At 72.2% G+C, this 226741-nt stretch carries 214 protein-coding genes and 1 pseudogene (1 of these 215 running past the window's edge); 100 read left to right on the forward strand and 115 right to left on the reverse strand.

Annotation, left to right across the window (positions count from 1 at the left end; all coding sequences use genetic code 11):
- The 3 genes in view from BM290_RS11055 to BM290_RS11065 are tightly spaced (at most 4 nt apart) and all read right to left on the reverse strand, a layout consistent with a single transcriptional unit that may run on beyond the window.
- On the reverse strand, positions 1-341 hold the 5' portion of the coding sequence (locus BM290_RS11055; RefSeq protein ID WP_093612793.1) for a GOLPH3/VPS74 family protein. 289 nt of this gene lie to the left of the window's left edge; only the first 341 of its 630 coding nucleotides appear in the window; the start codon lies at positions 339-341; its stop codon lies beyond the left edge, outside the window.
- Complete coding sequence (locus BM290_RS49640; RefSeq protein WP_093612795.1) at positions 338-700, reverse strand: type II toxin-antitoxin system antitoxin; 363 nt, start codon at positions 698-700, stop codon at positions 338-340. Before BM290_RS49640 ends, BM290_RS11055 begins: the two co-directional genes overlap by 4 nt.
- A gap of 4 nt (positions 701-704) precedes the next feature.
- On the reverse strand, positions 705-1616 hold the full coding sequence (locus BM290_RS11065) for an SPFH domain-containing protein (RefSeq protein WP_093612797.1): 912 nt from the start codon (positions 1614-1616) through the stop codon (positions 705-707).
- Positions 1617-1762: 146 nt separating this feature from the next.
- Here BM290_RS11065 and lon point away from each other — a divergent pair, with 146 nt between their 5' ends.
- Positions 1763-4069, forward strand: a complete 2307-nt coding sequence (lon, locus tag BM290_RS11070) for an endopeptidase La (RefSeq protein ID WP_093613658.1) — start codon at positions 1763-1765, stop codon at positions 4067-4069.
- Positions 4070-4075: 6 nt separating this feature from the next.
- On the opposite strand, the gene pdhA is transcribed toward lon, so the two are convergent.
- From pdhA to BM290_RS11095, 5 genes are all read right to left on the reverse strand, one after another.
- Positions 4076-5197, reverse strand: coding sequence for a pyruvate dehydrogenase (acetyl-transferring) E1 component subunit alpha (gene pdhA, locus BM290_RS11075; protein WP_093612799.1), 1122 nt, complete (start codon positions 5195-5197; stop codon positions 4076-4078).
- A 76-nt stretch (positions 5198-5273) separates the two neighbouring features.
- On the reverse strand, positions 5274-5714 hold the full coding sequence (locus BM290_RS11080; RefSeq protein WP_093612801.1) for a hypothetical protein: 441 nt from the start codon (positions 5712-5714) through the stop codon (positions 5274-5276).
- A 149-nt stretch (positions 5715-5863) separates the two neighbouring features.
- Positions 5864-7579, reverse strand: coding sequence for a sensor domain-containing diguanylate cyclase (locus BM290_RS11085; protein ID WP_093612803.1), 1716 nt, complete (start codon positions 7577-7579; stop codon positions 5864-5866).
- Between the two features lies 1 nt (position 7580).
- A complete protein-coding gene (locus BM290_RS11090; RefSeq protein WP_093612805.1) occupies positions 7581-8771 on the reverse strand; it encodes an FIST signal transduction protein in 1191 nt (396 codons plus the stop codon).
- Between the two features lie 80 nt (positions 8772-8851).
- A complete protein-coding gene (locus BM290_RS11095) occupies positions 8852-9220 on the reverse strand; it encodes a MerR family transcriptional regulator (protein ID WP_093613660.1) in 369 nt (122 codons plus the stop codon).
- A 59-nt stretch (positions 9221-9279) separates the two neighbouring features.
- Between BM290_RS11095 and BM290_RS11100 the strand changes: the two genes are divergently transcribed.
- The gene (locus BM290_RS11100) at positions 9280-9996 is read left to right on the forward strand and encodes an SDR family oxidoreductase (RefSeq protein WP_093612807.1); all 717 of its coding nucleotides are present in this window, start codon (positions 9280-9282) and stop codon (positions 9994-9996) included.
- Here the strand turns inward: BM290_RS11100 and BM290_RS11105 are convergent.
- A complete protein-coding gene (locus tag BM290_RS11105) occupies positions 9986-11953 on the reverse strand; it encodes a hybrid sensor histidine kinase/response regulator (protein ID WP_093612809.1) in 1968 nt (655 codons plus the stop codon). The two genes, BM290_RS11100 and BM290_RS11105, sit on opposite strands and share 11 nt — an antisense overlap.
- Entirely contained in the window at positions 11954-12688 is a 735-nt protein-coding gene (locus tag BM290_RS11110; protein ID WP_093612811.1) for a sensor histidine kinase, read from the reverse strand.
- Between the two features lie 67 nt (positions 12689-12755).
- Between BM290_RS11110 and BM290_RS11115 the strand changes: the two genes are divergently transcribed.
- From BM290_RS11115 to BM290_RS11135, 5 genes are all read left to right on the forward strand, one after another.
- Positions 12756-16265 (forward strand): PAS domain S-box protein, encoded by a 3510-nt coding sequence (locus tag BM290_RS11115; protein WP_143133702.1) that lies wholly within the window; start codon positions 12756-12758, stop codon positions 16263-16265.
- Between the two features lie 15 nt (positions 16266-16280).
- The gene (locus BM290_RS11120) at positions 16281-17420 is read left to right on the forward strand and encodes a sensor histidine kinase (RefSeq protein WP_093612815.1); all 1140 of its coding nucleotides are present in this window, start codon (positions 16281-16283) and stop codon (positions 17418-17420) included.
- On the forward strand, positions 17417-18076 hold the full coding sequence (locus BM290_RS11125) for a response regulator (RefSeq protein ID WP_093612817.1): 660 nt from the start codon (positions 17417-17419) through the stop codon (positions 18074-18076). The genes BM290_RS11120 and BM290_RS11125 overlap by 4 nt, the downstream gene beginning before the upstream one ends.
- An 82-nt stretch (positions 18077-18158) precedes the next feature.
- The gene (locus BM290_RS11130; protein ID WP_093612819.1) at positions 18159-18566 is read left to right on the forward strand and encodes a hypothetical protein; all 408 of its coding nucleotides are present in this window, start codon (positions 18159-18161) and stop codon (positions 18564-18566) included.
- Positions 18566-21046 carry an FtsX-like permease family protein gene (locus BM290_RS11135; RefSeq protein WP_093612821.1) on the forward strand — a complete coding sequence of 827 codons (2481 nt, stop codon included), beginning with the start codon at positions 18566-18568 and terminating at the stop codon, positions 21044-21046. The genes BM290_RS11130 and BM290_RS11135 overlap by 1 nt, the downstream gene beginning before the upstream one ends.
- Before the next feature lie 30 nt (positions 21047-21076).
- Here the strand turns inward: BM290_RS11135 and BM290_RS51050 are convergent.
- The 3 genes and pseudogenes from BM290_RS51050 to BM290_RS11145 form a co-directional block, all read right to left on the reverse strand.
- Positions 21077-21208: pseudogene (locus BM290_RS51050) on the reverse strand (hypothetical protein); the annotation flags it as partial.
- 87 nt (positions 21209-21295) lie between these two features.
- Positions 21296-21982 carry a CBS domain-containing protein gene (locus tag BM290_RS11140; protein WP_093612823.1) on the reverse strand — a complete coding sequence of 229 codons (687 nt, stop codon included), beginning with the start codon at positions 21980-21982 and terminating at the stop codon, positions 21296-21298.
- Positions 21983-22069: 87 nt separating this feature from the next.
- Complete coding sequence (locus tag BM290_RS11145; protein WP_093612825.1) at positions 22070-22516, reverse strand: cyclic nucleotide-binding domain-containing protein; 447 nt, start codon at positions 22514-22516, stop codon at positions 22070-22072.
- A 252-nt stretch (positions 22517-22768) separates the two neighbouring features.
- Here BM290_RS11145 and BM290_RS11150 point away from each other — a divergent pair, with 252 nt between their 5' ends.
- The gene (locus BM290_RS11150) at positions 22769-23371 is read left to right on the forward strand and encodes a nitroreductase family protein (RefSeq protein ID WP_093612827.1); all 603 of its coding nucleotides are present in this window, start codon (positions 22769-22771) and stop codon (positions 23369-23371) included.
- 12 nt (positions 23372-23383) lie between these two features.
- The gene (locus BM290_RS11155; RefSeq protein ID WP_093612829.1) at positions 23384-24184 is read left to right on the forward strand and encodes a hypothetical protein; all 801 of its coding nucleotides are present in this window, start codon (positions 23384-23386) and stop codon (positions 24182-24184) included.
- On the opposite strand, the gene BM290_RS11160 is transcribed toward BM290_RS11155, so the two are convergent.
- On the reverse strand, positions 24168-25100 hold the full coding sequence (locus tag BM290_RS11160) for a TerC family protein (protein ID WP_093612831.1): 933 nt from the start codon (positions 25098-25100) through the stop codon (positions 24168-24170). The genes BM290_RS11155 and BM290_RS11160 overlap by 17 nt on opposite strands.
- 209 nt (positions 25101-25309) lie before the next feature.
- Between BM290_RS11160 and BM290_RS11165 the strand changes: the two genes are divergently transcribed.
- From BM290_RS11165 to BM290_RS11185, 5 genes are all read left to right on the forward strand, one after another.
- The gene (locus tag BM290_RS11165) at positions 25310-25639 is read left to right on the forward strand and encodes a helix-turn-helix transcriptional regulator (protein WP_093613662.1); all 330 of its coding nucleotides are present in this window, start codon (positions 25310-25312) and stop codon (positions 25637-25639) included.
- A gap of 172 nt (positions 25640-25811) precedes the next feature.
- Positions 25812-26459: a GTP cyclohydrolase II gene (locus BM290_RS11170; protein ID WP_093612833.1), complete on the forward strand. Its 648-nt coding sequence runs from the start codon at positions 25812-25814 to the stop codon at positions 26457-26459.
- On the forward strand, positions 26456-26932 hold the full coding sequence (locus BM290_RS11175; RefSeq protein ID WP_093612835.1) for a deaminase: 477 nt from the start codon (positions 26456-26458) through the stop codon (positions 26930-26932). The genes BM290_RS11170 and BM290_RS11175 overlap by 4 nt, the downstream gene beginning before the upstream one ends.
- Positions 26929-27813, forward strand: a complete 885-nt coding sequence (locus BM290_RS11180; protein WP_093612837.1) for a dioxygenase family protein — start codon at positions 26929-26931, stop codon at positions 27811-27813. The genes BM290_RS11175 and BM290_RS11180 overlap by 4 nt, the downstream gene beginning before the upstream one ends.
- A 15-nt stretch (positions 27814-27828) precedes the next feature.
- Positions 27829-28293 carry a MarR family winged helix-turn-helix transcriptional regulator gene (locus BM290_RS11185; RefSeq protein WP_239143509.1) on the forward strand — a complete coding sequence of 155 codons (465 nt, stop codon included), beginning with the start codon at positions 27829-27831 and terminating at the stop codon, positions 28291-28293.
- A 17-nt stretch (positions 28294-28310) separates the two neighbouring features.
- Here the strand turns inward: BM290_RS11185 and BM290_RS11190 are convergent, their stop codons facing one another.
- A complete protein-coding gene (locus BM290_RS11190; protein ID WP_093612841.1) occupies positions 28311-29006 on the reverse strand; it encodes a class F sortase in 696 nt (231 codons plus the stop codon).
- Complete coding sequence (locus BM290_RS11195; RefSeq protein WP_093612843.1) at positions 29003-29851, reverse strand: DUF4397 domain-containing protein; 849 nt, start codon at positions 29849-29851, stop codon at positions 29003-29005. Before BM290_RS11195 ends, BM290_RS11190 begins: the two co-directional genes overlap by 4 nt.
- 155 nt (positions 29852-30006) lie before the next feature.
- Here BM290_RS11195 and BM290_RS11200 point away from each other — a divergent pair, with 155 nt between their 5' ends.
- From BM290_RS11200 to BM290_RS11210, 3 genes are all read left to right on the forward strand, one after another.
- Positions 30007-30585 (forward strand): RNA polymerase sigma factor, encoded by a 579-nt coding sequence (locus BM290_RS11200; RefSeq protein ID WP_093612845.1) that lies wholly within the window; start codon positions 30007-30009, stop codon positions 30583-30585.
- Positions 30539-31252 carry an anti-sigma factor gene (locus BM290_RS11205; RefSeq protein WP_093612847.1) on the forward strand — a complete coding sequence of 238 codons (714 nt, stop codon included), beginning with the start codon at positions 30539-30541 and terminating at the stop codon, positions 31250-31252. The genes BM290_RS11200 and BM290_RS11205 overlap by 47 nt, the downstream gene beginning before the upstream one ends.
- A gap of 142 nt (positions 31253-31394) precedes the next feature.
- Positions 31395-31883, forward strand: a complete 489-nt coding sequence (locus BM290_RS11210; RefSeq protein ID WP_093612849.1) for an SgcJ/EcaC family oxidoreductase — start codon at positions 31395-31397, stop codon at positions 31881-31883.
- Here BM290_RS11210 and BM290_RS11215 read toward each other — a convergent pair.
- The gene (locus BM290_RS11215; protein WP_093612851.1) at positions 31852-33231 is read right to left on the reverse strand and encodes a sensor histidine kinase; all 1380 of its coding nucleotides are present in this window, start codon (positions 33229-33231) and stop codon (positions 31852-31854) included. The two genes, BM290_RS11210 and BM290_RS11215, sit on opposite strands and share 32 nt — an antisense overlap.
- Positions 33228-33902 (reverse strand): response regulator transcription factor, encoded by a 675-nt coding sequence (locus BM290_RS11220; protein WP_239143508.1) that lies wholly within the window; start codon positions 33900-33902, stop codon positions 33228-33230. Before BM290_RS11220 ends, BM290_RS11215 begins: the two co-directional genes overlap by 4 nt.
- A 258-nt stretch (positions 33903-34160) precedes the next feature.
- On the opposite strand from BM290_RS11220, the gene BM290_RS11225 reads away from it, so the two are divergent.
- Positions 34161-35339 (forward strand): glycosyl hydrolase, encoded by a 1179-nt coding sequence (locus tag BM290_RS11225; RefSeq protein ID WP_093612855.1) that lies wholly within the window; start codon positions 34161-34163, stop codon positions 35337-35339.
- 245 nt (positions 35340-35584) lie between these two features.
- Positions 35585-35953: a hypothetical protein gene (locus BM290_RS49645; RefSeq protein ID WP_239143507.1), complete on the forward strand. Its 369-nt coding sequence runs from the start codon at positions 35585-35587 to the stop codon at positions 35951-35953.
- 83 nt (positions 35954-36036) lie between these two features.
- Here the strand turns inward: BM290_RS49645 and BM290_RS11235 are convergent, their stop codons facing one another.
- Together BM290_RS11235 and BM290_RS11240 are read right to left on the reverse strand one after the other, a co-directional pair.
- Positions 36037-37275: a metal-dependent hydrolase gene (locus BM290_RS11235; protein ID WP_093612857.1), complete on the reverse strand. Its 1239-nt coding sequence runs from the start codon at positions 37273-37275 to the stop codon at positions 36037-36039.
- Between the two features lie 11 nt (positions 37276-37286).
- Entirely contained in the window at positions 37287-37673 is a 387-nt protein-coding gene (locus tag BM290_RS11240) for a nuclear transport factor 2 family protein (protein WP_093612859.1), read from the reverse strand.
- A 62-nt stretch (positions 37674-37735) separates the two neighbouring features.
- Between BM290_RS11240 and BM290_RS11245 the strand changes: the two genes are divergently transcribed.
- Complete coding sequence (locus tag BM290_RS11245) at positions 37736-38884, forward strand: FAD-dependent monooxygenase (RefSeq protein WP_203779313.1); 1149 nt, start codon at positions 37736-37738, stop codon at positions 38882-38884.
- Here the strand turns inward: BM290_RS11245 and BM290_RS11250 are convergent, their stop codons facing one another.
- The 4 genes from BM290_RS11250 to BM290_RS11265 form a co-directional block, all read right to left on the reverse strand.
- A complete protein-coding gene (locus BM290_RS11250) occupies positions 38885-39289 on the reverse strand; it encodes an FMN-binding protein (RefSeq protein ID WP_093612861.1) in 405 nt (134 codons plus the stop codon). It lies immediately after the preceding gene.
- Positions 39290-39302: 13 nt separating this feature from the next.
- Positions 39303-40874, reverse strand: coding sequence for a ferredoxin reductase family protein (locus tag BM290_RS11255; RefSeq protein ID WP_093612863.1), 1572 nt, complete (start codon positions 40872-40874; stop codon positions 39303-39305).
- Positions 40875-41167: 293 nt separating this feature from the next.
- Entirely contained in the window at positions 41168-41818 is a 651-nt protein-coding gene (locus BM290_RS11260; RefSeq protein WP_093612865.1) for a response regulator, read from the reverse strand.
- On the reverse strand, positions 41800-43032 hold the full coding sequence (locus tag BM290_RS11265; protein ID WP_093613666.1) for a sensor histidine kinase: 1233 nt from the start codon (positions 43030-43032) through the stop codon (positions 41800-41802). Before BM290_RS11265 ends, BM290_RS11260 begins: the two co-directional genes overlap by 19 nt.
- 91 nt (positions 43033-43123) lie before the next feature.
- On the opposite strand from BM290_RS11265, the gene BM290_RS11270 reads away from it, so the two are divergent.
- The 3 genes from BM290_RS11270 (at position 43124) to BM290_RS11285 (ending at position 47534) form a co-directional block, all read left to right on the forward strand.
- Positions 43124-43861, forward strand: a complete 738-nt coding sequence (locus tag BM290_RS11270; RefSeq protein ID WP_093612867.1) for an ABC transporter ATP-binding protein — start codon at positions 43124-43126, stop codon at positions 43859-43861.
- Positions 43855-46821, forward strand: a complete 2967-nt coding sequence (locus BM290_RS49650) for an ABC transporter permease (protein ID WP_239143506.1) — start codon at positions 43855-43857, stop codon at positions 46819-46821. Before BM290_RS11270 ends, BM290_RS49650 begins: the two co-directional genes overlap by 7 nt.
- A 275-nt stretch (positions 46822-47096) precedes the next feature.
- Positions 47097-47534 carry an SPW repeat protein gene (locus BM290_RS11285; protein ID WP_093612869.1) on the forward strand — a complete coding sequence of 146 codons (438 nt, stop codon included), beginning with the start codon at positions 47097-47099 and terminating at the stop codon, positions 47532-47534.
- A gap of 510 nt (positions 47535-48044) precedes the next feature.
- Here the strand turns inward: BM290_RS11285 and BM290_RS11290 are convergent.
- Positions 48045-49739 carry an AfsR/SARP family transcriptional regulator gene (locus BM290_RS11290; protein ID WP_093612871.1) on the reverse strand — a complete coding sequence of 565 codons (1695 nt, stop codon included), beginning with the start codon at positions 49737-49739 and terminating at the stop codon, positions 48045-48047.
- 167 nt (positions 49740-49906) lie between these two features.
- Here BM290_RS11290 and BM290_RS11295 point away from each other — a divergent pair, with 167 nt between their 5' ends.
- A complete protein-coding gene (locus tag BM290_RS11295; RefSeq protein ID WP_093612873.1) occupies positions 49907-50206 on the forward strand; it encodes a DUF4242 domain-containing protein in 300 nt (99 codons plus the stop codon).
- 67 nt (positions 50207-50273) lie between these two features.
- On the opposite strand, the gene BM290_RS11300 is transcribed toward BM290_RS11295, so the two are convergent.
- Entirely contained in the window at positions 50274-50819 is a 546-nt protein-coding gene (locus tag BM290_RS11300; protein ID WP_093612875.1) for a DUF6584 family protein, read from the reverse strand.
- Positions 50820-51000: 181 nt separating this feature from the next.
- Entirely contained in the window at positions 51001-52392 is a 1392-nt protein-coding gene (locus tag BM290_RS11305) for a DUF2079 domain-containing protein (protein WP_093612877.1), read from the reverse strand.
- 93 nt (positions 52393-52485) lie between these two features.
- Here BM290_RS11305 and BM290_RS11310 point away from each other — a divergent pair, with 93 nt between their 5' ends.
- The 4 genes from BM290_RS11310 (at position 52486) to BM290_RS11325 (ending at position 56331) form a co-directional block, all read left to right on the forward strand.
- Positions 52486-53166 carry a response regulator transcription factor gene (locus tag BM290_RS11310; RefSeq protein WP_093613670.1) on the forward strand — a complete coding sequence of 227 codons (681 nt, stop codon included), beginning with the start codon at positions 52486-52488 and terminating at the stop codon, positions 53164-53166.
- Entirely contained in the window at positions 53163-54644 is a 1482-nt protein-coding gene (locus BM290_RS11315) for a sensor histidine kinase (protein WP_093612879.1), read from the forward strand. Before BM290_RS11310 ends, BM290_RS11315 begins: the two co-directional genes overlap by 4 nt.
- A gap of 184 nt (positions 54645-54828) precedes the next feature.
- On the forward strand, positions 54829-55083 hold the full coding sequence (locus BM290_RS11320) for a BatC protein (RefSeq protein WP_093612881.1): 255 nt from the start codon (positions 54829-54831) through the stop codon (positions 55081-55083).
- A 12-nt stretch (positions 55084-55095) separates the two neighbouring features.
- A complete protein-coding gene (locus BM290_RS11325; RefSeq protein ID WP_093612883.1) occupies positions 55096-56331 on the forward strand; it encodes a cupin domain-containing protein in 1236 nt (411 codons plus the stop codon).
- Positions 56332-56453: 122 nt separating this feature from the next.
- On the opposite strand, the gene BM290_RS11330 is transcribed toward BM290_RS11325, so the two are convergent.
- Together BM290_RS11330 and BM290_RS11335 are read right to left on the reverse strand one after the other, a co-directional pair.
- Positions 56454-57209: an SDR family oxidoreductase gene (locus BM290_RS11330; protein ID WP_093612885.1), complete on the reverse strand. Its 756-nt coding sequence runs from the start codon at positions 57207-57209 to the stop codon at positions 56454-56456.
- Positions 57206-58234: a zinc-dependent alcohol dehydrogenase gene (locus BM290_RS11335; RefSeq protein WP_093612887.1), complete on the reverse strand. Its 1029-nt coding sequence runs from the start codon at positions 58232-58234 to the stop codon at positions 57206-57208. Before BM290_RS11335 ends, BM290_RS11330 begins: the two co-directional genes overlap by 4 nt.
- A 153-nt stretch (positions 58235-58387) precedes the next feature.
- Here BM290_RS11335 and BM290_RS11340 point away from each other — a divergent pair, with 153 nt between their 5' ends.
- The 6 genes from BM290_RS11340 to BM290_RS11365 all read left to right on the forward strand — a co-directional run bounded on the left by BM290_RS11340 (position 58388) and on the right by BM290_RS11365 (position 64646).
- Entirely contained in the window at positions 58388-59713 is a 1326-nt protein-coding gene (locus tag BM290_RS11340) for an ABC transporter substrate-binding protein (RefSeq protein WP_239143505.1), read from the forward strand.
- Positions 59714-59796: 83 nt separating this feature from the next.
- Positions 59797-60642 (forward strand): carbohydrate ABC transporter permease, encoded by an 846-nt coding sequence (locus BM290_RS11345; protein WP_244903905.1) that lies wholly within the window; start codon positions 59797-59799, stop codon positions 60640-60642.
- A 3-nt stretch (positions 60643-60645) separates the two neighbouring features.
- Positions 60646-61554 (forward strand): carbohydrate ABC transporter permease, encoded by a 909-nt coding sequence (locus BM290_RS11350; protein ID WP_093612893.1) that lies wholly within the window; start codon positions 60646-60648, stop codon positions 61552-61554.
- Between the two features lie 28 nt (positions 61555-61582).
- Entirely contained in the window at positions 61583-62773 is a 1191-nt protein-coding gene (locus tag BM290_RS11355; protein ID WP_093612895.1) for a mandelate racemase/muconate lactonizing enzyme family protein, read from the forward strand.
- Positions 62770-63594, forward strand: coding sequence for an amidohydrolase family protein (locus BM290_RS11360; protein ID WP_093612897.1), 825 nt, complete (start codon positions 62770-62772; stop codon positions 63592-63594). The genes BM290_RS11355 and BM290_RS11360 overlap by 4 nt, the downstream gene beginning before the upstream one ends.
- Before the next feature lie 8 nt (positions 63595-63602).
- The gene (locus BM290_RS11365) at positions 63603-64646 is read left to right on the forward strand and encodes an aldo/keto reductase (RefSeq protein WP_373871047.1); all 1044 of its coding nucleotides are present in this window, start codon (positions 63603-63605) and stop codon (positions 64644-64646) included.
- Here the strand turns inward: BM290_RS11365 and BM290_RS11370 are convergent.
- Positions 64585-65355: a FadR/GntR family transcriptional regulator gene (locus tag BM290_RS11370; protein ID WP_093612901.1), complete on the reverse strand. Its 771-nt coding sequence runs from the start codon at positions 65353-65355 to the stop codon at positions 64585-64587. The two genes, BM290_RS11365 and BM290_RS11370, sit on opposite strands and share 62 nt — an antisense overlap.
- Positions 65356-65646: 291 nt before the next feature.
- Here BM290_RS11370 and BM290_RS11375 point away from each other — a divergent pair, with 291 nt between their 5' ends.
- From BM290_RS11375 to BM290_RS11400, 6 genes are all read left to right on the forward strand, one after another.
- Entirely contained in the window at positions 65647-66705 is a 1059-nt protein-coding gene (locus tag BM290_RS11375) for a sugar ABC transporter substrate-binding protein (RefSeq protein ID WP_093612903.1), read from the forward strand.
- 28 nt (positions 66706-66733) lie between these two features.
- Entirely contained in the window at positions 66734-68260 is a 1527-nt protein-coding gene (locus BM290_RS11380; protein ID WP_093612905.1) for a sugar ABC transporter ATP-binding protein, read from the forward strand.
- Positions 68253-69287, forward strand: coding sequence for an ABC transporter permease (locus BM290_RS11385; protein WP_093612907.1), 1035 nt, complete (start codon positions 68253-68255; stop codon positions 69285-69287). Before BM290_RS11380 ends, BM290_RS11385 begins: the two co-directional genes overlap by 8 nt.
- 11 nt (positions 69288-69298) lie before the next feature.
- Complete coding sequence (locus BM290_RS11390) at positions 69299-70612, forward strand: enolase C-terminal domain-like protein (protein WP_093612909.1); 1314 nt, start codon at positions 69299-69301, stop codon at positions 70610-70612.
- A gap of 91 nt (positions 70613-70703) precedes the next feature.
- Positions 70704-71387: a FadR/GntR family transcriptional regulator gene (locus BM290_RS11395; protein WP_280522844.1), complete on the forward strand. Its 684-nt coding sequence runs from the start codon at positions 70704-70706 to the stop codon at positions 71385-71387.
- A gap of 184 nt (positions 71388-71571) precedes the next feature.
- Entirely contained in the window at positions 71572-73071 is a 1500-nt protein-coding gene (locus tag BM290_RS11400) for an endo-1,4-beta-xylanase (protein WP_093612913.1), read from the forward strand.
- A 75-nt stretch (positions 73072-73146) separates the two neighbouring features.
- On the opposite strand, the gene BM290_RS11405 is transcribed toward BM290_RS11400, so the two are convergent.
- The 4 genes from BM290_RS11405 to BM290_RS11420 are packed head-to-tail and all read right to left on the reverse strand — an operon-like array spanning position 73147 to position 77812.
- Positions 73147-74760: a beta-N-acetylhexosaminidase gene (locus BM290_RS11405; protein WP_093612915.1), complete on the reverse strand. Its 1614-nt coding sequence runs from the start codon at positions 74758-74760 to the stop codon at positions 73147-73149.
- A 9-nt stretch (positions 74761-74769) separates the two neighbouring features.
- Positions 74770-75576 carry a carbohydrate ABC transporter permease gene (locus tag BM290_RS11410; protein WP_239143503.1) on the reverse strand — a complete coding sequence of 269 codons (807 nt, stop codon included), beginning with the start codon at positions 75574-75576 and terminating at the stop codon, positions 74770-74772.
- Complete coding sequence (locus BM290_RS11415) at positions 75573-76523, reverse strand: carbohydrate ABC transporter permease (protein ID WP_203779305.1); 951 nt, start codon at positions 76521-76523, stop codon at positions 75573-75575. The genes BM290_RS11410 and BM290_RS11415 overlap by 4 nt, the downstream gene beginning before the upstream one ends.
- Complete coding sequence (locus BM290_RS11420; RefSeq protein ID WP_093612917.1) at positions 76520-77812, reverse strand: extracellular solute-binding protein; 1293 nt, start codon at positions 77810-77812, stop codon at positions 76520-76522. The genes BM290_RS11415 and BM290_RS11420 overlap by 4 nt, the downstream gene beginning before the upstream one ends.
- 105 nt (positions 77813-77917) lie before the next feature.
- Here BM290_RS11420 and BM290_RS11425 point away from each other — a divergent pair, with 105 nt between their 5' ends.
- The 4 genes from BM290_RS11425 to BM290_RS11440 all read left to right on the forward strand — a co-directional run bounded on the left by BM290_RS11425 (position 77918) and on the right by BM290_RS11440 (position 82007).
- Positions 77918-78880, forward strand: a complete 963-nt coding sequence (locus tag BM290_RS11425) for a BadF/BadG/BcrA/BcrD ATPase family protein (RefSeq protein ID WP_093612919.1) — start codon at positions 77918-77920, stop codon at positions 78878-78880.
- Between the two features lie 44 nt (positions 78881-78924).
- A complete protein-coding gene (locus BM290_RS11430) occupies positions 78925-79467 on the forward strand; it encodes a VHL beta domain-containing protein (RefSeq protein ID WP_177319660.1) in 543 nt (180 codons plus the stop codon).
- Positions 79468-79499: 32 nt separating this feature from the next.
- On the forward strand, positions 79500-79787 hold the full coding sequence (locus BM290_RS11435) for a hypothetical protein (protein ID WP_093612923.1): 288 nt from the start codon (positions 79500-79502) through the stop codon (positions 79785-79787).
- Positions 79788-80600: 813 nt separating this feature from the next.
- Positions 80601-82007 (forward strand): MFS transporter, encoded by a 1407-nt coding sequence (locus BM290_RS11440; protein WP_203779304.1) that lies wholly within the window; start codon positions 80601-80603, stop codon positions 82005-82007.
- Here BM290_RS11440 and BM290_RS11445 read toward each other — a convergent pair.
- Entirely contained in the window at positions 81948-83198 is a 1251-nt protein-coding gene (locus tag BM290_RS11445; protein ID WP_239143502.1) for an MFS transporter, read from the reverse strand. The genes BM290_RS11440 and BM290_RS11445 overlap by 60 nt on opposite strands.
- A 5-nt stretch (positions 83199-83203) precedes the next feature.
- Positions 83204-83788 carry an ArsR/SmtB family transcription factor gene (locus BM290_RS11450; RefSeq protein WP_093612927.1) on the reverse strand — a complete coding sequence of 195 codons (585 nt, stop codon included), beginning with the start codon at positions 83786-83788 and terminating at the stop codon, positions 83204-83206.
- Positions 83789-84191: 403 nt separating this feature from the next.
- On the opposite strand from BM290_RS11450, the gene BM290_RS11455 reads away from it, so the two are divergent.
- The 8 genes from BM290_RS11455 (at position 84192) to BM290_RS11490 (ending at position 91982) form a co-directional block, all read left to right on the forward strand.
- The gene (locus BM290_RS11455; protein ID WP_093612929.1) at positions 84192-84644 is read left to right on the forward strand and encodes a hypothetical protein; all 453 of its coding nucleotides are present in this window, start codon (positions 84192-84194) and stop codon (positions 84642-84644) included.
- A 233-nt stretch (positions 84645-84877) separates the two neighbouring features.
- Positions 84878-85765 carry a LysR family transcriptional regulator gene (locus tag BM290_RS11460; protein WP_093612931.1) on the forward strand — a complete coding sequence of 296 codons (888 nt, stop codon included), beginning with the start codon at positions 84878-84880 and terminating at the stop codon, positions 85763-85765.
- 73 nt (positions 85766-85838) lie between these two features.
- The gene (locus BM290_RS11465) at positions 85839-86993 is read left to right on the forward strand and encodes an LLM class flavin-dependent oxidoreductase (RefSeq protein WP_093612933.1); all 1155 of its coding nucleotides are present in this window, start codon (positions 85839-85841) and stop codon (positions 86991-86993) included.
- The gene (locus tag BM290_RS11470; RefSeq protein WP_093612935.1) at positions 86993-87514 is read left to right on the forward strand and encodes a flavin reductase family protein; all 522 of its coding nucleotides are present in this window, start codon (positions 86993-86995) and stop codon (positions 87512-87514) included. Before BM290_RS11465 ends, BM290_RS11470 begins: the two co-directional genes overlap by 1 nt.
- A 1-nt stretch (position 87515) precedes the next feature.
- The gene (locus BM290_RS11475) at positions 87516-88460 is read left to right on the forward strand and encodes an aliphatic sulfonate ABC transporter substrate-binding protein (protein WP_093612937.1); all 945 of its coding nucleotides are present in this window, start codon (positions 87516-87518) and stop codon (positions 88458-88460) included.
- Positions 88457-89281 carry an ABC transporter permease gene (locus BM290_RS11480; RefSeq protein ID WP_093612939.1) on the forward strand — a complete coding sequence of 275 codons (825 nt, stop codon included), beginning with the start codon at positions 88457-88459 and terminating at the stop codon, positions 89279-89281. The genes BM290_RS11475 and BM290_RS11480 overlap by 4 nt, the downstream gene beginning before the upstream one ends.
- The gene (locus BM290_RS11485; protein ID WP_093612941.1) at positions 89254-89970 is read left to right on the forward strand and encodes an ABC transporter ATP-binding protein; all 717 of its coding nucleotides are present in this window, start codon (positions 89254-89256) and stop codon (positions 89968-89970) included. The genes BM290_RS11480 and BM290_RS11485 overlap by 28 nt, the downstream gene beginning before the upstream one ends.
- Positions 89971-90023: 53 nt before the next feature.
- Positions 90024-91982 (forward strand): methyl-accepting chemotaxis protein, encoded by a 1959-nt coding sequence (locus BM290_RS11490; protein WP_093612943.1) that lies wholly within the window; start codon positions 90024-90026, stop codon positions 91980-91982.
- Here BM290_RS11490 and BM290_RS11495 read toward each other — a convergent pair.
- The 3 genes from BM290_RS11495 to BM290_RS11505 all read right to left on the reverse strand — a co-directional run bounded on the left by BM290_RS11495 (position 91976) and on the right by BM290_RS11505 (position 94973).
- The gene (locus tag BM290_RS11495; protein WP_239143501.1) at positions 91976-92947 is read right to left on the reverse strand and encodes a phosphotransferase family protein; all 972 of its coding nucleotides are present in this window, start codon (positions 92945-92947) and stop codon (positions 91976-91978) included. The genes BM290_RS11490 and BM290_RS11495 overlap by 7 nt on opposite strands.
- Positions 92948-92968: 21 nt before the next feature.
- Complete coding sequence (locus BM290_RS11500) at positions 92969-93877, reverse strand: aminoglycoside phosphotransferase family protein (RefSeq protein WP_093612945.1); 909 nt, start codon at positions 93875-93877, stop codon at positions 92969-92971.
- 88 nt (positions 93878-93965) lie between these two features.
- Entirely contained in the window at positions 93966-94973 is a 1008-nt protein-coding gene (locus BM290_RS11505) for a glycoside hydrolase family 113 protein (protein WP_093612947.1), read from the reverse strand.
- Positions 94974-95044: 71 nt separating this feature from the next.
- Here BM290_RS11505 and BM290_RS11510 point away from each other — a divergent pair, with 71 nt between their 5' ends.
- Complete coding sequence (locus BM290_RS11510; RefSeq protein ID WP_093612949.1) at positions 95045-95713, forward strand: TetR/AcrR family transcriptional regulator; 669 nt, start codon at positions 95045-95047, stop codon at positions 95711-95713.
- Positions 95714-95744: 31 nt separating this feature from the next.
- On the opposite strand, the gene BM290_RS11515 is transcribed toward BM290_RS11510, so the two are convergent.
- From BM290_RS11515 to BM290_RS11525, 3 genes are read right to left on the reverse strand one after another with little or no spacing between them, the layout of a single operon-like run.
- Entirely contained in the window at positions 95745-96368 is a 624-nt protein-coding gene (locus BM290_RS11515) for a maleylpyruvate isomerase family mycothiol-dependent enzyme (protein WP_203779302.1), read from the reverse strand.
- 17 nt (positions 96369-96385) lie between these two features.
- Positions 96386-96832 (reverse strand): hypothetical protein, encoded by a 447-nt coding sequence (locus BM290_RS11520; RefSeq protein WP_093612951.1) that lies wholly within the window; start codon positions 96830-96832, stop codon positions 96386-96388.
- Positions 96822-97052, reverse strand: a complete 231-nt coding sequence (locus tag BM290_RS11525) for a hypothetical protein (protein WP_093612953.1) — start codon at positions 97050-97052, stop codon at positions 96822-96824. The genes BM290_RS11520 and BM290_RS11525 overlap by 11 nt, the downstream gene beginning before the upstream one ends.
- A gap of 188 nt (positions 97053-97240) precedes the next feature.
- Between BM290_RS11525 and BM290_RS11530 the strand changes: the two genes are divergently transcribed.
- On the forward strand, positions 97241-98137 hold the full coding sequence (locus BM290_RS11530) for a helix-turn-helix domain-containing protein (protein WP_239143500.1): 897 nt from the start codon (positions 97241-97243) through the stop codon (positions 98135-98137).
- A 9-nt stretch (positions 98138-98146) separates the two neighbouring features.
- On the forward strand, positions 98147-98365 hold the full coding sequence (locus BM290_RS11535; RefSeq protein ID WP_093612955.1) for a DUF397 domain-containing protein: 219 nt from the start codon (positions 98147-98149) through the stop codon (positions 98363-98365).
- Positions 98366-98487: 122 nt separating this feature from the next.
- On the opposite strand, the gene BM290_RS11540 is transcribed toward BM290_RS11535, so the two are convergent.
- From BM290_RS11540 to BM290_RS48220, 12 genes are all read right to left on the reverse strand, one after another.
- A complete protein-coding gene (locus BM290_RS11540) occupies positions 98488-98694 on the reverse strand; it encodes a helix-turn-helix transcriptional regulator (protein WP_093612957.1) in 207 nt (68 codons plus the stop codon).
- On the reverse strand, positions 98691-99095 hold the full coding sequence (locus BM290_RS11545; RefSeq protein ID WP_093612959.1) for a hypothetical protein: 405 nt from the start codon (positions 99093-99095) through the stop codon (positions 98691-98693). The genes BM290_RS11540 and BM290_RS11545 overlap by 4 nt, the downstream gene beginning before the upstream one ends.
- Before the next feature lie 75 nt (positions 99096-99170).
- On the reverse strand, positions 99171-99590 hold the full coding sequence (locus tag BM290_RS11550; RefSeq protein WP_093612961.1) for a nitroreductase family deazaflavin-dependent oxidoreductase: 420 nt from the start codon (positions 99588-99590) through the stop codon (positions 99171-99173).
- 50 nt (positions 99591-99640) lie between these two features.
- Positions 99641-100795, reverse strand: a complete 1155-nt coding sequence (locus BM290_RS11555; RefSeq protein ID WP_093612963.1) for an MFS transporter — start codon at positions 100793-100795, stop codon at positions 99641-99643.
- 17 nt (positions 100796-100812) lie between these two features.
- Positions 100813-101715 (reverse strand): MBL fold metallo-hydrolase, encoded by a 903-nt coding sequence (locus BM290_RS11560; RefSeq protein ID WP_093612965.1) that lies wholly within the window; start codon positions 101713-101715, stop codon positions 100813-100815.
- A 20-nt stretch (positions 101716-101735) separates the two neighbouring features.
- Complete coding sequence (locus tag BM290_RS49095) at positions 101736-102431, reverse strand: helix-turn-helix domain-containing protein (RefSeq protein WP_203779300.1); 696 nt, start codon at positions 102429-102431, stop codon at positions 101736-101738.
- Positions 102432-102510: 79 nt separating this feature from the next.
- Positions 102511-103377 (reverse strand): hypothetical protein, encoded by an 867-nt coding sequence (locus tag BM290_RS11570; protein ID WP_093612967.1) that lies wholly within the window; start codon positions 103375-103377, stop codon positions 102511-102513.
- A complete protein-coding gene (locus BM290_RS11575) occupies positions 103374-105836 on the reverse strand; it encodes an Hsp70 family protein (protein WP_093612969.1) in 2463 nt (820 codons plus the stop codon). The genes BM290_RS11570 and BM290_RS11575 overlap by 4 nt, the downstream gene beginning before the upstream one ends.
- Positions 105829-106344, reverse strand: a complete 516-nt coding sequence (locus BM290_RS11580) for a hypothetical protein (RefSeq protein WP_093612971.1) — start codon at positions 106342-106344, stop codon at positions 105829-105831. Before BM290_RS11580 ends, BM290_RS11575 begins: the two co-directional genes overlap by 8 nt.
- A complete protein-coding gene (locus BM290_RS11585) occupies positions 106341-107411 on the reverse strand; it encodes a serine/threonine-protein kinase (protein ID WP_093612973.1) in 1071 nt (356 codons plus the stop codon). Before BM290_RS11585 ends, BM290_RS11580 begins: the two co-directional genes overlap by 4 nt.
- A complete protein-coding gene (locus BM290_RS11590; RefSeq protein WP_177319661.1) occupies positions 107408-108160 on the reverse strand; it encodes an FHA domain-containing protein in 753 nt (250 codons plus the stop codon). Before BM290_RS11590 ends, BM290_RS11585 begins: the two co-directional genes overlap by 4 nt.
- Positions 108145-109533 carry a hypothetical protein gene (locus BM290_RS48220; RefSeq protein WP_177319662.1) on the reverse strand — a complete coding sequence of 463 codons (1389 nt, stop codon included), beginning with the start codon at positions 109531-109533 and terminating at the stop codon, positions 108145-108147. Before BM290_RS48220 ends, BM290_RS11590 begins: the two co-directional genes overlap by 16 nt.
- Before the next feature lie 227 nt (positions 109534-109760).
- Here BM290_RS48220 and BM290_RS11595 point away from each other — a divergent pair, with 227 nt between their 5' ends.
- Positions 109761-110543: an SAM-dependent methyltransferase gene (locus BM290_RS11595; protein WP_093612977.1), complete on the forward strand. Its 783-nt coding sequence runs from the start codon at positions 109761-109763 to the stop codon at positions 110541-110543.
- Between the two features lie 59 nt (positions 110544-110602).
- Here BM290_RS11595 and BM290_RS11600 read toward each other — a convergent pair whose 3' ends face one another.
- From BM290_RS11600 to BM290_RS11620, 5 genes are all read right to left on the reverse strand, one after another.
- Positions 110603-111865 carry a multidrug effflux MFS transporter gene (locus BM290_RS11600; protein ID WP_373871046.1) on the reverse strand — a complete coding sequence of 421 codons (1263 nt, stop codon included), beginning with the start codon at positions 111863-111865 and terminating at the stop codon, positions 110603-110605.
- Positions 111866-111944: 79 nt separating this feature from the next.
- Positions 111945-112724, reverse strand: a complete 780-nt coding sequence (locus BM290_RS48225; RefSeq protein WP_177319664.1) for an inositol monophosphatase family protein — start codon at positions 112722-112724, stop codon at positions 111945-111947.
- A gap of 1081 nt (positions 112725-113805) precedes the next feature.
- Positions 113806-115131: an MFS transporter gene (locus tag BM290_RS11610; protein ID WP_239143499.1), complete on the reverse strand. Its 1326-nt coding sequence runs from the start codon at positions 115129-115131 to the stop codon at positions 113806-113808.
- On the reverse strand, positions 115128-115955 hold the full coding sequence (locus BM290_RS11615) for an SDR family NAD(P)-dependent oxidoreductase (RefSeq protein ID WP_093612981.1): 828 nt from the start codon (positions 115953-115955) through the stop codon (positions 115128-115130). The genes BM290_RS11610 and BM290_RS11615 overlap by 4 nt, the downstream gene beginning before the upstream one ends.
- Positions 115952-117205: a flavin-containing monooxygenase gene (locus tag BM290_RS11620; protein WP_093612983.1), complete on the reverse strand. Its 1254-nt coding sequence runs from the start codon at positions 117203-117205 to the stop codon at positions 115952-115954. The genes BM290_RS11615 and BM290_RS11620 overlap by 4 nt, the downstream gene beginning before the upstream one ends.
- A gap of 130 nt (positions 117206-117335) precedes the next feature.
- On the opposite strand from BM290_RS11620, the gene BM290_RS11625 reads away from it, so the two are divergent.
- Both BM290_RS11625 and BM290_RS11630 read left to right on the forward strand, forming a co-directional pair.
- On the forward strand, positions 117336-118436 hold the full coding sequence (locus tag BM290_RS11625) for a helix-turn-helix domain-containing protein (protein ID WP_203779299.1): 1101 nt from the start codon (positions 117336-117338) through the stop codon (positions 118434-118436).
- Between the two features lie 132 nt (positions 118437-118568).
- Positions 118569-120059, forward strand: a complete 1491-nt coding sequence (locus BM290_RS11630; RefSeq protein WP_093613690.1) for a DHA2 family efflux MFS transporter permease subunit — start codon at positions 118569-118571, stop codon at positions 120057-120059.
- A gap of 99 nt (positions 120060-120158) precedes the next feature.
- Here the strand turns inward: BM290_RS11630 and BM290_RS11635 are convergent, their stop codons facing one another.
- Genes BM290_RS11635 through BM290_RS11645 form a run of 3 tightly spaced genes read right to left on the reverse strand, consistent with a single transcriptional unit; the run spans position 120159 to position 122407 of the window.
- Positions 120159-120599 (reverse strand): GNAT family N-acetyltransferase, encoded by a 441-nt coding sequence (locus tag BM290_RS11635; protein WP_093613692.1) that lies wholly within the window; start codon positions 120597-120599, stop codon positions 120159-120161.
- A gap of 23 nt (positions 120600-120622) precedes the next feature.
- Positions 120623-121213 (reverse strand): HD domain-containing protein, encoded by a 591-nt coding sequence (locus BM290_RS11640; protein ID WP_093612985.1) that lies wholly within the window; start codon positions 121211-121213, stop codon positions 120623-120625.
- A 6-nt stretch (positions 121214-121219) separates the two neighbouring features.
- On the reverse strand, positions 121220-122407 hold the full coding sequence (locus BM290_RS11645; protein ID WP_093612987.1) for a cytochrome P450: 1188 nt from the start codon (positions 122405-122407) through the stop codon (positions 121220-121222).
- Positions 122408-122588: 181 nt separating this feature from the next.
- On the opposite strand from BM290_RS11645, the gene BM290_RS11650 reads away from it, so the two are divergent.
- Genes BM290_RS11650 through BM290_RS11660 form a run of 3 tightly spaced genes read left to right on the forward strand, consistent with a single transcriptional unit; the run spans position 122589 to position 124504 of the window.
- Positions 122589-123488: an AfsR/SARP family transcriptional regulator gene (locus BM290_RS11650; protein WP_177319665.1), complete on the forward strand. Its 900-nt coding sequence runs from the start codon at positions 122589-122591 to the stop codon at positions 123486-123488.
- A 41-nt stretch (positions 123489-123529) separates the two neighbouring features.
- Positions 123530-123934, forward strand: coding sequence for a hypothetical protein (locus tag BM290_RS11655; protein WP_093612991.1), 405 nt, complete (start codon positions 123530-123532; stop codon positions 123932-123934).
- A 51-nt stretch (positions 123935-123985) separates the two neighbouring features.
- Positions 123986-124504: a GNAT family N-acetyltransferase gene (locus tag BM290_RS11660; protein ID WP_093612993.1), complete on the forward strand. Its 519-nt coding sequence runs from the start codon at positions 123986-123988 to the stop codon at positions 124502-124504.
- A gap of 1 nt (position 124505) precedes the next feature.
- Here the strand turns inward: BM290_RS11660 and BM290_RS11665 are convergent, their stop codons facing one another.
- The 11 genes from BM290_RS11665 to BM290_RS11715 form a co-directional block, all read right to left on the reverse strand.
- Positions 124506-125420, reverse strand: a complete 915-nt coding sequence (locus BM290_RS11665; RefSeq protein WP_093612995.1) for a MurR/RpiR family transcriptional regulator — start codon at positions 125418-125420, stop codon at positions 124506-124508.
- Between the two features lie 64 nt (positions 125421-125484).
- Entirely contained in the window at positions 125485-128319 is a 2835-nt protein-coding gene (locus tag BM290_RS11670; RefSeq protein WP_093612997.1) for a type 1 periplasmic-binding domain-containing protein, read from the reverse strand.
- A 62-nt stretch (positions 128320-128381) separates the two neighbouring features.
- On the reverse strand, positions 128382-129584 hold the full coding sequence (locus BM290_RS11675) for a cytochrome P450 (RefSeq protein WP_093612999.1): 1203 nt from the start codon (positions 129582-129584) through the stop codon (positions 128382-128384).
- Positions 129585-129960: 376 nt separating this feature from the next.
- On the reverse strand, positions 129961-131379 hold the full coding sequence (locus tag BM290_RS11680) for a nitronate monooxygenase (protein ID WP_093613001.1): 1419 nt from the start codon (positions 131377-131379) through the stop codon (positions 129961-129963).
- A 114-nt stretch (positions 131380-131493) separates the two neighbouring features.
- Entirely contained in the window at positions 131494-132516 is a 1023-nt protein-coding gene (locus tag BM290_RS11685) for a CBS domain-containing protein (RefSeq protein WP_093613003.1), read from the reverse strand.
- Positions 132513-134288 carry a GmrSD restriction endonuclease domain-containing protein gene (locus BM290_RS11690; protein WP_203779290.1) on the reverse strand — a complete coding sequence of 592 codons (1776 nt, stop codon included), beginning with the start codon at positions 134286-134288 and terminating at the stop codon, positions 132513-132515. Before BM290_RS11690 ends, BM290_RS11685 begins: the two co-directional genes overlap by 4 nt.
- 150 nt (positions 134289-134438) lie before the next feature.
- The gene (locus tag BM290_RS11695; RefSeq protein WP_093613007.1) at positions 134439-135980 is read right to left on the reverse strand and encodes a glycoside hydrolase family 13 protein; all 1542 of its coding nucleotides are present in this window, start codon (positions 135978-135980) and stop codon (positions 134439-134441) included.
- The gene (locus tag BM290_RS11700; RefSeq protein WP_093613009.1) at positions 135977-137200 is read right to left on the reverse strand and encodes an ABC transporter ATP-binding protein; all 1224 of its coding nucleotides are present in this window, start codon (positions 137198-137200) and stop codon (positions 135977-135979) included. The genes BM290_RS11695 and BM290_RS11700 overlap by 4 nt, the downstream gene beginning before the upstream one ends.
- 11 nt (positions 137201-137211) lie before the next feature.
- Positions 137212-138042 (reverse strand): carbohydrate ABC transporter permease, encoded by an 831-nt coding sequence (locus BM290_RS11705; protein WP_093613011.1) that lies wholly within the window; start codon positions 138040-138042, stop codon positions 137212-137214.
- On the reverse strand, positions 138042-138986 hold the full coding sequence (locus BM290_RS11710; RefSeq protein ID WP_239143496.1) for a carbohydrate ABC transporter permease: 945 nt from the start codon (positions 138984-138986) through the stop codon (positions 138042-138044). Before BM290_RS11710 ends, BM290_RS11705 begins: the two co-directional genes overlap by 1 nt.
- Before the next feature lie 8 nt (positions 138987-138994).
- Positions 138995-140290 carry an extracellular solute-binding protein gene (locus BM290_RS11715; RefSeq protein WP_093613013.1) on the reverse strand — a complete coding sequence of 432 codons (1296 nt, stop codon included), beginning with the start codon at positions 140288-140290 and terminating at the stop codon, positions 138995-138997.
- 139 nt (positions 140291-140429) lie between these two features.
- Between BM290_RS11715 and BM290_RS11720 the strand changes: the two genes are divergently transcribed.
- Entirely contained in the window at positions 140430-141437 is a 1008-nt protein-coding gene (locus BM290_RS11720) for a LacI family DNA-binding transcriptional regulator (RefSeq protein WP_239143495.1), read from the forward strand.
- Between the two features lie 271 nt (positions 141438-141708).
- Here the strand turns inward: BM290_RS11720 and BM290_RS11725 are convergent, their stop codons facing one another.
- From BM290_RS11725 to BM290_RS11740, 4 genes are all read right to left on the reverse strand, one after another.
- Positions 141709-143403 (reverse strand): FAD-binding dehydrogenase, encoded by a 1695-nt coding sequence (locus tag BM290_RS11725; RefSeq protein ID WP_239143498.1) that lies wholly within the window; start codon positions 143401-143403, stop codon positions 141709-141711.
- A gap of 92 nt (positions 143404-143495) precedes the next feature.
- A complete protein-coding gene (locus BM290_RS49655; protein WP_239143494.1) occupies positions 143496-144035 on the reverse strand; it encodes a DUF6114 domain-containing protein in 540 nt (179 codons plus the stop codon).
- Positions 144036-144037: 2 nt separating this feature from the next.
- On the reverse strand, positions 144038-144643 hold the full coding sequence (locus tag BM290_RS11735; RefSeq protein WP_093613017.1) for a DUF6230 family protein: 606 nt from the start codon (positions 144641-144643) through the stop codon (positions 144038-144040).
- A gap of 150 nt (positions 144644-144793) precedes the next feature.
- Positions 144794-145441 carry a TetR/AcrR family transcriptional regulator gene (locus tag BM290_RS11740; protein ID WP_239143493.1) on the reverse strand — a complete coding sequence of 216 codons (648 nt, stop codon included), beginning with the start codon at positions 145439-145441 and terminating at the stop codon, positions 144794-144796.
- 255 nt (positions 145442-145696) lie between these two features.
- Here BM290_RS11740 and BM290_RS11745 point away from each other — a divergent pair, with 255 nt between their 5' ends.
- Complete coding sequence (locus tag BM290_RS11745; RefSeq protein ID WP_093613019.1) at positions 145697-146590, forward strand: hypothetical protein; 894 nt, start codon at positions 145697-145699, stop codon at positions 146588-146590.
- Positions 146591-146608: 18 nt separating this feature from the next.
- Positions 146609-147265, forward strand: a complete 657-nt coding sequence (locus tag BM290_RS11750; RefSeq protein ID WP_093613021.1) for a hypothetical protein — start codon at positions 146609-146611, stop codon at positions 147263-147265.
- 53 nt (positions 147266-147318) lie between these two features.
- Here the strand turns inward: BM290_RS11750 and BM290_RS11755 are convergent, their stop codons facing one another.
- Positions 147319-147747 carry a hypothetical protein gene (locus BM290_RS11755; RefSeq protein ID WP_143133704.1) on the reverse strand — a complete coding sequence of 143 codons (429 nt, stop codon included), beginning with the start codon at positions 147745-147747 and terminating at the stop codon, positions 147319-147321.
- A gap of 53 nt (positions 147748-147800) precedes the next feature.
- Between BM290_RS11755 and BM290_RS48230 the strand changes: the two genes are divergently transcribed.
- Complete coding sequence (locus BM290_RS48230) at positions 147801-147953, forward strand: hypothetical protein (protein ID WP_177319666.1); 153 nt, start codon at positions 147801-147803, stop codon at positions 147951-147953.
- On the opposite strand, the gene infA is transcribed toward BM290_RS48230, so the two are convergent.
- The 4 genes from infA to BM290_RS11780 all read right to left on the reverse strand — a co-directional run bounded on the left by infA (position 147941) and on the right by BM290_RS11780 (position 151212).
- The gene (gene infA / locus BM290_RS11765) at positions 147941-148156 is read right to left on the reverse strand and encodes a translation initiation factor IF-1 (protein ID WP_093613027.1); all 216 of its coding nucleotides are present in this window, start codon (positions 148154-148156) and stop codon (positions 147941-147943) included. The two genes, BM290_RS48230 and infA, sit on opposite strands and share 13 nt — an antisense overlap.
- A complete protein-coding gene (locus BM290_RS11770; RefSeq protein ID WP_093613028.1) occupies positions 148156-148872 on the reverse strand; it encodes a GNAT family N-acetyltransferase in 717 nt (238 codons plus the stop codon). Before BM290_RS11770 ends, infA begins: the two co-directional genes overlap by 1 nt.
- Before the next feature lie 133 nt (positions 148873-149005).
- Entirely contained in the window at positions 149006-150220 is a 1215-nt protein-coding gene (locus tag BM290_RS11775; RefSeq protein WP_093613700.1) for a cysteine desulfurase-like protein, read from the reverse strand.
- A 23-nt stretch (positions 150221-150243) separates the two neighbouring features.
- Positions 150244-151212 carry an SDR family NAD(P)-dependent oxidoreductase gene (locus BM290_RS11780; protein ID WP_093613030.1) on the reverse strand — a complete coding sequence of 323 codons (969 nt, stop codon included), beginning with the start codon at positions 151210-151212 and terminating at the stop codon, positions 150244-150246.
- Positions 151213-151396: 184 nt separating this feature from the next.
- Here BM290_RS11780 and BM290_RS11785 point away from each other — a divergent pair, with 184 nt between their 5' ends.
- Complete coding sequence (locus BM290_RS11785; protein ID WP_143133705.1) at positions 151397-151627, forward strand: hypothetical protein; 231 nt, start codon at positions 151397-151399, stop codon at positions 151625-151627.
- Positions 151628-151630: 3 nt separating this feature from the next.
- Here the strand turns inward: BM290_RS11785 and BM290_RS11790 are convergent, their stop codons facing one another.
- The 3 genes from BM290_RS11790 to BM290_RS11800 form a co-directional block, all read right to left on the reverse strand.
- On the reverse strand, positions 151631-152665 hold the full coding sequence (locus tag BM290_RS11790) for a LacI family DNA-binding transcriptional regulator (protein ID WP_239143492.1): 1035 nt from the start codon (positions 152663-152665) through the stop codon (positions 151631-151633).
- 14 nt (positions 152666-152679) lie between these two features.
- Positions 152680-153942 (reverse strand): DUF1996 domain-containing protein, encoded by a 1263-nt coding sequence (locus BM290_RS50605; protein WP_093613036.1) that lies wholly within the window; start codon positions 153940-153942, stop codon positions 152680-152682.
- Between the two features lie 188 nt (positions 153943-154130).
- The gene (locus BM290_RS11800; RefSeq protein ID WP_093613702.1) at positions 154131-157088 is read right to left on the reverse strand and encodes a discoidin domain-containing protein; all 2958 of its coding nucleotides are present in this window, start codon (positions 157086-157088) and stop codon (positions 154131-154133) included.
- A gap of 124 nt (positions 157089-157212) precedes the next feature.
- Between BM290_RS11800 and BM290_RS11805 the strand changes: the two genes are divergently transcribed.
- Positions 157213-157743 carry a DUF305 domain-containing protein gene (locus tag BM290_RS11805; protein ID WP_143133706.1) on the forward strand — a complete coding sequence of 177 codons (531 nt, stop codon included), beginning with the start codon at positions 157213-157215 and terminating at the stop codon, positions 157741-157743.
- 9 nt (positions 157744-157752) lie between these two features.
- Here BM290_RS11805 and BM290_RS11810 read toward each other — a convergent pair whose 3' ends face one another.
- Positions 157753-159147: a DUF1996 domain-containing protein gene (locus tag BM290_RS11810; protein ID WP_093613040.1), complete on the reverse strand. Its 1395-nt coding sequence runs from the start codon at positions 159145-159147 to the stop codon at positions 157753-157755.
- 167 nt (positions 159148-159314) lie between these two features.
- On the opposite strand from BM290_RS11810, the gene BM290_RS11815 reads away from it, so the two are divergent.
- On the forward strand, positions 159315-160346 hold the full coding sequence (locus tag BM290_RS11815) for a LacI family DNA-binding transcriptional regulator (protein ID WP_093613042.1): 1032 nt from the start codon (positions 159315-159317) through the stop codon (positions 160344-160346).
- A gap of 207 nt (positions 160347-160553) precedes the next feature.
- On the opposite strand, the gene BM290_RS11820 is transcribed toward BM290_RS11815, so the two are convergent.
- On the reverse strand, positions 160554-160814 hold the full coding sequence (locus BM290_RS11820) for a hypothetical protein (RefSeq protein WP_093613044.1): 261 nt from the start codon (positions 160812-160814) through the stop codon (positions 160554-160556).
- Positions 160815-160984: 170 nt separating this feature from the next.
- Here BM290_RS11820 and BM290_RS11825 point away from each other — a divergent pair, with 170 nt between their 5' ends.
- The 4 genes from BM290_RS11825 to BM290_RS11840 all read left to right on the forward strand — a co-directional run bounded on the left by BM290_RS11825 (position 160985) and on the right by BM290_RS11840 (position 165458).
- Entirely contained in the window at positions 160985-161917 is a 933-nt protein-coding gene (locus tag BM290_RS11825) for a hypothetical protein (RefSeq protein ID WP_093613046.1), read from the forward strand.
- Positions 161918-161947: 30 nt separating this feature from the next.
- Positions 161948-163039, forward strand: coding sequence for a hypothetical protein (locus BM290_RS11830; RefSeq protein ID WP_143133707.1), 1092 nt, complete (start codon positions 161948-161950; stop codon positions 163037-163039).
- 24 nt (positions 163040-163063) lie between these two features.
- On the forward strand, positions 163064-164440 hold the full coding sequence (locus BM290_RS11835) for a S28 family serine protease (RefSeq protein ID WP_093613704.1): 1377 nt from the start codon (positions 163064-163066) through the stop codon (positions 164438-164440).
- A 64-nt stretch (positions 164441-164504) separates the two neighbouring features.
- On the forward strand, positions 164505-165458 hold the full coding sequence (locus tag BM290_RS11840; RefSeq protein ID WP_093613050.1) for a phosphotransferase: 954 nt from the start codon (positions 164505-164507) through the stop codon (positions 165456-165458).
- Between the two features lie 42 nt (positions 165459-165500).
- On the opposite strand, the gene BM290_RS11845 is transcribed toward BM290_RS11840, so the two are convergent.
- The 3 genes from BM290_RS11845 to BM290_RS11855 form a co-directional block, all read right to left on the reverse strand.
- The gene (locus BM290_RS11845; protein ID WP_093613052.1) at positions 165501-167684 is read right to left on the reverse strand and encodes an MFS transporter; all 2184 of its coding nucleotides are present in this window, start codon (positions 167682-167684) and stop codon (positions 165501-165503) included.
- Positions 167685-167915: 231 nt separating this feature from the next.
- Positions 167916-169280 (reverse strand): PQQ-dependent sugar dehydrogenase, encoded by a 1365-nt coding sequence (locus BM290_RS11850; RefSeq protein WP_093613054.1) that lies wholly within the window; start codon positions 169278-169280, stop codon positions 167916-167918.
- 60 nt (positions 169281-169340) lie between these two features.
- On the reverse strand, positions 169341-170690 hold the full coding sequence (locus BM290_RS11855) for a glycosyl hydrolase family 18 protein (RefSeq protein WP_093613056.1): 1350 nt from the start codon (positions 170688-170690) through the stop codon (positions 169341-169343).
- A gap of 212 nt (positions 170691-170902) precedes the next feature.
- Between BM290_RS11855 and BM290_RS11860 the strand changes: the two genes are divergently transcribed.
- The 4 genes from BM290_RS11860 (at position 170903) to BM290_RS11875 (ending at position 177885) form a co-directional block, all read left to right on the forward strand.
- Positions 170903-172636: a DUF4331 domain-containing protein gene (locus BM290_RS11860; RefSeq protein WP_093613058.1), complete on the forward strand. Its 1734-nt coding sequence runs from the start codon at positions 170903-170905 to the stop codon at positions 172634-172636.
- A 198-nt stretch (positions 172637-172834) separates the two neighbouring features.
- Positions 172835-174148 carry a tetratricopeptide repeat protein gene (locus BM290_RS11865; RefSeq protein WP_093613060.1) on the forward strand — a complete coding sequence of 438 codons (1314 nt, stop codon included), beginning with the start codon at positions 172835-172837 and terminating at the stop codon, positions 174146-174148.
- Entirely contained in the window at positions 174145-176157 is a 2013-nt protein-coding gene (locus BM290_RS11870; protein ID WP_143133708.1) for a sulfite exporter TauE/SafE family protein, read from the forward strand. The genes BM290_RS11865 and BM290_RS11870 overlap by 4 nt, the downstream gene beginning before the upstream one ends.
- 231 nt (positions 176158-176388) lie before the next feature.
- Entirely contained in the window at positions 176389-177885 is a 1497-nt protein-coding gene (locus BM290_RS11875) for a tannase/feruloyl esterase family alpha/beta hydrolase (RefSeq protein WP_093613064.1), read from the forward strand.
- Positions 177886-178012: 127 nt separating this feature from the next.
- Here BM290_RS11875 and BM290_RS11880 read toward each other — a convergent pair whose 3' ends face one another.
- Entirely contained in the window at positions 178013-178741 is a 729-nt protein-coding gene (locus tag BM290_RS11880) for a hypothetical protein (RefSeq protein ID WP_143133709.1), read from the reverse strand.
- A 123-nt stretch (positions 178742-178864) separates the two neighbouring features.
- Between BM290_RS11880 and BM290_RS11885 the strand changes: the two genes are divergently transcribed.
- The 4 genes from BM290_RS11885 to BM290_RS11900 are packed head-to-tail and all read left to right on the forward strand — an operon-like array spanning position 178865 to position 183735.
- Positions 178865-179947 carry an alpha/beta hydrolase family protein gene (locus BM290_RS11885; protein ID WP_093613068.1) on the forward strand — a complete coding sequence of 361 codons (1083 nt, stop codon included), beginning with the start codon at positions 178865-178867 and terminating at the stop codon, positions 179945-179947.
- 14 nt (positions 179948-179961) lie between these two features.
- Entirely contained in the window at positions 179962-181068 is a 1107-nt protein-coding gene (locus BM290_RS11890) for a sensor histidine kinase (RefSeq protein WP_218163287.1), read from the forward strand.
- A complete protein-coding gene (locus BM290_RS11895; protein WP_093613072.1) occupies positions 181065-181745 on the forward strand; it encodes a response regulator in 681 nt (226 codons plus the stop codon). Before BM290_RS11890 ends, BM290_RS11895 begins: the two co-directional genes overlap by 4 nt.
- Before the next feature lie 58 nt (positions 181746-181803).
- The gene (locus tag BM290_RS11900) at positions 181804-183735 is read left to right on the forward strand and encodes an alpha/beta hydrolase (RefSeq protein ID WP_093613074.1); all 1932 of its coding nucleotides are present in this window, start codon (positions 181804-181806) and stop codon (positions 183733-183735) included.
- A gap of 44 nt (positions 183736-183779) precedes the next feature.
- On the opposite strand, the gene BM290_RS11905 is transcribed toward BM290_RS11900, so the two are convergent.
- From BM290_RS11905 to iolC, 13 genes are all read right to left on the reverse strand, one after another.
- Positions 183780-187922: a glycoside hydrolase family 38 N-terminal domain-containing protein gene (locus tag BM290_RS11905; RefSeq protein WP_239143491.1), complete on the reverse strand. Its 4143-nt coding sequence runs from the start codon at positions 187920-187922 to the stop codon at positions 183780-183782.
- Complete coding sequence (locus tag BM290_RS11910) at positions 187922-189034, reverse strand: Gfo/Idh/MocA family protein (protein WP_093613078.1); 1113 nt, start codon at positions 189032-189034, stop codon at positions 187922-187924. Before BM290_RS11910 ends, BM290_RS11905 begins: the two co-directional genes overlap by 1 nt.
- Positions 189031-190728 (reverse strand): phosphatase PAP2 family protein, encoded by a 1698-nt coding sequence (locus BM290_RS11915; protein ID WP_093613080.1) that lies wholly within the window; start codon positions 190726-190728, stop codon positions 189031-189033. Before BM290_RS11915 ends, BM290_RS11910 begins: the two co-directional genes overlap by 4 nt.
- 10 nt (positions 190729-190738) lie before the next feature.
- Positions 190739-191581 carry a carbohydrate ABC transporter permease gene (locus BM290_RS11920; RefSeq protein WP_093613082.1) on the reverse strand — a complete coding sequence of 281 codons (843 nt, stop codon included), beginning with the start codon at positions 191579-191581 and terminating at the stop codon, positions 190739-190741.
- Between the two features lies 1 nt (position 191582).
- Positions 191583-192473, reverse strand: coding sequence for a carbohydrate ABC transporter permease (locus BM290_RS11925; protein ID WP_093613084.1), 891 nt, complete (start codon positions 192471-192473; stop codon positions 191583-191585).
- Positions 192474-192537: 64 nt separating this feature from the next.
- Positions 192538-193818 carry an ABC transporter substrate-binding protein gene (locus BM290_RS11930; protein WP_093613086.1) on the reverse strand — a complete coding sequence of 427 codons (1281 nt, stop codon included), beginning with the start codon at positions 193816-193818 and terminating at the stop codon, positions 192538-192540.
- Positions 193819-193970: 152 nt separating this feature from the next.
- Positions 193971-195608 (reverse strand): hypothetical protein, encoded by a 1638-nt coding sequence (locus BM290_RS11935; protein ID WP_203779287.1) that lies wholly within the window; start codon positions 195606-195608, stop codon positions 193971-193973.
- A 46-nt stretch (positions 195609-195654) separates the two neighbouring features.
- Positions 195655-196701, reverse strand: coding sequence for a Gfo/Idh/MocA family protein (locus BM290_RS11940; protein ID WP_239143490.1), 1047 nt, complete (start codon positions 196699-196701; stop codon positions 195655-195657).
- A complete protein-coding gene (locus tag BM290_RS11945) occupies positions 196698-197576 on the reverse strand; it encodes a TIM barrel protein (protein ID WP_203779286.1) in 879 nt (292 codons plus the stop codon). Before BM290_RS11945 ends, BM290_RS11940 begins: the two co-directional genes overlap by 4 nt.
- Positions 197577-197590: 14 nt before the next feature.
- Positions 197591-199456, reverse strand: a complete 1866-nt coding sequence (gene iolD, locus BM290_RS11950) for a 3D-(3,5/4)-trihydroxycyclohexane-1,2-dione acylhydrolase (decyclizing) (RefSeq protein ID WP_093613088.1) — start codon at positions 199454-199456, stop codon at positions 197591-197593.
- Positions 199453-200223, reverse strand: a complete 771-nt coding sequence (gene iolB, locus BM290_RS11955) for a 5-deoxy-glucuronate isomerase (protein ID WP_093613090.1) — start codon at positions 200221-200223, stop codon at positions 199453-199455. Before iolB ends, iolD begins: the two co-directional genes overlap by 4 nt.
- Entirely contained in the window at positions 200220-201122 is a 903-nt protein-coding gene (locus BM290_RS11960) for a Cgl0159 family (beta/alpha)8-fold protein (RefSeq protein WP_093613092.1), read from the reverse strand. Before BM290_RS11960 ends, iolB begins: the two co-directional genes overlap by 4 nt.
- Positions 201115-202062 carry a 5-dehydro-2-deoxygluconokinase gene (gene iolC, locus BM290_RS11965; protein WP_093613094.1) on the reverse strand — a complete coding sequence of 316 codons (948 nt, stop codon included), beginning with the start codon at positions 202060-202062 and terminating at the stop codon, positions 201115-201117. Before iolC ends, BM290_RS11960 begins: the two co-directional genes overlap by 8 nt.
- Positions 202063-202216: 154 nt before the next feature.
- Here iolC and BM290_RS11970 point away from each other — a divergent pair, with 154 nt between their 5' ends.
- The 7 genes from BM290_RS11970 to BM290_RS12000 all read left to right on the forward strand — a co-directional run bounded on the left by BM290_RS11970 (position 202217) and on the right by BM290_RS12000 (position 209037).
- The gene (locus BM290_RS11970) at positions 202217-202954 is read left to right on the forward strand and encodes a GntR family transcriptional regulator (RefSeq protein ID WP_093613096.1); all 738 of its coding nucleotides are present in this window, start codon (positions 202217-202219) and stop codon (positions 202952-202954) included.
- A gap of 185 nt (positions 202955-203139) precedes the next feature.
- Positions 203140-204807 carry an alpha/beta hydrolase gene (locus BM290_RS11975; RefSeq protein ID WP_177319669.1) on the forward strand — a complete coding sequence of 556 codons (1668 nt, stop codon included), beginning with the start codon at positions 203140-203142 and terminating at the stop codon, positions 204805-204807.
- 72 nt (positions 204808-204879) lie between these two features.
- Positions 204880-205479, forward strand: coding sequence for a hypothetical protein (locus tag BM290_RS11980; protein WP_093613100.1), 600 nt, complete (start codon positions 204880-204882; stop codon positions 205477-205479).
- A complete protein-coding gene (locus BM290_RS11985) occupies positions 205476-207020 on the forward strand; it encodes an FAD-dependent monooxygenase (RefSeq protein ID WP_093613102.1) in 1545 nt (514 codons plus the stop codon). The genes BM290_RS11980 and BM290_RS11985 overlap by 4 nt, the downstream gene beginning before the upstream one ends.
- Before the next feature lie 59 nt (positions 207021-207079).
- Positions 207080-207589 (forward strand): winged helix-turn-helix domain-containing protein, encoded by a 510-nt coding sequence (locus BM290_RS11990; RefSeq protein WP_093613104.1) that lies wholly within the window; start codon positions 207080-207082, stop codon positions 207587-207589.
- Positions 207586-208428 carry a M23 family metallopeptidase gene (locus tag BM290_RS11995; protein ID WP_093613106.1) on the forward strand — a complete coding sequence of 281 codons (843 nt, stop codon included), beginning with the start codon at positions 207586-207588 and terminating at the stop codon, positions 208426-208428. Before BM290_RS11990 ends, BM290_RS11995 begins: the two co-directional genes overlap by 4 nt.
- A gap of 18 nt (positions 208429-208446) precedes the next feature.
- Positions 208447-209037, forward strand: coding sequence for a DinB family protein (locus tag BM290_RS12000; RefSeq protein WP_093613108.1), 591 nt, complete (start codon positions 208447-208449; stop codon positions 209035-209037).
- A 1-nt stretch (position 209038) separates the two neighbouring features.
- Here BM290_RS12000 and BM290_RS12005 read toward each other — a convergent pair whose 3' ends face one another.
- Genes BM290_RS12005 through BM290_RS12015 form a run of 3 tightly spaced genes read right to left on the reverse strand, consistent with a single transcriptional unit; the run spans position 209039 to position 210624 of the window.
- Positions 209039-209587 (reverse strand): hypothetical protein, encoded by a 549-nt coding sequence (locus BM290_RS12005; protein WP_093613110.1) that lies wholly within the window; start codon positions 209585-209587, stop codon positions 209039-209041.
- Positions 209588-209632: 45 nt separating this feature from the next.
- Positions 209633-210097 (reverse strand): hypothetical protein, encoded by a 465-nt coding sequence (locus tag BM290_RS12010; RefSeq protein WP_093613112.1) that lies wholly within the window; start codon positions 210095-210097, stop codon positions 209633-209635.
- The gene (locus tag BM290_RS12015) at positions 210094-210624 is read right to left on the reverse strand and encodes an isochorismatase family protein (protein ID WP_093613114.1); all 531 of its coding nucleotides are present in this window, start codon (positions 210622-210624) and stop codon (positions 210094-210096) included. The genes BM290_RS12010 and BM290_RS12015 overlap by 4 nt, the downstream gene beginning before the upstream one ends.
- An 80-nt stretch (positions 210625-210704) precedes the next feature.
- Here BM290_RS12015 and BM290_RS48235 point away from each other — a divergent pair, with 80 nt between their 5' ends.
- The gene (locus BM290_RS48235; protein WP_177319670.1) at positions 210705-210860 is read left to right on the forward strand and encodes a hypothetical protein; all 156 of its coding nucleotides are present in this window, start codon (positions 210705-210707) and stop codon (positions 210858-210860) included.
- 58 nt (positions 210861-210918) lie between these two features.
- Here the strand turns inward: BM290_RS48235 and BM290_RS12020 are convergent, their stop codons facing one another.
- A complete protein-coding gene (locus BM290_RS12020) occupies positions 210919-211653 on the reverse strand; it encodes a VOC family protein (protein WP_093613116.1) in 735 nt (244 codons plus the stop codon).
- 82 nt (positions 211654-211735) lie between these two features.
- Between BM290_RS12020 and BM290_RS48240 the strand changes: the two genes are divergently transcribed.
- Positions 211736-212575, forward strand: coding sequence for a hypothetical protein (locus BM290_RS48240; protein WP_177319671.1), 840 nt, complete (start codon positions 211736-211738; stop codon positions 212573-212575).
- A 10-nt stretch (positions 212576-212585) separates the two neighbouring features.
- Positions 212586-213578, forward strand: a complete 993-nt coding sequence (locus BM290_RS12030) for an FAD-dependent oxidoreductase (RefSeq protein ID WP_239143488.1) — start codon at positions 212586-212588, stop codon at positions 213576-213578.
- Here BM290_RS12030 and BM290_RS12035 read toward each other — a convergent pair.
- On the reverse strand, positions 213572-213832 hold the full coding sequence (locus BM290_RS12035) for a hypothetical protein (protein WP_143133710.1): 261 nt from the start codon (positions 213830-213832) through the stop codon (positions 213572-213574). The genes BM290_RS12030 and BM290_RS12035 overlap by 7 nt on opposite strands.
- Positions 213833-214028: 196 nt before the next feature.
- Between BM290_RS12035 and BM290_RS12040 the strand changes: the two genes are divergently transcribed.
- From BM290_RS12040 to BM290_RS12065, 6 genes are read left to right on the forward strand one after another with little or no spacing between them, the layout of a single operon-like run.
- Positions 214029-214787, forward strand: coding sequence for a maleylpyruvate isomerase family mycothiol-dependent enzyme (locus BM290_RS12040; RefSeq protein WP_093613120.1), 759 nt, complete (start codon positions 214029-214031; stop codon positions 214785-214787).
- A 54-nt stretch (positions 214788-214841) separates the two neighbouring features.
- A complete protein-coding gene (locus BM290_RS12045) occupies positions 214842-215522 on the forward strand; it encodes a hypothetical protein (RefSeq protein WP_093613122.1) in 681 nt (226 codons plus the stop codon).
- 18 nt (positions 215523-215540) lie between these two features.
- Positions 215541-216077 carry a sigma-70 family RNA polymerase sigma factor gene (locus tag BM290_RS12050; protein WP_203779279.1) on the forward strand — a complete coding sequence of 179 codons (537 nt, stop codon included), beginning with the start codon at positions 215541-215543 and terminating at the stop codon, positions 216075-216077.
- Complete coding sequence (locus tag BM290_RS12055; protein ID WP_093613124.1) at positions 216061-217122, forward strand: hypothetical protein; 1062 nt, start codon at positions 216061-216063, stop codon at positions 217120-217122. The genes BM290_RS12050 and BM290_RS12055 overlap by 17 nt, the downstream gene beginning before the upstream one ends.
- Positions 217110-218006, forward strand: coding sequence for an ABC transporter ATP-binding protein (locus tag BM290_RS12060; protein WP_239143487.1), 897 nt, complete (start codon positions 217110-217112; stop codon positions 218004-218006). Before BM290_RS12055 ends, BM290_RS12060 begins: the two co-directional genes overlap by 13 nt.
- Positions 218003-218845, forward strand: a complete 843-nt coding sequence (locus tag BM290_RS12065) for an ABC transporter permease (protein ID WP_093613128.1) — start codon at positions 218003-218005, stop codon at positions 218843-218845. Before BM290_RS12060 ends, BM290_RS12065 begins: the two co-directional genes overlap by 4 nt.
- A gap of 35 nt (positions 218846-218880) precedes the next feature.
- Here BM290_RS12065 and BM290_RS12070 read toward each other — a convergent pair whose 3' ends face one another.
- Together BM290_RS12070 and BM290_RS12075 are read right to left on the reverse strand one after the other, a co-directional pair.
- Positions 218881-219306, reverse strand: coding sequence for a hypothetical protein (locus BM290_RS12070; RefSeq protein WP_093613130.1), 426 nt, complete (start codon positions 219304-219306; stop codon positions 218881-218883).
- Positions 219303-219839 (reverse strand): RNA polymerase sigma factor, encoded by a 537-nt coding sequence (locus BM290_RS12075; RefSeq protein ID WP_239143486.1) that lies wholly within the window; start codon positions 219837-219839, stop codon positions 219303-219305. Before BM290_RS12075 ends, BM290_RS12070 begins: the two co-directional genes overlap by 4 nt.
- A gap of 43 nt (positions 219840-219882) precedes the next feature.
- Here BM290_RS12075 and lexA point away from each other — a divergent pair, with 43 nt between their 5' ends.
- Entirely contained in the window at positions 219883-220542 is a 660-nt protein-coding gene (gene lexA / locus BM290_RS12080; RefSeq protein WP_093613134.1) for a transcriptional repressor LexA, read from the forward strand.
- Positions 220543-220584: 42 nt separating this feature from the next.
- Here the strand turns inward: lexA and BM290_RS12085 are convergent, their stop codons facing one another.
- Positions 220585-221124: a class I SAM-dependent methyltransferase gene (locus tag BM290_RS12085; protein WP_093613136.1), complete on the reverse strand. Its 540-nt coding sequence runs from the start codon at positions 221122-221124 to the stop codon at positions 220585-220587.
- Complete coding sequence (locus BM290_RS12090) at positions 221121-221909, reverse strand: TetR/AcrR family transcriptional regulator C-terminal domain-containing protein (protein ID WP_093613138.1); 789 nt, start codon at positions 221907-221909, stop codon at positions 221121-221123. Before BM290_RS12090 ends, BM290_RS12085 begins: the two co-directional genes overlap by 4 nt.
- Positions 221910-221988: 79 nt before the next feature.
- Between BM290_RS12090 and BM290_RS12095 the strand changes: the two genes are divergently transcribed.
- Positions 221989-222897, forward strand: a complete 909-nt coding sequence (locus BM290_RS12095; protein ID WP_093613140.1) for an ATP-binding cassette domain-containing protein — start codon at positions 221989-221991, stop codon at positions 222895-222897.
- Positions 222894-223673: an ABC transporter permease gene (locus BM290_RS12100; protein ID WP_093613142.1), complete on the forward strand. Its 780-nt coding sequence runs from the start codon at positions 222894-222896 to the stop codon at positions 223671-223673. The genes BM290_RS12095 and BM290_RS12100 overlap by 4 nt, the downstream gene beginning before the upstream one ends.
- On the opposite strand, the gene BM290_RS12105 is transcribed toward BM290_RS12100, so the two are convergent.
- On the reverse strand, positions 223662-224732 hold the full coding sequence (locus BM290_RS12105) for a hypothetical protein (RefSeq protein ID WP_093613144.1): 1071 nt from the start codon (positions 224730-224732) through the stop codon (positions 223662-223664). The genes BM290_RS12100 and BM290_RS12105 overlap by 12 nt on opposite strands.
- 286 nt (positions 224733-225018) lie before the next feature.
- Here BM290_RS12105 and BM290_RS12110 point away from each other — a divergent pair, with 286 nt between their 5' ends.
- On the forward strand, positions 225019-225591 hold the full coding sequence (locus tag BM290_RS12110) for a hypothetical protein (RefSeq protein WP_093613146.1): 573 nt from the start codon (positions 225019-225021) through the stop codon (positions 225589-225591).
- A 255-nt stretch (positions 225592-225846) separates the two neighbouring features.
- Here BM290_RS12110 and BM290_RS12115 read toward each other — a convergent pair whose 3' ends face one another.
- Positions 225847-226689 (reverse strand): hypothetical protein, encoded by an 843-nt coding sequence (locus tag BM290_RS12115; RefSeq protein ID WP_143133711.1) that lies wholly within the window; start codon positions 226687-226689, stop codon positions 225847-225849.
- Positions 226690-226741 lie beyond the last annotated feature (52 nt).

Here is a 226741-nt window from a genome sequence, read left to right on the forward strand (position 1 = left end):
CGGTACGGCTCGAGCCGCGCCCACCCGTCCTCGCCCAGCTGCCGGCGCACCGCGACGACGGTGGCGTGCTGCCGGCGGTCCACCCAGGTCTGCCACTTGCGCGGCCGGGCGGCGGCGATCTCGCCGAGCAGGGTGGCGAGGACCGGGTCGGCGGACGACCGGCCGGTCACGGCGACGGCCCGGCCCCGGTCGTCGGTGAGGTGACCCTGCACATACAGGTCGGCGAGGGCCGCCGCACGAACCATGGCGCCGAGGTTGGTGCCGATCCGGGGACGGCCCTTCTCCGGGTCGTGAGCCAGCAGGAAGATCCGCTGGGCGAGGCTGCCGGGGACGGTTGTCATGGCTGCTCCTCCTGGTCGTGCTGGTCGTCCTGGGCCGATGAGCCGGCGTCCGGGGCGGACGATCCGGCGCCCGGCCCGGGTGTGCCGTTGCCCACGGCGGGGGCGCCGCCGTCCGGCGCGAAGCTGCCGGCGCCGTCGTCGGCCTGGCCGGCCCCGGGGACGGGTGTGCCGGGTGGGCGGCCCGGGCCCCGCATCCGGCCGACCCCGCCAGGGAGCCGGCCGGCGTCGCCGAGCGCCTTGCGTAACAGGTACTCGATCTGGGCGTTGGTGCTGCGCAGCTCGTCACCGGCCCACCGTGCGAGGGCGTCGTGCACGGCGGGATCCAGCCGGAGCAGGAGCTTCTTGCGCTCGGTGGCCATGTGATCAGGAGTAGAGGGTGCCCGCGTTCACGACGGGCTGGGCGTCCCGGTCGCCGCAGAGGACGACCAGCAGGTTGCTGACCATGGCGGCCTTGCGCTCCTCGTCGAGGTCGACGACGTCGTGCTCGGTCAGCCGTGCCAGGGCCAGCTCGACCATACCGACAGCGCCCTCGACGATGCGGGTCCGTGCGGCGACGATCGCATTTGCCTGCTGCCGGCGCAGCATGGCGTGCGCGATCTCCGGCGAATACGCCAGACGAGTCAGCCGCGACTCGACGATCTTCACACCGGCGGCGGCGACCCGGACACCGATCTCCTCGGACAGCCGGGCGGTGATCTCGTCGGCGTTGTCACGCAGCGACATCAGGTTGGTGTCGTGCGCGTCGTAGGGGTAGCTGTTGGCGATGTGCCGCACGGCGGTCTCGGTCTGGATGGCCACGAACTCGATGAAGTCGTCGACCTCGAAGACCGCCCGCGCGGTGTCCTGCACCTGCCAGACGACCACGGCAGCGATCTCGATCGGGTTGCCGTCGGCGTCGTTGACCTTGAGGACGTCGCTCTCGTGGTTGCGGATCCGGGTGGAGACGCGGCGCCGGTTGGTGAGCGGGTTGACCCAGCGCAGCCCGTCGGTGCGCACCGTGCCGGTGTAACGGCCCAGCAGCTGGAGGACACGGGCCTCGCCGGGCGCGACCGGGGTGAGGCCGACCACGGTGATCGCGGCGCCGACCACCAGCAGAACGCTGACCGCGAGCAGGCCGAGCACGGTGCCGGCGGTGTCCTGCTGCACGGCGACGACGAAGACGGCGACGGCGATGACGACCGCCAGCACGGCCCCGGCGAGGACAGGCCAGCCGGAGGCGCCACGGGCGGTGCGCTCACGCACCTGCGGGGCAGGAAGGTCGAGGTGTTCGGACATTGGTGGCCTCCCCATGAGTGATGATGGCGTCACACTATCAATGTGATATCACTTTTTCAAGCTGGGTGTTCGCCGACAGTGAACGCCGGAAGAAGGGTGATCGTGGCCTGGTTGAGCGTGGCGTACTCAACTTCCCGGAGGTAACCGTGAGCAAGCGACTCCCCGTGCTCTTCCTCGACGACATCGTCCTGCTTCCGGGCATGGTCGTGCCGGTGCAGCTCGACGAGGCCGCGCAGGCCGCCGTCGACGCGGCCGTCACCTCGGCGGCCTCCGAGCTGCTGATCGCCCCGCGGCTGGAGGGGCGCTACGCGTCCTACGGTGTCGTGGCGAGCGTCGAGCAGGTCGGCAAGATCCGTGGCGGCTCCCCCGCCGCCGTGCTGCGCACCGGGCCCCGCGCCCGGATCGGCAGCGGCGTGACCGGGCCCGGCGCGGCGCTGTGGGTGGAGGCCGAGCCGGTCCCCGCCGAGAAGCCGTCCGAGCAGGTCCGTGAGCTGGCCGCCGAGTACAAGAAGCTGGTCGTCTCGGTGCTCCAGCGGCGCGAGGCCTGGCAGGTCATCGACTCGGTCAGCGCCATCGACGACCCGAGCGACCTGGCCGACACGGCCGGCTGGGCGCCGTACCTGTCCGGTGACCGCAAGCGCGAGCTGCTGGAGACGCCGGACGTCGAGGCCCGGCTCCGGCTGCTGATCGAGTGGACCCGCGACTTCCTGGCCGAGTCCGAGGTCAACGAGACGATCGAGAAGGACGTCCGCGAGAACGTCGAGAAGCGCAACCGCGAGTATCTGCTGCGCGAGCAGCTCAAGGCGATCCGCAAGGAGCTCGGCGAGGGCGAGGCCGACGGCAAGGACGACTACCGGGCCCGGGTCGAGGCGGCCGACCTGCCCGAGGCGGTCCGCGAGGCCGCGCTCCGCGAGGTCGACAAGCTGGAGCGGGCCGGCGACCAGAACCCGGAGGCCGGCTGGATCCGCACCTGGCTGGACACCGTCCTCGACCTGCCGTGGACCGTCCGGACCACCGACAACACCGACCTGGCGGCGGCCCGTGCCGTCCTCGACGCCGACCACCACGGCCTCGACGAGGTCAAGGAACGGATCGTGGAGTACCTGGGCGTCCGGGCCCGGCGCGAGCAGCGCGGCCGGGAGACGGTCGGCGGGCGCGGCTCCGGGGCGGTGATCCTGCTGGCCGGCCCGCCCGGAGTCGGCAAGACGTCACTCGGCGAGTCGGTCGCGCGGACGCTGGGCCGCAAGTTCGTGCGGGTGGCGCTCGGCGGCGTCCGCGACGAGGCGGAGATCCGCGGGCACCGGCGCACCTACGTGGGGGCGCTGCCGGGCCGGATCGTCCGGGCGATCCGCGAGTCGGGCTCGATGAACCCGGTCGTGCTGCTCGACGAGGTGGACAAGGTGGGCAGCGACTACCGGGGCGACCCGGCTGCCGCGCTGCTGGAGGTCCTCGACCCGGCGCAGAACCACACGTTCCGCGACCACTACCTGGACCTCGACCTGGACCTGTCGGACGTGCTGTTCATCGCGACCGCCAACGTCCTGGAGACGATCCCGCAGGCGCTGTTCGACCGGATGGAGCTGATCGCGATCGACGGCTACACCGAGAACGACAAGGTCGCCATCGCCCGCGACTTCCTGATCCCCCGGCAGCTGGAGCGCGCCGCGCTCGACCCCGGAGAGGTGACGGTCACCGAGGACGCTCTGCGCGAGATCGCCGCCAATTACACCCGGGAGGCGGGGGTACGGTCGTTCGAGCGCCTGCTGGCCAAGGCGTTCCGCAAGGTGTCGCTGCGGGAGCTGCCGGCCACTGTCGACACCGGTGATCTGAAGGACCTGATCGGCCGTCCCCGGTTCACGCCGGAGTCGGGCGAGCGGACCGCGGTCCCGGGTGTCGCCACCGGCCTGGCGGTCACCGGCATGGGTGGTGACGTCCTCTACATCGAGGCGTCGCTGCTGCCCGGCACCACACCCGGCCTGTCGGTCACCGGCCAGCTCGGCGACGTGATGAAGGAGTCGGCGCAGATCGCCCTGTCCTACGTCCGGGCGCACGCCGCGGAGCTGGGCATCTCCCCCGAGCAGCTGGATCACCCGATCCACCTGCACGTGCCGGCCGGCGCGGTGCCCAAGGACGGGCCGTCGGCGGGTGTCACGATGACGACCGCGCTGGTGTCGCTGCTGCTCGGACGCAACGTGCGGGCCGAGATCGGGATGACCGGCGAGGTGTCGCTGACCGGGCGGGTGCTGCCGATCGGCGGCGTGAAGCAGAAGCTGCTCGCCGCCCAGCGGGCGGGACTGACCGAGGTCTACATCCCGCACCGCAACGAGCCGGATCTCGACGAGGTGCCCGCGGACGTGCGGGAGGCGTTGACCGTACACCTCGTCTCCGATGTGCGGGAGATCCTGGAGAGCGCGCTGGAGGCGGTGACCACCGACGCGGTCGCGGCGGTCTGATCCTTTTCAGCCGTCGGTGGAGTCGAAGGACGCGTGGTAACCGGTGAACCACCGGCGCTGCGCGTCCAGCTCCGGCGAGCCGGTCGGGTAGACGTGGTCGAACAGCTCGACCGGCTGCCGGTCGGGCATCGCGAGCACGCGTTCACGCAGGTCGAGGGCGGCCTTCCGGGCGTCGTCCTCGACCTGCGCGAAGAAGTCGTCACCGGCGATCCGCTGCTTGACCAGGAAGGCCTTGAGCCGGCTGATCGGGTCCTTGGCCTTCCACGCCTCGACCTCGCCGGCCATCCGGTAGCGGGTCGGGTCGTCGGAGCTGGTGTGCGCGCCCATCCGGTACGTGTAGGCCTCGATCAGTTTCGGACCCTGACCGTGCCGGGCGTGGTCGAGGGCGGCGCGGGTGACGGCGTAGCTGGCCAGCACGTCGTTGCCGTCGACGCGGATGCCGGGGAAGCCGTAGCCGCCGGCGCGCCGGAAGAGCGGGACCCGGGTCTGCCGCTCGGCCGCCGCGGAGATCGCATACTGGTTGTTCTGGCAGAAGAACACGACCGGCGCGTTGAACACCCCGGACCAGACGAACGCCTCGTTGACCTCGCCCTGGCTGGAGGCCCCGTCGCCGAAGTAGGCGATCACCGCCTCGCCGTCGTCCGAGCCGGTCCTCCCCTCCATGGTCACACCCATGGCATACCCGGTGGCGTGCAGCGTCTGCGACCCGATGACGATCGTGTACTGGTTGAACTTGAACTCGTTCGGATCCCAGCCGCCCTGGTCCACCCCCCGGAACAGGCCGAACGGCATGATCGGGTCGATGCCCCGGCAGTAGAGCACCCCGTGCTCACGGTAGGTGGGGAACGCCATGTCCTGTGGCTGCAGCGCCCGCCCCGACCCGACCTGGGCGGCCTCCTGGCCGAGCAGGCTGGCCCACAGGCCCAGCTCGCCCTGCCGCTGCAGCGCCACGCCCTCGGCGTCGAGCCGGCGCACGGTGACCATGTCCTGGTAGAGCCCGCGATATTCGTCGTCGGTGAAGTCCACCGCATACGTCACCCCGTCCGGGCCGGTGACGCTGTCGACGTGGTCACCCTCGGGATTCAGAAGCTGTACGAAGCCGTCCGCCGCACCGTGTTGGTCCACCAGACGAACGTATGCCGTCCACCCGGCACCTGGTCAAGACCGGTCTCACTCGCCGGGCCCGGGAACGGCCGGAACGCGGTCAGCGGCGGCCGGTGGCCAGCGCGATCAGGAACTGGCCGCCACCGGTGTCGACGGTCGCGGTGACCGGCAGGCCGGGGACCAGCCGGGAGAAACGGTCGACGAGCCAGTCCGCCGCCTCCTGGGCGTCGCGGCGGCTCGGGCTGCGGGCCACCAGCTCGCGGCCGCCCTTGCGCTCCAGGCGCTCGGCGACGGTGATCAGCGGCGCCGGCTCCACCACGTTGAGCCGCTCGGGCCAGGCGATGACCACCTTGACCGCGCCCTTGCGGGTGTTGCAGGCGCGGTGGGCGAGCCGCTCGGTGACCTTGGCCTTGCGATCCGCGGTACGGCTGTCGACACTCGGGCCCCGCGGATCGTTGACCGACATGTCCGGGTCGACCGGCTCGTCACACACCCAGCAGCGCCAGCCGTCGCGTACGCCCACGTCCTCGAGGAGACTCACCCGAACAAATTAGCCCATAGGCAGTTGACTGTCGTGTGTATGGTTACTGCCTCCGGTGAGGGGAGAGATCGGTGCGGATGAGGACTTCGATCGCCATCGCTGCCGCCGCGCTCTCCGTCGCGGCCTCGTTCGTCATCGTGCGCCTGCCGTTACCGGTCGAGACGCCGGCCGAGGCCGAGGGGCTGCTCCGGGTTCTCGTCGTGACCGAGACCGGCGGCGGGTGGGACTGCCCCGACGAGTCCGACTACTGACCCGCGCCGTGCGGCCCGGCGGTGCTGCTTCGCGGTGTACATGGCGGCGTCCGCGGTGCTGAGCAGCACCGACGCGTCGTAACCGCAGGCCGCGGCCAGGCCCAGCCCGATGCTGCACCCGGCGGTCACCTGCACGGCCCCGGCCGGCAGCGGCAGCACGTAGGGCTCGTCCACGGCCTCCTGGATGCGCCCGGCCAGCAGCCCGGCCTCCGCCGCCGACGTGTCGGTGCAGGCGATCACGAACTCGTCGCCACCGAGGCGGGCCGCTATCCCGTGCAGGCCGGCCGTCTCGGACAGCCGCTGGGCCACGCCGATCAGCAGCTGGTCGCCGGCGTCGTGGCCGTACGTGTCGTTGACCGCCTTGAATCCGTCCAGGTCGAGGAAGAGCACCGCCACGTCGCTGCCGTCCTGCCGGCACCGGCTCAACGAGGCGGCCAGGGTCTCCATGAAGTAGGCGCGGTTCGGCATCCCGGTCAGCACATCCGTCTCCGCCTGCATGCGGATCCGCTGGAAGAGCAGCGCCTTCTCCAGGACCAGGCCACCCACGTCGGTCAGGTGGTCGAGGAACGAGCGGGCATCGGTGCCGTCGGCGGGCACCCCGGTCAGCAGCAGGCGGCCCGCGGGCGGGTCCTGGGTGCCCAGGCGCAGGGCCAGTGCCTCCGGCGGCAGCCCGGCCCGGTCGTCGCCGAGGATCCGCGGCCAGTCCGCGCCGCCGCCCGCGGCCAGCTCCTCGCCGTACGTGTCGGTGAGGTAGACCGCGGCGCCGGCGACCGGCACGTGCTCGATCATCGTGTCGACGATGTTGCGCGACGCGGTGATCACGTCGACCATGCCGGCCAGCCCCGCGGTGACCGTGTTCAGGCGCTGCAGCCGGCGCAGCTGGTCCTGGGTGCGCCGGTAGAGCCGGCCGTTGTCGATGGCCAGCGAGATCCGGCTGACCACCGCGATCAGCTCCTGGGTGTCGGCGTCGTCGAAGGGCCGGTCCTCGGTGCGGGCCAGCAACAGGTGACCGAGGTGCTCGCCACGGACGGTGAGCAGGCCGTAGGCGAGGTGGCACAGCCCGTTGGCGGCCAGCCAGTCCGGTGCGGGGACCGCGGTCACGGGCGCGGCGGTCACCGGCCGGGCCGCGGTGAGCGACCGCACGGCGGGCGGCGGTTTCAGCGTGCCGGGCGGCAGGTGCCGGGCCGCGATGCCCCACTGGGCGGCCAGCCGCAGCTCGCCGGGGGCGCCGGCCGGCGTGAGCACGACCGCGATGTCGGCGTCGAACAGCTCGGCGACGTCGCACACCGCGCATTCCAGCACGTCGTCGACCTCGGTCACCTTGCCGAGCGAGGTGACCAGCTGCGCGAGCCGGGTGGCCCGGGCCAGGGCGCGGGCCGACACCGCCCGTGATTGTGCCAGCTCGGCGCGCAGCCGGCGGATCTCGTCGGCCGACGCCGGATCGGCCACCGCCGCGCGGCCGGCGGCCATGCCGGCATCGGCGGCCGTCCTCGGATCGTCGGCCATGCCGGCAGCAGTGGCCGTCCTCGGATCGTCGATCATGCCGGCATCGGCGGCCGTCCTGGGATCGTCGATCATGCCGGCATCGGTGGCCGTCCTGGGATCGTCGGCCATGTCAGAAGGCGAGGACGACGACGGTGGCGTTGTGGAAGCCGGTCGAGCCGGTGACCCGGGCGAACTCCCCGTAGGTGAAGAACCCGGCGAACGGCGCGCCGCCCAGCCGGTCACCGATCGCGGCGGCCTCGTCGAACACCCGGTCGCCGAGCGGCTCGACCCGGCCGGCGCAGCTGAACACCAGCGCGCCTCGCGGCGGGGCGCCGAGGCGCTGGACGGCGGTGGCCGCGGCCGTGCCGGCGGCGTCCACCAGGTCCCCGCAGTTCCCGGCGAGCACCTGCACCACCGACTGCTCGCTGACGTGGCCGAACATGACCAGCGAGCCCTCCGGCGTACGGCCGAGGATGTGCCGCCCGTCGAACGCGCCCGCCGGGTTGGCCAATCCGAGCGGGTGGTCGAAGGTGAGCTTGGCGAACGTCGGCTCCGCGCCGTCACCCGGATCGCCGGCGCGCAGCTCGCCGCCACGCTGGGCGAGGTAGGCCTCGGCGGCCGGGCGCCCGTCGAGCTCGTGGATGACGTTGCCCTCGGTGCGGGTCACCGTCATCGGGTCGCCGATCGGGTGCCAGCCGTGCGCGACGCCGATGCCGAGCGGGTGCGGCGAGTTGATCCAGATCGCGACGAGGCTGTTGGACATGAGTTTGCCGTCGGCGAACTGGTAGGTGGTGCGCATCGACAGGTCCTCCGAGGCCGCGCCGCCGACCAGGGGCACGGTGGCGCCGGTGACCGCGTAGCTGCCGCGGACCACCTCGCGCTGGTCGCCGGCCAGGCCGTCGGAGAGCACCATCAGCACCGAGTGCTCGCCGTCGCCGCCGGCGCGTTCGCGGGCCGACTCGGTGACCCGGCGGGCGGCGGCGCGCAGGTCGGCGCTCACCGAGTCGGCGACCGCCACGCCGAAGGTCAGCTCCGCGGCGGGGATGTAGAGGGCCACGGCGCCGCTGTCGACGTACGCCGCCGACGTGCACCCGGCGAAGGCGGTGCAGCCGACGACCTGCGCGGGCGCCGCGGCCTCGGCCACCGCCTCGAAGAACCGCAGCGGGTCGTACTCGGCGGTCACGTGCACGATCACCAGGTCGGCGGGCTCGGGTGTACGGCCGTCGAGCGCCGCCCCCACGCACGCGCGGGCCGCGGCCTCCGGGTCGGTGTCGGTGCTGCTGCCCTGGCCGACGCTGTGCCGGTCGCTGTCGTTCGCCATGATCGCCCCTCGCCGGCACCGTCGTGCCACCCCTGCTCCTCGTCTCCTATCGGCCGGGCGGGCGCGGGCTTGACGATTTGTCAGTCGTGAACAACGGTGCAGCCGTTCGCCGGGTCGACGGTCGACGCGATGACCGCGTCGAGCCGGTCGCGGGTGTGGATCAGGGCGGTGATCTGCTCGTCGATGCGGGCGCGCTCGGCGGCGAGCCGCGCCTGCGACTCCGGCGTGCTGACCTTGGCATCGACGCAGGGCAGCAGCTCGGCGATCGTACGGCTGGACAGGCCCGCGCCGTAGAGCATCTGGATGAGCTGCACCCGGTCGACGGCGGGCTCCGGGTAGTGCCGCTGGCCGCTGTCGCTGCGGCCCGCGGCGAGCAGCCCCTGCTCCTCGTAGTACCGCAGCGCGCGGACGCTGACCCCGGACTTCGTCGCCAGCTCGCCGATACGCATCGTGACCCCCATCATAAGACTTGCCTCTGACGTCAACGTCAGGTCCTAGCGTAGTCCGCATGCAGATCAACGGAGCAAATGTCCTGGTCACCGGCGCTAACCGGGGCCTCGGCCGGCAGTTCGCCCGGTCCTTCGTCGAGCGTGGCGCCGCCAAGGTGTACGCGACCGCCCGCCGTCCCGAGCTCATCGACGTGCCCGGCGTGATCCCGGTACGGCTGGACGTCACCGACAGCGCCTCGATCGCCGCCGCGGCGGAGGCCGCGCCCGACGTGAACGTGCTCGTCAACAACGCCGGCATCTCGACCGGCGCGTCTCTGGTCACCGGCGACCTGGCCCTCATCCGCAGCGAGCTGGACACCCACTTCTACGGCACGCTCGGCGTGATCCGGGCGTTCGCGCCGCGGCTGGCCGGCGGGGCGATCCTCAACGTGCTGTCGGCGATCTCGTGGCTGGCCGCCGAGGGAGCCGGCGCCTACCACGTGGCGAAGGCGGCCGAGTGGGCGCTCACCAACAGTGTGCGGCTGGAGCTTGCCGGTCAGGACACCCTGGTCACCGGCCTGCACCTGGGCGCGGCCGACACCGACATGATGGCCTGGTACGAGGGGTACAAGACGTCTCCCGAGGAGATCGTGACGGCGGCGCTCGACGGCATCGAGGCGGGCCGTACCGAGGTGCTCGCCGACGTGTGGAGCAAGCAGGTGAAGGCGTGGTTGGCCGAGGACCCGAGCGTGATCTACCGGGAGGCGGCGGTGGCGCTGAGCAATCTCAGCTCGTGACGGCGGTGAGGACCGTGTGCAGCGCGGTCAGCAGCTGCTCGGCGGTGAACGGCTTGCCGACGACGGTCACCGACGGGTCGAGCAGACCCTGCTCGGACATCAGCGGGTCGGCGTAGCCGGACATGTAGAGCACCGGGACGGCCGGGAGCACACCCCGCAGGGCGGCGGCGAGCTCCGGGCCGTTGAGGTGCGGCATCACCACGTCGGACAGGACCGCGTCGATCCGGTCCGGGTGGTGGCGGGCGATCTCCAGCGCCTGCCGGCCGTCGGCGGCGGTCAGCACCGTGTAGCCTGCCCGGCCCAGGATGCGGCGGGCGGCCTCGCGGACGCCGTCCTCGTCGTCGGCGACCAGCACGGTGTGGCCGGTGCCGGCCGACCCGGTGACCGGCGCGGCGATGTGGGCTACCGGCTCGTCGGTGGCGGGCAGGCGCAGGTGGACGGTGGTGCCGTGCCCGGGCCGCGACTCCAGTGTCAGATCGCCGCCGGACTGCCGGACGATGCCGTACGCGGTGGCGAGCCCGAGGCCGGTGCCGTGCCCCTTGGGTTTGGTGCTGAAGAACGGCTCCACCGCCCGGTCGAGCACGTCGGGGCTCATGCCGTGACCGGTGTCGTGCACGGTGAGGTGCACGTGTCCGTCGCGCTCGGCGTCGCGGCTGGTGAAGGTGAGCACTCCCCCGTCGGGCATCGCGTCGCGGGCGTTGGTGGCCAGGTTGATCAGCACCTGGGTGAGCTTGGCGCGGTCCGCCTTCACGTTGCGCACGCCGGGCTGCAGGTCGGTGTCGACGGTGATGTGCGGGCCGGGCGAGCCGAGCATGGCGGTGACCTCGGCGACGACCGCGTTCGGGTCGAGCACGGTCAGCGCGACCACTTCGCGGCCGCCGAAGGTGAGCAACTGGTGGGCGAGGTAGGCGGCGCGTTTGCCGGCGGTGCTGATCCGGTCCAGGTCGGCCAGGATCGCCGCGGCGGCGCCGTCGGTCAGCGGGGCGCCGGTGGCGTCCTGGACGGCGTCGGCGGTGAACTCGGTGAACGAGAGCACGATGTTGAGCATGTTGTTGAAGTCGTGGGCGACCGCGCCGGACAGCCGGGCGAGGCTGTCGAAACGCTCGGCGATACGGCGCCGCTCCTCCGCGTGGCGGCGCTGCTCGGCCTCGACGACCGAGGTGACGTCGTCGACGGTGGCGACGAACCCGGCCGGCGCGGTCTCGGCGTCGTCGATGCGCCGGATCGTGGTGTGCAGCCAGCGACGCTGGTCCGGTCCGAGGTGGATCTCGCCGTAGTAGCCGGCCTGGCCGCCGGGCAGCCCGTGGGTGATCAGCTCGTCACGGTCCACGCCGGTGAGGCAGCGCAACCAGCCGGCGCCGTGCAACTCGGCGGCGGTCAGGCCGGTGATGTCGCTGAGCCGCGGGTTGGTGTAGGTGGCGTGCAGCCCGTGCGGGCCGGAGACGATGCCGACCGGGGAGACGTCGGCGAGGGCGGCGAACCGGGCCTCGCTCTCGTCCAGGGCCAGCGCCTTCTCGACGAGCTTCGCGTTGACCGCGCGCAGGTGCTCGGCCCCGGCGTCGCCCGGCCCAGCGGCGGCCGTCGCCGGGTCGCTGTGCAGGGCGCGGTCGATCGCGACCAGCAGGTCGGCGGGGTCGGCGGACTTGGAGACCACCTGGGCGACGCCGTAGGCGGCGGCGAGCGGCGCGGCCTCGTCGGGCCGGAAGTTGGCGGTGTAGAGCAGGACCGGGATCCCGGCGGTACGGCTGTCGGCGCGCAGCCGGTGCACGAACTCGTAGCCGTCCATGCCCGGCATGACCACGTCGGCGAGCACGATGTCCGGGTGCAGGCGCCGGGCCAGTTCCAGGGCCTCCGCCCCGGCGGTCGCCTCGATCACCTGGTGGCCGCCGTCGTCGAGGGTGATCCGGGCGACCTCGCGGTTGGTGGCGCGGTCGTCGACGACCAGGACGGTGGCCATTCAGGTCTCCCTTCCGTGGCCGGTCACGAGCGGCGCCAGGGTGAGGGTGCAGGTGGTGCCGGCGCTGCCGGTCCGCACGGCGAGCCCCGCGCCACAGCGGCGGGCGTGCCGGACAGCGAGCGGCAGGCCCAGCCCGGTGCCGGCGACGTCGCCCTCCCGGGCCGCACGACCGCGCTCGAACGGTAGGAACACCCGCTCCCGCTCGTCGCCGGCCAGACCCGGCCCGTCGTCGCTGATCTCGATGGCCGGGCCGTCGGCGTGCACGGTGAGGCGCACGGACGGGCCGTCGGCGTACTTGATGGCGTTGTCGAGCAGCTCGGTGACGGCGTCGCACAGGTCGTCGTGGTTCGCCAGACCGGACACCGGTGACGGCGGGAGTTGTAGCCGTACCCCCCGATGGTGTTGATCTGCGGCGGCAGCCGTCGCGGTGACCGCCTGCTCGCAGACGGCGCGGCAGTCCACCGGCTCCAGCCGCCGCCCGGCGTCGGCGGTCCGGGCCAGGGTGACGATCCGCTCGACGGTGGCGAGCAGCTCGGCCGCACTGTTGTTGATCATGTCGAGTTGCCGGGCCTGCTGGGCCGCGTCGGTGGCGCCGTCGGCCAGCTTCCGGCCCATGATCTTGGTGAGGCCGATGATCCCGGCGAGGGGCCCGCGCAGCTCGTGTCCCAGCCGGGACAGGGCGGTCCCGGCGAACGGGTCGCCGGGGTCGGCTATCGCGACGGTTACCTGGCCCATGCCGCTTTCCCTGCGATAGTTCGGTGAACGCGTCCTGTGCAGTCAGTTTATTGGTGACCCTGGTGGCGTGACGGTTTCTTCGAGCAGGCGGACGGTCCGGGGGCGAACCTGGCGCGGCGCGACGATCACGGCGCTGCTGCTCGGTGTGCTCGGCGTGATCGACAACCTGCCGGCGGTGACACTGGGCCAGGGTTTGCCCGGTCACACCCTGATGTCACCGCACAGCGCGGCGATGACGTGCCTCGCGGCAACCGCGGTGCTGGTCGCCGGCCCGGTACGCACCGGCGTCCGGCGGCGGTGGATCGTACGCCTCCTCGCGCTCGCCGTCGTCGGTGTCGCGATCGAGCGGCTCCTGCACAACCTCACCGCCCTCGCCGAGAACCGGCCGCCGATGCGGTCGCCGGTCGCGTTCCTGCTGATCGGGCTGGCGCTGCTGCTGCTCGACACCGGCCGGCGCCGCGGCCACCTGCCGGCACAGGTGCTGTCCGCCGCGGCCGGGCTGCTGATGGGGGTCGCGGCGTGTGCCGCGCTGCTCGGGCTGGCGGCGCTGTCCTGGGACGCCACCGCCGAGTCCACGCCGCTGGGCACCCAGGCGGCGCTCGTGCTGCTGGCGCTGGCGGTGACGGTCAGCCGGCCCGGCACGCTCGCCGTGCAGATCTTCGGCAGCCGGCGCCTGGGCAGCCGGACGGTCCGGCGGCTCACCCCGGCGGTGACCGCCGTGGTGCTGCTCCTCGGCCTCTCCCTGGCGGCGTTGAAGGACCTCGGCTTCAGCCTGGAGGGGGTGGTGGCGAACATCGTCGTCACCGCGCTGCTGCTCACCCTCTACCTGGTGCTGCTGCGCGCCGGGCACATGCTCAACGAGGCCGACGCCGGACGGCTGCGCCTGATCGCAAAGTTGCGTGAGCAGCACGACTTCAGCGACACCGTGCTGACCGCGCTGATCGAGGGGGTGGTGGCGGTCGCCCCGGACGGGCGGGTGCTGCGGGTCAACGAGCGCTGGACGCGGATCACCGGCTTCGCCGCCGAGGAGGCCGTCGGGTTGCGGCCGCCCTACCCGTGGTGGCCGGAGGAGGGCTCGGACTGCTGCGCCCGGGAACTCAAGGCCGTGCTGGACTCGAGACACAGCACCGAGTTCGACGCCACGCTGCGCCATCGCGACGGCCAGGAACTCCCGGTGCTGGCGAGCATCCACCCGATCACCTCCGACGGGCACGTCACCATGCTCATCGTCACCTACCGTGACCTGACCGAACGGGACCGGGCGCAAGCCCAGCGCCGACAGATGGCCGAGGAGCTCGACCACTTCTTCACCCTCTCCCGGGACCTGATGTGCATGGCCTCCCGGGACGGCTACTTCACCCGGGTCAACCCGACCTGGACCGAGGTGCTGGGCTGGACGGTCGCGGAGCTGACCACCCGGCCGTACCTGACCTTCATCCACCCCGACGACGTCGACCGCACGGTGGCGCAGAACATCAGCCTGGTCGACGGGCTGATGCCGACGGTCTCCTTCGAGAACCGCTACCGCACCCGCGACGGCGACTACCGGTGGCTCGCCTGGAACGCCACCCCGGCCGAGAAGGGCGACGGCATCTACGCCGTGGCCCGGGACGTCACCGAGGCGAAACGGGCCGAGCAGCGGTTCCGGCAGCTCGTGTTCAACGCTCCGGACGCCATGGTGATCGTCGGCGCCGACGGGGTGATCCGCCTGGTCAACGACCAGACCGAGCGGCTGTTCGGCTGGTCCGCCCCGAGCCTGGTCGGCCGGCGGGTGGACGTCCTCATTCCGCCGCGGCTGCGCCCGCACCACGACGAGGACATGCGCGAGTACCTGGCCGACCCGTCGCCGCGGCGGATGGGGATCGGCCGGGAACTCCGCGCGCTGCACCACGACGGCAGCGAGTTCCCGGTCGAGATCAGCCTCGCGCCGCTGGACACCGAGGAGGGGCTGCTGGTGTCGGCAGCGATCCGGGACGTCTCCGAACGGCAGCGCACCGAGCGGGCCCTGGCCGCCGCACGGGACGAGGCGCTCGCCGCGGCGGCCGCGAAGTCGCAGTTCGTGGCCATGGTCAGCCACGAGATCCGGACCCCGATGAACGGGGTGATAGGTCTGACGAAGCTGCTGCTGGACACCGCGTTGCAGCCGGCGCAGCGGCGCTACGCCGAGTCGATCCGCGCGTCCGCGCAGGCGCTGCTGGCGATCATCAACGACATCCTGGACTTCGCCAAGATCGAGGCGGGCCGGGCGACCCTCGCCGAACTCGACTTCGACCTCGGTGACCTGCTCGAACAGATCGCCCACGCGGCCGCCGCCGCGGCCCGGGACAAGGCCCTCGACATCGTCGGCTACTACCCGGCGGACCTGCCGGCGGCCGTGCACGGCGACGAGGGGCGGCTGCGGCAGGTGCTGCTGAACCTGGTCGGCAACGCGGTCAAGTTCACCCACCGCGGTGAGATCGTGATCCGGGTCGACCCGGACGGTCCGGCCACCGGCGACCGGCGGTGGTACGACTTCAGCGTCTCCGACACCGGCATCGGCATCGACGCCGGTCAGATCGCCCGGATGTTCGAGCCGTTCACCCAGGCCGACGGCACCAACAGCCGCGAGTTCGGCGGCACCGGGCTGGGCCTGACCATCAGCCGGCAGCTCGTCGAGCTGATGGGCGGCACACTGCGGGCCGACAGCGAGCCGGGGCACGGCAGCCGGTTCCACTTCCGGGTAGCGCTCGGCGCGGTGGCCGCGGCGCCCGACCCCCACCAGCGGCACCGAGGGCTGGCCGGCCGCCGGCTGCTGATCGCCGACGCCAACCCGACCAGCCGCAGCTTCCTGGCCGAGCACGTCGAGGCGTGGGGCATGCGGGTCACCGCCGCCGACAGCGCCCCGGCCGCCCTCGACCAGCTGGGCCAGGCGTGCCGCCGCGGCGAGCCGCACGACATCGCCGTCATCGACCACCACATCACCCGCCTCGACGGCGTGGAGCTGATCTCGGTGCTGAGCGCCCAGCCGGAGATCGAGCCGCGCCCGTTCTGCGTGCTGCTGAGCCGCGACCCGTCGGCCGAGCACCGGATCACCGACCACGCCGGCGTGGACGTGCTGGCCAAGCCGATCGGGCCGTCGGTGCTCTTCGACTACCTGATCAGCCGGTTCGGCGGGACGGCCGCGCCGGCGGCGGAGGACCATCGGCCGTCGCCCGAGCCGGCCGGCCACCGCGGGCGGATCCTGCTCGCCGAGGACAACGAGATCAACCAGCTGGTCGCCGTCGACACCCTGGCCGGGCTCGGCTACGACACCGACATCGCGGCCAACGGGGAGGAGGCCGTCGAGCTGGCCGCCACCGGCGACTACGTCGCGATCCTGATGGACTGCCAGATGCCCCGGCTCGACGGTTACCAGGCCACCGAGCAGCTACGCGCGCAGGAGGGGCCGGACCACCACACCCCGATCATCGCGATGACCGCCGGGGTGCTGGCCGAGGACCGGCGGCGGGCGCTGCGGGCCGGGATGGACGACTTCCTGGCCAAGCCGATCGACCCGGAGAAACTGCGGGCCGCACTGGATCACTGGACGCACGTGTAGGTCTAGGGTGGCGGGATGTCCGTTCGGTGGGTCCCGCGGCTGCTCGTCCTGTGGGACCTGATGATCGCGACGGCTGTCGCCACCGTCGCCGTGCAGTACCGCGACCTGTCGTGGCGCGACGTGCTGCCCGGCGTCGCCATGGCGGCCGCGCTGATCGCCCGGCGCTTCGCGCCGATCCGGGTGTTCGCGCTGGTCACCGTCCTCGTGCTGGTCCAGGTGGCGATCGCTGAGGCGGTTCCGGCGGCGTACGACGTGGCGCTGGTCGTGGCGATGGCGGCGGTGGTCGTCCACTCCCCCGCACGTGCCGCGGGCTACGTCTGCGGGGCGATCGTGGCCGCCGCGGTGGTGACGGCCTCGATGATCCGGGTCGACCAGGAGTGGTCCGGTTCGCCGCTCGACTACCCGTACCTCGGCGAGCAGGTCGCCGCGCTGGGCGGGTGCGGCGCGTTGTGGCTGTTCGCCTACGTGTTCCGGACCAGCCGGGAGCGGGCCGCGAGCGCCGAGCGGGAAGCCGATCACCTGGCCCGGCTGGCGGCCGCCGACGAGCGGGCCTTCATCGCCCGGGAGCTGCACGACGTGGTGGCGCACAGCCTGGCCGTGATGATCGCCCAGGCCGACGGCGCGAGCTACGTGGCCGACCCCGGCACGGCGCGGGCGGCGATGCGTACGGTCGCCGCGACCGGCCGTGAGGCGCTCGACGACATGCACCGGATCGTCGCCGTGCTCCGCGACACCGGCGACGACGACCCGCAGGACCGGCGCAGCCGCGGCCTGGAACAGCTCGGCACCCTCGCCGAACGGGCCCGGACCGCAGGGCTCGGTGTCGAGGTCCGGGCCGGCGGCGACACCGGGCGGCTGTCGGCGGCCGACGAGCTGACCGTGTTCCGGATCGTGCAGGAGTCGCTGACCAACGCGCTGCGGCACGCCGGCGCCGGGGCGAAGGTGCTGGTCGCGCTGGCGGTCGAGCCGGAGCGGGCGGTGCTGGAGGTGAGCGACGACGGGGGCGGCCGTCCGTCGGCGCCCGCCGCCGGCGGTGGGAACGGGCTGCTCGGCATGCGGGAACGGGTGGCGGTGCACGGCGGGGAGCTGACCGCCGGCCCGGCCGGCGGTGGCTGGCGGGTGCGGGCCGTGATCTCGCTCAGGGAGGCGCAGTGAGCATCAGGGTCCTGCTCGTCGACGATCAGGCGCTGGTCCGCGCCGGGTTCGCCATGGTGCTGTCCGCGCAGCCGGACATGGAGGTCGCCGGTGAGGCCGGGGACGGCGCCGAGGCGGTCGCGCTGGTGGCCCGGACACCGGCGGACGTCGTGGTGATGGACATCCGGATGCCGGTGATGGACGGGGTGGAGGCGACCCGGCGGATCTGCGCCGGCCCGGACGGCCCGCGGGTGCTGGTGCTGACCACGTTCGACACCGACGAGGACGCGTTCGCCGCGCTGCAGGCCGGGGCCAGCGGCTTCCTGCTCAAGAATGCGCCGCCCGAGCAGCTGCTCGCCGCGATCCGGGTGGTCGCCGCGGGCGAGTCGGTGGTCGCGCCGCGGGTCACCCGGGCGCTGCTGGACCGGTTCGCCGGGCAACTGACCCTGCCGGGCCGGGCCGACGAGCGGCTGGCCGCGCTGACCGACCGGGAACGGGAGGTGCTCGAACTGGTCGCGGCCGGGCTGTCGAACGCCGAGATCGCCGCCCGGCTGTTCGTCGCCGAAGGCACGGTGAAGACGCATTTCGGGCGGATCCTGGCTAAACTCGACCTTCGTGATCGGGTGCAGGCCGTCGTGTTCGCCTATGAGATCGGCCTGGTCAAGCCGGGGGTGTAAGACCTGAGTCGTACATCGGGCGTCCGAGGATCTGCTCCGGCGGCAATGCGCCGGACCCGCCCCGCGCCGAAGAATCCCTGACGTGAAGACCAAGCACATCAACGTCGCCTTCGTCGTCCTCGCCGCGGTCGTGCTGGCCGGCGTCGCCTACGGCGTCGACTACCTGTGGGACAAGCGCTTCGGGCCGACCGCCGCGTCGGCCGCCGACTGCCGGTTGGCCCAGGAGCTGATCGACAAGGCCCAGAACCCACCTTCCGACGCCGCCGAGGGCGAGAAGTGGGAGCAGCAGATCCGGCAGATCCGGTACACGCGGCTGGAGAACGACGGGATCAGCACCGAGGTCGGCAAGTACGTGCACTGGTCGATGGTCCGGGCGACCGGTGACCCGGCCCGGCCGCCCGCCGGCACGCTCGAGGAGATGACCGAGCTGGCCATCGGGCACTGCGAGGACAGCGGGGTCGAGCTGCGCGTACCGAAGATCGTCTTCTGATGTCCGCGAGCGTGCTGCGCACCCAGCTCGGCGGGGTGCTGCGCCGGCCCGGGCGGCTGCTGATGACCGGGCTGTCGGTGCTGGTGGCGGCGTTCGTGGTGTTCGGGGCGGTGCTGGCGTACGTCATCGTCACCCGGACCACCCTGGACACGTTCAGTCAGACGCCGGAGGCGGTGGACGTCGTCGCGTACACCACCGGGGGTGACCCCCTGAGTCCCGGGCAGGTCGCCGCGATCCGCGACACCCCCGGGGTCGCCGGGCTGACCGGCCGGGTCACCGCGTCGTTCACCGTCGGCAGCCCGTCGTCCGGCAGCGACCTCGACCTGCTCGCCGACCCCGGCGCCGGGCCGCTGTCCCGGCTCACCCTGGTCTCCGGCGCCTACCCGCGCGCCGCGCGGGAGATCGCGGTGGACCGGCGGGCCGCCGGACGGCTCGGCGTCACCGCCGGCAGCACCCTGCGGCTCGGCACCGGCGACCGGGCCCGCCGGCCGGCCACCGTCACCGTGACCGGCGTGGTCGACGGGCCACAGGACGCCACCGAGCGGGCGTGGGCGCCGGACCGGGTCGTCGCCGGGCTCACCGGCGAACCCGGATTCCCCCGGGTGGACGTGCTCGTCCAGCCCGGCACTGACGTGCCCGCGCTGATCAACGGACTGTCCGAGCGCCTGCTCCGCGATCCGGCCGCCTACGTCAGCATCACCACCGGCGAGACCATGCGGGTACGCGAGGCCCGCGACGCGGTACGCCCGTACGACCAGCTTTTCGCCCTGGTGGCGATGTTCGTGGCGATCGCCGTGGTGGCCGCCGCGCTGGTGGCGACGTCCACGTTCCGGATCGTGTTCGCACAGCGGCTGCGGCAGCTGGCGCTGTTGCGGGCGATCGGCGCGCAACGGTCCCAGCTGGTGATCGCGCTGTCGGTCGAGGGCGCCGTGACGGGCCTGGTCACCGGGACCGTCGGGGTGGTGCTCGCCCAGGCCGCCGGGTCGGCCGCCCCGGCGCTGGCCGCGATGTCCGGGCACACCCTGTCCGGGCCGGGCCCGCAGGTGGGCGCCGCGATCGCGGTGGTGATCGGCGCCGGGTCGCTGACCGCCGGGGCGGTGCTGGCGCCCGCGGTCTCGGCGGCCGGGGTCTCCCCGTTGCAGGCGCTGCGCAGCGCGAGCAGCCTGGCCGGCGAGCGCGGCATCTCCGGGCCACGGCTGGCCGGGGGGCTGCTGCTGGCGGCGGTGAGCGCCGGGCTGGCCTGGCTGACCGTGCGCGGCACGGGTTCGTCGGAGGCGCTGCTCCACCTGGTCGGGGTCGGCGCCTTCGGGTTCGGCGCGCTGATCGCGCTCGGCCCGGTGCTGATCCGCCCGATCCTCGCGGTCGCCGGATGGCCGCTGCGGCGGTTCGGCCCGGCCGGGCGGCTCGCGGTCAGCGGCATCGGCGGCACTCCCCGGCGGGCGGCGGCGGTGTCGGTGGTGGTCGCGCTCGGCGTGACCATGCTGGCCGGGACCGTGGTGGGCATCTCCAGCCTGCAACTGTGGACGGACCGGACGATGGCCGCCCGTACCCCCGCCGACCTGGCCCTGTTCGCCGACGGCGAGGTCGGTGACGTGGTGACCCGGCTGCGGGCCGACGCCCGCTTCCGGGACGTCACCCCGTTCCGGATGGCGGACTTCAGCGCCCCCGGCGGCGGGTTCTCGCACGGCGCAATCGCTGTCGACCTGACCGCGATGCCCGAGCTGCGCACCCTGGAGGCGTCCGCCGGGCGGCTGGAGGCGCTCGGTCCGGGAGCCGTCGTCCTGTCCTCGACGGCGGCGGGCGACCTGGACGCCAGGGTCGGTGACGTGGTGACGCTGCGGTCGGCCGGGGAGGTCCGGGCCGCGGTGGTCGCGGTCCTGACCGGGGACGGCCCGCTGCGTACGGGCGCGGTGCTCGCCCCCGCCGACCTGGACCGGCTGGGTGGCGTGTCGGCCGGGGTGCTCGCCGACATCGCCGCCGGCAGCCGGGACGAGGCGCTCGCCGCGTTCCGCAGCGCCGGCGGCCCGTCCGGGGCGGACGTGGCCGTGCTCGCCGACGAACGCGACAAGGCCGACGGCGAGGTGTCGTCCCTGTTCGCGGCGGCGGTCGGCCTGCTCGGGCTGACCGTGCTGATCGCCGCGGTCGGTGTCGGCACCACCACCGGGCTGTCCGCGCTGGAACGCACCCGCGAGTTCGGGCTGGCCCGCGCGCTGGGCCTGACCCGGGCCCGTTTGCGGCTGATGGTCGGCCTGGAGGCGGGACTGTACGGGCTGATCGGCGCGGTGCTGGGCATCGGCCTGGGCGTGCCGATGGCCTGGCTGGCCCTGGAGTCGCTGCGTCTCGACCTGCCACTGACCCTGCCGGCCGGACGGCTGGCCGCGATCGTGCTGCTGACCGCCGCGATCACCGTCGCGTCGGGTCTGCTGCCGGCCCGGCGGGCGGCCCGGGTCAGCCCGGTCGCCGCCCTGGCCACCGACTGAGCGACGGGCGGTTGCCCGGCCGACGTTCGCCCGACCAGCGTTTACCCGGCCGACGTTTACCCTGCCAGCGGTTGCCCGGCCGACGTTCTCTCGGCCGACGTTCGCCCGGCCGACGTTCGCCCGGCCGGCTGAGACGAAGCGGTTGCCCGGCCGGCGGATCATCGCCGGCCGGGACCGCCGGGGTTCCGGCCTGATAGGAGGAGCAGGTCCGGACCCGTCGCCGGCGGCGCCACCGCACCGCCGGCGAGATCAGGCGGCGTAGAACGACGAGGCGGGCTTGACCAGCTCACGATCGTTGAAGTCGAAGCTGAGCTGGGCGTCCACCGACACCACCCCCGCCACCTGGCGTACCAGGCGCTCGACCAGCGTGGACGTCGACCACCGTTCGGTGCGCCCGGAGAGCAGGACCGCTCCCCGATCGACGGCGGCCACCACGTGCGCCGTGCTCTCGGTCCAGGTGATCTCGTTGATCGCCGCGCGCACGTCGGCGAGGATCTCCGCGTCCGTCCGCAGGTGTTCCTTCAGCAGATCGCCGCGGCTCACGATGCCGGCCAGCCGCCCGTCCAGGTCCACCACCGGCAGCTGCTTGACGCGCGCCTGCTCCATCCGGCGGGCCGCGGCCCGGATCCCGGTCGTCGTACGGACCACCTCGGCGGGCGCGGTCATCAGCTCCCCGGCGGTCATCGCGTCCGCCTTGCGCCGCAGCGCCCGCCCCCGGAGCTGGAACCACCGGGGCCGCCCGGCATCCGCAAACTCGATCTTGAGGAGCAGGTCCGACGCGGACACCACCCCCAGCACGCGCCGATCGCCGTCCACAACCGGCACCGCGTTGATCCGGTGCTCCGCGAGCAGGACGATCAGCTCCCGGTACGGCGCACCCGGGCCGACCGCGACGACGTCCGCGGTCATCACCTCGTTGACCAGCCAGATCTTCATGTTCGATCCCTCCACCTCCGACGTTAGAGCGGCGGCGGCGCCTCCGGCAGGACACCAAGCCCCGCCCGGCCGGGCCGGAAGTCCCGGTCAGGGCAGGGGCAGCCGGCGGCGGGTGGCGAGCAGGCCGCCGTCGGCGACGGTGAGCAGCCGGGCGTAGAGCTCGCACCGCAGGTCCGGGTCGTCGGCGAGCTGGTCGCGCAGGCCGGCGGCGTGGAACTCCACCGCGTACAGGTCGTCGCCGACCACGCCGCCGAAGTCCCAGCGCCGGGCCCGGACCAGCGCCGCCCAGCCGACGAACTCCTCGCACCGGTCGACCACGACGTCACCGCGGCCGGGCACCGCCAGGTCGAGCAGCACGTGCCCGGAGTACACCAGCCAGACCAGCTCGATCGGCGCGCCGGCCCGGAACAGCCGCTGGCCCCGGCCGTGGTCGACGGGCCGTGCGTGGGCGGTGAGCCGGCGCAGCCAGGCCGTCGGCAGGTCGGCGAGCAGGGGGTGCAGCGCGAGCATGTCGAAGGTGGTCAGATCCGGCATGGTCGTCACGGTAGGGGGCCGGCACGGGCGGCGGGCAGGGCCGGAGGACACCGGTCGATGTGCTCAGAGGCGGGCGTGGGCGGCGTCGCGGGTGCGCCACCAGCGGCAGCGGGACGGCGGCTCGGCATGCCGGGGGCGGCCGTGGTCCTCGGCGAGCGCGCCCCCAGAACGCGGTACCTGCACACCGTACGCGGCGTGCCGCACGCCGCACCCTGATCCCCACGTGGCCCGCCGATTCGCTACCGTCGCCGGATGGCCGAATTCAATCAGGTGCTCCGCGGGCGGCGGATGGTTCGCGACTACCGGCCCGACCCGGTTCCCGACGAGGTCATCGAGCGTGTGGTGAAGGTGGTGCACCGGGCGCCGAGCGCGGGCTTCAGCCAGGGTCACCGGCTGGTGGTCGTCACCGATCCCGCCAAGCGCGCCGAGCTCGCCGCGATCGCCGAGCCCTGGTATCGGGAGAAGGGCTTCCCCCCGTGGATCTCCACGGCGCCGGTGCAGCTGGTCCTGGGCATCCGCGAGGCGTCCTACCACGAGCGTTACACCGAGGCGGACAAGCTGGAGTCCGGCGCCGAGGAGATCCCGTGGCCGGTGCCGTTCTGGTGGTTCGACTCCGGTGCGCTGTTCACGCTGCTCCAGCTGGCCGCCGCGAACGAGGGCCTGGCCAGCGGTTTCTACAGCCCGGCGTTCCCGGACGAGCTGGCGGCGCTGTCCGCCGTGGCCGGCCTGCCGGACGACGTGGCCCTGGCGGGGGTGCTCACCGTCGGCTACCCGGCCGCCGACCCGGGTGTCCCGGTGGCGAAGCTGGCCGCGCGCCGCAAACCGATCGACGACCTGGTGTCCTGGCTGCGATGAGGTCCTGAGCCGATGCGGTCGAGGAAACGGTGGCTGATCGCCGCCGCCGTGGTGACGGTGCTGCTGGTGGCGGCCGGTGCGGGGTGGTGGCGCTGGGAGGGCACCCGGCAGCCCCGGGTCGACGACGTGGTCGCCGCCATGAACACCGCGGTCGCCGACGCGGTCGTGGCGGCGGGGCCGGACGCCGCGGTCACGGTCAGCCCCGTGGTCGCGGCCACCGCCTGCCGGCTCGGGATCCTGCGGGAGGGCAGCGTCTTCACCGGCAAGGCCGATCTCTACACCGATCCGGGCGGCGAGGACACCCTGATCACCGCGATCCAGGAAAAGCTTTCCGGGCGGTACGCCGTACGCCGTGGCGCCGCCGTCGCCGGTGTCCGCGCCCTCGAAGCCGACGTCGGCACGCTGCGTCTGTCGGTCCGGCGGTTGAGCCCGGGCTGGCTCGCCGTGACCGCCCGCAGCGCCTGCAGCGCCGGCGCCGCCGCGACTCCGGCGACGGCGGCCGCCGGCAGCCCCGGTGTCACCGCGGTCAGCGAGCTGCTGACCGCGGTGGGGGCCCGGCCCGCCGGGGTGACCGAGCAGCGTCTGCACTGCCCGTCCGGTGACATCGTCACCGTGTCGGCGGTCAGCGAGCCGGTCGACGCCGGACGGCTCGCGCAGCGGTTCCTCGGCCGGATCCCGGCCGGCGCCCGTACCTTCGCGGCGGCGGGCGCCAACCGGGTCGCCTACCGTGACGGCGCCGTGTCGGTGGTGGTCGCGGCCTCCGACGACGCCGGCGCGGTCACCGCCCAGCACACCGTCAGCTGCCCGGCGTAGCGGTCTCGCGGGTGCTGCGCAGGCTCCAGACGATCGAGACGGTGATCGTCACGAGGATGACGCCCAGCGTGACCGGGATGGGCAGCTTGCCGACCGGGGTCTCGGACAGGATCAGCTTGATCCCGGCGAAGGCCAGCAGGACGGCCAGGCCGTAGTGCAGGTGCACGAAACGGCGCAGCAGCCCGGCGAGGCAGAAGTAGAGGCTGCGGAGGCCCAGGATGGCGAAGGCGTTGGCCGTCCACACGATGAAGGTGCTGGTCGTGATGGCCAGGATCGCGGCGACCGAGTCGATCGCGAAGATCAGGTCGGTGGCCTCGACGGCGATCAGGACCACGAGGAGCAGCGTGGCGACGCGCTTGCCGTCGATCCGGGTGACGAACCGGTCGCCGTGGTAGGCCGGGTCGGTCGGGATGATCCGCCGCATCAGGCGGACCACCGGGTTGCGCTCCGGCGGGGCCTCGTCGCCGTGCCGGAAGGCCATCTTCCAGCCGGTCCAGATGAGGAAGGCGCCGAAGACGTACGCCGTCCAGAAGAAGGTCTCCAGCAGTTCCGCGCCGACGAAGATGAACACGAACCGGAAGACCAGCGCCCCGAGAACGCCCCAGAAGAGCACCTTGTGCTGGTAGGCGGCCGGGACGGCGAAGGCTGTGAAGATCAGGGCGAAGACGAAGACGTTGTCGATCGACAGCGCCTTCTCGATGAGATAGCCGGCGTAGTAGGTGCCGGCCACGTCGCCGCCCTGCCACGCCCAGAGGACGACGCCGAAGAGCAGGCCGGCCGCGACCCAGATGCCGGACCAGACGGCGGCCTCACGGAAGCCGATGACGTGATTGTCGCGGTGCAGGAACAGGTCGACGGCCAGCATCGCGGCGACGGCCAGCATCACCGCGGCCCAGGCCCACCAGGGAACGGACACGGGACTCCCTCTCGTCCAGCCCGTCACCCCGCGTGGCGGGGCCGGGCGTGCTGGACGAAGGTCTCCCCGGGCCACCGTGCCGGTGGCTGCGCGACCGGGGCCGGATGGCCGGCCCGTAGTGACGGCGACGCGTGGATCGTCGGGTACTCCCCCTCGAACTACGATCCAGTATTCATGAAGTATGCTTCGTATGTCAACCGGAGGTGACCATGTGGACGTTCCTGACCAACCACGCGCACGTACTGCTCGCCATCGCCGGCGAACCCACCTCGCGACTGCGTGACGTGGCCGCGTCCGTCGGCATCACCGAGCGGGCCGCCCAGGCGATCGTCGCCGACCTGGAGGCCGCGGGTTATCTCCGGCGCTCGCGGGTCGGCCGCCGTAACGAGTACACCATCAACCCGTCCGGCCAGTTCAGGCACCCCGTCGAGTCCGGCCACCAGATCGGCGAGCTGCTGGCCCTCTTCTCCGACCCACCGCCGCCCGAGCCGGCGACACCCTCGCCACCGGCGCCCACCCGCCGGGACACCGCGACGTAGGGGCCGACGCGCGTGAGGATTCTCAAGCCGGGCCCCGGCGCAGCCGATGGAGGAGCCGGCGCCGAAGCGCCCGGCCACGGAAGTGACTCACGACACCCTCAGGTTTATTGATCATTCAACAGTTGCGGACGATGCTTGGTTGCTGAAGGTTCAACAACTTGGGAGGTACGCGATGACGGCGCAGATTCGTACGCAGGTGACGGTGCCGTTACGTTTCCCGGACGGGTACTCCACGTCGGCGCGGGTGTTCACCTTCACCGGCCTGGCCGACGGCCGCGAGCACCTGGCGCTCGGCCTCGGCGACTGGCGTGCCGCGGTGGCCACGGCGGCCGACGGCGGCCCGGCGCCGCTGGTCCGGCCGCACAGCGAGTGCCTGACCGGCGACGTCTTCGGCAGTGAGCGCTGCGACTGCGGCCCGCAGCTGCGCGAGGCCGCCGAGCGGATCACCACGGCCGGCGGGTTCCTGCTCTACCTGCGCCAGGAGGGCCGGGGTATCGGGCTGTACGCGAAGCTCGACGCCTACGCCCTGCAGGACACCGGCCTCGACACCTACCAGGCCAACCTGGCGCTTGGCCACGGCGAGGACGAGCGCGACTACACCGCCGCCGCGCAGATGCTGCACACGCTGGGCGCGCCGCGGATCCGGCTGCTCAGCAACAACCCGGACAAGGCGGCCCAGCTCGGCGGCCTCGGCATCCGGGTGACCGACCGCGTCCCGACCGGGGTGCACCTGTCCGCCGCGAACGCGCGGTACCTGACCACCAAGCGCGACCACACCGCGCACACGCTGGACCTGCCGTTGACGGCGGTGGCGTCGTGACGGCCGCGGACCGGTTCTGGCTCAGCGAGGCGATCCGGGTGTCCCGGCTGGCCCCGGCCGTGCCGGACCGGTATGCGGTGGGCGCGGTGATCGTCGACGGCGACGGGGCGGTGCTGGCCACCGGCTACACCGGCGAGACGCACCCGCACCACCACGCCGAGGAGGAGGCGCTGGCCCGGCTCGCCGGCCGGCCCGGCCTCGACCTGTCGGCGGCCACCCTCTACACGTCGCTGGAGCCGTGCACCGCCCGCCGGTCCCGCCCGGCGACCTGCACCCGGCTGATCCTGGAGGCCGGGGTCGGCCGGGTGGTGCTGGCCTGGCGCGAGCCGATCCTGTTCGCCGACTGCGACGGCGTCGAGACGCTGCGCCGGCACGGCGTCGAGGTGCTGGAGCTGCCCGAGCTGGCCGACCAGGTCCGTGCGGTCAACAGTCACGTCCTGCGGCCGGCCGCCCGTCTGGAGATCATCGGATGAGCCCGGACCGTACCGCCGCCGCCGATGCCCTCATCCCGCAGACGCATCCGTTCCGGCAGCACCTGGGGCGGGTCGCCGCGGTGAACGCGGAGCGCCCGCACCGGGCCTGGACACCCGCCGACGGGCCGATCCCGGCGCTCTACCTCAGTCACGGCGCGCCGCCCACCTTCGAGGATCCGGGCTGGATGACCGAGCTGCACACGTGGGCGCGTGACCTGCCCCGGCCGACGGCGATCCTGATCGTCAGCGCCCACTGGGAGTCGGCGCCGCTGGCGCTGTCCGGCGCCGCCGGCGCCGAGCTGGTGTACGACTTCGGTGGATTCGCGCCGCTCTACTACCGGATGCGCTACGACACCCCGGACGCCGGCGACCTGGCCCGTCAGGTGACCGGGCTGATGCCGCAGACCGTCGGTTCGGGTCGTGGCCTCGACCACGGCGCGTGGGTGCCGCTGAAGGTGATGTATCCGGAGGCGGACATCCCGGTGCTGCAGCTGAGCATCCCCACCCACGACGCGACCACGCTGCTGGCCCTCGGGGAGCGGTTGCGGCCGCTGCGGGAGCAGGGGGTGCTGGTCGTGGGGTCCGGGTTCATGACGCACGGGCTGCAGTTCCTGACCCGGGCGATGCTGCAGGGGCACGTGCCGGGCTGGTCGGCCGACTTCGACGCGTGGGCGGCCGACGCGCTGGCCCGCGGTGACGTCGACGAGCTGGCCGGTTTCCGGGACCGGGCGCCGGGTATGCCGTACGCCCATCCGACCGTGGAGCACTTCACACCGCTGTTCATCACTCTCGGCGCGGCCTCCGACCCGGCCGCGGCCGTGACGACGGCGATCGACGGGTTCTCCATCGGTCTGGCCAAACGCTCGTTCCACATCGTCTGACCAGCGAGGATGGCCGTGACCGACGAACCGCCGTGGCTCAGCGACACCGAGATGGGCGCGTGGCTGAACCTCGCCCAGATCCTGATGCTGGTCCCCACCGCGCTCGACCAGCAGCTCCGGGAGGACGCTGGTCTGCCGCACACCCACTATCACATCCTGTCGGCGCTGAGCGCCCGTCCCGAGCGGGCGATGCGGATGACCGAGCTGGCCCGCCAGGCCGGCACCACCACGACCCGGCTGTCGCACGCGGTCGCCACGCTGGAGCAGCGCGGCTGGGTGGCCCGGCGGGCCTGTCCTACGGACAAGCGCGGCCAGATCGCGCACCTGACCGACGCCGGGTTCGCGGTGCTCGCCGCGGCGGCCCCGGGGCACGTGCGAGAGGTGCGCCGCCTGGTCTTCGACCACCTCACCGGGGACGACGTGGTCCGGCTCCGTGACATCACCGCCAAGATCCTGCCGGCCCTCACCGGCGGCGCCTGACCGTCCGCGGCTGTCCTTCAGCGGGGTACGGCCGTGACCACCACGTTGTCCCGGTAGTTGCGGGTCTTCGCGTCGAACGGCCCGCCACAGGTGATCAGGGTGAGCCGCACGTCGCCGTCACGGGCGAAGTACTTCTCCAGCGGGATGGCCGTCTTCCGGAACCGTTCGCGGGCGACCACCGTGAACGCCCGGTCACGGCCGTCCGGGCCGGTGAGCGTCACCCGGTCACCGTCGTCCAGCGCGCCGAGGCGGAAGAACGCGCCCGCCCCCTGGGCGGCGCTGTCGACGTGGCCGGCGACCACGATCGACCCGGCGCGCGCGGACGTGCCCGGCCCGAACCGGTACCAGCCGACCCGGTTCACGCTCGGCGGCACGGCGAAGTCACCGGTCGCCGGGTCGATGCCGACGGCGTCGACGGCGGCGTCCAGACCGAGCGACGGGATCCGGAGCCGGGCCGGGGCCTGCTCGGCGGCGGTGGGCAGACCGCCGTCGCTGACCGGCACCTGCGGCACGGGCTGTGCCGGCGCGGAGGCCGGTACGTTCGCCGAGGGCGAGGCCAGCGCGCTGACCGACGGGCCGCCGAAGTCGGGCGCCGGCTCGGACCGGCACGCGACGACGGCGAACGCCGTGACCAGCGCCACGCCGGTGACCAGCGGGAGCAGGGCACGCCCCGGCGAGCGCCGGGGCGTGCCACCGGACCGGGGTCCGGTCATCGTCCGCTGCCGCGAACCGGGGAGAGACGGCCGGTGGTCAGCCGGACGAGGCCGAACAGGGCCAGCAGGATGCCGGCCGCGCCAGCGCCGTACCAGGGCAGCGACACTCCGCGGTCGGCACGGCCGCCGTCGCCGCTGGGCACGCCGCCGGGCGCGGAGTGCAGGCCGTCGACGGTCTGCGCGACCAGGTCGAGCGTCTTGTCGTCGGCCGAGCCGATCGCGTACACGATGGTCGCGGTGCCCTCCTTCAGGGTGAGGTCGGCCGGGCCGAGCACCCGCGTCTGCGTGCCGGCCAGCACCACGTCGGCCGAGACGGCGCCGGCGTCGACGTCGGCCTTCGCCTCGTTCGGGTTGGTGAGGTCCTCGAACACCGGCTTGCCTCCGGCGCGCACGTCGACGGCCGGGGCCGCGGCGGTGTGCCGGACGATCAGGCGGGCCTTGCCGGCGGCGAGCTTGGCGGTGTCGTTGACGAACGGCGTCAGCACCGGCTTGCCGTCCGTGCCCAGGTGGGCGACGAGGCTGACGTTCGACCCACCGGGAACCTCGGCGTCGTCGACGGTCAGCAGCGCGTCGCCGATCGCGTCGCCGGGCTTGGTCAGGGCGATGTCGTACTGCCCGGCCGGCAGGCTCAGCGGGCCGGCCACCTTGCCCGGCTGGAAGTCCGGGATGGTCTTCTTGCCGTTGACCCAGACGTCGACCGGCTGCTTGGGGATGCCGTGCACGACCGACACCTGCGAGTCGGCGGCGGCGTGCGCGGGCAGGGCGGCGAACGCGCCGGTGGCGCCGAGGGCGATCATGGTCACGGCGCCGGCCGTGGCCGCGCGGCGAAGGTGCGAAGTGCGCATCGGTGCTCCTCTGGATCGTCGTGGATCGGGTACGACCGGTCCTTCGCTCGTGCGGGCCGCCGTGGATGCGGTGGGAAAGAAAAAAGATTCGGTGCATCCACGGGCCGGTCGCCGAGCGAAGAACCGGGGAGAACACATGCGCGGAAGGGAGGTCGATGAGCTCCGACGACGAGCTCGCCGAGCGCTTACGCGCCGGCGACGAGAAAGCTCTGCGTACGGCGTACGAGCGGCATGGCTCGGCGGTGCTGTATCTGGCTCAGCGGCTGCTGGGCAACCGGGCCGACGCCGAGGACGTCACGCAGCTGACGTTCGTGGCGGCGTGGACCGGGCGGGACGGCTACGACCCGCAGCGCGGCACGATGCTGAGCTGGCTGCTGGGCATCGCACGGCGCAAGGTGGTGGACCGGTTGCGGTCCGCGGCACGCGACGATCGGGCCACCGAGACGGTACGCACGCAGTTGCCCCCGCCGGACGAGCGGGAGACTCCGGAACGGATCGTCGACCGGCTGGTCGTGGCCGACGAGCTGGGCCGGTTGCCGGAGGAGCAGCGCCGCACGCTGGAGCTGGCGTTCTTCGACGATCTGACCCACCCACAGATATCGGCCGTGACGGGGTTGCCCCTCGGTACGGTCAAGAGCCATATCCGGCGTGGAATGGCCAGCCTGCGACGTCGTTGGGAGGTGGACGGTGCAGCATTTGGATCCCGATCGGCTGGTCCTTCTCGCGCTCTCTGAGGAGCCCGAGGAGTTGACCGAGTCGGATCATCTCGCGGAGTGCGCCGTCTGCCGGCGTGACCTCGATCAGTTCCGTGAGGTGGCCGAGCTGGGGGCGGAGAGCCAGGAGGTCCGCGATCTCCCGGCGCCACCGGACCGCGTCTGGCGAGCGATAGAGAGCGAAGTAGCCCGTACCCGATCGACGGCAACGCCGGTCACCGACCTCGCCGAGCGCCGCGCCCACCGCAAGCGGCCTCGTCGCTGGGTGCCGTTGGTCGCCGCCGCGGCCGCCGTGGTCCTCGCCATCGCCGGGACGGTGACCGTGGACCGCCTGCTGGAGCGCCGGGAGACGGAGTCGGTGACCGCGCGGGCCACCCTGTCGCCGTTGCCGTCGGTGTCGGCCGACGCGCGGGGCAGTGTCCGGGTCCTCGCCGACGGCCAGGTCGAGGTCGACGTCCGGAACCTGCCGCTGACCACCGGCTTCCACGAGGTGTGGCTGCTCGATCCGGACGATCCGACGAAGATGGTGGCGCTGGGCAATCTGCCCGATCAGTCGCGGGTGGTGCTGCCGGTGCCGCCGGGGACCGACCTCAACCGGTTCCGGCTCGTCGACGTGAGCGACGAACCGCACGACGGCGACGCCACGCATTCCGGAAACAGCCTGTTGCGCGGCACCTTGACGAGCTGAGCGGACGGAGAACGGAGGGAAAAGGCCGGGGCGGCACACGCCCCGGCCTTTTCCTCGTCCACCGTTGTCCGGCGCTTTTCTTCCCGCTGGCGGGCCGTCCCCGATCGTGGAAGGCACCGATCCCCGATCGACAGGAGACGACATGACCCGGAGGGTACGCATCCTCGGCGCCGGCATGGCAGCGGTGCTCGCGGTGACCGCGCTGCCGTGGCCGGCGTCGAGCGCGACCGCCGCCACCACAGTCCGTTCACACACCTCTGAGCAGCAGATTCGCGGGCTTTTCACACAGTGGAACCGGTCGCTGGCGACGCTCGACCCGCAGCGGGTGGCCGACCGGTACGCCCCCGGCGGCGTGCTGGTGCCGACGGTGTCCGACCAGGTCCGCACGACCCGCGCGGGAATCGTCGACTATTTCCAGCATTTCCTGGAGAACCGGCCGCAGGCGGTCATCATCGCATCACACGTGACGGTGCTCGACCGGACGACTGCCGTCGACACCGGCACCTATCGGTTCACGTTGCGCTCCGATTCCGGAACGCGTGTCGTGGACGCCCGTTACACGTTCGTCTACGAACGCATCGACGGAAAGTGGCTGATCGTCAACCACCATTCCTCGGCGATGCCGGAGTGACGGCCCGGAAGTCCATCACGACGCGCAGGCCGCCGCCGGCCGCGGCGTCCAGGTGGATGCGGCCCCCGTCGTCCTCGACCAGCTGACGCACGATGGCCAGGCCGAGCCCGGAGCCGCCGGGCCGGCTGTCGCCGCGCCAGAATCTGTCGAAGGCGCGTTCCCGCAGCTCGGGCGCGATGCCCGGCCCGTCGTCCGTGACGGTGACCCGCACCAGGTCGCCGTCACGGACGGCGGTGACCCAGACCCGCCCGCCGGCCGGGGAGACCTCGAGGGCGTTGGCGAACAGGTTGTCCAGGATCTGCTCCAGATGACCGCGAGTGATCAGGGCGGCCGGTCCCGGGCCGCTGCCCGCGAGGTCGAGCGTCACCTCCTTCTCGCCGGCGGCGGCCCGCCACACGTCGAACCGCTCGCGGGTGACGTCGTGCACCGCGGTCCGCTCCGGCGCCGACACGTCGCCCTCGGCACGGGCCAGCGCGAGCAGCCCGTTGACCAGCCGGCTCATCCGGATCACCTCGGCGGACGCCTGGTCGACGTCCTCGCGCAGCTCGGGGTCGTGCGCCGCGTCGGCGATGTTGTCCAGCGACAGCCGCAGCGCGGTGAGCGGGGTGCGCAGCTGGTGCGAGGCGTTGGCGATGAACGTGCGCTGGGACCGGACCAGGCTGTCGATCGTCTCGGCGGCCGTGTTCAGGGTGCGTGCCAGCGTCCGTACCTCCGGTGGCCCGGTCTCCTCGACCCGCACCGCCAGGTCGCCGTCGCGCAGCCGGCCGGCCATCCGGTTCAGGTCGCGCAGCGGGCTGGTCACCCGGCGGGCGAAGACCATGCCGGCCAGGGCCGCGGCGATCAGCACGGCGACCGCGAGCCCGGCCCGGAAGCCCCAGATCTGCCACTGCCGGCGGTCCAGCGGCGCGGACGGGTAGGTGACCCGGACCGCGCCGACCACCGCGCCGCTGGTGTCGCGGGCCGGCACCGCGACCGCGAAGCCCTCCTCCCCCAGGCTCGCCTGGCGGCCCCAGACGACCGCCGGCTCGCCGGCCAGCGCCCGGGTGAAGGCCCGGTCGCCGGGGTCCGCGGCGGCGGGGAGCGCCCCGGCCGGACGGCCCGCGACGGTCACCGCGTCGAGCCGCCCGGGAGTCTGGCGCCGGTAGGCGGCCATCAGCTCGGCCAGAGCCCGCTGTGACGGGGTGTCGCCGCCGGCCAGCAGCAGGGCGGCGGTGTCGGCCTCACGCCGGGCGGCGCTGATCGCGTCGTCGCTGAGCTGCTCGGTCAGCACCCAGGCGACCGGGACGGTGAACGCGACGATGGCGACCGCCACCAGCACCACGTAGCTGACCGTCAGCTGACGGATCACGAGGCCGCCACCAGCCGGAACCCGACACCGCGGACCGTCTCCAGGGCGATCGCCGCGCCGAGTTTGCGCCGTAGCGCCCCGATGTGCACGTCGAGCGTCTTGGTGGGGCCGAACCAGTTGGTGTCCCAGACCGATTCCATGATCTGCTCGCGGGTGAACAGCCGGCCGGGCTCGGTGGCCAGGTAGGCGAGCAGGTCGTACTCGCGTGGGGTGAGCGCCACCTCGGCGCCGTCCATCAGCACCCGCCGGGCACGGCGGTCGACGACGAGCCGTTCCGGCAGCGGCCCGTTCACCGACGTGGGAGCGTTGTCGGCGCCGGAGCCTGCCGAGCGGCGCAGCACCGCCCGGATCCGCGCGATCACCTCACGCATCCCGAACGGCTTGGAGACGTAGTCGTCGGCGCCCAGCTCCAGGCCGACCACCCGGTCGACCTCCTCGGCGCGGGCACTGATCACGATGATCGGCACCGAGCCGCGCGCCCGCAGCTCCCGGCAGACGTCCAGGCCGTCGGTGTCGGGCAGGCCGAGATCCAGCAGCACCAGGTCGCACGGCGCGGCGGCCAGCGCGGACCGGCCGTCGGTCACCCAGTCGACCTCGAACCCGTACCGTCCCAGGCCGCGTCGCAGGGACTCGGCGACCGGATGGTCGTCCTCCACCAGAAGTACTCGCACGTGCTGAAGGGTAGCCGCCGGGCAGCCTCGCCAAGATCTCGCCGAAACCGCCCTGACCAGGCATGTCGTGGCGGCCGGTCGCCGCCGGGGAAGCGGCGGGCAAAGGCGCTTGCCGATTCTTTGCCGTCCCTTGCCCGACCCTTGGCCGTGCACCCATCGCCACATGCAAATTCATTATTGACTTGCTCGTGTGATGGTCGTAATTTTCATCGGCAACAAGGTTTGATGAAAATCTCTTTCCAGAGGAGGACTCGGCCCATGTCCCTCGCGAAACGCCTGTTCGGCGGTGCCGCGGCAACGGTCCTGGCGGCCGTCGGCGCGGTCGCCCTGAACGCCGGCACCGCCTCCGCCGCCGACTGCGGCTACCTCTTCGACGACTTCCACTACACCTCGTCGGCCGACCCGGCGCTGACCGCCAACGGCTGGACCCCGCGCAGCTACCAGGGCGGGCCGGGTGTGCCCGGCGCCAACTGGTCGCCGAACGCGGTCACCTTCCCGACCGACGGCGGCCAGAAGGTGCTGCAGCTGACCGCCTCGACCGACGGCACCGCCGCCGGGACCAGCCACGCCGAGCTCTACTCCACGCAGAAGCGGTATCTGGAGGGCACCTACGCCAGCCGGGTCCGGTTCACCGACACACCGGTCAGCGGCACCGACGGCGACCACATCAACCAGACGTTCTTCACGATCAGCCCGCTCAACGGCGACCTCGACCCCACCTACAGCGAGCTCGACATCTCCGAATACCTGCCGAACGGCGGCTGGGGCGAGACCGGGCCGATCAACTACCAGACCACCTGGTACACGTACCGCAACGAGCCCTGGTTCGCCGACAACCTGCACTCCGAGCAGCGGTCCAGCCTCAACGGCTGGCACGATCTGGTCGCGCAGGTCGCCAACGGGCACGTCGTCTACTGGATCGACGGCGTTCAGGTCGGCGACCACGGCGGCAAGTACTTCCCGCGCCAGACGATGACGATCAACTGGAACCTGTGGTTCATCGACACGGCCGCCCACACCGGCGGGCAGTCCACCTACATCGAACAGGTCGACTGGGTGCTGTTCGCCAAGAACCAGGTGCTCAGCCCGGCCCAGGTGAGCTCACAGACCTCGTCGTACCGGACCGCCGGCACCCGCTTCACCGACACGGTCGCCACCTCCGGCCCGTGCACCGGCCCGTCGCCGTCGAACCCGCAGCCGTCGAACCCGTCACCGTCGGTGCCGAACCCGCCGGCCGGTGACTGTTCGAGCGCCCCCGCCTGGCAGTTCAGCTCGGTCTACACCGGGGGAAACACTGTCAAACACGAGCGGAGCCGGTACGGCGACCCGTCCGGCCCCAAGTCGGGCGACGGCGTGCACCTGTGGAAGGCACGGTACTGGACGCAGGGCTCGGAGCCCGGCTGGACCCAGCAGTGGGAGGATCTCGGCCGCTGCTGACCACCACGGAGGTGGGGCCGGATCACTCGCTGACCACGGTGTACCGGCCCCATTCCCGTTCGTTCTGCGCGTCGTCGACGTGGACGATCACACCGGGCAGATCGTCGACCAGCCGCTGCGCCGTCTCCGGGGGCCACCGCACGGGCCATCTCGGCAGGCAGCCCGCCGCTCTGCAGGACCAGCTCGTGCAGCCGCTCGTGGCGCACCGGCCGCAGCGCCAGCCCCTGTGAGCCGCGGACCCACAGATGCTGCAGCCGCGGGAACGTCTCCAGCAGCGGCGTGATGTCGCCCTGCCGGATCCAGGACATCTCGCACTCCTCGGACGAGATCTCGCCGATGAACAGCGCCCGGAGAGCGCCGAGCCGGTCGGCGTTGCCGGTCAGCAGACCGACCGGGAACGGCTCGTGGTGGGGATCGCCCCAGTCGCCGACGATCAGCGCGGCCGGCCCGTCCGGCCCGGCGGCGGCCAGCATCTGCTCGAAGATCTCGGTGAACCGGCGCTCCCCGTACCCCTCGTTGATCCACCAGGCGACCGCGGCCGGATCCTCCGGCACGCCCTCGTCCCATCGCCGGACGGGGAGGCCGGCGAACGAGTCCAGGAAGCCGTGACGTGACACCTGACCTCCTCCGGCCCGACGCTAACAAACCAAGGCGCCCCGGTCCGGCGAACGGCTGCAGCCGGCCCCGGCCGCGGCTCTCACCCGCCGAGGACGTCCTCGCGCGGCGGGATCCACGGGGCCGGCAGGTGCGGGCACTCGTCCTGGCCGGGCCCGACGCGTACCTCGGCCATCCCGAGGCCTGCCTCCCGGTCGTAGCGCAGGTCGCCGACGATCCAGCCGTCGCCGTCGGCGACCGCCCACGGCGCGCGGGCGAACTGCAGCAGCGCGTCGGCGGCGCAGTGGTCGCCGGCCAGGCCCGGCAGCACGCCGGCCGGGAGCGCCAGCTCGCCGTCCCAGGCGATCTCGGCGGTCGACGGCTGCGCGACCGGGGTCAGCGGCGCGGTCCGCTCGGCGCCCGACGGGAACAACCGGGAACAGCGTTCGGCGGTGATCAGCCCGGGCGCCAGCGAGTGGAAGGCGCGGCGCAGAACGTACTGCTCGGCGGTGGTCTGGACGGTCAGGACCTCGCGGCACACCGGATCGGCGGGCATCGGGGTCAGCACCACGTCGAGGGTCCGGGCCTGCGGGAACCGGTCGGCGAGCAGCGCCTCGACCCGGTCCTCCGCGGTCCGGGAGGTCGCCACGAAGGTGGCGGTCAGGGCCAGCCAGGCGACGATGCCGGCGGCGAGCGCCACCCGCGGCGCCGCGAATCGGCTGAGGGCGGCGAGGCCGGCGACGAGGGCGGTCAGCAGGGCGGCGAAGATCAGGGGTACGAACCCCGCGAACCAGCTCAGCCCGAGGCCCGCCATCAGCACCACCGCGATCAGGATCCGCCCGATCCGGCCCGGCAGGACGAACAGGAGCGCCGCCGCGCACGCCCACAGCAGCGGCTCGACGATGAAGACCGCGTCGCCGTAATACCAGTGGTCGTCGACCGGCCAGAACGGGTGCACCCCGTAACTGTTGGTGAAGTCGAGCCCGATGTGCAGCAGGGTCGCCAGCACCGACAGCCCCGCCAGGAACCACAGGTCGCCCGCCGACGGGGTGACCTTGCGCCGCCACCACCACAGCCGCACGGCGGCGAAGAGCAGCAGCGACAGCACCAGCGCGCCCGGCACGGTGTGCGTGTGCCCGCGGTGGTGCAGCAGGTAGTCGAGGGTGCTGCCGGCCCACGTCGTGTAGAGGACGTCGGCGTCGGGCAGGTTGCCGCCGACCGCCATGACGGTGATCGCGACGGTCCGGCGGGCCCGGTCGCTGAGCACCGCCGACGGCGGCAGACTGCGGTGGACGGTCTCCGCGACGAGGACGCTGACGAGCGTGTGCGTGAGATTGTCCACGTCCGATGATCCTACTGAGCCGTGGCCTCCCGCTGGATCCGGGGGAACTGGGCGGCCATCGCCTCGGCCAGGGCGTTCGCCCCGGACAGCGGCCGGACCATCACCATGATGTCGTCGATCCGGCCGGCCTCGTCCAGGTGCAGGAAGTCGCATCCGGTGAGCGCCTTGCCGTCGACCTCGGCCTCGAAGACCAGCGCGTGGTTGCGGCCGTCGGCGATCTCCCGTACGTACCGGAAGTTCTCGAAGACCCGCATGGCGCCGCGCAGGATCGCGGCGGTCAGGGCCTTCCCGGGGTACGGCTTGAACGCGACCGGGCTGGTGAACACGACATCGTCGGCCAGCAGCGCCTCGATCGCGTCGGTGTCCCGGGCCTCGACCGCCTGACGGAACGCGTGCATACGTGACTCCCTTGAAGATCAACAGCTTGGTTCATCGGCAACCATAACTAGGATCTGACCGTGTGACGCTGCGAATCGCGATCCTCGGCGGCGGGATCGGCGGGCTCGCGACGGCCGCCTTCCTGCGGCGGACCGGCCTGACCACCACGGTGTACGAGCAGGCGGCCGCGCTGACCCAGGTCGGGGCCGGTCTGCTGGTCACGCCGAACGCGGCCCGCCTGCTGCGCCGGCTCGGTGTCCTCGACCGGTTGCGCGGTCAGGCGCTGCGCCTGGACGTGGGGTGGGAGTTCCGCCGCTGGCAGGACGGCACGGTGCTGTCCTCGGAGGATCTGCCGACGAGGTGTGCCGGGCTCTACGGCGACGACATCTGGACGGTCCACCGGGCCGATCTGCTGAGCGCCCTGCTGCCGCTGGTGGACCGGGTGGAGCTGGGCCGCCGCTGTGTGGCCGTCGACGGCGGCCGGCTCACGTTCGCCGACGGGCACACCGTCGAGGCCGACGTGGTCGTCGGAGCGGACGGCATCCACTCGATCGTGCGCGCCGCCCTGTTCGGGGACACGCCGGCCGCCTGTTCCGGGTTGTGTGCGTTCCGGGCGCTCGTACCCTCGCAAGTCGCTCCGGATTTTGCGCGCCGGCCGGCGCAGACGTTGTGGATCGGGCCGGGCCGCCACCTGGTGCACTATCCGATCGCCGGCGGCCGGCTGGTGAACATGGTCGCGGTCGCGCCGGCCGGCGACCACACCGTCGAGTCGTGGACGGCCACGGCGACGGTGGCCGAGCTGCGGGCCGAGTTCGCCGGCTGGGATCCGCGCCTGACCGGGCTGATCGAGTCGGCGGCCACGCTCGGGCGGTGGGCGCTGCTCGACCGGCCGCCGCTCCCCCGCTGGTCACGAGGCACGACGACGCTGCTCGGCGACGCCGCCCACCCGATGTTCCCGTTCTACGCCCAGGGCGCGGCGCAGGCGATCGAGGACGCCGCCGGCCTGGCCCGCTGCCTCGCACGGGAGGGCGATCCGCGGGCGGCGCTGCGGGCGTACGAGACCGCGCGAATCCCGCGGACGACCCGGTTGCAGCAGGTCAGCCGGGGTCGTGCCGAGTCCAACCATCTGCCGGACGGGCCGGCGCAACGCGAGCGGGACGCGACGTTCACGCAGCACGATCCGCTGGTCGCGAGCGGATGGATCTACGGGTACGACGCGGAGGCGCCCTGACTACGCCAGGTGGGCGGCGTCGATCGCGGACTGCAGCGACCGCACGTAGCCGTCGCTGGTGACGGTCGCGCCGGAGATCGCGTCGATGTCGGCGCTCTGCGCGTCCAGGGTCTCCTGCCGGAGCTTCGGCAGCGCACGGGCGTTGATCTCCTGGTCCTTGCGGTTCTCCGTCGGGTAGATGGGCACCTGGACGTCGACGATCCTCCCGTCGGCCACCACGATGGCGACCTGCACGTCACCCCAGCGGGTCGACACGGCCGTACCCGTGTAGGTCTTGCCGTCCGCCGGAACCGCGGCTGCGGCGACGCCGGCGGCGGTGACCGAGCCGCCGGTGCTGGTGCGGTAGCTGAAGAGCAGCACCAGGGCGGCGAAGGTGGAGAACAGCCAGAGGGTGATGCGTCGCATGTGGGTGGCCCTTCTACCACGAGAACTGTTCGGTGTGGACGTGCCCGGCCGGAGTACCGGCCAGCTCGGCCGCGGTCCGTGCCGCCGCGGTCCACTCGGCGGGGCCGCAGAGGTAGGCGTGCGACCGCGCGATGTCCGGCACGAGCCCGCGCAGCGTGTCGGCATCGGGGTGGCGCGGCACGGCCGCATCCGAGCGGCCAGGCACGGCCGTGTCCGAGCGGCCAGGCATGGCCGTGTCCGAGCGGCCAGGCATGGCCGTGTCCGAGCGGCCAGGCATGGCCGTGTCCGGACGGCGCGACATGGCGGTACCGGGGTGGCGCGGCATCGCGGCGTTCGCGTGGCCCGCGTGGTGGGCGGGGAGCCAGGACGGCCGGTCGGCGCGCGGTCCGAGCAGGAGGATCAGCCGGACGCCGCGGTGGTGCGCGAACCATTCGAGCTCGGCACGGAACGCGACCTCCTCCTCGCTGCGCGCCCGGTAGACGAAGGTCGCCTCGCCCGGCCGGTAGGGCAGCTCGCCGAGCAGCGCGAGCAGCGGGGTGACACCGATGCCGCAGCCGATCAGCACTACCGGGCCGCCGGTCCAGGTGTCCGCGGTGAGCGCCCCATACGGTCCCTCGGCCAGCGCCCGGACGCCCGGCCGCAACGAGGCCACCCGGGAACTGCCGTCGCCGAGGTCCTTCACGGTGATCCGCAGCTCACGGCCGTGCGGCGTGGCCGACAGCGAATACGGATGCGCCCGCGTCCACCCCGGCCCGTCCAGAAACCGCCACTGAAAGAACTGCCCGGCCCGGACCGGCAGCCGATCCAGGTCACGACCGGTCAGATACACCGAGGTCAGGCCCGGACCCTCGGTGGTGACCCGGCTGACGACCAGCCGATGCCGGTGGTTCATCACCAACGGGACCCCGATGCGGTACGTGACGACGGCGCCCGCCGACACCGCGTACAGCGTCCACCAGTACACGGTCGACACCGGCGAGGCGAGGAAATCGGCGCCGGTCCACAGCTGATGTGGCAGGGCGAGGCCGACGCCCAGGTAGGCGTACAGGTGCAGCAGATGCCACGACTCGTAGCGCAGCTTGCGCCGGGCCACCCGGATCGACGTCACCACCACCATGACCAGCGCGGACGTGCCGGCGGTTGCCAGCAGCATGCCCGGGTAGGTCCAGATCATGTCCCACAACTCGCCGAACACGTTCGTGTCGGCGGCGCCCGCGTAGCCGAGCACGATCAGGACGATGTGCGCGACCATCAGCCAGAACGACGTGAATCCGATCCACCGATGCCAGCGAGCCAGCCGATCCTGACCGAACACCCGCTCAGCGATCGGGATGCGCGCCATCAACAGCACCTGGAGCAGCAGCAGGTCGGACGCCCACAGGCCGGTCAGCCGCCCGGTTGCGGTCACCGCTCCGGAGCCGCCGCCGATGACCTGCTGAACGCCACCGTTACCGACCCACAGCGCGGTCACCACGAGCACGCTGAGCCCGGCCGCGACCCCGGCCACGTCGGCCCACCACCGCGGAGTCCGGCGGTTTCGGGCCACGCCGGGCGGCGCCGCAACGGGTTGCATGGTGTCGGTCATGCGCCAACAATCGGCTGACCTGCTGAAAGTTCCCGGGATCTTTCCTATGAGTCGTCTATGAATCCGCCAACTCGGCTCCCGCCGGACCGATCCCACCGACACCCCGCCCGACCGATCCCACCGCATCGACCCCACCCCATCGACACCCCCGCCGCACCGATCTACCCCACCGACACCACCCCACCGACACCCTCGCCGGACCGATCCCACCCCACCGACCCCACCCCACCGGCACCCCCGCCGGACCGATCCCGCCGCACGGGCCGACCTCACCGGCACCCCCGCCGGACCGTTCAGGAGCGCAGGAAGGTCAGGACGGCCAACACCCGGCGGTGAGTTTCCTCGGTCTGTGGCAGGCCGAGTTTCTGCAGGATGCTGCGGATGTGCTTGGCCACCGAGGCCTCGACGAGCGTGAGCTCGGTGGCGATGGCCAGGTTGGAGCGCCCCTCGGCAACCAGGGCCAGCACCTCCCGCTCGCGAGCGGTCAGCGCGGCGAGCGGATCGCGGCGGCGGCGCAGCATCTGCCGCACCACCTCGGGATCGACGACGGTGCCGCCGTCGACGACCCGCTGTAGGGCGTCGACGAACTCGCTGACATGCCCGATCCGGTCCTTGAGCAGGTAGCCCAGATGGGTGCCGTCCCCCGCGTCCATCAACTCGGTGGCATACCTGGTCTCGACATACTGACTGAGCACCAACACGGGCAACCCCGGCCGTCGGCGGCGCAGCTCCAGGGCGGTGCGCAGCCCTTCGTCCTTGAACCCGGGCGGCATCCGCACATCGGTGACCACAATGTCCGGCTCGTGCGCGGCGACCGCCTCCCGCAGCCCGTCACTGTCGCCGACGGCGGCGGCCACCTCGTGCCCGAACCGCGCCAGCAGCGCGGCGAGCCCGTCGCGGAGCAGGACGCTGTCCTCGGCGAGCACTACCCGCAGGCCTGGCATGGGATCTCCACGATCAGTCTGGTCGGGCCGCCCGGCGGGCTGGACAGCGACAGTCTGCCACCGACCACCGACACCCGGTCGGCGAGCCCGATCAGCCCGGTCCCGCCGTCGATGCGGGCGCCGCCGCACCCGTTGTCGGCGATCTCGACGGTCAGCGTCCGTCCGGCATAGCTCCCGGTGATCGTGCCGCGGCTGGCGCCGGAGTGTTTGGCCAGGTTGGCGAGGGCTTCCGAGACGACGAAGTAGGCCGCCGACTCGACCGCCGCAGAAAAACGCTGCGGCATGGCGAAGGACACCTCCAGCGGTACGGGACACCGGTCGGCCAGGTCAGCGATCGCCGCCTCGAGCCCGAAGTCGGTCAGGACGGGTGGATGGATGCCACGGATCAGCTCTCGTAGCTCGACGAGCGCCTGCCCGGCCTCGTCGTGGGCGCGGGACAGCTGCTCGGCCAGCGGCCCGTCGGGCGCGTCGAGCCGGGCCAGCCCGAGCAGCACCGACAGTGCCACGAGACGCTGTTGAGCGCCGTCGTGCAGGTCACGCTCGATGCGGCTGCGCTCGGCCTCGAACGCGTCGACCAGCCGCACCCGGGATCGGGTCAGCTCGACGACCGTCTGATCGAGGTCACGGCGTGGGTGCAGCACGAGCCGGGCCAGCGCCGCCCGCAGACGGGCCAGCAGCACCAGCCCGCAGGCGCAGGCCACCATGGCGAACAGTCCGACGGCGCCGGCCAGGAACGCCTGTGGCCAGGACGTCACCGGGACCGCCTTGAGCACGTTGACCTGCTCGGCGTCGCCGATCGTGCCGAACAGCACCGGGGTCGCCAGCACCACCGGCGGCACGGTCACTCCGAGAACGACGGCGAGCAGGTCGACCGGCCACAGAACGGTCATCAGCAGCCCGGCGAAGCCCAGCTCCCGCCAGGTGCCCGGCTCGGTGTAGCGGGTCCGCAGCCACGACGCGAGGCCCGGCTCGGGTGGCACCCGGTGCCGGCTCGGCAGCGGCCGGGCGTCGATCAGCCGCTGGAGCCGCCTCTCGACCGCCGCCACCGGAAGGCCGACGAGAACCAGGCCGGCGAGCAGGGGCAGCCCGACGACGACCACCGCGAGGACGCCACCGGCAGCGAACAGCAGCACCGACACCAGCAGCGTGAGCAGGCCGGTGACGGCGTTCGCGAGCAGGTAGACACCCGCTTTGGGGACGTCGGCGGTGCGCATGCCGGCCACTGTAAACGGTATATCCAGCACTACCTCGAAGAGTGAACCCAGCAGGGTCGTGCCCGGTCTTTCCCGGCGGCAGGGTTGGCGCATGACCCGTGACGCGATCCGGTTGCGCCGCGTCGTCCGGAGGTTCGGCTCCGGCGACGCCGCGGTGACAGCCCTGCACGATCTCACGTTCTCGTTCGGCGAGGGCACCTTCACCGCTGTCATGGGGCCGTCGGGGTCCGGCAAGTCGACGCTGCTGCAGTGCGCGGCCGGGCTCGACCGGCCGACCTCCGGCACGGTGCTGCTCGGCGACACCGACCTGACCAGACTCGACGAGACCCGGCTGACCCGGCTGCGCCGCGACCGGATCGGGTTCGTCTTCCAGTCGTTCAACCTGCTGCCCACCCTGACCGCCGAGCAGAATGTGGCGTTGCCGATGCGGCTGGCCGGCCGCCGGCCGGCCGACGGCGAGGTCCGCGAGGCGCTGGCGCGGGTCGGTCTGGCCGACCGGGCCCGGCACCGGCCACAGGAGATGTCCGGCGGCCAGCAGCAGCGGGTGGCGATCGCCCGCGCCCTGATCACCCGCCCGCAGGTGCTGTTCGGTGACGAGCCGACCGGGGCCCTCGACTCGTCGACCGGGCGTGAGGTGCTGCGGATGCTGCGCGCCCTGGCCGACGACGGCGGCCAGACGATCGTGATGGTCACCCACGACCCGGTCGCGGCCGCCCACGCCGACCGCGTGGTGTTCCTGGCCGACGGCCGTCTGCACGGCACCTTGGACGCCCCGTCTCCCGAGGCGGTCGCGTCCCGGATGACCCGGATGGAGGCACCGGCGTGCTGATCGTGACGTTGAGCAGCCTGCGTGCCCGCTGGGCGTCGCTGGTCGGCACGTTCGTGGCGCTGTGCCTGGGTGTGGCCCTGATCGCCACGATGGGCCTGGCCCTGGCCTCCACGGTGGACGCCCCGCCCCAGCACCCGTCACGCCTGGCCGGCGCGGCAGTGGTGGTCCGCGGCGCCGACGAGCTGCGAGTCCCCACCCGCATCGGCGACCGCAGTCAGCCGCTGGCCGATCCGCACGCGATCCCACCCGCCTTGGCCGCCATCCTGGCAAGAACAGGACCGACCGTGATCGACCGTTCCTTCCCGGTCCGCGCCGCCTTCCCACCGTCCGGCGCCGCCGGCTCCGCTCCGCCGCCCTCTCACCCCGGCGACAACGACCCACCACACTCCGGTGCCGCGGGAGCCGATGCAGCGGGTGCCGGCATCGGTGAGGTCGGTGACCTGGTCGGGCATCCGTGGGCGGTCGCCGGGCTCGGCGGCCATCGGCTCGTGGCCGGTCGTGAGCCTCGTGAGGGGGCCGAGGTCGCGCTGGCCGCGGACCCCGCGATCGTCGGCCGGACGATTTCTCTGCGGACGCCGTCCGGCCGCGGCGACTACACGGTGGCCGGAGTGCTGGCGCCGGTGACGTTCGAGCGCGCGGTGTTCTTCACCGATGACACGGCCGCGTCGATTGCGCCGCGGATCGACAACCTGGCGGTGGATGCCGCACCGGAGAGGGTGCGGGAGATCGCCGGCAGATTCCCTGGCGTGCAGGTCCTCACCGGCGACGACCGGCGGCGGGCCGACCCCGACCCGGATCGTGACAGCGACTCCCTGGTCGCGATGAACGCGTTGCTCGGCACCGCGGGCGGGATCACCACGTTCGTGTCGGTGTTCGTGGTCGCGTCGACGTTCGCCTTCGCGGTCGCCCAGCGGCGCCGTGAGATGGGGCTGCTCCGCATGGCCGGCGCGACGCCGCGGCAGATCCGGCGGTCGGTGCTCGCCGAGGCGGTCGTCGCCGGGGCCGTGGCATCCGCGGCCGGCTGCCTCCTCGGGTCGTTGGGTGCGCCCTGGCTGGCCGGTGTTCTCGTCGAGGAACGGCTGGCACCGGCCTGGTTCACGATCGGCGATCATCGCTGGCCGTATCATGTCGCGTTCTGGACCGGCCTGCTCGTCGCGCTCGCCGGAGTCGTGGTCGCGACCATCCGCGCCGGGCGCGTGCGGCCCACCGAGGCGCTGCGGGAGGCGTCCGTCGACAGCCGTGCCATGACCGCGGGCCGGTGGATCTTCGGGGTCGGGTTCCTGGCGGCCGGGCTGGGGCTGCTCTGCTGGCGGCTGCTCACCGACCCGGGCGAGGTGCTGCACCGCAAGACGTACACCACCCAGCCGATGCTGCTGATCACGGCGGTGGCGCTGCTGGCGCCGGTGCTGGCCGGCCCGCTCGCCCGGCTGGTGGCGTGGCTTCCCGCCCGGCTGCCCGGCGCGACCGGAATGCTGATGCGGGAGAACACGAGCGCGAGCCTGCGCCGGACCGCAGCCGTGGCCGCCCCGATCCTGATCACCGTGGCGCTGGCCGGTTCCCTGCTCGGCACCACCGCCACGATCACCAGGGCGAAGGCCACGGAGCTGAGCGACAGTACGGTCGCCGACCTGATCGTCACCGGTGTGCCGGACGCCCGCACCCTGGCCGCGATCCGGGCCGTACCCGGAGCGCAGGTGATGACCAGCGCTTCGACCAGCGTCTACACCCTTGAGGACGGGGTGGCTCTGGTCCGTTCCCAGGCGCGGGCGGTCGATCCGGAAACCTTGACCGCGGTGCGCCGGTTGCCGGTCAAGGCGGGCGACCCGGGTGACCTCACCGACGACGGCATCATCGTCAACGAGGAGTGGGCGGCCCGCACTCTCGGCGACCGTGTCCAGGTGTGGCTCGGCGATGGCACTCCACGTGCTCTGCGCATCGTCGCGGTTCTGGCCACCGGCACCGGCGGCAACGGCGTCTACGTGACCCCACACAATGCCGGCGGCGCCCAGCCCGACACCCTCGAACTGTCCTGGCTGCCGGGCAGTGACTCCCGCTCCGGTGAGGCAGAGGTCCGCCGCCTGCTCGACTCGTCGTCCCGGAACGGCCGCACAGACCCGCCACCAACCGGCCTGCCGGATCAGGGCACTCCCCGCACGACTGAAACAAGCCCATCCGGCCGGCAAAGCAGCCCCCGCATACCTGGGACAAACCCACCAGAGCGGGAAAGCGGCCCCCGCACCGCTGAAACCAGCCCACGCGGACGAGCAAGCAGCGCTGGCACGGCTGAGACAAACCCACCAAGGCGGGAAAACAGCCAAGGCACGGCTGAAACCAGCCCACCAAAGCGGGAGGACAGCCCCATCACGGCTGAAACCAGCCCACCCGGACGGGAGAGCGGCGGAGGCACGGCGGGCACCGGTCCGACCGATCCACCCGGGCGACACGGCCTCGATGCCGAGGGCGGCGAGGCTGTCGAGGGATCGGCCGGGTCCACCACGATGTTGGTGCAGACCCGTGAGCAGTGGCTGGCGGCGCAGCTTCCGCAGAGTAGCCGCCAAACACAGGTGGGCTATCTGGTGGTGCTCGGGATCGCCCTGTTGTACGCCGGTATCGCCATCGCGAACACGATGGTGATGGCCACCTCTGACCGGGTCCGCGAGATGGCGGTACTGCGTCTGACCGGCGCGACGAGAATGCAGGTGCTGCGCCTGGTGGCGGCCGAGGCATTGACCGTAGTCGTGGTCGGCGCGATCCTCGGCCTGCTGGTGACAGCTCTGAACCTGCTGGGCATCTGGGCCGCCCTGGCCACTCTGTCGGTGTGGGTGCCGTTGACCGTGCCGTGGGCCGATCTGGCCGCGACGCTGATCGTCTGTGCCGTCATCGCGGTCCTGGCTGCGGTCCTCCCTGCCGCCATGGCGCTGAGGACACGCCCCGCCGAACTGGCCGGCACCCGGCATTAGCCAGAACCTGAACGGACCAGGCAGACCCCGAACGAATCAGCCAGCCTCCCGCACGAACCAGCCAGACACAATACGGACCAGCCAGACCCCGCGCGGGCGGGGAGGGCTGCGGCCCGGGGCCCATCGCCCGGCTCGCCGCATTTGCCTCCCGGCCGGTAGCGGCGCCGGTAGCCGCCGGAGCACCTTGTCGCATCGACCCGATCCGCTGTTGTTTCTGCTGGTCAGCGGGTACCTACACGGAAAGGTGTCACTACTCACGGAAGCGGGAGAAGACGATGGAGAAGATTGCGTACGCGCCCATGGCCACCCATCCGGACCTGCTTGAGATGCAGGCTCGGTATGAACGGGCCGCCGCCAGTGGCCCCGCGGTGATCACTGACGGGACCACCCTGCTGGCCGGCCTGTGGCTCGCCGTCTCGCCCTGGGTGGTCGGTTTCGACGTCACCGCGCCGGGCGTCCGGGTCAGCAACCTGGTGATGGGCATCGCGGTCGCCGTCACGGCGCTCGGGCTCACGCTGATGCCCCAGCGCATGGTGCGGCTGAGCTGGGCGAGCGCCGTGATCGGGGCGTGGGTGGTGGTCTCTCAGTGGATCATCGAACGGTCCGCGAGCAGCACACCCATAATGATCAACAATGTCCTGACCGGAGCGGTGATCATGGTGTTGGGCGCCGCGGCCGTCGCCATTCTGACCTCGGCCGCCGCACAAGACTGAGCACGGCCGGATTCGGCGATCCGCGGCCACTGCCCGGGGCCGGCTACACAGCTACATCGCCCAGCCACGGACGCCGGATCCCGACGGCCTCGACCGCCGACCGGGTCGCACGCCCACGCAACTCGTCGCTGTACTTCTTCGGTGCAGGGCCGATCTTCTCCAGGCTTCGATGTCTCCATCCGGCCCGGGGCGCCGCCGCCCGGGCAAGCATCCGCATCCACAAGCGGAGCCCTGGGCGGCGGCCGAGGCGCCGGGAACCTGCCGGTGAAGGCGAGCCGCTCCCGTGGGACGGCACGTTCGACGGTCGTCCGGAGCGAGACGGACCGGATCATCCCGGTCAGCGTGATGAATGCGAAGTGCCCGCTGATCAGGGCGCCGAGGTCGGGGCCGCCCACATCGGCCATGAAGATCCGGAGGAAGTCCAGACGGCCGGCTGTCGCCGCCGCGGTGATGCGATGTCCAGAGGGTGGGTCGAGACGGATTTGAACAGAGCGGCCGGCGGCGGTGCCGTCAGGCGATCCCACCGAGCAGGGCCGTGCTGCGGGCCAGCAGTTGGTCGAGGTGCGCACGAGCGCTCAGGACCACGGCCTCCCGAGCGGACGCCGCGGCACCGGCCGCGTCGCCGGCCACGGCGCGCAACTCGGCCTCGGTGATGAGAATCGTCGCGAGCATGCCGACCCAGGTGTCGCTGCGTCGCATGCCCCGCACGCGGGCGTCGGTGATCCACCGGACGGCCTGTCCGGCGTCACCGCGATGCGCGTGGTGCAGGGCGAGCACCCGCCCGCTGGCCGCTTCCCAGCACGGGTCGCCCAGCTGGCAGCTCAGGGCGAAGCAGCGTTCGAGTTCGGCCCGGTCGACCGAGGTGACGGCCGCTTCGGCAAGCGCGGCCAGCGGCATCGGTTCGAAGGACACCCAGCGCAGCTCACGAACCACTGACAAGCCCTGCGACAGCCTGCTCACAGCGCCCGCGACATCGCCCTCCCTCAGGCACGCCCAGCCGCTGAGCGTCAGGATCCACGCCTCGCGACGCCGGTCCGCGACGCGACGGGCCAGATCGAGTGCGGTCTCGTACCCGGGCAGCGCCTCGGTCAGCCGGCCCCAGTCGGCGAGATTGAACGCGGTCACCGCCTCCACGCCGGCCAACAGCTCCGGCTGCGAGCCGGCCAGCCGGCGCGCTTCGCCGAGATGTTCGGCTGCCTGAGGGCGGCGTCCGGCCAGTGCGTCGGCGTAGCCGTGCTCCTGCAGCGCCCGCACCGCGGTGCGCTGGTCCCCGGCGATGATCGCCTGTTCGACCGCCTGGCCCAGCAGGATGCAGCCCTCGTCGTCGAAGCCGCGTACCGCATGGATCAGAGCGGTGCCCAACTCGAAGAAGGTCTGCCCGAGAAGCCTCGGGTCACCGGTGGCCTCGGCGTGCCCGCCCGCCCGTCGCAGACAGTCCAACCCCGCCTCGACCGCGCCGGCGGCGAGCGCGGCCCGGCCGGCCTCCAGCAACGAGCCGGCCAGCGTGGCAGCCGGGATCCCCGGGGGTGGCGCGGCGACGGAGGGCCGGGCGGCGCTGCGAAGCGCGGGCGACGGATCGCAGCCCAGCTCGGTACGGAACAGCTGCTCCACGCGCAGCACATGGCTGGCCGCCGCCCGGGCTCGACCAGCCAGCGCGAGGCTCTTCACCAGCATCACCTGGGCGCCCTCGTCCAACGGTGTACGGCCGGCGGCCCGCTCGGCAAGACGCACCGCCACGTCGTACTGCTCCCGCGACAGCGCCGTGATCGTGGCTTCGCGCAGCAGCCCATCAGTCCTGGCCGCCACATGCTCGCGGGTGACGAGCAGCCAGGTGGAGAACTCCGGACCGGAAGCGACCGGCACGCCGTCCAGGAGATCCCCGACGTCCGTCGTGTCGATCCGGCCGGCCATCAGCTCCAGTACGTCGACCCGGACACCAGCGGGCAGGGTCACCGATATGGGATCGCCGGTGAACACCTGCGACGACCCGATCGCCTTGCGCAGCGCAGCCAGACACCAGCGCAGCGAGCCGAGCGGGTCCACCGTGTCGGGAAACAGTTCGGCGGCCAGTTGCTGCCGGCGCAACGGCCGGTCGGAGAGCAACAGCCGGGCCAGGACCGCCCACGGCTTGTGGCCGCGAACCTCACGCAGCGAACCGTCCGGCCCTTCGATCGCGGGAACTCCGAGCAGCCGCACCTTCACCACGGGAACCTCCTGTGCACGGCGCCTCCGACGGCGCTGTCGACCATCAGACCGGGCCGGCGTGTGCCCACGCGTGTGCGCGCCCGGTCGTCGCGGGCAAACGCCACGTCACACGGCCGGCGCCGACTGTGGACGAGTCCGATCCAGGACATCGTCAGCAAGGAGAAGCCATGCCTCAGTTCATCATCGAACGCCACGTCTCCGGAGCCGGCACCCTCAGCGCCGAGGAACTGGCCGACATCGCGGCCAGGTCCAACGCCGTGGTCGCCGGCCTCGGCGTCCCCTACCGGTGGATCACCACGTACGTCGCCGGTGACACCCTCTATTGTGTCCACGAGACCGACCACGCCGACACCATCCTCGAGCATGCCCGCCAAGGCGGATTCCCCGCCGACGTGGTCACCGAGATCGCCGCCGTGATCGGGCCGTCGACGGCAGCCGGCCGCGGCGACGATCAGCCGGCTCAGTAGCTCCGCGCCAGGTGACACCACGGCCAGGGACTGTTGAAGAGGTCCCCCTGCCATGGACGGCGGAGGGCTACGGGTGTGGGGATGCGAAGACGGCGGCGACAAGTTCGTAGATCACGACGCAGACCACCACCGTGACGGGGCCGAAGACCGCGAGCGCCGTCAGGAGGTCGACCAGCGACCAGCCGAGAGGCGGCGCCGGGGCGGCCGGCCGCGATGCGGTTCGCGGGACGGGCGGGAGGGCATCGTCCTTCGGTGGGCGGACATCGGTTCGCGCGGCATCGGCGGCCAGTTCGGCATAGCGGGGCTGGGCGAGCGGCCCGAGTCCGCGGGGTTCCTCACCATGGAGGTGGAGAAGCCGCAGCCGGTCTGTGGCGGACCGGTTCTTCCTGGTGAACGCTGCGATCTCGTGCGGCTCTGCGTCCTCGGTGAGGAAACCCCAGCGACCCGCCTCGGGTACGTCGCCGGCCCGACGGCAGGCGTCGGCGAGGCGGGCACGCAGTTCGAGATCCTGCGGGTATGCGGAGATCAGACCGCCGAGCCGCTGGATCGCCGAGCGGACGCGGCCGTGTTCGAGGTCGGCTTCCACGCGCAGGAGGGCTTCGGGTTTCGCCACGCCCCGATTGTGCCCACGCCCGTCCAGTCCGGGGCCCGGCCTGATGTCCGGTCTGCCCGACCGGCGGGCGGCCCGCCCGAGCGGTCACCTCCCGCGACCCGCAACGGGTCATGTCGACGGCGGGCACCGGAGAACGGCAGGCACCGGCCCGCCCATCGGAGAACGGCAGGCACCGGCCGGCTCATCGGAGAATCGTCAGAAGTACGAAGCCGTCGTCCTGGGCCACGGTGCGATAGCCGGTGGCCTGCGCGGCCTCGACCCGGCGGCGCTGACTGTCACGGCCGAGGGGGAAACCCGGATGCCGGCTGTCGAAGACGATGTACTGCGGCGCCGGCCCCGGATAGTCGGTGCCGAACAGGGTGACTGTGGTGCGTCCGGTCAGCTGGGGCGCGAGCTGGTTGGCGGCCGACACCGTCGCGCCGTCCGGGATGAGGTCGAGCACGCGATGGGCGGCGGCGGCGCGCGGGTCGCCGTGCCACGTCTGCGCCGACGCGAGCTGTGCCAGCGGATAGCGGGGCAGCAGAGCCACGGTGACAGTCAGGCTGACCGCGTACGCGACGACGGCGAGGGACGACCGGAGGCGCCCGCCCGCGGCCCGCCAGCGGGCGACGCCGTCGACGAAGGCCACCATCATGACGGGCATGAGGACGGCGCTGTAGTGGAAGCCGGTGCCCCAGTAGTTGGGATTGCCGGAGGTGAAGCGCCAGAGCAGGGTCGGCACCGCCACCAGCAGCAGCGGTGAGCGCAACGCGACTCCGGCGGTGGGCGCCAGCAGGGTGAGCACGGTCAGCAGTTTGACCTGAGCCCCCTGCTGGTACAGCCCGGCGGCGACGGTCGCCGTGTAGGCGTAGTCGTCGTGGGGGTTGAGCGCGGGGATGACGACTCCCATGGCGAGCGCCGTGCCGGCCGCTCCGGCGAGGGCCAGCCCGGCGCCGAGCCGGCGGGCGCCGTACGCCGCGAGGAGCACGCCGATCGCGGCGACCGTGAGTCCCAGGTCTTCCTTGACCAGCAGCAGCGGCAGGGCCCACAGCGCGGCTGCCCGCGGGCGGCGTTCCGCGACCGCGACCAGGCTGAACGCCAGCAGCGGGACGGCGAAGCACACCTCGTGGAAGTCGAAGCCGACGGTCTGCGCGATCCCCCAGGACAGGCCGTATCCGGCGCCGGCGGTGATCGCGGCCAGGAGGCCGAGGCGCCGGTGGGCGAACGACACGATCGGCACGGCGGCGACGGCCAGCAGCAGCGCCTGGACCACCAGCAGGGTCACCGCGGAGGGGGCGGCCCGGTACACCGGCGCCAGCAGCGCCAGGACGGGCGCGAAATGGTCACCGAGCTGCGGGAATCCGGGTCCTTTGAGGGGTACGAGCCCGGGCCCGCCCTCGGCGTACGAACGGACCGCCTGTTCGAAGATCCCGAGGTCGAACCCGGTGGTGTGCAGTCGCCGGTGGTTGAGCACCGACAGCAGGAGGTACGCCGCCGCCAGCGCCCCGGCGACGGACCAGGAGAGCACGGTGGCGGTCCGGCGCGACGGCGGGGCGGGCGGCGCCGGGATGACCTCGGGCGCAGTGATGATCATGGGATGACCCTGCGCCGGACCGGCTGACCGGAACCTGACCCGACCTGACGAGATGATCAGGTACGCGTGACGGGCCGTGCCATGCTGCAGCCCATGCGCGTGTTGGTGATCGAGGACGAACCCGAGCTGGCGGAGATCCTGCAGCGGGGATTGACGGCTGAGGGCTACACCGTGGACGTCGCCCGCGACGGGCTGACCGCGCTGGAGCTGGCCCGCTTCGAGGACTACGCGGGCATCCTGCTCGATCTGATGCTGCCGGGCCTGAACGGTTACCGGGTCTGCGCGACGCTGCGGCGCGAGGGCATCCGTACCCCGATCCTGGTCCTGACCGCCAAGGACGGCGACTATGACCAGATCGAGGCGCTCGACACCGGCGCCGACGACTTCCTGAGCAAGCCCTTCTCCTATCCGGTGCTGGTCGCGCGGCTGCGGGCGCTGGTGCGCCGGGGGCCGGCCGCCGTTCCGGTCCGGCTGGCCGTCGGCGACCTGGTCCTGGACCGGGCCGCCCGGACCTGCCACCGCGGCACGGTGCCGATCCCGCTGACACCGCGCGAGTTCGCGATCCTGGACCTGCTGGCGCACCGGGCCGGCGAGCCGGTGCCGAAGACCGACATCCTGCGCCAGGTCTGGCCCGACGAGGTGGAGGATCCCAATCTGGTCGAGGTACGGGTGGGCCGGCTGCGCCGCAAGGTGGATCTGCCGTTCGGGCGCAACAGCCTGTGCACGGTCCGGGGCGTCGGCTACCGGCTGGTCGACGATCGCGCCCGAGGATGATCCGGTTGCCGTCCGGCGGGCGACGGTCGGTGCGGGCGCGGTCCGCGGTCGCCGCAGCAGCAGCAGCGGCCGTGGTGCTGGTGGGCGGCGGCCTCTGGGCCCGTCACCTGGTCGGGCAGCAGCAGCTCGAAGCCGGCCTGCAGAGCGCGGTGCGGCAGGCCAACGCCATGGGCCTGGCAGTGGTCAGCCATCCCGGCCGGGGTGCGCTGGAACTGCAGCAGTCCTTCTATCCCGACGTGACGTTCGAGGTGGTCGACACCCACGGTGCGCTGCTGACCGGCAGCAGCGACCTGGAGCCGTACCGCACCGGTGGGCGGGCCGTCATGCCGCCGGCGGATCCGCTGCCCGCGACGACCGTGATGGATGTGCCGGAGACGTACGCGTCGGTACGGCTGGCGGACCGGCCGGGGCGCAACCCCCTCGACGGCCGGACGGTGACCGGCGTGCGCGTCCTCGTCGACCAGGCAGACTACAGCGTGCCTCCGGGGCCGGACGGGATCACCGCCGCCCCGATCGCGGTGTACGTGGTGGTCACTCCGCTGGCGGCCGAGCGCGCGGTGGCGACGGCCGACCGGGTGCTGCTTCTCGCCGTACCCCTGGCTGTCGCTCTGGTGGCCCTGGTCGCGTGGCTGGCCGCCCGCCGGGCGCTGCGCCCGGTCGAGGCGATCCGGGCCCGTACCGCGGAGGTGACGGCGAGCCGCCTGTCCGACCGGGTCGCGGTGCCGGCCACCGGCGACGAGATCGCGGCGCTGGCGGTCACCATCAACGCGATGCTGGAACGGCTGGAACGGGCCGACCGGGCGCAGCGCCGGATGGTCTCCGACGCCGCGCACGAGCTGCGCAGTCCGCTGGCGAGCCTGCGGGCCGGCCTGGAGGTGGCGCTGGCCTACCCGGACCGCACGGACTGGCCGGCGGCCGCGGCGTCCGCGGTGGCCCAGGCGCAGCGGCTCACCACCCTCGCCGACGACCTGTTGCTGCTGGCCCGCCTGGACGCGGGCACTGCGCGGCCGCAGCCGGAGACCGAGGTCGAGCTGGTGGCGCTGCTGACCCGGATCGCCGCGGAGACCGTGACCCGCGACGGGGTCACCGTGACCTGCCGGGAGCATCCGCCGGTACGGGTACGGCTCGGTCGCTCGGCGATCGAGCGGATCATGCGCAACCTGCTCGACAATGCCGTCCGTCATGCCGGGGGCCGTGTCGAGATCGGAGTCGGCGTCTCGCCGGCCGGCTCCGGGCGGATACGCCTGCGGGTCGAGGTCGAGGACGACGGTCCCGGCATCGCCCCGGCCGACCGCGAGCGGATCTTCGACCGGTTCACCCGGCTGGACGCCGCCCGCGACCGGGACGCGGGTGGCACCGGTCTCGGACTGTCGCTCGCGCGCGAGCTGGCAGCGCAGCTCGACGGCACGCTGCGGGTGGCCGACCGGCCGTTGCCGGGCACGACGCTGGAGCTGACGGTGACCGCGGCCGTCGCGTGACAGGCCGGCCGGGCAGTCCTCTGTGATCGCGCGCGGAAAGGACCGCGGCCACGCCGCCGGCTCCGGCGTCCGTCGGCTTCCCGTCGACCGGACGAGGGCTCGTCGCATGAAGTGATCGTGGCCGGGTATGAGCCGGCTGACGGCTTTCGACATCGCGAGAGCCCCGGCCAGGCGAGGGATCTTCATGACACTCAGCAACGACGACATCAGCTCCGGTCCGGCCGACCCGTCGGACGAGGGACCGGCCGACGGCGGCGCCGACCCGATCGGTCACGACGGTGGCGCGGACGGCGGCGCCTCCGGTGAGGGCCCGGCGGACGGCGGCGCCGACCCGGGCACGCACGACGGCGGCGCCGACGGTGGCGCGGCGGAGGAGGGACCGGCCGACGGCGGGGCCGACGTGGCCGGTCATGACGGTGGCGCCGACGGCAGCGCCTGAGACGGTCCCCGGATGACCACGACCCAGAACCGGCCGGCCACCGCTCTGTCCCGGGTGATCTCCGTCGCCGCGGACGAGTTCGCCGCCACCCACTGGGGCCGGGAGCCGCTGCTGTCCCGGGCCGCCGACCTCGGCGGCCCGGACGGTTTCACCGGCCTGCTCTCCCCGCCCGCCGTGGACGAGCTGCTCAGCCGGCGTGGGCTGCGGACCCCGTTCGTGCGGGTGGCCCGGCAGGGCAAGGTGCTGCCCGGCGGCCGCTACACCGGCGGCGGGGGCGTCGGCGCGGAGATCTCCGACCAGGTCCTCGACGAGCAGATCATGCGGTTGTACGCCGACGGCGCGACAGTGGTCCTGCAGGGCCTGCACCGGCTGTGGCCGCCGCTGATCGACTTCGCCGGCCGCCTGGGCGCCGACCTGCGCCGCCCGCTGCAGATCAACGCCTATCTGACCCCGCCGTCGAGTCAGGGTTTCAGCACCCACTACGACACTCACGACGTGTTCGTGCTGCAGGTCGACGGCACCAAGCAGTGGCACATCCATCCGCCGGTGCTGCCCGATCCGCTGGAACGGCAGCCGTGGGGCGGCCGCGCCGACGAGGTGGCCGCCACCGCCCAGGGCGAACCGGCGCTCGACGTGGTCCTGGCCCCCGGCGATGCCCTCTACCTGCCACGAGGCTGGCTGCACTCGGCGCGAGCGCTCGGCGGCCGGTCGCTGCACCTGACCGTCGGCATCCGCGGCCTGACCCGGTACGCCCTGGTCGAGGAACTGCTCACGCTGGCGATGGCCGACCCCCGGCTGCGGGCGACGCTCCCGTACGGCTTCGACCCCACCGATCCGGACGCGGTCAGCGGTGAGCTGGCCGAGACCGTCGACGCGCTGCGTTCCTGGCTCACCACCGTGGAACCGGCGCAGCTCGCCGATCGGCTGCGACAGCGATCCTGGCCGGCGTCCCGCCCGGCGCCGCTCAGCCCCCTCGCGCAGCTCGACTTCGCCGACGCGCTCGGACCGTCCAGCGCGGTGACCGTGCGTCCGGGCCTGCCGTGGCGGCTCGGCCGGCAGCCTGACGGCCAGGTGACGCTGCAGTCCACCGATCGTTCGCTGACCTTCCCGGGGTTCTGCGAGCCGGCGCTGCGCCTCGTCCTCGACGGCGCCCCGCACCGGGTCGGCGATCTTCCGCTGGACGACGACGCCGACCGTCTGGTGCTGATCCGGCGGCTGCTCACCGAGGGGGTCCTGGTGCCCGCGTGACCGGCTCGGGTACGGCGGGCGAGCGCACCGGGCGGCCCGGTCGGCGGATTTCCGGGGCGCCGGACCGACACCGCCCGCCGGCCGGGGACGGCTCGTGGGCCCGGCGCGGCCGGCGTCGCCGGTCAGCGCCCGAGCCATCCGCCGTCCACCGGCAGGACCACTCCGGAGACGTAGTCGGAGGCCGCCGAGCTGAGGAAGACGGCGCTGCCACCGAGGTCACCGCCCTGTCCCCATCGACCGGCCGGGATCCGTTCCAGGATCGAGCGTGACCGGTCGGGGTCGTCGCGCAGCGCGGCGGTGTTGTCGGTGGCTATGTAGCCGGGGGCGATGGCGTTGACGTTCACGCCACGGCCGGCCCACTCGTTGGCCAGCGCCCGGGTGAGCCCGGCGATCCCGGACTTGGCGGCGGCGTACCCGGGCACGTTGATCCCGCCCTGGAAGCTCAGCAGGCTCGCCGTGAAAATGATCTTGCCGTGGCCGCGGGCCAGCATCGGCGCGGCGACCAGCTGGGTGAGTACGAACTGGCTGGACAGGTCGACTTCGAGCACCCGGTCCCACCACTGCAGCGGGTGCCGCTCCGCGGGGGCGCGCTCGATGATGCCGGCGTTGTTGATCAGGATGTCCGGAGCCCGGCGGGCCAGGTCGCCGCCGAGTTCGGCGACGGCCGCCCGGTCGGCGAAGTCGACGGCGCGGGCCTCGAAGGAGCGGCCCCGGTCCCGCACCGTTCGCGCGACCTCGTCACCGTCGGTCAGGTGTGCGCTCACGCCGATGATGTCCGCCCCGGCGGCGGCCAGCGCCTCGGCCATCGCGCGTCCGATCCCGCGGCGCGCGCCGGTGACGACCGCGAGCCGCCCGCTCAGGTCGAACAGGGAGCTCATCGGTGGTTCTCCTGCCCGGCGACATCCACCAGAATCTTCATGGCCCGGCCGGCGGACAGGTCCGCCAGGGCGCCGGCGGTGTCGTCGAGCGCCACGACACCGGAGATGAGCTGCCGTGCCGGGATGACGCCCTCGTCGAGCAGGGTGATCGCGCGCTCGAAGTCGGATCGCTGATAGACCCGGGCGCCGAGCAGGCGTAGTTCACGCCAGAAGACCCGCTGCAGGTCGATCTCGCGGGCGGCCGCGTGGATGGCGACGATGACGATGGTGCCCCGGACCCTGGCCAGGGCCGTGGCGCCGCGAGCCGCGGCGGCCGCGCCGGAGACCTCGAAGACCACGTCGGCGCCGTTGCCGGCGGTGCGGCGGTCGACCTCGGCGGCCAGCCCGTTCTCCGGATCGAGCACGTCGAGGCCGAGCGAGGCGATCAGGGCGCGGCGTGTCGGGTCGATCTCGCCCACCAGGACCCGCGCCCCGGCGTGGCGTGCCACGGTGGCGATCAGCACGCCGATCGGGCCACCGCCCAGGACGACGGCGTGATCTCCGGGCTGCAGGCCGGAGCGGCGGACGTCGTGCAGCGCGACGGCCACCGGCTCGACCAGGGCGGCCGTGCGCAGGTCGAGGCCCGGTGGCAGGGGCACCGCGATCGAGGCCGGCACGGTCCAGCGCTGCTGCAGCGCGCCGGCGGCGTCGATGCCGACGAACGTCAGGTTCTGGCAGATGTGCTGATGACCGGCCAGACAGGCGGCACAGGAGTTGTCCCAGATCAGGGGCATGACGGTGAGGGGATCGCCGACCGCCCACCCGGTCACGCCGGCGCCGACGGCCGCCACGGTGCCGGAGGCCTCGTGCCCGAAGATCAGCGGCGTGCTGACCCGGGCGTCCATGTCACCGTGGGCGATGTGCAGGTCGGTGCCGCACAGTCCGCAGTAGGCGACGGCGATCTGCAGCTCGCCGGGCCCGGGCGGCTCGACGTCGACCGGGACGGTCCGCAGCCGGCCCGCGCCCTCGTATGCCGTGCCTCGCATGCGACCTCACTCCCCCGGGTCGAATCGACCCTTGCAAACGTCATACGTATGCCCTTATATTTCGCGTCGATGAACGTGGCGTCAATAAGGAAGATTCAGAAAAGGGACGACGACATGGTCCGTTTCACCCGCGCTTCCCGCTTCCGTTCCGTCGTGACAGCCATCGGCGGCGCCGGCGTGCTCGCCCTCGCCCTTGCCGGCTGCGGCGGCGATGACAGTGGCCCCACCACCGGCTCCTACGGATTCCCCCAGGTCGCCCAGGACGAGAAGGCGACCATCACGGTCTGGGTGGACGCGGACCGCACCAAGGCCACCGACGCCTTCAAGAAGGCCCATCCCGAGGTGCCGATCGAGGTCGTGACCTACGACGGGTCGGCGAACGGCTCCAACTCGTTCCGTACCAAGATTCAGCTCTTCGACCGTGCCGGCAGCGGCTGGCCCGATGTCGTCTTCTCGACCCAGAACAACGACGCGGCCTGGGCGAGCCAGAAGAGCAACGGCAAGCAGGCCTTCGCCGCCGAACTCAGTGGCGGGCTCGTGGCCGGGGAGACCCTCGACAAGTTCACCGCGGGCGCGCTGAACCCGTGCACCGTGGAGGGCAAGGTCTACTGCCTGCGCAACGACCTCGCCCAGGCGGTGTTCTGGTACAACAAGACGCTGCTGGACCAGTTCGGCTATCAGGTGCCGGCGACCTGGGAGGACTATCAGGCGCTCGGCGAGAAGGTCGCCCGGGAGCACCCCGGATACATCGTCGGCACCGTCGGCGACGCGTGGACCCCGGAGGTCTTCTTCTGGGGCAGCAAGTGCCAGGCGAACGGAATCACCGGGCCCAAGGCCGTCACCGTGAACACCACGACGCCGCAGTGTCAGCGCGCCGCCGGCATGCTCGACACGCTGATCAAGAACGGCACCACACCCAACATCAGCGTCTTCACCCCCGAGTTCGTGCAGAAGTACTCCGGCAAGGTGCTCACGATGCCCGGCCCGGCCTGGTACGCGGGCGCCATCTTCAACAACCCGGAGTCCCTCAACGTGCCCGCCGGGCAGCTCGGGGTGGCCGCGCCACCGGCGTGGCGGGGTGAGGAGGCCGTCACGGGCAACGTCGGCGGCGGCACGTGGTTCATCAGCAGCCACTCGAAGAACCTGAAGGCCGCCGAGACCTTCGCGCGCTTCGCCACCACCGCCGACGAGTACCAGGTGCAGGTCGCGCCGGGCTATCCCGCGTATGCCCCCGCCGCCGAGAAGTGGATCGCCAAGCAGGAGTCGAGCGGCTACTACGCCACCGATCTGAAACCGGTGGTCACCGCGGGCACGCTGATCTGGAGCGGCTGGGGTTCGGGGATCTTCAGCCAGGAGGCCATCTGGGCCAAGACGATCACGCCGGCGCTCGCCGACGGCAAGAGCCTGGTCGCGCTGCTTCCCGAGTGGCAGACGGCGATCAAGAACCAGGCCCAGGTCGACGGGTACACCGTCCAGTGACGATGGTCGGCGACACCGCCCCCGTGGCGGCCGTGCCGAGGCAGGGGGCGGCTCCACGGCCGCCCGTCGCCCGGCACGGCACGATGAGCTACGCCTTCGTCTCGGTGTACGTGGTCCTGATGATCGCCTTCGGGATCGGGCCGGCTCTCTACGCCCTGTACCTGGCGTTGACCGACGCCTCCGGCGGTTTCGCCGGGCTGGACAACTTCACCCGGGTCACCGGCGATTTCCGGTTCTGGCCGGCGGTCACCCACGTGGCCCTCTACCTGGTCATCTGGCTCGTCGCCCTGGTCGTGCTGGTGACCCTGCTGGCGGTCGTGGTGCACACGATCCGGGTGCGCTGGCTCAGCCGTACCCTCCGATTCGTCTTCTACCTGCCGGGAGCCCTGGCCGGGGCGTCGAGCGTGCTGCTGTGGCTGTTCGTCCTCGATCCGACGGCCGGTCCGGCGGGCGGCCTGCTACGGCTGCTCGGCTTCGAGAGTTTCATCCAGGTGATCGTGCCGGGCAACCTGCCGGTGATCTTCGCCGTGATCGCCTTCTGGACCGGCGCGGGCGGCTGGATCGTGATCATGTACGGCGCCCTCAACAACATCAGCAACGAGGTGATCGAGGCCGCCCGGATGGACGGCGCCGGCGCCGCGCAGATCGCCTGGCGCATCCAGCTGCCGATGCTGCGCAAGTGGATCTCGTACATGGGCATCATGTCGCTCGCGGCCGGCACTCAGCTGTTCGTCGAGCCGCAGCTGTTGTCCCAGGCCAGCAACGCGGTCGTGCCGAACGACTACTCGCTCAACCAGCTCGGCTACCAGTACGCGTTCCAGCAGAACGATTTCAACGGGGCGGCGGCGATCTCCCTGCTGCTGCTCGTCGTCGCCCTGGCGCTGTCGGCCGTCTTCGTGACGCGCGGCGGCCTGTTCGAGCGGGACTGAACCATGACCTCTGTGACCACCGGCTCCCCCACCCGCGGGCCGGGCCTCAGCGGCTGGAGCGGCCGGACGATCATCACCGTGATGGTGACGGTGTTCGTGCTGTTCTTCGCCGTCCCCATGCTGTGGCTGCTGCTGGCCACCACCAAGACCGCGCGGGACCTGATCGTCGGCGCCCCGTTCACGCCCGGCAGTGCCGACGGCCTCGCCACCAACTGGAACCAGCTGTTCGCCTTCCAGGACGGTGCGGTCACCACCTGGATCGCGAACTCGGCCGGGTACGCCGTCGGCGCCCTGGTCATCACGCTGTTCGCGAGCATCCCGGCGGGCTACGCGCTGGCGCTGACCGAGTTCCGGTTCCGGCGGGCGCTGCTCGTGCTGACCCTGGTCATCATGTTGATCCCGAACACCGCGCTGGTGCTGCCGATCTTCCTCGAGCTCAACGCGGCAGGACTGATCGGCAGCCCGCTGTCGGTGATCCTGCCCATGTCGTTCTTCCCGTTCGGGGTCTACCTGACCTACATCTACTTCTCCACGAGCATTCCCCGTGACCTGCTCGCCGCCGCCCGGATCGACGGATGCCGGGAGTGGCAGGTCTTCACCAGGGTGGCCCTGCCGCTGGCAGCGCCGATCGTCGCGCTGGTGGCGTTCTTCAGCTTCGTGCAGAACTGGAACAACTTCTTCCTGCCGTTCGTGATGCTGCCCTCCAGCGAGGGCTATCCGGTGCAGGTCGGGCTGACCTCTCTGCTCGCCTCGACGCCGGCGTTCAACCCCAGCTCCGCCGGATCACAATCGGTGCAGCTGCCGACCCTGGCCCTGGCGACCGTGGTCTCGGTGTTGCCGGTGCTCATCGTCTTTCTAGTGTCACAGCGCTTCCTGGTCGCCGGCATGACGGCCGGCGGGACCAAGGAGTGAGGGCCCTCTCTTGCCACAAGGAGCACGGATGAAGGTCACCGGCTATCGCAGCCTGCGGACGAAACACGAGTGGGGACGGCTGACCGGGGACGCCAACGGGGTGATGCCCGATCAGCAGACCGAGGTGCACGTGCTGATCGTCGAGACGGACGCCGGCGTGGACGGCGTCGGCGTCGGCGCCCACGGCGACATCGACCGGGTCTTCGGCGCTGTCGAGGGTCAGGACCCGCGGGCCGTCACGGCTCTGTACGACCGCATGCTCGCGTGGGTGTTCAAGACCGGTCACGCCGGGGCCGCGTTCGGGGCGATCGGCGCGCTCGACATGGCCCTGTGGGACCTGAAGGCGAAGGCGGCCGGCGAGCCGCTCTGGCGTACCCTCGGCGCTCTTGACCGGTTCGTGCCCGGCTATGCGTCGGGGCTGGACATCGCCCTCGGCGACGACGATCTCGTGAGTCTGTACGAGCGTTTCGCCGATCGCGGCTTCAGCTCCGCCAAGCTCAAGGGCGGCCACGACGTCACGCACGACCTGCGCCGCCTCGTCGCGGTCCGGGAGGTGCTGAGCCGCAACTCGGCACGGCCCGCCCTGATGCTCGACGCCAACGAGTCCTGGAACCGCACCCAGGCCGTGCGGTACGTCCGCGAGCTGGAGGACACGATCGATCTGGCGTGGATCGAGGAGCCGGTACGCCGCTGGGATGCCGCCGGGCACGCCTCGGTGCGCCAGCACATTCGTGCGGGTGTGGCCACCGGGGAGAACCTGACCGGGCTGGAGCAGTACCGGCCGCTGCTGGACGCCGACGCCGTCGACATCGTCCAGGTCGGCAACGTCTGGGGCATCACCCACTTCCTGCGGACGGCCGCGGTGGCGCACTACCACGATCTGCCGGTGAGCCCGGTGACCTACCACGCCAATCCGGTGGCGCACGCGGCCGCGGCGGTTCCCAACCATCTCGCCTTCGAGGTCCAGCACCTCACCGCGCCGGCCGGGCTCCGGATCGATCAGGAGATCGTCGACGGCGGCATCGTCCTGGGCGATGAGCCCGGCATCGGCATCCGCGTCGACGAGGAGCACATCGAGGCCGTCCGGGCGAGCCATCCGGTGGCCGGTGCGGCCGGGCCGCACGTCCGGCCCGGCCGGGCGGGGCTGCGCCTGGTGCCCGACGGTCCGCGTACGGCGTCGGCGTCCGGGGACCGGCTGACCACCGGGATGCCGGCATGACCGGCCTCGTCGACGCCCACGTGCACCTGTGGAACAGGGCCACCGACCCGCAGCCGTGGATCGATCCTCGGTCGATGGCGGCGATCGACCGCGACTTCGGCTCCGGCGACCTCGCCGAGATGCTCGACGCGACCGGCATCGACCGGGCGGTCCTGGTGCAGGCCAGCAACAGTCTGGCCGAGACACGGCGGCTGCTCGGCGAGCCGGGCGACCGGACGGCCGGGGTGGTCGGCTGGATCGACCTCACCGCCGACGTCCACGCGCAACTGGACCTGTTGCGCGCCGGGGGCCGCCGGCCGCTGGTCGGCATCCGGCACCTGGTCCACCTCGACCCCGATCCGGATTGGCTGGGCCGCCCCGACGTCGGGCGGGCCCTGGCCACGCTCGGGGCGCACGACCTGTGCTTCGACCTGGTGATCAGGCCGTGGCAGCTGCCGCTGGCCGCATCGGTCGCCGGCGAGCACCCGGAGCTGCGGTTCGTGCTCGACCACCTCGGAGGCGCCGCGGACAGCACCGATCTGCCGAGGTGGGAGGACGGCCTTCGGGCCGTGGCCGCTCATCCGCACGTCTACGCGAAGATCTCGGGCCTGGCCGGTCTCGTCGGGGACCCGGGCCGCCTGCGGTGGATGGTCGGCGTGGCCGTGGAGGCCTTCGGCCCGGACCGGCTCATGTACGGCTCGGACTGGCCGGTGGCACGGCTCGGCGCCGGACCGGTGGCTTGGCGGGCGGCGGTGGACGACCTGCTCGGGGATCTGTCGGCGCCGCAGTGCCGGGCGATCCTGTCCGCCACCGCCACGTCCTGCTACCGGCTGGACAGGTGACGGCGGCGGTGCGGGCGTTGTTCGATCGGGCCCAGACGCCGTACGGCGTGCTCGGGCTCGGCGGCTCACCGCTGGGCAACTTCGCGGCGGCCATGGACGGTGAGCAGGCCGACCGTACGCTGCGTCGGGCCTGGGACCGCGGGATCCGCTACTTCGACACCGCGCCGCACTACGGCCTCGGGTTGTCCGAGCGCCGGATCGGCGCGGTGCTGCGCGATCTGCCCCGCGACGAGTTCGTGATCTCGACCAAGGTGGGCCGGCTGATCGTGCCCCGCGATCGGCCGCTGGAGCTCGACGATCAGGGCTTCGTGGTGCCCGGCGATCGGGAACGGCAGTGGGATTTCACGGCCGCGGGTGTGGAGCGTTCGTTACGGGAGAGCCTGGACCGGCTCGGTCTGGACTCGGTCGACATCCTCTTCGCCCACGACCCGGATCAGGCCTGGGACGGCGCCGCCCGGCAGGGGGTCGCCTCGCTGGCCCGGCTCCGGTCCGCCGGCCTGGTGTCGGCCATCGGTATCGGGACGAACACGACAGCCGGCCTGGCCGCCGTCATCGGCGACGGCCTGGTCGACGTGATCATGCTGGCGAACCGGTATTCGTTGCTGGATCAGCAGGCGCTCGACCCGGTTCTCGAACCGGCCCGGGCGAACGGGGTCGCCGTGGTGGCCGCCGGCGTCTTCGCCACCGGCCTGCTGTCGACCGCGCGGCCGCGGGCCGGCGCCACCTACGAGTACCGGCCCGCCGACGCCGCCGTGGTCCGGCGGGCCGGCCTGATCGCCGGGATCTGCGCCGATCACGGCGTCGACCTGCCGGCGGCCGCCCTGGCCTTCCCCCTGCTGCATCCCGCGGTCGCCGCGGTCGCCGTCGGGATGCGCTCGCCACAGGAGGTCGATGAGGACTGCCGTCATTTCGCGGCGCGGGTGCCGGGGGGCCTCTGGGCGGATCTGGTCGCGGCCGGCGTCATCCCGCCGGGCAGCGTGCCCGGGCGGCTCAGCGACGCAGACGGTCCGGGCCGCCCGGGCCACCCCGCCGGACCAGCCACGCCTCGGTGATGTGGGTGAACATGGCCGTGCCCGCGCCGTCCGGATCACCGGCGGCGATGCGCTCCATGATGCGGCGGTGACCCTGGTTCGACGCCACGCACAGCGCACGCTCGGTCTGGCCGAGGTAACGGGCGGTGTTGACGACCTGGCTCTCGAGCGCCCGCACGACGGCGCGGGCGATCCGGTTGCCGGACGCGATCATGATCGTGTCGTGGAAGGCGCGGTCCTGGTCGGCATACGTCTGCGGCTCGTCCACCAGGGTGTCCATGAGGTCGACCAGGGCACGGAGCCGATCGACGGTGCCGGGGCCGGCGATCCGGGCCGCCACGTTGGCCATGTCCGACTCGAGGAGCCGGCGGGTGACGACGAGGTCGTCCAGGACGGTGAGACCGTCGTCACGGGCGATGGTCGCGCTCAGGACCATCTCGTCGAGCATGTCCCACATGGCCGGCGGCGTGACGATGGTGCCGGCGCCCTGCCGGACCTGCACCAGGCCCTTCTCCTGAAGGACCTTCACCGCCTCCCGGACCACGGTGCGGCTCACGCCGAAGGTGTCGCCCAGCAGCGGTTCGGGGGGCAGCGCGGTGCCGGGCCGGTGGACACCGTCGACGATCCGGCTCACCAGCTCAGCGGTGACGGCGCGGGCGAGGTTGGCCGGGCGCCGCGTCCACGCCGGGGGCGGGGGAACCTCCGGGACCGCCTCGGGTGATCGAGTCATGCGTCCTCCCGTGCCCCTCAGCGAGGCCCCGATCGTACCGGCAGCTCCCCACCGTGATCAGCGCGGCAGGCGGAAAATCATCATACCTATGATGAATGCACCGGCCCGCAGGGGACGTATTGGTGGGATGTATTTGTGAGGAGATTCTCCCGGCCGGCGGCAAAATAGCCCGCTACATATAGACACTCGCCGCTGCCATGGCTTAGATACATCCCATGTTCGGGGTACCACCGCATCTCGAACATGGAACATCGCCGTCCGATTGGCCGCCCCACCCAGGAGAGACTTGCGATGAGAAACCTGACCTCCCTGCGCGCCGCGGCCTGCGCCGTCGCAGCGCTCCTGCTCATCGGCGCGTGCAACCGCGACTCCGGCGCCGCCGACGGCGACAGACCGGTGGTGGGCGTGGACTACCCACGCTCGGACACCGACTTCTGGAACTCGTTCATCCGATACACACCCCGGTTCGGCGACGAGCTCGGGCTGACGCTGAAGACCACCAACTCACAGAACGACGTGGCCAAACTGACCGCCAACGTCCAGACGTTCCTGAGCCAGGGCGTCAAGGGCGTGGTGATGGCCCCCCAGGACACCGCGGCGATCGCCCCCGCACTGGACCAGCTGGCGGCCAGGAAGATCCCGGTGGTCACGGTGGACACGAGGCCGGACTCCGGCAGCGTCACCATGGTCGTCCGGGCCGACAACCGCGCCTACGGCACCAAGGCCTGCCAGTTCCTCGGCACGAAGCTCGGCGGCAAGGGCACGGTCGTCATGCTCCAGGGCGGCCTCGACTCGATCAACGGCCGGGACCGGACCGAGGCGTTCAACGAGTGCATGACGACGTCGTACCCGGGGATCGAGGTCATCGGGGAGGCGACCAACTGGGACGGTGCGATCGCGGCGCAGAAACTGCAGACCGACCTCACCGCCCACCCGGACATCAAGGGCGTCTACATGCAGTCCAGCTTCGCCCTGTCCGGCACGCTGCAGGTGCTCAAACAGAAGGGCCTGCTGGTCGGCCCGGACGACCCCGCCCACGTCTTCGTGGTCTCCAACGACGGCATCCCGGAGGAGCTGAAGAACATCGCGGCGGGCCAGATCGACGCCACCGTCTCGCAACCCGCCGACCTGTACGCCCAGTACGCGCTGTCCTATGTGCGTGACGCGCTCGCGGGCAAGACCTTCGCGCCGGGGCCGACCGACCATGACAGCACGATCATCCAGGTCCGCGACGGGGTGCTGGAGGACCAGCTGTCCGCGCCGCTGGTGACCCGGGACGGCGGCACCTACGGCGGCGTGCCCAGCCTCAGGAGCGACGACAAGTCGCTGTGGGGCAACAACGCCGGCTGACCGGACCTCGACGACGAAGGCGGACACCATGTCTGAAGCACCCACCGGTGACGCCGGGGACCCGCCCGTCGTGGCGGCGACGGGGGTCACCCGGCGATTCGGCCCGACGGTCGCCCTGCACGGCGTGGACCTGCGGGTGGCGGCCGGGCAGACCCACGCGCTCGTCGGCCGCAACGGCGCCGGGAAGTCGACGCTGGTCTCCGTCCTGACCGGCCTGCAGGCGCCGGACGAGGGCACGGTGTCCTTCTCCGGCCGGCCCGCGCCACGCCTGGCCGACCGGGACGCGTGGCGGCAGCGGGTCGCGTGCGTCTACCAGAAGTCGACGATCATCCCGGCGCTGACGGTGGCCGAGAACCTCTTCCTCAACCGGCACGACCGCGGCCCCGGCGGGCTGATCACCTGGTCCCGTCTGCGCCGCCGGGCCGCGGAACTGCTGGCGGCCTGGTCGGTGGAGGTCGAACCACGGACTCTCGCGGGCGAGCTGTCGGTGGAGCAGCGACAGTTCGTGGAGATCGCCCGGGCGCTGTCCTTCGGTGCCCGTTTCATCATTCTCGACGAGCCCACCGCCCAGCTCGACGGCGCCGCGATCAGCCGGCTCTTCGCACGCGTGCGGGACCTGCAGCGCCAGGGGGTGACCTTCCTGTTCATCAGTCATCATCTGCAGGAGGTGTACGAGATCTGCGACGTCGTGACCGTTCTGCGCGACGCCCGGCGGATCCTCACCGCCCCGGTCGCCGACCTGCCGCGCGCCGACCTGGTCGCCGCCATGACCGGCGACGCGACGGTGGGCCGGCGGCGGGAGAACGACCGGGCCGTGGAGTCCGGCGCGGCGCCCGCCCTGGCCGTCCGGGACCTGACCGGCGGCGCCTACCGACAGGTGAGCCTCCAGGTGGGCGCCGGTGAGATCGTGGGACTCGCCGGGGCCGCCGGCAGCGGGCGTACCGAGCTGGCCGAGACGGTGGTCGGCCTGCGTTCGGCGGACAGCGGCCGGATCGAGATCGCGGGCCGCCGGCCACGGCCCGGCAGCGTGCCGGACGCCCTGGCCGCCGGCGCCGGGTTCGTGCCGCAGGACCGCCACCACCAAGGTCTCGTCCCGCAGATGTCGATCGCCGACAACGGGACGCTGTCGGTGCCGGAGCGGCTCGGGCGCGGCGGGTTCATCAGCGCTCGCCGCCGGGACGCGATGGCGGCCGACATGATCGGGAAGCTGGCGATCAAGACGCCGGATCCGCGGCTGCCCGTCTCCGGGCTGTCCGGTGGCAATCAGCAGAAGGTCGTCATGGCCCGGGCACTGGCCGGCGACCCGCGGCTGCTGGTGCTGATCAATCCGACCTCCGGCGTCGACGTACGGTCCAAGGAGTTCCTGCTCGACAAGGTCCTGGAGACCGCACGATCCGGAGCCGGTGTCCTCATCGCCTCCGACGAACTCGACGACCTGCGGGTGTGCGACCGGGTCCTGGTGATGTTCCGGTCCCGATTGACCAGCGAGATGGCCCGCGGCTGGCACGACCACGAGCTGGTGGCCGCCATGGAAGGGATGGATCTCGATGCCTGACGCCGCCTTGACCGACAGTCCCACGGCGACGGCCGGACCACCGCGGCCGAGGTCGATCGGCAACCGCATCGTGGCGGGCCGGCTGCGGGACCTGGCCCTCGTACCGGCGATCCTGATCATCGCGATCGTCGGGCAGATCGTCAGCCCGGTGTTCCTGCAACCGGACAACCTGCTCAACGTCCTGCAGACGATGTCCGAGATCGCTCTGCTGGTGCTGGCCCAGACGATGATCCTGATCGTCAAGAAGATGGACCTGTCGCTCGAATCGACGATGGGCCTCGCGCCCGGGGTGGCCGCCTGGCTGGTGGTGCCCGCCGGTGCCGGGCACGGGCTGGGTCTGCTGCCCGGCTGGTCGGCCGTGCCGGTCACGCTGGCGGTGGGCGCGCTCGTCGGCGTCGTCAACGCGGTCCTGATCATCCGGTTCGGCCTCAACGGTTTCATCGTCACCCTCGGCATGCTCATCGTGCTGCGCGGGGTGCTGACCGGGATCTCCGGCGGCCAGACCTTCTTCCGCCTGCCGCCGTCGATGCTCTACCTCGGCACGACCACGTGGTGGGGCGTGCCGGCGTCCATCTGGATCTGCCTGGCGTTGTTCGCGGTGGCCGTCGTCGTGCTCGGCTGGACCAGTTTCGGCCGGTCGCTGTACGCCATCGGCGGGAACGTCGACGCGGCGAAGGCGGCCGGCATCCGTACCGGCCGGGTGCTGTGGATCGTCATCGTCACCGGCAGCGTGCTGGCGTCGCTGGCCGGCCTGCTGCTCTCCGGGCGACTGGCGTCGGTCGCCTCGGCGCAGGGCAACGGGTACATCTTCACGGTGTTCGCGGCGGCGGTGATCGGTGGCATCAGCCTCAACGGCGGCCGGGGCACCATGGCCGGCGCCTTCACCGGGATCCTCCTGCTGTTCCTGATCCAGAACGTGCTCACCCTCGCCGGGATCCCGGCTCAGTGGATCGGCGCCCTCAACGGGCTGATCATTCTCGCCGCGCTGATCGTCTCGCGCATCACCAGCGGCAACGTCCAGGACTAGAAGGAGCCGCCTTGTCCCCTTGCCCGCGCATCGTCGCCCTCGACGTCCGGGACGTCCGCTTCCCGACGTCCGATCACCTGGACGGCTCGGACGCGATGAACCCCGAGCCGGACTACTCCGCCGCGTACGTCGTGCTGCGCACCGATGCCGGCGACGGTCTCGAGGGGCACGCGCTCGCGTTCACCACCGGCCGTGGCAACGACGTGCAGGCCAATGCCATCGCCGCGCTCGCGCCGTTCGTGGTCGGGCGCCCGGTCGCCGAGGTGTGCGGCGACCTGGGTGGCTTCGCCCGCCGGCTCGTCCACGATCCGCAGCTGCGCTGGCTCGGCCCGGAGAAGGGTGTCATCCACATGGCCACCGGCGCGGTCGTCAACGCGGCCTGGGACCTGGCCGCCAAGCGGGCCGGCAAGCCGGTCTGGCGCTTCCTCAGCGACATGTCGCCCGCCGAGATCGTCGCCCAGGTGGACTTCCGCTGGATCTCCGACGCGCTGACCGCGGACGAGGCGCTGGGCATCCTGAGCCGGGCGCGGGCGGGCCGCGACGAGCGGATCGCCCTGTTGCTGGACAGTGGCTACCCGGCGTACACGACGACGCCGGGCTGGCTGGGCTACTCCGACGAGAAGCTGGCCCGGCTCGCCCGCGAGGCCGTCGACGACGGCTTCGGCCACATCAAACTCAAGGTGGGCGCCTCCCTCGAGGACGACGTCCGCCGGATCCGGGCGGTCCGGGAGGCGGTCGGCGCGGGGGTACGCATCGCTGTCGACGCCAATCAGCGCTGGGACGTGCAGCCGGCCATCGACTGGATGCGTGAGCTCGCGCCGTACGACCCTTACTGGATCGAGGAGCCGACCTCGCCCGACGATATCCTCGGTCACGCCACGGTGCGCGAGGCGCTGCGCCCGATCAAGGTGGCCACCGGCGAGCACGTGGCCAACCGGGTCGTCTTCAAGCAACTGCTGCAGGCCGGTTCGATCGACATCGTCCAGGTCGACGCGGCCCGGGTCGGCGGGATCAACGAGAACATCGCGATCCTGCTCCTGGCCGCCAAGTTCGGGGTGCCGGTCTGCCCCCATGCCGGCGGGGTGGGTCTGTGCGAGATGGTCCAGCACCTGTCGATGTTCGACTTCGTCGCGGTGTCCGCGACGATGCAGGACCGGGTCATCGAGTACGTCGACCACCTGCACGAGCATTTCCTGGATCCGGTACGCGTCAGCCGGGGCCGCTACGCCGCGCCCACCGCGCCGGGACTGAGCGCCCAGATGCATCCCGCGTCGCTCGCCGAGTACACGTATCCCGGCGGTCCCGCCTGGGCCGGGCGCACCTGAGCGTCGCCGCTCTTAGGATGGTCCGTGCTGCGCCCCGAGGCGACCGCACGGGCCGACGGAGGAGTCCACCATTTCCCTCACCGACAGGGCCATCGCACAGATCCGGGAGCTCATCCGGTCCGGTCAGCTGGCCCCGGGGTCGAAGCTTCCACCCGAACCGCAACTGGCAGCGCAGCTCGGGCTCTCCCGCAACCTGATGCGCGAGGCCGTCAAGGTCCTGACGGCGGCCCAGGTCCTGGAGATCCGCCGGGGTGACGGCACCTATGTGACCAGCCTGCAGCCCGACATGCTGCTCGGCGGGCTCGGGGGCGCCATCGAGCTGCTGCAGGGCGACACCGGCAACCTGCTCGACGTCATGGAGGTACGGCGGCTGCTCGAACCGGCGGCGGCGGCGCTGGCGGCCGGCCGGATCACCGAGCCGGCGCTGGCCGAGGTGCGACGGCATCTCGACGCGATGCGGGCGGCTCGCGACGACGTCGAGCTGCTGAACCGGCACGACACGGCGTTCCACCGGGCCGTCGTCGCGGCGACCGGCAACGACACCCTGGTGACGCTGCTGGAGGGCATCTCGGGCCAGACCCTGCGGGCCCGCATCTGGCGGGGCCTGGTCGACGGTGACGCCGCCGGCCGCACCGTGGCCGAGCACGAGGCGATCTATCAGGCCCTGGTCAGCCGGGACGGGCCGCTGGCCCAGGCCGCGGCCCTGCTGCACGTCAGCAACACCGAGAGCTGGCTGCGGGATCACGTGCGGCCGGTGACCCCGAGCCGGCCCTGACCCGGAAGGCTTCTCGATACTTGCGATTTCTGTCCGAGAGTTTCAGATCGACACGTGTTAACGTCTCGGTTACACAGTCATGCAAGTCGATGTAGTCGCCGGGTTTGCACGCTGCTGAGGGGGCGAGAGTCCCGGGACGGCTCTGCGCCGGCGCCCGACCCGCGCGACCGGAAAGAGAGATCGCGTGCACACCACATCACGGCGCTCCGGGCGCCGGCAGGCTCTCGCGGCACTGGCCGTCGCCGCACTGGCCGCGGGCGGCACGGTGGCCGTCAGCAATCCGCCCGCCATCGCCGCCGAGAGCACGCTGCGTGCCGCGGCGGCCAAGGCCGGGCTCTTCTTCGGCGTCGCCGCCTCGCCGGGGCGCCTCGGGCCGATCGTCGCGCAGGAGTTCAGCCAGCTCACTCCCGAGAACGACATGAAGCCCGACTCGATCGCCACGTCCAGCGGCGGGCTGCGCAACACCGGCAACGCGGACACGCTGGTCAACCACGCGCAGTCCAACGGCATGCTGGTCCGGGGCCACACCCTGGTCTGGCACTCGCAGGCGGGCCAGTTGCAGGGCGCGAGCCAGGCGACGCTCAACACCTTCATCGGCAACGCGATCACCCGCTGGGGCAGCCGGATCGCGTACTGGGACGTCGTCAACGAGGCGTTCGACGACAACAACACCGGCCGGCGCCGGACCCAGTGGCCGCACAGCCTGAGCCGGGACGCCAACGGCGACGGCGACTACGTGGACTCGGGTGACACCGATGTGATCCGGGAGTCGTTCCGGCGCGCCAAGGAGGTCGTCCGGCAGAACAATCTCAGCACCAAGCTGTGCATCAACGACTACGACGTCGAGGGGCTGACCGTCGGTGGCGGCGGGCGCAACAACAAGGCCCAGGCTCTGTACGACGTCGTCCGGGCGTACACCCAGGGCTCGGAGAAGCTGATCGACTGCGTGGGGTTCCAGTCGCACTTCAACGACAACCCGAACAGTGTCATCACCGCCGACCTGCAGGCCAACATCCAGCGGTTCGCCGACCTCGGGGTCGAGGTGCACCTGACCGAGGTGGACATCGACGACGACCTGAGCGGCAACGACATCGGGCAGGGGCAGGCCGACAACTATCGCAAGGTCGTCCGCGCCTGTCTGAACGTCGCCGGGTGCACCGGCATCACGGTGTGGGGCATCGCCGACAGCGAGTCGTGGCGCTCCTCCGAACGGGGCCTGCTGTTCACCGGCGGCAACGGCAACTACCAGAAGAAGGCCGCCTACCACGCGGTGCTCGACGAGCTGAACAAGGGACGGTCCGGCTCGTCGTCGGCCTCCCCGTCGGTGCCGGTGTCGCCCTCGATCCCGGTGTCGCCCTCGGTGCCGGTGTCGCCGAGCACCTCGACCGGCACCGCCGCGTGCACGGCCACGGTGTCGCTCGACTCCTGGACCGGCGGTTTCGTCGCGACCGTGCGGGTCACCGCGGGCCCGTCGGCGATCACCGGCTGGCGGGTCACCGCCGCCCTGCCGGCCGGCACCGGCGTCACCGGGAGCTGGAACACCGAGCGCAGCGGGGCGAGCGGCACGGTGCAGTTCGCCAATGTCGCCTACAACGGCCGGGTCGCCGCCGGGCAGTCCACCGAGTTCGGCTTCCAGGGCACCGGCACCGCCGCCGGCGCCACGTTCGCCTGCGCCGCCGCGTGAGGCCGGGGCCGAGGTGACACGCGGGCGGGTGGCCCGTGGTACGTGATGCCACCCGCCCGCGGCGTCGCCCGGGGATCAGGGGGTGCTGATGGCGGCCACGAGCCGGGCGATGTGTTCGGCGCGTTGCTCGCGGGTGGCGGGGCGGCCGGGCACGCCGGGGCGCTGCTGCCACGGGTGCGGGCCGGACGGGTGGCGGTATTCCACGCCGAACGCGTCGAGCCGGGCCAGGTGGTGGGTGAGCCGGCGTTCGAAGTCGTCGAACTCCCCGCCGGCGGGGCTCCACAGCGTTTCGGCGACCGCGCAGAGGCGGGGGAAGAGCAGGTAGTCGACGGTTCGCGGGGAGTCGGCGTGTTCGGTCCACATGGCCGCCTGGCCGCCGAGGACGTGGCGGGCCTCGTCGGGGGTGAGTTCCGGCGGCACGGGATCGAACGCGTAGACGTCGCGCAGCCCGAGCGGGATGGAGACCGGGATCGGCTCGGTGGGCAGTTCCGACTGGCGGTAGTCGAGATAGACCTTGTCGTCGGGGCAGGACACCACGTCGAAGCCCCGGCGGGCGGCGGTGACGGCGCCGGTGCTGCCGCGCCACGAGGCGATGGTGGCGCCGGGCGGCAGGTCGCCTTCGAGGATCTCGTCCCAGCCGAACGGGCGCCGGCCGGCCGCGGCGAGATGGTCGCCGAGGCGGCGTACGAACCAGGCGTGCAACTGCTGCTCGCGGGTCAGTCCGAGGGCGGCCATCCGCTGCTGGGTACGGGGGTCGTCGCGCCACTGGTCCTTGGGGCACTCGTCGCCGCCGATGCCGATGTACGTGGACGGGAACAGTTCCATGATCTCGTCGAGCACACCGGTGAAGAAGTCGACGGTGGACTCCTCGGCGTTGAGGATGTTCCGGTTGACGCCCCATCGTGTCCACACCTGCTGCGGCGCCCCCGTGACGCCGAGTGAGGGGTAGGCGGCGAGCGCCGCCTGGACGTGGCCGGGGGTCTCGATCTCCGGCACCACGGTGACGAACCGCTGGGCGGCGTAGGCGACGATCTCCCGGATGTCGTCCTGGGTGTAGTAGCCGCCGTGCGGGCGTCCGTCGGCCGGGCCGCCGCTGACCGCCCCGACCTGGCTCTCGTGCCGCCACGCCCCGACCTCGGTGAGCCGGGGGTGGCGGCGGATCTCGACCCGCCATCCCTGGTCGTCGGTGAGGTGCAGGTGCAGGGTGTTGAGGCGGTGCATGGCCATCAGGTCGACGATCCGCAGCACGTCGTGTTTGGGCAGGAAGTGGCGGGCGACGTCGAGCATCAGGCCGCGCCAGGCGAAACGCGGGGTGTCGTACACCTGCATCGAGGGGATCGCCCAGCGGTGACCGACCCCGGGGGCCTTGCGGTGCACCGCGGGTGGCAGCAGTTGCAGCAGCGCCTGGCAGCCCCAGAAGACCCCGGCCGGCCCGCCGCCGGTGATCACCGCGCGGTCGGGGGTGACCCGCAGCCGGTACGCCTCGGCGTCGAGATCCGCGTCGAGCGCCAGCGTGACGGTGGCGTCGGTGGCGACGCGGGGCAGCGGCAGGCCGGTGGGTGGCCGCAGCGCCGACTGCAGCCAGGTGAGGACGCCGTCGAGGGCGGCCGGCGCGGCGACGGCGCTGTGCCGGTCGAGCAGGAGTTCGCCCTGGCCGGGGACGAGAGTGTGCGGACGGGGTGTCAGCAAGGCGGGACCCTAGCCCTTCACGGCGCCGGCGGACATGCCGGCGACCAGGTTGCGCTGGATGATCAGGAAGAACACGACGACGGGGGCGGCGAAGATGACGGACGCGGCCATCTGGGCGCCGAAGTCGGTGCCGGTGTGCGGGTTGGTGAACGAGGCGAGCCACACCGGCAGGGTGTAGCGGGCCTCGTCCTGCATGAACGTGTAGGCGATGAGGTAGTCGTTCCACGCCGCGATGAACGCGAAGATGCCGGTGGCGACGATCCCGGGCGCGACCAGCGGGAAGAGGACGCTGACCAGGGTGCGCCAGGTGGTGGCGCCGTCGATCTGGGCGGCCTCCTCGACCTCGGCGGGGACGGCGACGAAGAAGCCGCGCATCACCCAGATGGAGAAGGGCAGGACGGTGGCGACGTACGCGAGGATCAGCGCCGCGTAGGTGCCGAGCAGATCGAGCCGGTTGAACATGGTGAACAGCGGGATGAGCATGGCGGTGGCGGGCAGCATCTGGACCGCGAGGATGACCACCATGATCGCCCGCCGGCCGGGGAACCGGAATCGCGACAGCGCGGCCGCGGCGAAGATGCCGAGCACGATCGAGGCGGCGACGGTGACGGCGACGACGATGACGCTGTTGCCGAGGTTGGTGAGGAACTGCGGCTGGGTGACGGCGGCGGTGAAGTTGCCGAGGGTCGGGTGGTGCGGCCAGAAGTGCGGGTCGGGCGTCATCACCTCGGGCCGCGGTTTGAAGGCGGTGTTGACCATCCAGTAGACGGGGAAGAACCACACGAGGCAGAAGACGGCGGCGATCGCGTTCTTCACAGGTCCTCCCCGGCGTTGAGCAGGTTGCGGATGTAGACGGCGGTCAGCGCGAGCAGCAGCAGCGTGGTGACCACCGAGATCGCCGCCCCGTTGCCGATCTTGAAGCCGACGAACGCGGTCTGGTACGTGAAGACGCCGAGGGTCGCGGTGGCGTCGTCCGGCCCGCCGCGGGAGATCAGCCAGATCTGGTTGAACACGTTGTAGTCCCAGATCACCGACAGGATGGTGACCAGCAGCAGGGTGGGCCGCAGGAACCGCAGCGTGACGATCCGGTAGACGGTGATCTCGGAGGCGCCGTCGAGCCGGGCCGCCTCCTGGTGCTCGTGCGGCACCTGGGTCTCGGCCGCGTTGAGGGTGAGCGCGATGAACGGGACGGCCTGCCAGACGATGAGCAGCCAGATCACCACGTAGGCGAGGACCGGGTCCTGCGCCCAGTTGAGCCCGGCGGTGTCGCCGAAGACGCCGAGCATCCAGTTGACGACACCGTATCCGGGCTGGAACAGCCAGTTCCAGACCAGCGACGACGCCACGTTCGGCATCGCCCAGGCGACGATCAGGACGACGGTCACCGTGGTCCGCCAGCCGCGGCCGAGGCGGGTGAGCAGGTGCGAGACCCCCATGCCGAGCAGTACGCTGCCGGCCACCATCGCCGCGGTGAACACGACGGTACGCGCCAGCGAGGCCCAGAAGGCGGGGTTCCGCAGCAGCGTCGTGTACTGGTCGGCGCCGACGAAGCCGTAGGCGCCGGTGAACAGGGTGCGCTGGCTGTAGTCGGTGAACGAGGTGTAGACCAGGAACCCGATGGGCGCGAGCGTGACCACGGCCAGGACCAGGGCGGCCGGGCTGAGCAGCAGGTACGGCGCCGGGTCCCGCCGGCGGCGCGAGCGCGTCACCGGCGGGGCGGTCGGGGCGACTGTCACGTCGCGCGGGGCGGTGGCGGTCCTCACTGCCCGGCGAGGGTGGTCTCGAGGTGGGCGTCGAACTCCGTACCCGCGGCTTGGGGCGTCTTGGCGCCGGAGGCGACCGCGGCGAACAGCTGGTTGATGCTCTTGTCGCCCTCGATCGTGGACCACTGGGCCGCGGCCGGGGTGGCCTTGGACGACAGGGCGCCGCCGAAGAAGCCCTGCTGCTGCTCGGTGAGTCCCTTGGCCTGGGCGGCCTGGATGCCCTCGGTGCTGTTGGGGATCCAGCCGTCCTTGCCGAACACGAACTCGTCTTGCACGGCCGGGCTGCCGGCGATCTTCACCCATTGCAGGGCCAGGTCGGGGGCGTCGCTCTTGGCGGCGATGCCCCAGTCGGAGCCGCCGAGCATCACCGGCTGGGTCCTGCCGGAGGTGCCGGGGAACGGGAAGGTGCCCAGGTCCTCGGCCTTGATCTGCGGGTTCGCCTTCCGGATGAGGCCGATCGAGCCGCTGGTGGCCAGGATCGCGGAGGTCTTGCCGTCGGCGAACAGCTGCGTCTGGTCGGGGGTGATGGTGTCCAGCGTGCGTGACGCCGCGGTGGAGTACGTGTTCTGGAACGCCTTGAACTCGGCGAGGCCCTTCTGCCCGGCCGGGGTGGAGAAGCCGCCCTTCCACGTCTTGCCCTCGGCGGTGGCGATCTCGCCGCCGGCGTCCCAGAGGAACTGCAGTCCGGCGAACCAGTACTGGCCGGGCAGGTAGAACGGGGCGAAGTCGGCGGCCGGGTTCTTCGCCTTGACCTTGTCGAGCGCGCCGGTCAGCTCGGTGTAGGTCGCCGGGACCGCGGTGACCCCGGCGGCGGCCCAGGTCCTCTTGTTGTAGATGACGGCGCGGGCGCCGGCGAAGCCCGGCACGCCGTAGAGGGCGCCGTCGACGGTGGCCGGGTTCTCCAGGCCGGCCAGCCAGGTGCGGCCCTGCTGCAGGTCGGCCTTGTGCGCGGTGAGGTCGAGCAGGCCGCCGTTGGCGGCGAACCCGGGCACCTGGGTGTTGCCGAGGTCCAGCACGTCGGGGGTGCCGCTGGTGGACAGCGCCGTACTGATCTTGGTGGTGATGCCCTCCCACTGCTGGATCTGCAGGTCGACCTGGGCGCCGGTGGCCTCGGTGAACCGCTTGTTGATCTCCTGCAGGGTGACGTCGGTGTAGTCGCCGTCCATCACCCACACGGTGAGGGTCCGGTCCTTGGGGTCGGTGGTGGCCGCGGTGCCGCCGGAGCAGGCGCTCAGGGCCAGCAGGGTGGCGCCGAGTGCGGCGGCGACGGAGGTGGATCTATGTGACATGCGCGCTCCTTGGCGGTCATGTTTTTCACAGCTTGCCGTTGCCGATGAAAATTACGACCGCCAGCAGGGCTAGTCAATAACTGTTGGCTATGTTTCCATTTCGCCATGAAGCTGGTGGTGGGCGTCGATGCGGGCGGGACCTGCTCCCGGGCCGTCGTGGCGACCGTCGACGGGGAGGTCGTCGGCCGCGGGCTGGCCGGGCCGGGCAACCCGCTCGCGCACGGTCCGGAGCAGGCCGCCGCGCAGGTCGCGGCAGCGGTCCGGCAAGCGCTCGGCGGGCACTCCCCCGCCCTCGTCCTGGCGGCCGTCCTCGGCATCGCCGGGCCGGCGGGCACCGGGCCGTTCGCGGCCCAGCTGCGGATCGGCGGGCCGGTCACGGTGGTCGGCGACGCGGTCACCGCGTTCGCCGCCGGCTCCGCGGCCCCGGCCGGCGCGGTGCTCATCGCCGGCACCGGGGCCATCGCCGCGGCGGTTCACGACCATCAGGTGGTACGCACCAGCGACGGCCTCGGCTGGCTGCTCGGCGACGAGGGCTCGGGACGCTGGCTCGGGTTGCAGGCGGTGCGTTTCGCGGTCCGCAACTGGGCGCGCCCGCTCGCCGCGCGGGTGGCCGACCATGCCGGGGTGGGCCGCTCCGACGACCTGGTCTACTGGGCGCAGGCGCTGCCGTTCACCGCCATCGACGGCCTGGCGCCGATCGTGTGCGCGGCCGCCGCCGACGGCGACCCGGACGCCGGCGCGATCGTGGACGCGGCCGTCGCGTGCCTGCTGCGGACCCTCGCCGACCTGGGTCAGGACGGGCCCGTCGTGCTCGCCGGAGGGCTGCTCGCGGGCGGGTCACCCGTACAGCGCGGGGTGTTGACGGCGTTGGCGGATCGCGGCCTGCGACCGCGTCTCGGTCTGGACCCGGCGGCCGGCGCCGCGTGGCTGGCGGCCCGCCGGTTCAGCTCGCTGGCGCCGGACCGCCTGCATCAGGCCCTGCTCCTGCCGGACACGTCGCTGTCGGCCCGGCTCACCACGGCGGGCCGGACGGCACGGCCGGACAGCGCCGGCCGCCGGACCGGATGACGGCCGGAGTCGGTGACATGCAAGATCACCACTACGGTGGTCGCGTGACATCAGATCCCTTCACCACGCCGGTGGACCCCTACCACCCGCCGCTCGGCGAGACGCATGCTCCGTTCGTACCGCCGCCGGAGGCGGACCCTGCGCGGGGGGACGGCGACCGGAGGCAACGCGGTCTGCTGCGCATCGTCATCGGCCTCGCCGTGGTGCTCTGCCTCGGCGCCGCGGTGGTGGCCGGGCAGCTGTGGCCGGCGGAGGAGACGGCGGCGAAGCCGGACGCGTCCGCCGCGGCGTGGCCGGACCTGCCCGCGCTGCCCGGCAGCGCCGAGACCGGCCTGCGCGCTGCCGACGGCGGTCCGGCGACGCAGATCCGGTTCGTCAACACGACCGGCGGCAAGGTCGTCATCGCGTGGCTCGGTTACGACGGCAAGCGCTCCGACTACGCGACCCTCGATCCGGGACAGACGTACGAGCAGCAGACGTTCGTCGGCCACGTCTGGGTGGCGGCGACAGTGGACGGCGAGGCGATCGCGGTGTTCCAGCCGACCGCCCAGCCGGGCCGGGCCGTGATCGGCCAGCGGCCGGAGTAGAGCCGGGCCATCGCGTCGATCGTCTCGCGCAGATGGGCGACCAGCCCGGGCGGCCCGACCGCCCGGGCCTCGGCGCCGAGGCGCAGCAGCGAGGCGGCGGCGTGCGACAGCGCGCGGCGGCGTGCGACAGCGCGCGGCGGCGTGCGACAGCGCGCGGCGGCGTGCGACAGCGCGCGGCGGCGTGCGACAGCGAGGCGGCGGCGTGCGGCAGCGACGCGGCGGCGTGCGGCACGTTCTCCAGCGGGATGGTGGCGTGGTGCCAGCCGTCGGCGTCCGGCCCGGTGCGGGTGCGCGGGCCGGTGATCGACGCGACGCGGTAGGTGCGCGACGGCCCGGTTTCCGGCGGCGACCAGACACCGCACCCCGGCGCCGGCCCGCTCCGCCCGCCGGTGTTCGGCCGCCTCACCGGCGGGCGCGGCGACTTCCACGGCGACGACACCTGGTCGGGGCGTCCGATCCGGGCGCATTTCGTGTGGTCCGGCATCACCGCCGGCGCAGCCCGCCGGGAGCGGCGTTTCACCCTCGACGGCGGCCACCCCGAGGTCTCCGGCCGCCGCCGGATCGTTTTCCGGCGGCGCAGAACCATCCTCCGGTACGGCCACGCATGCTCGTCCGTGGCGGACAACGCCCGGCCGAACCGGTCGAGGTGGAACACCACCGTCGCACGGGTGCTCAGCCACCCGCGCCCGTCGCGCCGGCTCGGGCCCCCGATCAGAGCCGTCCGTCCCGAAGTCCCGAGGCCCGCGCAGACTGTCCGCGGTGACCGACAGGCACCTGGCCGGCGCGTGGGTGCGTCATCGCGGTGGCGGTCGGCTCCGGCCAGATACGCCGGCACCTGCACGAATGCCGTGGGTCCGCACCCGGAACCGGTTGCGCGGCGGGATCGGCAGCGCCCGGTCAGTCCTTCTTCTGCGAGCACACGAGACACGTCGGCGCCGGTGAGGACTCGCCCGCACGCGGCGGAAGCGGTGACAGACGCCCGATACGGGCTGCTCGACTTCGTCGACGCCTCCACGAGCACCCCGCGTCACAATGTCAATGCAGGATTGACATATAAAGTACCGCTCTGCGTTGACCCGCCGGAATGGTGCTCCCTAGCCTGAGCCTCTCAGACTCAACTCAGGGAGAGCGGCGTGACAGGATTGACCCGCGTGGCACGAAACCGCAACGCGACGGCGTATCTCGCGGCGGTGCTCGTGTCCAGCTTCGGGACCAGCGCGATGATGCTGGCCGCCGGCATCTGGGTGATGTCGCTGACCGGTTCCAGCAGCCTGGCCGCGTGGGTCGGCTTCCTGCTGTGGTCGCCGACACTGGCCGGCCCGGTGCTCGGCGCGATCGTCGACCGGGCCCCCGACCGCCGCCGCGTGATGATCGGCACGCACGTCGCGATGGGCCTGTTGCTGCTGCTCCTGGTGACTGTCGACGACCGTACCGACGTGTGGTTGATCTTCGCCGTGATGGTCGCCTATGGGGTCGGTTTCGTGGTGTCGGACGCCGCCGAGACCGCCGTGCTGCCGGCCGCCATCGCCGCCGACCTGCTCGGCGACGTCAACGGGCTGCGGATGTCGGCGTCCGAGGGCATGAAACTGGCCGCCCCGCTCATCGGCGCCGGACTGTTCACGTGGTTCGGCGGGGCGAGCGTCGCCGTCCTCGACGCGGTCACGTTCTTCGCCGCCGCCGTGCTGTGCCTGCTGCTGCGGCCCGGCCCGATCGTCCACACATCGGAGACCACCGCGTGGCGGCAGCGCACTGCCGAGGGCGTACGCGTGCTGTGGAAACACCGTGAGCTGCGCCGGATCGTCTTCTCCGCCACCGCTGTGATGGCCGTCGGCGGTCTGGCCGGCACCACGATCTACGCGGTCGTCGACGAGGGCCTGCACCGTACGCCCGCGTTCGTGGGCGTCCTGTCGGCGGTGCAGGGCGCCGGCTCGGTCATCGGCGGGCTGCTGGCCGGCCCGCTGCAGCGCCGGTTCCGTCCGCACGTGTTCGTCGGCGCCGCGATCGCCGTCTTCGCCGCCGGCGCCGTGCTGCGCGCCGTGCCGTCCCTGCCGGTGGTGGCGGTCTCCAGCGTTCTCATCGGGGTCACGCTGCCGTGGGTGCTGATCGCCGTCGCCACCCGCGTGCAGAGCGACATTCCCGCCGCCTACCTGGGCCGGGTCTCCGGCACCGTAGCCCTGCTGACGTTCGCGCCCGGCGCCGTCGGCCAGGCGACCGGCGCGTCCCTGCTCGCCCTGACCGACTACCGCCTCATTCTCGCCGCGGGCGCCACCGTCGCCGCGGTGACCGCCGCGCTGTGCCTACGCCCGCTCCACAGCCCCGAGTCCCCGCGGGACGAGACGACAGCGACACCGAACCTGCCCCACCACGACGAAACACCGCGCCCCCCTGCGACAGCAGCACCGGACTGGGCCTGCGGCGACGAATCATCGCGGGACGGGGTGCCGACGGCACCGGACTCAAGCCCGATCCACCGCGAGGAATCATCGCTGGACCGGGTGAGGGCTGAGAGCCGACAGCCCCCGCAGGCCCGGGATCGGTGATCGGAGCAGCCACAGGCAGGACAGCATCCCGCCGACTGCCGCGATCAGCAGGGTGGGACGCAGCCCGAGAGTGCTGCCGAGCAGGCCGCCGGCCAGCGCGCCGAGCGGCCGCGCGCCGTAGTTGACCGTGCCGAAGACGCCCGCCACCCGGCTGCGCAGGTCGTCGGCGATGACAGCGGTCTGGACCGAGTTCAGATTGATGTCGAAGACCATCACGGCCACCCCGGACACCGCCTCGGCCAGCGCGATCACGGTGGCGATCATCCAGTCGGGGCCACCGGCCAGCGCGATCGCCGCGGTCGGGGCCGGGAAGAGGATCGCGCCGGCCACCACCATCCGGCCGACACCGAACCGCGCGGAGAGCCGGGGAGCGACCACCGCGCCGACGACGGCTCCGACCGCACCGATCCCGAACGCGAGGCCGATCAGCCCGGCCGGCAGGCCCAGCTCGCGGCTGACATACAGGACGACCAGCGCCTGCGCGATGAAGCCGAAGAAGTTGACGGTGGTGACGCAGGCCAGCGCCGCCCGCAGGTACGGATGGTCGCGCACGTAGCGCAGCCCGGCGCCGAGGTCCGCCGCCAGCGAGGACCGTGGGCCGACCGGGGCCGGCGCCGCCGTGATCCGGCCGAGGAACAGCGCCGAGACCAGGAACGACACCGCGTCGACGACGATCGCGACGGGAGCGGTCAGGGCCTGGATGAGGAAGCCGCCGACGGCCGGCCCGGCGACGAACGACGCCGATCGGCTGGTGCTGAGTTTGCTGTTGGCGTCGACGTACCGGTCGCGGTCGACGAGGGTCACGAAGAACGAGGAGTACGCGCAGGAGAACAACACCTGTCCCACGCCGGTCAGCAGCGCCACCGCGAACAACTGGGGCAGGCCGAGAGCCCCGCACCAGTAGGCGACCGGCAGGCTGAGCAGCGCCGCGGCACGCAGCAGGTCGGCGGCGACGAGCAGCCGCCTGCGGTGGGCCTGCCCGTCGACCCAGGCGCCGACGAGCGCGGAGAGCAGGTTGGGCGCCCAGACGGCGGCCGTCAGCAGCCCCACCTCGGCCGGTGTGGCGGCGAGCATCGTGGCGGCGATCAGCGGGAGCGCCAGCTCACTGATCCGGTCACCGAACTGCGAGACGGTCTGGCCGGCCCAGAATGCGGTGAACCGCCGGTCGCGCCACAGCGGGCTGCTGTCCATGCTCATCACCGGGCCTCGGGCAGGTAGCTGCGCAGGATCCGGACCCGCCGGGCATCCGCCGGGGTGTCCTCGTCGGCGCGTCGCGTGTAGACGGCCAGCAGCTCGTCCATGTCGTGCTGGAGCCGCTCGAGCTCATCCGCGGTCAGCCGGACACCGGTGTTCGCAACGCCGGACAGCCGGCGCCACGGGTGGTCGAGCTCCGGTTCGGTCTCGGCCCACCAGCGGTCCGTCTGCTGCCGTGCGGTCTGCTCCAACTGGGTGGCCAGGGCCCGCCGGGCGGTCTGTGACTCCTCACTCGCGGACGAGTCGACGGTGAACCCACGGGCGACGGCCTTCCAGTAGCGCTGCCGCCGGTCGGCCGGCACCTCTCCCGGGTCCGCGTCGGTGACCAGGCCGAACGTCGCGAGGTGCCGCAGGTGCCAGCTGGTCACCGAGGGGGTCGCCCCGACGTGCGCGGAGAGCTGCGTGGCGGTCATCGGGCCGTTGCGCTGCAGGGCGGTCAGCGCGGCGAGGCGCACCGGGTGGGCGAGCGCCCGCATCGCCTGCGGGTCGGTGATGGTCACGTCACCGAAAGGATTCGTGAGAGACATGTTTCGAGAGTAACCTCTCACATTGCAGCGGTAAAGCATCGTCTGTTCAGCCGATCAGGCCATCCGCCTGATGGGCGCACAGGCCACTCGTTCGGGGATACGCGTTTGGCGCCGGTCGTCTCCGCCTACGATTCGAAGCGCTGCCACTGCGATTAGCGGGGCACTTCCCCACGCCATTCTTCGGCTAGCCGGAGCGGGCCGCGGGAGCAATTCACGCCAGCCGAAACAGGGAAGACCAAGCAGCTCAGAGCACCTGTCATGGTCTGACCAATAAGGATCAGACCGTTGGCGGGAAGTTTTCCCAAAGCAATGTTTCAGCCCGCAGCGCCACGAATTCAGGTAATACTTGAACGGGTTCTCGAGGACCGCTATCCATCACCTCAATTTCGAAAGGCAGATCGTCATGTCCATTGCATCCCTGCCCCGCACTCTCGGTGCCGCCGCGCTCGCCGCCGCCGGTCTCGCCGCCGGCCTGGCCGCCCCCGCAGCCGCACAGGCCGCCGCGATGCCGGGTGACCGCAGCGTCATGATCACCTTCAACAACCACACCGACCTGCGCCTCAGCCTGAGCGACAAGGACATCGCCGACGGCGACTGGACGAAGGTGCCGCCGAAATTCATCAAGCCCCTGTCGAAGGTGAAGTTCGGCTCGGAGTCGTCGGACGACCAGGGCGGCACCGAAGCGACCGTCACCTACGACAGCCTGTACGGCGAGGTCGTGATCTACTGGCGCAACCCGTGGACGAGGCAGAACAAGGTCACCTGCGACGCGCCGGACGAGCTTGAGTGCGAGGTCAACGGAGACGGCTTCGCCGCCCACATCAAGCCGGTCATCGACCTCACCTACGCGGACTGACCGCGGACACCGTCGCCGGCTGCGGGCTCTCGGTGTCCGGCGACCTCAGGTCCACCGGTGGGAACGGCGAACGCCTACCACCGGTGGGACCGGACGCGACACAGGAACGGCCGGATCCGCGACCCGAAGGTCAGCGGATCCGGCCGTTCCTCCGATTTGCGTGGAGGCGGTCACGCCACTGTCCGTACCCCGTCCTAGGAACCTGGACCGCAGCTTTCGGTACCGTGATCGGAATGCGGTTCGAGCAGCTGGAATACCTGACCGCGGTGATCCGGCACGGATCGCTGCGCCGCGCCGGGGAGCGGCTGCACATTTCGCAGTCGGCGCTCAGTGAGGCGATCAGCGCGCTGGAGCGGGAGCTGGGCGTGCCCCTGCTGGAGCGGCACCGGGCCGGGGCGCGGGTCAGCCGGGAGGGGCAGGATCTGCTGCCGCTGATGACCGAGATCCTGGCCGGGGTGGCGCAGCTGAAGGCCGCGGCCCGCGATCACGCGCGGACGATTAGGGTCGGCACGGTGAACGCGGGCACGTCGTCGCTGCTGGTTCCTGCGGTCCGGGAGTTCGGGGCCGGGCATCCGGGCACGGCCGTGGACGTGGCGACGCTGCTGCAGGCCGAGATCCAGGAGCGGCTGATCGAGGGCCGGCTCGACGTCGGGTTGATCAACGCGTTCCCGGGTGACGAGCTGCCCGCCGCCCTGGAGAGCACGGTGCTGCTGCGCGGTGTGCCGGCGGTGTGCTGCCGCACCGATGACCCTCTGGCCGCGCAGACCACGGTGACTGTCGCGGATCTGCGCCGGCGGCCGTTCGTGGCGATGCGTCCCGGCTATCTGATGCACCGGCTGGCACAGCGGCTCTTCGGTGACGATCCCCCGCCGGAGACGTTCTCGACCGACGGCGCCGAGATGGGCAAGACGCTGGTGGCGACCGGGACGGGCCCGACCATCCTGCCGGACTACAGCATCGCCGGCGATCCTCTGGAGACGGCCGGGGTGATCACTGCTCGGCCGCTGGCCGAGGAGGTGCCGCCGGTGATGATGCTGCTGGTCCGGCGGCGGTTCGACAGGGTTCCGGCGGCGATCGCGGACTTCGAGGAGACGATCGTACGGCTGGCCCGTTCGGTGTGACCGATCACGTGTTCGGCGTCTCCGGTCACCCACCCTCTTGCATAACCTGCAAAACCTAGCGAGCCTATGGAGTATGGCTCTGAAGTTCCACTGGTTCCTGCCCACCAACGGCGGCGACGGACGGCACGTGGTCGGCGGCGGTCACGGCCTCGCGGCCGGCAGCTCCGGCCGGCCCGCCGACGTGGCGTACCTGACCCAGGTCGCCCGCGCCGCCGAGGACAACGGTTTCGCCGCCGCGCTCACCCCGACCGGCGCCTGGTGCGAGGACGCGTGGCTCAGCACGGCGATGCTCAGCCAGACCACCCAGCGCCTGAAGTTCCTGGTGGCGTTCCGGCCCGGTCTGGTCTCGCCGTTCCTGGCGGCGCAGATGGCCGGCACCTTCCAGAACATGACCGGGGGCCGCCTGCTGCTCAACGTGGTCACCGGCGGCGAGAGCCACGAGCAGCGGATGTACGGCGACCACCTGGACAAGGACGCCCGCTACGCCCGGTGCGACGAGTTCCTGCAGATCGTGCGCCGGCTGTGGGCCGGGGAGACCGTCGACTTCCACGGCGAGCACCTGCACGTCGACGCCGCCACGCTGGGCCAGATCCCGGATCCGCTCCCGGAGATCTACTTCGGTGGTTCCTCCCCCGCCGCGGGCCTCGTCGCCGCCAGGCACGCCGACGTCTACCTGACCTGGGGCGAACCACCGGACGCGGTCGCCGAGAAGATCGCGTGGATCCGCGGGCTCGCCGCCGCACAGGGCCGGACGCTCCGGTTCGGCATCCGGATGCACACCATCACCCGCGACACCGCCGCCGAGGCCTGGGCCGAGGCCGACCGGCTGCTCGCCGGCATCGACCCGGCCACCATCGCCACGGTGCAGCAGGGGCTGCGCCGGTCCGAGTCGGAAGGCCAGAAGCGGATGCTCGACCTGCACCAGGGCCGCACCGACAACCTGGAGATCCATCCCAACGTGTGGGCCGGGGTCGGGCTGGTGCGCGGCGGCGCCGGGACCGCGCTGGTCGGCAGCCACGAGCAGGTCGCCGACCGGATCGCCGAGTACGCGTCGCTGGGCATCGAGGAGTTCGTGCTCTCCGCCTATCCGCACCTGGAGGGCGCGTACTGGTTCGGCGAGGGGGTGCTGCCGATCCTCGCCGAGCGCGGACTGTGGAAGGACGAGCGCCCGGCCCGGTGGCGCGGCACGACGATGCCGTTCGCCGCCACCGGGCGCACAGCACGCTGATGGGCTCGTTCACCACCAACCAGGACCTCGATCCGGCACGCCTGCGTCAGGCGTTCGGGGTCTTCCCCAGTGGCGTCGTGGCCGTTGCCGCGGCCGTCGACGGGACCCTGACCGGGCTGGCCGCCAGCTCGTTCACCTCGGTCAGCCTGGACCCACCACTCGTGTCGGTGTCCATCGCGAACACCTCGAAGACCTGGCCGGACCTGCGGCGCGCCGAGCACCTGGGCGTGACCGTGCTGGCCGCGCACCACGGCGAGCTGTGCCGGCGGCTCGCCGGGCCGGTCGGGCGCCGTTTCGACGACGCCGCCGTGTCGGTCACCGCGACCGGGGCGGTGACCGTCGACGACGGGCTGGCCCGCTTCGACTGCTCGATCTACCGCGAGGTGGAGGCCGGCGACCACACCATCGTGCTTCTGCGGCTGCACGCCGTGGAACACAGCGCGGATGCCGACGGCGGGCCGCTGGTCTTCCACCGGTCCGGATTCGGGCGGCTCTCCCCGTACCACGGAAAGGACCTCTGACATGCCCACCTCACGCCGTCGCCTCCTGATCGGCGCCGCGGGCGCCGCCTTTCTCGCCGGCTGCGGCAGCGAGGACACCGGATCCGCCGCGCATTCCGGGAAACTGCGCATCGGCTATCAGCGATTCGGCGGGCTGAGCCTGTCGAAGGCGCGCGGCGACGCCGCGGACGCCGAGTGGTCGCTGTTCGAGAGCGGGCCGGCGCTGACCGAGGCACTCAAGGCCGGAGCGATCGACGTCGGTCAGACCGGAGAAGCGCCGCCGATCTTCGCGGCCGCCGGCAAGATCAATTTCAAGATCATCGGTACGAGCGAACCGGTCCCCCAGGGTGAAGCAGTGCTGGTCAAAGCAGACAAGGGCTACCGGACCTTCGCCGACCTGAAGGGACGGACGGTCGCGCTGAACAAGGGTTCGAACGTCAACTGGCTCCTGGTGAAACTGCTCGAACAGGCCGGTCTCAGAATCACCGACATCAATGTCAAATACCTGAAACCGGCTGAGGGGCGACCCGCCTTCGACTCCGGCCAGGTCGACGCGTGGATCATCTGGGACCCGTATTTCGCGCTCGCCGAACAGCCCGGAGTGCAGATTCTCGCCGACGCCACCGGCCTGGCCGACAACCGCGAATACCTCCTCGCCGCCCCGGACGCGGTCACCGGGAAAACCGCCCTGATCAAGGATTTCCTGACGAAATACCGGGCCACCACCGACTGGGGCATCGCCAACCCGGCCGAACGCGCGAAGATCCTCGCCCCGGAACTCAAGATCGACGAGCCGACCACCACCCGGGCGCTGGCCCGCAGCGCCAAGCCGCTCGCCCCGATCACCCCGGAGATCGGCGCCGAGTTGCAGACCATCGCCGACGGGTTCACGAAACTGGAGCTGATCCCCGGCCAGGTCGACATCAGGTCCCGCATCGACGAGCAGTTCAACCAGGCGTTCCTGTGACCACGACGGCCCCTCCCCCGGTCCTCGGGACACCGCTGCCGGCCCGGCAGCGCCGGTCCCGAGGGCCCCGTCGCCGGTACCGGCTGGTCAGCCCGCTCGCCCTGCTCGTGCTCTGGGAGGCGGCGGCGCGGACCGGCCTGCTGCCCGCCGACAAGGTGCCCGCGCCGAGCCTGGTCGCCGCGACCGGGTGGCGCCTGGCGGCCGACGGGTCGCTGTGGGAGCACCTGGTCAGCTCCCTGTCGCGGGCCGGCATCGGGCTGGCCATCGGCGGGACGCTGGCCGTGGCGCTGGCCGCCGCGGCCGCGCTGCTGCGCCTCGGTGACGACATCGTCGACCCGCCGGTGCAGATGGCCCGCATGCTGCCGCACCTGGGCCTCGTCCCGCTGCTGATCATCTGGGTCGGCATCGGCGAGGAGCTGAAGATCAGCCTGGTCGCGCTGGGCAGCTTCTTCCCGCTCTACTTCAACACGTACGCCGGGATCCGCGACATCGACCAGCGGCTGGTCGAGGCGGCGAAGACGTGCGGCCTCGACCAGTGGCAGCGCCTGCGGCACGTGGTGCTGCCCGGCGCGCTGCCGTCGCTGTTCCTGGGCCTGCGGCTGGCCATCGGCGCGGCGTGGCTCAGTCTCGTGGTCGGCGAGCAGGTCAACGCCCAGACCGGCATCGGCTTCCTGATGATGGAGGCCCGCGAGTTCGCCCAGACCGACGTGGTCGTGTTCGGGCTGCTCGTCTACGCCGCGCTCGGCCTGCTCTCGGACACGCTCATCCGGATCGCGGAACGGAGGACCCTGGCATGGCGACGTGGGCTGCAGGCGACCTGACGGTACGGGTCACCGGCCTGCGACGATCGTTCGGCGACACCGTCGTGCTGGACGGCGCCGACCTGACCGTCGGGCCGGGCGAGGTGGTGGCCCTGCTCGGCGGCAGCGGCTCGGGCAAGAGCACCCTGCTGCGCGCCCTGGCCGGGCTCGACGCCGAGGCGACCGGGCAGATCACCGTGCCCGCCCACTACGGCGTGGTGTTCCAGGAGCACCGGCTACTGCCGTGGAAGCGAGTGATCGACAACGTGGCACTGGGCCTGATCGGCACCGACCCGCGCGGCCGGGCGCTGGCCGCGCTCACCGAGGTCGGCCTCGGCGACCGCGGCGGGGCGTGGCCGGCCGAGCTGTCCGGTGGCCAGGCACAGCGGGTCGCGGTGGCCCGGGCCCTGGTCCGGGAACCGGAGCTGCTGCTGCTCGACGAGCCGTTCGGGGCGCTGGACGCGCTCACCCGGCTGCGGATGCAGCAGCTGCTGGAACGGCTGCGCGAACGGCACGGGTTCGCGGCGCTGCTGGTCACCCACGACGTCGACGAGGCGCTGCTGCTCGCCGACCGGGCGCTGGTGCTGGACGGCGGCCGGATCGCCGAGGAGATCCCGGTGACCCTGCCCAAGCCCCGCCACCAGGACGATCCGGGCTTCGGCGGCCTGCGCCGCCGCCTGCTCGACCGGCTGGGGGTGCCCGTTCCCTGACCGTTTCGGCTTAGTGGCCGCCCTCACATGCCGAAGTTCTCAGTGTGTGGGGTTTGAACCGGCTGAGCATCAAACTGCGGCTGATCCTCTGCGTCCTGCTGATCACCGGGGTGTCGCTGGTGCTCGTCGCCACCGTCATCACGCGGCGCAACCTGTCCGAGGCACGGCAGTCCGGGTTCGCGTACGCGCAGGAGATCGCCGTGCGCAACGCCGCCGGCCTGCAGGTGCAGCTGATGACGGCGCTCGGCAGCGCCCGCGACCTGAGCGGGACGATGGCCACCGCGTCGCTCTCCGGCGCCGATCGGAGCGATGCCAACGCGATGCTGCGTACGCTGCTCGACCGGCATCCGCGCTACTTCGGCGTGTGGGCGGCGTGGGAGCCGGACGCATACGACGGCCGCGACGCCCGGTACCGCGGCAGTGACGCCCGGCACGACGCCAGCGGACGGCTCGTGCCGTACTGGTACCGCGACGGCGACACGATCAAGTCGACGGTGCTGACGTCGTACACCGAGCAGGGCGCCGGCGACTACTACCTGATCGCGCAGAAGTCCGGCGAGGAGAAGGTGCTCGAGCCGTACGCCTACGAGGTCGGCGGCAAGAGTGTGCTGATGACGTCGCTGGCCGTGCCGATCGTGACCGGCGGCAAGGTCACCGGGGTGGCCGGCATCGACGTCACCCTGGAGGACATCACCGCGGCGCTGGCGACGATCAGGCCGTTCGGCACCGGCACCGCCATGCTGATCAGCGGCGGCGGCCTGCTCGTGGCCGGCGGCGATCCGGCGCAGGCCGGCAAGCCCGCCGACCCGGCCGTGGCCGCGCTGGCCGGCGACGCCGTCGCCGAGGGCGCCCCGGTCCGGCGGCTGATCAGCGGCGACCCCGAGCAGGTGCAGATCGCCGCGCCGCTGGCCATCGGCGCCACCGACACGTGGTCGCTGATCGTGACCGTGCCGACCGCGACCATCCTGGAGTCGGCGTACGGTTCGCTGACGATCAGCCTGTGGATCACCGCGGCGGTGCTGCTGGTCTCCGCGGTGATCGCCCTGCTGGTGGCCCGCGGGGTGGTCCGGCCGATCGAACGGCTCCGGGACCGGATGGCCGAGATCGCCGACGGGGACGGCGACCTGACCCAGCGGGCGACGGTCCACGGCGACGACGAGGCCGGACAGCTGGCGGGCGCGTTCAACAGGTTCGTGGACAAGGTCGCCGGCACCGTCCGCGGGATCGCCGGGTCCGCCGCCGAGGTACGGGCCGCCGCCGACCGGCTCGCCGACGGCACCCACCAGCTCAGCGCGAACGTCGTGCACGTCTCCGACAACCTGGGCACCGCCGCCGAGGCCACCCGGACGGTCAACGTCAGCGTGCAGTCGGTGGCCGCCGGCGCCGAGGAGATGAACGCCGCGATCGCCGAGATCGCCGGCAACGCTGCCCAGGCGGCCCGGGTCGCCAACGACGCCCGCAGCGCCGCGGAGACCACCAACGGGCAGGTCGCGCAGCTCGGCACCGCGACCGAGGAGATCGGCGACGTGGTCCGGCTGATCACCAGCATCGCCGAGCAGACCAACCTGCTCGCGCTGAACGCCACCATCGAGGCGGCCCGGGCCGGGGAGATGGGCAAGGGGTTCGCGGTCGTCGCCGGGGAGGTCAAGGAGCTGGCCCAGCAGACCGCCCGGGCCACCGAGGAGATCACCGCCCGGATCACCGCGATCCAGGCGATCAGCTCATCGGCGGCCGCCGCGATCACCGAGATCGTGCAGGTCATCTCCACGATCGGGGACTACACGACGTCGATCGCGTCGGCGGTCGAGGAGCAGACCGCGACCACCCAGGAGATGAGCCGCAGCGTGTCCGAGGCGGCCGGCAACACCGGGCTGGTCACCGGGGCGATCTCCGACGTCGCCGACTCGGCCCGCGACGCCACGGCGAACGCGCGGACCGGTCAGGAGGCCGTCGCCGACCTCAACCGGCTGGCCGGCGAGATGACCGCGATCATCGACAACTTCCGCTACTGAGGCACCGGACGGTCGAGCTCGGCCAGTTCCTCGTCGAGCAACTCGGCCAGCCGGGCGTACCGCTCGGGGTGCTCCTCCCGGGTGATCCGGCGGCTCGGCATCTCCACCGTCATCAGCAGGTAGAGGTGCAGCCGGTAGAGGCTCAGCCGCCGCAGCGCCGGGGCGTCGAGGCGGACCTCGCCGTAACCGCGCAGGAACGGGTGGTCCGGTTCGTCCTCGATGCGGCGGAACAGGGCGGCCGAGGTGAAGTCCAGCAGCGGGTCGCCGTAGAGGAACCTCTCGCCGTCGACGAAACCGGTCAGCCGGCCGTCGTCCACCAGCAGGTTGCCGTCCCAGCCGTCGAAGTGCAGCAGCGCCGGGCGTCGTACCGTGTCGAGCAGCGCCTCGTGGCGGTCGACCAGAGCACGGATCCGGCCGGGCGTCGCGGGCAGCGCGACCGCCCAGTCGGCGGCGTCGTCGAGCAGGTCGCCGATCATCGCGCGGAAGGCCCCGGACCAGGTCGCCGCGCCGGTGCGGCCCGCGTCGTAGCCGAACCGGTCGCCGGTCAGCCGGTGCACCCGGGCCAGCGCCGCGCCGAACGCCGCCCGCACCGGGGCGTCGTCGACCTCCGGCCCCGCCATGGCCAGGTTGACCCCGGGCAGCCGCTCGGTGACGAGCAGGTCCGCGTCGGCGAACAGCACCCGAGGCACCGGCACCTCCGGCGCCTCGGCGGCGAGCCGGCGCAGGTAGCGGGCCTCGGCGGCGATCATGCCCCGCTCGTAGCGCAGCAGACGCGCCTCGGGCCGCGGGCCGACCTTGACCACCACGTCGGCGCCGTCGTCGAGGCGCGCCGCCCAGACCGTCGCGAAGCCGCCACCGGCCAGTGGCCCGGCCGCGGCCACCCGCCGACCGGGCAGGGCGACGGCGATCGCGCGATCGATGTCGGTGGCGTCGAGGACACGCTGGGTGGGGCTCGCTCCGGTCACCGCGCGACCCTATCGGCTCCGCTACCGGGCCGATGTCAGGCGGTGCAGGGCGGCGCGGGCCGGCGGGCCCCACGTCGCCTTGCCCCCGGGCCGGCCGTGCACGCCGTTGTCGCCGATGAGCAGGCCGCTCAGGACACGGGCCATCGCCCAGCCGCGGGCCCGGCGGCGGGTGGCGGCGTCGGCCGCCGGCCGGTAGGCGGCGTAGAAGTCGTCGACGCCGCCGTCCGGCAGCAGCAGCCAGGCGGCGGACAGGTCGTAGGCCGGGTCGCCGGCGCACAGGTCACCGAAGTCGACGATGCCGCAGAGCCGCCCGCCCCGGGTGACCACGTTCGCCGGGTGCAGGTCGGCATGCAGCCACATCCGCGGACCGGCCCAGGCCGGCGCGGTGACCGCGTCCTGCCAGACCGCGCGGACCGCGTCCGGGTCGTCGATCAGCCCGCGCTCCACGGCCAGGGCCACGCCGCCGGCGAAACCGTCGGAACGCTCGGCCAGCGGGCCGCCCCGGTCCTGTCCGGCGGGCGCCTCGGCGGGCGCCGGGCGGTGCAGGGCGGTCAGGAACGCCGCCAGGGACCCGGCCGCGGCGGGATCGGTCACCGGCGCGCGGTCGGCGGGCTCGCCGGGCACCCAGGTGGTGATCAGCCAGGGGCGGGGGAAACGCGCGGACGGCACCCCGAGCCGCTGCGGCACCGGGACCGGCAGCGGCAGGCCCGGCGCCAGCCGCGGCACCCAGGTGTGCTCGTTGAGCAGCAGCTCGTCGGTGTCGGCGACCACCCAGGGCAGCCGGACGGCCAGGTCGTCACCGAGACGCCACACCTGATTGGCCCATCCCCGCGCGCCCAGCCGGACCGGTCGGCCGGCGAGGTCGGGATGCTGCTCCCGCACCAGGTCGTGGACCAGGGCGGCGGTGATGTCGAGAGTGGAATGGGTCATGGCGGCAATCCTGGCCCATCCGGCGGGCGACCGGCTCCCGGCAAGGCCGGGGACGGCCACCTCTCGGCCGCGGACGTTCTCCGGCCGATCAGCCGGGACGGCCGCCCGCATAGTGCCGGGCGATCGCCGCGAACGCGGCCTTGGGCTCCCACGGCAGGCCGGGGTACGTGTCGCCGGTGCGGCCGTCGAGGACCTTGACGATGCCGGGGCTGGCCAGGTCGAGGTCGTCGCGGGGGTCGCCGCCGGGCCGGTGCGGGAAGTCGTCGAGCGCGAACAGGTACGCGAAGGCGCTGTCCACCCCCTCGCTGTCGAAGATCTCGAGCAGCTCCCGGAAGTAGGCGGCCTGCCCCTCCTCGTCACGCTCGTAGTGCCCGTCGAGCCGCAGTGGCGCTCCGGTGACCGGGTCGTTCTCGACGATCTCCATGCTGCGCGGCGCCACGTCGGCAGCGCCCCGCCACGCCGCCGTGCCGAACCCGGTGACGGCGACCGGCTTGGCCCCGGCGGTGACCGCGCGGACGGCCTCGCGGAACTGCCCCGCGACCTCGGCGCTGCGGATCAGCTCCAGCGTGACGATGTCGAACAGGTCCCAGTCGACGTCCTCGAACGGGATCGCCGCGTAGGTGACCGGCCCGTGGAAACGCTGCCGGACGGCGGGGACGACCTCGCGCAGGAAGTCGCCGAGACGGGCGCGGGCCTCGGCGACCCGGCCCGCGAACAGCTGGGCGATGCGGTCCTCGAGGCTGTCGCCCTCGAGGAAACCGCGGTTCATGATGGTCAGCTCGACGCCGGTGACCAGGACGACCGCGGCGCCGGTGGCGCGCAGCCGCTCGGCCCGGTCGGCGCAGTCCAGGAAGAGCGAGTGGATCTGATCGGGGGTGAGGCCGAGGGGGTAGGGCGAGAACCACACCTCCAGGCCGAGCCCGGCGGCGATCCGGGCCGCCGCCTCCAGCCGGCCGGGGTCGCCGCCGACCAGGTGGACGGCGTTGCAGTGCAGGTCGTCGCGGATGAGGGTGAGCTCCCGCCGGACGCGGTCGAGGTCGAGCGGCGTGGCCGGGGTCAGGAATCCGGTGTTGTAGGCGATGCCGTTGGCGCGCATGCCGCCACCGTAACAGAAACTTGCGTGCACGCAATTTTGCGTGTGCGCACCCGGGATGGCAGAGTGACAGCATGAACGATGCCTCCGGCCTGCGTGAGCGCAAGAAACGAGCGACCCGGGAGGCCCTGCAGTCGGCGGCCTTGCGGCTCGCGCTCGCCCAGGGGCCGGAGAATGTCCGGGTCGAGGAGATCGCCGAGGCCGCCGGGGTCTCCCCGCGGACGTACAACAACTATTTCTCCAGCCGCGAGCAGGCGATCGTCGCTGCGGTCGCCGCCGACCGCGCCGCCCAACTGGCCGCGGCGGTGACCGGCCGCCCGGCCGGGAGCGGTCTCGCCGACACCGTGATCGACGCGGTCGTCGCGTCCTGCACCGACCCCGGCGACCACCCGCGCGGCGCGCTGCTGATGATCGCGACCACTCCCGCGCTACGGGCCTGCTACGTCGACGCGGTCACCTCGATCGAGGACACGCTCGCCGGGGCCGTCACCGCCCGGCACCCCGGCATCGACCCGCTGACCGCTCAGGTCCTGGCCGCGGCCGTCGGCGCGGCCACCCGGATCGCACTGCGCCGGTGGCTGCACGCCGCCACCGTGCCGGCGTCGATGCCGGGCTTCGTCGTGCCGGCCGGGTCGCTGCCGGACGGGATCCGCACCGCCCTGACCCCGCTCGCGCCGGCCCTCGACGCCGCGGCCCTCGACGCCGCGCCCGATGAGCCCGGCCCGATGAGCCCGGCCCGATGAGCCCGGCCCGATGAGCCCGGGCCGGCGCGGGTCAGATCCTCCGGCGCAGTTCGGCGACACCCTCGCCGGAGAGGTCGTCCAGGGCGGCCCGCCGGCCGGTCAGGCCGAGCAGCAGCGCCTCACCGGTCCCGCGGATCACCGGCCCGTCCCCCCAGGCCCAGTCCAGATCGGCCGCCTCGAACCGCAGCCCGGCCGGCCGCCTCCTCGGCACGAACCCGACCGCCCTCCCGCCGACCAGGAAGTCCAGCGAGATCCGCAGCCGGTCGGGACGCAGGTCGTGCGGCAGGCCCAGCGGGCGGCGGATGTCCTGCCCGTGCACCTGCAGGTCGGTGAGCTGCCCCGGGTACCCCACGATCGGCGGCTTGAACGGATCCTCCGCGTGCTCGCGCAACAGCGCCGCCAGCTCACCGGCCGGCCGCCGGGCCATCCGGGCGGCCAGCCGGGCGTTCGCCCGGTGGATGTCGAACCCGCTCCGGACCACGAGCAGCAGTGCGGCGCCGCCGGACGCGGCGACCGCCGCGACGAGGTGGCCGGCGACCTCCTTGACCGTCCACGCGCCGCACAGGCTGCGGGTGGCGAGCTGATGCGGGCTCAGCGACTCGACGAGGTCAGCGGTACGGCGGCGCTCCTCGGCGATCATCCCGGTGATGTCCACCGAGGCATCGTCGCACGTCACTCCAGGACGCGGGCCGGGCGGATGGCTTCGCGGATGCGGTCGCAGAGCTGGGTCAGGTTCGCGCCGATCACCGGGCGGTGGCGCCAGCGGCGCAGGCCGCGGCCGACGGCGTAGAAGTAGCCGGGCGGCACCTGCACGCCCCCCACGCCCGTCGGCCCGGCGCCCGAGTAGCCGACCCGCCAGCCCGGCCATCGAGCCTCGGTGATCTCCCGGACCGCGGCGACCCGGGCGGAGTCACGCTGGTCCAGCTGGCGCATCAGGCCGTCGAGGTCGGCGGCGACCAGGCACGGCTCGTCGAGCTCCCAGTGCACGGCCCAGTAGTGGCCGGCCGGGACGCGCAGGTCCGGGCGTACCGTCCGGGGCTGGATCGCACGGTCGATCTGCCAGCCGGGATGCCGGCGCTCGACGGCGAGCTGGGTGCGGAAGTCATCGTCAGGAGTCAAGGCGGGCCCATTTCAGAAACCGGTCGAACAGTGCCGCCGGCGGCTCGTCGCGCAGGGGTCCCGCGGCGTGCTCCAGCTCGGTCCAGAGCCGCATGCTGAGCTGCACCGCGTTGGGGCTGCTGTCCAGCAGGTGGTCCCGGGCCGGGTCGCACGGCCACGGCTTCTCGCAGGCCACACAGTTGTAGGTGGCCCGGTCCGGCCGATGGCCGGCGCCGTTCAAAGAGTTCTCCTGTGCCACATGTCGGCCCCCATCGGGTCGGGCTCGCCGGGGTTCGTCGAGTCCAGAGTGGTCGCACCCACCGTGAGCGTCAATCTTATGTCGTAACTTTTTGGTTCCCTAACGGGTGATGCTGAAATGCGGATACCTTTCGGGTGAATCCATTGATGTACGGGCGACAAGGGACGATGATGGCCGACGATCATCTGGCGAAGTCGATGGAGGACAGCAGCATGCCGCGACCCATTGGCCCCACGATCCCGCGCTGGCAACTGGGCGAGCAGATGTCGCAGCTGCGCACCGCCGCCCGCAAGTCGCAGCAGGACGCCTCCGGCCGCCTGGGTTGCTCGGTCAGCAAGATCCAGAAGATCGAGGGCGGCGAGGTCGGGATGAAGCAGGTCGAGCTGGAGGCGCTCCTCGAGCTCTACGACGCCCCCGAACAGCTGCGGCTCCAGCTGCTCGAACTGCGCCGGCTGGGCGCGCAGCGCGGCTGGTGGTCGAAGTACGGCCAGGTGCCCGCGCCGTTCGCGACGTTCCTCGGGCTGGAGTCGGCGGCCACCAAGATCAGGATCTTCGAGCCGCTGATGATCCACGGGCTGCTGCAGACCAAGGACTACGCGCACGCCCTCGCCGAGAGCCTGAACCCGGCCCTGTCCGACGCGGAGGTCGACCGGCAGGTGCAGATCCGGCTGGAGCGTCAGGAGCGCGTCTTCGCCGAGGATCCGCCGGAGATCTGGGTCGTCCTGGACGAGGCGGTGCTGCGCCGGCAACTCGGCGGCCGGGACGTGATGGCGCGTCAGCTCGACCACTTGATGACGCTGCCCAAACGGGTGACCGTTCAGGTCGTTCCGTTCGCGAATGGTGGTTATCCAGGTGCGCTGGGCGCTCTGACGCTATTCGAGTTCGCGGAGGATTTGCACACCCCAGTTGCGTATGTGGAGTCGCAGGCGGGAAACCTGTACCTCGAACGGGAAGAAGATCTGGGACGGGCTAACCTTGCCCTTGACCACATCAACGCGGCGGCGCTCAGCAAGCAGCAATCTCGTGACCTGATCGCCACCGTCGCCCGCCAGTTCGTGCAGCAATAGGAGCCACCTATGGACAAGTACGAGGTCAGCCTGACAGGGGCGCAGTGGCGCAAGTCCACCAAGTCCGGTAACAACGGTGGCTGCGTCGAATTCGCGCAGGTCGGCGCGTTCGTCGCCATCCGTGATTCCCGGAATCCGGAACGTGAGCCCCTGATCTTCGATGCCAACGAGTGGGACTGTTTCCTCGACGGCGCCGGAAAGGGTGAGTTCCCGGTTCCGACCGCTTGAAAATGTCTCACAGCAACGGCCCGGTCACCGAAAGGGATGACCGGGCCGTTTACCTTTCCGAAACGGTTACTCGAAAGAGGGATGTCCTCTGGTGAGGGCCTATCCCGGGGCCTGAATACGGCTCACGGATTACCGGGCCGGTCGGGCTGGAAGATGTCCTCGATGGCCAGGCCGAAGAGGTCGGCGATGACGAACGCCAGGGGCAGGCTCGGGTCGTACCGCTCGGTCTCGATGGCGTTGATCGCCTGCCGGGAGACACCGCACCGCTGCGCCAGATCGGCCTGGCTCCACCGGCGGGCGGCCCGCAGCTCGCGCAGCCGGTTCCTCATCGGGTGAAGCGGGTGCGCAGGTCGGCGATCACATGCCAGACCGCCATGCCGCCGATGACGATCGGCTGGGCCACCTGGTGCAGCGCGACGACGCCCGCGGCGTCGAGCACCGCCGCCACCTGCAGCGCCACCAGGACCGCCGCGAGGGCGACCGCCATGCTCTCCAGCTGGATCTTGCGAAGGTACTCGTCGGCGCGGCGGAAGGCCCGCAGCAGCACCCAGGCCATCCCCAGCGCGAACACCGCGGTCGCCGCGACCCACCAGATGCGCTGCGCGGGCGTCTGCTCGGGGTTGCTGCCCAGCGCCAGGGCCACCCAGCCGAGGGTCACCACCGGCAGCGCGTCGATGAGGACGACCCGGCGGGCGGCGCGCGCCCGGCCGTCCGATACCTGCTCCGTCATGCGTCCAAAGTAAAGCCACCCTTCCATCGAGTCAAGCAAACCTGACACGATGGAAGGGAGACATGACAATCCGGGTCAGGCCCGGGTCAGTTCGAGAACCGGGATGGTCCGGATGCCGGCGGTCTTCTCGGCATAGCCGGCGAACCCGGGATAGCGGCTCGCCTGCTCGCCGAACCGCCGGTCGCGCTCCTCCCCGGTCAGGTCGCGGACCGTCACCGGGTAGGTCTCCGTGCCGCGCTCGACCTCGCCCCGGCCGGCCGCGGTGAGGTTGTAGTACCAGCCGGGGTTCTCCGGGGCTCCGCCCTTGGAGGCGATCACGTAGATGACGTCGTCGTCGGTCTCGTGCGGCAGATACATCATCGGGCTCACCATCTCCTGCCCGGACTTGCGGCCACGATGGTGGACGAGCACCATCGGCGCCCCCTCGAACGGGCCGCCCACCCGGCCCTGGTTGGCGCGGAACTCCTCGATCACCTGTGTATTCCAGTCGCTCATACCGATATCCTCGCCGCCCGGCGCCCCGGATGCCCGGTTCTCGCCGCGCGTCACCTGCCGAGCAGGCCGGTCCCGTGCTGCGGCAGGCGTCGCCGGATCGCGGTCAGCAACAGCATCGAGGCCACGCAGAAGGCCGCGCCCAGCAGGAAGATCCGGGCCGAGTAGCCCGGGACCAGCAGCGGCGCGACCACGCCGAACACCGCCCCGACCTGCACCATGCCGGTGTAGACGTCGGCGCCCGCGCCGAGGTCCCCGGCGAGCACGTCACTGAGCAGAACCATCCCGACGCTCTGGAACCCGGCGGCGAACACCGCATAGAGCAACTGCGAGACGATCAGCAGGGGTACGCCGCCACCGGCCACGATCAGTGCGAACGACAGCGCGCCCACCCCGGCTGTCAGCACGATCGCGCGACGGCTGCCGATCCGGTCGGCCAGCGCGGTGATCGGACCCAGCAGCGGGATCTCCGCGGCCACCGACGCCAGGAACAGCAGCGCCACCACCGTGCCGGACAGCCCCTGGCCCACCACGAAGAGCGGCAGATAGACCAGGCGCACGCTGTCGGCGCCGCGCAGCAGCAGCACGGCCAGGACGCAGGTCAGCATCGTGCCGTGCGGGCGGAGGCCCCGGCCCGGTTCGCGGGGCTGTTCCGGCGCGGCCCGCCGGGCGGTCTGCGCCAGCGGGATCAGGCCGTTGACCAGCGCGAGCGCCGCGGCGATCCACAACGGCCCGACGTCGCCGCCGAGGCTCTGCACGAGCCCACCGGCGGACGCCAGGGCCAGGCCGGCCATGAACCCGACCACGAAGATCCGGCGCATCCGGCCCACCAGACGAGCGGGCCCCGGCGTCCCCGAGCCGCCGGCCAGGCTGATGTAGTGCGGGAAGATCAGGGTCATCGTCATCATCGCGGCGCCCGCCGGATACATCGCCGGGGACGGCGCGGAGACCGGGACCGCCAGGGCGCCGGCCGCCGCGACGAGCCCGCAGACCGACGGGCCCCACCAGGGCGAGCCGCGTCGTCGCAGCGCCGGGCCGGCGACGAGATTGAGCGAGGCGGCCACCAGCGCGCTCACCGCGAAGAAGAGGGCGATCTGGGCCTTCGTCGCGCCGCTCGCCGCGAGCGTCAACGGCAGCGCGACACTGATCTGCCCGTAGAACGCGGCGTTCGACGCCACCGCGACCCGGGCGCTGAGGGTTCCGGCCATCGACGATGCTAAACACGTTACGGGCGCAGCAGGGCCTCCTGGAGGCGGCGCAGCTTCGCGCGTACCAGAAGATCTCGTTTCTCCTTGTTGCCCGGTGAGATGTAGAGAATGAAGTCGCGGTGCCGGTGTCGGCCCTGCCTGCCGCCGGTCCGGACGGTGGCGTCCCGCACCTCGGCGAGCTGGGCGACGGTCAGCGGGAGCACGTGCTCGTCCGGCTGGAACCGGGCGCCGAGCGGGTAGTCGCGGCCCGGCGTGCGGGTCATCTCGATGTGGCAGCCCAGCACGTGACTCACCGGATGGGTGTCGGCGAAGGCGACCAGGCGCTCCAGCGTGTCCCGGAAGGCCGGGTAGTCGGCGACGTAGAGCCGTCCGGGATAGACGGTGTCGCCGGTCAGCAGGAACCCGGTCCACGGGTCGTAAACGGTGATCGCGGCCTCGTGGTGACCCGGCGAGCCGAGGATCTCCAGCACACGGCCGCCCAGGTCGAAGGGGACCGATCCGGTGAGGCCACCGGGGAAGCCGAAGAACCTCCGCACCTCCGGCTCGTCGTGCGGCACCACCGTCGTACCCGGCCGGCCGGCGAACTGCGCGTCGGCCGCCACGTGGTCGCCGTGCCCGTGCGAGTGGGCGACGACCAGCTCGTACCCGTCGCGCGGGTGCTTCGCCAGCCAGGCGTCGACGAGCGCGTCCACTGTCGCGCGCAGCGGGAACAGCGCGGGGTCGGCACTGGCGCCGGTGTCTAGCAGCAGCGCCCGGTCGTCACCGAAGAGCAGGTAGAGGAAGGGCGCCTCGTACTCGACGCGTTTGCTCTGCCGCAGGATCACCGTGCGCTCGTCGTAGACGTGGGTCTGGATGGCGGGCTCACCGCGACGGCCATGGATCCAGGCCACGTCCAGTGATCCGGTCACGAAGTCGGTCATCTGAGGTCCCATCCGCTCTGTCATCGGTCGTCTCCATCGGATCGGCCGTCCTGGCCGGGCCGGTCGCCCTCATCCCGCCGGTCGCCCTCATCCCGACGGTCGCCCTCATCCCGACGGTCGCCCTCATCCGGCCGGTCGCCCTCATCCCGCCGGTCGGTGGTCGTCTCGGTGGGCAGCGGGGTGGCGGCCAGGAAGTAGCGAGCGAACCGCCGGCCCGGGCGGCGGGCGTCCGTCTCGGCCTCGGACCTCGCCAGATACGGCTCCAGCAGGGCCAGCCACTGGGCTCTGAGGTGCTCGGCCTCGTCCGGCGAGACCAGGGCGAGCGCCGTGGCCAGTCCGGCCCGGCGGCGCCAGGCGGTGCTGTCGTCGTCGTCACGGTCGACGAACTCGAGGATCGCCTGCATCTCCCGATCGACGACGATCCGCTCCAGCTGGCGCCGGACGACCGGGCTGTCGCCGGAGGAGAGCCGCAGCGTCGGCCGCGGATCGGGCACACGCCACTGGCGCTCGCGCCGGTCCCGGCCGGGACCGGCATCCTCGGCGAAGCCGTACTTGGCGAGCTGACGCAGATGGAAGGAACAGCTGGCCTGGGAGGCGCCGAGGACCCGGCCGCACTGCGCCGCGGTCGCCGGGCCGCTCGTGGCGAGCAGCTCCAGCAGGTCGAGCCGGAGGGGATGAGCCAGCGCCCGGATCGCTGTGGCATCGGTGATCCGCATATGCCAAAGACTACTTTGGCATATCACGAACTGTCAAAGACCTCTTTGGTTTTCCTCTCCGGCCCGCTCGCGCCGGTCCTCACACCGACGGCTCGACCAGCAGCGTGACCGTGCGGTTGCGCTCCGGGGTATCGTGCGGGCCCTCCTGCTGATCGGCGCTGACCAGCCGGAACGACGTCAACGGCAGCCCGCTCGCCCGGGACAGTCGCGCCGCGGCGACCTGGGCGCGGGCCAGCGCCGTCGTCGACCCGCCCGCGGTACGCCCACCGGTCACCGGGACGGCGTGGCCGACCACCGTGACCGTGACGTCACCGCCGCCCCGCAGCGCCCGGCCGACCCGGTCGAGCGTGGCCCGGGCGTCACCACGCAGCGCGTCACCGCGTACGAAAAGGCCCTGATCGAAAACGACCTCCGCGGCGGCGCCCTTCGCGCGGACGGTCACCCCGTCGACGGCCAGCCCCCGCAGCAGCCGATCGGCGACGGACGCGGACGGGGACGGCACGGCCGACGGCGACGCGGAGGACTTCACCGGGACGGCCGGGGCCGACGCCCCTGGTGTGGCCGGGGCCGACGCACCCGGTGTGGCCGGGGCCGACGCCGGCGACGGCTCGTCCGGACGGCCGATGAGCAGCGCGGACCCGGCCAGCAGGACCACCACCACGAGCGCCGTGCCGCCGGCCGTCACGACGCGGCGGGTGGCCCGGCCCGCGATCGCCTTCCGGCCGGCCGCCGCGCCCTCGTGCGACGGGTCCGCGGCCAGGACCCGCGCCCACGCCGCGTCGGCCTCGGCGAACTCGCCGCGCTGCGCGTGCACCCGCGCCCGCAGGTCGAGCGCCGCCGGTGAGTCGCCGCCGAGCAGGGCGAGCGCGCCGTCGAGGTCGCCGGACCGGGCGGCGGCACGCGCCCGGTCCAGCTCCAGCTCCTCGGCGACCGGGCCCGTCGTCATCGCAGCAGGCCCCCGATCTTGCCGGCCACCTCGACCGGAAGCAGCCGGACGAGCCGCTGGTTGACCGCGTCCAGCGCGCGCGGGTCCTGCCCGGCGATCGCCTGGCGGCCCTGCGCGATCAGCACGTCGGCCTGCGCGGAGATGCCGATCTTCTCGTGTTCGACGCAGAGCATGAAGAACACCTTGACCGGCCAGTCCGGCGCCCGCCGCTCGACCTCCATCAGGAAGTCGTGCACCCGCTCCAGCTGGGCCTGGATGGCCGCCTTGTCGCGGGCGTCGATCGCGGTCTGGGCGCGCCGCCGCAGTTCGCCGACCTCGCGGCGGTCGGCGTCGTCGGCGGCCAGCTCGTCGGCCGCGGACAGGGCGTCGCGCAGCTGCTGGATCAGCTCGGGCAGGCCGACCGCGTCCTCGATGATGTCGAGCTCGGCCTGCACGTTGCGCAGCCGGTCCTCGGCGGTGGCGGCGGCGCCCGCGTCCACCCCGGACGCCTGCACCTGCTCGCGGGCGCCGGTCATGGTGCCCTCCCGATCGAGGGCGGCGAGCCGGTCGCGGGCGTCGTCGGAGTCGCCGTTGGCGACCGCGCCGCGCAGGTGCGCCATCCGCCGCTCGGCGTCGTCGAGCATGGCGGTCAGCGCCACCGGGTCGGGGGTACGCACGTCGTCGAGCGCGATCTCCGCCTCGAACTGGGTCTGGATCAGCGGCACGTCGGCGACCACGGTCACGAGGCTGGACTCGTCGACCTCGAAGGTCACCTCGACCTCGCTGCCGGCGGGCAGGTCGATGCGCACGTCCTTGGGCCGGATCTCCAGCATGCCGACCTGCCGGTTGCGGTCGCCGCGGGGACGCTCGCCCTGGACCACGGGGATGCGGATCACCGCGTCGGCGTCGGACCGGTTCAGCGGCGTCGACGTGCGGAACACCTCGCGTTCCCGGGTCGGCAGGGTCGCGCCCTTGCGGACCAGCGGCGCGAAGGCCTGGTCGGCGAGCTGGATGCCGAGCGAGTGGGCCAGCCGGACACCGCCGAACTCCACCGCCCGGTGGGTGATCGTCAGGCTGTCGGGGCTGAGCTTCTGCGGCTCGCCGGAGGCGGTGGTCAGCTCGATCGTGAAGCGGGCGGACTTGAGGTCGTCGACATACACCTCGGTGGAGAACGCGCCGGACGCGTTCGGGACGAGCGTGGGCGTACGGAAATCGGCGTTGGTGATCGTCACGCGGTAGCCGGACCAGTCGACGGCCCCGGTGGACCGCAGCCGCCCCGCCACCGTCGGCGTGTTGATCGTCGTGGTCGGCTCGTAGGCCAGCTCGACGGCGAACTCGCCCACCGCCGGCTGGTGCGTGGCCGTGGCCGGCCGGCGCAGCGTGCTCGCGAAGATCGCCGCCCCGCGCGCCACCACTGTCGTCGGGTCGAGGCTGTAGTCCAGGGCGATGCCCAGCCCGTGGCCCGGGTCGGCGAGGCGCTCGCGCAGGCCGGGGCTCAGCGTCACGCCACCGACCAGCAGCAGCTTGTCGATGTCGTCGACGTCCAGGCCGCCCTCGGCGAGCGCGCCGCGGCACAGGTTGATCGCGCGGACGTAGAACGGCTCGGCGACCCGGTCGATGTCCTCCCGGCGCAGCGTGTGCTCGAAGGTCTCGGTGCCGCCGCCGGGCAGGGTGATGTCGACGAGCACGTCCGCGGTCGCCCGCCGGGACAGCATGATCTTGGCTTCCTCGGCCGCCCACTTGAGCTTGGCGAAGGCGCCGCGCCACTGCGGGTTGTCGCGCCGGAAGTCGCTCAGGCCCAGCCCGTTGATCACCGCGGGGGCGAGCAGCCGCTCCACCACCGCCCAGTCGATCAGCTTGCCGCCCAGGTACGGGTCGCCGGCGTGGTTGAGCACCCGCAGGTCGCCGTCGCGCTTGCTGACCACCGCGGCGTCGAAGGTGCCGCCGCCGAAGTCGAAGACCATCCAGTAGGCGTCCTCGTCGGCCTTCTGGAACCCGTACGCGAACGCGGCCGCCGTCGGCTCCTGCACCAGCGGGCAGGCCACCGTGAACCCGGCGAGCGCCGCCGCCTCGTTGGTCGCCTTGTTCTGGTTCAGCGCGAACGCGGCGGGCACGGTGATCACGGCCGCGTCGGGCGCCTCGCCGGTGTGGTGGGCGGCGTCGGCGCGCAGCGACTTGAGCACCTCGGCGGAGAGCTGCACGGGGCTCATCGTGACCTGGCCGTTGACGAACGTACGGGTAGCGTCGGCCAGCCCCATCTCGAGCTTGAACTCGCCGGCCGCGTTCGCCTGGTCGTGCTCCACCCGGTCACGGGCGGCCCGGCCGACGTGCACGACGCCGGGCTTGGGGATCCACACCGCCGACGGGGTGATGTCCCAGCCGTCGTTGCTCTTGACGACCACCGGCACGCCGTCCTCGACGACCGCGATCGCGCTGTTGGTGGTGCCGAGGTCGATGCCGAAGTCGATCGTGTCACGCATTGCCGCTCCCCGGGGTCGATTCTGTCTTGACGGGGCATCCGACGATGACCTGTCCCATCTGGATGCGCTCCTCACGCAGGAAGACGGAGGGCCGTACGGTCTCCGTCACGGTCTCGATGACCACTGTGGCGTCGTCGTTGAAGACCAGCGCCTCCAGCGACCGTCCGGAGTGGAACGTCTCGCCGTCGTGGTCGCGGACCACCAGGCCCGCGTCGGTCAGTGCCTCCTGGCACATCCGCAGGTAGCGGCCGGCCTGCCGGGCCTGGGCGCTGTTGTCGCCGGCCTGCTGGGCCAGCCGGCGCCGGGCCCGCCACAGGTTGGTCGCGGCGGTCGCGAGCGCCTTGGCGTCCAGGCCGGGATCGGCCGCGGCGGTGTCCAGCTCGGCGATCAGCGCGGCCAGCCGGTCGTGGCGGGTCTCCGGCCAGGTCGGCGGCGGAATACGGAAGGCCCGGTGATGTCGCCGCTGCCGCAGTTCGGTGCGCAGTCGGTCGAGCCGGTCGCGAATCACATGATCACCCCTCGGCGCCAGAGCGTGAGTGTGTGCAGATGCCGGTCCCGCAGTCGCGGTGACAGGTTCACGGCCTCCTCCAGGAGGTCGGCGGCGCGTTCCAGCGCGCCCGGCCGGCGCGCCAGCGTGAAGGCCTCGTCGGCGAGGGCCTGGGCCCGCGACCCCGGCCTCTCGGCGGATTTCTCCCGGGGCACGTCCACCGGCCGGGCCGGCACGGTCAGCGCGGTACGCCGGGCGCGCAGCAGGTCGGCCAGCGCCCGCCCGGTGGGCGGGCGGTCCTTCGGGTCCACCGCGAGGGCGGCCATCAGGATCTTGTCGAGGGCGGGGTCCACATCCGCGTTGTACGCGCTGGGCGGCAACAGGGGACGCTGGAACCGGACCATCGAGAAGGACGAGAACTGCCCGCCGTCGTGGTAGGGAATGTGGTTGGTGAGCAGCAGGAACGCGATCGTGCCGACCGACCACACGTCGCTGGCGCACGAGTAGCCCTGATGCTTGAGCACCTCCGGCGCCATGAACGCGTAGGTGCCCTGCGCGCTGGCCAGGTGGGTGAACGGGTCGGCCCGCTTGGCCAGGCCGAAGTCGCTGACCCGGACCCGCATCCCGGTGCCGTCGTAGCCGATCAGGATGTTCGCCAGGGTCAGGTCGCGGTGCACGATCGGCGGGATCTGGGTGTGTGCCGCGGCCAGCCCCTCGGCGATCTGCTCGACGATCTCGACGACCAGGTCCACCGGCACCTGCGACTGGTAGGACCGGGACAGCCGTTCCAGGCTGCCGCCCGCCACGTACTCCATGGTGAAGAAACCGCGCAGGCCGGCCGCCGTCTCGACGATGTTGGCGTCGAACAGCCGGACGATGTTGGGGTGGCCCAGGGTGGACAGCAGCTGCGCCTCGCCGAGCATCTCGCGGGTCTTCTCCAGGGAGGCGACCTGCTTGAACAGCTTCATCGCCTGCCAGCCGAGATACTCGTGGCGGACCCGGTGCACCTCGGCGAACGCGCCCTCGCCGAGCAGCCTGTCGATGACCAGCGTGTCGGTCACGCGGTCGCCGCTGGACAGCAGGGTCATGACACACCGCACACGTTGAGCCGGTAACCGATGCCCTTGACCGTCTCCAGGATCTCCGGGGCCGACGGGTCGGGCTCGATGCTGCGGCGCACGGCCCGGACCACCCCGGCGAGATCCACCCGGGTGTACGCCCGGTGTGACGCCCACTCCTCGCGGGCCCCCCACAGTGCCGTGATCAGCTCGGCGTGGTCGCAGGCCACCGCGGCCCCGTCGGCGCTGCGGCCGACCATGTAGCGCAGCAGCTGATGCCCCTGCGGCCGCAGGCCGGTCACCGGCGTCTCGACGCCGTTCACGATGCGGTAGGCGCGGGCCGACACCCAGTCGTAGCGCAGGCTCGCGACCGGCCGCGGCGGCGGGAGCAGCGCGCCCGCCGGGGCCTGCTGGGTGGTGTGCGGGTCGAGGAAGACGAGCTGCCAGTAGAGCGGCTCGCCGTCCGGGGTCATGTCGCCGAGGATGAGGATCACGTCGCCGTGCTGGACGCGCCGCCGGCCGAGCAGCCGCTCGGTGGTGTCTCGGGAGCGCAGCAGGGTTCCGTTGACGCTGGCGTTGTCGGTCACCATCCACACCCCTTCCACCAGATCGAGCGAACAGTGCAGGCGGCCCACCCAGCGTTGCGGGTCGGGGCTGAGCGCCACGTCGGGAGACTGCTCGGGCGCGCGGCGGCCGATGGTCACCGTCTCGCCGTCGAGTTCGATGCCGCGGGTCACGCCGTCGGGCGACGTGATCCGCAGCGCTACCGTGCCGGCCACACGACCCTCACGGCCGTCTCGGCGGGCGCCGGCGCACCGGCCGGGGTGGTGGCGACCACGGCGGCCGGCGGCGGCGCCGACCGGTTGTCGCCGTCGCAGTCGGCGAGGCCGAGGCAGACGCCGAGCAGGATCGAGCCGATCGTGATGATCGCGCCCCACGGGGTGCTCCCGCCGCTGTCCGCGCCGACCCGGACACGCGCGCCGGAGGCTCGCAGCTGCGCGGTCACCCGGTCGATCTCGGCGACCGCGCCGGGCAGGTCGGCGAGGCGCACCCGCATGTGCGCCGCCAGGTTGCCGGCCGCGGTGTGCTGCCCCGAACGCGCCAGGAAGGTGATCTGATCGAGCAGGTCGGACAGGCCCTGGGCGTTCTCCCGGAACGCGTCCCGGTTCTCCCGGATGGTGGCCCGGGTCTGCGGGTTGATCGCCAGCGCCTCGGCGTCGTTGAGCAGGTCGTCGTACCTGTCGTCGAGGGGGCCGCACACCTCGAAGACACGGTTGGCGCAGTTGTTGTAGGCGATCGCGACGACCTCGCAGGCGTTGGCCGTACGGCGGAACTCGTCCGGCGGGAGCAGGGCGCGCAGCCGCAGCAGCGTCATCGGCAGGCCCCGGGTGTTCTCGATGGCCGCGTCCAGGTCGCCGTCGTCGAGCAGCTCCCGGGTCTTGCGGACGCCGGCCTCGATCGTCTCGTAGAGCGGGGCGGCCGCCTCGGCCAGCATGTCGCCGGCCAGGTCGGCCCGCCCGATCCAGCCGTGCACGCAGCGGGCCAGCGGCTCCGGGTTGTCCGACGCGACGGCGAGCGTGACCAGCGGGCGCAGCAGCGCGGCGGGCAGCCCGGCACGCAGCTCGTCGATGACCGTCTCGTCCAGGCGCCGGTCGCCGAGCTTGCCGACCCGGTGGCGCATGTGGTCCCAGGTGGCGTTGCGCCGGATCACCCCGTCCCACAGGCGGGCCGCCTCGGACCACAGCCGGTCCAGGTCGGCCCGGTCGGCGCCGGGCGGGTCGAGCTTGCTGAACTCCTGGTCGAGGGCCATCCCGTGGGCGATCGCCGCCTTGTCGTGCTCGCTGTGCAGCGACGACGGGCAGCCGCAGTCGCTGCCCGGCACGTCCCAGAGCCAGAACAGCTCGTCGACCAGCCGATATCGCGGATCCTCGAGCAGCCGGTCGAACGCCGCGCGCACCTCCTCGGCGTCCACATCGGACGGGATCCGGTCCACGTCGGCGCCCATGCTCATCGCCGCGACCACCTGCTGCCGGCGCTGCCGGATGGCCCGATGGTCGGCGACCGTCGGCAACCCCGTGACGCGGAAGGCGTTCAGGCGGAACAGATCCGGACCGGCGGCGGCCCGCAACACGTCGGCCGTCGTCTCTGCCATGCGCCCACCTCACCTTTCGTGCCGCTTCCATCCCCAGGACCTCAGTCTCGTACGGGCACCGGCGTCCAAGCGATGGAAAGGAGTTGGAAGTCGTTTGGATGCACGGCGCCGGACGGCGTCCACGGTAGACATCCAACACCAGTTCACCCGCTTTCGAGGGGCACGGCGACATCCCCGGCCGCGGCACGCTCTTGCGCCGGCGACGGCGTACGGCGTACAACGTGGCCATGCCGCCCACGGACGAGCAGCTTCGACCGGACATCCCGCACGCCGCCCGCATCTGGAACCACTGGATGGGCGGCACCGACAACTTCCCCGCCGACCGGGCCGCCGGTGACGCGGTCGCGCAGGTCTATCCGGAGATCGTGCTGATGGCCCGCCAGTCGCGGCGGTTCCTCATCCGGGCCGTACGCCACCTGGCCGCCGACGCCGGCATCCGCCAGTTCCTCGACATCGGCACCGGCCTGCCCACCATGCAGAACACCCACGAGGTCGCCCGGGCCGTCGCGCCGGGCTCGCGGGTCGTCTACGTCGACAACGACCCGCTCGTGCTCCGCCACGCCCGGGCGCTGATGGCCGGCGACGCGCACTCCGGCCGGATCGTGCACATCGACGCCGACTACCACGATCCCGAGCGGATCCTGGCCGCCGCCGCGGAGACCCTCGACCTCACCGAACCGGTCGGCGTGATGTTCATGGGCGTCCTCGGCTACGAGCCGGACCTGCGGGTCGTGACCTCGATCGTGGACCGTGTCATGGCCGCGGTGCCGTCCGGCAGCCACCTGGTGCTGTGGGACGGCACGAACACCACACCGGCCGTGGTCGAGGGCGCCCGCCGCCTCGCCGAGAGCGGCGGGGTCCCCTACGTCCTGCGCAGCCCGGAGCAGATCGCCGGCCTGTTCCACGGCCTCGACCTGGTCGATCCGGGCTTCGTGCAGCTTCCCGCCTGGCGTTCCGACGACGAGCCCGCCTGGCTCGACGCCTACGGCGCCGTAGCCCGAAAACCATGACCCTCATGGGGTACGGACGACCCGCCGCCGTTGATCGACGGCGGGCATCGTGCGCTCTTTCAGTGGACGGCGGCCACGGCGGCTGCCGGGGTGTGGGCGGGCAGGCGGTGCGGCTGGACCACGAGGAAGCAGACCAGGGTGGCGGCGAGCATGCCCCCGAAGACGACGACGGCCATCGCCACCTCGCCGACGCCGAGCACACCGACCAACGGGGCGGCCAGCGCGCCGACACCGAACTGGACCGCTCCGAGCAGGGCCGCCGCGGTCCCGGCCGCCTCGCCGTGACGTGACAGCGCCAGCGCGGGCGCGTTCGGCATCGCCAGACCGACCGTCGCGAGGACCAGCCACAGCGGGATCAGGATGCCGGCCAGCCCGCCGGCGCCGGTGATCGCCGTGACCAGGAACACCAGCCCGAACACCAGCCCCGCCACCAGCGACGCGCTCATGATCTGCTGGGGCGACCAGCGGCGCAGCAGCCGGACGTTGAACTGGGTGGCCCCGATCAGACCGACGGCGCCACCCGCGAAGATCAGGGCGAACTGCTGCTCACTCATCCCGTACCCGTCCTGGAAGACGTACGACGAGCCGCTCACGTAGGCGAACAGCGCCGCCATCGCCAGCCCCGCGACCAGGATCAGGCCCACGTACACCCGGTCGGTGAACAGGCGGCCGTAGTCACGCACGGTGCCCAGCACTCCCCCGCTGCGGCGCGCCGCGGGCGGCAGCGTCTCCGGCAGGACCAGGGCCGACACCGCGCTGATCGTGACCGCGACGACGGTCAGCACCACGAACACGCCGCGCCACGACGTCCAGTTCAGGACCAGGCCGCCGATCGTCGGCGCGAGGATCGGGGCGACCCCGACGACGAGCATCAGCCGGGAGAAGAGACGGGCCGCGGCGTTGTCGGTGAACAGGTCACGCACCATCGCCATGGCCACGACCGCGGCCGCCGCGGCGCCGAGGCCCTGCAGCACCCGCAGTGTGCCGAGAACGGCGACGTTCGGCGCGATCACGCAGAACACCGAGGCGAGCATGTGCACCGCGATACCACCGAGCAGCGGCCAGCGACGGCCGAACGCGTCCGACAACGGGCCGACCAGCAGCTGACCGAACGCCAGCCCGACCAGGGTCCCGGTCAGCGTCAGCTGAACGGCGGCGGCCGTGGTGTGCAGGTCGGCGGTGATCGCCGGGAGCGACGGCAGGTACATGTCGATGGTGAGCGGCCCGAGCGCGGTCAGCAGGCCGAGCACGAGGACGATCCGGAAGCGGCGGCCTGCGGGCAGCAGCTCACCGGGCGAGAGGCCGGCGTCGGGCGGGGTCACGGTGCGAGTTGAAGCCACACTCAGCGACAAGGAGGCCCGGCGGGTGGTTCTTCCGCCCTCACCCGGATGGTAACGCTGCTCACAAATCGGCCGCCCGGACCCGCGCCGACAGCTCCGGCCACAGCGATGGACCAGCGCCGATGGTCAGCTCGGTGGTGTAGTCGGGCCCGTGCCCGCCGAGGGTGACACCGGCCTCACGGGCGATCAGCGCACCCGCCGCGATGTCCCACAGTTTCGTGTCCAGCGCCAGCCCGCCGTCGAGCCGGCCGGCCGCCTGGTAGACGAGGTTCAGCGCGGCCGGGATCCGGCGGATGTCCCCGGAGAGCGGCAGCAGCTCCCGCAGGAGCCGCCCGGCCCGCGCCTTGGTCGCCGGATTCGGCTGGAAGCTGACGCCGATCAGCGCCTCGGCCAGCGGCGGCCCACCCGACACCCGGATCGGCTCCCCGTTGAGCAGCGCCCCACCACCGTCGACCGCGCTGAACGTCTCCCCCGCCGCCGGGTCATGAACGACCGCCATCCGAGGCGAGTCCCCCTGGTAGAGGGCGATGCACACGGACCACGGCCCGGTCCGGCTCACATAGTTGCGCGTCCCGTCGAGCGGATCGACGATCCAGGTCCAGCCGCTGCCCCCGGACCGCCCGTGCCCCTCCTCGGCCTGCATGGCGTCATCCGGCCAGGCCCCATGGACCCCGTCCACGATGAGCTGCTCACTCGCGATGTCGACATCGGAGACCACATCGTTGGCATGCGCCTTGGGCGCCCCCATCCGAAGCGTGTCCCGCCGCTCAAGCTGCAGCCGCCCGGCCCGAACCGCCAACCCGGCGGCAAGCTCACGCGCAGCCTCAAGATCTCTGGTCATCACCGCCCAGGCTAATCCGCCCGCCCTCCCCGGCCGGCCCGACCCCTCGACCCCGGCCCGCCCCCTCGACCCCGGCCCACCGCCACCACCGAGGGCATCTCCGGCTGGTCGTGGCCGCTGTTCCACCGAGCGGGCAACAGCACTCACGGCCGGCCGAGCGAGGTCGACGACCGGGCAGCCCCGCAGGCAGTCCCGGCCACAGGCACACCCAACCGAAGACAGACCGAACCGTAGGCACACCCCACCCGAGGCAGACCGAACCGTAGGCACACCCCACCCGAAGCAGACCGAACCGTAGGCACACCCCACCCGAAGCAGACCGAACCGAAGGCAGGACCGTAGGAAGACCCGACCGTGGGCAGGCCCGACCGTGGGCAAAGGCGATCCGCGGCTGGCCCAACCCGAGGCAGGTCTGACCCGAGGCAAATCCACCGGCAGGCACGACCGGACCGTAGGCAAACCAATCGCAGGCATGCCCACCGGCAGACAGGTCCGACCGCAGGCAAGCCCACCCGGCAGGCACGCCCGAACCGTTGGCGGACCCACTTGAGCAAACCCGGCCGAAGCAGGCCGGACCGAACCGTAGGCACGTGGGCACGCCCAACCGTGGGCACGCCCAACCGTAGGCACGCCCAACTATAGGCACGCCCAACCATAGGCAGACCCGACGGGCACGCCCGACCGGAGGGGAGGAAATCGGGCGGGGCGGCGGCGAGACGGGGTGGGGGCCGGGGCGGGGCAGGCGGCGGCGAGTCGGGCAGGCGGGCGGCGGGCGGCCGGCGAGCAGGCGGGAGGGCGGGCGGCGAGCGAGCAGTCGGGCGGGCGGCGAGCAGGCGAGCAGTCGGGCGAGCGGCGAGCAGGAGCGCGGCGGCGAGGCAGGGCCGGGCAGGGCCGGGCAGGGCCGGGCAGGGCCGGGCAGGGCAGGGCGGGCAGGGCCGGGCAGGGCAGGGCAGGGCCGGGCAGGGCAGGGCAGGGCCGGGCAGGGCCGGGCAGGGCCGGGCAGGGCCGGGCAGGGCCGGGCAGGGCCGGGCAGGGCCGAGCCGAGCCGAGCCGGGGTGAGCCGAGCCGAGCCGGGGTGAGGCTACGGATGAAGGGTCTGGGGCACGACGGCGGCCGGGCGGTCGAGAGTCCAGCGGAGCTGGAAAGCGAGACCAACAGCCATCAGCACCGCCGGCACCACCGTGAACCCGAGCAGCAGCGCGGTATGAGCCGACCCGGGCTGCGTGACGACCCGCCCGTCGGTGGTGGCGACGAATCCGCCGAGGGCGAGGACCGCCGAGTACAGATAGGGGCCGATGGCGGTCCCGGTGGCTTCGGTCGCGGTCCACACTCCGGTGTAGGCGCCGGCCCGGCTGTCACCGCGGGCGGAGGCGGCGGCGACCGCGTCGGGCACCATCGAGAACGCGAACAGCTGCAGACCCGCGAAGGCGACGCCGAGGACGACGACCACGAGGACGGCGGGGACGACGCCGTACCCGAGGAGCGGCGCCAGCGACCCCACCACGAACACCGCCTGGGAGACGACCAGCCCCCGCTGTTTGCCGATGCGGCGGGACACGACCGCCCACACCGGCCCGGCGATCACCGCCGGCCCCAGGAACGCGCCCATGAACACGGCGGTGAGGGTGGGGTCGGCGAGGACGTGTTCGGTGTAGAACGGCAGCGCGGCCAGGAACAGGTGGGTGGTGGTGCCGGTGAACAGGTACGACAGCACCAGCGCCCGGAAGTCGGGGTCGCGCCGGGCGACGGCGATGTCGGCGAGGGTGGAGTGGGAGCCGGCGGGCGGCCGGAAGCCGGCGTGGGCGGTGAGGCGGCGTATGCCGGTGACGGCGGCGAGGCCGGAGACGACCATGACCGTGGAGAGCAGCAGCGCCATCCGGGCGTAGTCGGCGCGGCCGCCGCCGGCGACCAGAGCGGGGGCGGCCACCCCGGCGCCGAGCAGCCCGAGTGTGAGCAGCAGCATCCGGACCATGAAGACGCGGGTGCGTTCGTGGTAGCCGACCTCCAGGTCGGACGGCGTGGTCAGGTAGGGCACCTGGAAGCAGGCGAAGAGCAGGTTCCCGGCGATGAACCAGGCGCCCACCCACAGCGCCGCCCCGCCGCCGGTGAGGCCGGCGGGGACGGTGAACATGCCGGTCATCGCGACGGCGAGGACCAGGCCGAAGCGGAGCATGCCGAGCCGGTGGCCGGTGCGGCGGGCGGCGCGGTCGGAGCGGCTGCCGAGGTACGGGTGGACCACCACGTCGATGATCTTGGGCAGGAGCAGGGTGAGCCCGGCGAGCGCGGGCGGCACCCCGAGCGTGTGGGTGAGGAAGTAGAGCAGCAGCAGCCAGGGCACGGTCACCCAGACGCCCATGCCGATCGACCCGGTGGCGTACGCGACCAGGTCCCCGCGCCGGACGCTCACCGCCCCTCCCCGTGCCGCGCGACCACACCGGCGGCCAGCGTGGCGTCGGCGAACGCGCCGGAGCGGACCCGGCCGGCCAGGGTACGGGCCACGATCCGGTCGGTCAGCGCCGGCAGGTGACGGGCGAGGAACAGCTCGACGGCCCCGCGCCGGGTGGTCGCGAGGTCACGGCGGGCGCGGCGGCTGAGGGCGGCCCGCACGACCGTGTCGACCACGCCGTCGAGTGGCTCGTACCGGCTCAGGCCCTCGAGGGAGAGGCCGGCCTCGGCCGTGGAGTCGTGGATCGGGCTGCGCACCGCCGACGGGTAGACGCAGGTGACACCGACATGGGTGCCGATCTCCAGGCGAAGCGCGTCGGCGTACGCCACCATGGCCCGTTTGGAGGCGCCGTAGGCGGCCGCCAGCGGCAACTGCATGACCGCCATCCGTGACGCCAGCATCACGACCCGGCCGCGGGCGTCGACCAGGGCGCCCACGCAGGCGGCGGTGACCCGCCAGGTGCCGAGCAGGTTGACGTCGAGCTGGCGCCGGGCCTGTTCGCCGGGTGGCAGCTCGGCCGGGGCGGGCCCGCCGACGCCGGCGTTGTTGACGAGCAGGTCGAGGCCGCCGAGCAGGGCGATCGCCTCGGCGACCGCGGCACGCACGGAGTCGTCGTCGGTGACGTCGCAGGGCAGCACCTCGACCGGGTCGTTGACGCGGGGCAGGCGGTCGAGGCCGACGACGCGGGCGCCGAGGCCGTCCAGGCGGGCGCAGATCGCCCGGCCGAACGTCCCGGACGCGCCGGTGACCAGGACACGCAGGCCGTGGGGATCGCGGTGGGTCATCTTCGGGCTCCTCGGGCGATCTCGCGGTTGAGCTCGGCGATGTAGCTGTCGAAGTCGACGCGCATGTGGGGGCGCGCGGACGCGCCCCATCGGGCGACGGCGGCGGTCAGGGCACGTTCGACGGCGCGGCGCTGGTCGGTGGCCGGGGGCAGGGCACAGGACCCGGTGAGGTACGCGGCCACGAGCTCGCCCTGCGCCTCGACGACCGGGAACGCCGCGCCGGTGGATTGCATGAGCCCGACGAACGCGAGGGTCGGGTCGTCGAGGTGGAAGACCCGGCGGTAGAGCGGCAGGGCCTCCGGGTCCGGGCCGGTCCACCGCGAGGACAGGAACGGCAGGTGTACGCGGTACCCGGTGGCCCAGACGATGACGTCGACAGCGTCGATGGTGTCGTCGGTGAACACGACCTTCGCGCCGTCGAGACGGTCGATGCCGGGCCGTGCGACGACCTCGCCGTGGGTGAGCCGGTGCAGGATCGTGTCGCTGACGGTCGGGTGGCTCCGGAACAGGCCGCGGGACGGGGCGGGTAGCCCGTACCGCTGCGGGGTCCCGACCGCGACCCGCAGCAACGTCTCGGCGATCGCCTGCCGCAACCGCCAGGGAAGGCCCGCGATAGCGCCGCCGGTGGCGTCCGCCGGACGCCCGAACAGGTATTTCGGCACGATGTGGACGCCGTGCCGGGCGGAGAGCAGGACCGGGCCGCGGGCGACGTGCGAGGCGTCGACGGCGATGTCCATGGCCGAGTTGCCCATCCCGACGACCAGCACCCGCCGGTCCCGGAACACGTCGGAGGTGCGGTAGTCGTGGGCGTGCATCTGGACGCCGTCGAACGTGCCCGGATAGGCGGGCGCGGGCCATCGGGGCACCCGGTTGTGGCCGTTGGCGACGACGACGGCGTCGAACCGCCCGGTGTCACCGTCCTCGGTGGTGACCGTCCAGCGCGGCTCGACCCGGGTGACGGTCGTGCCGAACCGGATGTGCGGGGTGAGCCCGAACCGGTCGGCGTAGTCGGCGAGGTATCCGGCGACGCGGACGGCGGACGGGTAGTCGGGCCAGCCGGCCGGCATCGGGAAGGCGGCGAACTCGGTGCGGGCCCGGCTGGTGTTGAGGTGCAGGGAGGCGTACGTGTCGGTCCACAGGCCGCCGGGCCGGTCGCCGCTCTCGTAGCCGACGGCGTCGCACCCGGCGTGCAGCAGCGCCTTGAGCGTGGCGAGGCCGGCGGCTCCGGCGCCGATCACGGCGACACGCATGGAACTTCTCCTACCGACGTTGTAGCGCTGGCCAAACGGTAGGCGGCCACGACCGGCGTGAACATGGTGTGGACCACGCCGTTTCACGTTCTGGTTGTGGGCCGGCACAACGGCGCGGCAGCATGGCGGCATGAACGACGGCTGGGCCGGGATGGTCGACCTGATCGAGCGGGTGATGGGCGACGAGGACCTGCTGCCGTCGGTCATCGCCGGCGTCCGCGCGACGGTGCGGGAGGTGGCGGTCCTGCCGCCGTCGGACATCGCCGGGCACACCCGGGCGCTGCTGACCGCCGGGACGCGGGCGCTGGCCGACCGTCGCGGGCCGACCGAGGCCGAGCTGTCGTTCGTGGAGGAGCTGGGCGTCACCCGGGCCCGGCAGGGGGTGCCGATCGAGGCGGTGCTGGGCGCCATCCACGTCGCCGAGCGGGCGATCTGGGCGCGGGCGAGGGAGGTGGGCCGGGCCGAAGGGGTCAGCGCCGAGCGGCTGCTGGACGCCCGGGAGCTGTACGACGACTGGGCCGACGCCGTCCGCGGCCGGCTGATCTCCGCGCACCGGGCCACCAGGGCGCTGGCCGATCCACGGCCGGGCGGGCGGGACCCGGCGATCCTGCGGCGGCTGCTGCAGGGCGGCTCCGCAGCCGCGCTGGCCGTCGCCGAGGCGGGCCTGCCGGTCGCCGACGGGCTGTGGGTGCTGGTGGCCCGGCCCGGGTTCGACGAGCGGGCGCTGCGCGATCAGCCGCCGGTGGTGTGCGCGATCGTCGACGACCTGTTCGTCGGGGTGCTGTCGCGGGCGCCCTCGGCGCGTGACGCGACGGCCGGCCTGGCCGGGCCGGCCGCGCCGGACAAGCTGGCGCCGATGCAGCGGCTGGCCCTGGCCGCGCTGGTCACCGCCGAGGCGACCGGCCGGACCGGGGTGGTGCACATCGCCGACGTGGCCTGGCAGGCGGCGCTGACCGTACGGGCCGATCTGGCGGCGGCGCTGCTCGACCGGCACCGGCAGGCGTGGACGTCGCTCGGGCCGAACGCCGGGCCGGTCGCGCACGCCGTGCTGGCCTGGCTGGAGAGCGACCGGGACGTCACGGTCGCGGGCGGGCGGCTGTTCGTGCACCCGAACACGGTGCGCAACCGGGTCCGCCGGTTCGCCGAGGTGACCGGCATCGACCCGGCCGGCACGTTCGGCGCGGTGAACGCGTGGTGGCTGTGCCGCACCTGGCTGCGCGAGGCGACCTGACCGACCGGTGTGCCGGCTGCCCCGGTGGGCTTCGCCGGCCTCGGGTGCTTCGCCGGCCCCAGGTGCTTCGTCGGCCCGGGTGCTTCGTCGGGCCCGGTGGGCTTCGCCGGTCTCGTGTGCGAGGCTCACGGCGTGACTTCTCCCGGGGCTCTGCGATACCGGTCGGCGGCCGGGCGGTGGGTGCTGCTGGCCACCGTCCTCGGCTCCAGCCTGGCGTTCATCGACGCGACGGTGGTCAACATCGCGTTGTCCGAGATCGGCCGGAGTCTGGGCGCCGACTCGGCGGGCCTGCAGTGGACGGTCAACGGCTACGCCCTGAGCCTGGCCTCGCTGGTGCTGCTCGGCGGCTCGCTCAGCGACCGGTTCGGCCGGCGGCGGATGTTCCTCGGCGGGGTCGCCTGGTTCGCCGTCGCGTCGCTGCTGTGCGGGCTGGCGCCGACCATCGAGCTGCTGGTCGCGGCCCGGATCCTGCAGGGCGTCGGCGGGGCGCTGCTCACGCCGGGGGCGCTGGCGATCCTGGAGGCGTCGTTCGTGCCGGAGGACCGGGCGAAGGCGATCGGCGCGTGGTCGGGGCTGGGCGGCATCGGCGGGGCGCTCGGCCCGTTCCTCGGCGGCTGGCTGGTGGAGAGCGGCAGCTGGCGGCTGATCTTCCTGATCAACGTGCCGGTGGCGGCGATCGTGCTGTGGGTGGCCGGGCGGCACGTGCCGGAGTCCCGCAACCCGTCGGCGGCCCGATCGTTCGACGTCACCGGGCTGCTCACCGGGGCGGCCGGGCTGGGCGGCCTCACCTACGGCTTCACCGCGTGGCCGGAGCACGGGCCGGGCCACCCCACGGTCTTCGTGCCGCTGGTGATCGGGGTGGCCGGGATGGTCGCGTTCGTGCTCGCCGAGCGGCGTTCGGCGTACCCCATGCTGCCGTTGACGATCTTCCGGTCCCGGGCGTTCTCCGGCGCCAACCTGGTGACGCTGCTCGTCTACGCGGCCAACGGCGGCGTGTTCCTGCTGGTGGTGGTCAATCTGCAGGTGGTCGCCGGGTTCTCGCCGCTGGCCAGCGGGGTCGCGCTGCTGCCGATCACCGTGCTGATGCTGCTGCTGTCGGCCCGGGCCGGCGCGCTGGGCCAGCGGATCGGCCCGCGGATCCCGATGGCGGCCGGGCCGCTGGTCTGCGCGGCGGCGCTGGCGTGGCTGTCGCGGGTCGGCGCGGGCGCCTCCTACACCGCCGACGTGCTGCCACCGGTGATCCTTTTCGGTCTCGGGCTGTGCCTGCTGGTGGCGCCGCTGACCGCGACGGCGCTCGGCGCCCTGGACGACTCCTACGCCGGGGTCGCCTCCGGCGTCAACAATGCGGTGGCCCGGGCGGCAAGCCTGCTCGCGGTGGCGGTCCTCCCCCTGGCCGCCGGATTGGGTACGGGGAACCTGACCGACCCTGCCGTGCTGGCGCCGGTCTACCGCAACGCGATGACGATCTGCGCCGCGCTGATGGTCGCCGGCGGGGCGCTGGCGTGGTTCCTGATCCCGGCCCGGCTGACCGCCCACACACCGGTGACCACGTTCTGTGACCCGTGCAGCCCGCCGGTGCACCCGGCGCGGGCCGGCTCGGACGCCGGTGACCACGTCCGGTGACCCGTGCAGCCCCCGGCACACCCGGCGCGGGCCGGTTCAAAGGCCGGTGACCACGTCCGGTGACCCGCGCAGCCCCCGGCACACCCGGCGCGGGCCGGTTCAAAGGCCGGTCAGCGGCAGGACGAAGCGGCGGGACGTCTCGCGGCTGTCGGTGAAGCCGAGGCTCTCGTAGAACAGGTGCGCCGACTCCCGGTGGTTGCTGCTGTTGACCTCGACGAACAGGCATCCCGCCGCCCGGGCCCGCTGCTGCGCGGCGCCGATCAGCATCCGGCCGACACCACGGCCGCGGACCGCCTCGTCGACGACGAGCGCCGCCAGCCGGCCGAACTTGCCGGTCACCTCCAGCAGCGGGGTGATGTGCAGGGCCGCCATCCCGACCAGCGCGCCGTCGTCGTCGGCGCCGAGCAGGGCGCCCGCCCGGTCGCCGAGCCAGTAGTCGAGACGCTGGCGGACCTCCCGCTCGGTCGACGGGAAGCCGAGCTGGTCGAGCAGGACGGCGAGACGGGCCGCGTCGCCGTGGTGGATCGGCCGGATGTGCATGCCCCGACGATAAGCGCCGGAGATCACCGGTGCGGCGGCACGTCGCCGGCCACGGTGCGGGGCCACCAGGCGTCCGGGTCGGTGGCGCGGATCTCGGCCAGCAGGGTACGGCCCGCGTCCGTCGTCACCGAGCCGGCCAGGTAGTCCTCCCAGCGTTCGCGCAGGGCGGGCCGGTCGGAGAGGCTCTCGCGGACGTGCAGCAGCGAGTCCAGGGTATCGGCGTCGCGGGCCAGGCGGGCCTCCGCGGTGTCCTGGTCCAGCCACTGGGCGGCGCGGTCCCGGATGAGGTCGCGGACCGGGGCGGGCAGGGCGGCGGTCTGGTCGTCGATCACCCGGCGGAACGGTTTCGGCTCGTCCAGATAGCGGCGGGTCAGGTGGTGCATGTCGCCGAGCCGTGCCTCGGGCAGATCGTGCAGCAGCGCGAGGGTGGCGGCCCGGTCCGGATCGGCGCCCGCCATCGCGGCCAGGATCATGGCGATCACCGCGGTACGGAACGAGTGGTCCGCGACCGACTCCCGGCCGGCGATCCGGGCGAGGGCCCACCCGGTCCGGGCGGTCCGTTTCAGCGCGCCCGCCTCGTACAGGAAATCGGCGGTGTTGATCTGTTCCGGCATCGGCGGTCAGCTCGTGGTGACCGGCAACTCGGCGTAACCGCGCAGCACCAGGCGGTCGCGCAGCCGCGCCTCACCGGCCGGCGCGAGCTTGGGCAGCATGCTCACCAGCAGCGGGAACGCGACCTGCGCCTCCAGCCGGGCCAGCGGCGCGCCGAGACAGTAGTGGGCGCCGCCGCCGAACGACACCGGCTGGATGTTGGGCCGGTCCGGGTCGAAGCGATGCGGGTCGGGGTAGCGCTCGGGATCGTGGTTGGCCGAGCCGAGCAGCAGGTTGAGGTCGGCGCCCGGCGCGAGATGGCGGCCGTCGCCGAGGTCGAGTGGCTCGGAGGCGTAGCGGGCGGCCATCTGGACCGGCGAGTCCCAGCGCAGCGTCTCCTCGACGAAGGCGGGCGCCAGCTCCGGCTCGGCGCGCAGCCGGTCGGCCTGGGCGGGCTGGTCGAGCAGAAGTTTCAGGCCCGTGCCGAGCAGGTTGGTGGTCGTCTCGAACCCGGCGACCAGCATCAGCACCAGGTTGGCCAGCAGCTCCTGCCCGGTGAGACCGGACCCGGCGGCGGCCAGCGCGCTGGTCAGGTCCTCGCGCGGCTGTTTCTGGCGCTCGGCGATCAGGCCGATGAAGTAGTCCTCCAGCTCGCGGCCGGCCGTGTCGGCCCGCGCCATCTCCTCCTCGGTGCTGATCGGCTCCAGCACCACGGTGAGGTCGGCGGCCTGCTCCCGGAACCAGGTGCGATCGGTGTCGGGCACCCCGAGCAGCGCGCAGATCACCGCGATCGGCAGCGGGTAGGCGAACGCGCTGACGAAATCGGCCTTCGCCGGCATCGCCGTGATCAGGTCGGTGGCCTGCCCGGTGATCATGTCGCGCATCCCGGCGACCCGGCGCGCGGTGAAGGTGGCGGCCGCGGCCCGCCGCAGCCGGGTGTGGTCCGGTGGGTTGGTCAGCAGCATCGACTGGACGATCGAGGCGACGCCCCGGTTGTCCCGCCAGTCCGGCCAGAAGCTGTCGTAGACGGCCGCGTCGGCGACGCGCACGCTCGGGTCGCGCAGCAGGCGGCTGGTCAGCGCGTGGGTGGTGACGAACCAGCGCCCGTCGAGGCCGGAGAAGATCGGCGCGTGCTCGCGAAGGACGTCATAGGCGGGGTACGGATCCCGGCGCCCCTCGGGTGAGAACAGTGATCCGAGCGCGGTCTCGAAGTCCATCCCGCCACTCAACCACACGCCCACCGCGCCTCGAGGATCCGCACCGGCGACGCGGGGCCGGGGAAACGTCCGGCAAAGGTGACCGTTCGGTGGCCGTCGCCTGTTCCCCCGCAGGACCTCGAGCGGGACGCCCGTCGTTATGCTGCTGCCGGGAACTCGCTGTTCGATGGGGGTAAACGGGATGAACGACGGCACCTCCGCCGTCGCGCTGCGCTTCGAGATGCTCGGCCCGATCCGTGCGTACCGTGGCACGGAGCAGGTCGACCTCGGACCCCCGAAACAGCAGGCGGTCCTCGCCCTTCTGCTGCTGCACGCCCCGCGCCCGGTCCCGGTGGAGCAGATCGTCGCCGCTCTGTGGAACGGTGACCCGCCCCCCAACGGCATCGACGTCGTACAGCGCTTCATCGGTGCGCTGCGCCGCGGCCTCGACCCGGAACGCACCTCGCTGATCACGCTCACCGACGGCGGCTATGTCATCCGGGCGGGGGAAACCGCTGTCGACACCGGTGTCTTCCGGGCGGCGCTGGCCCGCGCCCACGCCGAGCACCAGACCGGCGCGATCGGCGCCGCGACCGACGAGATCCGGACCGCCCTCGGCCGGTGGCAGGCCGAACCGCTCACCGGCCTGAGCGGCCCGGTGTTCGACTCGGCCCGGGCCCGCCTCAACTCCGAGCGCGCCGCCGCCTCGGCACTGCTGGCGGAACCCACCGCCCTGGCCACACCGGCGCCTCCCCCGGCCGCGACCCGACCGTTCCCCGGACCGGCTCCGGAACCCGCACCCGAACCCATCGCCGCGACCACACCGTTCCCCGGGCCGGCTCCCGAGCCCCCGCACCGACCCATCGCCGCGACCAGACCGTTTCCTGGGCCGCCTCCCGCACCCGCACCCAAACCCATCGCCGCGACCAGACCGTTTCCTGAGCCGCCTCCCGCACCCGCGCGGGAGCCGCTGCCCGCCACCAGGCCCATCCCCAAGCCGGCCAAGGCGGAGCCGGAGCCGGAGAGTTCGGCGTACCCGGATGCGGTCGACCCGTGGGAGGGCCACGACCTCTTCCCGCCCGATCCGCTGTCGATGAACTGACAGCGGTTCCCGGGGTGGACGCCGCGCGGTAACTTCGGCCTGTGACCGAGCCGTATCAGACCAGAGAGGACCGCATCGTCGCGGAGTTCGGCGACGGGTATGAGGTCGAGGCGATCGCGGCTCGTTACGGGCTGACCGTCGAGCAGGTCTTCACCCTGGTCGCGCGAGAGGTCGGACCCGCTGGACCGGCGCAGCCGCCGCCCGCCTACTACCAGCCGCCTCCGCCCGCTTACTACCAACCGCCTCCGCCCGCCTACCACCAACCGCCTCCGCCCGCCTACTACGCGCCCCCGCCGTACCAGATGCAGGGTTTCGTGAATCCCGACGCGATAGTGGCCGATTACGGCGACGGCCACGACGTAGCGCTGATAGCCCGCAGACACGGCATCACCGTCGAACAGGTCTATCTCGTGGTCCAGCAGTCGCTGTCCGAGGACCGCGGCTGATGACGGGCTAAATCGATGTCCGTTTCGGATCTTCGGTGACAGAGTCACCCCATGATCGATCTGAGCGTCCAGGTGGCCGCCCCCGGACAGCACCTCGCCGAGGCCGCCACCATCTGGGCCGAGGCCACCGCCGCACGCGACAACGACCCCGATCTGGCCCCGCTCGACCAGGCGCTGCCGTTGATCGAGCAGGTGGTCGGGAGTTCCCCGCGTTCCCTGCTGGTGGTGGCGATCGACAACGACACCCGTGTCCACGGTTTCGCCGCGATAAAGCCCAGCGACGAGCCCAGCGACGAGTCCACCGGCGAGTCCACCGGCGAGTTGACCGCCCACATCCGCTACCTGGGCGTACGGCCGTCGAGCTGGGGCCTCGGAGTCGGCCGCCTCCTGATGCGCGATCTGCCGGGCCTCCTCGCCGCCGCCGGTTTCACCGAGGGCGAGCTGGAGGTCTACCTGGACAATCCCCGGGCCGTCACCCTCTACGAGAGCTTCGGCTGGCTCCGCGACGGTGACCCCACACCGCATCCCCGCAGCGGCCGCCTGGAGCAGCGATACCGGCTGAAACTGTGACCTACCGGTCCGCGGAGGGCCTGCGCTTGCGACCGGGCGCCTTCTCCGGCAGGCGATGCGCGTCGACGGCGCGAACGGTCAGTTTCAAGGCCTCGGCGGTACGCTCGTACGTGCGCTGCGCCACCGCCACGTAGATCAGGTCGAGCACGAGCAGCTGCGAGTGCAGGGCGGACAACGCCGCCAGGCGGAACGTGGTCTCCAGCACGCTCGTGGTGAAGACGATGTCGGCGACCTCGGCCAGCGGCGATCGGGCGAAACTGGTGACGGCCACGGTCAGCGCCCCGTGGTCGGCGGCTTCGGCGAGCGTCTCGATGACTTCACGGGTGCGCCCGGAGTGGGACAGTCCGATCGCCACGTCGCCGGGCAGGAGCAGCGCCGCGTTGGTGAGGGCGGTGTGGCTGTCCTGGCGGTGCCAGACCGGCACCCGGATGCGTTCGAGGCGGAACGCCATCTCGCGGGCCGCGGTGCCGCTGCTGCCGAAGCCGAAGAGTTCGACCCGCTGGGCGCCGGCGATCGCGGCGGCGACGGCATCGATCGCGGTCACGTCGAGGCCGGCCGCGGTGCCCTGGATGGCCCGGGTGTCGGCCGCCGCGACGACGCTCAGCACCTGGTCGAGTGGATCGCCGGGCGCGATGTCGCCGCTGATGTCGGTCTCCCAGCGGGCCTGTTCGGCGCGGCCGGTCTCGGTGGCCACGGCGACGCGCAGGCTCGCGTACCCCTTGAAGCCCAGCGTCCGGGCGAATCGGGTGACCGTCGCGGTGGACGTCCCGGATCGCTCGGCCAGGTCGACGATGCTGGCGTGCGCCGAGGTCTCCGGGTCGGCGAGGATGGCCTCGGCGATCCGGCCGAGCGCTTCCGGCATCTGCGGCCCCTCGATGCGCAGCCGCCCCAGCAGTCCGCCGCTCTCACCCGACATCAGTGGTCACCCTTTTCATCATCACGACAACGCGATGAAAATTACGACTGTCCGGACGTGTCCGTCAACCGGTGGGGCAGCCGGTGGCCGCCTGCTGGGTGGCGGTCTCCTTCCCGTACAACTCACCGATCAGAAAGAGACAGTGCGGGGTCGTGTCGGCCGCCTCGGCCGCATTGGCCGGGGTGGGCAGCCGCAGGATCGCGATGTTGCGGTTGGCGCCGACCCGGGAGTCGGCGAAGCTGATCCGGCCGCTGGCGCCGACGTGCGCGAACTCCCTGTCGCGGAAGAGCTGCGCGAGCCACGCCCGGTTCCACGGGGCGGGCCCGGCCTGGCGCGCCGCGGTGATGACCAGGTCGGCGGTGTCATAGGCGACACCGACCCGTTCACCGGGGTACGACGGAACGGCCCACTTCTTGTCGAACAGCTGCGACGACTCGTCGTGGATCAGGTCGAAGTACCCGGCGCAGAACTCCACGAGACGGCTCTTGCCGGCCAGCGGCGCGGCCGGGGTGCGCTGCTGGGGACAGCTGCGCCCGGCCAGGACGACGAGGCTGCCGAGCGCGACGTAGTCGAGATCCATCTCGGCCACATAGCTCTGCTGACGGAACGCGGGCTGGGCGACCATCCGGGTGATGGCGTCGTCGGCGACGATCCGCGGCAGGGTCTCCACCGCGCAGTCCTCCTTGATCGCCTGCAGGAATCCGGCGTAGCCCGTCTCGCGCCCGGCGTAGAAGTACATCCGGCTCTGCCCGGAGGCCCGCGGGTCGGCGCTGGTGCAGGGCTTGAGGGCGGCGCCACCGGGCAGCTCGACCACCTCGGCCGTGGCGATCCCGGCGACCGCCCTGGTCAGCTCGGCCACCAGCGTGTCGACGTAGTCGTCGGGCGGGCCGCCCGGCGCCGGCCGGACGATGGTGAGCAACTCCACCTTCGGGCTGGTGAGGTGCTTGAGGTAGGCGGCGATCAGCTGGGCCTGCTGCGGGTTGCCGGAGACCATCTGGAAGTAGAACTTGGACGCGTCGGCGAGCCCCGAGCCGGTGAGCGTGGTGGCGATCGTGGGCACGGCGGCCCGCCCCAGGTCGGCGATCGCCTGCCGGGTCTGCGGGACGGTACGGTCCAGCCCGACCACCGCCTTGACGCTCGGGTCGCGCTCCGCGAGCGGGATCAGCATGTCCCGGGTGACCTGGTCGGCGACCGACATCCCGCGGCCCCCGTTGGCGATGATCACCCGGAGCAGCGGCTCGTTCTGGCCGGTCACCGACAGGTTCTGCTGGCGCTGGACGATGGCCAGCCCGATCAGCTCCTCGGCGACCGCGTTGTCGGTCTCCAGGTCGGCGCCGGCATGGGTGAGCCCGGCGAAGTAGACGATGCTGATCAGGGGACGGCCCGGCTGCCGGCCGTGCAGGACGGCCGCCTCGGCGTTGAGCCGGAACACCTCCCGCTGGGCGGCCTCGAGCCGTTCGTTGCTGCCGAAGATCTGCGCCTCGTTGTCACTGAAGCCGACACACTGACGGTCACCGGGGCCGACCTCGGCCAACCGCACCGCGATCCCGGAGTCCGCCGTCACCTTCAGATAGGAGCAGCCGGCCCGCCAGTAGTCGGCCCACCGGGCGGCGGGCAGCGCGGCGACCGCGACGAGGGCCGCCACCAGCAGCACCTCGAGCACGCCGCGCCGGGCCAGCAGCGACGGGCGGCCCGGGTTCAGATCGAGGTCGGCCCAGGCGTCCGGGTCCTCGCCGGAGGTGTTGGCGATGGCCGACGGCGACAACGGCTCGCGCAGGTGGATGGTGAGGAACCGGGCGTCGGCGGCCAGCTTCTGCCGCTGTACCGGGAGGTCCTTCTTCCAGTTCGTGTAGGCGGTGTTGCTGGCTGGCGCGTACAGCTTGGTCTGCCCCTCGGCGGCCGGGTCGTCGCGCCGCCCGGCGATCACCAGCAGCGGGTCCAGCTCGCCGGTCTCGTTGCGCACGTCGTTGATCAGGCTCATCAGCCGGACGCCGCCGTTGCCCGCGGTCGCGTGGCCGATCAGCACCGGGACGTACGCGGTGCGCCGCCACCCCCGCCGCCGGGGCAGCACCGACAGCCGGCGCCGCCGGTAGGCCTGCCGCAGGTCCTCGAGGAACGCGTGCACGAGCAGTTTGTGCAGCTGATCCTCATTTTCCTTGGTGAGCCGGCCGGCGGTGAGGCGCTCGGCGAAACCGAAGAAGTCCGAGGAGTGCCGCGGCACCATGTAGGTCTGGCGGCGCATGAACCAGCGGGCCTCCGGCACGATCCCGTACGAGCGCCGGCCGAGCCATTTGATCAGCCCCAGCCGCAGCAGCCAGAACCCGCCGGTGAGGAAGGCGGTGGAGAAGGTGTTGCTGCCCTGCGGGGAGATCTGCGTCTGCGCGGCGTCCTGGGCGGTCGACGGCTCGCCGCGCCACCGGCGCAGGATCCCGACGATCTCCGACTGCGGGTCGCGCAGGCCGGGTTGTTCGAGGGTGTGCCGGGTCAGCCACCTGGCGAGGCGGTAGCGGCGGAAGCCGTTGGGCCGCTCCGCGAACCGGTCCTCCTGCAGACGGCGGCACAGGTGGTCGAGGAGCACCAGCTCGGGCGGCTCGGCCGGGGCCTCCGGCGCGGGCGCGGCGCCGGGGGCGGCCGGTGCGGCGGGCGCGAGGGCGGCGGCGTCGATCAGGACGTACGGCGTACGCGGCTCGGCCTTCTCCAGCTCGTCGCGCAGCCCGAGCAGGAAGCCGTGCACCGACTCCTCCGGCCCGGCCAGCTGGATCAGTGGGAGCGGGATGTCGCCGTGCACCGACATGTCCGACACGCGCGGCAGGAACCGTGGCCGCCGCCGCAGGAAGAGCACCAGTTTCAGCAGCTCATGGACGCCCCGAAAGACAGGTGGCCCGAACTCGTCCGGCATGGCGCCCCGCTCCACAGTGACCGATCCACTTCGAAGCGTTGATGATAGCCGCCGATCGCCGGTCACGTGGCCGGCCGGAACCGCAGGCGCAGAGCGGCCGGGGCACGGGTGAACAGGCCCTGCGGCACGGCCGGCTCGGTCAGCTCGATGTCGTGCATCGCGTCCAGCAGGGCGTTGGCGGCGACCTCGACCTCGGTCCGGGCGAGCATCGCGCCGACACAGAAGTGCCGGCCGAGCGCGAAGCCGGTGTGGTTGGCGGCGGCGGTGTAGGCCTTCGCGAAATCCAGGTCGGGACGGCCGACGTCGAAACGGTCCGGGTCGGCGTAGCGGCGCGGGTCGCGGTTGGCGGCGGCGATCAGGCAGATCACGGTCGCGCCGGCGGGCACCGTTCCACCGGAGAGCTCCACGTCGGCGGCCGGTTGCCGCATGATCATCTGTACGGGTGGCGAGTACCGCAACGTCTCGGCGAGAGCATGGCCGATCAGGGTCCGGTCCGCGCGTACCCTCGCCATCTGATCCGGATTGCGGATCAGGTTGTGCATCATGCTCGCCAGCGCCTTGTCGGTGGTCTCGCCCCCGGCCAGCAGCAGCAGGCTGACGAACGCCTTGATCTGCGCGGCGGTCATCCGCTGGCCGTCGATCTCCGCGGTGCACAGCACGGACATCAGGTCGTCACCCGGGTCGGCGGCCCGCTCGGCGATCCGGGGCAGCAGATACTCCGCCAGCTCGTCACGGGTCCGCAGCCCCGCGGCCGCCACCTGCGGATCCTGCGTGAGGTTCGCCAGGAACGCCATCAGCGACGTGTACCAGCGATGGAACAGCACGTGGTCGGACTTGGGCAGCCCCAGCATGTCCACGATCACGTTGATCGGATACCTGGTGGTGAACGCGTCGACCAGGTCGACCTCACCGGTGTGCCGGAACACGTCGAGCAGCTCGGCGGTGTTACGGCGCATCACCGGCACGAACCGGGCGGTCAGCTCCCCACCACGGAAGGCCGGGGTGACCAGCCGGCGATGGATCGAATGCTCACGCCCGTCCATCTGCAGGATCGTGCGCCCGTGCACCGGCTCCAGCTGCCAGCCGTAGTTGTCGCTGGTGAAGACGGGATCCTTGAAGGCCCGTTCGACGTCGGCGTAACGGCTGATCACGTAGGCGTTCATGCCCGGATGGAAGGCGAGCGGCTCGGTCTCACGCAGCGCCTCCCAGACCCGGGCCGGATCGGACAGGCAGGCGGCGGAGAGGATGTCGGTGATGACGGTCATCGGTGTCCTTCCAGAGGGCGAACCGGGCACACGTCCCCGTCGGGAGCAACGCGTGCGAACGGCGGCCCATCGACCACGCAGAGCCGGAGTCGTCTCCCGATCACCTCGTAGGTAAGCGACGCCATTGCAGCACCCTTCCCTTTGAAAAGGGGTCTGCATACGAATGAACCGAACTCGGGTTCCACTCATGTGAGCACTGTGAAACTACAGTCGCCCGCACTGCAGGAGCCTGACTTTCGAAAGTGTAATGCCGGCTGATACAGAAGTCGGATGATTGATCGTCGCCACGCATGTCATCCGCATTGTCCCGGCCCTTTTTTCACTCCTTCGCGCAAGGCCCGGAATCCGTTCCGGCCACGCCGGCGATGACGGCCGCTCAGCGCTGTGGATCGGGTGCGCCCCGACCCGCACTGCCGGCCGGGCCGCCGAGCAGGTATCCGACGACGTCGGCCGCGGTGAACCCGGCCGGCAGGTGCGGCAGAAACCCGAGATCCTGCCCGAGCGTCACCAGCGGCGGCTCCACATAGCCCCCGGCCCGCCGCTGCGGCAGCCCGACGGTGGCGACCAGCCCGTTGCACAGGCAGCGGCTGCCCACGGTGTCCTCGGCGAGGCCGCCCTTGCGCACGTATTCGTCGACGGGTTCGGCCGGGCACCGGAAACCCACACCGCCTTCCGGCCGGCGGTACGGCGTGCGCAGATAGCCGAGGTCGCACATCCGCGGGCGTACGGCGTACACCTGCTCCTCCGCGGTCGTCCCCGTCATCGGCACCATCTTGAACGGAAACCCGGTGGGCGACGCCCGCACGTCGTTACGCACCACCAGTGTCCCGTCGGCGGCCTGCCCCAGCAGCCGCTGCCGGAGAGCGTCGTCGAGGCCGGAGTCGCGGCTGAGGGCGAACGCCGTCCCCACCTGGATCCCGGCGGCCCCGGCGGCCCGGGCGGCGGCCAGCCGTCCGGGGCTCGCCTGCCCGCCGGCCAGCCAGAACGGCAGCCCCAGCGCCGCCAGTTTCGGCAGGTCGGGGAGGTCGCGGGGCCCGTACACCGGCTCGCCGTCCGGGTCGAGGGTGAGCTTGCCGCGCGGCCGGGCGCTGTGCCCGCCGGCGACCGAGGTCTCCAGCACGAACCCGTCCGGCCGGGTCGTCTCGTCCCGCGCGAGGTAGGCGGCGAGCGTCGCCGACGACACGATCGCCAGCAGCCCGGGCCGTCGCAGCGGCGGCAGGTCGGCGCTGAGCAGCTCCCGCGGGTGGATGGCGACGTGGTGCTCCTCCCCCGGCCGGGCGCCGTGGACGGTCACCGGCAGCCGTGCCGGCCGATGCCCGGCGAGCGCGTCCAGCAGCCGTGGGATCTCGGTGGGCAGCCCCGCGCCCATCAGCACCCAGTCGGCGCCGGCGAGCATCGCCCCGTACACCGCACAGGGGGTGGCCAGCTGGATCTTCTCCAGATAGTTGACACCGACCGGCCCGTCGTGCCCCTCCTTGGCGAGGAAGACCTCGACGAAGTTCGCCACGACCGCCAGCTGCTGGGTGTGCCGGCGCGGCCGCAGCCCCTGCTGGGGCACCGGCCGCAGCGGCCCGCCACCGGCGACCCCGCCGTCCACGAAGTACCGCTCCAGGATGTCCCGGGCCACCTCCGGCACCGGAAACGCGCCGAGCGCCCGCCGGACGTGCCCGCCCTCGTCCCCGTGCTGCAGCCGCCGGGCGAGCAGCACATCAAGGGCAACCCCGGAGACCACCCCGATCTGACCGGTACGGGCGACCGCGCTCGCCAGCCGCCAATGCGAGACACCGACCCCCATGCCACCTTGGATGAGCACAGGCTGACTTCCGGAAGTGATCACCCTCGCAGCCTGCTGAAGGACCGCAGCGCCCGGGTAGGGCCGGAGGACCCACCCGGGCAGGCCTCGGGCCCGTCAGAGCAGTTGTTTCAGCAGCCCGGAAAACTCCCGCAACTCGTCAATCTCGTGTGGGCTGAGTGGCTCCTCATCGAAGTGTGCAATCTGGTTGCGGATGATCCGGACGCGGTCCAGCTGAGCAACGAACTGGGTACGGTCCACTCCCCACCCGAGCGACGCCCAGTTGGTGTCGGCACAGGCGCGCAGGCCGGCGTTCTGCTGATCCCCGCTGAGCAGTTTGATGTACTCGCCGAACATCAGCTTCGAGAAGTCGCCGGAGTGGTTCGGGCCCTTCAGCGCGCGGACCGGGTCGCCGGTCAGCTTCGGGCCCAGACAGAGACGCAGCCGCGACTCGATCTCGCCCACCAGGAAGAACGGCAGGGCGAGGGTGTGGAATTGGCCGGTGATGTCGTCGCCGGTAATGATCCCGACAAAGATGCCATTGTTGTCCCGTACCAGCAGATAACCATACTGCCGCAGTTCGGGCAGGCGGCTGAAGAGATCGTGGTGCACCTCGGCCATCGGGATCGAGTCCTGGACCATGGCGTTGGCGAGCGTCGGGACCTCGCCCTTCTCATACCGGGCGGCGATCGAACTCCAGGTGATGACGCCCTTGATCTCGGCCATGCCGTCGATCACCGGAATCTGGGAGTAGTTCTTCTGCCGCATCGTGTAGGTGGCGGTGTGCAGCGGAGCCGTGGACTTGACCGAGAAGACACCACCCCGGGCAGACGGAATGTCGCCGATCTTGAACGATTGCTGGGGCAGGATTCCGGGCTGCACCTCCTCGTCGGCTTCTTCCTCGCCGGCCGGCCCGATGTTGTGGGCGATCACCAGCATCCGTGTCGCGAGCCCACAGGTTGTGAAAGACGGATGAGTGTCGAGGCCGGCTTCCTGCAGCGCCCGCTCGATCACCGGCACGTTGTGGAAGTTGCGGGCCCGTTCTCCGAACATGGCGAGCAGGTCGGTGACCCGAAGGGTCTTGCCCTTCAGAGCGAGAAGCTCCTGGCTGCTGGGACGCCGGGTGTCGGTCACGATCACCGGTCCGAGGCGTCACGGAAGACGGTACGCTTGCCCATGGCGTCGTTGACAAGCTCGACGAGCCGCGCAGAACGGTCGAAGTAGAAGGCGTAGAAGTCGTTGGCATGCAGCGCCGACGGATCGATCACGTGGGTGGCGATGACGTCGTCGAACCATTCCCGCCTGGTCCCGGTCTCCCGGGCCAGCAACTGCAGGTACGCCGACGGCGCCCCGATCAGGCTCTTGCTCGCCCGGTAGGACAGCGGCGTCTTGTTCACGATCGAGTTGCCCCGGCTCTCCCCCGGAAGGTTGCGAGCGAGCCAGGACTTCGGGAAGACCTGCCGGACGTCCACGGCGTGCTGTAGCAGCGCGCCGGCACTGAGCGGCCCCTCGGCATGGAACCAGTCGATCGCCCCCTGCTTGACCAGCAGCGCGTAGATGCCCTTGTAGGCGGCGCTGTTACGGGTAGTCAGGGTGTCCAGGCGGTCGGCGAGGAACGCCGCTTCCACGATCGTGTCCGGGACGAGGCTCTCGTCACCAGCAGCCCTGGCGACCAGTTGCTCGACGTCGCGGGTAAAGCGGCTCTCGGTGGCGCCGCCGTACATCTCGCCGAGCACGCCGCACCAGTACCAGCGGGTGAGCAGGTCACGGTTGTCCGGCTCGTCGGTACGTTCGCCCAGGATCGCCCGTACCGCGGCCATGGGAACGAGCTGAGTACGGTACGGCAGGTCGTTCTGCCGGACGATAAACTGCTCGCCGAGGAAGGCACCGACCCATTCGAATGCCTCGGCCACCCGGGGCGCGATCCGGATGAAGTCGCGCAGGGGAAGGTTGAGTAGGTCCCGCCGCTTGCAGGAGACAGCGGTCGCCGACCGTTCCTGCTTACGCTCCCAGGTACAGACGAGGGTGACCGCCTGGAGGAAGTCGCTGCTGCTCAGCCCGTCCTCGATGCTCTGCTCCAGACGCCCGAAGACAGGGTACGACGTGGCCAGGCCCTTCTTGATGTCCTGCCAGACGTCCGGCAGCCGGTAGTAGTCGCCGTTGGCGTCCTCGAAGTCGCTGTCACCGGCGTAGGTCGCGGTCAGCAGCTCGAAGACGTTCAGCGGCACGCCACCGGTGTTCACCCGCTCGAACACTGAGCAGACCGCGTCCTTGGTGGTCGTGGCGGCCAGCTTGATCATGGGGATCTGGAACGACTGGATGTTGTGCAGGATGCTCTGCTGGAACTGGGCCCAGAGGTTCCAGTTGGCGTCGTTCATGAGAACGAATTCACGCTGCCAGGCCGTCACCTCGTCGCCGTCGAACACGATGTTCAGCGGGAAATGACCGGCGCGGCATTCCAGGGTGCGGCTGCTCAGATCGAGTTCCACCGTCCGGGCGAAGTTCGAACGCAGCATTCGCTCCGCGGGCACGGAGACGATGGCCTCGTCACGGTCGGTCGATGAGCCGACCGCCCGGGCGATGTCCACGTAGTACCAACGCTCGAGCTCGCGGTTGCGCTCGTCGACGGTCCGGACCGGCCGGTCGATGTGCAGGGCCTGGAAGAGCGAGGTGAGCCGCTGCTGGCCGTCGAGCAGGAGCAGATCAGGAGTGACCGACCGGCTCGACTCGGCGCCGGTGAGCGTACGCGGCCGGAACGGCTTCTTGCCGCCGGTCTCCAGCGTCATGACCACGCCGAGCGGATAGTCGAGGGTGACCGTCGCGATCAATTCGCGGATACGCTGATCGTCCCACTTCCACTCACGCTGAAAATCAGGCAACTGAAGCACGCCGCTCTCGATGTCATCCAGCACCTTGTGCAATTTTGGGCTGTCGAGTGCCACCGATCATTCCCCCTGAGACCCGTCCGATGAACAGCCGCTCTGTATATCGATGGAGACCGTCCACTGTCAACACCGTTGCGGCCGAAGTGGCGCTGCGGACGAAGAGTCGCGGCTCGACGGTCAGCAGCGGTACCAGGCGGCCGAGGCCGGGGGCAGCGTGCCGCCCGTCGTCGCGGGGGCGGTGGACAACAGAATCGTGGCGCGACGCGCCTCGGCCGGGATCGGGGCCGGGGTGTCGCCGACGTTGACGACGCAGAGGAAACCGGGGCCGCGGCGGAAGGCCAGCACCTCGCCGGTGGCGGGCAGCCAGGTCAGGTCGCCGGTGGCGTGCGGCCGGAGGGACAGGGCCGTGCGGTAGAGGGTGAGCATCGAGGACGGGTCGGCGGCCTGCCGTTCCGCGGTCAGGTCCGCCCACGAGGGCGGCTGGGGCAGCCACGACCCGGGGCCCGGCCCGAACCCGTACGACGGTGACTCCCCCGACCAGGGCAGCGGGACGCGGCATCCGTCGCGGCCGGGGTCGGCGCCTCCGGTGCGCCGGAAGACGGGGTCACGTCGTACCTCGTCGGGAAGGTCCTCGACCTCGGGAAGGCCGAGCTCCTCGCCCTGGTAGAGGTAGGCGCTGCCGGGCAGGGCCAGCATGAGCAGCGCCGCCGCCCGGGCCCGCCGTACGCCCGTCGTGCCGCCGCCGTACCGGGTGACGTGCCGGACCACGTCGTGGTTGGACAGCACCCAGGTGGCCGGCGCGCCGACCTGTTCCAGGGCGCGCAGGCTGTCGTCGACCGCCGCGCGCAGGGCCGGCGCCGACCACGGGGCGGTGAGGAAGGCGAAGTTGAACGCGGTGTGCAGCTCGTCGGGCCGCAGGTAGAGGGCCAGCCGGTCGGCGGTCTGCACCCAGATCTCGCCGACGAAGACCCGCTCGCCGGGGTGCTCGTCGAGGATCCGGCGCCACGCGCGGTACACGTCGTGGACCTCGTCGACGTCCCAGTGCGGGTGGGCGCCGCCGGGCGGCGAGGGGTCGGTGACGTCGGGCATCTGCGGGTCCTTGGCGAGCCCGTGCGCGACGTCGATGCGGAACCCGTCGACGCCGCGGGCGAGCCACCAGCGCAGGATGTCGTGGAACTCCTCGCGGACCTCGGTCGCGGTCCAGTCCAGGTCGGGCTGCTGCGGGGCGAACAGGTGCAGATACCACTGGCCGTCCGGCACCCGGGTCCACGCGCCGCCGCCGAACCGGCTGGTCCAGTTGTTGGGTGGCCGGTCGCCGCCGGGGCCGCGGCCGTCCCGGAACAGGTAGCGGCCACGGGCGGCGGCGCCGGGCGGGGCGGCCAGCGCTTCCCGGAACCACCGGTGCTCGGACGACGTGTGGTTGGGGACCAGGTCGATGATGATCCGCAGCCCGAGCGTGTGGGCGTCACGGATCAGGTCGTCGGCGTCGGCCAGGGTGCCGAACCGTGGGTCGACGTCGCGGTGGTCGGCGACGTCGTAGCCGTTGTCGGCCTGCGGGGACGGGTAGAACGGGTTGAGCCAGATCGCGTCCACCCCGAGGTCGCGCAGGTACGGCAGCCGCGAGCGGACGCCACGCAGGTCACCGATGCCGTCACCGTCGGAGTCGGCGAAGCTCCACACGTACACCTGGTAGATCACCGCGTGGCGCCACCAGCTCATCCGGTGCGCTCCTGCAGTCTCTCCTGCTCCAGCTGGGCCAGCTCGGCGGCGGCGGCCTCGTCGCGGGTGAGGTTCTCGCCGGTCCGCGGGTCGAACAGGTGCATGCGGCGGGTGTCGGCCCAGAACTCGCCCTCGTGGTTCTCCCGCATCCGGCTCATCGCGTCGATCTTGACGACGAGCTGTGTACGCAACGCCTCGCTGTCGAGTTCGGCGGCCAGGTCGGCGAGCTGCTTGGTGACCTCGTCACCGGCGTCGAACGGGAGGTACGCGTACTGCGCGTCGCCGAGCCACTCGGTGACGTCGACGCGGGCCCGGAAGGTGGCGCCGCGCTCCCGTCTGGCGGGGTCGAGCAGGCGGGCGTCGTCGAAGTGGTCCGGCCGCAGCCCGGCGATCAGCAGCTGCCCGTCGGTGACCTTGCCGGCCGCCTTCTCCGGGACGTCGATCTCCAGGAACGGCAGTCTCAGCCGGCCGCCGGACACCAGCGCGGGCAGGAAGTTCATCGGCGGCGACCCGATGAACCCGGCGACGAACATGTTCACCGGCTGCTCGTACAGCTCGCGCGGCGAGGCGACCTGCTGCAGGAACCCGCGGCGCAGCACGGCCACCCGGTCGCCGAGGGTCATCGCCTCGGTCTGGTCGTGGGTGACGTAGACGGTGGTGGTGCCGAGCCGGCGCTGCATGCGGGAGATCTCGGTACGCATCTGGCCGCGCAGTTTGGCGTCGAGGTTGGACAACGGCTCGTCGAAGAGGAACGCGTTGACCTCGCGGACGATGGCGCGGCCCATCGCGACACGCTGCCGCTGGCCGCCGGAGAGGTTCGCCGGCTTGCGGTCCAGGTGCTCGTTGAGTTCCAGCATGTCGGCGGCGGCCTGCACCCGGCGGCGTACCTCCTCCTCGCTGATGCTCTTCTGCAACCGCAGCGGGAAGGCGATGTTCTCGAAGACGGTCAGGTGCGGGTAGAGGGCGTAGTTCTGGAACACCATGGACAGGTTGCGGTCGCGGGGCGCCTTGTCGTTGACCCGGTCACCGCCGATCACCATGTCGCCGGCGGTGATGTCCTCGAGGCCGACGATCATGCGGAGCAGCGTGGACTTGCCGCACCCGGACGGCCCGACCAGGATCATGAACTCGCCGTCGGCGATGTCGAGGCTGACGTCGTTGACGGCCTTGAAGCCGTCGCCGTACTCCTTGACGATGTTGCGCATCTCGATGGCTGCCACGGGAAGTCCTTTCAGCCCTTGACGGCGCCGTTGGTGAGACCGGCCACGATCTTGCGTTGGAACAGCAGCACGAGGATCACCACGGGGATGGTGACGACCACGGCGGCGGCCGCGATCGGCGCGGTCGGCTGCGAGAACTGCGAGGCGCCCTGGAAGAACGCGAGCGCGGCGGGGACGGGCCGGGCGGCCTCGCTGGAGGTGAGGGTGATGCCGAAGACGAAGTCGTTCCAGACGGCGAAGAAGGTCAGGATCGCCGCGGTGAAGACGCCGGGGGCGGCGAGCGGGACGATCACCCGGCGGAACGCCTGCCAGGAGGTGGCCCCGTCGACCTGGGCGGCCTGCTCCATCTCCCACGGGATCTCCCGGAAGAAGGCGGCCAGCACGTAGACCGACAGCGGCAGCGAGTAGGACAGGTACGGGATGATCAGGCCGAGCCACGTGTCGTAGAGGCCGAGGGTGCGCCACAGGTTGAACAGCGGGGTGGCGATCGCGATGACCGGGAAGACGGTGATGGCCAGCGCCACGCCGAGGACCAGGCGTTTGCCGGGGAAGTTCAACCGCGAGACGGCGTACGCCGCGAGCGTCGCCAGGACCACCGAGATCGTCGTGGCGATCAGGGCCATCCCGACGGAGTTGCGCAGCGCCGTGGTGAACAGGTCGGAGGCGAAGACGGTCCGGTAGTTCTCCCAGCTCCACACGGTCGGCAGGAACGCGTTGTTGGTGATGTCGTCGCCCTCCTTGAAGGACAGCGACACGATCCACAGCACCGGGACGATCGCGTAGGCGATGATCAGGATCGCGCCGGCGATCCAGAAGACCTGCGTGCGGCGGCTGGTGCCCATCAGCGCTCCCCCCTCTGCTGCGACAGGTCGGTCTTGAAAACCTTCACGAACAGCACCGCGATGAGGACGACGAGGATCGCCAGGATGACGCTGACCGCCGAGCCGAGCCCGACCATGACCCGGCTGATCGTCTGCCGGTAGGCCAGGAAGGACAGGGTCTCGGTGCCCTGCGCTCCGGCGGTCATGATGAACACGCTGTCGAAGATCCGGAAGGCGTCGAGGGTACGGAACAGCAGCGCCACCATGATCGCGGCCTTCATGTTCGGCAGGATCACCCGTCTGACCCGCTGCCAGGCCTTGGCGCCGTCGACCTTGGCCGCCTCCAGGTAGTCGTCGGGGATCTGGGCCAGGCCGGCGAGCAGCAGCAGCGACATGAACGGCGTGGTCTTCCAGATCTCGGCGACGCAGACCGTGAACAGCGCGGACCAGGTGCCACCGAACCAGTCGAAGTCGCCGAGCCCGAAGAGCCCGTTGACGAACCCGTAGGTGTTGCTGAACGCGTAGGCCCAGGCGTAGGCGGAGACGACCGTGATGATCCCGTACGGCACGAGGATCGCGGTGCGCAGCGCGGTCCGCAGGTAGAGCGCCCGGTGCATGACCATCGCGAGGGCGAAGCCGAGCACCAGCTCGACGGCCACGGTGACCACCGTGATCAGCGCGGTGACGCCGAACTGCTGCCAGAACAGCCCGTCGCCGAGGATGGTGGCGTAGTTGCCGAGCCCGATGAACTCCCGGTCGCCGGGGTCGGTCAGGCGGTAGTCGAACAGCGACAGCCAGATGGCGTTGAGAATGGGATACCCGGTGACCGCGACCATCGCGATGAACGCCGGCCCGGCCAGCATCCAGCCGAGGTTGCGTTCGTGGCGCGCGCGGTCGGTCAGCCGGATCCGTCGCGGGCGGCGGGCGGCCACGGGGGCGCGCGGGGGCGCTTCGACAGTGCTCACGGCCGCTCCTAGATCAATCTCTTGTTGGACAGGACGTCCTCGAGGAGGTCGTTCGCCGCTTCCGGCGTGGTCTGCGGCGACAGGTCGCCCGGCGGGTGGAACGCCGACTGGATCGAGCCGGTGACGTCGCCGTAGTAGGGGCTGACCGGCCGCGGGGTGGCCGCGTCGAGGCCGGTGCGGATCTCGTCGGCCATCGGGAACAGCTGCCGGATCTCCGGGTCGTCGAAGACCGAGGCGAGTGCGGCCGGGTTGCCGGCGGTCTTCATGAAGTCCTTCTGGCTCCGCTCGTTCGCCAGGCAGCGGATCGCCTGGACGGCGAGGTCCTGGCGGCTGCTGAACGCGCTGATCGACAGGCCGAGCCCGCCCGACGGGGCGGCGCTCCCGGTGCCGGCGTCGACGCGGGGATAGGCGGCCCAGCCGACGTCGTCCTTGAAGTTCGCCGGGAGCGACCCCTCCTCGACGGCCGAGTCGAAGGCGGCCCACACGTACGGCCAATTGACCATGAAACCGCCGTCGGCGGCCTGGAAAGCGGCCCGGGAGTCCTCCTCGCCCGCGGTGCTGAACCCGGCCGGCGCGGCCGGTGACACCGCGAGATCGTGCATGATCCGGGCCGCCTGCGCGCCGGCCTCGGTGTTCAGGCCGCCCTTGACCTCGGCGGCCGGCACGTTCTCGGAGCCCGGCTGCAGGATCGCGCCGCCGGCCGACGAGACCAGCGCGTTGACCCAGACCATCAGGCTCTCGTTGCGGCGGCCCTGCGCGGCCACGGTGACCCCGGCCCTCGTCGCGCCCTGGATCAGCTGGTCCCAGGTGACCGGGCCGGCCGACGGGTCGACGCCGGCCTTGGCCAGCACCGACTTGCGGTACCAGAGCAGCTGGGTGTTGCCGTAGAGCGGCGCCGACCAGAGCGTGTCCCGGAACGTCGACTGCTTCAGCGGGCCGTCGAGCACCCCGGCGGAGAACTGCTCGCGCTCGGCGGCGGTGAACGGCCGCAGGAACCCGGCGTTGGCGAACTCGGCCATGAACGGCGGGTCGACGCTGACGATGTCGAGCGAGCGGTCCTCGGCGGCGAGCCGGCGCAGCAACTGCTCGCGCCCGCCGGCCGCGGTGTTGGGCAGCCGCTGGACGTTGAACGTGTAGGCGCCACCGGACTCGGCCGAGCAGCGGGCGGCCACCTCGGCCTGGGCGGCGTCGGCGATGTAGTAGGTGAGGGTGGTCGATCCGCCGTCGCCGTCGCCGCACCCGGACACGACCGACGCGGCCAGCAGCAGTGCGGCCAGACCGCGTGACTTCTTCTCAAGCACCATGCTGTCCCCTCGGCGATGAAGGTGGCCTGGAAACGCTTGCAGGAATCAGCGTTCATGTGACGTACGTCTCATGTCAACAGTCGCTATACGCAGAGGATGCGTAGTCGGAAACGCTTCCAGCGGTTGCTACGCTGGCGCGGTGCCGCCCGCGAACATGGCTGATGTGGCACGCCGCGCCGGCGTGTCGATGGCGACCGCCTCCCGGGCGCTGAGCAACCATCCGCACGTCGCCGCCGAGACCCGGGCGCGGGTGCTGGCCGCCGCCGAGCAGTTGTCGTATGTGATCTCCCCCGAGGCGTCCCGCCTGGCCGGCGGCGCCACCGGCCGGGTCGCCGTGGTCGTGCCGCACATCTCCCGCTGGTTCTTCGCGGCCCTGCTCGACGGGCTGGAGTCGGTGCTGCGCGACGCCGACCTCGACGTGCTGCTCTACCACGTCGGCGACACCGCGGACCGGCGCGACTTCTTCCAGCGGCTCCCGGCCCGGCGCAAGGTCGACGCCATCGTCGTGCTCGGCATGCCGGTCCGCGACGACGAGCGGGCCCGGCTGGAGCTGATGGGTGTGCACATCGTCGCGGCCGGCGGCCAGGTGGAGAACTATCCCTCTGTGTCGATCGACGACACGGCGGCCGGGCGGCAGGCCGTCGACCATCTGATCTTTCTCGGCCACCGCCGGATCGGCATGATCGCCGCCACCGACCCGGCCGAGCCCGGCTGGCCGACCGGGCCGGGGCGCACCATGGCCTACCGGGCGGCACTGGCCGACGCCGGGCTGCCCGACGATCCGGAGCTGGTCGTCACCGTCGAGTGGGGCGGCCGCAACGGCGCCGCCGCGATGGAGCGGCTGCTGAGCCTGCGCGAGCCGCCGACCGCCGTCTACGCGCACTCCGACGAGGTGGCCCTCGGCGCGATGCGCACGCTGCGGCGGGCCGGCCTGCGCATCCCCGAGGACATGTCGGTGGTCGGCATCGACGACCATCCGATGGCCGAGCTGGCCGACCTCACCACGGTCGCCCAGCCGGTCCACGAGCAGGGCGTGCTGGCCGGCCGCATGCTGCGCAAACTCCTGGCGGGCGAGCCCGGCGCCGACGGCGTCACCGTCCCCACCCGCCTGGTCGTCCGCGGATCTACGGCGCCGCCACGCCGCTGACCGCCGGCAGAAGGCGGCCCGGCCGCTGGAAATGGCGGCCCGGCAACACCGCCGCGCCGCCGCGCCGCCGAGCCGCCTCTCCGCCGGACAAGACAGCCCGACAACACCGCCGCGCCGCCGCGCCGCCGGACAAGACGGCCCGACAACGCCACCGCGCCACCGCGCCACCGCGCCACCGCGCCGCCGGACAAGACGGCCCGACAACGCCACCGCGTCGCCGCGCCACTGGAGAAAGCGGCCCGGCGCCGCAGCCGGGCCGCTCAAGCAGGCGTTATCCGGCGGTCGCTGCCGCGGCGGCCCGGCCCGCGGCCCGGCCCGAGAAGAGGCAGCCGCCCAGGAACGTACCCTCCAAAGAGCGGTAACCGTGCACACCGCCTCCGCCGAAGCCCGCTGCCTCGCCCGCCGCGTAAAGGCCGGGGATCGGGCTGCCGGAGGCGCCCAGCACCTGACCCTGCAGGTTGGTCTGCAGGCCGCCGAGGGTCTTGCGGGTGAGGATGTTGAGGCGCACCGCGACCAGACCGCCCGAGTCCGGCCCGAGGATCTTGTGCGCGGACGCGGTCCGGCCGAGCACGTCACCGGGGTAGGACAGGGCGTTGCGGATGCCCTGGACCTGGGCGTCCTTGCTGTACGCGTTGTCGATCTCCCGGTCGCGCGCCTCGATCTGCCGCTTGAGGCCGTCCAGGGTGATCAGGTTGTCGCCGGTGATCCGGTTCATGCCGGTGACCAGTTCGGGGAGCGTTGCCGCCTTGACGAAGTCGGTGCCGTACTGCTGGAACTTCCGGATCGGCTCGGGGGTCTGCCACACGCGGCTGAGCAGGAGCCACAGGTTCTTGCCGGTGAGGTCCGGGTTCTGCTCGGAGCCGGAGAGCGCGAACTCCTTGTCGACGATCTTCTGCGTGGTGACGAACCACGAGTAGTCGTAGCCGGTCGCGGTGATCGAGCCGAGCGTGTGGAGGGTGTCGTAGCCGGGCCAGTCCGGCGCCCGGAAGCGCCTGCCGGTGGCGTCGAACCACATCGACGACGGGCCGGGCAGGATGCGGATGCCGTGGCCGGGCCAGATCGCGTCCCAGTTGCGCAGGCCCTCGGTGTAGTGCCACATCCGGTCGGGGTTGACGATCCGGCCCCCGGCGTTCGCGGTGATGCCCAGCATCCGCCCGTCGACGTGCGCGGGCACGCCGGTGATCATGCTGGTGGGCGCCTTGCCGAGCCGGGCCGGCCAGTTCTGCCGGATCAGGTCGTGGTTGGCCCCGATCCCACCGGACGCGACGATCACCACCGGCGCCTTCAGTTCGAAGTCCCCGATCGTGGTACGCGACGACGGCTTGCCCCGAGCAACGGCGCTGGCTTCGAGGACCTTGCCGCGGACGCCGGTGACCGCCCCGTTGGTGGTGACCAGCTCGTCGACCCGGTGCCGGAACCTGAACACCACCTTGCCCGCGGCGACCCCGGCGCGCACCTTCTTCTCGAACGGCTCGACGACCGCCGGCCCGGTGCCCCACGTGACGTGGAAGCGCGGCACCGAGTTGCCGTGCCCGTCGGCGAGGCCGCCACCGCGCTCCGCCCAGCCGACCATCGGGAACCATTGCATGCCGAGCCCGGCCAGCCAGGACCGCTTCTCCCCGGCGGCGAAGTCCACGTAGGCCTGGGCCCACCGGTACGCCCAGTGGTCCTGCCCGGCCGGGTCGTCGACGCCCCGGTCGAACCCGGCCGTGCCGAGCCAGTCCTGCCAGGCCAGGTCGTGGCTGTCCTTGACGCCCATGAGCCGCTGCTCGTCGGAGTCGACGAAGAACAGCCCGCCGAACGACCAGTACGCCTGACCGCCGAGGTTCGCCTCGTTCTCCTGGTCGAGCAGCAGCACCTTCCGGCCGGCGGCGACCAGTTCGGCGGTCGCCACCAGTCCGGCCAGGCCGTGCCCGACCACTATCGCGTCGGCGTCGGCAGCGGCGGCCGCCCCGAACGCGGGCAGCGCGCCGGTCTGGGCGATCGCCGCGCCGGCCACGGCACCGCCGGCCACACCGATCGCCCGGCGGCGACTGACCCGGGGGGATCTCGGCTCCACTATTCCTCCGTCGGTTCTCGGGTGTGGCGGGGGCCGGTGACGATGCTCAGGTCATCGGTGGCCGGGTCGCCGGCCGGCGGGTCGTCGACGGGCTGCGGTTCGGCCGTCCGCCCATCGGTGGCCGGTTCCGCGGTGGCCGGCTCCTCGGTGGCCGGTTCCGCGGTGGCCGGCTCCGCGGTGGCCGGCTCCTCGCTCGTCCACGCGAACGCCAGGGCGCCGCCGGTCAGGGTGAGGAGCAGGCCGATGATGAAGCCGCCCATGTTGGAGGTGAGCCAGGAGGCGAGACCGCACACGATGGCGACCAGCGAGTAGAAGACCCGCTGGGCCGGGGTGAACCAGATCAGCGCGCCACACAGGATGATCACGATCGGGATCAGGTAGCCGATGAAGTTCTGCATGCCGACGTGCAGCACCACCCCCAGTGGCGCCCACACGGTGAACATGATCTCCAGGCCGCCGAGCAGCACGAACAGGCCGCCCCAGAAGGGCCGCGTGCGCCGCCAGGACCGCTTCTCGACCGCCACGCGGGCCGCGGTCATGGTCAGCAGCCGTCCGAGGTGAAGGCCATCCGCAGGTTGGGCAGGTAGAACCGGGCGGCCGTGGTGGCGTAGTTGTTCTGCCGCAGGTTGGTCAGGGTGACCTCCTCGGCCTGCTGGCCGAACACACCGATCGCGCCCTTCTTGCGGGGCACCCGGTCGAGCGTGCTGGCGTCCTGGCCGATGTCGATGGTCGTGAAGTCGGCGTTGGCGGTGATCACGTCCGAGTCGACGACCAGAGTGTCGGCCGTGACCTGGTTGGACGGGCTGCCCGCGGTGATCTTCAGGTTGATGCCGCCGAGCTCGATGCTCTGGCACAGGCCGTCCAGGGTGGCGTCGCGGATGGCGGAGACGATCACCACGACCTGGCCGCCGGTGTCGCCCTCGTTCGGGCTGCCGGGCTCCATGTGGTCGAGTTCGGCGTACTGCGCGAACCCGTACCCGTGCAGCCTCGGTGAGGTGACGACGAACGGCATGCCGGAGATCGAGAAGGACGCCGCCAGGACGCCCTGGCCGGTGAGCACGACGAGGCCGGTGGTGGCGGCCAGGCCGCCGAGCATGACCGCGGCGAAACGCCGCCAGCGGGTACGGCCGAACGGGGTGGAGGACATGCTGCTCCTTATGCCGGGCACGGACGATCGCCACCGGTGCGAGCACTGCGGATGCCGCCCGGCGGGACCCCTATTGGGAAACCTCGATGGATTTCGGCGAAGTTACGCCCCAGTAACAGGGCCCGTCAAGCCCAGGAAGCCGCTTTCCCGTCAGTGAAAAACCTCGTCGGTATCTGACGTGGCACAGGGGGCCACCACCCGCTCCCCCGCCGCCGGCACCAGCAGTTCGGCCGAGGCGGCGTCGCGGCCCACGAACGGGGCGGTCATGAAGTAGCTGAGCATCGGCAACAGGTCCGGCAGCTGCGCGACCCGGCCGGTCGACACGTAGCCGTAGATGGTCGCGTAGACCCCGCCCACCACGGTGTCGACCAGGCCGTCCGGCACCGGCGGGGCGTCGGCGAAGAACCGGGAGAAACGGCTGAGCAGCTCGGTGCGCCGCTCCCGCGCCAGGGCGCCGGCCGCGTCGATCTCCACGATCGCCATCGCGGCGAACGCCGGGACACTGGCCAGCACGTCGAGCAGCACCTTGAGCGCGGCCCGCACCCCGGTCCGCCAGTCGCCGGCCGCCGCGTACGCCTCGTCCATCAGCCGCAGCACCACGCCGGTGCCGTGCCGGTAGGTGTCCAGGAACGCGTCCTCCTTGCCGGCGAACAGCGCGTAGAACGCCGGCCGGGTCACGCCGGCGGCCGTGCAGATGTCGCTGACCCGGGCGTTGGCGTAGCCCTTCTCGGCGACGGTGTGCACCAGCGCGTCGTGGAGACGCTCGCGCTGGGTGGCGGCCACCGCCTCGGGAGTCATGGAGCGTGGGCCACGTTTGATCGCCCGGGACGGATCGCGTCCCGCCCGTGCGCCCGGAAGCGGGCTGATTACCGGATTCGTCATCGCCATTCCTCAATGTCTTGACATGACATACCGCTGAGGTTTCTCATACCGGGAGACACGGACCTCGATGGTTCCCACGGCGGTCCCCCCAGTATCGCCTGTCAATCAACCCCCGGAACGCTGCGGAAACGGCCGGGCCACCTCGTCCTCGCAAAGGGAGGGTGGCGCCATATGCGCGCGTCACGGCTCACATCGATTCTCGCTTCTCTTCTCCTGATCGGCGCCGCCGCCCCGGCACAGGCGGCCGCGCCCGGTGGCGCCTACGCCGGCCTCGACGAATGCCCGCTCAACTCCGCCGTCCTGATGGACCCGACGAACCTGCAGGTCGGGTGCGTCCGGTCGGTCACCAACGGCGGCAGCATCACGATCGGCTCCACCACCGTCGCGTTCGACAGCCCGATCACCGTGCAGTTCGGCATCTACTGGCCCAAGTCCGCGCCGGTGCGGGAATTCCCCGACGGCAGCGTCGCCAACGTCTACTCGACCGTGCTGGCGCCCGGCGGCAAGACCCTGGTGGCCCGGCCGCTCGAGGTCACCGTGCCCGGCATCATCAACTTCCTGCCCGGCGTGACCAGCGTCTTCGCCCAGGTGGAGCTGGCCGGGCCGATCACCGACTTCATCCCGCTGGCCACCGGCGTGAACACCCCGGTCTTCGTGCTGCCGGTCAAGCTCAAGCTGAAGAACGCGCTGTTCGGCAACCGCTGCTACATCGGCTCGGACACCAGCCCGATCCGGTTCCAGCCGACCACCGGCACCACGTCGCCGCCCGCGCCGAACACCCCGGTCACCGGCGACCCCGGAACGCTGGACATCGTCGCCGACCCGAACGGCTACCAGACCCTCGGTGTCGGCATCACCGGCGCCTCCCTCGTGGACAACGCGTACGCCGTACCGAAGGCGAACGGCTGCGGGCTCATCCCCGGCAGCCTCGACCCGCTGATCAATCTCGCGTTCGGCCTGCCCTCCGCGGCCGGCCGCAACGCCGTCACGTTCGGGGCCAACGACACGGCCCTCGCCGTCTCGCCCAGCCTCGACGACCTCGAACAGGCGCTCGCCGCCTCCTAGGAAAGGTGCACATCCCCCATGCACAAGTCCCGTATCACCGCCGCCGCGATCGCCGGCGTCACCGCCGCCATGATGTTCGGCGCTCCGGCGCTGGCCGACGACGGCACCGTCCTGACCAGCGAGACCCCCGCCGGGCCAGCCGTCGCCGTCGGTGACACCATCTCGTCCGGCCTCGCCACCGGCACACAGGCCGTCTTCGCCACCGCACCCGGCGGCGCCAACGGCATGAAGTGCACCGGCTCCAGCCTCAGCGCAGTGGTCAACGACAACCCGGCCGCGCCCGGGGCGGCCACGCTCGGCGCCAACCTCGGCCTGTCCGGCTGCACGGTCAGCGGCATCCCCGGGGTCACCGGCGTCAACAGCGTGACGATCAACAACCAGCCGTACACCACGACGACCGCCAGCGACGGCACCGTCACGGTCTCCGGCACCGACGCCGCGCCGATCCAGGCGACCCTCGTCCTGCGGTCGCTGCTCGGCTCGGTGACGTGCGTCTTCGTCGCCGACGGCAACACGATCAGCGGTGTCGCCGACAACACCGACAACTCGATCGCGTTCACCGACCAGCGGTTCAACAAGAGCAGCGGCCCGGCCGCCTGCATCTCGGCGGCCTACTTCACCGCCAGGTACACCCCGGTGGTGACGTCGGCCGGAGCCCTGGTGTTCGTCAACTGACGCCCCTTGAGGCAGGGCCCGCGGAACGTCCCCCGTCCGCGGGCCCGTGGCCGTCAGAGCCGGATCAGGGCCAGGTCCCACTGGCCGTGGTCGTCCTCCCAGGTGGTGACGATCTCACCGAAGCCCAGCGGGTTCCGCTCCGGCGCCTCGTCGGCGAAGATCTCGCCGGTCTCCTCCAGCTCGCCGGTGATCCGCAGCGCGTCCTCGAGCGTCCCGTCGGTGGCGACCCGGATGTGGGCCACCGACCAGCCGGCGCCACCGAGGTCCCGGCCGGTCAGCTCCCGGCCCGCCACCTGCTCGTCGCCGACCTCGAACAGGGTGCCCGGCCCGTCGACCGGCAGCGGCCCGTTGTCGAGGATCGTCAGGTTCTCGTCGAACACGGTTCGTTCGCCGCTCAGCACCGCGGGGTCGAGCCAGCCGGGATGCCGGTCGAAGCCGGACTCGTGGTTGAAGAAGTTGCCCCAGGCGTACAGCGCATACATTCCGGCGATCATACGGACGGGTGGACGGCCTCGAAGATGGGTACGACGGGTCCATGACTGACGTGGCAGAGGTCAACAGCACCCAGCCGAGGGATTGGCAACCGACCGACGAGCAGCGGCGCCGGGCCCTGTGCAACGAGGCGTATCCGGCGGCCGGGCGCGTCGCCGTGCCCGGCCGCCGGACGTCAGGCGGTCAGTTGCGGTAGCGGAAGGAGATCCGGCCGCGGGTCAGGTCGTACGGGCTGAGCTCGACCAGCACCCGGTCGAACGGCAGGACCCGGATCCGGTTCTTGCGCATCTTGCCGCTGATGTGCGCCAGCACCTGATGGCCGTTGGTCAGCTCCACCCGGAAGGTGGCGTTGCGCAGGCACTCCAGCACGGTGCCCTCGATCGCGATCCCGGACGACATCAGCGCAGCACCAGCTCGAGGTTGCTGCTCTCACGCCGGGCCCCGAAGCTCTCGAAGAGGGCGAGCGCCGCCGTGTTCGCCTGGTTGACCTCCGCGCCGGCGAACGGCGCACCGGCCCGGTGGGCGGCCCCCAGCACCGCGGCCAGCAGGGCCCGGCCGATCCCGCGCCGGCGGTGCGCGGAGAGCACGGCGATCAGGCCGATGCGGGGACGGCGGGGAATCGGCGCGACCCGGACCAGGCCCACACAGCGGTCGCCGACGGCGGCGACCGTGTACCGGCTCGGGTCGTGCGCCCCGAACACCTCGGCCGGCATGTTGTGCCAGCCGACCGTCGCGTCGATCTCGGCGCGGATCGAGGAGTCCAGCTCCCACAGCGGACCGGCCTCGGCCGGACCGATCGTGACCTCGGCCGCCGAGGCGAAGTCGCCGGTGGGGACGACCAGCTCCCACTCGCGGCGGCGCGGCCCGAACCCGAGCCGCTCCCACTGCGACAACAGGTCGAGGTCGTCCTCGTCGACCACCGTGTAGAGCGGTTTCGGCAGCGTCGGCAGCATCGCGCCGGCCAGCCGGTCGAAGACCGTGCCGTGCCACGCGTCGATGCTGAGGAAGCTGCGGCCGTCGGGCCGGCGCCAGACCTCGCCGCGCCCGACGACCTGATCGTCGTCGAGAGCGTGCCAGTGCCGCTCCGAGACCCGGGTGATTTCAGCAGATTGCATAAGGTGTGCCTTTCGCCGACGTGCTCCCGGCGACACCTCTCGTCAATCGCCGGCCGTGACGGCATGGGGAGCACCCATCGTTACAACGATCACGATGCTCACCTCCCCCGGTAGTGCCACGGCCGCCCGCAGGCTATCCCCGCGCCGTCGCGGCCGTCCATTCATTTAGCCCGCCGATCAGCCGGTCGATCTCCTCGGCCGTGTTGTAGGGCGCCAACCCCACCCGCAACGCCGCGTCCAGCTTCAACGCCACGAACGGCTCGTAGGCGTAGAAGGACCCGGCGGGCGCCAGGACGTCCCGCTCGGCGAGGAAGATCTGCGCGGCCCTGGCCTCACGGCCGGCGAAATTCATCAAGGACGTGGGGGTACGGTCGACGGCGCCCGAATACAGCGTGACGACGTCGCCCAGTTCCCGTAGGCCCGCTTCGAGGCGCTGCCGCAGGGCCGTCTCGTGCTCGTGCACCGCCGCCAGCGACCGGGCGAGCCGTTCCCGGCGGGTGCCGTCCGTCCCGGGCACCATCCCGGCGAGGAAGTCGACGGCCGCGGTCGCCCCGGCCAGCATCTCGTAGGGCAGCGTGCCGAACTCGAACCGCTCCGGAACCGCGTCGGTCGACGGCACCAGCTTGTCCGGCCGGATCGTCGCCAGCAGCTCCGGCGACGCGGCCAGCACACCGCAGTGCGGGCCGAGGAACTTGTAGGGCGAGCACACGAACAGGTCGGCGCCGAGCGCGGGCACGTCGACGAGCCGGTGCGCGGCGTAGTGCACACCGTCCACGTAGAGCAGCGCCCCGGCCGCGTGCGCCAGGTCGGCGATCCGGCGGACCGGCGGCACCGTGCCGAGCACGTTGGAGGCGGCGGTGACCGCGACCAGCCGGGTCCGCGACGACAGGGCCCGCTCGGCGGAATCCAGGTCCAGTTCGCCGGTGGTGGTGTCGAAGTCGATCCAGCGGACGGTGACGCCGGCCCGCTCGGCGGCCTGGATCCACGGCCGCACGTTGCTGTCGTGGTCGAGGCGGCTCACCACGACCTCGTCGCCCGGCCGCCACGTCGCCGCCAGGTGCCGGGAGAAGTCGTAGGTGAGCTGGGTGGCGCTGCGCCCGTGCACGATCCCGGCGGCCGGCACCCCGAGCAGGTCGGCGTAGGCGGCCCGGAACGCGGCCACCGACTGCTCGGCGTTGCGCTCGGAGACGCTCACCGCGCCCCGGTTGGACAGCGGCCCGGTCATCGTGGCCACGATCGCGTCGGCGACCGGGCGGGGTGTCTGGGTGCCGCCCGGCCCGTCGAAGAAGGCCAGGCCGGTGTCCAGGGAGGGGAACTGGGCGCGCAGCGCGGTCACGTCGAGGCTCACGCCGTCCACCCTCGCACAGATCGTCAGCGGCGCAGCCGTGCCGCCCAGCGGCCCGCGACCAGAGCCGCGGCCAGAACAGCGGCTGTCCCGGCCGCCTGCCGGGGCCGCCACCAGGCCGGACGCCATTCGCCGTGCAGGCCCTCGGCGTCCGGCAGGGCCGGCTCGAACACGTTGCCCCGGTGCGCCGGCATCGCCTCGCGGGACAGCCCGCCGACGCGCATGAGCGGGCCGACGAGCACGTCGTAGAGGCCGGGGACGGCCACGAAGCCCAGGCTGATGATCCGGTTGGCGAGGCCGACGTTCACCGTGGCCCGGGGCTTACGAGCGCAGCGGACGATGGCGGCGGCCACCGTCTCCGGCTGGTCGATCGGCGGTGGCGGCTTCCCGGCCACTCCCGCGTAGTTGGCCGCGTTGCGGTAGATCGGCGTGTTCACCGCCCCCGGCGACACCAGGCACACGTGGATGTCCGGCGCGTCCCGGGTCTCCAGGCGCAACGCCCGGATCAGCGCCCGCAGTCCCCACTTGCTGGTCACGTACGAGCTGGTGTACGGCGTGACGACGGTGCCCAGCAGCGACCCGCCGAAGATCAGGATCCCGTGTCCCTGCCGCCGGAACCGGTCCAGCGCGACCCGCGCCACGGTGGCCCCGCCGAGCAGGTCGACCTCGACGACCCGGTCGAAGACACCGGCGGGCACGTCCTCGAACCGCCCGTACGCCATCACGGCCGCCGTGTTGACCCACACGTCGATGCCGCCGAACGCGGTGACCGCCGTGTCCGCCACCTCCGCGACGGTCTCCGGCACCAGCACATCGGCGACGGTCACCCGTACCTCCGCGCCCGCTTCCCGGCATTGAGCGGCCACGTCGTCGAGCGCCGGCCGGGACCGGGAGGCGAGGACGAGGCGGGCGCCGGCGCGGGCGAAGGCGAGCGCGGTGGCCCGCCCCACCCCGCTGGAGGCACCGGTGATGACGACGACCTGATCGGTGGGCACGGCGACGTTGTACCCACCGGCCGGGCACTAATTCGCGTTCGGTCCACGGCGGGGAGGTCACGCGGTGACGTGGTCACGGCCCGGGCCGCCCTCGATGAAGCACTTCGCCCAGGTGGTGGTCCCCGGGCCGCGGGTCACCGGCCGGTAACCGGGTCGGGAGGGCTTTCCCGGGCATCATGCGCTGATGGAACCTGTGGTGCTCGACGGCGACTTCCGGCTCTGGTCCTACGGCGTGGGCCACTCCCAGCTCCTGCTCCACGCTCCGGTCCCGGATGGCGTGGACACGGTCAGCGTGCTGTTCGAGGGTGCCCGCGCCACCGTCCTGCGCGGGCGTCAGGCCCCCGGTCAGGGAGCCTGGCGACGGCCCGAGAACGCCGAGGTCCTCCACGAGTTCCGCGGGACGGCGCCCGGCTGACGGTCAGGCGGAGTCGCGGATCACCAGGGTGGGCTGGAAGATCACCGAGCGGGGGGAACGGCCCGGGGTGTGGATGTGGGCGATCAGCAGTTGGGCCATCTCGGCGGCCATCTCCTCGACCGGCTGGCGGACCGTGGTCAGCGGCGGGCGGCACTCCAGGGCGGCGCTGCTGTCGTCGAAGCCGATCACGGCCACGTCGTCCGGGACACGGCGGCCGCGGTCCTGCAGGGCGCGCAGCGCGCCCTCGGCCATCAGGTCGCTGGCCACGAAGAGGCCGTCCAGGCCGGGGTGCTGGTCGAGCAGGCGGTGGGCGGCCGTCTCGCCGCCGACGCGGGTGAAGTCGCCGATCTCGGCCGGGACCGGCGCGCCGGCGACAGCCCGGAAACCGTCCAGGCGGTCGGCGCCGGCCGGGATGTCGAGCGGGCCGCTGATCGTGGCGAGGCTGCGGCAGCCGCGGGCGAGCAGGTGCTCGGCGGCGAGCCGGGCGCCGTGCCGCTGGTCGACGTCGACGTAGCTGACCGGCAGCGGGCCGGACGGCCGGGACGCCAGGACCGCCGGGATGCCGAGGGCGTGCACCTGGGCGGGCAGCGGATCGTGCTCGCTGCTGCTGATCAGCAGCACCCCGTCGACGTGGCCCTGCCGCAGGTAGCGGACCACCTGGTGGTGGTCGTCGGCGTCGGTGGGCACGACCACCAGGTGCACGTCGTGCGGGCGCAGCGCGCCGGTCGCGCCGGCGGTGACCCGGCCGAAGTACGGGTCGGTGAAGATCCGGTTGAGGAACGAGTGGTCGTCGGGGCGATCGGGCTCACTGATCACCAGCGCCACCGAGTCCGACCGGCGGGTCACCAGGCTGCGGGCGGCGACGTTCGGCACGTACCCCGTCTGGGTGATCGCCCGCTGGACCGCGTCGCGGATGCCCGGCGCCACCGACGCCGCGTTGTTGATCACCCGGGACACGGTGGCCCGGGAGACGCCGGCCGCGGCGGCCACCTGATCCATCGTGGGATGGTGGCCGCCGCGTCCCGATTTCGCGCTCATGACCTGATGTTGTATCAGGGCCGTCCGTTGGTTCCGCACTTGATGATGGGACGGATGCAGTCGTTCACCCGGCGGGCCATCTCCTCGACCGGCCAGGCGTTGAAGAAGTCGCCGTGCATCGTGTATCCGCCGCCGGACGCGAGCCGCAGCCGGGACGGATCGCCGGAGACCGGGTAACGCATGACCTGCCGCAGCTTGGGCACCACGACCGGGTGGCTGGCCGGGCAGGCGTTGTTCACCGGGTACGCCATGTGGCTCTTGTGGTCGGCGGAGTCCAGGTCGCGGCCGTTCCAGCAGTGCGGGAAGTCCAGGTACGACTCCAGCATCGTCCCGGCCGGGCAGTTGACGAAGTCGTGGGACGACCCCACGTCCCCGGCGTGCAGGCACGACCAGCGCGAGATGGTGTTGTCGTTCGGGCCGGTGGCCTTGGCGTTGCCGGCGACGATGCGCAGGCCGAGCGGCAGCGGCTGGGTCTGGGCGATCAGGGCGTCGCTGACACCTTCACCGAGGTAGTAGAAGATGCCGGTGACCGGCTCGACCGGCACGTTGTCCTGGTAGAGGGTGGGGATCCAGTAGGACGACTTGTCGACCGACGGGTTGCAGTTGCTGTTGGCGTTGAGCAGCGTGTCGACGGTGCTGAAGGCGTTGGTGCCGGCCGCGCCGAAGAAGCTGTGCATGTGCGAGGCGCCGGGCAGGCCGGGGAAGATGATCGGGTCGTCCGGCAGCCGGTGGCTGAACGGGCAGTCGGCGAGGAACTCGGCGACCCGGACCGCGCCCGGCGGGATCGTCGGCGTGGTGCCGCCGCCGGTGCCGTACACCTGGAACTCGGTGAGCGAGACACCCCACTGGGTGGCCCGCACGGTGGTCTCCAGGCGCACGTAACGGCCGGTGCCGGTGACGTTCACCGACTGCTGGCCGCCGGCGCCGGTGGTGGTGCTGTAGACGGTGGTCCAGGTCGACCCGTTGGCCGAGGTCCGCAGGGTGAAGGCACGGGCGTACGCGGCCTCCCAGTTGAGGGTGACCGAGGTGATGGCAGCGCTGGCGCCGAGGTCGACCTGCAGCCATTGCGGGTCGCTGAACGCGCTGGACCAGCGGGTGCCGGGGTTGCCGTCGACGGCGTTGGCGGCGGGGAAGGCGGCCGACTCGGTGGACGAGGCGGTGGCGGTCTTCCCCTGGGAGAGCAGGGTGTCGGCGGCGCTGGCCCGGCCACCGAAGGCGATGACCGAGGTGGCGAGCAGGGCGCCGATTCCGGCGAGGGACAACAGACGGCGTCTCATGGGCGGGGGCTCCTGGAGAGGGGGAACGACGCTGTGAAAGCGCTCTATTGGACGCCACTGTGAACGGACCGTAAGAAGCTGTCAATGCACCGGAAACATCCGGGAAGCGCTTCCCCGGCCGCTTCCGAGTGCATCGACCCAGGTCAGTGGGCTTGACGCTCGGGAGCGGCCGGGGAAGTTCCGGAACCTCAGGCCCGGTAGACGCCGAACTCGTAGAGCGAGTAGCCGTACCCCGTCGCCCTGGTGGTGCCGTTGACCCGGACGTAGCGTCCGGAGCCGGCGACCGTCAGCTCGTCGAAGCCGCCGTCACCCGCGGTGGTGGTGTTGATCGTCCGCCAGGTGGTCCCGTCGTCGGAGGCCTGCACGGTGTAGGACCTGGCGTACGCCGCCTCCCACGCCAGCCGCACCCGGTTGAACGACTGCACCGAGCCGAGGTCGACCTGCAGCCACGCCGTGTCGACCCATTCGCTGGCCCAGCGGGTGCCGTAGTCGCCGTCGACCGCGTAGGACGGCAGCTGCGGGCCGTTCGTGCCGGTCGGCTGGTAGCTGGACGCGGTCACCGGACGGCCGCGGGACAGCTCGGTCCCCGGCGCGGCCGGCGGCACGACCTTGAACGACCGCTGCTCGATGCCCACGTTGCCGTGGCCGTCGTAGGCGTACACGTAGATTTTCCAGACACCCAGGGACTCGGGCGCCCGTACCGTGAAAGTGCCGTTGCCCGTCTGGCTGAAGGCCAGATGCCGCAAGCCACGGTTGCCGGTGATGTGCTTGTCACTGGCCATCAGGTTGTAGCGGATCAGGTCGCCCTGCGGGTCGGTCGCGGACACGGTGACGCTGAACGTGCCGCCGGCCGGGACCGCCGTCGGGGAGCCGACCGTCATCGCGGTGATCTCCGGCGGGGTGTTCGGGGCGGGCTGCCCGGTGTACGCCTGCCGCATCGCGTGATAACCCAGCCGCCGCCAGGAGCCGGTGGTGGTGTTGAGCCACACGCCGCCGAAGTCGTTCTCGATGCCGTAGTGGAACTCGGTCGCGCCGAGCGCCACGCCCGGGTGCCCCTTGATCGCGTTCCAGCTGTACGTGTACCCGGCCTTCTTCGCCAGGTCGGAGGGCTCGTTCGGCACCCCGTTGACGTCGTTGGGCACCTCCCACTCCCCCGCCGGGCCGCCCTCGGTGAGGATGTACGGCTTGGTGTAGCCGCCGGCCAGCCAGTCCCGCTTGACCGTGTCGATCGCGCCGTACGAGTTGACCGCCAGCAGGTCCAGCGCCGGCGAGTACGGCTTGTAGTAGGTCCATGCGTGGGTGTAGGCGTCGGTCGAGGTGACCGGGTGGTTCGCGTCGGCCGCGTGGATGGCCTCGGTGACCTCGTTGACGAATTTGGCGTACGCCACCCGCCGTGCCTCGACCACGTCGGCGGCCAGCCCGTAGTTCTGCATCTCCAGGATGACCTCGTTGCCCACGTCCCAGAGCAGCACACCCGAGCGGCCCTTGAGCTCGTTGACCTTGGCGACGATCTCGGCCTTCACCGCGGTCTTGTAGGCGGTGTCGCCGACGTAGTCGGCCCCGTGGTTGAGCCACAGCCCGACGATCACCCGGATGCCGTGCCGGGCCGCGGTGTCCAGCAGGAACGGGGTGTTCGCGTCCGGTCCCCAGATGCGGATCGTGTTGACGCCCATGTTCTTCAGGTCACGCATGTAGCCGTCGGCGGCGCCCTGCGGCGGCCCGTAGGTCATGCCCCGGATCTCCCACGGGCTGCCGTTGACGGTGAGCTGCCAGTTGCCCTGCGAGCCGGTGACCTTGACGACGCTCGGCCCGGCCGGCACCGGCGGGTCGGTCATCGCCGGGGCGGCGGTCTTCACCGAGCGTGCCACCGTCACCGAGTCGACGCTGAGCGTCCCGCCCGAGGTGGTGGCGGCGGTCGGCGTGGTGGAGCCGGCTATGGCGTTCGGCAGGGAGCCGCCGATCGCCAGGTCGAAGCGCAGGTAGAAGCCGTGGTGCACGGCCGCCTGCCAGGCCGCGACGCCGACCTGCGACTCGCGGACCACCCAGGTCTGCCGGCCGTCCAGGTAGAACCGGATCTCCTCGTCGGTCCTGGTCCGGTCGATGACCTGGGTGTACTCGTGGTAGCCGCTCCGGCAGCCGGTGCACGAGGCGAAGCCGGAGGACCTGCCGTCGTACTCGTTGCAGGGCCCGCCCGGCGCCGTGCCGCAGTGCAGTGTCTGGGCCAGTTGGTCACGGCCGTTGACACCGGTCATGATGTCGGTCTCGCCGACGCCCGGCCAGTTGGTGAAGTTGCCGCGGTAGGCCGCTCCGGTCGCGCGGAAGCCCGGCCAGTACCCGGCGCCGTTGGCGACGTCCGGCTGTTTGAGCACGGCGGTGAACTTGAGCAATTCACCGGCCTGCGGGGTGAAGTCGGCGCGCTGCGTCTCGATCCGGCCCGAGGTCCAGTTGCCGGCGCCGTCGCGGATCGCCCGGATGGCGAGCTTGCCGGCGCCGTCGAGGGAGACGTTCGCGGTGGAGTTGCTCGCGGTCTCGACCGAGCCGGTGCCCCAGTTGGCGGCGCCGCCGGGATACTGGGTGCCGGTGCGCAGCAGCCAGTTCGCCGCGCTCGGGCTGGTTCCGGCCGCGCCGTCGAAGGTGTCGGTCCAGATCGTGGTGAAATCGTCGGTCACCGGGCCGCTGTCGCCACCGAAGACCTGGAACTCCCACAGCGAGTATCCGTAGCCGGTGCCGCGCTGGGTCCCGTTCATCCGCACGTAGCGGCCGGTGCCGCTGACCGTGTGCGTCTCGGTGCCTCCGGCACCGTCGGCGACGCTCTTGACGGTGGTCCAGGCGGTGCCGTCGTTCGAGGTCTGGATGTCGTACGCCCGGCCGAACGCGCCCTCCCACCGGAGCACGACACGGGTGATCGCCACGGACGAGCCGAGGTCGACCTGGATCCACTGCGGATCGGCGAACGCGCTGGACCAGCGGGTGCCGGGATCGCCGTCGACGGCGAGCGCCGGGCTGTAGCCGGGGCCGGCGGCCTCCTGTGAGGACGCGGTGGCCGGCCGGCCCTGGGAGAGCAGGGTCTCGGCCGCTCCGGCGGCGGACGGGACGCCCAGGGTCGCGGCGACGAGCGCGATGAGAAGGAGCAGCCGTCTATACATGATCACACCAATGCCTCGGGGGACGGAAAGCGCTCTCCAAGCGAGCAGATTGTTTCGCCCAGGTTGCCGCGGGTCAATACGAAAGCGTTGACAGAATCAGTTCCGGAACTGGAGACTGCGCCACGTGAAAGCGATTCCCCGTATCCTTCTCGCAGGCGCCCTGCTCAGCGGGGCCGGATGCGCCGGTCCCACCCCGGTCTCCCCCGTGCCCGCCGCCACCACCTCCGCGCCCGGCTTCGGCGGCACCGACCGTTCGTGGATCGAGATCACCATCGCGATGGACGAGGAGTTGCTGCCGCTGCTGGACCTGGTCGGCGAGGAGTCCGACCTCTACGACGTAGCGGCGCAGGTCAGAGAGTTCACCGAGGCGGAGCTGACCGAGCTGCGGCGCCTGCACGGCGAGGCCGGGCTGCCCGCGGAGAACCCGCACAAGGGCATGCCGATGCCCGGCATGGTGATGCCGTCACAGGTCGCCGCAGCCGCCGCCCTGCGCGGTGAGGACTTCGACAGGGCGCTGCGCGAGCATCTGCGGGCCCATCTCGAACAGAGTCAGAAATTGGCCGCGAGCGAGCGGTCCGCCGGGTCCGAACCGCGCACGATCGCCCTCGCCGTGCGCATTTCCGAGACCCGGCAGTCCACTCTCAATCTGCTCTAGAAAAAACTGTTATCGGGGCAGCTCGTAGTTCTCGTTCAACGCCGCGCCGCGCTCCGGCTTGTACTGGTCGAAGCCGCGCGGGTTGCACTGCAGCCCGCCGTTGATGCAGTGGCGCACCAGGGCGGCCAGCGTCGCCGGGTCCCAGACGTTGTAGACGTCGTAGTGGAACGAGAACCCGCGGCCGCTGGAGAACCGGACCTGCGACATGTTCCCGCTGACCGGCCACGCCATCTTGAACTCGATCATCGGCACCGCCACCGGGTGCGAGGCGGGGCAGACGCCGTTGACCGGGTACGCCATGTGGCTCTTGTGGTCCGGCGAGTCCAGGTGGAGGCCGTTCCAGCAGCTCGGCGCCTGGTAGCGGGCGTTCAGCTGGGTGCCGGCCGGGCAGTTCGCCGGGATGTCCCAGTTGAACGAGCTGTTGCCGCACTCGAAGCCCTCGACCGCCCCCGGGGCGTTGCGGAACTCGTCCTGGGTGGCGGTCGGGCTGCCGACCACGTAGCGCAGCCCCGGCGGAAACGGGCGCACGCTGCGGTAGTCGATCACCCCGCTCTTGTAGTAGATGACCTGCGGGCCGTCCGGCTGCACCGCGGTGTCGCCGTTGAGCAGCGTCGGCATCCAGTAACCGGTCTTGTCACCGGGGGTGATGCACGACGTGCCGCCGGCCTGCAGGCTCGACAGTGTCGAATTGGCGTTGGTGGTCCGGTTGCCCATGAACGTGTGCGAGTGCGACGCTCCGGGCAGGCCGGGGAAGACGATCGGGTCGTCGTTGAGGTTGGTCCGGCTCACCGAGCAGTTCGCCTGGAACTCGCGGTGCGTCACCGGCGGGTTCATCGCCGGGGGGATCTCGGTGGACGGGACCACCCCGGTGACCGGCGGGTTCGCGTAGACGTAGCCGGGCCCGTCGGTCGGTGGCGGCGTGACCGTGGACGTGCCGTACACCTTGAACTCGTACAGCGAGTAGCCGTAGGTGGTGCCGCGCTGGGTGCCGTACATCCGCACGTACCGGCCGGATCCGCTGACGTTGAGGGTCTGCGTGCCGCCGGTCGCGGTCGTCGTGCTGTAGATCGACGTCCAGGCGTTGCCGTCCGGCGAGGTCTGGATCTGGAAGGCCCGGGCGTACGCCGTCTCCCACTGCAGCACGACCTGGCTGATCGTGGCCGTGGCGCCCAGGTCGACGCGCAGCCACTGCGGGTCGGCCCACTGGCTGCCCCAGCGGGTGTCGGCACGGCCGTCGAAGGCCGCGATGGCCGGCGCCTCGCCGTTCTCCACGGAGGACGCCAGGGCGGGTTTGCCCTGGGAGAGCAGGGTGTCCGCGGCCTGGGCGGACTGGTTGCCGGCCACCACCAGCGCGGCGGCGGTCAGCAGGGCGGCGCCGAGCGGCGCCAGGATGCGTTTTCGCACGGTTGATCTCCAAGTCTGTGCGAGGACGGGGGAACACGCTTGGAGAGCGTTTTCCCATCGTGTGCTCCAGCACCACCCGCGTCAATGATTTCCGGTTCCGGAACCCGATGTTTCGGACCTGTGACCACGCGCTCGGAAACCGCTCTCCGCGTGCTATAACTGCGGGCATGCAGAGCCGGCGGCTGCCCACCCTCGAGGACGTGGCACGGATGGCCGGGGTCTCCCGGGCCACCGTCTCCCGTGTCATCAACGGCATCCGCAACGTCGACCCGCAACTGCACCAGCAGGTGTGGACGGCCGTCGACCAGACCGGTTACGTGCCCAACCGGATGGCCCGGTCGCTGGTCACCCGGCGCACCGGCACCGTGGCGCTGGTCGTCTCCGACAGCGAGACCCACGACGACGACCCGTTCATGAGCCGGTTCTTCTCCGACCCGTATTTCGGTCGCGTCGTCGGCGGCCTGATGAGCGTGCTGCGCCCGCTCGGTGTCCAGCTGGCGTTGCAGATGGTCGGCGCCGACGGCCACAAACGCCTGGTCGGCGACCTGCGCAACGGCCAGGCCGACGGCGCCGTGGTGCTGTCCCTCCCGGCCCGCGACCCGCTGCCCGGCCTGCTCGCCGCCTCCGGCATCCCCGCCGTGCTGATCGGCCGCCCCGCCGAGCCGGTCCCGATCAGCTACGTCGACCTCGACAACGAGGCCGGCGCCGCCCTGGCCGCCGACCGCCTCGCCCTCCGCGGCTGCCGCCGCCCGGTAATGATCGCCGGCCCGCCCGACGTGCCCGCCAGCGTCGACCGGATCTCCGGCTTCCGGCGCGCCATGGCCCGCCACGGGCACGCGTGGATCCCGCAGGAGACCGGCAACTTCACCCAGGACAGCGGCGAACGGTCGATGCGCGCCCTGCTCGCCGCCCACCCCGGTCTGGACGCCGTCTTCGTCGCCAACGACCTGATGGCCGTCGGCGCCCTGCTCGTCCTGCAGGACGCGGGCCGCACCGTGCCCGACGACGTCGCGGTGGCCGGCTTCGACGACAGCAGCGCCGCGCTGTCCGCCCGGCCCGCTCTCACCACGGTCCGCCACCCCCTGGAGGACATGTCCGCCGAGGCCGCCCGGATGCTGCTGTCCCGCCTGGACGACCCGGACGCCCGCGTGACCTCGGTGATCTACGAGCCCACCCTGGTCGAACGCCAGACCGCGTAACCGTCCGGCCCCGGCGGCCCGCGAGCCCACCCCGACCGAACGCAAGACCCCGTAACCGGCCACCCACAAGCCCACCCCGACCGACCGCCGGACGGCAGCATGGAATACCGCTGTCGCGCCCGATCAGGTGCCCCCGCACGGCGCGAGGCATGACCGACGATCCGTCCGGACACTGCGTCGACCGCACACCGGCCGGCCATGGGCCGCTCACGCCGCTTCGTCCCGGGCATCCTCGTCCGCCGACCCGGTCCCGCGGCGCGTGGGTAGGTAGACCCGGCCGAACTGCTTCGTCGCCACCAGGCTCTTGACGATCGCGCCGCGCTCGGAGGGTTTCGAATCCTTCAGCGCAAGCTCAGCCAGAGCTTTGTCCCGGTCGGCGCGGATCTTCTGGCATTCCCACTGGAGGACAGCGACAACGACCGCAATGGCCAACGTGTATGCCTGGGAAAGTGCCTCGACAGGCAGCACGGGTTACATCCGGTCGGCCTGCCGGATCGTCTCCGCCGGCAGCCACTCCGGAGACGCACGGTCCACTCAGGAGTGGCGCCGGAGCAGAGCCACGTGACGGGGCCACGAGCGGACGCGTGACCGGGCATACTGATCGACATTCGATTCTGCCGATGGCCCGAGATGGAGCAATGAGCCAGCACGACGCACCGGACCCGTTCGACGGGTTGCAGGACTGGGCCCACCAGACCGAGCGAAAGGTCCGGCGTGAACGCCGGCGCCGTCTGGCGGCCCGGTGGGTGCCGGCGGTGCTGGTCGGCGTGGCCGCGGTCGTGGCGATCGCCTTCACCGTACCGGCCGGGTGGGCCATGCTGCGGGACTCGTCGCCGGCGGCCCAGCCGACCCCGAGCCGGCCGGACGGTGTCACCGCGACCACGACGCAGACCGCCGCACCCACCGACCCGTTCGCGGGGACGCCGGCCGCCTCGTACCCGAAAGGCCAGGCGGGCATCACCCTGCCGGCGGCGCGGGCGGTGCCCGGATTCACCACGGCTCAGGTCGACGCCGCGCTCCAGCAGGTGCGCAAGGCGATGATCGCCGGCCGGCTGGCCCCCGGCATGCTGATCGATCACCGCCCGGACGACTTCGTCGCCCTGCTCGCGCCCCGCCAGCGCGCCCCGGTCCGGAAGTGGTTCACCGACCTGCTCCACTCCAACGTGGCGACCTGGATCGATCCGGCGGTCCGTCTCGATCCGCGCGAGCAGCCCCGGGTCAGCGGGCGGGTGACCTACGCGGCGGCGACCCGCGACGGACGCCGCGTGCTCCGGGTCACCACCAACTTCGTCTGGGTGTACGCCTTCGAGGACACCGCCCAGCCGATCGCCGTCGTCCACGACGAGATCCAGTGGGACTTCCCCGCCCCGAAGAACCTGCACGCCGACGACCGTGGCATGTGGATCGGCGCCAACCAGTCGTACTGGGCGATGATGGACTGCGCCGCCGGTGACCAGGGCCTTCTGGCGCCGACCCGGAGGCTCGGCGCACCGGCGCCCGGCGAGACCGACGACCCGGACGATCTGCTGCGCCCGGAGCGTTCCCTGGACATCCACGAGAACTGCCCGTAGACCATGGACCTGGATCTTTCGAGCCGGCGGGTGCGTGCGACCGCACCGGACGACCGGACGCCGCACACCTACTGGCTGTTCGCGGACGGCCGCCTGCTGAGAGCCCGCGCCGGTGACACCCGGGCCGAGGTGGTCGCCGACGTGCCGAACATCCGGGAGACCGGGAGCGACACGGGCGACGGCCGGATCACCGGCAAGCCGCTGGAGGCCCGGCTGTACGCGCACGGCCCCTGGGTCGGTGTGACCGAACGGTTCGGCACGAACGCGGCGCTGATCAACACGGACACCGGGGCGGTCCGCGAGATGAGCCGGGCCGACCACCACTCGGACGTGTCCAGCTACTCCGTCGGATTCCTCGAGCGCCAGGGACGCACCCTGCTGGTCGCCCAGACCGAGTGGAACCGCCTGGACGTCCTCGACGCGGAGACCGGGGAGCGCCTGACCGGGCAGCGCGAGCAACTCGACTACTTCCATTCGCTGCTGCACGTCTCGCCCGGTTCACGACACTTCCTGAGCAACGGCTGGGCCTGGTCCCCGGTCGACGTGGTGTACGCCTTCTCCACCGAGGCGTTCCTGACCGGCCACGAGGCGAGCGGCATCGCGGTCTCGACCGCCTTCGGTTACAACTGGGACCGGCCGTGCACGTTCGTCGGCGATCGGACGTTCGTTCTCGCGCTGGACGAGGAGCTGGACGAGGAGCTGGACGAGGAGCTGGACGAGGAGGACGAGGAGTATCACCAGCTGGCCTTCTTCGACATCCCGGAGCTGACCTCGGCGGACCGGCCGGACCATCTGCTGGAGCCCCGCTCGCTGGTGGACTGCGACGTGTTCGCGCGCAACGAGCACGGCGAGGTCAAGGGCGAGCTGCACTACGACGCCGAGTCGGGCTGCCTGGTCGCGATGACCGCCGGCGACGGCGTCCACCTCGTCACGCTGGAGGGCGACGTGGTGGCGCGCCTGCCCGACGTGAACCTGGCGAGCCCGCCGTCGCACGGTGACATCGGCAGCACGTTCAGCGGTTCCGGTGGTTGGTCGTACGCGTCGCGGCACCGCGTCCTGTACCGCTGGGCCGACCGCTCGGGCATCGAGGAACGCCCCCTGCCCGGAGGTGCCCGCCGATAGCCCGCAGTCGATATGGTGTCCGGCGTGAGACTTCGCCTGATGGCCGCACTGGCCGCTCTGCTCGTGGTCCTGTCACCGGCCACCGCCGCCCGCGCCGCGGATGACCCTCTGCTCGACCAGCTGACGGCCATCCCGGGACTTTCGATCATCTCCGAGACGCAGGGGACCGGATACCGGTTCTTCGTCATGACCTACCGCCAGCCCGCCGACCACCGGCATCCGGGCCGGGGCGGCTTCGATCAGCGGCTGACCCTGCTGCACCGGTCCGAGTCGGGGCCGGTCGTGCTGTTCACCAACGGGTACGGTCTGGCCGCCGTCCCTCGCCCGACGCAGACCGAGCCGACCGCGCTGCTGGGCGCCAACCAGATCTCGGTCGAGCACCGTTTCTTCACGCCGTCCCGGCCGGCCGACGCCGACTGGTCGGATCTGAACATCTGGCAGGAGGCGACCGACGAGCACCGGATCGTCGGCGCGTTCAAGACCGTCTACTCCGGCAAGTGGATCCAGACCGGTGGCAGCAAGGGCGGCATGACGAGCGTCTACCACCGCCGCTTCTACCCGAAGGACGTCGACGGCGTGGTGGCGTACGTCGCGCCGAACGACGTGATCAACCCGGCCGACGGCGCGTACGACCGCTTCTTCGACACCGTCGGCACCGCCGACTGCCGCAAGGCTCTCGACGAGGTCCAGCGGCAGGCGCTGCTGCGCCGGGACCGGCTGGTCCCGCGGCTGGAGGCCGCGGCGGCCGGGAACGGCTGGACGTTCGAGCGGACCATCGGCACCGCCGACCGCTCGTTCGAGATGACCGTGCTGGACTCGGTGTGGGCGTTCTGGCAGTACAGCCTGGCCGCCGACTGCGCGGGCGTGCCGGCCGCGACCGCGTCCGACGACGAGATCTGGACCTGGATCGACACGGTCGCGGGCTGGAGCTTCTACACCGACCAGGCGCTCGAGTACTACTGGCCGTACTACTTCCAGGCCGCGTCGCAGCTGGGCTGGCCGAGCCTGAGGTTCGAGCACCTGCGTGGCGTGCGCAACTACCCGAACCTGTACACGGCGAACGCGTCGCTGCCGAAGGAGCTGCGCCGCCAGCACAACCCGCTGCCGATGATCGACGTGGACGTGTGGGTGCGTACGCAGTCGGAGCGGATGATGTTCGTCTACGGCGAGAACGACCCGTGGGGCGCCGAACGGTTCGTGCCGAGCCGTCGTGACTCGGCGCTGTACGTCGCGCCGGGCGCCAACCACGGCGCGAACATCGCCCGGCTCAGCCCGGCCGACTCGGCCGCCGCGACGGCCACGCTGCGCCGCTGGGCCGGTGTCCCGGCCACCCTGGCGAAGCCGCTCGCCGTGGACCTGCCGCTGGACGACGGGCTCGGCGACCGCCGCCGGATCCGCTGAGGGAGGCCGCCGCCGGGGTCGCCGCACGCGGTGGCCCCGGCGGCGGACCGTAAGGTGTGGACCCGTGCGTGACAACGACTGGAACGACCCGGACTGGCGGGCCGCCGCCCACACCTGGATCACCGGCCGGCTCGCCGACCTCGGCACGCCGGTCACCGGGGCGATCGAGGAGTTCCGGTCGCGGCCGTGGTCGGTCACCCACCGGGCGCCGACGGCGGCCGGGACGCGGTGGTTCAAGGCCAACATCACCGGATGCCGGTACGAGGCGGCGCTCGCCGAGGCCCTGGCCGGGATCGCCCCCGGCGCCACCCTCGTGCCGCTGGCCGTCGACACGGGGCGGGGCTGGCTGCTCACCGCCGACGCGGGGCCGACGCTGCGGGAGACGATGTCCGGGACCGGCCGGATCGCGACGTGGACGGCGATGCTGCAGGCCTGGTCGGCGCTGCAGCGGGCCACCGTCGCCCATGTCGACCGGCTGTGTGCTCTGGGCGTACCGGATCAGCGGGTTTCGCTCCTTCCCGGCCTGCTGGCCGGGCTGCTCGCCGACCCGGACATCCGCGCCGAGGTGAAACCGGGGGTGCCCGCGCTGTCCGGGGAGTACGCCCGGTGGTGTGCCGAGCTGGCCGCCGACGGCATCCCGGCCGCCCTGCAGCACGACGACCTGCACACCGGCAACGTCTTCGCGGACATGCGCTTCTTCGACTGGGGCGACGCGAGTGTCGGGCACCCGTTCGGCACGTTGCTGGTCACGCTGAACGGCCTGCACGACGCCCTGGACACCCCGGACCGGCAGGCGTTGCTGCACCGGCTGCGCGACGCCTATCTGGAGCCGTGGACCGACCTCGCCGACCGGGCCACGCTGCGCCGGTCGGCCACCCTGGCCTGCCGGGTCACCCGGGTGTCGCGGGCGTTGTCCTGGCAGCGGGGGCTGACCGGCGCGGTGATCCCGGTCGACGAGATGTTCCGCGACGCGCCGGCCGCCTGGCTCAACGAGCTGCTGGAGCCCACCACCATCTGAGCGGCACGGCTTTGCGTGATCGAAAGCGGACATGCCGTCGCGTTACGGCGCGTCCGGGCCGGCGTCCGGGATCTCGTCGTCGAAACGGGCCAGCGGCGGATGGCGCATGGCGAGCCCGGCGACGACGGCGATGGCCAGGCCGCACAGGATGTAGGTGAGACCGATGCCGCGGCCCGCGCCGGTGCCGATCACCGCGCCGACCGTGGGCGCGAGCGGGCCGCCGGGTTCGAGCAGCGGGTTCAGCAGGTGGCTGGCGCCCGGGGCGACGAGCAGGAACGCCACCGGCATCGACGACCAGGCGATCATCTGGTTGGCGGCCAGGACCCGGCCGTGGAACCGCTGCGGCACCTTGACCTGGATCATCGTCATGTAGATGCCGTTGGTGACCGACAGCGAGAAGAGGATCCCGAAGACCCCGACCGCGACGGGGTACGCCGACGCGTGCGCCCCGGTGAGCACGGCGAAGACCGCGAACAGCAGGATGAACAGCAGGACGGCCCGCATCCGGTGGCGTCGTGGCCCGCCCCAGACGGTCAGGGTGAGCCCGCCGGCGGCCACCCCGAGCCCGCCGGCGAAGGAGATCCAGCCGGCCGTGGTGAGCGGGGCGAAGCTCAGCGACAGTGGCTGGACCAGCAGGATCAGCGGCGACATGAACACGTTGACGACCGCGAACAGGACGAGCATGGCGCGGAAGCTGCGGTTGCCGACGGAGTAGCGGAACCCGGCGGCGATCTCGGCCAGCAGCGGTTCGCCGCGCTGGTGGGCCATCGCCCGGGGGAACCGGACGGCCAGGACCACGGCGATCGACACGGCGACGGTGGCGACCTCGAGCAGCAGGATCCACTCCATCCCGAAGGCGGCCAGCAGGGCGGCTCCGGCCAGCGGGGCGATCAGCCGGGCGGCGCCCTCGGCGGTCTGGACCAGGCCGTTGGCGTGTCCGAGGAACTGTTTCGGCACCAGTTGCGGCACCGCCGACAGGTAGGCCAGGCGCTGGAAGGTCAAAGCCACCGACAGCAGCGCGAGCAGCGGGTAGAGCGGCCAGTCGAGCAGGCCGCCGGTCGCGTAGGAGAGGGCCATCGCGGCGACGACCAGGCCGGCCGCGCAGTCGCCGGCCAGCATCACCCGCCGCCGGTCGGTCCGGTCGATGACCGCGCCGGCCAGCGGGGCGACCACCAGCCCCGGGATGATCGCCAGCAGGGTGAGCAGGCCGAACCGGGTCAGCGACCCGGTCAGGCTGTAGATCCAGAGCGGCACCGCGAAGTCGGCGATCTGGGCGCCGGTGAGCGACACCAGCTGGCTGACCGCGACCGTGGCGAACCGTCGCATGCTGGGCCGCGGCCCGGCCCGGTGGTCGCGTTCCGGGCTGCGCGACACCCCGGCGAGCCGCCAGCCGTCCCCGGCCACCGCGGCGCCGGTGTGCAGCGCCGCGTCCACTGTGGTGATCACCCGGGCGACCTGTCCGGCGCGATTCTCCAGGAACCGGTGGCCGGCGTCGTCCAGCACCACCACGGCGGACGTGCCGGTGATCGGGTGCCACTCGCGGAACCGTTCCGCGTGGTAGTCGGTGGCCGGGTCGTCGGCGCCGACGATCGTGATGATCGGGACCGGCAGCCGGCCGGCCGGGTGCTGCAGCAGCCGGGTGTGGTGCTCCTCGGCGCGCTCGGTGTCCTCGCGCAGCTCGCGTGCCAGCCGCAGCGCGTGTGCCGGGTCCAGGCCGCCGAGCTCCCGGCCGGGGCCGGTGAGGCGGTTCGCGTACGCCTGGTCGGATCGCAGCCGCCGCAGCCACGCCGACAGGCCGCCGATCAGGCGGCTCGCCGGCCGGGTCACCGGGAACACCGCGCCCAGATAGACGGCCTCGATCGGGCGGCCCGCCGCGGTCAGGCGGTAGGCCAGCTCCAGGACGAGCGCCGAACCGGCCCCGCCGTGGCCGTAGAGCACGAGCGGGCCGTCCACCCGGTCCAGGATCTCCGCGGCGCCGCGGGCCGCCAGCTCGCCGATGCCGGGATCGCGGGCCGGGCGGACGAGGGAGAAGACCCGATGACCGGGCGGCAGGGCGTCGGCGAGCGGCTGGCAGGCGGTGGCGGCGCCGTCGCCGAAGGGCACGCAGACGTACGTCCGGACGACCGGCCCGCCCGGGTCGGGGCGGACCGGCTCGCACAGCAGCAGGGGGTCGCCGGGTGGCACGGACGGAGTTCCCCGCCCGAGAGAATGGTCCAGGGATTGCATGGAATCCAACCTGTCGAATGCAAGGCTGGCAGCATCGTCGCCACAGGCGAGAATGCGAGAGCTCGCATAAGAAAACGGACCCCGATCAGAGTCCACAGAGGATGGCCACACTGTAGATCGGGGCCGTCAGACCTGTCCACCCCCTCAGAAGTCAATCACCCATAGGTGTACGCCAATGCGATATGTCGTTTCCGGACGCAATTTCTCTCGAATATCGGCCCATCCGGGCCATTACGCGGACGCGGTGACCCGGTAGATCGCGCCGGCCTGGTCGTCGCTGACATAGAGCGCGCCGTCCGGCCCCTGGACCGCCATCACCGGACGTCCCCAGCGTGCGCCGTCGGCACCCTGGAACCCGGTGATCAGCGTCTGCTGCGGCCCGAGCGTCCCGTCCCGCCACGCGAAGAACGACACCTCGGGCGCCCGCGGGGGCTTGCGGTTCCACGAGCCGTGGATGCCGACGAGCGCGCCCTCGCCGTACCCACCGGCCAGTCCCGGCCCGGTCACGAAGCTCAGGCCCAGCGGCGCCGAGTGCGCGCCCATCCCCTGCTCGACCGGCGGCAGCGCGGCGCAGTCCAGTTTCGTGCCGTCGACGTTGGTCTCCAGGTCACGGACGAACGGGCGGCCGGTGTAGCTAAGCGGGGAGTCCGGGGCGCCCGGGTTCACGTCGGGCTCCGAGTTGCAGTACGGCCAGCCGAGCTCCCGGCCCTCGGTGAGCCGGGCCAGCTGCTCCATCGGGTGGTCGTTGACGTACGACTGCATCACGTCGCCGTTGTCCTTGCCGCCGTCACCGTCGTAGTCGAGCTCGTGCGGGTACTGGATGTTGTCGCGGTGGTTGACCGCCGTCCACACCGCCCCGTCCGGGTCGACGGCCAGGCCGGTGCCGTTGCGGACGCCGCGCGCGAAGACCGTCGGGGTGCCGCCACCGGCCGGCGTCTTCAGGATGGTGGCCCGCTGCGGGGTGGCGTCCCGGTCGGCGGCCGAGATGTTGCCGGTCGACCCGACCGACACGTAGATGCTGCCGTCCTTGCCGATCGCCACGCTCTTGAGCGCGTGCGAGTAGGCGCCGCGCAGCTCGGGGCTCTTGTCGTCGGGCAGCCCGTCGATCACGATCGTGCGGTCGCTGACCTGGCCGGCCCGGTAGGTGTACGTGTTGACCTGATCACTCTCGGCCACGTAGAGGGTGTCTCCGGCGAAGGCCAGCCCGTGCGGCTGGTTCAGCCCGGTGAGCAGGGTGCGCTGGGCGGGCGCCGCGCCGTCGGCGCCGGGGGTCAGCGCCAGCACGTCGCCGTACTTCGGCCGGGACACCAGCAGCTGCCCGTCCGGCGTCCAGGCCAGCAGGCGGGGCTTGTCCATCCGTGCCCACACCGTCACCGTCCAGCCGGGCGGCGCCTGCACCGTGCGCTCCGCGTCGAACGGCGCCGTCGCGGTGCCGTCGAGAGTGCGAACAGCCGAGGCGACCAGGCCGGGCACCTGCGCGGCCCCGGGGGCGGCCACCGTGGATCGTTCGGGTACGGGGCTCTCCTCCATGGCGGTGCAGCCCGCCAGCGCGAGCACCAGGCTCGCCGTCATCACACCGTGCGCGATCGTCCTCATCCCGGCATCTCTACCGACCCGGCATGCCGATCCGCAAATCAGCATGCCGGGTACCACCCGTCAGGGCAGGGTCCACCGCTGGTTCGCGCCGGCGAAACAGTCCCAGATCTGCAGCCGGGCGCCGTTGGCCGAGCTGTTGTCCTGCACGTCCAGGCAGCGGCCGCTCACCGGGTTGCGCAGCGTGCCGTCCGACGCGGACTGCCACTGCTGGGCGCCGGTGCCGTTGCAGTCGTAGATCTGCACGAGCGACCCGTTGGCGGTGCCGGCCGCGTTCACGTCCAGGCACTTGCCCAGGCCGCGGATCGTGCCGTCGGCGCCGACGGTCCAGGTCTGCGCGGCCGTGCCGTTGCAGTCGTAGAGCTGGACGGCGGTGCCGTTGGCGCTGCTCGCCGCGTTGATGTCGACACACTTGCCGCCGAGACCGGTGATCCGACCGGTCCGGCCGACCGGCCCGGTGCCGCCCATCACGGTCTCGTAGATGGCGCTGACCAGCGAATTCGCCCCCGTGACGTCCTGGCTCAGCTCCCAGTTCATGATCCCGCCGGCGTTGGCCATCGCCCACTGGGTCTTGCGGCGGATCGTGGGCAGTCCGTTGTAGCACTGCTGCGCCCCGCCCGCCGTCGTGCAGTCCCGGTTGGCGTTGGCCGGATCAAGAGCGACGAGCTGGGCGTACGTGTAATAGCCCGGCCTGCTGTAGAAGGGCACCCCGAGCACCGTCTTGGCCTTGGGCAGCCCCCGGTTCTTCCAGAAGTTCGCCGCGGCGATCGACCAGTCGTAGTTCGCGTGCGGGCTGCCGCCGTCGTAGGCCATGATGTTCAGCCAGTCGACGTACCCGAAGACCGCCGGCTGTACGCCGTCCGCCGTACCACCCTCGCTGACGACCGCAGCCGTGAGCAGCTTGCCCTCGTTGTGCAGAGCGGTGCTGAGCTGACCCATCAGCGCCGTGTAGTTGTTGCCGGAGGCGCCCGGGTCGGGGTACTCCCAGTCGATGTCGATGCCGTCCAGGTTGTACTGGCGCACCACCGACATCAGCGCGTTGACGAACGTGGTACGGGTGCCGGAGCCGGCGGCGAGGCTCTCGAAGGCGGAGTCGTTGCCGTCGTTCCAGCCGCCGACCGCGAGCGAGACCTTCACGTTGTTCTGGTGGCCGAGCGTGACCAGCTGCTGGAGCTTGGCGGTGTTCTCGATCGGCTGGAGGGTGCCGTTGGCGTTGGGCAGCGCGAACGAGTAGTTGATGTGGGTCAGTTTCGTGTACTGGACGGCGGTGACGCTGCCGGCCCAGGACGGCATGTAGCCGACGCTCCTGAAGCCGCCGGGCAGCACCGCCCCCTGCGCGGGCTGGGCCGCGACGAGACCGATCGCCGAGGTGGCGAGGGTGAGCGCAGCCGCGAGAACTTTCCTGATCTTCATGGGGATTGGACCCTTCTGTCCGGGTCAGCAAAGGTTAGGAAAGTTAACTTACAGACGTCAATAAGAACGCGAGGTTCCGGAACAAGACGATTCGGAGCCGTACGGGCCACGGATGGGTGGATGTCGGCAAGTCCACACCGGCCCATCCGGGGATGCGGCAGCCCCGAACCCGTGCTGAGAGAACGCCTCTCGCCAGCACGGAAGGACCCACCATGACGGTCAAACCCCGCCTGCGGCGCACGCTGGCCGCGCTCGGCGCCATCGCGCTGCTCGGTGGCTCGCTGCACGGTCTCGGCCCCGGAACCGCAACGGCGTCCAGCCACCGTGAGGCGCCACTGGTCGCCGCCGACCCGGCGATCGACAACACCGACCTGTACGCGTTCGTCAGCCCCGAGCGGCCCGGATACGTCACGTTCGTCGCCAACTGGCAGCCGTTCGAGGAGCCGAACGGCGGGCCGAACTTCTACCCGTTCGCCACCGACGCCACGTACCACATCAAGGTCGACAACGACGGCGACGCCAGACCGGACGCCGAGTTCAAATGGAAGTTCCGGAACATCGACAAGCGCGGCGACAGCACGTTCCTCTACAACAACGGTCCGGTCACCTCGCTCGACGACGAGAACCTGCTGTTCCGGCAGACCTACAGCCTGCAGTCGTCGTTCGACGGGGCGCCGTTCCAGACCCGTGTCGAGGACGTGCCGGTGGCGCCGTCGCGGGTCGGGGCCGCGTCCATGCCCGACTACGGCACGCTGCGGGACCAGGCCACCCGTACCCTCCCCGGGGGTTGGAAGATCTTCGCCGGACAGGCCGACGACCCGTTCTTCCTCGATCTGCGCGTCTTCGACCTGCTGTACGGCGGCGACCTCTCCGAGACCGGGCAGGACACGCTGGCCGGCTACAACGTCAACACGATCGCGCTGCAGGTGCCGTTCAAAGACGTCGCGCTCAAGGCCGACGCCGGACGCAACCCGGTCATCGGGGTGTGGACCACGACCGAGCGCAATCGGGTACGGATCACCGGCGGCGCCCAGTCAGGCGGCAAGGTCCAGGTGTCCCGCCTCGGGAACCCGCTGGTCAACGAGGTGGTGGTGCCGGCGTCACTGAAGGACACCTTCAACGCCACGCCGCCCGAACGGGACGCCAAGATCCCGGCACTGGTCAAGCGGGTGCTGGAGCCCGAGGTGCCGAAACTGATCGAGTCGATCTACAAGATCCCGGCGCCGAAGACCCCGCGCAACGACCTCGCCGAGATCTTCCTGACCGGCATCACCACCAAAGCCGGCGGCCCGATCAAGGCGGATCTCAACTCCCAGCTCAACAACGCCGACGTCAACGCCTCCCGGTTCACGCCGTCGGAACAGCTGCGCCTCAACCTGTCGGTGCCGGTCACCGGCGCCCCCAACCGGCTCGGCGTCCTCGCCGGCGACCTGCAGGGCTTCCCGAACGGCCGGCGCCTCACCGACGACGTCGTCGACATCGAGTTGCAGGCCCTCGTGGGGGCGGCCCAGACCGGCAAGCTCGTCGACGCCCTCGCCGCGGGGGATGCGGTCGATGGCAACGAGCAGGGGTTCAGCGGGCAGTTCCCGTATGTGGCGCTGCCCAACGGCGTGGCGGTCAACAGCGCCTCCCGGCAGCCGGCCGCCGCCGCTCCCCCGGCCTCCGGGTCGTCCGGGTCCTCCGCGGCTTCCGGGTCCGCCGGCGTCTCCGCGTCGTCCGGGGCCTCCGGCGCTTCCGGGTCGTCCGGGGCCTCCGGCGCTTCCGGTTCGGACGCCGGTGCAGGTGCCGGCCCGGACGCCGCGCAGCCCGCGCCGGACCTCGCTCCCGTCGCGGTGGTGACCGGAGCATCCGGGGTCGGCCTGCTCATCATCCTGGTCGCAGCCTTCCTGCTGGTCCGCTGGTACCGGCGACGTTCCACCGACCCGGACCGGACGCTGCCGCTGTAGCCACACACCGGGCGGGCGCCCCCTGCCGCGCCCGCCCGGTCGCTCTCACGCATTTCCGTGTTTCCGCCGTCCATCCGTCCATCCGTCCGCTCGTCCGCTCGTCCGCTCGTCCGCTCGTCCGCTCGTCCGCTCGTCCGCTCGTCCGCTCGTCCGCTCGTCCGCTCGTCCGCTCGTCCGCTCGTCGGTGGAGGAAAACTCATGCGACGCACCCTGATCCGTATCGGACTCTCTGCCGCCCTTGCGGTCGGCCTGCTCGGTGCCGCCGCCGTCGTGACGCGGCCGGACGCGCCCGTTCCGGCCGCTCAGGTCACCGCTCAGCAACCCGTCGACGTGCTCGCGCAGCGGATCGCCCGGGTCCAGCAGCAACTGCGGGCCGTGCCGGGCGACTGGCCGGGCTGGGCCGCGCTCGGCGCCGCCTACCTGGAACAGGCCCGGATCACCGCCGATCCCGGCCTCTACCCGAAAGCCGAGGAGGCCGCCCACCGGTCGCTGCGGCTGCGGCCGGACGACAACGGCGACGGGCTCGTGGTCCTCGGCGCGCTCGCCAACGCCCGCCACGACTTCGCCGCCGCCCGCGATCTGGCCCACCAGGCACTGTCCGTTAACGATCACGACGCTGACGCCTACGGGGTCCTCGCCGACGCACTCACCCAACTCGGCGACGCACCCGCGGCCACCGACGCCGTGCAGCGGATGCTCGACCTGCGGCCCGGGCTCGCCGCCTACGCTCGCGCCTCCTACGACCTCGAACTTCGCGGCCAGGTCACCGAGGCGGAGACGCTGATGCACCAGGCGCTGTCCGGTGCGGTGGACCGGCACGACGTGGCGTTCTGCCGTTCCCAGCTGGGCGATCTCGCCTTCGGCCGCGGGGATCTCGACGCCGCCGAAGCCTCCTACACCGCCGCGCTGGCCGCGGATCCGGCCGCCTTCGGCGCCCAGCACGGGATGGCCCGGGTCCACGCGGCGCGCGGAGATCTCACCGGCGCCATCCGGGGGTACGGCGATCTCGTCGCCCGGATGCCCGTCACGTCGACCCTGCTGGAGTACGCCACAGTGCTGCGCCTGGCGGGGCGGCCGACCGAAGCTGATCAGCAGGTCACGCTGGCAGCCGCGGCCGAGCGGCTGTTCGCCGCCAACGGTGGCACGGACCGGCTCGCGGCGGCCGAACTCGCCCTCGCCCAGAACCGGCCGGACGACGCCGTCACCGCGGCCCGCGCCGAATGGGAACGGCGCCGGCACCCGGACGTCGCCGACATGCTGGCCTGGTCACTGCACACCGCCGGACGCGACGCGGAAGCGCTGCCCTACGCGCGGCGAGCGGTCGCCGGTGGAGCACGGCCGGCCGTCTACGCGTACCACCTCGGAATGATCCTTCTCGGTCTTGACCAGAGGGACGCCGCGCGCACCGCATTGTCCCGCGCCCTCGACACCAACCCCTACTTCTCCCCCGTCGACGGGCCGCTGGCCAGGCGTGCGCTCGCGGGGCTGCGCACTTCCGGAGGCAACCGATGAAAAGGTACGCGGCAGCCGCGGCCGTGGCCGTGGCCGCAGTCGTGGTCTGGCCGGCGGCCCCGGCACAGGCGCACCCGCTGGGACGGTTCTCGGTCAACCAGTACGCCGGCTTGACACTGCGCCCGGACCGCATCGAGGTGGACGCGGTCGTCGACGTCGCGGAACTCCCGACTTTGCAGGACCGGACGCGAGCCGACACCGACGGTGACGGAACCCTGTCGGCCTCCGAGCGGGCCGGGTATGCGGCGGCGGAGTGCGCACGGTTCGCCGAGGGGTTCACGGCCACGGTGGACGGTCAGCGGGTGACGTGGGCGGAGTCATCACCGGTCTACGAGGTGGTGCCGGGTGCGGGCGGCCTGGACACCAGCCGGCTCGAATGCGGGCTGAGCGCCGCGGCCGGGATCGCCGCCTCTCGCCCTGACGGGGTGACCGAGGCGCGAATCGACAACGGTTATCGTGCCGACCGGGTCGGCTGGCGCGAGATCACCGCCACCGGAACCGGGGTGCGGCTGTCGTCGTCCACCGTGCCGGCGGAGAGCGTCACGGGCCGGTTGTCGGCCTACCCACAGGATCTGCTGATGTCAGCTCTCGACGTGCGAACCGCAACCATCCGGGTCGGCGGCGCTCCCCCGCCCGGCTCCGCCCCGGACGCGAACCCCGGTTCCACATCGAACGCCGCAGACGGCTCGAATTCGGCGGGCGCCGACCCGATCAGTGCCGCCGAACTAGACACCGGAATCGTTGATCCGAACGCTGCTGCCGCACAGAGAGCCGGCGCGACTGCCGGGCCGGACGGACCGGGCTTCCTGGCCGCGGCGCAGCAGCGGGTGGAGACGGTGCTCGGCGGCCGGCTCACGCCTGTTGTGGTGGGGTTGGCATTCCTGCTGGCAGTACTGCTCGGCGCTGGCCACGCGGTGCTCCCCGGTCACGGCAAGACGGTGATGGCCGCCTACTTCGCAGGCCGGCGTGGCCGAATCCGTGACGCCCTCGCCGTCGGCGGAACCGTCACCCTCGCCCACACCGGCGCCGTCCTGCTGGTCGGCCTGCTGTTGAGCACGTCAACCGCCCTCGCCGGCGAACGGGTGCTCGCGATGCTCGGCGTGGCGAGCGGCGCGCTGGTCGTGCTGGTCGGCGTGAGCATGCTGGTTTCGATCCGCCGCTCCGGAACCCTGGAGTCACACACGCACACCCACACCGACAAGGCCAGGAGGTCCGAATCCACTCACAGTCACGACTTGCACGACCACGACGCGCACGATCACGCCCCGCACCATCATGATCCACACGATCACATCTCGGCCAGTCACAGCCAGCACAAACACGATTCACACAGTCACGACACACTCGATCACGGCTCGCATCAGCATGCTCTACATGACGACGGTCAACCCGAGCGCAATCAATATGGCTTGACTCAATATGAACACAGTCAACATGAATCTGCTCAACATGAATCTGCTCAACATGGATCTGCTCAACACGGCGCCGATCAACACGGCGCCGGTCAACACGGAGGAGGTCAAGGCGAGCGTCTGGAGCATGAGCACGCGCCGGCGATGTCAGGTGAATTGGATGAGCACCTGCACGGTCACCGGCATGGCTTCCTTCGTGGACACAGCCATGGGCATTCTCATGTTCAGGATGGGCGGAGCGGGCGGTTGCGACGACGTCTCGGGCTTGCCGGAATCGGGCTTGCCGGTGGGCTGGTGCCCAGCCCTTCCGCGCTGGTGGTATTGCTCGGAGCGATCGGTCTCGGCCGCGCCGGGCTCGGCGTGGCTCTGGTGATTGCCTACGGTCTGGGGATGGCCGCGACTCTCACCGCGGTCGGGCTCCTCCTCGTGGTCGCCCAGAACCGGCTCGGTCACCTGATCAACACCCGCGGCTGGGCTAGCCGGTGGGGCGGTGCCATTTCCCGGATCAGCGGCCGGATCGCCACGGGCGCACCTACTGTCACCGCCGCGCTGGTCGTCATCGTGGGTCTCGGCATCGGCCTTCGCGCCCTCGCCTGACCACGGAACCGATCTCCTGCCCGCACCTCATCAGGACGAATACCACGCCGATGGCGGCGGCCAGGGCCGCGACCCCGGAAGCCACCGAGGCCCAGAAGCGGGACCGTGATGCGGTCATGGTCGCCCGGACGACCGGGGCGGGCATCCTCCACACGGGATGACCACGGGCGCCGACAGACCAGGGGGTTTCCCTGGGTCCCGGCCCGTGGGCCGGCTGTGAGGGTTCGCGGTATGAGAAGACGACTGCTTCTGATCACCGCCGCCTCGCTGTCGCTGACAGCGGCCGCGGTGGCGCCGGCGGCCGCGAACGCGGCGACCTCCTGCCGGCCACCGACCGTGACCGCGCCGGCCGGGGCGGTGGTGGAGTCGGTTCGGGCCACCGCCGACGCGGGCGGCACCGTGACGGTTCCGGACCAGACGCCGCTGCCGACGCCACCGCCGATCGCCGACGTCCCGGCCTGGTGTGACATCACCGTCGTCCTCGCCCATCCGGGCGCTGCCGACCACGTGACCGTCAAGGTGTCGCTGCCGAGTGACCCGGCCCGATGGAACGGCCGGCTGCAGGCGGTCGGCGGCAGCGCCTACCTGGCCGGCAACCTGGACGGGGCGGAGCTGGTGACCGCGGTGAAGAGCGGATACGCGGCGACCGCCACCGACGCCGGGGTCGGTGACAACCCGCTCGACACCACGTGGGCGATTCAGCCCGGCGGTTCGCTGAACGACGGGCTGCTGACGAACTTCGCCTCCCGGTCGGTGCACGAGATGGCGGTGGTGGCGAAGGACGTCACCCGCGCCTTCTACGGGCGGGCGGCGAACCGGGCGTACTTCAACGGCTGTTCGACCGGCGGCCGTCAGGGCTACCAGGAGGCGCAGTCCTGGCCGGACGACTTCGACGGCATTCTGGCGGCCGCGCCGGCGATCAACTGGGACCGGTTCGCGGTGGCGACGTTGTGGCCGCAGGTGGTGTTCCACGAGGAGCGGGTGGCGCCGACGGCCTGCGAGCTGAAGGCGTTCAACGCGGCGGCGACCGCCGCCTGTGACACCTCCGACGGGGTACGTGACGGCATCATCGACGACCCGCGGACCTGCTCGTGGGATCCGCGCGCACTGGCCGGCACGACGGTGCGGTGTGACGGCGTGACGCGGACGATCACGCGGGCGGAGGCCGAGGCGGTCCGCCGGATCTGGCAGGGGCCGCCGTCGTGGTACGGGCCGAATCGCGGCGCCGACGTCACGACCTTCCTGGCCGTACCCGGTCAGCCGTTCTTCGTCGCCGACCTGTGGGCGAAGTATTTCGTCACCCGGGATGCCGCGTTCGACACCACACGGCTGACGGTCAAGGACTTCACCAGGTTGTACGCCGCCTCGCGCCGCCAGTTCCACCGGGTGATCGGCTCGGACGACCCGGATCTGCGGGCGTTCCGTGACTCCGGCGGGAAGCTGCTGAGCTGGCACGGCCAGTACGACGAGCTGGTGCCGACCGAGGGCACCGTCGACTACCGCCGGCGGGTGGAGCGGCTGTTCGGTGGCGGCGAGCGGGTCGACGGCTTCTACCGTCTGTTCCTGCTGCCAGGTGTGGCGCACTGTGGCGGCGGCCCGGGCGGGCAGCCGGTCGATCCGCTGGGCGCCCTGGTCGACTGGGTGGAGAGGGGTCACGCCCCGGCGGCCCTGGCGACGGTCTCCGCCGGCGGGGTCACCCGGAACGTGGCCCGGTATCCGATGCGCTGACGCCGGGTCACGCGGTGGCGGTCACGCTTCCGGTGACCGTCACCGCGAACGTGTCCGGTGCCGGCGAGCGAGACGGTGGGCCGGCCGGAGCCGGTCCACCGGTCGCCTGATCGTCCGGGTCCCGGGCTCAGCGCCGCCGGGTGCGGCGGGTCCGGCGGCGGGTACGCGGGTGGGGCCGGCGTTCGAGCCGGGGTGGCCCGGGACGCCAGCGGGGGTAGCGGCCGGGCGGGACGAGGGGCGGTTCCGGGGCGGCCGGCCCGCCGCCGAGCAGGGCGGCCGCGCAGATGGCGGCGAACGCGACGACGCCGACGTTGCGAGTCAGGGCGGCGGCGTCGACCGCGGCCGGGGTCTCGGGGGCGATCACGCCGGTCGGCTCGGTCAGCACCTCGACGGCTTCGCCACGGGTGTAGGCCCGGTCGGTGCGGCAGATTCGGCCGGCCATCGCGGACCCGTCGGCCCGGACCAGGTGATAGCAGTACTCGACGCGGTCGCGGTTGCTGCGGGTGGGTGTGCTCACCACGTCCCGGGCGCCGATGTACGCCGTCGCGGGCCGCCCCACCAGACCGAGGACGCCTTCGCGGGCGGAGTTGAGCGCGGCGAACGCGAACACGATCGTCGCCATCACCAGGACGAGCCCGAGCGCGTCCCGCAGCGGTCCCTTCTCGGCCGGTTTCCCGGTGCGTACGCCCGGCTTCTGGCGGGCCACCGCCACCACGAACGCGGCGCCGACGATGCCGAAGCAGACCCAGAAGGGCGGCCAGTCGCGGAAACTCCCGACCGTGGCCGCCAGGCCGGGCGCCAGGCACCAGCCGATCAGGCGCAGGCGGGCCGCCAGGGGCGGCATCGACGCTCTCACGTCCACGATTCTGCGCCGCCGCCGCAAGCCGTATGTTCGTCACCTCCGGGACGTGAGGAACACACATCGGATCGGTGAGAGCGGCGACTACTGTGGACGCTCACCGGATCGAAGACTCGGAACATGATGAAAGCGCTGCTCTCCCTGGCCCTCGCCGCCACACCGGTGTCGACGGTCACCCCGCTCTCGCTGCCGCCGCCGACCGGCCCGGACCTCATCGGGACGGTCACCGCCCACCTGATCGACAGGTCCCGGCCGGACCCGTGGGTCGCCACGGAGAAGAACCGTGAGCTGATGGTGTCGATCTGGTATCCGGCTCGCACCGTCCGCGGCCATCGGCGCGCCGATTGGGTGTCGCCCGGTGTCGCCGCCCGGATCAACCCGCCGGACAGTGGCTACGCGCTTCCGGTCACTCACGGCCATGTCGGCGCGCCGCCGGCGGCCGGCCGGCATCCGGTGGTGCTCTACTCCCCCGGTTTCGGGCTGGAGCGCACCTCCGGCACGGTGCTGGTGGAGGAGCTGGTCAGCCACGGCTACGTCGTCGTGACGATCGACCACACCCACGATGCGAACTTCGTGGAGTTCCCGGACGGCCGGATCGCGACCGGGGCGATCGAGCCGCCCGCCTCTCCCGAGGAGGAGGAGAAGCTGCTGGCGAAGGTGGTCGACGTCCGTGTCCGGGACACCCGGTTCGTGCTGGACCAGCTGCGCCGGATGCCGCTGGCCCGGACCATGGACCTGTCGCGGATCGGCATGTTCGGCGCGTCGATGGGTGGGACCACCGCGGCGAACGTCATGCTCGCCGACCGGCGTGTCCGGGCCGGCGTCAACCTCGACGGCAGTTTCGTCGGCCCGATCCTGACCACCGACCTGACACGGCCGTTCCTGCTCTTCGGCTCGGACACCGACGGCGAGCAGGACGACACCTGGACCACTGTGTGGGAGCGCCTGCGGGGGCCGCGCCACCAGCTGGAGATCGACGGGACGGCCCACCTGTCGTTCACCGACTTCCAGTCGCTGTTCCCGCAGCTCGGGCTACCGCCGGACCAGGTCGAGCCGGTGGTCGGCACGATCGGCGCCGACCGGTCGGTGGCGATCCAGCGGGCCTACCTGCGCGCGTTCTTCGACAGGCATCTGCGGCATCGTGGCGGCGGTCTCCTCGACCGTCCGTCGCCCCGCTACCCCGAGGTCACCGTCAAACCCTGAGAGGATCCATGAGCATGCGTACGGTGAGCACGGCGCCGGCCGACCCGGGACGGTCCGTGCTCGCCGTCGACGTGACGGCCGGCGGCTGTTTCCTGGTGGCGCTGCTGGCCGAGCGTTTCATGCTGGATCCGGTCCCGTCCGGGGACGCGGTGGCCGCGGTGCTCGCCGGAGTGCTCCTGGCGGTGGCCGTCGCGCTGCGTCGCCGGCTGCCGTTTCCGGCGTTCCTGGTCAGTGCCGCGGCGCTGTGCCTGGAGGCCCTGGCCACACCGGCGAGCTGGCTGTCGCCGTACGCCAATCTGCTCGTGGTCTTCTCGGTGGCCCGCCATGGGAGCCGCCGGCAGGCCTGGCTGGCTCTCGCCGGCACCGTCGTCTGTATCGGGGTGTATTTCACGGCACGTGACGATGTGCAGCGGCTGACCCAGCCGCTCGGGGTGCTGGTGGTGTGGTTGTCGATGTGGGCGGTCGGCTATGCGATGGCCCGCCGGCAGGAGGAGCAGCGGACCATCCGGCGGCTGGACCGGGAGCGGGCGGTCGCCGTCGAACGCGCCCGGATCGCCCGTGAGCTGCACGATCTCATCGGGCACACGGTGAACCTGATGCTCGTGCAGGCGGGCGCGAGCCGCCGTCTCCTGGACCGCGATCCGGCCCGGGCCCGCGAGCTGCTGACCGCCTTGGAGGGTTCCGGGCGGGACGCCCTCACCGAGCTGGACCGGGTCCTCGGGGTCCTCGGCGACACCGCCCCGGCCGACGGCGACCGCCTCGACCGGTTGCCCGACCTGGTACGGCGGGTGTCCGAGGCGGGCCTGCTGACCACCCTGGACATCGGCGCCGAGGTGCGCGGCCTGCCGGACAGCCTGAGCCTGACGGCCTACCGCATCGTCCAGGAGGGATTGACCAACGCGCTGCGGCACGCCGGCGCCCGGCACGCCTGGGTGACGGTGCGTCACGAGGACGGCTGGCTGGACATCATCGTCCGCGACGACGGACGCGGGGCGGCCGGGGGCTACCGGGCCGGGCGGGGCCTGCTCGGCATCGGCGAGCGGGCCGCGATGTTCGACGGCACGGTCACCCACGGCCCCGGCCCCGGCGGTTTCGGCCTGCATTGCCGGTTGCGGTCATGACGACGGTACGGGTGCTGCTCGCCGACGACGACGCCCTGCTCCGGGCCGGGGTGGCGGTGGTGCTCGGCACCGCCGCCGAGATCACGCTCGTCGGGCAGGCCGCCGACGGCATCGAGGCGGTCGCGCTCTGCCGTGACCTGCGGCCGGACGTCGTCGTGATGGACGTGCGGATGCCGGGCATCGACGGCATCGAGGCGACCCGGCGGATCGTGGCGAGCGGGTCGGCGGCGCGGGTGCTGGTGCCGACCACGTTCCGCCACGACGAATACGTGTGGGGCGCCGTCCAGGCCGGGGCCAGCGGATTCCTGCTCAAACGGGCGTCGCCGGAGCGACTCATCGACGCGGTGCTCACGATCGCCGCCGGGGACTCGCTGATCGACCCGGCGGTCACCCGCGACCTGCTCGACCGGTTCGTCTCCGCCGGGGCCGCCACGGCCGGTTCGGCGGAGAGCCGGCTCCTGGACCGGCTCACCGGCCGCGAACGGGAGGTGTTGCGGCTGGTCGCCGAGGGGTACACGAACGCCGAGATCGCCGGGCTGCTGACGCTGGCCGAGTCGACGGTGAAGACCCACGTGAAACGGATCCTCGCGAAGATCGGGGCACGGGACCGGGCGCAGGCCGTGGTGATCGCCTACCGCGGCGGGCTGGCCGGCAGCCGTCTACCCCCGTGGGGGTAGGGCGGATGTCCCCCGGGGAGGGACGATCCGGCGCGCGCTGATTCCTAGCGTCGGCGGCATGAGAACACGCATCATCACCATCGGGCTGCTCGGCTTCGTGCTGGCCGGGCTCGGCCTGCTGAGCCTCCGGCCGGCGGAGACGTTCGAGGTGCCCACCGGGGCCTTCCGCCTGCGGGACTGCGACTATGCGGTGGAGTCCGGCACGGTGGCCGCCGACTGCGGGACCATCGTGGTGCCGGAGAACCGGCGCAACCCGGCGTCGGCGACGATCGCGCTGCCGGTCATCCGGATCCGGGCGGCTGGGCCGGTCACCGGGGCGCCGATCTTCCGGCTCAACGGCGGGCCGGGCGCCACCAACCTGGAGTTTCCACAGGCCGGGCGGCTGCTCGACGGCCACGACGTGGTGCTCGTCGGCTATCGCGGGGTGGACGGGTCGCGCCGCCTCGACTGCCCGGAGGTCGAACACTCGCTGTCCACGTCGGCGGACCTCGGCGGGGCCGCGGGGCTGCGGGCCGCCACGGCGGCGTTCGGGGCGTGCGCCCGGCGGCTGACCGGCGACGGGGTGGACCTCACCGGCTACTCGATCGCGCAGCGGGTCGACGATCTGGAAGCGGCCCGGGAGGCACTCGGGTACCGGCGGATCAACCTGCTCAGCTCCAGCGCCGGCACCCGCACCGCGATGATCTACGCGTGGCGGCACCCGGCGTCGCTGGAGCGGTCGGCGATGATCTCGGTCAACCCGCCCGGGCACTTCGTCTGGGATCCCGAGATCACCGATCGGCAGCTCGGACGGTACGCGCAACTGTGCCGGGCCGATGCGGAGTGCTCCGGGCGTACCCCCGAACTGACCGACGCCCTCCGCAAGGCGACCGCGGACGTCCCGGACCGCTGGGGTCCGCTGCGGATCAAGGACGGCAACGTGCGCATCGCCGGGATGTACGGCATGTTCCTCAACGGGCCCGGCGCGGCGCCGCTGAACGCGCCCACCCTGATCGACGCGTATCTCAGCGGCGACCCGGCCGCGCTGTGGGCGCTGTCGGTGATCGGCGACCTGGTGCTGCCGACGTCGTTCGTGTGGGGTGAGTTCGCGTCGTTCGGCATGATCGACGCACCGGCCGCCGAGAAGTACTACGCCGGCGGCGGCGATCACGGGTCGATCCTGCGCGGCCAGGCCACCGACCTGCTGTGGGGCGGGCCCGGCGGGTTCTTCACGTCGTGGCCGGACAGCCCGGACAACGCTCCCTATCGGACGGTGCAGCCCAGTGACGTGGAGACCCTGCTGATCGGTGGCAGCGTGGACTTCTCGACTCCCGCCGAGCTCGCCACCCGCGAGCTGCTGCCGGCCCTGTCCCGCGGCCGGCAGGTGGTGCTGCCGGAGCTCGGCCACACCGGCGACTTCTGGGAGCACCAGCCGGACGCCGGGAAACAGCTGCTGACCACGTTCTACGACACCGGGCGGGTCGACGACGGGCAGTTCAGGCCGCGGGCCGTCGACTTCAGCCCGCAGGTCACGATGTCAGCGCTCGGGCGGTACCTGTTCGGGATCGTCGGCGGCCTGGCGGTGCTCACGGTGGTGCTGCTCGCGGCGATGCTGCTGCGGGCCGGACGGCGGGGCGGGTTCCGGCCGCGGACCGGGCTGTGGCTGCGGATCCTGACACCCGCGCTGTTCGGGGTGGGTGGCTGGTGCTGCGCGATCCTGCTGGTGTGGACGGTGGGACCGGCCGCCTTCATCGGCTCGGCGGCGGTGGCGGTGCCGTCGGCCGGGGTGGCGGTCGGACTCAGCACCTACGCTGCCGGCGCGCGCCGGCTCCGGCCGCTGCCGCTGGCCGGGACGGTCGCCGCCGCGGTGGTGGGCGCCGCCCTCGGGTACGGCGCCCTGCCCGGCCCGGCAGCCCTGGCCACCACGCTCCTGGGCGCCGCCGTCGCCGCCAACCTGGCCCTGCTCACCACCCGCTCGCCGGCGCCCGGCTCCCACCCCGTCCCGGCGTGATCGGCGTCCATCGCGACAGCGCGCGGGGCCGGCTGCCGGGGCAGCTACGCGGCTGTGGTCGTGGTCAGGGCGACCGCGGCGGTGTAGGTGACGTGGCCGAGGGCGGTCACCCGGGCCAGGGCCCACCAGTGGGCGCCCGGGCGGGCGTCAGCGGCGGCGCGGACGGTGAACGACAACGTCGTGGCGGCGCCGGCGGGCAGGTCCCAGCCCTGGATCCACGGCTGGACGTCGAGGTCGTCGGGGGTGTCGCCCCAGGTTCCGTACGGGGAGAGCAACTGGGCCTCCCCGCGCAGCGGGGCGTCGGCCGGGTTGTGCAGGTGGAGCGACAGGACCGCGGTGGACCCTGGGGCCAGGCTCACCGATGCCGGTGACAGGTCCGCGTCGGGGCCGGTCGTGGCGATGTCGGTGACGTCCTCCAGCAGCTGGCCGTACGGGTCGCGGATGCGGGCGGCGATCCGGCCCTCACCGGTCACCGCCAGGTCGAAGTGCTGGTGGCCGCCGGCGGGCAGGTCGTAGGTGTAGGGGCCGCCGGGGCTGACCGTGACGCCGGGCGGCAGGTCGAGGTCGACGGTTCCGGAGGCGGCGACGGTGCTGGTGGAGACGGTGATCCGGGCGCTCCCGGGTGTGGTGGACACGTGGACGGTCACCGGCAGGTTGTGCAGCGGGGCCGGGCCCTTGTTGTGCAGCCAGTATCGGGTGAACACCGGCTGGACCGGTTCGGTGGCCGGGACGGCGACGGCCGGCGGCGTGGCGGGGAGGGCGGCGATGGTCACGATGTCGGCGGGCGCCAGGTCCACTGTCACGTCGTCGCCGTCGGAGGTCGCGGGGGCCTGCGGTTCGCCGAGGACGTCGGCCAGGGCCGGATCGTGCAGGCCGCCGTGCAGGCGGATCCGGGCCCGGGCCGGGGTTCCGCTGGTCTCGTAGATCCGGGCGGTGATCTGGTCACGGTCCGGTTTGAGGGCGGAGAGCACGGCGTTGGCGGGTTCGACCGATCCGAGCGACAGGCGCGGCGGCAGATCACCGGGCGTGGCCGGGACCGGGGCGGCGATCAGCGGGTGGTTGGACTCCTGACCGGCCCGCACGAACCCGGCCCGCCGCCAGTCGCCCGGACCGGCGGTCAGGCTGTAGCGGAAGGTGTGCGTCCAGTGCTGCAGGGCGAAACCGGAGCCGTCGGGGACGGTACGGCGAGGTCCGTCGATCCAGACGCCACTGGGCCAGCCCGTGCAGGCGCGCATCAGCGACAGGTGGAGCGAGCCGTCCCGGGCCGCCACGAATCCGGGGGTGCCGTGGTTGACCAGCGCCACCGAGTAGTCGGTGAACTCGCTGTTCAGTGACTGGTCGACGGTGATCTCGGCGTCGTCCAGGTCGGCGATCAGGCCCGGCAGGGCCTCGGCGGTGACGATCAGGACCGGCAGGTCGCGCGGGCCGCGCAGATCGGCGTCGGGCACCCAGGTCTCGTCGAGCGGGCGGGCCGGCGGCACGTAGACCCGGCCGGTGGTGGCGAGCACCTCCGCGAACGACGGATCCGCCGCGGCCAGCACCGCGGCGCTGAAGGTGTTGTCGCCGACGACGATCCGGATGTCGGGCAGGTTCGAGTCGGCGTCCAGAGCGCCGTAGCGGGGACCGTCCGGGCGGGCGGCGGTCGCCGTGACCCCCTGCCGGACCAGCGCGACCATCAGCTCCCGCGAGTCCCGGTCGCTGACCACCTCGGCCACACCGAAAGCGACTCCCGGAGCCGCGGGCGCGGCGGCGGAGGACCCGGCGGTGAAGCGGATGCGGGCGGTGGTGGAGAGGGCGGCCCAGGTGTGAGCCGGGTTGTCGAGGGTCCACAGGCTTGCGGCGGCGTCGAGGTCCGGGAAGCCGAACGAGCGGCCGATGGCGGCGAAACCCACCTCGGACACCGGGAGGGCGCCGGGCAGGTCGAGGTCGAAACGGACGCGGAGCAGGCGGTCCTGGCCGATCGAGCCGTCGACGTGGGTGTGGAAGTCGATGCGGTCGCCGCCGGTCCACAGGGTGACCTCGCGGGTGATCCGGAGGTCGTCGATGGTCGTCTCGGTGATCAGGCGACGGCCGGCGGGGCTGTGTTCGGCGCGGACGGTGGCGGGCCGGCCGTCGAGACCACGGCCGGGGCCCTTCGGGAGCAGGTGCCAGGGGCCCTCGCCCCAGTGCGGGTGATCGGGATACTCCTCCTGCACGACCAGCTCACCGCCGAGGCCGCCCGATCGCAGCAGCTCCCGGCCGGTGTCACGGTCGACGATGCTGGTGAGGGCGCCGCCACGGGCCGCGTCCGCGCGTACCTCGAAGCGGTCGTTGCGGATGACGGACTCACCCGCCGCCGCGCGCCAGACGGTGACCGGGGCCGGCGCCGCGGCGGAGCCGGAAGCGGCGGACGGCGCCGCAGCGGCGGTGGGGCGGACGTGCCAGACCTGGTAGCCGAGGGCGGGCACGTCGTGGGCGACGGCCGACAGGGTCAGCGCGGCGAGGGTGCCGTCCGGGTGGCGGGTCTCCGCGGAGGCGACCGCCGGCACCTCCGCGCCGGTGTCGTCGACGACGGTCACCGCGAGCGGGCCGGGCGCCGGGAAGGAAACCTCGAACCGGGCGGCCCCGCCGCGGGCCCAGGACAGCGGGTTGGCGACCAGCACAGCCTGTCCCGGCCCGCGCGTGTCGACCCGTGCGGCCAGCCCGTCGACGGCCGAGCGCCGCGCTGCCGCGCCCAGCTCGAAGGCTTCCCGCCAGCCGGCGAGCAGGTCGAGGTAGACCTGATCGGATTCGGTTCCGGTGACGGCGTCGTGGTGGGCGCCGTACGCCAGGAGCCGCCACGCCTTGTCGAGTTGCGCCCGCGGGTAGCCGGTGCCGAGCAGGGCGGCGAGGGTGCCGAGGCGTTCGGCGTCGAGGACGATCGTCTCGATGGCCCGCTGCGCCTGCTTGGTGTCGATGTAGGAGACGTCCTTGCCGGTGTAGACCGGGTTCATGTCGCGGGTCTGCGGTGACAGCGTCGGCGACTCGGCACGGACGGCGGCGAAGAAGTCGCGGGGCAGGCCCATCGTGAAACGCGGCCACACGTAGCGTTTCGCCCATTCCCGGTGGATCTCGGTGCACCAGCGGGACGGGATGTTGTGGTCGTGCCCGACGGGCAGCATCACGTTGCGGGTGGCGGCGACCTGCCGCAGGGTCCGGTACTGAGCGTACGCCTCGGCGAGGGCCTCTTCGAGGGTCTCCTTGCGCTCGACGTCCCACCCGGCGACGTAGTGGTTGGCCATGTAGGCGGTGACCAGCCCCCGCCCGCTCGGCGAGATCCACTCGAACTCGCTGGGGAACTGCATGCGGGCGATGTCGCCGGTGTGCCGGCGCGGCCCGATGTGGTGGAACGGCCCGCGTGCCCACGAGCCGGAGGTCAGCCCGGCGTCGGCCATCAGCCCGGGGAAGGCGGGGTCGTGGCCGAACACGTCGACCATCCACGCGGTCCGCGGGTCGCCGTCGAGGACATCACGCTGGTATGCGAGGCCGAAACCGGTGTTGCGGATCGTCGACTCGGGGTGGGTGAGGTTGGTGTTCGGCTCGTTGTACATGCCGCCGACCAGTTCGACCCGGCCCTCGCGGAGCATACGGCGCAGGTCGTCGCGATCCTCGGGGAACACGTCCCAGTAGGGCTTGAGATAGTCGATCTCGGCGAGGACGAAACGATAGTCGTCGTCGAGCCGCGCCGCGTCGAGGTGCGCGCGGACCAGATCGAACGCGGTCCGGACGAACGCGGGCCGGAGCTTGTCGGCCTTCGGCACGTCGGGCAGCTGCTGCCACACCTCGGTGAAGCCGCGCTGCGTGTTCCACCAGACCGGGTCGTAGTGGAAGTGCGACACCATCCACATCGTCCAGCCGGTGGCCGCCACCCGGAACTCGCCGTCGGCGGTCACCGGGCCCGCGTCGGTGTCGGCGATCGCGGTGACGCGCAGCGGCGTGCCCTCGGCAGCCGGGGCGGAGACGAGGACGCCGACCTCGACGGTGCGTTGCTCGCCGGCGGCCAGTCCGGTGGTGACGGCGGCCTCGGGGGTACGCACGCGAGCGCCCTCCACCCGTACCCGGAACGGGTTCGTCGTCCCGGTGGCGGCGACGGTGACCCGGACGACCTGCCGGGGCGCCGCGGCCGGGCCGTGAAAGAGATCGGTGCCCTCGATCGCGGTGATCCGCATCAGGATGCCTCCGGTGTCCAGGTCCAGGCGGGCGCGGTCGCCCAGGTGGCGCCGAGCTCGCGGTAGAGGCGCCCGGTCGCGGCGGCCTCGTGGGTGAGCGTGGTCAGGTCGCCGAGCCGGTCCTCGGCGACCGGGGTGGGCGGCGGGCTCTGCCGGACGGCTTCGGCGACCTCGGTGAACGCGCGGGTCGCGGCGAGCGGCACGAGCAGGCGGACGGCCGGGTCGGCGAGGTGCGCGAGCAGGTTGCCGAGCAGGTCGGTGCGCGGGTGGCGGGTCTCGCCGGCGGCGGTGACGAGCCGGTCCTCGGTGTAGTGAAGGCGGGCGGTGTCGCGGCTGCCGTGCACGACGACGACCGGATCCTCCTCGGCCTCGGCGCAGAGAGTGGCGGCGACGGTGACCCGGGTGCCGCGGGCGGTGTGGATGCGGGCGCTGGCGGTGTCGTGCGCCTCAGCCGGGCGGGTGCGGTAGGTGTCCAGGTCGACGGCGCGGACCGACTCCTCGCCGCCGGAGCCGTCGAGGGTGACGGCGAGCGCGACGGCGTGGGCGAACGGGTTGGTGAGCGCGCCGTCGTTGACGTCGTGCCCGTCGAGGAACCGTCGCCCGGCCCATCCGGCGCGGCTCCAGTAGGCCTCGCCGCGCCACCACAGCCCGGTGGCGCTGATCGACTCGATGTCGCCGAGGTCGCCGGCGTCGATGCGGCGGCGCAGCTCGGTGACCGCGCCGGATCCGAAGGCCTGGAAGCCGACCTGCACGGTCCGGCCGGTCTCGGCCTGCACGGCCAGCAGACGGTCGAGGCCGGCGAGGCTCGGGGCGGGCGGTTTCTCCAGCAGCAGGTGGGCGCCCGCGCGCATGGCCGCCTCGGCGAGCTCGACGTGGGTGTGCACGGGCGTGACGATGACGGCCAGGTCGGGGGCGACGGCCTCGAGGAGGCTCGCCGCGTCCCGCCGCCAGGGCGCGCCGGCGGCCGCGGTCCGCTGCTCGGGGCAGGGCGGCCGCGGGTCGGCCACCCCGGCCAGCTCGATCCGGCCCCGCGTGTGCAGGGCCGAGAGCTGGTCGAGGTGGCCGCGGCCGTGTCCGTGCGCGCCGACCAGGACGACGCGTGGCAGGGTCATGACTTCAGGATCCGGACCGAGACGCCGGTGCGGGTGTGAACGGCTGCGGCCGGGCGGCCGTCGACGGTGACGGTGGCGAAACGGCCGGTCACCCGCTTGGCGGTGAGGACCGGGCCGCGCGGGTGGCCGATCACGTCGAGGGTGCTGCCGGGGCCGATGGTGAGGGTCCCGTCGAGGCACACGCCCGGGACGGTGCGCAGGGTGCCGCCGCGGATCTCGGCGTCGCCGCCGCCGAGGGCGTGACGGGTGGCCGCCACCAGGGTGCCGCCGAGGACGCGCACACCACCCCGGAAGCTGTTGGCACCGGTCAGGGTCAGGACGCCGGTGCCGCGCAGGGTCAGGCCGCCGCGGCCGGTGATGTCGTTGCGCCACGCGTCGGACACCCCGTCGAGGGTGACGTCGACGTCGGCCTCGAAGGCGGCGTAGCCGTCGGCGGCCCTGAACAGGTCGAGGCGTCCCCACTGCTCCGGGCCGTCGAGCAGGGCGTATCCGGCGGGCAGGGCGGTGCTGCGCAGCACGGCCCGGCGCTGGCCGGCGGTCAGGTACGGCTGGCGGGTCTCCAGGAGCACCTCGGCGCCCTTCGGCACGGTCAGGGGCCGGTCGGGGCCGGTGCGCGGCAGGATGTAGGTCAGTTTCGGCAGGATGAGGCGGCGATTGGCGAGGCGGTCGGCGAAGGTGTCCGTACCCACGCCGGGGTTGCTCGCCAGGAACGCGGCGGCCTGGGCCCGGGCAGCCACCTTGAGCTCGGCGTTGGCCGGGTCGCCGAGGATCGCGGCGGCCAGAGCGGTGGCCAGGATCCGGCCGCTGACCACGTCGAGCGGTGAGTGCATGCCGGCCGTGATGCGGGTGTCGGCCAGGTCGAAGGCGCAGGTCAGCAGCTCCTGGTAGCGCTCCGGGAAGGCGTGCGCGAAGGCCAGCGCGGCCAGGTGCAGGGCGTTGGTGTGGCCGCTCGGGAAGCCGCCGTCGTCGGCCGGGACGAGGCTGCGCTGGCGCAGCAACTGGGGCGCGACCTGGACCTTCGACCGGTAGACGGGGTAGCCGAACTCGTCGAGGGCGCCGGTGTCGACGACCGTGCTGTCGGTGGTCATCCGCCAGGGGCGCGGGTACTGGACGGCGAACTTCGACGGGTTGCTGGAGGACCAGTTGCCGCGCACGGTGTTGACCAGGGTGACGACCTGGCCCAGCGGCGAGGTGGGTGAGCCGGCGCCGAGTGTCGCCCCGGCGGGGGCGCCGGCGGGCACGAAGTCGCTGATCGTGGTGGCGGGGGTGCCGGCCGGGGCCTCGGTGATGCCGGTGACCGCGAGGGCCGTGGTGCGGTACGCGGCGGCCCACGGGCCGAGGCCGTCGATGACCGCGTAGCTCTGGTGGCGGCGGTCGACGAGGAACGAGCGGGCGGCCTCGGCGTCGGTCCGCGATGCGGTACGGGTCTCGCAGAACCGGACGTTGGCGCGGAGCACCGCGGCGTTGCGGACGGCGCCGTTGTTCCAGGCGGTGCCGGTCTGCCAGTACGACTCGACGCCGGACAGGATCCGCACGGCGGCGTTGGTGTCGGCGGTCGGGTTGGTGGTGAGGTTCGACCGGTAGTCGTCGACGAACGGCTTCACCGCGTCGGCGATCGCGGCGCGGCTCAGCAGCGGCGCGGCCAGGCCGGCGGTGGTCGCCGCGAGCAGGGTGCGGCGGGTCAGAGTGGTCATCTGTGGTTCCTCAGTCTTTGAGGCCGGCGTTGATGTCTGCGTTCATCACGTACTTCTGGAAGACCAGGTAGAGGGCGACCAGCGGGACCATCGACAGGACCGAGGCGCTGATCAGGACCGACCAGTTCACGTTGTTGGCGCCGACGATGCCGGCGATGCCGATCTGCAGGGTGAACTGGCTGGGCTCGTTGAGGATGATCAGCGGCCAGAGATATTCGTTCCAGCGCCACTGGAACGAGAAGATCGCCAGGGTCAGGATGATCGGCCGGGACAGCGGCAGCATGATCCGCACGAAGGTGGACAGTTCGCTGGAGCCGTCGATGCGGGCCGCTTCGAGCAGGTCGTTCGGGACGGTGACGAAGAACTGGCGGAACATGAAGGTGCCGGTCGCGGTGATCACCGCGGGCACCACGACACCGGCCAGGCTGTTGTAGAGGCCGAGGTTGCGGACCACCAGGAAGAGCGGGGCGAGGATCGTCTCGGTCGGCAGCATGGTGGTGGCCAGGATGCAGCCGGCGAAGACCTTCAGCCACCAGTTGCTGTACTTGGCCAGGGCGTACCCGCAGGCGGCGCTGACCATGATGGTGAGCACTGTGGCCGCGAGGGCCACGATCATCGTGTTGACCAGGTATCCGGGGAAGTCGAAGCTGGTCCACGCGTCGGTGTAGCCCTCGAGCGTCGGGTTCTTCGGCCAGAACGTCAGCGGGTAGGAGAACAGCTCCCCACCGGGTTTGAACGAGCTGACCACGAACCAGAGCAGCGGGAAGCCGTACAGGGCGGCCAGCAGCCACATGATCGCGCTGGAACTGATCTTCTTCGGCAGGTCGCCGGTCCGGCTTCGGGAGGCGGCCATCTCAGGATCCCTTCCGGCGGCTGGCGATCAGTTGGAGGACGGCCACGATCACCAGGATCAGCAGGAGTACGAACGACGCCGCGCTCGCATAGCCGATCTGGGCCCGTTTGAAGCCGGTCTCGTAGATGTACTGGACGATCAGGTTGTTCTCGGTGCCCGGTCCCCCGTCGTTGACCGCGACGAAGTACGTGTACTCCTTCATCGCGTGCAGGGTGCTGAGCAGCACGACGATGAAGGTGGTGGGCGCGATGGCCGGCAGGGTGATGCTCCGGAACTTCTGCCAGGCGCCGGCGCCGTCCAGGTCGGCGGCCTCGTAGTAGGAGACCGGCACGTTCTTGAGCGCGGCGACGAACAGCAGCATGTTGAACGCGGTCCCGGCCCAGGTGGCCACGATGACGACGATCATCAGGGACAGGTCGCCGTTGGACTGCCAGGAGACCGGCTCCCCGCCGAGCTCGGTGATCACGAAGTTGACCAGGCCGAAGTTCTCCCCGAACAGCCAGCGCCAGATGACGCCGGCGATGATCGGCGAGATCAGCCAGGGCAGGAAGAAGATCACCCGGGCGATGGGCTTGCCCTTGGCGTACGGGCTGACCAGCAGATAGGCGATGCCGAGCGACATCACGACCATCAGCGGGACGACACAGCCCGTGTAGATCAGGGTCCGCAGCAGCGCCGCGTAGAAGTCGGCGTCACCGATCAGCTCCTGGTAGTTCTCCAGACCCACCCAGGGCGCGTCGCCGACACCGGTGTAGCTGGTGAAGGAGTAGGCGAGGCCGATGATGGCGGGCCAGATGAAGAACGTCAGGAAGAGCAGGAGGTTGACCGAGATCAGGATGAGTGGAGCAAGGGTGTAGCTGTTGTGCCGGCGCCGGCTGGCGCTGAAGACCATGTCACTCCTCGTTCCCCGGCGAGGCGGGCCCGCCGTCACCGGCGGGCCCGCCCGTCGCGATCCCCTACTTGATCTGGTCGTTCAGGCCGGTGACGATGGCGTCCACGGTCTTCTGCGCGTCCTGCTCGCCGTTGACGAACTTCGCCATCTCGGTCTTGATCAGCGCGTCCTCGACCTTCTGCTTGGCCAGCAGCAGCTTGGTCTGGTTGGCCTGGCCCGAGCTGGAGATCGGATCCGCCAGCTCGATCTCCTTGATGTAGAGGGCGAACGCGTCCTGGGCGGCCTTCTTCTCGAAGGGGTAGGTCAGCGTCAGGCCGGTCTCGATCGGCAGGTAGCCGTTGGTCTGCGCCAGCTTGGTGTAGTTGGCCGGCTGGAAGATGAAGTCGAGCCACTTCTTGGCGGCGTCGGCCTTGTCGCCGTTCTTGAACGCGACCATCTTGCCGCCGAGGTTGATGTCGGTGGCGTGCGTCGGCTGGGCCGGGCTCGGCACGCTGGCCCACTCGAAGTCGGTGATGCTGTCGGCGAAGTCGGCGACCTGCCAGACGCCGGAGTAGTAGGCGACGACCTGACCGCTCTTGAACAGCGCGTTGGGGTCCTGGCCGGAGGTCCACACCGACTTGGGCATCACCTTGTCGTCGTTGATCTTGCCGAACTCGCTGATCGCCTGCACGGTGGCGGCGTCCGGGGCGGCGAACCTGCCGTCCGCGCCGAGCTGGAAACCCTTCCCGCCGTGGGTGTAGATCCAGCCGCGGATGCGGGCCGCGGAGTTGTCGTAGACCAGGTCGTACTTGGCGTTGGTGGCCTCGCGGACCTTGGTGGCCGCGGCGAGGAAGTCGGTCCACGTCCAGGTCTGCGCCGGGTCGGCCGGGTAGGAGACCCCGGCCTTGTCGAACAAGCTCTTGTTGATGTAGAGGCCCGCCGCGGTGATGTCCGAGGGGATCGACAGGACCTTGTCACCGTCGGCGGTGATCAGGCTCTTGTTGATCTTGTTGGCCTCGTTGTTCGCGATGCTGGCGAGGTCCTGCACCTGGTTGATCCAGAGCGGGTCGAGCGACGGGACGCTGGCGGTGTCCGGCAGGGCGTTGGCCTGGGCAGCCTGGCTCAGCTTGTCCTGGTAGCCGTCGTAGGGGACGTTGACGATCTCGACCTTGATGCCCTCCTTGGCCTCGAACTCCTTGGCCAGGTCGGTGTAGCCCTTGTCCTGGGCGGAGGTGGAGAACCAGAAGGTGATGCTCTTCGGGTCGCCGTCACCGCTGCCGGAGCCGGACGAGCAGGCGCCGAGGACGAGCGCGCCGACGACGGCCGCGGCCAGCCACCCCTTCCGAGCGGATGCCGAAATGCCCATGACTATCTCCTCGATGAAATGTCTTCTCGTGGTTCTTCTCGTGGCGACGGACGTTAGAGGAAAGCGCTTACCGCGTCAACGACATGTTCATTCACAGGCAACTTCTTAACCGACTTCCCTCGATCTGCGCGGGCGGACTTCTGTACAGTTTCCTAAACGACCGGCGTGCTGATGGACAGTCGCAGCCTCGATGGGGCTTTTCCGGTCACGTACAGAAGGACACCCTCGGCCGCATCGGTTCCGCCGAGGAATTCGTAATCCTCCCCCGGGTGGTACGCCGGCTCGGACTCCGACGCCGTCTCCGGGCCCTCGACGATCGTCACGGCCAGGCCCTCGTAGGTGGCCGTGCCCGACTCCAGATGCCATCGATCGCCGCCGAGCGGGCGCGCGCCGGTCATCGTGCCGCCGGGCCGGAACGCCAGCTCCAGCGCCCAGTCCACGGCCGCTCCGGCGACGTCCACGTCCAGGCCTGCGACCGGAGCGGCGCCCGCCGGGGGCAGCGTCAGCCGTACGCGGGTCGTGAGGGTCACCTCGTCGCGGGGGCGGCCGGCGAAGTCCATGGCGGCGCTGAAGCGGCCGTCGTCGGTGACCGCGTAACGGCCCGTGCCGTCGCCGGGCAACGGCTGGTAGTAGGCCGCCGAGACGGTCTCCGCCAGCTCTGCCACCGGTCCCGGTGCGACGGTCATGGTGTCGGCGCGGAACGGGCCCAGGCCGAAGAACGTGCGGGACAGCCGGACGCTCTCCAGGACCGTGGCGCCGGCGTGCAGCCGGAACAGGGTCGGCGAGTTGGCCAGCCCGGACCGGATCCGGCGGTGCCGGGCGTGGTCGGAGCCGCCGAACACCACGGCCGTGCGGTCCGGGCCGTGCGCGACCAGGGTTCCGGCGGCGGCGAAATGGCGCTGCCGGAGTGTCGGCGGCGGCACGGCGGGCGGCAGCCGGCGGCCCGTGAGCGGATCGGCGACGGCGCTCGCCGGCGAGTCGATGCCCTGCTCCAGGGCGATCCCGGCGGCCCAGGCCAGGTCACCGCGGCCACGCCGGACCGCCATCGCCCGCAACGACAGCAGGAAGACCCGCAGCGGCAGGCGACGGCGCTGGTCCTGCCGCCGGGACAGGACGGTCTCCACGGTGCCGTCGGGCAGCAGCAGGTCGAGGGTGGCGGTCAGGTTGGCCTCGACGGCGTCGAGCAGGTCCGGCCGGTCGAAGACGTCGGCGATGACCAGCAGGGACGGGTTCGACACGGCGGCCGCGTAGTTGGCGCTGCGCTCCGAGTAGAGCCCGTCCTCGATGTCGACCCCCTCGGCCAGCCACTGGGCGACCCGGCCGGCGATCTCCGGCCGCGGGTCGAGCCGGTGCAGGCGGGCCAGGGCGGCGGACAGCTCCCACCGATGGTTCGGGGTGTGCACCCCGCCCTTGAGCAGGGCGGGGGTCATCGAGTCGAGCAGCCGGAGCAGTCCGGTCCGCTCGGCGGCGCCGGCCAGCAGGCGGGCCGCGTCGGCGAGGTCGTTGACGCTGAACGCCGAGTCCGGCGGCGAGTCCACGTTGTCGCCGCCGCGGAACAGCCCGGACGGGTTCTGCCGGTCCCGCAGCGTCGCGACCAGCCCGGCCACTCCGGCGAGCAGGTCGTCGTCGCCGGTGAGGCTCCAGGCCGCGGCCAGCGCCTTGACCCGCTCGGCGAGCCGGCGGTGCTGCAGCCGCCGCCACAGCTCGCCGGTCTCCGCGCCGATGCCGCGGACCTCCCGGTCCAGAGCGGACCGGACGAGGGCGGCGAACTCCGGATCAGAATCGGTCACCGCATCACTTTCCGAAAGACGCGCAGAAATGGCACCCACCCTATTACTACCGCCGGTACAGCTCGGGTGTCGACGGCATCTCGACGGTATAACGTTCTCCGCTTTCCAGCGCCTTCACGCACGCCTGCGCGACGAACGTGGCGGCGAATCCGTCCCACGCCGTGGCGCCCTGTCCGGCGCCGTCGATCCAGTCCTGCAATTCCAGGCGGTAGGCCTCGGCGAAACGGGGCCGCCAGTCGGCCGGGAGCTCACGCGCGTGCAGTCCGGAACGGCGTACCGACGTGGGCGGCGGGGCGTCCAGAGTGGCCGTGCCGGTCTCGGCGACCAGTTCGCAGCGGACCTCGTAGCCGTACCGGGCGTTGACGAAGATCTCCACGTCGGAGAGCACCCCGGAGGCCGTCGTCAGGACCAGCAGCTGCGGGTCACGGGTGCCGCCGGCGTTGCCGCTGGACCGCGGCGCGTGCACGGCGACCTCGCTGATCTCGTCGTCGAAGAGCCAGCGGGTGATGTCCAGCTCGTGCACCGCCGAGTTGGTGATCAGGTTGGCGCTGGGCATGCCGGGAACGGCGGCCGGGTTGCGGTGCACGTTGTGCAGCATCAGCGGCGCGCCGATCTCCCCGGTGGCGAGCAGCGCCTTCAGGTCGGTGTAGCCGGGGTCGAAGCGGCGCATGAACCCTACGGTGATCAGCCGGCTGCCGTGGGCGGTCTCGGCGTCGAGGATCCGGGCGCAGCCGTCGACGGTCGGGGCGAGGGGCTTCTCGCAGAGCACCGGCTTGCCGGCGGCCACGCACGCGAGCACGTACTCCTCGTGGGTGGCGTCCGAGGAGGCGATCAGGACGGCGTCGATGGCGTCGTCGGCGATCAGGGCGTACGGGTCGGTGAAGACCTCGGCGCCGCCACTGGCCCCGGCGACCCCGCGGGCCCGCTCGTCGTCGAGGTCGAAGACACCGCCGACGACAGCGCCGGAGACCGCGTGGGTGAGCAGGCGGGCGTGGTCGGCGCCCATGATGCCGGTGCCGATGATGCCGATCCGCTTCACGCCCGTCCCTCCGGTTCCGGCCGGGACGTGCCCGGGCTCGATCAGCGTCGTCACCGGGCCACCTCCGTGAGGAACGCGAAACTGCGCCGCGCGTCGCCGATCGGCCCCTCGCCGTCGGCCGGCTCGGAAGCCAGCGCGCAGTCCTGTTCCAGCACGTACCAGCCGGTGTATCCGGCGTTCTCCAGGGCACGGACGATGCCGGGGATGTCGACGTCACCGGCGCCGAGCGGCGTGTACAGGCCGGCCCGGACACCGTCGATGTAGGCGCGGGAGCCGTCCTGGACGGTGGCCGACACCTCCAGGTCGACGTCCTTGAGGTGCACGTGGGTGATCCGGGACGCGGCCAGCTCCAGCAGCTCGGCCGGCTGCATGCCGCCGATCAGCAGGTGGCCGGTGTCCAGGCAGATCGGCACGTCACTGCCGTCGAGCACCCGCAGCACGGCCTCGCGCGACTCGACGGCGGTGCCGACGTGCGGGTGCAGGCTCGGGCGCAGGCCCCGGTCGCGGGCCATCTGCTGCAGCGTCTCCAGGGTCGCGAAGAGCGTCCGCCACTCGTCGTCGTCCAGGTGCACCTTGTGGTCGTAGCTGCCGTCGCCGGAGCGGGCGGCCAGCACCACCACCTCGGCGCCGGCGGCGGCCAGGGTGTCCATCGCGTCGGCGGCCTCGGCCAGGTCGTCGCCGGTCGCCACGTGCATCGGCACCGGCAGGAAGCCGCCGATCAGCGTCATGCCGTGGCGGTCCAGGGTGACCCGTACATCCGCCGGGGTCTTGCCCAGGTAGCCGGTGGGGCCGAGCTCGGTGGCCCGCAGCCCCAGCCCGCCCATCTCGGCGAGCACCCGGTCGGCGGGGAGCTCCAGGCCCCAGCCGGGCGCCTCACAGACGCCCCAGGAGATCGGCGCGCCGCCGATACGTTCCGCGAAGCCGGTCAAAGTGTCCCCTCCTTCTACAGGTAGTCGCGCTGTCCGCGCTTGCCGTCGAGGTACTGCTCGTAGGCGGTCCGGACCGTCTCCAGCCGCGACGTCTCGGCGACCGGCACGTCCCACCAGGAGTCGCTTGCCGGGGCGTCGACCATCGGGTCGGCGTCGACGTGCACGACCGTGACGCCGTCGGTCTCCCGGGCCTTGGCCAGCGCCTGGCGCAGCTCGTCGACGGTGCCGGCGCGGAAGACGGTGGCGCCGAGGCTGGCGGCGTTCGTGGCCAGATCCACCGGAAGCACCGTGCCGCCGAGGCGTCCGTCCTGGTCGCGGTAACGGTAGGCGGTGCCGAACCGCTGGGCGCCGACCGAGGCGGAGAGCCGCCCGATCGAGGCATAACCGTGGTTCTGCACGAGAACCACGATCAACTTCACCCGCTCCTGTACGGCGGTCACCAGCTCCTGCGACATCATGAGGTAGGAGCCGTCGCCGACCATGACGAAGACCTCGCGGTCCGGGGCGGCCAGTTTCACGCCCAGGCCGCCGGCGATCTCGTAGCCCATGCAGGAGAAGCCGTACTCGACGTGGTAGCCCTTCGGGTCCCGGGTGCGCCACAGTTTGTGCAGGTCACCGGGCATCGAACCGGCCGCGCAGACGACCACGTCACGGGGGCCGGCGGCGTCGTTGACCGCGCCGATCACCTCGGACTGGGCCGGCAGCGGCTGGTTGCCGAGGTGGTAGGCGCGTTCCACGGTCGCGTCCCAGGCCCGCGCCTTCTCACCGGCGCGCTCCCGGTAGGCCGGATCGGTCCGGTAACCGGCCAGGGCGTCGAGCAGCGCCTCCAGCGCGGCGCGGGCGTCGGCCACCACGGCCTCGCCGGAGTGCTTCGCGGCATCGAAGGAGGCGATGTTTACGTTAACGAAACGGACTGTCGGGTCCGCGAACGCGCTGCGTGACGCCGTGGTGAAGTCGCTCCAGCGGGTGCCGACGCCGATCACCACGTCGGCGTCGCGGGCGAACTCGTTCGCGGCCACGGTTCCGGTGGCGCCGACCGCGCCGAGGGCGAGCGGGTGGTCGTACCGCATCGAGCCCTTGCCCGCCTGCGTCTCGGCGACCGGGATGCCGGCCGCCTCGGCGAGGGACCGCAGCGCGCCGGTCGCCTCCGAGTAGATCACTCCCCCGCCCGCGATGATCAGCGGGCGCCGTGCGCTCCGGATGATCGCGACGGCACGGGCCAGCGCGCCGGGCTCCGGCAGGGTGCGCGGCACGTGCCAGACCCTCTTGCGGAACAACGGGTCCGGGAAGTCGTACGCCTCGGCCTGCACGTCCTGCGGCAACGCCAGGGTGACCGCGCCCGTCTCGGCCGGGTCGGTGAGGACCCGCATCGCGCCGAGCAGCGCCGAAGGCAGCTGCTGTGCCCGCCAGATCCGGTCGTAGAAGCGCGACACCGGCCGCAGCGTGTCGTTGACGCTGACGTCGAAGCCGCGCGGGTCCTCCAGCTCCTGCAGCACCGGATTGGCGACCCGGGTGGCGAACACGTCGCCGGGCAGCAGCAGCACCGGCAACCGGTTGACGGTGGCCAGGGCCGCCCCGGTGACCATGTTGGTGGCGCCCGGCCCGATCGAGGTGGTGCAGGCCAGCGTGGACATCCGGTTGCGCATCCGGGCGAAGCCGGCGGCCGCGTGGACCATGCCCTGCTCGTTGCGGCCCTGCCGGTAGGGGACGGCGTCCGGGTCGGTCAGCTCGGCCTCCAGCAGCGCCTGCCCGAGGCCGGCGACGTTGCCGTGACCGAAGATGCCGAACCAGCCCTCGATCAGCCGGTGCTCGACGCCGTCACGCTCGGTGTGCTGGGCGGCCAGGAACCGTACGACGGCCTGCCCCACGGTGAGTCTCATCGGTCCTCCTCCTTGCCGAACGGCAGCCGGGGGTCGATCTCCTGGCCGGTCCACGTGTCGCGGATCCAGGCGTGCTCCGGCTCGTCCTCGATCACCCAGGCCCGCTCCCCCGGCCCGGCCATCACGTTCAGGTAGTAGAGGTCGTGACCGGGCGTGGCCATCGACGGCCCGTGCCAGCCGTCCGGGATCAACACCACCTCGCCGGTACGGACCTCCCGCACCCCGTCGGCACGCTGGTAGGCGGGCCCGCCCCCGGCCACCTCGAAGTAGTAGATCTCCTCCAGGTCGTCGTGCCGGTGCGGCGGGTACGACGACCAGTTGCCGCCCGGGGTGAGCACCTCGCAGGCGATGATCCGGTCGGCGTCCAGCACGTCGGTGGTGGCGAAGTTGTTGACCTGCCGGGAGCAGACGCCCGCCCCGCGCAGCTCGATGCGCTGCTGGGCGACCGGGATGTGCCGGAACGGCAGCCGTCTGGTGGCCCGTGCCGTGGCCAGCGCGAACCGGCCGCCGTCCGGGCTGCGCAGCGTCAGCGTCGTCTCGATCGGCACGTAGACCACGTCGGTCGGGCCGTCGAAGACGCTCGCCCGGCCGGCCAGCTCGGCCTTGTCGCTGCCGGTGGTCACCGTCGCCGACCCGCTCAGCGGCACCACGACCACCTCGTCACCGCCGGTGGCCTGCTGGTACTCGTCGCCGGGGGCCAGCACCACGACCCGCAGGCCGCTGTAGCCCCAGCCCGCCGACTCCGGGGTCACGTCCAGCCGGATCACGCCGCCACCCCCGTACGCACCAGGCGTACCGCGGCGTCGACCGCGGCGGCCACGTCACCGTCCGGTGGGTAGAGCAGCGCCCGGCCCACCATCAGACCCCGCACCCCGGGTACGGCCAGAGCCCGTCCCCACGACGCGTAGGTCTCCTCCGGACTGCCCGACGGGTCGCCGCCGAGCAGCAGCGCCGGCATCGTCGTCGCCGCCATCACCGCCTCCATGTCCTCCACGACCGGCAGTTTCAGCCACGTGTAGGCGCTGGTGCCGCCGAGTCCCGCGGCGATCGCCACGGACCGGGCCACCGCCGCCGTGCTCAGATCGTTGACCACCGAGCCGCTGCTGCCCCGCTTCGACAGGAACGGCTCGACCATCGCCAGCAGCCCGTGCGCGGCCAGCTCGTCGACCGCCCGGGCGCTCGCCTCCAGGGTTCGCACGCTGGCCGGGTCCTCCGGGTCGATGCGGACCAGCATCTTGCCGCCGTCGAACCGCATCCGGGCCACCGCCGCCGCGTCGTAGCCGGTGAACCGGTCGTCCAGCTCGAAGACCGCGCCCTGCAGGCCACCCCGGTTCATCGAGCCGATGGCGATCTTGCCGTCCAGCTCGCCGAGCAGCAGCAGGTCCTCCAGGACGTCGGCGGTGCCGAGCACCCCGTCCACCCCTGGGCGGCGCAGCGCGGTCCGCAGCCGGCGCAGCAGCTCGTAGCGGTCGGCCATCGCGCCGCCGTCACCACGAACACCCAGCGCCCCGCGGGCCGGGTGGTCGGCGGCGACCAGCATCAGCCGGTCCCCGGCGTCGGCCAGCAGCGGGCGGCGCACCCGCTGGGCGGCGGCCTCGGCGATGGCCTGCGGGCTGGTGGCTCGCAGGCCACGCAGCTCGGCGAAGTCGTCGACGTCGTCAGACACGTCCGGCCTCCAGGACCTTCTCGACCTCGGCCGTGGTCGGCATCGCGGTCGAGCATTCGAGGCGGCTCGCGACGATGGCGCCGGCCGCGTTGGCGAAAGCGATGGTCCGGTCCAGTGGCCAGCCGGCGAGCAGGCCGTGGCAGAGCGCGCCACCGAACCCGTCCCCGGCGCCCAGGCCGTTGACCACGTCGACGTCGGTCGGCTTCTTCGTCACGCTGTCCTTCGAGGTCTTGGCGAGCACCCCGGCCGGGCCCATCTTCACCACCGCGAGGGAGACCCCGGCGGCGAGGAGGGCGTCGGCGGCGGCGTCCGGGTCGGACTCGCCGACCGCGATCTCGCACTCGGTCAGGTTGCCGACCGCCACGCTGACGTGCGGCAGAGCGTCCCGGACCGCGGCCGTGGCCTCGGCCTCCGAGTCCCAGAACATCGGCCGGTAGTCGAGGTCCAGGATGGTCAGCGGCCGGCGGCCCCGGGCCCGCCACGCGGCGTGGTGGGCGGCGTTGCTCGGGTCCTGGGACAGGCCGGTGACGGTGGCCCAGAAGATGCCGGCGTTCGTGATGGCGTCCAGGTCCAGCTCGTCCGGCTCGATCATCAGGTCCGGCGCGGTCGGCTGACGGTAGAAATAGAGCGGGAAGTCGTCCGGCGGGAAGATCTCACAGAACGTCACCGGGGTGGGCAGGCCGTCGACGGCGGCGACGAACCGGTCGTCGACTCCCAGCTCACCAAGCTCGCGGCGGACGTACCGGCCGAACGGGTCCCGGCCGACCCGGGTGATCACCGCGGTGCGGCGCCCGTGCCGTGCGGCGGCGACCGCGACGTTCGTCGCGCTGCCCCCGAGGAACTTGCCGAACGAGGTGACGTCCTCCAGGCCCACTCCGGTCTGCAGGGGATAGATGTCGACGCCCACCCGTCCCATGGCGATGACCTCGAAGTCCCGCATCACACCTCCGATTACGGCAAGATGTCGCGAACGTTTCCGCCGCTCGTGTCAGCAGCCTCTGCCGCGCTGTTGATCACGTCAATAGTTTGTATTGACATTCTTCTGAACGCACTGACAAACTTCCGCGATTGTCACCGTTGAGGGGGTGCCACCGATGCCCATGCCGCCTCTCGAGATCGACCGCACCAGCCCCGTGCCCATCTACTTCCAGCTCGGCCGACGCCTCGAGGAGGCGATCGAGCGGGGTGAGCTGGTCCCCGGCGAGCGCCTGCCCACCGAGATCGAGCTGGCCGAGAACCTGGACATCTCCCGGCCCACCATCCGCCGGGCCATCGAGGAGCTCGTCAGCAAAGGCCTGCTCACCCGCAAACGCGGCGTCGGCACCCGGGTCACCGACGTGCAGGTGCGCCGCCGGGTCGCACTGACCAGCCTCTTCGACGATCTGGCCGCCGCCGGGCGGCAGCCGCAGACCCGGGTGCTGCGCTTCGACCGCGACTGCGTCGACCGGCACGCCGCCCGGATGCTCGGCCTGCCCGCGACCGAGAAACTCGTCCACTGCGAACGGCTGCGCCTGGCCGACGGGGTGCCGCTCGCCGTGCTGCGCAACTGGCTGCCACCCCGGTTCGCCGACCTGACGGCCGAGGCGCTGGGCTCGCGCAGCCTCTACCGGATGATGGCCGAGTGGAACGGGCGGCCGGCCGTCGCGAAGCAGCGGATCACCGCCAAGGCGGCGACGCCGGCACAGGCCCGGCTGCTCGACATCGGGCAGCACACACCGCTGATCAGCATGCAGCGCACCTCCTTCGACAGCACCGGCGCCACCGTCGAGTACTCCGACAACCTGTACCGGGCCGATCACTACGCCATCGAGGTGACCGTCTTCAACCGATGACGGAGGCCAGGATTCGCACATTGTCGAACACCGGGTGACGGCTGTCCGTCCCGGTTGACAGCGAACTCGAATGTTGCGAGTGTGCGTCCGTTGTGTTTCGTGTTTGAAACTGTTCCTTTCGGGAGCACTCCATGTCATTGAAAGCTCGCGCTCTGCTGGGCACCCTACTCCTGACTCTTGGATCTGTGAACGTTCCCACATCGGCGTCGGCCGCGCCGGTGTCGACGGCCTGCGCCACCACCGGGTCGGTCGACTTCGGGGTGGACCTGGCCGGCGACGGATGGAAGTTCACCACCGGCGACGACCCGGCCTGGTCCGACCCGTCCTTCACCGACACCGGCTGGCGGGACTGGACCGTCCCGGACAACTGGGGCGACCACGACGACCTCAGCTCGTACGACGGCTTCGCCTGGTACCGCAGGACGTTCACGCTGCCGGCCCGCCCGGACGGGGTCACCGACGCGGCCGTCGTCGCGGCACTCGGCAAGATCGACGACGCGGATCAGGCCTTCCTCAACGGGCGGGAGATCGGGCGCACCGGGGGCTTCCCGCCGTCGTTCGACTCCACCTGGGAGGTGCCCCGCGAGTACTACCCGGCGGACGGGCTGCTGCGGTGGGGCGCCGTCAACGTCCTCGCCGTCCGGGTCTACGACGGCACCGGGGGCGGCGGCTTCTACCAGGGGCCGGTCGGGCTCTACTCCAAGGCCCGCCTCCGCGCGCTCGCCGGGAACACCGGGACGGCGGCCACCCGTACCCAATTGGCTCACGCCTGTGCGGTGCTGGACCGCCAGCATCGTGCCGTCGCCGCCGGGGACGTCCGCGGCTATGCCGCGACCCTGGCCGACGGGTTCTTCCACCAGGGCGACACCGCCACCCGGCGGATCGCCGGCCTGCGCGAGCTGCTCAAGGCCGGCCGGGTCACACTGACCGACGCGCAGGCCGAGGTGTACGTGGACGGCCAGGGCCGCCTGATCGTCGACACCATCCGCACCTGGACCGGGCTGCCGCCGGCACGCGAGCTGCTGCACATCGACCCGCGCCGCCCGGTCGAACTCGGTGACCACTCCCGGTTCTTCCGCGACGACTACGCCTCCGCGGCGATGGGCCGGCGAGCGCAGTTCAACGTGTACCTGCCGAAGGACTACACCCGCACCGGCGCCCGGCGGTTCCCGGTGGTGTACATGCTGAACGGCTTCAACGGCAGCAACATCGAGTGGGAGGCACGCGACATCGACACCGTCCTCGACCGGCTCGGCGTCGAGGCGATCGTGGTGTTCCCGGACGGCGGCAGCGGATGGTACGTGGACACGTCCGCCGGAAAGTACCGGACGATGATCGTGGACGAGATCGTGCCGCTCGTCGACCGGGCGTACCGGACCGTCGCCGACCGTGACCACCGCGGGATCAGCGGCGTGTCGATGGGCGGGCAGGGCGCGTTCACGCTCGGGCTGGCCAACCCCACGGTGTTCAGCTCGATCGCCAGTCACATGGGGGCGCTCAGCCTGCCGCCGCTGGCCGGGACGTCCGCCGAACAGGCCGCCAACGCCGGGCTGCGACCGCTCACCCTGGTCGCCGGGATGTCCGCGGCCGACCTGAACCGGCACCGGTACTACTTCGACGGCGGCGACTCCGACGACTACCGGTTCGGGGTTGCGGCCCAGCAGATGAGCACGGCGCTGGCCGCGAAGGGGGTCCGCCACGATTACCAGCTGGGCGCCGGGCGGCACGACGACGCGTACTGGATGCCGAAACTGGACCGGTCGTTCGGGCTGCACGCCGAACAGTTCGCGGCCCACCCGGTACGGCAGCCGCGTGAGCCCGAGCCGGTGAAGTCGCCGTACGTCTGGCCGTGACCGTGATCGGCCGGGCCGCTCCCGAGGCGGCCCGGCCGATCCGCGGTCGCATCCATCGGCGAGAATGCACGCATGCGGGACGGCCTGTGGTGGATCGGCGGGTCCCCGTGCGCGGGCAAGACCACGGTGGCCGGGCGGATCGCCGGGCGGCGCGGCGTTCCGGTCTACTCCTGCGACGACGCCTTCGCCCGGCACGCCGACGGTGGGCCGGTGCTGCGGAAGGTCACCGCGATGGGCGTCGGCGAGCGGCTCGCCCAGCCGGTCGAGGTGCAGGTCGACGACGTGTTCGCGCTGTACCGGGAGGAATTCCCGCTGATCCTCGACGACCTGCGGGACGCCGTGGACGGGACCGTGGCCGAGGGCGCGGCGCTGCTGCCGGAACTGCTCGCCGGGATCGGCGTGCCGGCCGGCCGGGCGGTGTGGATCGTGCCGACGGTGGACTTCCAGGTCCGGCACTATCGGGCGCGGGCCTGGGCGCACGAGCTGCTCGCCGGCCTCGACCGGCCGGACCTGGCCTTCGACCGGTGGATGCGCCGGGACGCCCTGTTCGCCGAGCGGGTCGCCCGCCAGGCACGTGACCTGGGCTATCGGGTGATCGTCGCGGACGGCGGCCCGATCACGCCGTGGCCGGGGGAATCGACACTCGCGCGCGGGGACGGAGAAACGTCATGAGCGACCGGGCCGACGTCGTGATCGCCGGGATGGGGCCGGTGGGCGCGCTGCTCGCGGCCCTGCTCGGCAGCCGCGAGGTGGACACGATCGTGGTCGAGCCGCAGGACGGCCCCTATCCGAAACCGCGGGCGGCGGTGCTCGACAGCGAGGCGCTGCGCGGGCTGGGCCTGGTGGCGGGGCTGGCCTCGTTCACGGAGTGGGGCACGCCGGTGGCCCGCAACGGCGTGGTCGGGCCGGACGGGCGGCCGCTGCTGATGATCGAACAGACCGGGCGGGCGTACGGGTTCCCCGCGCTGGCCCGGATCGACCAGCCGGCGTTGGAGGGCGCGCTACGGGCGGCCGCCGCCGCGACCGGCCACGTCCGGGTCCTCACCGGCCGCCGGGTGACCGCGGTGGAGGACGGCGACGACGACCGCCCGGGGACCACGATGGAGGACGGCGACGACGACCGCCCGGGGACCACGATGGAGGACGGCGACGACGACCGCCCGGGGACCACGATGGAGGACGGCGACGACGGCCGCCCGGTGACCGCGGCGCGGAACGGCGGCGGGGTGACGGCCGTGCTCGACGACGGGCGGCGGGTGACCGGCCAGTGGCTGGTGGGCTGTGACGGCGTCGGGAGCACCGTGCGGGAGGCGGCCGGGATCGGTTTCTCCGGCACGACGTACCCCCAGCCGTGGTTGGTGGTCGACGCCCGGGGCGGCGATGTGGAGGGCGGGCCGAGCGTCGCCTTCGTGGCCGACGCCGCCCGGCCGTGCGTGGTGATGTCGCAGCCCGGCCGGTGGCGCTGGGAGTGGATGCTGCTGCCCGGCGAGGACCCGCAGGCGATGACCGCCGACGAGCGGGTGCGCCGGCTGGTCGGCGCGTGGACGGACCCGGACGGGCTGACGATCGAGCGGGCCACCGTGTTCACCTTCCACGCGCGGATGGCCGGCCGGTGGCGGGCCGGGCGGATCCTGCTGGCCGGGGACGCGGCGCACGCCATGCCGCCGTTCGCGGGCGCCGGGCTCGGGATGGGGATCCGGGACGCCGTGTCACTGGCGTGGCGGCTGGCCGACGCGATCGGCGGGGACACCGGGCCGCTGGACGGCTACGAGGCCGACCGCCGGCCCGACGTCGCCAGGACCACGGCGCTGTCGCTGCGCATCGGCCGGATCGTGCAGAGCCGCAGCCGTACGGTCGTGCGCCTGATCCGCGGCCTGCTGCGGACCGTGGCCGCCATGCCCGGCGTCGAGCGCGCGGGCCGCCGGCCGCCGGCCCGCCGCGCCCTGCCGAACCCGCGGGTGCGCGTCGCGGGTGGCCCGCCGACCCCGTTGGACCAGGTCATCGGGTACCGGTGGGCCTACCTCGGGCACGGCTGCGATCCACGCGAGGTGATGCCCGCCGTCCCGGACGACGCGGTGCTGCTGGCCCTGGACCTGCCTGATCCGCGACCGGGCTGCCTGCCGATCACCGACCCGGACGGCCTGCTGTCCGGCCGCCAGGGAACCGTCACTGTCGTCCGCCCGGACCGTTTCCTCCAGGGCGCCCGCCGGTGAGCCGGGCCGCCGCCGCGAGCCGGTGGTACGGATTTACGTAATTACGATATGGTGGGGCGGTGAGCGACAACGACCGCCTCGCCGCGCTCGAACAGCGCGTGGCCGAGCTGGAACGACGATGCGGGAGCCGGCCGGCCGGCGACCCGCCGGCCCGCACGCCCGACACGGAGGTGTTCTGGGCGCTCGAGGGCCTGCTGGCCCGGGCCGGTGATCCGGGCGCCGTGCTGCTCACCGGCCACGCGACCCTGCCCGACGGGCGCCAGGCCCGCTGGCAGGAGGCCGCCGGTGTCGAGGATCTTCTCGGCAGCGACTGGACGGCTCACGTCGCGGCCCTGGCCGCCCTCGCCCATCCGGCGCGGATCCGGATCCTGCAGCGTCTCCTGCACGGCGCCGGGACAGCCGCCGACCTGGTGCAGATCGACGGCATGGGCACCAGTGGCCAGGTCTACCACCATCTGCGGCAGCTCGTCGCCGCCGGCTGGCTGCACACCACCGGCGGCGGGCGTCACGAGGTGCCCGCCGCCCGCGTGATCCCCCTGCTCGCACTCCTGTTGGGAACCCGCCGATGAAACGTGCCATCGCCCGTCACCAGACCCTGTGGCTGCGGCTGTTCATGCTCTCCGTCGTCGCCGGCCTGGTCCTGCCGTCCGTGCCGTGGTGGCTCGACCTCCCGGTCAAGGCGCTGCTGCTGGTCCTCGCGTTCGTCCGGCCGCCGCGCTCACCGCTGCCGCCGGTCGAGCTGGCGCCGCCGGTGCGGGGCCGGTGGGTGGCGATCAACAGTCCCGGCACCGGCGCTCCCAGTCACGGCGTCCGGGCGTACGGGCAGACCTACGCCGTCGACCTGCTCCAGCCGTCGCCCGGCGCGCCCGCGACGATCGGCTGGTCGCCGCGCACCCGTGCGCCGCAGTCGTTCCCGTGTTTCGGCGCGCCGGTGCTGGCCATGGCCGGCGGCACGGTCGTGGCGGTCACCGGCGGGCGGCGTGACCACCGCAGCCGGCACACGTGGCCGACGCTGGTGTGGATGATGACGGTCGAGGCGCTGGTCCGCGAGATCGGCGGCGCCTCCTGGATCCTCGGCAACCACGTGATCGTGCGGCACGACGACGGGACCTTCGCGGCGTACGCCCATCTGCGCCGTTCCTCCGTGCTGGTCCGCCCCGGCGATGCGGTGGCCGCCGGTCAGCGGCTGGCCGAGGTCGGCAACAGTGGCAACACCTCCGAGCCGCACCTGCATGTCCAGCTGATGGACGACCCGCGTCCGACGGCCGCCGCCGGGATCCCGATGCGGTGGACCGCCCTGGCGTTCGAGGCGGAGAAGGATCCGCGCTGGTCCACCGGCGACCCGAAACCGACGGCCGTGCCGGGCTTCCCGCAGAACGGCCAGCTCTTCGAGGCGGGCGTGCGGTGAGCGCCTATCGTGCCGGGCATGGCTACTGCGTATGACCCCAAAGCGGACCTCCGGCGGTATCTCGACAAGGCCCGCCGGGCCCTGGTGTGGAAACTGGACGGCCTCTCCGAGTACGACGTGCGCCGCCCCCTGACCAGCACCGGCACCAATCTGCTGGGCCTGGTCAAACATGCCGCGGGCGTGGAGAGCGGCTATTTCGGCGTCACGTTCGGGCGCCCGTTCCCGGAGGCGCTGCCGTGGTGGGACGGCGACGACGCCGAGCCGAACGCCGACATGTGGGCGACCGCCGGCGAGTCCCGCGAGGAGATCGTCGCCCTCTACCGGCGGGTGTGGGCGCACGCCGACGCCACCATCGAAGCTCTCGACCTGGACGCGACCGGCCGTGTCCCGTGGTGGCCCCACGACCTGGAGAACCACTCCCTGCACCGGGTGCTGATCCACGTGATCGCCGAGACCGACCGGCACGCCGGGCACGCCGACATCGTCCGCGAGCTGATCGACGGCGCGGCCGGCACCGACGACCGGAACAAGGGCATGCCCGACCAGGACGCCGCCTGGTGGGCCGCCTACCGCAAGCGTCTGGAGGAGACCGCCGAGGGTTTCCGCTGAGTCACGCGGGCTGCGCCTGGGCGTGCGCGATCAGGTCACGGACCCGGCGCACGTCCGGCACGTCCCACAGGATCGGGGTCGCCGACGGCTCGTCGGACCAGAGGCGCCAGCCGTTGCGGCGGTCGCCGGCGAAGACGTCGCCGACGCCGGGGAACGCGCCGAACGCGAGACTCCCCGATCCGTCCGGCCGCTCGGCGATCACCGGCGGCGGCAACGCTCTGAGGTACGCCGTGGTCAGCCGCCGCCCGGTAAGCCCGCCCCGCACCACCACCCGGCCGTCGGTGACCGTGTAGGCGGCGCGGCGGGACGCCATCGCGCGAACCACGAACCGGCCGACGACCAGATACACGCCGATGAACACGAACGGGATCCCGAACAGCGCGAACATGCTCTCGCCGTCGCCGAGCACCCCGATCAGCCAGAAGATCGCGAACCCGCACCACACGATGCTGAACGGCACGAGCACCACATCGGCCGTCCGGAACAGACGGTGCCGCAGCGGAGCGCCCTCCCAGAGGATCCGCTCGCCGGGCAGAAGGTAGGACTCCACGCCTGCATGATGCCCGCCGGACGCGATTTCCGCTGACCCGCCGCGTCACCCGTCGGACAGCGGCTCGCCGTGCCGCGGCAGCGCCCGGCCGAGTTCCGCGGCGAGAGCCTTGGCGGAACCCCGGTCGACCAGCGGGAACGTCAGCGACACGCCGCCCACCGCGAACGCCACGCGCACCACGCTGACCACGCCGAACTTCGCCTCGGCCAGCGACACCAGCTCGCGGGGCACGATCATGAGCAGCTCGTCGCCGGGTCCGCCCCAGAAGGTCTGGGAGAAGAACAGCATCCGCCGATCGGTGACCGCGACGACCTGCTTGCCGGTGGTCTTGAGCGCCCAGTCGGTGGCCGCGTCGGCGACGCCGGGAATGATGCCGCGGCTCAGGGCGGTGCCGAGCCGGCTCGCGGTGAGGTTGCCGACCACCGCCCGGGCGCCGACCCGGAACTGCTCACCGGGCAGCAGATGGCCGGCCACGGCGGCGGCCACCCGGGACCGGAACATCTCGGTCACGACGGGTCCCCGGCGAGCAGGGCGAGCAGGTGCGACGTGGGGTGGACGGCGCCGAAACGGGGCAGCACCACGGTCAGGGCGTGATCGTGCTCGGAGGCGGTCGTGCCGCTCATCGCGTCGGCGGCGAAGAAGACCTCGAACCCGTGGTCGGCGGCGGCCCGGGCGGTCGACTCGACGCCCATCGTGGTGGCCAGGCCGGTCAGCACGACCGTGTCGATGCCGCGGTCGCGCAGCGTCTCGGCGAGGCCGGTGCCGTAGAACGCTCCGATCGTGCGCTTCACCACGACCACGTCGCCGTCGCGGGGCTGCAACTCGGGCACGAACCCGCTGCCGGGCGGCTGCTCGGCGACGTGCGGCCGCTCCACCCGCACCAGGACGACAGTGCCGCCCGCGTCCCGCAGGGCCGTGGCCAGCTCGGCCGCCCGCGCCACCACGTCCGCGCCACGGTGCGGGCCCATGTCCTGATCGACCAGGCGGGGCATCAGGTCGACGGCGATCAGCGCCGTCCGTACAGCATCGATGGTCATGGCCGACAAGACTAGGGTTTAGCGCTCCGCGCCGTGGGGGTACTGCGTCGCCGCCTCACACCCCACTTCGAGGAGCGGACATGTCCATCCAGGGACTCTTCTATATCATCGCCGTCATTCTGCTGGTCGTGGCGGCGCTGCCGATCAACACCGGCCGGATCAGCCTGGGGATGCTGGCCGCGGCGTTCGCTCTGCTCGGCTACTCCTGGGACACCATCACCGGGACGGTCTCCTGACCCGTCCGGCGCCCTGATCCCGGCGGAGCCGGCCTCGCAGCCGAGGCCGGCTCCGCCGTCAGTGGGCGAGCACGCAGAACTCGTTGCCCTCCGGGTCGGCCAGCACCACCCACGGCACGTCGCCCTGACCCACGTCGGCGGGCGTCGCCCCGAGATCCCGCAGGCGCGCCACCTCGGCCATCTGATCTTCCCGGGGGTACGGCAGCAGGTCCACATGGAGCCGGTTCCACCACGCCCGCGGACCGGACACGCGAAGGAACTCCAGGTAGGGCCCGTCGCCGGCCGGGGACCGCAGTCGCACGACGTCGCCGGACGTCTCGTGGACCGGCCACCCGAGCGCCGCACCCCAGAACCGGGCCACCACCGCCGGGTCGGCGCAGTCGACGACGAGCGCGGCGATCGGCCCGGTGCCGCGGTACGTCTCCCGCGGCTCCAGCACGCAGAACACGGTGCCCTCCGGGTCGGCCAGCACCACCCACGGCACGTCGCCCTGACCCACGTCGGCGGGTGTCGCCCCGAGATCCCGCAGCCGGCCGACGAGCTCCCGCTGATGGGCGGCCGAGGTGGTGGCGAGGTCGAGATGCAGCCGGCCGCGGACCGTGCCCGGATCGGGCACGGCGATCAGGTCGAGGCACAGGGCGGCCGGATCGGGCCAGGAGAAACCCTCGGGGCCGACGGCGGTGGAGCCGGGCCGCTCGCTGAAGACCGGCCAGCCGAGCGCCTCCGCCCAGAACCGGCCGAGCGCCGCGGGGTCGCGCGCCTTGCCGTTGACCATCGCGAGCCGCAGCGCCATGCCGCCGATCCTAGGCCTCCGGTGTACGCCGTTCGTGAGCATGTCCTCCATCGGCCCGCTTCAGGTGTGATGATCGGCGGCGATGACAGTGACCCTGGCTCACCTGCTGGTCCCGTCGCGGGCGGTGGTGCTGGCCTGCGGCGGGTTCCTGGATCAGTGGGCGGCGCTGGGCACGCCGCTGTCGGTGCGGGCGCTGCGGGCGGCCGGGGCGGGCGGCGGGCACCTGCGTGACTGGCTGGCCGAGGCGGTCGCGGTCCCGGCCGGTCCCGGGAAGGTGACGGTGACGGCACGGATCCGGCCGGGCGTGCACGAGCCGGGCGACGTCATCGCCGGAATCGACGTGGACCTGGATCTGCCCTGGCCGGCGATATCGGCCGGGCCGGGGCCCGTGACGCTGGGCGACCTGCCGGTCGATCCGTGCGGCATGGTGATCGGCGACGCGGCGGCCCTCGACTCGTGGGTGGGTTTCCTGCCGGCCGCCCGCAGCGTGGACGGGCTGGCCGACCTGCGGATCGACGGCCGGGGCGCGGAGGAGGCCCGGGCCCGGTACGGTGCGCAGCCGCTGCCGGCGATTCGGGGCGGGCAGCGGCACGGCTGGCTGAACCTGCCGGTGGCGGTGGCGTTCGAGCGGGCCGCCGAGATCAACGAGTGGGCGGTCGGCCGGGGCCACGCCGCGCACCTGGCCCACGTGGACCCGCACAGCCATCACCATCTCGGCGGACGGGCCGGCCGGCAGGATCCGCTCGGCGCCGGGGTGATCGAGGTGGCCGGCTGCCCGATCCTCTGTGTGGGCTGGGCCCCCGGCGAGGTACGCCGGTTCGCCGCGGGCCGTACGTTCGGGCAGGTGTTCCCGGTGACCCTGGAGGACGTCGGCGGCCGGGCCACCCTGCGCTGGTCGGTTCCACCGGCGCCGGGCCCGTAGGGTGATCGGCGTGGGCACTGTGACGGTGGTGGGCGCCGGGGTCGTCGGGTTGAGCGTCGCTCACGAGCTGGCCCGGGCCGGGCATCGGGTGAGCGTGGTGGCGGACCGGGCCGCTGCCGACAGTGTGTCCGGGGTGGCGGCGGCCATCTGGTTCCCGCACGACGTGGACCATTCGGCCACCGTGCTGGAGTCGGCGGCGGTCACCTACCGGCGGCTGGCCGAGCTGGCCGGCGATCCACGGACCGGGGTGAGCCTGCGCGGCGGGACGGTGCTGTCCCGGCGGGCCGGGGTGGACACCTCGTGGACGCGGGCGGTCCCGCACACCGCACCGGCCGCGCCGGACGGGCTGCCGCCGGGCGCGACCGGGATCCGGTGCACGGTGCCGCTGGTGGAGACGAGCACCTACCTGGCGTGGTTGCGCGGGAGGGTGGCGGCCCTGGGGGTACGGTTCCGGGCCGCCGCGGTCACGTCGATCGCCGGGCTGCTGCGCGACGACGACGCGGACGCGCTGGTCGTGGCGGCCGGGCTGCGGTCGGCGGCGCTGCTCGGCGACGACGACGTGAGTTTCCCGATCCGGGGCCAGGTGGTGCGGCTGGCCAATCCGGGGCTGACCGACTGGATCACCGACGACGACAACCCGGGCGGGCTGACCTATGTGGTGCCACGCCGTGACGATGTGGTGTGCGGCGGGACCGGCGATGTCGGGTGCTGGGACGAGCGGGTCGACCCGGACGTGGAGGCGGCGATCCTGGAGCGGGTCGTCGCGCTGGTCCCGGCGCTGGCCGGGCAGCCGGTCCGGTCCCGGGCGGCCGGGCTGCGGCCGGGACGGGCCGGGGTGCGGGTGGGGCCGGTCGCCGGGCACGACCGGCCGGTGTACGCCTGCTACGGCCACGGCGGCGCCGGCTTCACGCTGTCCTGGGGCGACGCGGCCCGGATCGCCGCGATGCTGCCCCCGGACGGGCTGCCCGGTCCGGTCGCCGCCCCGGACGCCGGCGGTCAGTAGGCCGTCGACGCGTCGTAGCCGGCGACGCCCAGCACGCCGGTGAGCGCGAGGGCGATCAAGATCCCGATGCCGATCAGCACGGCGAAGCCGATCAGGGTGACGAGCAGGGTCCGTCCCAGGGTCACGAAACTGTAGACCAGGGACTCCCAGAGCGTCGGGTAGGTGATCGGCGTGACCTTGAACCGGTCGCCCGGCGCCAGCACGCCCCACCGCTCGTCGGATCCACCGTGCGTCTGGCGATTCGTCGTCGTCATGATGTCGCCTCCTTTGGCCACAACACCCCTTGAGATGCCCCCACCATCGGCAGCCCGGCCGCGTCGATGATGGGACCTTCGGCCTGTTTCCCGGGCCTGCCGCCGGGTGATCGGCCGCGCGAGGGGTCCACTGTCACCCACGACGCCGCGTGGTAATTCGCTGTCCGATCCCGGCCGGCGATGGTAGACATCGCGGGTGTCAACGAACCTGGACTTTCCCGGCCTGCTGCGTCTGATCGACGAGCGGTCCGCCGCCTTCCGGGCCGTGGTGGCCGCCGCGCCGGGCCTCGACCTGCCCGTGCCGTCCTGCCCGGGCTGGACGCTCGCCGATCTGGCTCAGCACATCGGCACGGGCCGGCACCGCTGGGCCGCGACCGTGGCCGCCGGACCGGCCGACGCTCCGCCGGACCGGGCGCTGTGGAACACCTCGGACGCCCCGACGGACCGTGCGGATCTGCTGGCCTGGCTGGCCGAGGCGTCCGAGCGCCTGCGGGAGGCGCTGCTCACGGCCGGGCCCGACGCCGGCTGCTGGGCGTGGTGGGACCCGTTCCAGTCGCCGCTGACCAGCGGGACGGTCGCCCGGCACCAGTTGCAGGAGATGACCGTGCACACCTATGACGCTCAGCTCGCGGTGGGCGCCGTGGAGCCGCTGCCGGTCGAGGTGGCGATCGAGGGGGTGGACGAGTTCCTGACCACGTGTGTGGCGACGACCATTCCGTGGCCACACGACCCGGCGGTCGTCGATTACCGTACCGTCGAGGGCCCGTCGTGGCGTGTCCACCTGTCGGCGGACGGCGCCCGCATCGACCGGGCCCCGGCCGCCGCCGGCGTCACCGTCCTGGGCACGGCCGGTGAGCTGATCCTGCTGTTCTACGGCCGTACCGGGCTGGACACCCTCAAGGTCGACGGCGACGGCGGCATCATCGACCGGCTGGCGGCCTGGGAACCGGAGTAGGACCGGGCGGGCCACCACCGCGATCGGCCGGGCGGCGGGCGGTTGAATGGGGCGATGGAACCTGCGTACGTCTTGATGCACAGCCCGCTCGTCGGGCCGTCGACCTGGGCGGCGGTGGCGCGGCGGCTGCCGCACGCGGTGGTGCCGTCGTTTCTGCACCTCGCCGTGGCGCAGCCGCCCTTCTGGCCGCTCGTCGCCGACGCCGTCACCGCGGCGGCCGCAGCGTTGCCGCCCGACGCCGAGGTGGTCCTCGTCGCCCACAGCAACGCGGGCCGGTTCGTGCCGGTGGTGGTGGACGCTCTGGACCGTACCGTCACGGCCTGTGTGTTCGTCGATGCCTCGTTGCCGGCCCGCGCCGGCCTGACCGAGGGCGTCTCCCCCGCCCTGCTGGAGATCGCCCGCCGCAAGGCGGACGGCGGGCCTCTGCCGCCGTGGTCGCAATGGTGGGACCAGGACGAGATCGCCGCGATGTTCCCGGACGCGGCGACCATGCGGGCGATCTGCGACGAGCAGCCGCGACTGCCGATGGCCTTCTTCGAACAGCGGATCCCGGTGCCGGACGGCTGGGACGACCGGCGGTGCGCCTTCCTGAGGTTCGGGGCGGAGGACGCCAAGGCGCGGGATGCGCGGGACCGCGGCTGGCCGGTCGCGTTTCTGCCGGGCGAGCACCTGCATCAGGTCGTCGATCCGGACGCGGTCGCGGAGGCGATCCGGAAGTTGTCACATTCGGGTTAGCGGCGGTGCTTACCTGATGTGAAGCAACTGTTGAAGGAGCGGGAGGGCGCCGTGCCGGCCTCCGTGCGATCCGACCTGGAGCACATCTTCCGGGCGGCCTACCCGAAAGTGGTCGGGGTGGCCGCCCGGGTCCTCGGGTCGCGCAACGAGGCCGAGGACGTCGCCCAGGAGACCTTCCTGGCCTTCGGCCGGACCGATGTTCCCGCTGGTGAGGCACTCGGCTGGCTGTGTGTGGCGGCGGCGCACACGGCGCTCAACCATCTGCGGTCCGGGCGGCGCCGGGCCGTCCGGGAGGAGGCGGCGTCCGCGTCGCCCGGCGTCTCCCCGGACGTCGCCGAGACCGTCGTGGCCCGGGAGGAGCATCAGAGGGTACGCGCAGCGCTGTCCCGCCTCCCCCGGAGACAGGCGGTGGCCCTGGTGCTGCGGCACAGCGGCCTGAGTTACGCCGAGGTGGCGGCCGCCCTCGATCTCTCCCCGGCCAGCGTGGGCACGACCGTGCGGCGCGCCGAGTCCGCTCTTCGTGAGGAGTTGAACCGTCATGCGTCATCCCGGTGACGGCCTGCTGCGCCGGCTGCTCGACGAGCCGGACGGCGTGGCCGACAGTGATCGCTCGCACGTCGACGACTGCGCGACCTGCGGGCCGCGTCTGGCACAGGTGTCCGGCGACGCCCTCGACGTGGGCGCGGCGTTGAGTTTCGACGGCGACGTCGACGTGGACGCCGGCTGGGAACGGCTGCTCGCCGGCCTGGAGAACGCGCCGGCTCGGCCGGTCAAGCGGCGCGGGCGCTCGGTGCGTACCCCGGTGGTGGCGGTCGCCGGGGTGCTGGCGCTGCTCGGCGGGGCGTCGGCGGCGGCGGCCGGCAACTGGTTCCCGATCTTCCGCACCGAGCAGGTCGCGCCGATCACGGTGCCGCAGGCCGACCTGGTGCAGCTGCCGGAGCTGGACGAGTTCGGCACGATGCGGGTGGAGAGCCGGCCGGAGGTCCGTGACGTCGGCGACGCGCGGGCGGCCCGGGAGGCGACCGGCCTGGCCAGCCCGAGGATCACCGATCTGCCGACGGGGGTGGCCGGGCAGCCCCGGTTCCTGGTCGGCGACCGCGTGCTGGGGGTGTTCACGTTCGACCGGGCGAAGGCGGAGAAGGCGCTGGGCCGGCCGATCCCGGAGCCACCGGCCGGGCTGGTGGCGACCGAGTTCCGGCTGACCGCGGGGCCGGGCCTGGCGGCGGTGTGGCCGGGCAACAGTGGCGCGCCGGCGCTGATGATCGGCCGGGTGGTGGCGCCGAAGGCGTTCTCCAACGGCATCCCGTTCGAGACGGCCCGCGACTATCTGCTGTCGTTGCCGGGGCTGCCGACGTCGGTGTCGAGCCAGCTCAAGGCGTTCACGAAGGAGGGTGGCACGCTGCCGCTGATCGTGAACCAGGCCAGCGAGAGCAGCTTCACCACGACGGTCGGCAAGGCCCCGGCCACGGTCCTGTCGACCAGCGGCGGGGCGGTGTCGGCGGTGCTGTGGGTGCAGGACGGTTTCGTCAACGCGGTCGGCGGCTCGCTCAGCACCGGCGAGGTGCTGCGGGTGGCCCGGGAGATCCGGTGGGCACAGTGACCGACTCCCCCGCCGTGTGGGCTTCCCACCTGCGGAAACGCTACAAGCGCCGAACCGCTGTCGACGGTGTCTCGTTCACCGTCGGCCGCGGCGAGGTGCTGGGGCTGCTCGGGCCGAACGGGGCCGGCAAGACCAGTGTGATCAAGATGATGCTGGGTCTGGTACGGCCGGACGCCGGCGAGGTGATGCTGCTCGGACGCCCGCACACCGACCCGCGATCACGGGAACGTGTCGGGTACCTTCCCGAGCTGTTCCGCTACCAGCCGTGGCTCAGCGCCGACGAGGTGCTGCGTCTGCACGTACGGCTGGCGGGGGTGACGATCGGTGACCGGGACCGGCGGGAGACGCTGAGCCTCGTCGGCCTCGCCGACCGGGCAGCCGATCGGGTGGGCGGTTTCTCCAAGGGCATGCAGCAGCGCCTCGGTCTCGCGGTGGCGCTGGTGGCCCGGCCCGACCTGGTGGTGCTGGACGAGCCGACGAGCGCGCTGGACCCGCTGGGCCGCGCCGACGTGCGTGATCTGCTGCTGTCGCTGAAGGATCGTGGCGTGGCCGTGCTGCTGAACTCGCACCTGATCGGCGAGGTGGAGCGGGTCTGCGACCGGGTGATGATCCTCGACCACGGCCGGGTCGCCGCCTCCGGGACGCTCGCCGAGCTGCTCGGCCGTCGTTCGCTGCGGCTGACGCTGAGCGAGGTGGGCGCGGAGGCCGCGGCCGTGCTGTCGCCGTTCACCGCCGAGGACGGCGTCTACACCGTCGCGATGCCGGCCGACGTCCCCACGCTCGTGGCTGATCTGGTCGGACGCGGGGTCCGGGTGCACGCCGTCGAGCCGGCGCGGATGAGTCTCGAGGAACGGCTGCTGGAAGTGTTGCGGGAGAAGTCATGAGGATCGTGCTGACGGTTGCCGCTCTCGCTCTCCAGGAGGCGTCGCGCCGCAAGGTTCTGCGTTCCCTCGGGGCGCTGACCGCTGTCCTGCTGGCGTTGAGCGCCTGGGGGTTCTCCGAGATCGCCGCCGACTACGGCGGCCTGACCAGCGGCGAGGCCAAGGTCGCCGCGTCGGTGGTGCTGAACCTGGTGATGTTCGGGTTCAGCCTGATCGCCGCGCTCGGCACCGCGTTCCTGGCCGGGCCGACGCTGTCCGGCGAGGTCGAGTCGGGGGTGGCGCTGGCCATGATGACCAGGCCGATCCGGCGCGCGCAGGTGCTGACCGGAAAATGGCTCGGTCTTGTCGTGTTCGGGACGGGTTTCGTGACGGTGGCGGGCGTCGCCCAGTTCGTGATCGTGCATACGACGGTCGACTACTGGCCGCCGCATCCGGTGACCGGGCTGGCGCTGCTCGCCGGTCAGACGGCCGCGCTGCTCACGCTGGGCCTGCTCCTCTCCACGGCGATCTCCCCGATGGCGTCCGGGATCGTCGCTGTCGGCCTGTTCGGGGCGACGTGGATCGCCGGGGTCGTCGGCTCGGTCGGTGACGCCCTCGGCAACCCGAGCGTCGCCATGATCGGCACGGTGTCCCGGATGTTGCTGCCGACCGACGGCCTCTGGCGCGGCGCGATGAACTCCTTTCAGGATCCTGCCCTGCTCGCGCAGATCGGCTCCGGCGTCGAGGAGTCCCCGTTCCTGAGCATGCACCCGCTGACCGGCGCCTACCTGCTGTGGGCGGCGCTCTGGACCGGCCTGGTGCTGTCCCTGGCCGCCCTCTCCTTCCAGCGCCGCGACCTGTGACCGCTCCTTCCTCCAACGCAGCGACCGGTGACCGCTCATTCCTCCAACGCGGCAAGGTGTGACCGCAACTGATCGCGGTGGGCGCGGGCCCGGACCAGCACGACGATCGCCGCGGCGGTTGTCAGCAGTCCGGGCACCGCCGCCCACGGGGTGGCGAGGATCGCGGTGAACAGCGTGGTGACCGAGGTGAAGACGACAGCGAGCCATCCGGCGACCACCCGGTCGACGGCGAACAGCGGACGCCTCCAGAGGGTCCAGGCCGCGAGCGCGGCCCAGCAGAGTCCGATCAGGATCAACCCCGCGAAGCCCCATCGGGTACGGGCGGGCAGGCTCCCGGGTTCGGTCGCCCAGAGGGCCGCGATCATCAGGGCGCCGGTGAACCCGGCGATCCCCGCGGCCACCAGCGGCCGAGGCACCGGACGGATGAGCTGCTCGGGCCGGTAGCCCGGTTCCTCGGTCATGAACGGTATCCCTTCTCGATCAGGTGGTCACGCAGCAGGCGGCGGGCCCGGTTGAGCCGGGACTTCACGGTCCCCGCGGGGATGCCGAGGATGTGGGCGCAGTCCTCCAGAGCCAGGTCATGCAGGTAGAACAGGATCAGCACCTCCCGCTCCCGCACCGGAACCGCGACGAGCCCCTCGGCAACCTGGGCCCGGTCCAGAACGCCGGCGACCTCGTCAGCGGCCCCCGGTTCGGCGCCCGGCTCCCCGTCGCCGTGGTCCACGCTCGATCTCAGGGCGGCCTGGACACTGCGGCGGGCGATGGTGAGCAGCCACGGGGCGAACCTTTCGGGTTGCCGCAGGCCCGGCAGCGCCCGCAGCGCGCGGGCCCACGCCTCCTGGCTGACGTCGTCGGCGCGCGCCCGGTCCCCGAGCATCGCCCGCACGTAGCGCCACACCGGAAGATGCCAGTGCCCGACCAGTTCCCCGAGGGCCTGCCGGTCGCCCAGTTGGGCCCGTACCACGAGCAGCGTGTCCCGTTCCGCATCCGTCACACCTGAACAGTGCACGGCGCGGCGATTTGGGTTCACGTTTGTCATGGGGCAAGATCCTCAGGTGCTACCCGAGGAAGAGTTCGACACATCCGTCCTGCCCGAGCGTCTGCGCCGCATCCTGACGGTGATCCGTGACGCCGCGGTCAAGCACGGTTACGCCCCGTCGTCCCGCGAGATCGCCGACGCGCTGGGCATGTCCTCGTCCTCGGTGAGCCGGCACCTGCGCACCCTGGAGGACCTGGGTTACCTTCGTCGCGGCCGCACGGTGTCACGCCCGGTCGACATCCGCATGTTCCTGGAGCCCGCCGAGCCGGCCCGGGAGCCCGCCGACACGGTAGGCGTCCCCCTGGTGGGCACCATCGCCGCCGGAGCCCCCATCCTGGCCGCAGAACACGCCGAGGAGCTCCTGAACCTCCCCCGAGACCTGGTAGGAAGGGGAACCCTGTTCAGCCTCCGGGTGCAGGGCGACTCGATGATCGACGCCGCCATCTGCGACGGCGACATAGTGGTGGTCCGCCAGCAGTCGGAGGCGTGGAACGGCGACATCGTAGCCGCCATGATCGACGAAGAGGCGACGGTGAAGGTCTTCCACCGCAGAGGCGGCCACGTCTATCTGGAACCGAGGAACCCCGCGTACACCCCCATCCCCGGCGACGAGGCGGTGATCCTGGGAAAGGTGGTCTCGGTCCTGCGCCGGATCTGAACAGGACGGCACGGAGGAGAACGCCACACGCAGTGCTGACGGTCAGGCCCGGCGGGCTTTGAGCAGGAATCCCGGCAGCGGGCCGTGCACCGAGACGACCTCGATCGGTGACACGGTGACCCCGTCCCAGAGCGGCGCGGCGAACACCGTACGCAGAAAGTCCTCGGTGATCCCCCACGCGGAGACGGCCAGGAGCACGAGACGGCCACCGGGGACGAGGAGCCGGGGCAGCAGGTCGAGATAGTCCTCGATCCCGCCGTACCGATGCAGGCTGTGGAGCAGTCCCGAGTCGACGATCACGTCGAACGGCGCGAGGTCGAGCGCGCGCGCGTCCCCCACCCGGAAGTCGACGTCGAGCCCTTCAGCGGCGGCCTTGGCCCGGGCCCGCGCGATGGCGACGCCCGAGATGTCCACTCCGGTGACGTGCCGGCCGCGGCGGGCGAGTTCCAGGGCGACCTCACCGCTGCCGCATCCGATGTCGAGCACCCGCCCCTCGGGGACGTCCAGGTCGAGGCCCGGCTGCGGCCGCCCGATCTCCCACGGCGCGCTCCCGTCGCGGTAGACCTCGTCGTATCCGGTCACGGCTCCTCGACCCCCCTGATCCGGTGTTCCCGCCGGTTCGCCCGCAGCAGCACCTCCACGCCGTCCAGGAGCCGGTCCAGGCCGAAGCGGAACGACCGGTCCGGGTCGCTGACCGCGTTGTACTCCTCCCCGGCGGCGGTGCCGACCCGCCCGGACAGCGGGTAGGCGCCGGGCGGCATCACCTTCTCCAGGATCGGCGCGTTGGCCTCCCACCACTCGACGTCGGAGATACCGGAGTCCTCCACGGTACGGCGGGCCAGGATCGACGAGCGGGCGGCGCCGGCCGTGAAGTTGGCGATCATCGTGATCACCTGGTCCATGTCGAGGTCGCTGAGGCCCTCCCCCTCGACGGCGGCGAGCTGCCACTCGTACCGATCGCAGCCGTGCGGCCCGATCCAGGGCCGGCTGCTCTCCACCTGCAGCAACCAGGGGTGACGGTGGCATTCGTCCCACTGGTGCCGGGCCACCCCCTCCAGCCGGGCGCGCCAGTCCCCCCGGTGCGGCGGGTGCGGGACCTCGCCGATGACCTCGTCGACCATCAGCCCGATGAGTTCGGAGCGGCCCGGCACGTACGTGTAGATCGACATCAGTTTGAGCCCGAGCCGGTCGGCGACCTTGCGCATGGAGAAGGCCGGCAGCCCGTCGGCGTCGGCGACGGCGATCCCGGCCCGGATGACCTCGTCGACGCTGACCCGCTGTTTCGGCCCTCGGGTGCCTTGCGGGCTGCCGAGGGTGCGGCGCCAGAGCAGCGTCATCGTGCGGGCGAGATCTTCCGGTTTCTCCATGTGCCAAATCTACCCCGTGCCGTGTACGGTGTTCCCCGCGATAATTTTCCGTAAGGCATACGGAGTTTAAGGAGCCCCCGTGCACGCACTCATCGCTGAGGGACTACGCAAGCGATACGGCGACCTGGCCGCCCTGGACGGGTTCGACCTGCACGTGCCGGCCGGTGTCATCCACGGCCTGCTCGGCCCGAACGGCGCGGGCAAGACCACCGCGGTCAAAGCTCTGGCCACCCTGATCGACGTCGACGAGGGCACCGCCAGCGTGGCCGGTTTCGACGTGCGCACCCAGGCCGGCCGGGTGCGCCGCAGCATCGGCCTGGTCGGGCAGAACGCCGCCGTCGACGAGGTGCTCAGCGGCCGGCAGAACCTGGTGATGTTCGCCCGCCTCTACGGCCTGAACAGTGCCGACGCCCGGACCCGGGCCGACGGGCTGCTCGGCACGTTCGGCCTGGCCGACGCCGCGGACCGGCCGGTCAAGACCTACTCCGGCGGCATGCGGCGCCGCCTCGACATCGCGGCCGGCCTGATCCTGACCCCGGCCGTGCTGTTCCTCGACGAGCCGACCACCGGCCTCGACCCGCGCGCCCGCAACGAGGTGTGGACCAGCATCCGGGAGGTCGCGGCCCGCGGCACGACGGTGCTGCTGACCACGCAGTATCTGGACGAGGCCGACCAGCTGGCCTCCGGGGTCACCGTCGTCGACCACGGCCGGGTGATCGCCGAGGGCAGCCCGGAGAAGCTGAAACGCCAGGTCGGCGGCGACCGGGTGACGATCACCCTGCACGACGGGATCGAGGAGGCCGCCCGGCGGCTGGGCGGGGAGGCCGACCGGGAGAGCGGGACGATCACCGTCGAGGTGACCTCCGGGCTGATGGCGATCGTCCGCACCCTCGACGAGCTGGGCGTCGCCGTCGAGGACCTGCAACTGCGCCGGCCCACCCTGGACGAGGCGTTCCTCAAGCTGACCGGCACGGAGGCGAGCCGATGACCACGTTGCGAGCGGGATGGATCCTCACCCGGCGGGAGCTGGCCCACTGGCGGCGCGAGCCGTGGGGCCCGATCTTCGGCCTGGTCTTCTCGATCATGCTGCTGCTGGTGTTCGGGTTCCTGTTCGGCGGGGCGATCACGGTGCCCGGCGGCGGTGACTACATCGCGTTCCTGCTGCCCGGGATGATGGCGCTGAGCATGATGTTCGGCGTGGAGACGACGGCCACGAAGATGGCGGCCGACGCCGGCAAGGGCATCACCGACCGGTTCCGGTCGATGCCGATCGGCAGCGCGTCGCCGGCGCTCGGACGGGTCGGCGCGGACATGACGAACTCGGCGGCCGAGCTCGCGGTTCTCCTCGTCGGTGGCCTGGCGATCGGCTGGCGCATCGAGTCGGACCCGGGGTCGGCTGCTCTGGCCGTACTCCTGCTGCTGCTCTTGAGGTTCTCGATGTTGTGGATCGGCATCTTCGTGGGCCTGACGTTCCGCGGGGGCGGCGCGACGGCGGCCGTGCAGGTGCTGGTGTGGCCGATCGGGTTCCTGTCGACGGCGATCGTGTCGGCCGAGACGATGCCGGCATGGCTGGGCGCGGTCGCCGCGTGGAACCCGCTGTCGGCGACCGCGACCGCGGCGCGCGAGCTGTTCGGCAACCCGACCGGTATGACCGGCGGTGTGCTGGCCGATCACGCGGTGTGGCTGGCGCTGGGCTGGCCGCTGCTGCTGGCGGCGATCTTCATCCCGCTGTCGGCGCGGGCCTACCGGCGGCTACGAGACTAGCCGCCGCCTCACGCCGCGCTTGACCCGCGCGAGCATCCCCGGGGGTCGCTGCAGCTGCTGCTGCAGCGACTCCGCGTGGGTGATCATCCCGACGATGGTCTGGATCGCGGCGTCCAGGACCTGCCGGTCGTCGAGGGAGTCCGGGCTGACCGACTCGCACATCCGGCCCGGGCGCAGCTCGGCCAAGTCGCCGACGATGTGGCACGGGTAGTCCTGCAGCTCCTTGATCTGCTCGTCGGCGAGCGCGGCGACCCACTCGGCGCGGTCCAGGCCGACCCCGAAACGCATGTCGTTGTCACGCTGCTGCAGCACCGCGCGGAGCAGATGGTGGTGCACGACCCGCTGGTAGGGCAGCCGGTGCGGATAGAGGTCGCCGAGCGCGTCGTTGACCCGCCGCAGCACCTCGATCTCCGGCGCGCCCAGCGACGGGTTCGACTCGGGTTCCGCCGGCTCGCAGATCCCGTCCGGGATGCCGAGGATCCCGGCGAACCGCCGCCACAGCAGGTCCTGCGGCGCGCCCGGCTGCGGGACGGTGACGATGTGCCGCTGGGCGGGCGGGACCAGGTCACCCCAGCGCCGGAACATCCGGTTGGCCGTGTAGTGGTCCCAGAACCCGTCGAACCGTCCCTTCTCGACGGCGGTGAGGAAGTCCTCGAAACGCCAGGTGCTGCGGGCCCGGATGCTCTGCTGCCACATCGACGGGAAGGTGCGCCACAGGTCGCGGGCGGCGACGACGATGTGCACCTCGGCCGGCGCCAGGCTCTCGACGGCCCGCCGTGCCTGCTCGGCGGTCGCCGCGCCGAAGCCCTCGCTGGTCAGCACGACGTCTCCGGGCCAGCGCCCGAACCGCTCGAGCAGCCGCTCCCACGTCCAGTACAGCTCGGGGTCACGCCACGGCACCTGCCGCAGATCGGTCATCGCCTGGTCGTGGGCGTAGAACGTGGCGGGGATCAGGAGCCCGGCCCGTTCCAGCCGCTCGGCGTTGCCGAAGAGCACGTTCTGCACATAGGTGCTGCCGGTCTTCGGCGCACCGATGTGCATGAATACACGCTTCGGCATGCTTTGCCCCACCCTCTGTTCAGTGTCCATTCATGATCAACAGGCCGGGTGAAAAGTGGGTGACACACTCCCGTATCAAGTGTTTAAAAGCGCGGAACCTTTGCCTCTCGTACGGCCACTCCTCCCCGAACACACCACCGGCGTCCCGGGCCTACGACGCGACGTCAGCGACGGGTCCGGACCGCGACGCCGCTGCGGGGCGGGGCTGCCACAACGGTGCAAGATTTTTGCCAGAGACCGCGCGCATGATGCCCTCGCAAACGGCGAGAAATGAGGGCTGACCAGCATGGACACCGACGAGACCACTGTCGTGCCGGCGAAGGTGGCCACCCTCGCCGCCGCCCACGGTCTCGGCGCGCCGGTCGGGCACCAGGACAACGGCGGCCCCGGCCGGGCGGCCCTCGTCGCGCTGCTGCTGAGCGTCGCCGCGTTCGCCGTGTCGTTCGCGCTGTTCCACGTCGCCGCCGCCTGGTTCCGGCCGCTGCTCCCGCTGGCCGTCCTGGCACTGGCCGTCGCGATCGGCGCCCTGGGCTGGGCGATGCTGTTCCCGTTCCGGGCCGGCCAGTCGGTGTGGGCGTACGAGAACGGTCTCGTGCACCTCCGCCACGGCAGGTCCCGGGTCGCGCTGTGGCGCGAGATGGAGCGCCTGGAACTGCACGTCATCCGCGACGGCCACCTGACGGCCGGGATGACGTCGGCCTACCTGCTGAAACCGAGCGGGCAGCCGCCGATGCGGGTCCGGCCCCAGCTCCGCGAACAGCCGGACGGCACCCGCCACGACCCGTTCGGAACGCTGCTGACCCGCCTGGTGGCCGACGCGGGCCGCCCGGTCGTCCAGACCCTGATCGGCCGCCGATAACCCGGCCGCCGTGTCCCCGGCCCGCCGTATCCCCTCGCCCGGCAAGCCCCGGCCCGCCGCGTCCCCGGCCCGCCGTATCCCCCCGCCCGGCAAGCCCCGGCCCGCCGCGTCCCCGCCCCGCCGTATCCCCCCGCCCGGCAAGCCCCGGCCCGCCGCGTCCCCGGCCCGCCGTATCCCCCCGCCACGTGCCCGGCCCGCCGTACAGCCGGCCCGGCAGCCCCGGCTCGGCGTATCCCCGGCACGGCAGCCCCGAGGTCAGGTCGTCGCCCGGCTCCACAGGTCGTCGAGGACCGTGCCCGCCGCCGTACCGTCCCGGGCCGCCACCGCCAGGATCTCCCTGGTCAGGTGCACGGCCGCGGTGCTGATCACCAGCGTCGGCGACAACCGGGACGCGAACCCGCGCGCCACGTCGAGGGCGTCACCGAGCCGCCCGTCGGCCACGTCCCCCGCGATCGCGTCGAGCGCCGGGTTCTCCCCACCGGCGTCGGTACGCCCGGACACCCCGTGCGCCAGCCCGAAATACCAGACCAGCAGGTCGGCCGGGTCGCCGGTCTCGGTCAGCACCCGCAGATGCTCCCGCTGCGCGTCGGCGTCGCCGGTCATCTGCGCCCACACCAGCCGGAACGGCGTCTCCGACACGGCGACCAGCCGGTCGGCCCGGCCACAGCCGAGGGTCAGCAGATCGTCCCGGTTGTCGAACTGCATGACGAGCGCGGCGAGCGCCAGGATCGCGTCGAGCGGCGCGTCGAGGGCAGTGTTCCCGGCCGCGGTGATCATGCGGTGCGCGGCGCGGCGGCAGAGCAGCGCCACGCCGGGCTCGGCATACCGGCGGGCCGTCTCGACGACCACCGCCCGCAGGTCCGGCCGGGGCGCGTCGACGGTGCCGATCGAGGTGAGCAGCGCGTCGACGAGACGATCCCCGGCGAGCCCGTGCACGGTCTGCAGGATCTGCCCGGCGGCGAGCAGCGCGATCTGGGTGAGGTCGACGGCCCCCTCGCCACCGCTGTGCTCCTGGACGAGCCGTCCCGCCCGGTCCGGCCGCCCGGCGAGATACTCGCCCGCGGCCACTTCGACGACGGCGCCGTTGCTATCGGTCACGGCGAAGGATTCTGCCCCAGCCGTCACAATCCCGGTGTCCGGCCCGTCCCCT

It is taken from the genome of Actinoplanes philippinensis, from assembly GCF_900113015.1.
Taxonomy (GTDB): Bacteria; Actinomycetota; Actinomycetes; order Mycobacteriales; family Micromonosporaceae; genus Actinoplanes; species Actinoplanes philippinensis.

What these genes read in the sequence shown, in the direction of transcription:
- BM290_RS11865 (WP_093613060.1), top strand. Translation starts at nt 172,835, where the DNA reads ATGCGACGCACCCTGATCCGTATCGGACTCTCTGCCGCCCTTGCGGTC.
- BM290_RS49645 (WP_239143507.1), top strand. Translation starts at nt 35,585, where the DNA reads ATGCTGCAGCCGCGGGAACGTCTCCAGCAGCGGCGTGATGTCGCCCTG.
- BM290_RS11380 (WP_093612905.1), top strand. Translation starts at nt 66,734, where the DNA reads ATGTCTGAAGCACCCACCGGTGACGCCGGGGACCCGCCCGTCGTGGCG.
- BM290_RS12000 (WP_093613108.1), top strand. Translation starts at nt 208,447, where the DNA reads ATGGCTACTGCGTATGACCCCAAAGCGGACCTCCGGCGGTATCTCGAC.
- BM290_RS11445 (WP_239143502.1), bottom strand. Translation starts at nt 83,198, where the DNA reads ATGGACAGCAGCCCGCTGTGGCGCGACCGGCGGTTCACCGCATTCTGG.
- BM290_RS11815 (WP_093613042.1), top strand. Translation starts at nt 159,315, where the DNA reads ATGCAGAGCCGGCGGCTGCCCACCCTCGAGGACGTGGCACGGATGGCC.
- BM290_RS11560 (WP_093612965.1), bottom strand. Translation starts at nt 101,715, where the DNA reads ATGACCGACTTCGTGACCGGATCACTGGACGTGGCCTGGATCCATGGC.
- BM290_RS11345 (WP_244903905.1), top strand. Translation starts at nt 59,797, where the DNA reads ATGAGCTACGCCTTCGTCTCGGTGTACGTGGTCCTGATGATCGCCTTC.
- BM290_RS11435 (WP_093612923.1), top strand. Translation starts at nt 79,500, where the DNA reads ATGGGCGACCAGCCCGGGCGGCCCGACCGCCCGGGCCTCGGCGCCGAG.
- BM290_RS11150 (WP_093612827.1), top strand. Translation starts at nt 22,769, where the DNA reads ATGGCCGAATTCAATCAGGTGCTCCGCGGGCGGCGGATGGTTCGCGAC.
- BM290_RS11360 (WP_093612897.1), top strand. Translation starts at nt 62,770, where the DNA reads ATGACCGGCCTCGTCGACGCCCACGTGCACCTGTGGAACAGGGCCACC.
- BM290_RS11320 (WP_093612881.1), top strand. Translation starts at nt 54,829, where the DNA reads ATGACACTCAGCAACGACGACATCAGCTCCGGTCCGGCCGACCCGTCG.
- BM290_RS11420 (WP_093612917.1), bottom strand. Translation starts at nt 77,812, where the DNA reads ATGTCACATAGATCCACCTCCGTCGCCGCCGCACTCGGCGCCACCCTG.
- BM290_RS11500 (WP_093612945.1), bottom strand. Translation starts at nt 93,877, where the DNA reads ATGACCCATTCCACTCTCGACATCACCGCCGCCCTGGTCCACGACCTG.
- BM290_RS11980 (WP_093613100.1), top strand. Translation starts at nt 204,880, where the DNA reads ATGCGGGACGGCCTGTGGTGGATCGGCGGGTCCCCGTGCGCGGGCAAG.
- BM290_RS11265 (WP_093613666.1), bottom strand. Translation starts at nt 43,032, where the DNA reads ATGCGCACCGCCGACGTCCCCAAAGCGGGTGTCTACCTGCTCGCGAAC.
- BM290_RS11970 (WP_093613096.1), top strand. Translation starts at nt 202,217, where the DNA reads ATGCCCATGCCGCCTCTCGAGATCGACCGCACCAGCCCCGTGCCCATC.
- BM290_RS11530 (WP_239143500.1), top strand. Translation starts at nt 97,241, where the DNA reads ATGGCCGACGATCATCTGGCGAAGTCGATGGAGGACAGCAGCATGCCG.
- BM290_RS11190 (WP_093612841.1), bottom strand. Translation starts at nt 29,006, where the DNA reads ATGACCGGACCCCGGTCCGGTGGCACGCCCCGGCGCTCGCCGGGGCGT.
- BM290_RS11350 (WP_093612893.1), top strand. Translation starts at nt 60,646, where the DNA reads ATGACCTCTGTGACCACCGGCTCCCCCACCCGCGGGCCGGGCCTCAGC.
- BM290_RS11670 (WP_093612997.1), bottom strand. Translation starts at nt 128,319, where the DNA reads ATGCCGGACGAGTTCGGGCCACCTGTCTTTCGGGGCGTCCATGAGCTG.
- BM290_RS12020 (WP_093613116.1), bottom strand. Translation starts at nt 211,653, where the DNA reads ATGGCGCTGCGGCTCGCGATGGTCAACGGCAAGGCGCGCGACCCCGCG.
- BM290_RS11680 (WP_093613001.1), bottom strand. Translation starts at nt 131,379, where the DNA reads ATGGGGGTCGGTGTCTCGCATTGGCGGCTGGCGAGCGCGGTCGCCCGT.
- BM290_RS12090 (WP_093613138.1), bottom strand. Translation starts at nt 221,909, where the DNA reads ATGGAGAAACCGGAAGATCTCGCCCGCACGATGACGCTGCTCTGGCGC.
- BM290_RS11745 (WP_093613019.1), top strand. Translation starts at nt 145,697, where the DNA reads ATGCGCGCGTCACGGCTCACATCGATTCTCGCTTCTCTTCTCCTGATC.
- BM290_RS11885 (WP_093613068.1), top strand. Translation starts at nt 178,865, where the DNA reads ATGATGAAAGCGCTGCTCTCCCTGGCCCTCGCCGCCACACCGGTGTCG.
- BM290_RS11595 (WP_093612977.1), top strand. Translation starts at nt 109,761, where the DNA reads ATGCCGCCCACGGACGAGCAGCTTCGACCGGACATCCCGCACGCCGCC.
- BM290_RS48240 (WP_177319671.1), top strand. Translation starts at nt 211,736, where the DNA reads ATGACAGTGACCCTGGCTCACCTGCTGGTCCCGTCGCGGGCGGTGGTG.
- BM290_RS12065 (WP_093613128.1), top strand. Translation starts at nt 218,003, where the DNA reads ATGAGGATCGTGCTGACGGTTGCCGCTCTCGCTCTCCAGGAGGCGTCG.
- BM290_RS11475 (WP_093612937.1), top strand. Translation starts at nt 87,516, where the DNA reads ATGCCCACCTCACGCCGTCGCCTCCTGATCGGCGCCGCGGGCGCCGCC.
- BM290_RS11090 (WP_093612805.1), bottom strand. Translation starts at nt 8,771, where the DNA reads ATGGCGAACGACAGCGACCGGCACAGCGTCGGCCAGGGCAGCAGCACC.
- BM290_RS11575 (WP_093612969.1), bottom strand. Translation starts at nt 105,836, where the DNA reads ATGCGTGACACGATCGACTTCGGCATCGACCTCGGCACCACCAACAGC.
- BM290_RS11135 (WP_093612821.1), top strand. Translation starts at nt 18,566, where the DNA reads ATGTCCGCGAGCGTGCTGCGCACCCAGCTCGGCGGGGTGCTGCGCCGG.
- BM290_RS49095 (WP_203779300.1), bottom strand. Translation starts at nt 102,431, where the DNA reads ATGCGGATCACCGATGCCACAGCGATCCGGGCGCTGGCTCATCCCCTC.
- BM290_RS11875 (WP_093613064.1), top strand. Translation starts at nt 176,389, where the DNA reads ATGAGAAGACGACTGCTTCTGATCACCGCCGCCTCGCTGTCGCTGACA.
- BM290_RS11095 (WP_093613660.1), bottom strand. Translation starts at nt 9,220, where the DNA reads ATGCGTATCGGCGAGCTGGCGACGAAGTCCGGGGTCAGCGTCCGCGCG.
- BM290_RS11260 (WP_093612865.1), bottom strand. Translation starts at nt 41,818, where the DNA reads ATGCCAGGCCTGCGGGTAGTGCTCGCCGAGGACAGCGTCCTGCTCCGC.
- BM290_RS11455 (WP_093612929.1), top strand. Translation starts at nt 84,192, where the DNA reads ATGTCCATTGCATCCCTGCCCCGCACTCTCGGTGCCGCCGCGCTCGCC.
- BM290_RS11085 (WP_093612803.1), bottom strand. Translation starts at nt 7,579, where the DNA reads ATGGCCGACGATCCCAGGACGGCCACCGATGCCGGCATGATCGACGAT.
- BM290_RS12015 (WP_093613114.1), bottom strand. Translation starts at nt 210,624, where the DNA reads ATGACCATCGATGCTGTACGGACGGCGCTGATCGCCGTCGACCTGATG.
- BM290_RS11305 (WP_093612877.1), bottom strand. Translation starts at nt 52,392, where the DNA reads ATGATCATCACTGCGCCCGAGGTCATCCCGGCGCCGCCCGCCCCGCCG.
- lexA (WP_093613134.1), top strand. Translation starts at nt 219,883, where the DNA reads ATGGGGCAAGATCCTCAGGTGCTACCCGAGGAAGAGTTCGACACATCC.
- BM290_RS48235 (WP_177319670.1), top strand. Translation starts at nt 210,705, where the DNA reads ATGTCCATCCAGGGACTCTTCTATATCATCGCCGTCATTCTGCTGGTC.
- BM290_RS11550 (WP_093612961.1), bottom strand. Translation starts at nt 99,590, where the DNA reads ATGAGCGACTGGAATACACAGGTGATCGAGGAGTTCCGCGCCAACCAG.
- BM290_RS11635 (WP_093613692.1), bottom strand. Translation starts at nt 120,599, where the DNA reads ATGCACATCCGGCCGATCCACCACGGCGACGCGGCCCGTCTCGCCGTC.
- BM290_RS11145 (WP_093612825.1), bottom strand. Translation starts at nt 22,516, where the DNA reads ATGCCGGATCTGACCACCTTCGACATGCTCGCGCTGCACCCCCTGCTC.
- BM290_RS11705 (WP_093613011.1), bottom strand. Translation starts at nt 138,042, where the DNA reads ATGGGCACCAGCCGCCGCACGCAGGTCTTCTGGATCGCCGGCGCGATC.
- BM290_RS11460 (WP_093612931.1), top strand. Translation starts at nt 84,878, where the DNA reads ATGCGGTTCGAGCAGCTGGAATACCTGACCGCGGTGATCCGGCACGGA.
- BM290_RS11555 (WP_093612963.1), bottom strand. Translation starts at nt 100,795, where the DNA reads ATGGCCGGAACCCTCAGCGCCCGGGTCGCGGTGGCGTCGAACGCCGCG.
- BM290_RS11645 (WP_093612987.1), bottom strand. Translation starts at nt 122,407, where the DNA reads ATGGACTTCGAGACCGCGCTCGGATCACTGTTCTCACCCGAGGGGCGC.
- BM290_RS11370 (WP_093612901.1), bottom strand. Translation starts at nt 65,355, where the DNA reads ATGACTCGATCACCCGAGGCGGTCCCGGAGGTTCCCCCGCCCCCGGCG.
- BM290_RS11925 (WP_093613084.1), bottom strand. Translation starts at nt 192,473, where the DNA reads ATGGTCTTCAGCGCCAGCCGGCGCCGGCACAACAGCTACACCCTTGCT.
- BM290_RS11100 (WP_093612807.1), top strand. Translation starts at nt 9,280, where the DNA reads ATGCAGATCAACGGAGCAAATGTCCTGGTCACCGGCGCTAACCGGGGC.
- BM290_RS11995 (WP_093613106.1), top strand. Translation starts at nt 207,586, where the DNA reads ATGAAACGTGCCATCGCCCGTCACCAGACCCTGTGGCTGCGGCTGTTC.
- infA (WP_093613027.1), bottom strand. Translation starts at nt 148,156, where the DNA reads ATGTCGTCCGGGATCGCGATCGAGGGCACCGTGCTGGAGTGCCTGCGC.
- BM290_RS11665 (WP_093612995.1), bottom strand. Translation starts at nt 125,420, where the DNA reads ATGTCGGGTGAGAGCGGCGGACTGCTGGGGCGGCTGCGCATCGAGGGG.
- BM290_RS11180 (WP_093612837.1), top strand. Translation starts at nt 26,929, where the DNA reads ATGAGCCCGGACCGTACCGCCGCCGCCGATGCCCTCATCCCGCAGACG.
- BM290_RS11240 (WP_093612859.1), bottom strand. Translation starts at nt 37,673, where the DNA reads ATGCACGCGTTCCGTCAGGCGGTCGAGGCCCGGGACACCGACGCGATC.
- BM290_RS11785 (WP_143133705.1), top strand. Translation starts at nt 151,397, where the DNA reads ATGGAACCTGTGGTGCTCGACGGCGACTTCCGGCTCTGGTCCTACGGC.
- BM290_RS11325 (WP_093612883.1), top strand. Translation starts at nt 55,096, where the DNA reads ATGACCACGACCCAGAACCGGCCGGCCACCGCTCTGTCCCGGGTGATC.
- BM290_RS11210 (WP_093612849.1), top strand. Translation starts at nt 31,395, where the DNA reads ATGACCCGGAGGGTACGCATCCTCGGCGCCGGCATGGCAGCGGTGCTC.
- BM290_RS11570 (WP_093612967.1), bottom strand. Translation starts at nt 103,377, where the DNA reads ATGACGACGGGCCCGGTCGCCGAGGAGCTGGAGCTGGACCGGGCGCGT.
- BM290_RS11450 (WP_093612927.1), bottom strand. Translation starts at nt 83,788, where the DNA reads ATGTCTCTCACGAATCCTTTCGGTGACGTGACCATCACCGACCCGCAG.
- BM290_RS48230 (WP_177319666.1), top strand. Translation starts at nt 147,801, where the DNA reads ATGACTGACGTGGCAGAGGTCAACAGCACCCAGCCGAGGGATTGGCAA.
- BM290_RS11385 (WP_093612907.1), top strand. Translation starts at nt 68,253, where the DNA reads ATGCCTGACGCCGCCTTGACCGACAGTCCCACGGCGACGGCCGGACCA.
- BM290_RS11910 (WP_093613078.1), bottom strand. Translation starts at nt 189,034, where the DNA reads ATGACCCTGCCACGCGTCGTCCTGGTCGGCGCGCACGGACACGGCCGC.
- BM290_RS11855 (WP_093613056.1), bottom strand. Translation starts at nt 170,690, where the DNA reads ATGAAGATCAGGAAAGTTCTCGCGGCTGCGCTCACCCTCGCCACCTCG.
- BM290_RS11890 (WP_218163287.1), top strand. Translation starts at nt 179,962, where the DNA reads ATGCGTACGGTGAGCACGGCGCCGGCCGACCCGGGACGGTCCGTGCTC.
- BM290_RS11675 (WP_093612999.1), bottom strand. Translation starts at nt 129,584, where the DNA reads ATGACCGTCATCACCGACATCCTCTCCGCCGCCTGCCTGTCCGATCCG.
- BM290_RS11695 (WP_093613007.1), bottom strand. Translation starts at nt 135,980, where the DNA reads ATGAGCTGGTGGCGCCACGCGGTGATCTACCAGGTGTACGTGTGGAGC.
- BM290_RS11825 (WP_093613046.1), top strand. Translation starts at nt 160,985, where the DNA reads ATGAGCCAGCACGACGCACCGGACCCGTTCGACGGGTTGCAGGACTGG.
- BM290_RS11315 (WP_093612879.1), top strand. Translation starts at nt 53,163, where the DNA reads ATGATCCGGTTGCCGTCCGGCGGGCGACGGTCGGTGCGGGCGCGGTCC.
- BM290_RS11860 (WP_093613058.1), top strand. Translation starts at nt 170,903, where the DNA reads ATGACGGTCAAACCCCGCCTGCGGCGCACGCTGGCCGCGCTCGGCGCC.
- BM290_RS11870 (WP_143133708.1), top strand. Translation starts at nt 174,145, where the DNA reads ATGAAAAGGTACGCGGCAGCCGCGGCCGTGGCCGTGGCCGCAGTCGTG.
- BM290_RS11250 (WP_093612861.1), bottom strand. Translation starts at nt 39,289, where the DNA reads ATGCGACGCATCACCCTCTGGCTGTTCTCCACCTTCGCCGCCCTGGTG.
- BM290_RS12045 (WP_093613122.1), top strand. Translation starts at nt 214,842, where the DNA reads ATGGAACCTGCGTACGTCTTGATGCACAGCCCGCTCGTCGGGCCGTCG.
- BM290_RS12110 (WP_093613146.1), top strand. Translation starts at nt 225,019, where the DNA reads ATGGACACCGACGAGACCACTGTCGTGCCGGCGAAGGTGGCCACCCTC.
- BM290_RS11170 (WP_093612833.1), top strand. Translation starts at nt 25,812, where the DNA reads ATGACGGCGCAGATTCGTACGCAGGTGACGGTGCCGTTACGTTTCCCG.
- BM290_RS11255 (WP_093612863.1), bottom strand. Translation starts at nt 40,874, where the DNA reads ATGACCGACACCATGCAACCCGTTGCGGCGCCGCCCGGCGTGGCCCGA.
- BM290_RS11650 (WP_177319665.1), top strand. Translation starts at nt 122,589, where the DNA reads ATGAACGACGGCACCTCCGCCGTCGCGCTGCGCTTCGAGATGCTCGGC.
- BM290_RS11715 (WP_093613013.1), bottom strand. Translation starts at nt 140,290, where the DNA reads ATGGTGCTTGAGAAGAAGTCACGCGGTCTGGCCGCACTGCTGCTGGCC.
- BM290_RS12035 (WP_143133710.1), bottom strand. Translation starts at nt 213,832, where the DNA reads ATGACGACGACGAATCGCCAGACGCACGGTGGATCCGACGAGCGGTGG.
- BM290_RS11120 (WP_093612815.1), top strand. Translation starts at nt 16,281, where the DNA reads ATGTCCGTTCGGTGGGTCCCGCGGCTGCTCGTCCTGTGGGACCTGATG.
- BM290_RS11510 (WP_093612949.1), top strand. Translation starts at nt 95,045, where the DNA reads ATGAACGATGCCTCCGGCCTGCGTGAGCGCAAGAAACGAGCGACCCGG.
- BM290_RS11295 (WP_093612873.1), top strand. Translation starts at nt 49,907, where the DNA reads ATGCCTCAGTTCATCATCGAACGCCACGTCTCCGGAGCCGGCACCCTC.
- iolC (WP_093613094.1), bottom strand. Translation starts at nt 202,062, where the DNA reads ATGCGGGACTTCGAGGTCATCGCCATGGGACGGGTGGGCGTCGACATC.
- BM290_RS11660 (WP_093612993.1), top strand. Translation starts at nt 123,986, where the DNA reads ATGATCGATCTGAGCGTCCAGGTGGCCGCCCCCGGACAGCACCTCGCC.
- BM290_RS11625 (WP_203779299.1), top strand. Translation starts at nt 117,336, where the DNA reads ATGAACGACGGCTGGGCCGGGATGGTCGACCTGATCGAGCGGGTGATG.
- BM290_RS11845 (WP_093613052.1), bottom strand. Translation starts at nt 167,684, where the DNA reads ATGCAATCCCTGGACCATTCTCTCGGGCGGGGAACTCCGTCCGTGCCA.
- BM290_RS11545 (WP_093612959.1), bottom strand. Translation starts at nt 99,095, where the DNA reads ATGACGGAGCAGGTATCGGACGGCCGGGCGCGCGCCGCCCGCCGGGTC.
- BM290_RS11330 (WP_093612885.1), bottom strand. Translation starts at nt 57,209, where the DNA reads ATGAGCTCCCTGTTCGACCTGAGCGGGCGGCTCGCGGTCGTCACCGGC.
- BM290_RS11065 (WP_093612797.1), bottom strand. Translation starts at nt 1,616, where the DNA reads ATGTCCGAACACCTCGACCTTCCTGCCCCGCAGGTGCGTGAGCGCACC.
- BM290_RS49655 (WP_239143494.1), bottom strand. Translation starts at nt 144,035, where the DNA reads ATGACCGCGGCCCGCGTGGCGGTCGAGAAGCGGTCCTGGCGGCGCACG.
- BM290_RS12105 (WP_093613144.1), bottom strand. Translation starts at nt 224,732, where the DNA reads ATGCCGAAGCGTGTATTCATGCACATCGGTGCGCCGAAGACCGGCAGC.
- BM290_RS48225 (WP_177319664.1), bottom strand. Translation starts at nt 112,724, where the DNA reads ATGACCAGAGATCTTGAGGCTGCGCGTGAGCTTGCCGCCGGGTTGGCG.
- BM290_RS11850 (WP_093613054.1), bottom strand. Translation starts at nt 169,280, where the DNA reads ATGAGGACGATCGCGCACGGTGTGATGACGGCGAGCCTGGTGCTCGCG.
- BM290_RS50605 (WP_093613036.1), bottom strand. Translation starts at nt 153,942, where the DNA reads ATGAGACGCCGTCTGTTGTCCCTCGCCGGAATCGGCGCCCTGCTCGCC.
- BM290_RS11165 (WP_093613662.1), top strand. Translation starts at nt 25,310, where the DNA reads ATGTGGACGTTCCTGACCAACCACGCGCACGTACTGCTCGCCATCGCC.
- BM290_RS11615 (WP_093612981.1), bottom strand. Translation starts at nt 115,955, where the DNA reads ATGACCCACCGCGATCCCCACGGCCTGCGTGTCCTGGTCACCGGCGCG.
- BM290_RS11895 (WP_093613072.1), top strand. Translation starts at nt 181,065, where the DNA reads ATGACGACGGTACGGGTGCTGCTCGCCGACGACGACGCCCTGCTCCGG.
- BM290_RS12100 (WP_093613142.1), top strand. Translation starts at nt 222,894, where the DNA reads ATGACCACGTTGCGAGCGGGATGGATCCTCACCCGGCGGGAGCTGGCC.
- BM290_RS11735 (WP_093613017.1), bottom strand. Translation starts at nt 144,643, where the DNA reads ATGTCCTCCACCCCGTTCGGCCGTACCCGCTGGCGGCGTTTCGCCGCG.
- BM290_RS11750 (WP_093613021.1), top strand. Translation starts at nt 146,609, where the DNA reads ATGCACAAGTCCCGTATCACCGCCGCCGCGATCGCCGGCGTCACCGCC.
- BM290_RS11905 (WP_239143491.1), bottom strand. Translation starts at nt 187,922, where the DNA reads ATGCGGATCACCGCGATCGAGGGCACCGATCTCTTTCACGGCCCGGCC.
- BM290_RS11355 (WP_093612895.1), top strand. Translation starts at nt 61,583, where the DNA reads ATGAAGGTCACCGGCTATCGCAGCCTGCGGACGAAACACGAGTGGGGA.
- BM290_RS11585 (WP_093612973.1), bottom strand. Translation starts at nt 107,411, where the DNA reads ATGACCCTGCTGTCCAGCGGCGACCGCGTGACCGACACGCTGGTCATC.
- BM290_RS11985 (WP_093613102.1), top strand. Translation starts at nt 205,476, where the DNA reads ATGAGCGACCGGGCCGACGTCGTGATCGCCGGGATGGGGCCGGTGGGC.
- BM290_RS11920 (WP_093613082.1), bottom strand. Translation starts at nt 191,581, where the DNA reads ATGGCCGCCTCCCGAAGCCGGACCGGCGACCTGCCGAAGAAGATCAGT.
- BM290_RS11335 (WP_093612887.1), bottom strand. Translation starts at nt 58,234, where the DNA reads ATGCGAGGCACGGCATACGAGGGCGCGGGCCGGCTGCGGACCGTCCCG.
- BM290_RS11425 (WP_093612919.1), top strand. Translation starts at nt 77,918, where the DNA reads ATGAAGCTGGTGGTGGGCGTCGATGCGGGCGGGACCTGCTCCCGGGCC.
- BM290_RS11465 (WP_093612933.1), top strand. Translation starts at nt 85,839, where the DNA reads ATGGCTCTGAAGTTCCACTGGTTCCTGCCCACCAACGGCGGCGACGGA.
- BM290_RS49640 (WP_093612795.1), bottom strand. Translation starts at nt 700, where the DNA reads ATGGCCACCGAGCGCAAGAAGCTCCTGCTCCGGCTGGATCCCGCCGTG.
- BM290_RS12055 (WP_093613124.1), top strand. Translation starts at nt 216,061, where the DNA reads ATGCGTCATCCCGGTGACGGCCTGCTGCGCCGGCTGCTCGACGAGCCG.
- BM290_RS11225 (WP_093612855.1), top strand. Translation starts at nt 34,161, where the DNA reads ATGTCCCTCGCGAAACGCCTGTTCGGCGGTGCCGCGGCAACGGTCCTG.
- BM290_RS11740 (WP_239143493.1), bottom strand. Translation starts at nt 145,441, where the DNA reads ATGACTCCCGAGGCGGTGGCCGCCACCCAGCGCGAGCGTCTCCACGAC.
- BM290_RS11110 (WP_093612811.1), bottom strand. Translation starts at nt 12,688, where the DNA reads ATGGGCCAGGTAACCGTCGCGATAGCCGACCCCGGCGACCCGTTCGCC.
- BM290_RS11755 (WP_143133704.1), bottom strand. Translation starts at nt 147,747, where the DNA reads ATGTATGCGCTGTACGCCTGGGGCAACTTCTTCAACCACGAGTCCGGC.
- BM290_RS11470 (WP_093612935.1), top strand. Translation starts at nt 86,993, where the DNA reads ATGGGCTCGTTCACCACCAACCAGGACCTCGATCCGGCACGCCTGCGT.
- BM290_RS11640 (WP_093612985.1), bottom strand. Translation starts at nt 121,213, where the DNA reads ATGCCGGAACAGATCAACACCGCCGATTTCCTGTACGAGGCGGGCGCG.
- BM290_RS11105 (WP_093612809.1), bottom strand. Translation starts at nt 11,953, where the DNA reads ATGGCCACCGTCCTGGTCGTCGACGACCGCGCCACCAACCGCGAGGTC.
- BM290_RS11155 (WP_093612829.1), top strand. Translation starts at nt 23,384, where the DNA reads ATGCGGTCGAGGAAACGGTGGCTGATCGCCGCCGCCGTGGTGACGGTG.
- BM290_RS11770 (WP_093613028.1), bottom strand. Translation starts at nt 148,872, where the DNA reads ATGCAATCTGCTGAAATCACCCGGGTCTCGGAGCGGCACTGGCACGCT.
- BM290_RS11505 (WP_093612947.1), bottom strand. Translation starts at nt 94,973, where the DNA reads ATGCGCGCCAACGGCATCGCCTACAACACCGGATTCCTGACCCCGGCC.
- BM290_RS11915 (WP_093613080.1), bottom strand. Translation starts at nt 190,728, where the DNA reads ATGACCACTCTGACCCGCCGCACCCTGCTCGCGGCGACCACCGCCGGC.
- BM290_RS11375 (WP_093612903.1), top strand. Translation starts at nt 65,647, where the DNA reads ATGAGAAACCTGACCTCCCTGCGCGCCGCGGCCTGCGCCGTCGCAGCG.
- BM290_RS12070 (WP_093613130.1), bottom strand. Translation starts at nt 219,306, where the DNA reads ATGACCGAGGAACCGGGCTACCGGCCCGAGCAGCTCATCCGTCCGGTG.
- BM290_RS11540 (WP_093612957.1), bottom strand. Translation starts at nt 98,694, where the DNA reads ATGAGGAACCGGCTGCGCGAGCTGCGGGCCGCCCGCCGGTGGAGCCAG.
- BM290_RS11195 (WP_093612843.1), bottom strand. Translation starts at nt 29,851, where the DNA reads ATGCGCACTTCGCACCTTCGCCGCGCGGCCACGGCCGGCGCCGTGACC.
- BM290_RS11535 (WP_093612955.1), top strand. Translation starts at nt 98,147, where the DNA reads ATGGACAAGTACGAGGTCAGCCTGACAGGGGCGCAGTGGCGCAAGTCC.
- BM290_RS11285 (WP_093612869.1), top strand. Translation starts at nt 47,097, where the DNA reads ATGGAGAAGATTGCGTACGCGCCCATGGCCACCCATCCGGACCTGCTT.
- BM290_RS48220 (WP_177319662.1), bottom strand. Translation starts at nt 109,533, where the DNA reads ATGGCAGAGACGACGGCCGACGTGTTGCGGGCCGCCGCCGGTCCGGAT.
- BM290_RS11930 (WP_093613086.1), bottom strand. Translation starts at nt 193,818, where the DNA reads ATGGGCATTTCGGCATCCGCTCGGAAGGGGTGGCTGGCCGCGGCCGTC.
- BM290_RS11620 (WP_093612983.1), bottom strand. Translation starts at nt 117,205, where the DNA reads ATGCGTGTCGCCGTGATCGGCGCCGGAGCCGCCGGCCTCGCCACGCTC.
- BM290_RS11310 (WP_093613670.1), top strand. Translation starts at nt 52,486, where the DNA reads ATGCGCGTGTTGGTGATCGAGGACGAACCCGAGCTGGCGGAGATCCTG.
- BM290_RS11200 (WP_093612845.1), top strand. Translation starts at nt 30,007, where the DNA reads ATGAGCTCCGACGACGAGCTCGCCGAGCGCTTACGCGCCGGCGACGAG.
- BM290_RS11140 (WP_093612823.1), bottom strand. Translation starts at nt 21,982, where the DNA reads ATGAAGATCTGGCTGGTCAACGAGGTGATGACCGCGGACGTCGTCGCG.
- BM290_RS11800 (WP_093613702.1), bottom strand. Translation starts at nt 157,088, where the DNA reads ATGTATAGACGGCTGCTCCTTCTCATCGCGCTCGTCGCCGCGACCCTG.
- iolD (WP_093613088.1), bottom strand. Translation starts at nt 199,456, where the DNA reads ATGAGACTCACCGTGGGGCAGGCCGTCGTACGGTTCCTGGCCGCCCAG.
- BM290_RS11485 (WP_093612941.1), top strand. Translation starts at nt 89,254, where the DNA reads ATGGCGACGTGGGCTGCAGGCGACCTGACGGTACGGGTCACCGGCCTG.
- BM290_RS11900 (WP_093613074.1), top strand. Translation starts at nt 181,804, where the DNA reads ATGAGAACACGCATCATCACCATCGGGCTGCTCGGCTTCGTGCTGGCC.
- BM290_RS11270 (WP_093612867.1), top strand. Translation starts at nt 43,124, where the DNA reads ATGACCCGTGACGCGATCCGGTTGCGCCGCGTCGTCCGGAGGTTCGGC.
- BM290_RS11790 (WP_239143492.1), bottom strand. Translation starts at nt 152,665, where the DNA reads ATGAGCGCGAAATCGGGACGCGGCGGCCACCATCCCACGATGGATCAG.